This window comes from Aeromonas sp. TECH754, from assembly GCF_056279295.1.
In genome coordinates this window covers 2,066,538-2,295,588 of record NZ_JBWBRA010000001.1, presented here as the reverse complement: position 1 = coordinate 2,295,588, position 229,051 = coordinate 2,066,538, and the positions used below count along the sequence as shown (strand labels likewise).

Annotated in this window: 196 protein-coding genes, 4 tRNA genes, 2 pseudogenes and 1 riboswitch (1 of these 203 running past the window's edge); of the genes and pseudogenes, 99 read left to right on the top strand and 103 right to left on the bottom strand. The window is 59.8% G+C overall.

Annotated elements, in window-relative coordinates; translation table 11 throughout:
* Window positions 1-95: 95 nt before the first annotated feature.
* The 5 genes from malE to ACZ9IL_RS10045 all read left to right on the top strand — a co-directional run bounded on the left by malE (window position 96) and on the right by ACZ9IL_RS10045 (window position 6,122).
* Entirely contained in the window at window positions 96-1,277 is a 1,182-nt protein-coding gene (malE, locus tag ACZ9IL_RS10065; protein ID WP_476003390.1) for a maltose/maltodextrin ABC transporter substrate-binding protein MalE, read from the top strand.
* Between the two features lie 75 nt (window positions 1,278-1,352).
* The gene (gene malF, locus ACZ9IL_RS10060; RefSeq protein WP_476003389.1) at window positions 1,353-3,002 is read left to right on the top strand and encodes a maltose ABC transporter permease MalF; all 1,650 of its coding nucleotides are present in this window, start codon (window positions 1,353-1,355) and stop codon (window positions 3,000-3,002) included.
* An 11-nt stretch (window positions 3,003-3,013) separates the two neighbouring features.
* On the top strand, window positions 3,014-3,904 hold the full coding sequence (malG, locus tag ACZ9IL_RS10055) for a maltose ABC transporter permease MalG (RefSeq protein WP_476003388.1): 891 nt from the start codon (window positions 3,014-3,016) through the stop codon (window positions 3,902-3,904).
* 69 nt (window positions 3,905-3,973) lie between these two features.
* The gene (locus ACZ9IL_RS10050; protein WP_476003387.1) at window positions 3,974-5,110 is read left to right on the top strand and encodes an ABC transporter ATP-binding protein; all 1,137 of its coding nucleotides are present in this window, start codon (window positions 3,974-3,976) and stop codon (window positions 5,108-5,110) included.
* Between the two features lie 211 nt (window positions 5,111-5,321).
* A complete protein-coding gene (locus ACZ9IL_RS10045; protein WP_476003386.1) occupies window positions 5,322-6,122 on the top strand; it encodes an alpha/beta fold hydrolase in 801 nt (266 codons plus the stop codon).
* A gap of 95 nt (window positions 6,123-6,217) precedes the next feature.
* On the opposite strand, the gene ACZ9IL_RS10040 is transcribed toward ACZ9IL_RS10045, so the two are convergent.
* From ACZ9IL_RS10040 to ACZ9IL_RS10030, 3 genes are all read right to left on the bottom strand, one after another.
* Entirely contained in the window at window positions 6,218-6,973 is a 756-nt protein-coding gene (locus tag ACZ9IL_RS10040; RefSeq protein WP_476005336.1) for a MipA/OmpV family protein, read from the bottom strand.
* A gap of 278 nt (window positions 6,974-7,251) precedes the next feature.
* Window positions 7,252-8,322: an AI-2E family transporter gene (locus ACZ9IL_RS10035; protein ID WP_476003385.1), complete on the bottom strand. Its 1,071-nt coding sequence runs from the start codon at window positions 8,320-8,322 to the stop codon at window positions 7,252-7,254.
* An 87-nt stretch (window positions 8,323-8,409) separates the two neighbouring features.
* Window positions 8,410-8,655: a sulfurtransferase TusA family protein gene (locus ACZ9IL_RS10030; protein ID WP_476003384.1), complete on the bottom strand. Its 246-nt coding sequence runs from the start codon at window positions 8,653-8,655 to the stop codon at window positions 8,410-8,412.
* A gap of 129 nt (window positions 8,656-8,784) precedes the next feature.
* Between ACZ9IL_RS10030 and bepA the strand changes: the two genes are divergently transcribed.
* Window positions 8,785-10,239, top strand: a complete 1,455-nt coding sequence (bepA, locus tag ACZ9IL_RS10025) for a beta-barrel assembly-enhancing protease (RefSeq protein WP_476003383.1) — start codon at window positions 8,785-8,787, stop codon at window positions 10,237-10,239.
* A gap of 133 nt (window positions 10,240-10,372) precedes the next feature.
* Here the strand turns inward: bepA and ACZ9IL_RS10020 are convergent, their stop codons facing one another.
* A complete protein-coding gene (locus ACZ9IL_RS10020; protein WP_476003382.1) occupies window positions 10,373-10,852 on the bottom strand; it encodes a TlpA disulfide reductase family protein in 480 nt (159 codons plus the stop codon).
* Between the two features lie 58 nt (window positions 10,853-10,910).
* On the opposite strand from ACZ9IL_RS10020, the gene arsC reads away from it, so the two are divergent.
* On the top strand, window positions 10,911-11,261 hold the full coding sequence (arsC, locus tag ACZ9IL_RS10015; protein ID WP_476003381.1) for an arsenate reductase (glutaredoxin): 351 nt from the start codon (window positions 10,911-10,913) through the stop codon (window positions 11,259-11,261).
* A complete protein-coding gene (locus ACZ9IL_RS10010) occupies window positions 11,258-11,641 on the top strand; it encodes a DUF2069 domain-containing protein (RefSeq protein ID WP_476003380.1) in 384 nt (127 codons plus the stop codon). The genes arsC and ACZ9IL_RS10010 overlap by 4 nt, the downstream gene beginning before the upstream one ends.
* A 41-nt stretch (window positions 11,642-11,682) precedes the next feature.
* Here ACZ9IL_RS10010 and ACZ9IL_RS10005 read toward each other — a convergent pair whose 3' ends face one another.
* Complete coding sequence (locus tag ACZ9IL_RS10005; RefSeq protein ID WP_476003379.1) at window positions 11,683-12,288, bottom strand: acyl carrier protein phosphodiesterase; 606 nt, start codon at window positions 12,286-12,288, stop codon at window positions 11,683-11,685.
* Window positions 12,289-12,471: 183 nt separating this feature from the next.
* Here ACZ9IL_RS10005 and iadA point away from each other — a divergent pair, with 183 nt between their 5' ends.
* Window positions 12,472-13,602 (top strand): beta-aspartyl-peptidase, encoded by a 1,131-nt coding sequence (gene iadA, locus ACZ9IL_RS10000; protein WP_476005335.1) that lies wholly within the window; start codon window positions 12,472-12,474, stop codon window positions 13,600-13,602.
* A 103-nt stretch (window positions 13,603-13,705) separates the two neighbouring features.
* On the opposite strand, the gene ACZ9IL_RS09995 is transcribed toward iadA, so the two are convergent.
* Window positions 13,706-13,867, bottom strand: coding sequence for a hypothetical protein (locus tag ACZ9IL_RS09995; RefSeq protein WP_476005397.1), 162 nt, complete (start codon window positions 13,865-13,867; stop codon window positions 13,706-13,708).
* 272 nt (window positions 13,868-14,139) lie between these two features.
* Window positions 14,140-14,268 (bottom strand): hypothetical protein, encoded by a 129-nt coding sequence (locus tag ACZ9IL_RS09990; RefSeq protein ID WP_476003378.1) that lies wholly within the window; start codon window positions 14,266-14,268, stop codon window positions 14,140-14,142.
* A 265-nt stretch (window positions 14,269-14,533) separates the two neighbouring features.
* Here ACZ9IL_RS09990 and ACZ9IL_RS09985 point away from each other — a divergent pair, with 265 nt between their 5' ends.
* From ACZ9IL_RS09985 to ACZ9IL_RS09975, 3 genes and pseudogenes are all read left to right on the top strand, one after another.
* Window positions 14,534-15,520, top strand: a complete 987-nt coding sequence (locus tag ACZ9IL_RS09985; protein WP_476003377.1) for a hypothetical protein — start codon at window positions 14,534-14,536, stop codon at window positions 15,518-15,520.
* Between the two features lie 180 nt (window positions 15,521-15,700).
* Complete coding sequence (locus ACZ9IL_RS09980) at window positions 15,701-16,255, top strand: lipid-binding SYLF domain-containing protein (protein WP_476003376.1); 555 nt, start codon at window positions 15,701-15,703, stop codon at window positions 16,253-16,255.
* Between the two features lie 39 nt (window positions 16,256-16,294).
* Window positions 16,295-16,618, top strand: a pseudogene (locus ACZ9IL_RS09975) (amidohydrolase family protein); the annotation flags it as partial.
* A 103-nt stretch (window positions 16,619-16,721) separates the two neighbouring features.
* Here the strand turns inward: ACZ9IL_RS09975 and ACZ9IL_RS09970 are convergent.
* Window positions 16,722-17,624, bottom strand: a complete 903-nt coding sequence (locus ACZ9IL_RS09970; RefSeq protein ID WP_476003375.1) for a LysO family transporter — start codon at window positions 17,622-17,624, stop codon at window positions 16,722-16,724.
* Between the two features lie 532 nt (window positions 17,625-18,156).
* Here ACZ9IL_RS09970 and ACZ9IL_RS09965 point away from each other — a divergent pair.
* The 4 genes from ACZ9IL_RS09965 to ACZ9IL_RS09950 all read left to right on the top strand — a co-directional run bounded on the left by ACZ9IL_RS09965 (window position 18,157) and on the right by ACZ9IL_RS09950 (window position 21,434).
* Complete coding sequence (locus ACZ9IL_RS09965) at window positions 18,157-18,927, top strand: ABC transporter ATP-binding protein (RefSeq protein ID WP_042641728.1); 771 nt, start codon at window positions 18,157-18,159, stop codon at window positions 18,925-18,927.
* Between the two features lie 64 nt (window positions 18,928-18,991).
* The gene (locus tag ACZ9IL_RS09960; protein ID WP_476003374.1) at window positions 18,992-19,765 is read left to right on the top strand and encodes an ABC transporter substrate-binding protein; all 774 of its coding nucleotides are present in this window, start codon (window positions 18,992-18,994) and stop codon (window positions 19,763-19,765) included.
* A gap of 232 nt (window positions 19,766-19,997) precedes the next feature.
* A complete protein-coding gene (locus tag ACZ9IL_RS09955) occupies window positions 19,998-20,738 on the top strand; it encodes an ABC transporter permease (protein WP_476003373.1) in 741 nt (246 codons plus the stop codon).
* Window positions 20,739-20,741: 3 nt separating this feature from the next.
* A complete protein-coding gene (locus tag ACZ9IL_RS09950) occupies window positions 20,742-21,434 on the top strand; it encodes an ABC transporter permease (protein ID WP_476003372.1) in 693 nt (230 codons plus the stop codon).
* Between the two features lie 67 nt (window positions 21,435-21,501).
* Here ACZ9IL_RS09950 and ACZ9IL_RS09945 read toward each other — a convergent pair whose 3' ends face one another.
* The 10 genes from ACZ9IL_RS09945 to ACZ9IL_RS09900 all read right to left on the bottom strand — a co-directional run bounded on the left by ACZ9IL_RS09945 (window position 21,502) and on the right by ACZ9IL_RS09900 (window position 36,240).
* Entirely contained in the window at window positions 21,502-22,815 is a 1,314-nt protein-coding gene (locus ACZ9IL_RS09945; RefSeq protein WP_476003371.1) for a capsule biosynthesis protein, read from the bottom strand.
* Window positions 22,816-22,822: 7 nt separating this feature from the next.
* Window positions 22,823-24,907, bottom strand: coding sequence for a capsular polysaccharide biosynthesis protein (locus tag ACZ9IL_RS09940; RefSeq protein ID WP_476003370.1), 2,085 nt, complete (start codon window positions 24,905-24,907; stop codon window positions 22,823-22,825).
* Between the two features lie 47 nt (window positions 24,908-24,954).
* On the bottom strand, window positions 24,955-26,265 hold the full coding sequence (locus ACZ9IL_RS09935) for a hypothetical protein (protein ID WP_476003369.1): 1,311 nt from the start codon (window positions 26,263-26,265) through the stop codon (window positions 24,955-24,957).
* 22 nt (window positions 26,266-26,287) lie between these two features.
* The gene (locus ACZ9IL_RS09930; RefSeq protein ID WP_476003368.1) at window positions 26,288-30,070 is read right to left on the bottom strand and encodes a CDP-glycerol glycerophosphotransferase family protein; all 3,783 of its coding nucleotides are present in this window, start codon (window positions 30,068-30,070) and stop codon (window positions 26,288-26,290) included.
* Window positions 30,071-30,102: 32 nt separating this feature from the next.
* Window positions 30,103-31,191, bottom strand: coding sequence for a stealth family protein (locus ACZ9IL_RS09925; protein ID WP_476003367.1), 1,089 nt, complete (start codon window positions 31,189-31,191; stop codon window positions 30,103-30,105).
* A gap of 121 nt (window positions 31,192-31,312) precedes the next feature.
* On the bottom strand, window positions 31,313-32,515 hold the full coding sequence (locus ACZ9IL_RS09920) for a sugar transporter (RefSeq protein WP_476003366.1): 1,203 nt from the start codon (window positions 32,513-32,515) through the stop codon (window positions 31,313-31,315).
* Between the two features lie 15 nt (window positions 32,516-32,530).
* A complete protein-coding gene (locus tag ACZ9IL_RS09915; protein WP_476003365.1) occupies window positions 32,531-33,181 on the bottom strand; it encodes an ABC transporter ATP-binding protein in 651 nt (216 codons plus the stop codon).
* 22 nt (window positions 33,182-33,203) lie between these two features.
* A complete protein-coding gene (locus ACZ9IL_RS09910) occupies window positions 33,204-34,004 on the bottom strand; it encodes an ABC transporter permease (RefSeq protein ID WP_476003364.1) in 801 nt (266 codons plus the stop codon).
* Between the two features lie 65 nt (window positions 34,005-34,069).
* The gene (locus ACZ9IL_RS09905) at window positions 34,070-35,839 is read right to left on the bottom strand and encodes a polysaccharide biosynthesis/export family protein (protein ID WP_476005334.1); all 1,770 of its coding nucleotides are present in this window, start codon (window positions 35,837-35,839) and stop codon (window positions 34,070-34,072) included.
* 26 nt (window positions 35,840-35,865) lie between these two features.
* Window positions 35,866-36,240, bottom strand: a complete 375-nt coding sequence (locus tag ACZ9IL_RS09900; RefSeq protein ID WP_476003363.1) for a hypothetical protein — start codon at window positions 36,238-36,240, stop codon at window positions 35,866-35,868.
* Window positions 36,241-37,170: 930 nt separating this feature from the next.
* Here ACZ9IL_RS09900 and ACZ9IL_RS09895 point away from each other — a divergent pair.
* A complete protein-coding gene (locus ACZ9IL_RS09895; RefSeq protein ID WP_476003362.1) occupies window positions 37,171-37,695 on the top strand; it encodes an acyloxyacyl hydrolase in 525 nt (174 codons plus the stop codon).
* Between the two features lie 98 nt (window positions 37,696-37,793).
* Here the strand turns inward: ACZ9IL_RS09895 and ACZ9IL_RS09890 are convergent, their stop codons facing one another.
* The 3 genes from ACZ9IL_RS09890 to ACZ9IL_RS09880 form a co-directional block, all read right to left on the bottom strand.
* Entirely contained in the window at window positions 37,794-38,435 is a 642-nt protein-coding gene (locus ACZ9IL_RS09890; RefSeq protein WP_476003361.1) for an energy-coupling factor ABC transporter permease, read from the bottom strand.
* Between the two features lie 101 nt (window positions 38,436-38,536).
* Window positions 38,537-39,385 (bottom strand): pyruvate formate lyase 1-activating protein, encoded by an 849-nt coding sequence (gene pflA, locus ACZ9IL_RS09885; RefSeq protein ID WP_476003360.1) that lies wholly within the window; start codon window positions 39,383-39,385, stop codon window positions 38,537-38,539.
* Window positions 39,386-39,460: 75 nt separating this feature from the next.
* The gene (locus tag ACZ9IL_RS09880; RefSeq protein ID WP_476003359.1) at window positions 39,461-42,403 is read right to left on the bottom strand and encodes a putative bifunctional diguanylate cyclase/phosphodiesterase; all 2,943 of its coding nucleotides are present in this window, start codon (window positions 42,401-42,403) and stop codon (window positions 39,461-39,463) included.
* Between the two features lie 403 nt (window positions 42,404-42,806).
* Between ACZ9IL_RS09880 and ACZ9IL_RS09875 the strand changes: the two genes are divergently transcribed.
* The 3 genes from ACZ9IL_RS09875 to ACZ9IL_RS09865 are packed head-to-tail and all read left to right on the top strand — an operon-like array spanning window position 42,807 to window position 45,808.
* A complete protein-coding gene (locus ACZ9IL_RS09875; protein WP_476003358.1) occupies window positions 42,807-43,517 on the top strand; it encodes a UTRA domain-containing protein in 711 nt (236 codons plus the stop codon).
* A gap of 10 nt (window positions 43,518-43,527) precedes the next feature.
* Window positions 43,528-44,502 (top strand): sugar phosphate isomerase/epimerase family protein, encoded by a 975-nt coding sequence (locus tag ACZ9IL_RS09870; protein ID WP_476003357.1) that lies wholly within the window; start codon window positions 43,528-43,530, stop codon window positions 44,500-44,502.
* A gap of 46 nt (window positions 44,503-44,548) precedes the next feature.
* A complete protein-coding gene (locus ACZ9IL_RS09865) occupies window positions 44,549-45,808 on the top strand; it encodes an MFS transporter (RefSeq protein ID WP_476003356.1) in 1,260 nt (419 codons plus the stop codon).
* Between the two features lie 116 nt (window positions 45,809-45,924).
* On the opposite strand, the gene ACZ9IL_RS09860 is transcribed toward ACZ9IL_RS09865, so the two are convergent.
* From ACZ9IL_RS09860 to ACZ9IL_RS09840, 5 genes are read right to left on the bottom strand one after another with little or no spacing between them, the layout of a single operon-like run.
* Complete coding sequence (locus tag ACZ9IL_RS09860) at window positions 45,925-46,341, bottom strand: ion channel (RefSeq protein ID WP_476003355.1); 417 nt, start codon at window positions 46,339-46,341, stop codon at window positions 45,925-45,927.
* Between the two features lies 1 nt (window position 46,342).
* Window positions 46,343-47,371, bottom strand: coding sequence for a hypothetical protein (locus ACZ9IL_RS09855; RefSeq protein ID WP_476003354.1), 1,029 nt, complete (start codon window positions 47,369-47,371; stop codon window positions 46,343-46,345).
* Window positions 47,372-47,379: 8 nt separating this feature from the next.
* Window positions 47,380-48,474 (bottom strand): HlyD family secretion protein, encoded by a 1,095-nt coding sequence (locus tag ACZ9IL_RS09850; protein WP_476003353.1) that lies wholly within the window; start codon window positions 48,472-48,474, stop codon window positions 47,380-47,382.
* Window positions 48,467-49,993: an efflux transporter outer membrane subunit gene (locus ACZ9IL_RS09845; protein ID WP_476003352.1), complete on the bottom strand. Its 1,527-nt coding sequence runs from the start codon at window positions 49,991-49,993 to the stop codon at window positions 48,467-48,469. The genes ACZ9IL_RS09850 and ACZ9IL_RS09845 overlap by 8 nt, the downstream gene beginning before the upstream one ends.
* 4 nt (window positions 49,994-49,997) lie before the next feature.
* Window positions 49,998-51,092: an AI-2E family transporter gene (locus ACZ9IL_RS09840; protein ID WP_476003351.1), complete on the bottom strand. Its 1,095-nt coding sequence runs from the start codon at window positions 51,090-51,092 to the stop codon at window positions 49,998-50,000.
* A gap of 504 nt (window positions 51,093-51,596) precedes the next feature.
* On the opposite strand from ACZ9IL_RS09840, the gene ACZ9IL_RS09835 reads away from it, so the two are divergent.
* Together ACZ9IL_RS09835 and pbpC are read left to right on the top strand one after the other, a co-directional pair.
* Window positions 51,597-56,456, top strand: coding sequence for an alpha-2-macroglobulin family protein (locus tag ACZ9IL_RS09835; protein ID WP_476003350.1), 4,860 nt, complete (start codon window positions 51,597-51,599; stop codon window positions 56,454-56,456).
* 7 nt (window positions 56,457-56,463) lie between these two features.
* Window positions 56,464-58,839, top strand: coding sequence for a penicillin-binding protein 1C (gene pbpC, locus ACZ9IL_RS09830; RefSeq protein WP_476003349.1), 2,376 nt, complete (start codon window positions 56,464-56,466; stop codon window positions 58,837-58,839).
* Window positions 58,840-58,920: 81 nt separating this feature from the next.
* On the opposite strand, the gene ACZ9IL_RS09825 is transcribed toward pbpC, so the two are convergent.
* Window positions 58,921-59,880: a hypothetical protein gene (locus ACZ9IL_RS09825; protein ID WP_476003348.1), complete on the bottom strand. Its 960-nt coding sequence runs from the start codon at window positions 59,878-59,880 to the stop codon at window positions 58,921-58,923.
* 190 nt (window positions 59,881-60,070) lie between these two features.
* Between ACZ9IL_RS09825 and thiI the strand changes: the two genes are divergently transcribed.
* Window positions 60,071-61,519 carry a tRNA uracil 4-sulfurtransferase ThiI gene (thiI, locus tag ACZ9IL_RS09820; RefSeq protein WP_476003347.1) on the top strand — a complete coding sequence of 483 codons (1,449 nt, stop codon included), beginning with the start codon at window positions 60,071-60,073 and terminating at the stop codon, window positions 61,517-61,519.
* A gap of 101 nt (window positions 61,520-61,620) precedes the next feature.
* On the opposite strand, the gene ACZ9IL_RS09815 is transcribed toward thiI, so the two are convergent.
* Together ACZ9IL_RS09815 and ACZ9IL_RS09810 are read right to left on the bottom strand one after the other, a co-directional pair.
* Window positions 61,621-62,013 (bottom strand): hypothetical protein, encoded by a 393-nt coding sequence (locus ACZ9IL_RS09815; protein ID WP_476003346.1) that lies wholly within the window; start codon window positions 62,011-62,013, stop codon window positions 61,621-61,623.
* Window positions 62,014-62,114: 101 nt separating this feature from the next.
* On the bottom strand, window positions 62,115-62,747 hold the full coding sequence (locus tag ACZ9IL_RS09810; protein ID WP_310596649.1) for a trimeric intracellular cation channel family protein: 633 nt from the start codon (window positions 62,745-62,747) through the stop codon (window positions 62,115-62,117).
* A gap of 401 nt (window positions 62,748-63,148) precedes the next feature.
* Here ACZ9IL_RS09810 and ACZ9IL_RS09805 point away from each other — a divergent pair, with 401 nt between their 5' ends.
* The 7 genes from ACZ9IL_RS09805 to ACZ9IL_RS09775 all read left to right on the top strand — a co-directional run bounded on the left by ACZ9IL_RS09805 (window position 63,149) and on the right by ACZ9IL_RS09775 (window position 70,534).
* Complete coding sequence (locus tag ACZ9IL_RS09805; protein WP_476003345.1) at window positions 63,149-64,171, top strand: flagellin N-terminal helical domain-containing protein; 1,023 nt, start codon at window positions 63,149-63,151, stop codon at window positions 64,169-64,171.
* Window positions 64,172-64,801: 630 nt separating this feature from the next.
* Window positions 64,802-65,821 carry a flagellin N-terminal helical domain-containing protein gene (locus ACZ9IL_RS09800; RefSeq protein WP_476003344.1) on the top strand — a complete coding sequence of 340 codons (1,020 nt, stop codon included), beginning with the start codon at window positions 64,802-64,804 and terminating at the stop codon, window positions 65,819-65,821.
* A gap of 33 nt (window positions 65,822-65,854) precedes the next feature.
* Window positions 65,855-66,277: a flagellar protein FlaG gene (locus ACZ9IL_RS09795; RefSeq protein WP_476003343.1), complete on the top strand. Its 423-nt coding sequence runs from the start codon at window positions 65,855-65,857 to the stop codon at window positions 66,275-66,277.
* Between the two features lie 30 nt (window positions 66,278-66,307).
* Window positions 66,308-67,699: a flagellar filament capping protein FliD gene (gene fliD, locus ACZ9IL_RS09790; protein WP_476003342.1), complete on the top strand. Its 1,392-nt coding sequence runs from the start codon at window positions 66,308-66,310 to the stop codon at window positions 67,697-67,699.
* A gap of 37 nt (window positions 67,700-67,736) precedes the next feature.
* Window positions 67,737-68,150, top strand: coding sequence for a flagellar export chaperone FliS (gene fliS / locus ACZ9IL_RS09785; RefSeq protein WP_476003341.1), 414 nt, complete (start codon window positions 67,737-67,739; stop codon window positions 68,148-68,150).
* Window positions 68,147-68,440 (top strand): flagellar protein FliT, encoded by a 294-nt coding sequence (fliT, locus tag ACZ9IL_RS09780; protein WP_476003340.1) that lies wholly within the window; start codon window positions 68,147-68,149, stop codon window positions 68,438-68,440. The genes fliS and fliT overlap by 4 nt, the downstream gene beginning before the upstream one ends.
* Window positions 68,441-68,452: 12 nt before the next feature.
* Window positions 68,453-70,534 (top strand): motility associated factor glycosyltransferase family protein, encoded by a 2,082-nt coding sequence (locus ACZ9IL_RS09775; RefSeq protein ID WP_476003339.1) that lies wholly within the window; start codon window positions 68,453-68,455, stop codon window positions 70,532-70,534.
* Between the two features lie 77 nt (window positions 70,535-70,611).
* Here ACZ9IL_RS09775 and ACZ9IL_RS09770 read toward each other — a convergent pair whose 3' ends face one another.
* From ACZ9IL_RS09770 to ACZ9IL_RS09705, 14 genes are all read right to left on the bottom strand, one after another.
* Window positions 70,612-71,169, bottom strand: coding sequence for a GNAT family N-acetyltransferase (locus tag ACZ9IL_RS09770; protein ID WP_476003338.1), 558 nt, complete (start codon window positions 71,167-71,169; stop codon window positions 70,612-70,614).
* Window positions 71,170-71,222: 53 nt separating this feature from the next.
* Window positions 71,223-71,360, bottom strand: coding sequence for a hypothetical protein (locus tag ACZ9IL_RS09765; RefSeq protein WP_476003337.1), 138 nt, complete (start codon window positions 71,358-71,360; stop codon window positions 71,223-71,225).
* Between the two features lie 18 nt (window positions 71,361-71,378).
* Window positions 71,379-72,419, bottom strand: a complete 1,041-nt coding sequence (gene pseI / locus ACZ9IL_RS09760) for a pseudaminic acid synthase (RefSeq protein ID WP_476003336.1) — start codon at window positions 72,417-72,419, stop codon at window positions 71,379-71,381.
* Complete coding sequence (gene pseH, locus ACZ9IL_RS09755) at window positions 72,416-72,979, bottom strand: UDP-4-amino-4,6-dideoxy-N-acetyl-beta-L-altrosamine N-acetyltransferase (RefSeq protein WP_476003334.1); 564 nt, start codon at window positions 72,977-72,979, stop codon at window positions 72,416-72,418. The genes pseI and pseH overlap by 4 nt, the downstream gene beginning before the upstream one ends.
* A complete protein-coding gene (locus ACZ9IL_RS09750; protein WP_476003333.1) occupies window positions 72,961-73,905 on the bottom strand; it encodes a hypothetical protein in 945 nt (314 codons plus the stop codon). The genes pseH and ACZ9IL_RS09750 overlap by 19 nt, the downstream gene beginning before the upstream one ends.
* Complete coding sequence (locus tag ACZ9IL_RS09745) at window positions 73,906-75,195, bottom strand: aminotransferase class III-fold pyridoxal phosphate-dependent enzyme (protein ID WP_476003332.1); 1,290 nt, start codon at window positions 75,193-75,195, stop codon at window positions 73,906-73,908.
* A complete protein-coding gene (locus tag ACZ9IL_RS09740; protein WP_476003331.1) occupies window positions 75,192-75,947 on the bottom strand; it encodes a cytidylyltransferase domain-containing protein in 756 nt (251 codons plus the stop codon). The genes ACZ9IL_RS09745 and ACZ9IL_RS09740 overlap by 4 nt, the downstream gene beginning before the upstream one ends.
* Entirely contained in the window at window positions 75,944-76,789 is an 846-nt protein-coding gene (locus ACZ9IL_RS09735; protein ID WP_476003330.1) for an aldo/keto reductase, read from the bottom strand. The genes ACZ9IL_RS09740 and ACZ9IL_RS09735 overlap by 4 nt, the downstream gene beginning before the upstream one ends.
* A complete protein-coding gene (pseC, locus tag ACZ9IL_RS09730) occupies window positions 76,780-77,922 on the bottom strand; it encodes a UDP-4-amino-4,6-dideoxy-N-acetyl-beta-L-altrosamine transaminase (RefSeq protein ID WP_476003329.1) in 1,143 nt (380 codons plus the stop codon). The genes ACZ9IL_RS09735 and pseC overlap by 10 nt, the downstream gene beginning before the upstream one ends.
* The gene (gene pseB / locus ACZ9IL_RS09725) at window positions 77,919-78,923 is read right to left on the bottom strand and encodes a UDP-N-acetylglucosamine 4,6-dehydratase (inverting) (protein ID WP_476003328.1); all 1,005 of its coding nucleotides are present in this window, start codon (window positions 78,921-78,923) and stop codon (window positions 77,919-77,921) included. The genes pseC and pseB overlap by 4 nt, the downstream gene beginning before the upstream one ends.
* Window positions 78,924-79,029: 106 nt before the next feature.
* Window positions 79,030-79,899 carry a cobalamin-binding protein gene (locus ACZ9IL_RS09720; RefSeq protein ID WP_476003327.1) on the bottom strand — a complete coding sequence of 290 codons (870 nt, stop codon included), beginning with the start codon at window positions 79,897-79,899 and terminating at the stop codon, window positions 79,030-79,032.
* A complete protein-coding gene (locus ACZ9IL_RS09715; protein ID WP_476003326.1) occupies window positions 79,892-80,854 on the bottom strand; it encodes a cobalamin biosynthesis protein in 963 nt (320 codons plus the stop codon). The genes ACZ9IL_RS09720 and ACZ9IL_RS09715 overlap by 8 nt, the downstream gene beginning before the upstream one ends.
* On the bottom strand, window positions 80,851-81,543 hold the full coding sequence (gene mtnN / locus ACZ9IL_RS09710) for a 5'-methylthioadenosine/S-adenosylhomocysteine nucleosidase (RefSeq protein ID WP_476003325.1): 693 nt from the start codon (window positions 81,541-81,543) through the stop codon (window positions 80,851-80,853). Before mtnN ends, ACZ9IL_RS09715 begins: the two co-directional genes overlap by 4 nt.
* Window positions 81,544-81,717: 174 nt before the next feature.
* Window positions 81,718-82,647, bottom strand: coding sequence for a ZIP family metal transporter (locus tag ACZ9IL_RS09705; protein ID WP_476003324.1), 930 nt, complete (start codon window positions 82,645-82,647; stop codon window positions 81,718-81,720).
* 333 nt (window positions 82,648-82,980) lie between these two features.
* On the opposite strand from ACZ9IL_RS09705, the gene ACZ9IL_RS09700 reads away from it, so the two are divergent.
* On the top strand, window positions 82,981-84,612 hold the full coding sequence (locus ACZ9IL_RS09700; protein ID WP_476003323.1) for a methyl-accepting chemotaxis protein: 1,632 nt from the start codon (window positions 82,981-82,983) through the stop codon (window positions 84,610-84,612).
* Between the two features lie 119 nt (window positions 84,613-84,731).
* Here ACZ9IL_RS09700 and gloA read toward each other — a convergent pair whose 3' ends face one another.
* The 8 genes from gloA to rsxA form a co-directional block, all read right to left on the bottom strand.
* Entirely contained in the window at window positions 84,732-85,145 is a 414-nt protein-coding gene (gene gloA / locus ACZ9IL_RS09695) for a lactoylglutathione lyase (protein ID WP_042654501.1), read from the bottom strand.
* 191 nt (window positions 85,146-85,336) lie between these two features.
* Window positions 85,337-85,978, bottom strand: coding sequence for an endonuclease III (gene nth / locus ACZ9IL_RS09690; RefSeq protein ID WP_033131568.1), 642 nt, complete (start codon window positions 85,976-85,978; stop codon window positions 85,337-85,339).
* A 50-nt stretch (window positions 85,979-86,028) separates the two neighbouring features.
* Complete coding sequence (locus tag ACZ9IL_RS09685) at window positions 86,029-86,787, bottom strand: electron transport complex subunit E (RefSeq protein WP_476003322.1); 759 nt, start codon at window positions 86,785-86,787, stop codon at window positions 86,029-86,031.
* Window positions 86,788-86,862: 75 nt separating this feature from the next.
* A complete protein-coding gene (gene rsxG / locus ACZ9IL_RS09680; RefSeq protein WP_476003321.1) occupies window positions 86,863-87,495 on the bottom strand; it encodes an electron transport complex subunit RsxG in 633 nt (210 codons plus the stop codon).
* A 34-nt stretch (window positions 87,496-87,529) separates the two neighbouring features.
* Window positions 87,530-88,582 carry an electron transport complex subunit RsxD gene (gene rsxD / locus ACZ9IL_RS09675; protein WP_476003320.1) on the bottom strand — a complete coding sequence of 351 codons (1,053 nt, stop codon included), beginning with the start codon at window positions 88,580-88,582 and terminating at the stop codon, window positions 87,530-87,532.
* Between the two features lie 3 nt (window positions 88,583-88,585).
* Window positions 88,586-90,970 (bottom strand): electron transport complex subunit RsxC, encoded by a 2,385-nt coding sequence (rsxC, locus tag ACZ9IL_RS09670; protein WP_476003319.1) that lies wholly within the window; start codon window positions 90,968-90,970, stop codon window positions 88,586-88,588.
* Window positions 90,971-90,984: 14 nt separating this feature from the next.
* Complete coding sequence (gene rsxB, locus ACZ9IL_RS09665; protein WP_476003318.1) at window positions 90,985-91,551, bottom strand: electron transport complex subunit RsxB; 567 nt, start codon at window positions 91,549-91,551, stop codon at window positions 90,985-90,987.
* 4 nt (window positions 91,552-91,555) lie between these two features.
* On the bottom strand, window positions 91,556-92,137 hold the full coding sequence (gene rsxA / locus ACZ9IL_RS09660; protein WP_033131573.1) for an electron transport complex subunit RsxA: 582 nt from the start codon (window positions 92,135-92,137) through the stop codon (window positions 91,556-91,558).
* A 110-nt stretch (window positions 92,138-92,247) separates the two neighbouring features.
* Here rsxA and ACZ9IL_RS09655 point away from each other — a divergent pair, with 110 nt between their 5' ends.
* On the top strand, window positions 92,248-93,144 hold the full coding sequence (locus tag ACZ9IL_RS09655; RefSeq protein ID WP_476003317.1) for a DMT family transporter: 897 nt from the start codon (window positions 92,248-92,250) through the stop codon (window positions 93,142-93,144).
* 60 nt (window positions 93,145-93,204) lie between these two features.
* Window positions 93,205-93,402, top strand: coding sequence for a hypothetical protein (locus ACZ9IL_RS09650; RefSeq protein WP_476003316.1), 198 nt, complete (start codon window positions 93,205-93,207; stop codon window positions 93,400-93,402).
* A gap of 83 nt (window positions 93,403-93,485) precedes the next feature.
* On the opposite strand, the gene ACZ9IL_RS09645 is transcribed toward ACZ9IL_RS09650, so the two are convergent.
* Together ACZ9IL_RS09645 and ACZ9IL_RS09640 are read right to left on the bottom strand one after the other, a co-directional pair.
* Window positions 93,486-94,784, bottom strand: coding sequence for a methyl-accepting chemotaxis protein (locus ACZ9IL_RS09645; RefSeq protein WP_476003315.1), 1,299 nt, complete (start codon window positions 94,782-94,784; stop codon window positions 93,486-93,488).
* 310 nt (window positions 94,785-95,094) lie between these two features.
* Window positions 95,095-96,132 carry an AraC family transcriptional regulator gene (locus ACZ9IL_RS09640; protein WP_476003314.1) on the bottom strand — a complete coding sequence of 346 codons (1,038 nt, stop codon included), beginning with the start codon at window positions 96,130-96,132 and terminating at the stop codon, window positions 95,095-95,097.
* Window positions 96,133-96,424: 292 nt separating this feature from the next.
* Here ACZ9IL_RS09640 and ACZ9IL_RS09635 point away from each other — a divergent pair, with 292 nt between their 5' ends.
* Window positions 96,425-98,845, top strand: a complete 2,421-nt coding sequence (locus ACZ9IL_RS09635) for a beta-glucosidase (protein WP_476003313.1) — start codon at window positions 96,425-96,427, stop codon at window positions 98,843-98,845.
* 94 nt (window positions 98,846-98,939) lie between these two features.
* Here ACZ9IL_RS09635 and ACZ9IL_RS09630 read toward each other — a convergent pair whose 3' ends face one another.
* Window positions 98,940-99,401, bottom strand: a complete 462-nt coding sequence (locus ACZ9IL_RS09630; RefSeq protein WP_476003312.1) for a DUF4124 domain-containing protein — start codon at window positions 99,399-99,401, stop codon at window positions 98,940-98,942.
* Window positions 99,402-99,690: 289 nt separating this feature from the next.
* Between ACZ9IL_RS09630 and fabV the strand changes: the two genes are divergently transcribed.
* Together fabV and ACZ9IL_RS09620 are read left to right on the top strand one after the other, a co-directional pair.
* A complete protein-coding gene (gene fabV / locus ACZ9IL_RS09625) occupies window positions 99,691-100,884 on the top strand; it encodes an enoyl-ACP reductase FabV (RefSeq protein ID WP_476003311.1) in 1,194 nt (397 codons plus the stop codon).
* Window positions 100,885-101,047: 163 nt separating this feature from the next.
* A complete protein-coding gene (locus ACZ9IL_RS09620; RefSeq protein WP_476003310.1) occupies window positions 101,048-102,523 on the top strand; it encodes a YfcC family protein in 1,476 nt (491 codons plus the stop codon).
* A gap of 69 nt (window positions 102,524-102,592) precedes the next feature.
* On the opposite strand, the gene ACZ9IL_RS09615 is transcribed toward ACZ9IL_RS09620, so the two are convergent.
* Both ACZ9IL_RS09615 and ACZ9IL_RS09610 read right to left on the bottom strand, forming a co-directional pair.
* On the bottom strand, window positions 102,593-103,807 hold the full coding sequence (locus ACZ9IL_RS09615) for a pyridoxal phosphate-dependent aminotransferase (protein WP_042641637.1): 1,215 nt from the start codon (window positions 103,805-103,807) through the stop codon (window positions 102,593-102,595).
* Window positions 103,808-103,942: 135 nt separating this feature from the next.
* Window positions 103,943-104,167, bottom strand: coding sequence for a hypothetical protein (locus ACZ9IL_RS09610; RefSeq protein WP_476003309.1), 225 nt, complete (start codon window positions 104,165-104,167; stop codon window positions 103,943-103,945).
* Between ACZ9IL_RS09610 and ACZ9IL_RS09605 the strand changes: the two genes are divergently transcribed.
* Window positions 104,166-104,378 carry a DUF1653 domain-containing protein gene (locus tag ACZ9IL_RS09605; RefSeq protein WP_476003308.1) on the top strand — a complete coding sequence of 71 codons (213 nt, stop codon included), beginning with the start codon at window positions 104,166-104,168 and terminating at the stop codon, window positions 104,376-104,378. The genes ACZ9IL_RS09610 and ACZ9IL_RS09605 overlap by 2 nt on opposite strands.
* A gap of 64 nt (window positions 104,379-104,442) precedes the next feature.
* Here ACZ9IL_RS09605 and ACZ9IL_RS09600 read toward each other — a convergent pair whose 3' ends face one another.
* The 5 genes from ACZ9IL_RS09600 to ACZ9IL_RS09580 form a co-directional block, all read right to left on the bottom strand.
* Window positions 104,443-104,700 carry a GrxA family glutaredoxin gene (locus ACZ9IL_RS09600; RefSeq protein WP_476003307.1) on the bottom strand — a complete coding sequence of 86 codons (258 nt, stop codon included), beginning with the start codon at window positions 104,698-104,700 and terminating at the stop codon, window positions 104,443-104,445.
* Between the two features lie 356 nt (window positions 104,701-105,056).
* Window positions 105,057-106,502 (bottom strand): D-alanyl-D-alanine carboxypeptidase/D-alanyl-D-alanine endopeptidase, encoded by a 1,446-nt coding sequence (gene dacB, locus ACZ9IL_RS09595; protein ID WP_476003306.1) that lies wholly within the window; start codon window positions 106,500-106,502, stop codon window positions 105,057-105,059.
* A gap of 84 nt (window positions 106,503-106,586) precedes the next feature.
* Entirely contained in the window at window positions 106,587-108,347 is a 1,761-nt protein-coding gene (gene radD, locus ACZ9IL_RS09590; RefSeq protein ID WP_476003305.1) for a DNA repair helicase RadD, read from the bottom strand.
* A gap of 156 nt (window positions 108,348-108,503) precedes the next feature.
* Window positions 108,504-109,541 carry an HlyD family secretion protein gene (locus ACZ9IL_RS09585; RefSeq protein ID WP_476003304.1) on the bottom strand — a complete coding sequence of 346 codons (1,038 nt, stop codon included), beginning with the start codon at window positions 109,539-109,541 and terminating at the stop codon, window positions 108,504-108,506.
* A gap of 10 nt (window positions 109,542-109,551) precedes the next feature.
* A complete protein-coding gene (locus ACZ9IL_RS09580) occupies window positions 109,552-109,896 on the bottom strand; it encodes a DUF3302 domain-containing protein (RefSeq protein WP_476003303.1) in 345 nt (114 codons plus the stop codon).
* Window positions 109,897-110,135: 239 nt separating this feature from the next.
* Here ACZ9IL_RS09580 and ACZ9IL_RS09575 point away from each other — a divergent pair, with 239 nt between their 5' ends.
* On the top strand, window positions 110,136-111,755 hold the full coding sequence (locus tag ACZ9IL_RS09575; protein WP_476003302.1) for a mechanosensitive ion channel family protein: 1,620 nt from the start codon (window positions 110,136-110,138) through the stop codon (window positions 111,753-111,755).
* An 80-nt stretch (window positions 111,756-111,835) separates the two neighbouring features.
* On the opposite strand, the gene ACZ9IL_RS09570 is transcribed toward ACZ9IL_RS09575, so the two are convergent.
* From ACZ9IL_RS09570 to adhE, 5 genes are all read right to left on the bottom strand, one after another.
* Window positions 111,836-113,257 carry a carbon starvation CstA family protein gene (locus ACZ9IL_RS09570; protein WP_476003301.1) on the bottom strand — a complete coding sequence of 474 codons (1,422 nt, stop codon included), beginning with the start codon at window positions 113,255-113,257 and terminating at the stop codon, window positions 111,836-111,838.
* A 142-nt stretch (window positions 113,258-113,399) separates the two neighbouring features.
* Window positions 113,400-114,104: a two-component system response regulator BtsR gene (btsR, locus tag ACZ9IL_RS09565; protein WP_476003300.1), complete on the bottom strand. Its 705-nt coding sequence runs from the start codon at window positions 114,102-114,104 to the stop codon at window positions 113,400-113,402.
* Complete coding sequence (locus ACZ9IL_RS09560; protein WP_476003299.1) at window positions 114,101-115,792, bottom strand: LytS/YhcK type 5TM receptor domain-containing protein; 1,692 nt, start codon at window positions 115,790-115,792, stop codon at window positions 114,101-114,103. The genes btsR and ACZ9IL_RS09560 overlap by 4 nt, the downstream gene beginning before the upstream one ends.
* A gap of 351 nt (window positions 115,793-116,143) precedes the next feature.
* The gene (locus tag ACZ9IL_RS09555; protein ID WP_476003298.1) at window positions 116,144-117,379 is read right to left on the bottom strand and encodes an HD-GYP domain-containing protein; all 1,236 of its coding nucleotides are present in this window, start codon (window positions 117,377-117,379) and stop codon (window positions 116,144-116,146) included.
* A gap of 109 nt (window positions 117,380-117,488) precedes the next feature.
* Window positions 117,489-120,164, bottom strand: coding sequence for a bifunctional acetaldehyde-CoA/alcohol dehydrogenase (gene adhE / locus ACZ9IL_RS09550; protein ID WP_476003297.1), 2,676 nt, complete (start codon window positions 120,162-120,164; stop codon window positions 117,489-117,491).
* A 919-nt stretch (window positions 120,165-121,083) separates the two neighbouring features.
* Here adhE and ACZ9IL_RS09545 point away from each other — a divergent pair.
* The 7 genes from ACZ9IL_RS09545 to ACZ9IL_RS09515 all read left to right on the top strand — a co-directional run bounded on the left by ACZ9IL_RS09545 (window position 121,084) and on the right by ACZ9IL_RS09515 (window position 128,959).
* Complete coding sequence (locus ACZ9IL_RS09545) at window positions 121,084-121,719, top strand: YchE family NAAT transporter (protein WP_476003296.1); 636 nt, start codon at window positions 121,084-121,086, stop codon at window positions 121,717-121,719.
* A gap of 281 nt (window positions 121,720-122,000) precedes the next feature.
* Window positions 122,001-123,617: an ABC transporter substrate-binding protein gene (locus tag ACZ9IL_RS09540; RefSeq protein WP_476003295.1), complete on the top strand. Its 1,617-nt coding sequence runs from the start codon at window positions 122,001-122,003 to the stop codon at window positions 123,615-123,617.
* Window positions 123,618-123,715: 98 nt separating this feature from the next.
* The gene (oppB, locus tag ACZ9IL_RS09535) at window positions 123,716-124,636 is read left to right on the top strand and encodes an oligopeptide ABC transporter permease OppB (protein WP_476003294.1); all 921 of its coding nucleotides are present in this window, start codon (window positions 123,716-123,718) and stop codon (window positions 124,634-124,636) included.
* A 14-nt stretch (window positions 124,637-124,650) separates the two neighbouring features.
* Window positions 124,651-125,562: an oligopeptide ABC transporter permease OppC gene (oppC, locus tag ACZ9IL_RS09530; RefSeq protein WP_476003293.1), complete on the top strand. Its 912-nt coding sequence runs from the start codon at window positions 124,651-124,653 to the stop codon at window positions 125,560-125,562.
* 77 nt (window positions 125,563-125,639) lie between these two features.
* Entirely contained in the window at window positions 125,640-126,635 is a 996-nt protein-coding gene (gene oppD, locus ACZ9IL_RS09525; protein WP_476003292.1) for an oligopeptide ABC transporter ATP-binding protein OppD, read from the top strand.
* Complete coding sequence (oppF, locus tag ACZ9IL_RS09520) at window positions 126,636-127,631, top strand: murein tripeptide/oligopeptide ABC transporter ATP binding protein OppF (RefSeq protein ID WP_476003291.1); 996 nt, start codon at window positions 126,636-126,638, stop codon at window positions 127,629-127,631.
* Between the two features lie 389 nt (window positions 127,632-128,020).
* Complete coding sequence (locus tag ACZ9IL_RS09515) at window positions 128,021-128,959, top strand: TerC family protein (protein ID WP_476003290.1); 939 nt, start codon at window positions 128,021-128,023, stop codon at window positions 128,957-128,959.
* Window positions 128,960-129,045: 86 nt separating this feature from the next.
* Here the strand turns inward: ACZ9IL_RS09515 and alr are convergent, their stop codons facing one another.
* Window positions 129,046-130,272 carry an alanine racemase gene (alr, locus tag ACZ9IL_RS09510; protein WP_476003289.1) on the bottom strand — a complete coding sequence of 409 codons (1,227 nt, stop codon included), beginning with the start codon at window positions 130,270-130,272 and terminating at the stop codon, window positions 129,046-129,048.
* A gap of 176 nt (window positions 130,273-130,448) precedes the next feature.
* On the opposite strand from alr, the gene ACZ9IL_RS09505 reads away from it, so the two are divergent.
* The gene (locus tag ACZ9IL_RS09505; protein WP_476003288.1) at window positions 130,449-130,895 is read left to right on the top strand and encodes a methyltransferase family protein; all 447 of its coding nucleotides are present in this window, start codon (window positions 130,449-130,451) and stop codon (window positions 130,893-130,895) included.
* Window positions 130,896-130,951: 56 nt separating this feature from the next.
* Here ACZ9IL_RS09505 and ACZ9IL_RS09500 read toward each other — a convergent pair whose 3' ends face one another.
* From ACZ9IL_RS09500 to ACZ9IL_RS09485, 4 genes are all read right to left on the bottom strand, one after another.
* Entirely contained in the window at window positions 130,952-132,211 is a 1,260-nt protein-coding gene (locus ACZ9IL_RS09500) for a dicarboxylate/amino acid:cation symporter (protein ID WP_476003287.1), read from the bottom strand.
* A 205-nt stretch (window positions 132,212-132,416) separates the two neighbouring features.
* On the bottom strand, window positions 132,417-132,893 hold the full coding sequence (locus ACZ9IL_RS09495) for a CC0125/CC1285 family lipoprotein (RefSeq protein ID WP_476003286.1): 477 nt from the start codon (window positions 132,891-132,893) through the stop codon (window positions 132,417-132,419).
* 186 nt (window positions 132,894-133,079) lie between these two features.
* Window positions 133,080-133,156: transfer RNA gene (locus ACZ9IL_RS09490), tRNA-Pro, on the bottom strand.
* 500 nt (window positions 133,157-133,656) lie between these two features.
* On the bottom strand, window positions 133,657-135,000 hold the full coding sequence (locus ACZ9IL_RS09485) for a dihydroorotase (protein ID WP_476003285.1): 1,344 nt from the start codon (window positions 134,998-135,000) through the stop codon (window positions 133,657-133,659).
* Between the two features lie 79 nt (window positions 135,001-135,079).
* Between ACZ9IL_RS09485 and ACZ9IL_RS09480 the strand changes: the two genes are divergently transcribed.
* Window positions 135,080-135,955, top strand: coding sequence for a 6-pyruvoyl trahydropterin synthase family protein (locus tag ACZ9IL_RS09480; RefSeq protein WP_476003284.1), 876 nt, complete (start codon window positions 135,080-135,082; stop codon window positions 135,953-135,955).
* 87 nt (window positions 135,956-136,042) lie between these two features.
* Here the strand turns inward: ACZ9IL_RS09480 and ACZ9IL_RS09475 are convergent, their stop codons facing one another.
* Entirely contained in the window at window positions 136,043-138,055 is a 2,013-nt protein-coding gene (locus ACZ9IL_RS09475) for a methyl-accepting chemotaxis protein (RefSeq protein WP_476003283.1), read from the bottom strand.
* Between the two features lie 255 nt (window positions 138,056-138,310).
* Between ACZ9IL_RS09475 and hinT the strand changes: the two genes are divergently transcribed.
* The 9 genes from hinT to secF all read left to right on the top strand — a co-directional run bounded on the left by hinT (window position 138,311) and on the right by secF (window position 146,529).
* On the top strand, window positions 138,311-138,661 hold the full coding sequence (gene hinT / locus ACZ9IL_RS09470; protein ID WP_033129807.1) for a purine nucleoside phosphoramidase: 351 nt from the start codon (window positions 138,311-138,313) through the stop codon (window positions 138,659-138,661).
* Entirely contained in the window at window positions 138,661-140,082 is a 1,422-nt protein-coding gene (locus ACZ9IL_RS09465) for a COG3014 family protein (protein WP_476003282.1), read from the top strand. The genes hinT and ACZ9IL_RS09465 overlap by 1 nt, the downstream gene beginning before the upstream one ends.
* Before the next feature lie 67 nt (window positions 140,083-140,149).
* Window positions 140,150-140,548: a YcfL family putative periplasmic lipoprotein gene (locus ACZ9IL_RS09460; RefSeq protein ID WP_476003281.1), complete on the top strand. Its 399-nt coding sequence runs from the start codon at window positions 140,150-140,152 to the stop codon at window positions 140,546-140,548.
* Entirely contained in the window at window positions 140,548-141,144 is a 597-nt protein-coding gene (gene lpoB / locus ACZ9IL_RS09455; protein WP_476003280.1) for a penicillin-binding protein activator LpoB, read from the top strand. The genes ACZ9IL_RS09460 and lpoB overlap by 1 nt, the downstream gene beginning before the upstream one ends.
* Window positions 141,145-141,187: 43 nt before the next feature.
* Entirely contained in the window at window positions 141,188-142,018 is an 831-nt protein-coding gene (locus tag ACZ9IL_RS09450; protein WP_476005333.1) for a phosphotransferase, read from the top strand.
* Window positions 142,019-142,148: 130 nt separating this feature from the next.
* Window positions 142,149-143,009, top strand: coding sequence for a DUF6279 family lipoprotein (locus ACZ9IL_RS09445; protein ID WP_476003279.1), 861 nt, complete (start codon window positions 142,149-142,151; stop codon window positions 143,007-143,009).
* Window positions 143,010-143,131: 122 nt separating this feature from the next.
* Window positions 143,132-143,560, top strand: a complete 429-nt coding sequence (locus ACZ9IL_RS09440; protein ID WP_476003278.1) for a hypothetical protein — start codon at window positions 143,132-143,134, stop codon at window positions 143,558-143,560.
* Window positions 143,561-143,711: 151 nt separating this feature from the next.
* Entirely contained in the window at window positions 143,712-145,514 is a 1,803-nt protein-coding gene (gene secD / locus ACZ9IL_RS09435) for a protein translocase subunit SecD (RefSeq protein ID WP_476003277.1), read from the top strand.
* 97 nt (window positions 145,515-145,611) lie between these two features.
* The gene (gene secF, locus ACZ9IL_RS09430) at window positions 145,612-146,529 is read left to right on the top strand and encodes a protein translocase subunit SecF (RefSeq protein WP_476003276.1); all 918 of its coding nucleotides are present in this window, start codon (window positions 145,612-145,614) and stop codon (window positions 146,527-146,529) included.
* Window positions 146,530-146,603: 74 nt separating this feature from the next.
* On the opposite strand, the gene ACZ9IL_RS09425 is transcribed toward secF, so the two are convergent.
* Complete coding sequence (locus ACZ9IL_RS09425) at window positions 146,604-147,206, bottom strand: DUF924 family protein (RefSeq protein WP_476003275.1); 603 nt, start codon at window positions 147,204-147,206, stop codon at window positions 146,604-146,606.
* A 190-nt stretch (window positions 147,207-147,396) separates the two neighbouring features.
* Here ACZ9IL_RS09425 and ACZ9IL_RS09420 point away from each other — a divergent pair, with 190 nt between their 5' ends.
* The 4 genes from ACZ9IL_RS09420 to ACZ9IL_RS09405 all read left to right on the top strand — a co-directional run bounded on the left by ACZ9IL_RS09420 (window position 147,397) and on the right by ACZ9IL_RS09405 (window position 152,387).
* On the top strand, window positions 147,397-147,537 hold the full coding sequence (locus ACZ9IL_RS09420; RefSeq protein ID WP_476003274.1) for a hypothetical protein: 141 nt from the start codon (window positions 147,397-147,399) through the stop codon (window positions 147,535-147,537).
* Between the two features lies 1 nt (window position 147,538).
* A complete protein-coding gene (locus ACZ9IL_RS09415) occupies window positions 147,539-148,456 on the top strand; it encodes a DUF808 domain-containing protein (protein WP_476003273.1) in 918 nt (305 codons plus the stop codon).
* 173 nt (window positions 148,457-148,629) lie between these two features.
* Entirely contained in the window at window positions 148,630-150,384 is a 1,755-nt protein-coding gene (locus ACZ9IL_RS09410) for a M3 family oligoendopeptidase (protein ID WP_476003272.1), read from the top strand.
* Between the two features lie 194 nt (window positions 150,385-150,578).
* A complete protein-coding gene (locus ACZ9IL_RS09405; RefSeq protein WP_476003271.1) occupies window positions 150,579-152,387 on the top strand; it encodes a M3 family oligoendopeptidase in 1,809 nt (602 codons plus the stop codon).
* Window positions 152,388-152,443: 56 nt separating this feature from the next.
* Here ACZ9IL_RS09405 and ACZ9IL_RS09400 read toward each other — a convergent pair whose 3' ends face one another.
* On the bottom strand, window positions 152,444-153,847 hold the full coding sequence (locus ACZ9IL_RS09400) for a nucleobase:cation symporter-2 family protein (RefSeq protein WP_042642533.1): 1,404 nt from the start codon (window positions 153,845-153,847) through the stop codon (window positions 152,444-152,446).
* Between the two features lie 440 nt (window positions 153,848-154,287).
* Here ACZ9IL_RS09400 and ycfP point away from each other — a divergent pair, with 440 nt between their 5' ends.
* From ycfP to ACZ9IL_RS09380, 4 genes are all read left to right on the top strand, one after another.
* Window positions 154,288-154,827, top strand: a complete 540-nt coding sequence (gene ycfP, locus ACZ9IL_RS09395) for an alpha/beta hydrolase YcfP (RefSeq protein ID WP_476003270.1) — start codon at window positions 154,288-154,290, stop codon at window positions 154,825-154,827.
* A 74-nt stretch (window positions 154,828-154,901) separates the two neighbouring features.
* Complete coding sequence (locus ACZ9IL_RS09390; protein ID WP_476003269.1) at window positions 154,902-156,194, top strand: NAD(P)/FAD-dependent oxidoreductase; 1,293 nt, start codon at window positions 154,902-154,904, stop codon at window positions 156,192-156,194.
* A 216-nt stretch (window positions 156,195-156,410) separates the two neighbouring features.
* A complete protein-coding gene (locus ACZ9IL_RS09385) occupies window positions 156,411-156,728 on the top strand; it encodes a heavy metal-binding domain-containing protein (RefSeq protein ID WP_476003268.1) in 318 nt (105 codons plus the stop codon).
* A gap of 344 nt (window positions 156,729-157,072) precedes the next feature.
* A complete protein-coding gene (locus ACZ9IL_RS09380; RefSeq protein ID WP_476003267.1) occupies window positions 157,073-158,083 on the top strand; it encodes a S66 family peptidase in 1,011 nt (336 codons plus the stop codon).
* Between the two features lie 116 nt (window positions 158,084-158,199).
* Here the strand turns inward: ACZ9IL_RS09380 and ACZ9IL_RS09375 are convergent, their stop codons facing one another.
* Window positions 158,200-160,488: an LTA synthase family protein gene (locus ACZ9IL_RS09375; protein ID WP_476003266.1), complete on the bottom strand. Its 2,289-nt coding sequence runs from the start codon at window positions 160,486-160,488 to the stop codon at window positions 158,200-158,202.
* Between the two features lie 255 nt (window positions 160,489-160,743).
* Between ACZ9IL_RS09375 and ACZ9IL_RS09370 the strand changes: the two genes are divergently transcribed.
* Window positions 160,744-161,856, top strand: a complete 1,113-nt coding sequence (locus ACZ9IL_RS09370) for a hypothetical protein (protein WP_476003265.1) — start codon at window positions 160,744-160,746, stop codon at window positions 161,854-161,856.
* 68 nt (window positions 161,857-161,924) lie between these two features.
* On the opposite strand, the gene lysC is transcribed toward ACZ9IL_RS09370, so the two are convergent.
* Both lysC and argA read right to left on the bottom strand, forming a co-directional pair.
* On the bottom strand, window positions 161,925-163,277 hold the full coding sequence (lysC, locus tag ACZ9IL_RS09365) for a lysine-sensitive aspartokinase 3 (protein ID WP_476003264.1): 1,353 nt from the start codon (window positions 163,275-163,277) through the stop codon (window positions 161,925-161,927).
* A gap of 85 nt (window positions 163,278-163,362) precedes the next feature.
* Window positions 163,363-163,587, bottom strand: a riboswitch (Lysine riboswitch).
* A gap of 133 nt (window positions 163,588-163,720) precedes the next feature.
* Window positions 163,721-165,049: an amino-acid N-acetyltransferase gene (argA, locus tag ACZ9IL_RS09360; protein ID WP_476003263.1), complete on the bottom strand. Its 1,329-nt coding sequence runs from the start codon at window positions 165,047-165,049 to the stop codon at window positions 163,721-163,723.
* Between the two features lie 272 nt (window positions 165,050-165,321).
* Between argA and msrA the strand changes: the two genes are divergently transcribed.
* Window positions 165,322-165,954: a peptide-methionine (S)-S-oxide reductase MsrA gene (gene msrA / locus ACZ9IL_RS09355; protein ID WP_476003262.1), complete on the top strand. Its 633-nt coding sequence runs from the start codon at window positions 165,322-165,324 to the stop codon at window positions 165,952-165,954.
* A gap of 292 nt (window positions 165,955-166,246) precedes the next feature.
* On the opposite strand, the gene ACZ9IL_RS09350 is transcribed toward msrA, so the two are convergent.
* From ACZ9IL_RS09350 to ACZ9IL_RS09340, 3 genes are read right to left on the bottom strand one after another with little or no spacing between them, the layout of a single operon-like run.
* Entirely contained in the window at window positions 166,247-166,582 is a 336-nt protein-coding gene (locus ACZ9IL_RS09350; protein WP_476005332.1) for a DUF3802 family protein, read from the bottom strand.
* A gap of 56 nt (window positions 166,583-166,638) precedes the next feature.
* A complete protein-coding gene (locus tag ACZ9IL_RS09345; RefSeq protein ID WP_476003261.1) occupies window positions 166,639-167,184 on the bottom strand; it encodes a GNAT family N-acetyltransferase in 546 nt (181 codons plus the stop codon).
* Window positions 167,181-167,552, bottom strand: coding sequence for an MmcQ/YjbR family DNA-binding protein (locus ACZ9IL_RS09340; protein WP_476003260.1), 372 nt, complete (start codon window positions 167,550-167,552; stop codon window positions 167,181-167,183). Before ACZ9IL_RS09340 ends, ACZ9IL_RS09345 begins: the two co-directional genes overlap by 4 nt.
* 108 nt (window positions 167,553-167,660) lie before the next feature.
* On the opposite strand from ACZ9IL_RS09340, the gene ACZ9IL_RS09335 reads away from it, so the two are divergent.
* Window positions 167,661-168,449 (top strand): alpha/beta fold hydrolase, encoded by a 789-nt coding sequence (locus ACZ9IL_RS09335; RefSeq protein ID WP_476003259.1) that lies wholly within the window; start codon window positions 167,661-167,663, stop codon window positions 168,447-168,449.
* A 117-nt stretch (window positions 168,450-168,566) separates the two neighbouring features.
* On the opposite strand, the gene ACZ9IL_RS09330 is transcribed toward ACZ9IL_RS09335, so the two are convergent.
* The 5 genes and pseudogenes from ACZ9IL_RS09330 to ACZ9IL_RS09310 form a co-directional block, all read right to left on the bottom strand.
* Window positions 168,567-169,499, bottom strand: a complete 933-nt coding sequence (locus tag ACZ9IL_RS09330; RefSeq protein ID WP_476003258.1) for a Kiwa anti-phage protein KwaB-like domain-containing protein — start codon at window positions 169,497-169,499, stop codon at window positions 168,567-168,569.
* 3 nt (window positions 169,500-169,502) lie between these two features.
* Entirely contained in the window at window positions 169,503-170,090 is a 588-nt protein-coding gene (locus ACZ9IL_RS09325) for a hypothetical protein (protein WP_476003257.1), read from the bottom strand.
* A gap of 397 nt (window positions 170,091-170,487) precedes the next feature.
* Window positions 170,488-171,618 carry a lipocalin-like domain-containing protein gene (locus ACZ9IL_RS09320; RefSeq protein WP_476003256.1) on the bottom strand — a complete coding sequence of 377 codons (1,131 nt, stop codon included), beginning with the start codon at window positions 171,616-171,618 and terminating at the stop codon, window positions 170,488-170,490.
* Window positions 171,615-174,027: pseudogene (locus tag ACZ9IL_RS09315) on the bottom strand (FtsX-like permease family protein). Before ACZ9IL_RS09315 ends, ACZ9IL_RS09320 begins: the two are co-directional and overlap by 4 nt.
* Window positions 174,028-174,072: 45 nt before the next feature.
* Window positions 174,073-174,753: an ABC transporter ATP-binding protein gene (locus ACZ9IL_RS09310; protein ID WP_476003255.1), complete on the bottom strand. Its 681-nt coding sequence runs from the start codon at window positions 174,751-174,753 to the stop codon at window positions 174,073-174,075.
* 140 nt (window positions 174,754-174,893) lie between these two features.
* Here ACZ9IL_RS09310 and ACZ9IL_RS09305 point away from each other — a divergent pair, with 140 nt between their 5' ends.
* Both ACZ9IL_RS09305 and ACZ9IL_RS09300 read left to right on the top strand, forming a co-directional pair.
* Complete coding sequence (locus tag ACZ9IL_RS09305; protein ID WP_476003254.1) at window positions 174,894-175,361, top strand: DUF4357 domain-containing protein; 468 nt, start codon at window positions 174,894-174,896, stop codon at window positions 175,359-175,361.
* A 482-nt stretch (window positions 175,362-175,843) separates the two neighbouring features.
* A complete protein-coding gene (locus tag ACZ9IL_RS09300; RefSeq protein ID WP_476003253.1) occupies window positions 175,844-176,407 on the top strand; it encodes a pyridoxamine 5'-phosphate oxidase family protein in 564 nt (187 codons plus the stop codon).
* Window positions 176,408-176,489: 82 nt separating this feature from the next.
* Here the strand turns inward: ACZ9IL_RS09300 and ACZ9IL_RS09295 are convergent, their stop codons facing one another.
* From ACZ9IL_RS09295 to ACZ9IL_RS09260, 8 genes are all read right to left on the bottom strand, one after another.
* Complete coding sequence (locus tag ACZ9IL_RS09295; RefSeq protein WP_476003252.1) at window positions 176,490-177,692, bottom strand: Bcr/CflA family multidrug efflux MFS transporter; 1,203 nt, start codon at window positions 177,690-177,692, stop codon at window positions 176,490-176,492.
* Window positions 177,693-177,769: 77 nt separating this feature from the next.
* On the bottom strand, window positions 177,770-179,455 hold the full coding sequence (locus tag ACZ9IL_RS09290) for a hypothetical protein (RefSeq protein ID WP_476003251.1): 1,686 nt from the start codon (window positions 179,453-179,455) through the stop codon (window positions 177,770-177,772).
* A gap of 98 nt (window positions 179,456-179,553) precedes the next feature.
* Complete coding sequence (locus tag ACZ9IL_RS09285; RefSeq protein WP_476005331.1) at window positions 179,554-180,864, bottom strand: hypothetical protein; 1,311 nt, start codon at window positions 180,862-180,864, stop codon at window positions 179,554-179,556.
* Between the two features lie 168 nt (window positions 180,865-181,032).
* Window positions 181,033-181,590 carry a hypothetical protein gene (locus tag ACZ9IL_RS09280; protein ID WP_476003250.1) on the bottom strand — a complete coding sequence of 186 codons (558 nt, stop codon included), beginning with the start codon at window positions 181,588-181,590 and terminating at the stop codon, window positions 181,033-181,035.
* Between the two features lie 109 nt (window positions 181,591-181,699).
* The gene (locus ACZ9IL_RS09275) at window positions 181,700-183,124 is read right to left on the bottom strand and encodes an FAD-dependent oxidoreductase (protein ID WP_476003249.1); all 1,425 of its coding nucleotides are present in this window, start codon (window positions 183,122-183,124) and stop codon (window positions 181,700-181,702) included.
* Window positions 183,125-183,199: 75 nt separating this feature from the next.
* Entirely contained in the window at window positions 183,200-184,036 is an 837-nt protein-coding gene (locus tag ACZ9IL_RS09270; protein WP_476003248.1) for an FTR1 family iron permease, read from the bottom strand.
* Window positions 184,036-187,023, bottom strand: a complete 2,988-nt coding sequence (locus ACZ9IL_RS09265) for a YncE family protein (protein ID WP_476003247.1) — start codon at window positions 187,021-187,023, stop codon at window positions 184,036-184,038. Before ACZ9IL_RS09265 ends, ACZ9IL_RS09270 begins: the two co-directional genes overlap by 1 nt.
* 4 nt (window positions 187,024-187,027) lie before the next feature.
* A complete protein-coding gene (locus tag ACZ9IL_RS09260) occupies window positions 187,028-187,477 on the bottom strand; it encodes a hypothetical protein (protein WP_476003246.1) in 450 nt (149 codons plus the stop codon).
* A gap of 422 nt (window positions 187,478-187,899) precedes the next feature.
* Between ACZ9IL_RS09260 and ACZ9IL_RS09255 the strand changes: the two genes are divergently transcribed.
* A complete protein-coding gene (locus ACZ9IL_RS09255) occupies window positions 187,900-188,142 on the top strand; it encodes a DUF2798 domain-containing protein (protein ID WP_476003245.1) in 243 nt (80 codons plus the stop codon).
* Window positions 188,143-188,274: 132 nt separating this feature from the next.
* On the opposite strand, the gene ACZ9IL_RS09250 is transcribed toward ACZ9IL_RS09255, so the two are convergent.
* Window positions 188,275-189,120 (bottom strand): type 1 glutamine amidotransferase domain-containing protein, encoded by an 846-nt coding sequence (locus tag ACZ9IL_RS09250; protein WP_476003244.1) that lies wholly within the window; start codon window positions 189,118-189,120, stop codon window positions 188,275-188,277.
* 40 nt (window positions 189,121-189,160) lie between these two features.
* Here ACZ9IL_RS09250 and ACZ9IL_RS09245 point away from each other — a divergent pair, with 40 nt between their 5' ends.
* The 6 genes from ACZ9IL_RS09245 (at window position 189,161) to ACZ9IL_RS09220 (ending at window position 195,603) form a co-directional block, all read left to right on the top strand.
* Window positions 189,161-190,156, top strand: a complete 996-nt coding sequence (locus ACZ9IL_RS09245; protein ID WP_476003243.1) for a LysR family transcriptional regulator — start codon at window positions 189,161-189,163, stop codon at window positions 190,154-190,156.
* A 416-nt stretch (window positions 190,157-190,572) separates the two neighbouring features.
* The gene (locus tag ACZ9IL_RS09240; protein WP_476003242.1) at window positions 190,573-191,694 is read left to right on the top strand and encodes a branched-chain amino acid ABC transporter substrate-binding protein; all 1,122 of its coding nucleotides are present in this window, start codon (window positions 190,573-190,575) and stop codon (window positions 191,692-191,694) included.
* A gap of 86 nt (window positions 191,695-191,780) precedes the next feature.
* On the top strand, window positions 191,781-192,695 hold the full coding sequence (locus ACZ9IL_RS09235; RefSeq protein WP_476003241.1) for an ABC transporter permease subunit: 915 nt from the start codon (window positions 191,781-191,783) through the stop codon (window positions 192,693-192,695).
* 9 nt (window positions 192,696-192,704) lie between these two features.
* Window positions 192,705-193,997: a high-affinity branched-chain amino acid ABC transporter permease LivM gene (livM, locus tag ACZ9IL_RS09230; RefSeq protein ID WP_476003240.1), complete on the top strand. Its 1,293-nt coding sequence runs from the start codon at window positions 192,705-192,707 to the stop codon at window positions 193,995-193,997.
* Entirely contained in the window at window positions 193,994-194,887 is an 894-nt protein-coding gene (locus ACZ9IL_RS09225) for an ABC transporter ATP-binding protein (protein WP_476003239.1), read from the top strand. The genes livM and ACZ9IL_RS09225 overlap by 4 nt, the downstream gene beginning before the upstream one ends.
* Before the next feature lie 8 nt (window positions 194,888-194,895).
* On the top strand, window positions 194,896-195,603 hold the full coding sequence (locus tag ACZ9IL_RS09220; protein ID WP_476003238.1) for an ABC transporter ATP-binding protein: 708 nt from the start codon (window positions 194,896-194,898) through the stop codon (window positions 195,601-195,603).
* Between the two features lie 1,646 nt (window positions 195,604-197,249).
* On the opposite strand, the gene ACZ9IL_RS09215 is transcribed toward ACZ9IL_RS09220, so the two are convergent.
* A tRNA-Asn gene (locus tag ACZ9IL_RS09215) sits at window positions 197,250-197,325 on the bottom strand.
* Between the two features lie 2 nt (window positions 197,326-197,327).
* Window positions 197,328-197,403 (bottom strand) — tRNA-Asn (locus tag ACZ9IL_RS09210).
* A 580-nt stretch (window positions 197,404-197,983) separates the two neighbouring features.
* Between ACZ9IL_RS09210 and dauA the strand changes: the two genes are divergently transcribed.
* The 9 genes from dauA (at window position 197,984) to ccmI (ending at window position 206,411) form a co-directional block, all read left to right on the top strand.
* Window positions 197,984-199,720 carry a C4-dicarboxylic acid transporter DauA gene (dauA, locus tag ACZ9IL_RS09205; RefSeq protein WP_476003237.1) on the top strand — a complete coding sequence of 579 codons (1,737 nt, stop codon included), beginning with the start codon at window positions 197,984-197,986 and terminating at the stop codon, window positions 199,718-199,720.
* 181 nt (window positions 199,721-199,901) lie between these two features.
* A tRNA-Ser gene (locus tag ACZ9IL_RS09200) sits at window positions 199,902-199,989 on the top strand.
* A 586-nt stretch (window positions 199,990-200,575) separates the two neighbouring features.
* Complete coding sequence (locus ACZ9IL_RS09195) at window positions 200,576-201,316, top strand: heme ABC transporter permease (protein ID WP_476003236.1); 741 nt, start codon at window positions 200,576-200,578, stop codon at window positions 201,314-201,316.
* 2 nt (window positions 201,317-201,318) lie between these two features.
* On the top strand, window positions 201,319-201,525 hold the full coding sequence (gene ccmD / locus ACZ9IL_RS09190) for a heme exporter protein CcmD (protein ID WP_476003235.1): 207 nt from the start codon (window positions 201,319-201,321) through the stop codon (window positions 201,523-201,525).
* On the top strand, window positions 201,522-202,013 hold the full coding sequence (gene ccmE, locus ACZ9IL_RS09185) for a cytochrome c maturation protein CcmE (RefSeq protein ID WP_476003234.1): 492 nt from the start codon (window positions 201,522-201,524) through the stop codon (window positions 202,011-202,013). The genes ccmD and ccmE overlap by 4 nt, the downstream gene beginning before the upstream one ends.
* 61 nt (window positions 202,014-202,074) lie before the next feature.
* On the top strand, window positions 202,075-204,030 hold the full coding sequence (locus ACZ9IL_RS09180; RefSeq protein ID WP_476003233.1) for a heme lyase CcmF/NrfE family subunit: 1,956 nt from the start codon (window positions 202,075-202,077) through the stop codon (window positions 204,028-204,030).
* Window positions 204,031-204,112: 82 nt separating this feature from the next.
* Window positions 204,113-204,643 (top strand): DsbE family thiol:disulfide interchange protein, encoded by a 531-nt coding sequence (locus ACZ9IL_RS09175; protein WP_476003232.1) that lies wholly within the window; start codon window positions 204,113-204,115, stop codon window positions 204,641-204,643.
* Window positions 204,644-204,654: 11 nt separating this feature from the next.
* On the top strand, window positions 204,655-205,134 hold the full coding sequence (locus ACZ9IL_RS09170; RefSeq protein ID WP_476003231.1) for a cytochrome c-type biogenesis protein: 480 nt from the start codon (window positions 204,655-204,657) through the stop codon (window positions 205,132-205,134).
* Entirely contained in the window at window positions 205,131-206,411 is a 1,281-nt protein-coding gene (gene ccmI / locus ACZ9IL_RS09165) for a c-type cytochrome biogenesis protein CcmI (protein ID WP_476003230.1), read from the top strand. Before ACZ9IL_RS09170 ends, ccmI begins: the two co-directional genes overlap by 4 nt.
* 438 nt (window positions 206,412-206,849) lie before the next feature.
* Here the strand turns inward: ccmI and nrfD are convergent, their stop codons facing one another.
* The 4 genes from nrfD to pdsA all read right to left on the bottom strand — a co-directional run bounded on the left by nrfD (window position 206,850) and on the right by pdsA (window position 209,837).
* A complete protein-coding gene (gene nrfD / locus ACZ9IL_RS09160; protein WP_476003229.1) occupies window positions 206,850-207,806 on the bottom strand; it encodes a cytochrome c nitrite reductase subunit NrfD in 957 nt (318 codons plus the stop codon).
* Between the two features lie 52 nt (window positions 207,807-207,858).
* Window positions 207,859-208,533: a 4Fe-4S dicluster domain-containing protein gene (locus ACZ9IL_RS09155; RefSeq protein ID WP_476003228.1), complete on the bottom strand. Its 675-nt coding sequence runs from the start codon at window positions 208,531-208,533 to the stop codon at window positions 207,859-207,861.
* A complete protein-coding gene (netB, locus tag ACZ9IL_RS09150) occupies window positions 208,530-209,120 on the bottom strand; it encodes an Nrf-like electron transfer protein NetB (RefSeq protein ID WP_476003227.1) in 591 nt (196 codons plus the stop codon). Before netB ends, ACZ9IL_RS09155 begins: the two co-directional genes overlap by 4 nt.
* Before the next feature lie 141 nt (window positions 209,121-209,261).
* Entirely contained in the window at window positions 209,262-209,837 is a 576-nt protein-coding gene (pdsA, locus tag ACZ9IL_RS09145) for a periplasmic diheme shuttle PdsA (RefSeq protein WP_476005330.1), read from the bottom strand.
* Between the two features lie 382 nt (window positions 209,838-210,219).
* Between pdsA and ACZ9IL_RS09140 the strand changes: the two genes are divergently transcribed.
* Genes ACZ9IL_RS09140 through ACZ9IL_RS09130 form a run of 3 tightly spaced genes read left to right on the top strand, consistent with a single transcriptional unit; the run spans window position 210,220 to window position 215,484 of the window.
* The gene (locus tag ACZ9IL_RS09140; protein WP_476003226.1) at window positions 210,220-212,454 is read left to right on the top strand and encodes an OmcA/MtrC family decaheme c-type cytochrome; all 2,235 of its coding nucleotides are present in this window, start codon (window positions 210,220-210,222) and stop codon (window positions 212,452-212,454) included.
* 53 nt (window positions 212,455-212,507) lie between these two features.
* Window positions 212,508-213,473, top strand: a complete 966-nt coding sequence (locus ACZ9IL_RS09135) for a DmsE family decaheme c-type cytochrome (RefSeq protein WP_476003225.1) — start codon at window positions 212,508-212,510, stop codon at window positions 213,471-213,473.
* A gap of 10 nt (window positions 213,474-213,483) precedes the next feature.
* Window positions 213,484-215,484 (top strand): MtrB/PioB family decaheme-associated outer membrane protein, encoded by a 2,001-nt coding sequence (locus tag ACZ9IL_RS09130; protein WP_476003224.1) that lies wholly within the window; start codon window positions 213,484-213,486, stop codon window positions 215,482-215,484.
* A 228-nt stretch (window positions 215,485-215,712) separates the two neighbouring features.
* On the opposite strand, the gene ACZ9IL_RS09125 is transcribed toward ACZ9IL_RS09130, so the two are convergent.
* Both ACZ9IL_RS09125 and ACZ9IL_RS09120 read right to left on the bottom strand, forming a co-directional pair.
* Window positions 215,713-216,927 carry a hypothetical protein gene (locus ACZ9IL_RS09125; protein WP_476003223.1) on the bottom strand — a complete coding sequence of 405 codons (1,215 nt, stop codon included), beginning with the start codon at window positions 216,925-216,927 and terminating at the stop codon, window positions 215,713-215,715.
* Window positions 216,928-217,374: 447 nt separating this feature from the next.
* Entirely contained in the window at window positions 217,375-217,533 is a 159-nt protein-coding gene (locus tag ACZ9IL_RS09120; protein WP_476003222.1) for a hypothetical protein, read from the bottom strand.
* A 271-nt stretch (window positions 217,534-217,804) separates the two neighbouring features.
* Between ACZ9IL_RS09120 and hybO the strand changes: the two genes are divergently transcribed.
* From hybO to ACZ9IL_RS09065, 11 genes are all read left to right on the top strand, one after another.
* A complete protein-coding gene (gene hybO / locus ACZ9IL_RS09115; protein WP_476003221.1) occupies window positions 217,805-218,938 on the top strand; it encodes a hydrogenase 2 small subunit in 1,134 nt (377 codons plus the stop codon).
* A gap of 2 nt (window positions 218,939-218,940) precedes the next feature.
* Entirely contained in the window at window positions 218,941-219,960 is a 1,020-nt protein-coding gene (hybA, locus tag ACZ9IL_RS09110; protein ID WP_476003220.1) for a hydrogenase 2 operon protein HybA, read from the top strand.
* The gene (gene hybB / locus ACZ9IL_RS09105) at window positions 219,953-221,140 is read left to right on the top strand and encodes a Ni/Fe-hydrogenase cytochrome b subunit (protein ID WP_476003219.1); all 1,188 of its coding nucleotides are present in this window, start codon (window positions 219,953-219,955) and stop codon (window positions 221,138-221,140) included. Before hybA ends, hybB begins: the two co-directional genes overlap by 8 nt.
* On the top strand, window positions 221,137-222,840 hold the full coding sequence (hybC, locus tag ACZ9IL_RS09100; protein ID WP_476003218.1) for a hydrogenase 2 large subunit: 1,704 nt from the start codon (window positions 221,137-221,139) through the stop codon (window positions 222,838-222,840). Before hybB ends, hybC begins: the two co-directional genes overlap by 4 nt.
* Window positions 222,840-223,370 carry a HyaD/HybD family hydrogenase maturation endopeptidase gene (locus tag ACZ9IL_RS09095; RefSeq protein WP_476003217.1) on the top strand — a complete coding sequence of 177 codons (531 nt, stop codon included), beginning with the start codon at window positions 222,840-222,842 and terminating at the stop codon, window positions 223,368-223,370. The genes hybC and ACZ9IL_RS09095 overlap by 1 nt, the downstream gene beginning before the upstream one ends.
* Window positions 223,352-223,903, top strand: coding sequence for a hydrogenase-2 assembly chaperone (gene hybE / locus ACZ9IL_RS09090; RefSeq protein ID WP_476003216.1), 552 nt, complete (start codon window positions 223,352-223,354; stop codon window positions 223,901-223,903). The genes ACZ9IL_RS09095 and hybE overlap by 19 nt, the downstream gene beginning before the upstream one ends.
* Before the next feature lie 115 nt (window positions 223,904-224,018).
* Window positions 224,019-225,623, top strand: coding sequence for an ABC transporter substrate-binding protein (locus ACZ9IL_RS09085; protein ID WP_476003215.1), 1,605 nt, complete (start codon window positions 224,019-224,021; stop codon window positions 225,621-225,623).
* Window positions 225,608-226,612 (top strand): ABC transporter permease, encoded by a 1,005-nt coding sequence (locus ACZ9IL_RS09080; protein WP_476003214.1) that lies wholly within the window; start codon window positions 225,608-225,610, stop codon window positions 226,610-226,612. Before ACZ9IL_RS09085 ends, ACZ9IL_RS09080 begins: the two co-directional genes overlap by 16 nt.
* Window positions 226,602-227,417 (top strand): ABC transporter permease, encoded by an 816-nt coding sequence (locus ACZ9IL_RS09075; RefSeq protein WP_476003213.1) that lies wholly within the window; start codon window positions 226,602-226,604, stop codon window positions 227,415-227,417. Before ACZ9IL_RS09080 ends, ACZ9IL_RS09075 begins: the two co-directional genes overlap by 11 nt.
* Window positions 227,411-228,199, top strand: coding sequence for an ATP-binding cassette domain-containing protein (locus tag ACZ9IL_RS09070; RefSeq protein WP_476003212.1), 789 nt, complete (start codon window positions 227,411-227,413; stop codon window positions 228,197-228,199). Before ACZ9IL_RS09075 ends, ACZ9IL_RS09070 begins: the two co-directional genes overlap by 7 nt.
* Complete coding sequence (locus tag ACZ9IL_RS09065) at window positions 228,199-228,834, top strand: ATP-binding cassette domain-containing protein (RefSeq protein WP_476003211.1); 636 nt, start codon at window positions 228,199-228,201, stop codon at window positions 228,832-228,834. The genes ACZ9IL_RS09070 and ACZ9IL_RS09065 overlap by 1 nt, the downstream gene beginning before the upstream one ends.
* A gap of 142 nt (window positions 228,835-228,976) precedes the next feature.
* Here ACZ9IL_RS09065 and hypB read toward each other — a convergent pair whose 3' ends face one another.
* Window positions 228,977-229,051 carry the end of a hydrogenase nickel incorporation protein HypB gene (gene hypB, locus ACZ9IL_RS09060; protein ID WP_476005329.1) on the bottom strand. Its footprint extends 816 nt past the window's final position, so 75 of the gene's 891 nt are visible here — the last part of the coding sequence; its start codon lies beyond the right edge, outside the window; it ends in the stop codon at window positions 228,977-228,979.

Below are 229,051 nucleotides of genomic sequence, written 5' to 3'. Positions count from 1 at the left end.
TGCGAGGCATGTCATGTGAGGCATTGACGGCTTGGGATAATATTCATCTCGCACACAATGCTCTTACAGCGCGGAACTCATACAAGGAAAGGCTCATGAAAAAGAAATTGCTGTCATCCCTGATCGGTCTGGCTACCCTGGGTGTGGCTTGTTCAGCCACCGCCGCCATTGATGAAGGCCAGCTGACCATCTGGATCAACGGTGACAAGGGCTACAACGGCCTGGCCGAAGTAGGCAAGAAATTTGAAGCCGAGACCGGCATCAAGGTGACCGTCGCTCACCCGGATCAGGTCGAAGTGAAATTCCAGCAAGCCGCCGCTACCGGCAATGGTCCGGACATCTTCCTCTGGGCTCACGACCGTTACGGTGAGTGGGTCAAGGCCGGCCTGCTGGTGCCGGTTGCTCCGAACGCCGCCACCAAGGCCAAGTTTGAGCAGTTCGCCTGGGATGCCATGACTGTCGATGGCAAGACCTACGGCTACCCGGTTGCGGTAGAAGCCGTGAGCCTGATTTACAACAAGGATCTGCTGCCTGAGCCGCCGAAAACCTTCGAAGAGATCGCCAAGATTGACGAGACCCTGAAGAAGAACGGCAAGCGCGCCATCATGTGGGCTTATGACACCCCTTACTTCAGCTACCCGCTGGTGGCTGCCAACGGTGGTTATGCCTTCAAGAAGACCGCTACCGGTTATGACGTGAAAGACACCGGCGTGGCCAACGCGGGTGCCAAGGCCGGTGTCGGCTACATCTCCGAGATGATCAAGTCCGGTCACCTGGAGAAGGGCATCGACTACGGTGTCATGGATGCCAAGTTCAACAAGGGCGAAGTGGCCATGATGATCAACGGTCCCTGGGCCTGGAGCAACCTGGACAAGAGCGGCATCAAGTACGGTGTAGCCCCGCTGCCGACCCTGAATGGCAAGCCGGCCAAGGCCTTCGTTGGCGTGCTGGGCGCGACCATCAACGCCGCCAGCCCGAACAAGGATCTGGCGGTCGAGTTCCTCGAGAACTACCTGCTGACCGATGCCGGTCTGGCTCCGGTGAATGCCGACAAACCGCTGGGCGCCGTGGCGTTGAAGTCCTTCCAGAAGACCCTGGAATCCGACGCCAACATCAAGGCCACCATGCAAAACGCCCAGAATGGCGAGCCGATGCCGTCCGTGCCTGAGATGAGCCGTTTCTGGTCTTCCTTCGAAACAGCCCTCAAGAACGTCACCTCCGGCCGTCAGAGCGTTGACGAAGCCCTGGATACTGCTGCCAAGCGTATCGTTCAGTAAGCATGCACTACCCGGGAGGCCTTTTTGGCCTCCCACTCTCTCAAATTTCTCTTGGCGTAATAAAGGTTAATTGGCATGGAAGTAGTACCTTCTATCGAATCCTATGCCGGTCCGAAGGATAAGCACACCTGGCTTAAGTGGACCCTCGCTGCCCTGGTCGCCATCCTCAACGGCTATGCTGCCGTGATGATGTACGCCAGCGGTGAGTGGGTGTTCGCGCTGCTCGACCTGGTGGTGGTCTCCGTCGGTCTGTATGTCTTCATGAACAAGAAGACCTATGCCCACCGCTATATTTTCCCCGGTGTGGCTGGCATGGTTGTGTTCATCATCTTCCCTCTTGCCTACACGATCGGCATCGCCTTCACCAACTACTCGGGATCCAACTTGCTCTCTCTCGAGCAGGCGCGGGAATTCCATCTTAAAAAGATTTACAAGGTGGCGGGCGGTGAATTCGATTTCACTCTGCTGGGCGGTGAGAACAATCAGTTCCAGCTGTTGCTGCAACAGGATGATCACGCCTACATCAGCCAGCCCCTTACTCTGCTGAACAACAAGGCGCGTACCCTGGCCGTCCGTGAGGGCAGGATCCATAACGAGGCGCAGGTTGTCCAGTTGCAACCCCTGAACGGGGAATCCATCGGCCAGGCGGCACCCATTCGCGCCATCGTCGATCATCGTACTCATCTCAATGCGCTGGATCTGGTGCTGCCGGAAGGCAATGTCCACCTGACCATGAGCAGCCTGCGCAAGTTTGCGGCGCAAAAACCGCTCTACACCCAGCTGGTTGATGGCGCCGTGCTGCCGTCCGGCGTGGTGATCAAGGACAGCAACCTGCTGCGCGACAACCAGAGCGGCGAGCTGATGCTGCCCAATGGTGACACCGGCTTCTACCAGTACATCGATGCCAACGGCGAGTTCGTTGGCAAGGGCATGGCCCCCGGCTTCGTGGTGAGCGTGGGTTGGAAGAACTTTGTGCGGATCATGACAGACCCGGGTATCCAGGGTCCCTTCATGCAGATCTTCGTCTGGACCGTGATCTTCTCCGCCTGCTCCGTGTTCTTCACCCTTGCCATCGGCACCGTGATGGCCTGCCTGGTGCAGTGGGATCAGGTCAGGGGCCGCGGTTTCTACCGGGTCATGCTGATCCTGCCCTATGCCATACCGGCGTTCATCTCCATCCTGGTGTTCAAGGGCTTGTTCAACCAGAACTTCGGTGAGATCAACCTGTTCCTGGAAGCGGCATTCGGCATCAAGCCGGACTGGTATACCACCCCCTTCCTGGCCAAGATGATGATCCTCATCGTCAACACCTGGCTTGGTTACCCCTACATGATGATCCTCTGCATGGGGCTGCTCAAGGCCATCCCGGAAGATCTCTATGAGGCGTCCGCCATGGACGGCGCGGGTCCGGTGCAGAACTTCTTCAAGATCACGGTACCGCTGTTGATGAAGCCGCTGACCCCGCTGCTGATCGCATCCTTTGCCTTCAACTTCAACAACTTCGTGCTTATCCAGTTGTTGACCAACGGGGCGCCGGACATCATCGGCGCCAGTACCCCGGCCGGGACCACGGATCTGCTGGTGAACTATACCTACCGGATTGCGTTCCAGGGCTCGGGTGGTCAGGACTACGGTCTGGCCAGTGCCATCGCCACCGCCATCTTCCTGATCGTCGGCGCACTCGCACTGCTCAACCTGAAATTGTCCAAAGCGGACAAGCTGTAAGGAGCTTCCAAATGGCTATCGTACAACCCAAATCAGTCAAATACCGGGTGTGGGCAACCCACCTGGTCATGTGGTGCTTCCTCGCGCTGATCATCTTCCCGGTGATCATGGTCATCGCCATCTCGTTCCGTAACGGCAACTTCTCGGTGGGGGAGATCATCCCCTCCGATCCGACGCTGGATCACTGGAAGCTGGCGCTTGGCATGTCCATCACCAACGCCGATGGCAGCATCACGCCGCCGCCGTTCCCGGTGCTGACCTGGCTGTGGAACTCCATCAAGATCGCGGGCATCACCGCCCTGATGATAGTGGTGCTCTCCACCACCTGTGCCTATGCGTTTGCCCGCCTGCGTTTTCGTGGCAAGCAGACCATCCTGCAGGGCATGCTGATCTTCCAGATGTTCCCGGCGGTGCTGGCGCTGGTGGCCATCTATGCGCTGTTTAACAAGATTGGCGACTACATTCCCTGGCTGGGTCTGAACACCCACGGCGGCCTGATCCTGGCCTACATGGGCGGCATCGCGCTGCATGTGTGGACCATCAAGGGCTACTTCGAGACCATCGACTCCTCTCTGGAGGAGGCGGCGGCCATCGACGGCGCGACTCCGTGGCAGGCGTTCCGGCTGATCCTGCTGCCCCTGTCGGTGCCCATCCTGGCGGTGGTGTTCATTCTGGCCTTTATCGGCTCCATCACCGAGGTGCCTGTGGCCTCCATCCTGCTCTCGGATGTGAACAGCCTGACCCTGGCGGTCGGTGCCCAGCAATACCTCTATCCGCAGAACTATCTGTGGGGTGACTTCGCGGCCGCCGCCGTGCTGTCGGGCCTGCCCATCACCGTCGTCTTCCTGATGGCGCAGCGCTGGCTGGTTGGCGGTCTGACCGCGGGCGGCGTCAAGGGTTAATGTTTGTGGCCGGGGGAGTCCTCTCCCCCCGCTATCACGATTTGCAAAGATTCAAGAGCGGAGCTCGTCATGGCTGAAGTAGTACTCAACAACGTTCGCAAGAACTACGATCCGGCGGTCCACAAGGACACCCTGCGCAACATCAACCTGGCCATCAAGGAGGGCGAGTTCATTGTCTTCGTCGGTCCGTCCGGCTGCGGCAAGTCCACCCTGCTGCGGATGATCGCGGGTCTGGAAGACATCACCAGCGGCGAGCTGACCATCGGCGGCCGCTACATGAACGACGTGCCGCCGGTGGAGCGCAACGTGGGCATGGTGTTCCAGTCCTACGCCCTCTACCCGCACATGAACATCTACGAGAACATGGCCTTCGGCCTCAAGCTCAAGAAGATGGACAAGGAGAACATCCACAAGCGGGTGATGCGCGCCGCCGACATTCTCGGCCTGGAGCCGCTGCTCGACCGCAAGCCCAAGGCACTCTCCGGCGGCCAACGCCAGCGGGTGGCCATCGGTCGCTCCATCGTCCAGCAGCCTCAGGTATTCCTGTTCGATGAACCGCTGTCGAACCTGGACGCCGCGCTGCGGGTCAAGATGCGCATCGAGATCGCCAAGCTGCACAAGGAGCTCAACTCCACCATCATCTACGTGACCCACGATCAGGTGGAAGCCATGACCCTGGCCAACCGCATCGTGGTGCTGAGCCCGCTCAAGGGCGATGCCGAGTCCAACCTGGAGCAATTCGGTACGCCGCTCGAGCTCTATCACAACCCGGACAACAAGTTCGTGGCGGGCTTCATCGGTTCCCCCAAGATGAACTTCCTGGCGGGCGAGCTGCAGGAGATCGGGGAGCAGGAGTGCCTGGTCAAGCTCACCTCCGGCGACATGGTGCGGGTGCGGGTCGATGCCCGCCGCGGCGCGGTCGGTGACAAGGTGGAGCTGGGCATTCGCCCCGAGCATCTGGTGACCCTGGATCACCCCCACGCACACAGCAAGGTGACCGGTACCGTCCAGGTGGCCGAGCATCTGGGGGCCGAGTCCTTCGTCTACATGGATGTGAATGGTCACGACTTCACCGTCAAGGCCCACTCAGATATCGATGTGGCCACCGGCGAGCAGTACAGCGTCGGCATTCCGGCCGAGGCCTGCTACCTGTTCGATGCCAAGGAGCAAGCCTTCCCGCGCACGGCCAAATATATCCGCGCCTGATGGCGCAACGGTTTTTCGTTCTATTCAATGCCTTTTTGCCGGTCGCAAGACCGGCTTTTTGTTGCCCGGCATGTGGCTAACGGGCGGTCCATGGCGAGCTAGCGCCGGATCTGGACATGGAAAAAGACCGGTTGCGCCGCGCCATCGCGTCGCTGGAGTCAGGGGCGCTCGTGCTACACTGCCGCCCCCTTTGCCGGCAACAGGAGCAAACATGAAAAAAATGATGGAGATAGCGGGTCGTCAACTGGCCTATCTGGATCAGGGTCAGGGTCCGGTTCTGCTGTTTGGTCACAGCTATCTGTGGGACAGCGCCATGTGGGCGCCGCAGGTTGCCGCGCTCGAGGGGCAGTACCGCTGCATCGTGCCCGAGCTGTGGGGTCACGGTGATTCCGACGTGCTGCCGGCAGGCCCCTGCACCCTGGGGACCCTGGCACGGGATCATCTCGCCCTGCTCGACGCTCTCGGCATCGACGACTTCGTGCTGGTGGGGCTCTCCATCGGCGGCATGTGGGGGGTAGAGCTTGCCCAGCTGGCACCGACACGGTTGAGAGGACTGGTGCTGATGGACAGCTTCGTCGGCTGGGAGCCGCAGATCCCCTGCGAGCGCTACCTCGCCATGCTCGCCACCATGGAGCAGCTCGGCAGCATCCCCGCGCCCATCGTCGAGCAGGTGGCACCGCTGTTCTTCGCCCATCAACCCGATGAGGCCCTGATGGCCGACTTCAAGGTCCGTCTGGCCGCCTGGCCTGTGGACAAGGTAGCCAGCCTGGTGGCGGTGGGACGTGCCTTCGTGAGCCGGGAGGATCGGATGGACTGGCTGGAAGAGATAAGGGTGCCGAGCCTGGTGATGACCGGCTGCGAGGACAAGGCGCGCCCGGTGCTGGAGGGTTACCTGATGGCCGAGACCCTCAGCTGCCCCTTCAAGGAGATCCCGGGTGCTGGCCATATCTCGACCCTGGAGAACCCGGCGTTCGTCAATCAGGCGCTGGCCGAGTTTTTGGCCGGACGCTGAGGCGGGCGGCCAGTTCGAGCCGGGAATCGATAACAAAGAAGGGAGCCTCGGGCTCCCTTCTTGTTGCTGGCATTCCCTGTTATCAGGCCATCCGGCTACCAGATATAACCGACCCCGAACCCGGCGTAGAGCTCGCCATCGTGCTGAACGATGGGGCTGTTGGCGATGTCGTTGTCATAGAGCTCGTAGTTGGCGGCAAACATCCCGATCCAGTGGGGGCTGAAGCGATAGCTGGTGATGATGGCGGCCATGGGGGAGAGGGTGGTGCCGGTGTCCCACTCGGCGCGTTGCGCCGTGGCTTCGGCACCGGAGACGCCGCCGAAGTAGTAGTTCGCCATCTTGTCGCTGCGGATCATCACCCCCATGCCGGGCATGATGAGCAGCTTGTCGCGGATGATGGGGAAGTCGGCCCACAGCAGCAGCTCCTGGCCGTTGCTGGTGCCGGTCACGTCCGTGCTGAGGCGGGTGCTGAGCAGCGCGTAGGGAGTGATGAGGCTGGCGCCTATGCCCCCTTCCAGCTCCCATTCACGCTCCTCCATGCCCGCGAGCTCGGGGGCATCGTCGGGATCCAGGTTGCCGAAGCGCAGCCGGCCATAGCCGTAGGCGGCGAAGTTGTCGTCCTTGTGGAAGTAGTAGCGGGCCCTGTCCCCGAGGAACATGAACTGATCGCCGAAGTAGACGGCGCCGGGTACCACCAGGGCGGTATTGTCCTGGCCCTGGTAGCGGGCATCCCCGCCGATGACGGCGCCGCCGAGCACCAACCCCTTGGGGACCGGGCTGGTCGGGCTGTCCTGCACGAAGACGTCGAGGGAACCGAGATCGATCTCGGCCCGGACGGCGGGGGTGAGCATCAGGGCCAGCAGACAGCCGAGGGGCGCAAGGCGCAAGGCACGAAGAGGGGGCATGGACACATCCTTTTAGTCAGGGGCCGGAGCTGAGGGGGCATAGAATAGTGCTGACGATGCAGTCAGTGAAGCTTGTTTTTATTTTAAATTCAAGTTGATAGCAAGATGGTGGCCGTCCTTTCTGCGCGTTGGGGGACGCTCGGTGCTAAGTGGCTCTGATTGTCATCGAAAGCTGGCCGTACGGATAAGAAAAGAGAGGCCGGAGCCTCTCATCTGTATCGGCATCACGCCGTGGGGCGGGGCTGCTCCTCCCGCTTGGGCCAGGCGTTGAGCACCGCCTTGACCAGGGTCGCCAGGGGGATGGCGAAGAAGACGCCCCAGAAGCCCCACAGGCCGCCAAATACCAGCACGGCGATGATGATGGCGACCGGGTGCAGGTTGACCGCCTCCGAGAACAAGACCGGGACCAGCAGGTTGCCGTCCAGCGCCTGAATGATCAGATAGGCCACCATCAACCAGGCGAAATCGGGAGTCAGCCCCCACTGGAACAGGGCCACCATGGCGACGGGCACGCTGATGGCGACGAAGCCGATGTAGGGCACCAGCACCGAGAAGCCGACCGCCACTGCCAGCAGAACCGAGTAGCGCAGCCCCATCAGGGCGAAGGGCACATAGGTCGCCACCCCGACGATCAGGATCTCGATCACCTTGCCGCGGATGTAGTTGATGATCTGGTCGTTCATCTCCACCCAGACCCGGTTGACCAGGGTGCGGTTGCGCGGCAGAAAGCGGCGCAGGCCTCCCATCAGCACCGTCTTGTCCTTGAGCATGAAGAACACCATCAGTGGCACCAGGATGACGTAGATGAGGATGGCAACCACGTTGACCAGAGAGCTCAGGGAAGCGCTCACCAACTGCTCGCCGCCGGCCAGGATGCGTTGGCGGATGTTGTCGATAATGGTCTCGACCAGGCTGACGTCGATGATCTCGGGGTACTTCTCCGGCAGGGTGCGCACATAGTCCTGGGCATGGTTGAGCATGGAGGGCGCTTCTTTGGCCAGGTTGATGCCCTGATTCACCAGGGTCGGAATAAGCCCCAGGAATGCCATGGTGGTCAGCGCGATAAACAGCAGTAATATCAGGCTGGTCGCCAGGGTACGGGAGAGCCCGGCCCGTTGCAGGCGGCTGACCGGCCACTCCAGCAGATAGGCCATCACCAGGGCCACCAACAGCGGCGCCAGGATGTCGCCAAACAGCCAGAGCACGGCGAAGCAAAATACCAGCAACAGGAACAGGGTGACGGCATCGGGATCGGAAAAACGGGTCTGATACCAGCGCTTCAATACTTCTAACATCAAGGCTTCCTTACATTACTGGGGTCATGTCTGTGCAATGACAGGGCCCCGACGACGGACCGTAAAGAGAGAACGCTGGCATGGGCGTCACGGTGACGACCCGGCCCCGACGACGAGCCGCAAGGAGAGACCGTTGCCGGACTCCTGCAGCAGCACCACCTGATGGCCCTGACGGCGCAGCCAGGCCGGAATGTCCTGTCTGGAGCCGGCATCCCCCAGCAAAACGAGCAGGGATTGACCCGTTTGGGCGCTGCGCAGCCAGAGTTTGAGCCGGATCAGTGGCTCGGGACAACGCCAGGGGGTCAGGTCGAGCCGTTCCCATTGCTGTTCCATAGAGGGAGGAGGGTTCCATCGCGTGGGTGGTCGTCATTATGGCCGCGATGGCACCATGAAACAACGCTTGTGAGCCTTGATGGGCAAGGGTATTCTGCCGAAGCCTTTTCTGATGGAGATAGAGATAACGTGGCACGTTTTTCCCCCTTGATGGCATCACTTCCCTTGCTGGTCTCCATGATGGGCGCCACTTTCCATGCCCAGGCGAACAATCAGCTGCCCGACATCGGCACCGCCGGGGTCGCGGCCCTGCCCATCGAGCAGGAGGTGCGCTATGGCAATGCCTTCATGCGCTTCGCGCGGGCCGGTCTGCCCATCATCGATGACCCCGTATTGAACGAGTACATCGACGATCTGGGTCAGCGACTGCTCACCAACGCCGACGGGGTACGTTTTCCCTTTACCTTCTTCCTCATCAACGATCCCAGCATCAACGCGGCCGCCTTCCTCGGCGGGCGGGTCAAGGTGCACACCGGTCTGTTCCTCTACGCCGACAGCGAGAGCGAGCTGGCCTCGGTACTGGCTCACGAAATCACCCACGTGACCCAGCGCCACATCGCCCGTTACATGGAGGCGCAGGCCAGCAGCTCGGCCATGACCCTGGCGGGTCTGGTGGGTTCCATCGCACTTGCGGTGATCAACCCCACCGCCGGTATCGCCGCCCTGCAGACCACGCTGGGCCTCTCCATGCAGTCAGCCATCAACTACACCCGTGACAACGAATACGAAGCGGATCGGATCGGCATGAAGACGCTCTATGACGCCGGCTTCGATCCCATGGGCATGGCGAACTTCTTCCAGAAGCTGGCGGCGGAGTATCGCTACGCCAGCAAGCCGCCGGAGATGCTGCTCACCCACCCGCTGCCCGAGACCCGGATCAGCGAGGCCCGTGCCCGCGCCAGCAGTTACGGCCAGCGGACTCTGCCCCCCAGCCTCGACTTCTGGCTGGCCAAGGTGCGCATCCAGGTACGCTACGGCACCGAGAGTCCGCAGGCGCTGCTCAGCTACTTCGACAGCCGCTTGCAGAAGGGGGACTATCCCCTCAAAGACGCCGCCCTCTACGGCAAGGCGCTGGTCTTGTTGCAGCTCAAACGCATCGACGAGGCCGACAAGCTGATGCAGGAGCTGGCCACGCGCCATCCCGAAGACTTGTTCATGCTCGATGCCATGACCGATATCGATCTCGCCAAGGGGCGCAATGCCCAGGCCATCTCCCGGCTGGAGCGCTTCCGCATCCGCATGCCGGACAACGAGGTGGTGGTGGTCAACCTTGGCAACGCCTATCTGGAGGGGGGCAACTACAAGAAGTCCATCGCCACCCTGGATCCTTATGCCCGCGAGCATGAAGAGAACAGCCTGGCCTGGAGCCTGCTGGCCGATGCCTATCGCAAGGCGGGCCGGATGACGGACTTGCACATGGCGCGGGCGGAGACCCTGTCTCTGCGCGGTGACTACCAGGCGGCCATCGACGAGTTGATCGTGGCGCGCGGTACCACCAGCGACAAGCTGACCCTGGCCCGCATCGAGGCGAGGATCACCCAGCTGGAGCGTGCCAAGAAGGATCTGGACAGCCTGAAGGGCTAATGGGTCGAGCCGCGATAAGCTGAGACGGGGTGCCATGAGGCACCCCGTCTTGTTTTGGTGGTTTTATGTGCTTTTTTTTGATGTATTTTACAGCGTTAATTGTCGCTAAATGGTGAGACTGCGGCAGCTTGTGCTATTTCGCTCGCATCAGTCGGGCCTTGAGATCGGCGATCTTCTGCTCATCGAGTTCCCCCACCAGGGTCTCCTGCAACTTGCCCCCCCTATCGAGCAGGTAGCTGGTGGGCAGCATTGTCGGCCTGGGGAAGGGGAGGCTGGCCTCATCGTCGGTGATCATCAGGGGCACGGCGATGCCATATTGCCGCGCCAGCGCGTCCAAGTCGGCCGGGGAGGCGGGATCATAGTTGATGGCAAGCACCCCGATCTGCCCTTCCCGGTGCAGCGCCGCCAGCAGCGGCATCTCCCGCAGACAGGGGGCGCACCAGGGGGCGAAGTAGTTGACCAGCAGCGGTTTGCCGCCCAGCTGGTCCAGGCTTATTTGCTTGCCCGCCCCGTCGGTGAAGCTGGGGGCCGGGCTGCAGGCGCCCAGCAGCGTCGCCAACATCAGCCAACAAATTCGTTTCATTTCCATCCCCCTGCTGCTTACCCTGTGCATTCGTTTCCCCTACAATAGCGCCAATTCTTGTCCCATCTTGTTACATCAGGGAGTTACCATGAGCGAGACCCAAATTTACCACAATCCGCGTTGTTCCAAGAGCCGTGAAACCCTGGCCCTGCTGGAGCAACAGGGGATCGCCCCCGAGGTGGTGCTCTATCTGGAACAGGCGCCGAGCGAGACTGAGATCCGCAGCCTGCTGACCATGCTGGGCTTCGCCGATCCGCGCCAGCTGATGCGCACCAAGGACGATCTCTACCGGGAGCTGGGGCTGGCGTCGCAAAGCGGGGACGCGCTGATCAGCGCCATGCATCAGCATCCCAAGCTCATCGAACGCCCCATCGTCATCAAGAACGGCCAGGCCCGCATCGGTCGCCCGCCGGAACTGGTGCTGGAGATCCTCAAGTGAGCACCCGCTTCGCCCGCTTGCTGACCCTGGTCGGCTTCTTCGGCCTGCTGGTCTGGGTCATCCTGTGGCACCTGTGGCTCTCGCCCCACCCGGATCTCAACCCCTGGTTGCTGCCGGTGATCTGGACGGTGCCGCTGCTGTTCCCGCTCAAGGGCATAGTACAGGGCAACCCCTACACCCACGCCTGGGGCAACTTCGTGCTGATGCCCTATTTCCTCCATGCCCTGACCCTGATCACCACGGATGAGGGGGAGCGGTGGCTGGCGGTGGTGGAGTTGGTGTTCACTACGCTCGCCTTCATCGGCACCATCTATTACGCCCGCCTGCGCGGCCGTGAGCTGGGACTCAGCATTCGCAAGAAGAAGGGTGAGGCGCAATAAGCCGGGCCCCATCCTGACAAGACGCCCTGCGGGGCGTTTTTTTATGGCGCCGGCGGCTGGCGTCGCTCGGCCAGCTGTTGCGTACTGAAGGCCATCAGCTCGGGGTAGAAGCGCAGGAAGCCCTGCTCGCTTGCCCGCCAGCCCGGCGCATCCAGGGTCGCGAGCGCCTCTCCCAGCGGCAGCGGGCGGCGCAGGCGATGGCCAATGCCGTTGAGGGCCCGGGTCAGCCCTTCCCGGTTGTGATAAGAGGCGATCCAGTCCTGCTGCGCCATTCGCTTGAGGGGCAGGGGCAGCCCTTCCGGCAGGGCGGCATCGTCTGCCAGCAACCGGCCATAGCTCTCGCGCAGGAAGTGGGGCAGGGAGGGGTCGGCAAATTGCTGCCAATGCAGGCAGAGCCAATGGTCGTAGAGCATGTCCACCAGGATGCCGCCGAAGCGGCGCCAGGGCGGCTCGAACCGTGCGACGGCGGCCCTGTGTTCGGGATGAGCGTCGGTGAAGGCGTCTATCTTGCGGTGCAGCCAGATCCCCTCGTCGAAGGCGGGACCCAGGGCGCTCGGCAGCGGCCCCTTGACGAAGTCTCCCAGCAGGTTGCCGGTGAGGGAGCTCTGGGTGTGGGCGGCTAGGTGCAGGTGAGCCAGATAGTTCATGGGCGTAAAGGTGGGTCAGCAAAGGGGAATTGTTGCTGAGCCTAGCGGATCCGGCCGCCTTTGCCTATGGCGAACGAGGCCACCATCGCTTAGGAAAAGCTTTCACTGCGGCGGCAATGGTGGATAAATGGGGGGATGCCAGTCTCTTTGGTGCCATGAACCGGATTGCGAGGAATAACCATGATGTTGACCCTGATCGAGGGTGCCGAACTCTACTGCCCCAGCTACCTGGGGCAGCAGGATCTGCTGGTGGCCGACGGCCGCATCGCCTGGATAGGCAAGGGGCTGGCCGTGCCCGACGGCTGGCCGGTGGCGCGGGTGGATGGCCGTGGCCGCTACCTGGTGCCCGGCCTGGTGGATCCCCTCGCCCATATCACCGGCGGTGGCGGGGAGGGCGGCTTTGCCTTCCGCACTCCCGAGCTGGCCGCCGGGGAGGCGCTCAAGGCGGGGGTCACCACCCTGGTGGCGGCGCTCGGCACCGACAGTCTGACCCGCACCCCGGCCCAGGTGCTCGGCAAAGTGCGGGAGTTTCGTGCCGCCGGGGTGAGCGCCTTCATGTATACCGGCTCCTATCACCTGCCGGTCAAGACCCTCACCGGCTCGGTAGAGTCGGACATCATCCTGGTCCCGGAAGTGCTGGGGGTGGGAGAGGTCGCCATCAGCGATCACCGATCCAGCGCGCCGACCCATGACGAGCTGGCCCGGCTGGTGAGCGAGGCGCGGGTGGCCGGGCTGCTCGCGGGCAAGAGCGGGGTCAGCTTCTTCCATCTGGGGGATGGCCCTGGGGCGCTGGCGCTGCTGCGGGCCCTGCGCGATGAGACCGATATCCCGCTGCGGCAGCTCTATCCCACCCACTGCAACCGCAACCCCTGGCTGTTTGCCGAGGCCATCGACTGGGGCAAGGCGGGGGGCTGGATCGATCTCACCACCTCGAGCTTCCCCGACTTGCTGGAGGATGGCGAGCGGCTGGCCGCCGATGGACTGGTAGAGCTGCTGGCCGCCGGGGTGCCCGTCGATCGCATCAGCTTCAGCTCGGATGCCAACGCCAGCCTGCCGCGCTTCGATGCCGAGGGGGGCCTGATCGAGATGCGCTGCGGCCAGATCGGGAGCCTGTGGCAGGAGCTGGTTCAGGCCTGCGCCAAGGGGGTGGCGCTGGAGACGGCATTGTCGGTGGTGACCGCCAATCCGGCAAAAGCGCTGGGGCTGGCTGGCAAGGGGAGCATAGGGGTGGGCCAGGATGCGGATCTGCTGCTGATCTCTCCCGATACCCTCGCCATCGCGCGGGTGATGAGTGGTGGTCAGTGGCGCGCTTGACGTCGCCAATCGCAGGGGACAGTCAGATGGCACAAAGGCCGTGACTGCCAGGAACGAAGCAGCCCGACCTCAAGGTCGGGCTGCTTCGTCTGAGAGGCAGTGCTTAGATGGCGAGGAATGCCAGTATCAGGATGGGGCCGAGCAGGCTCAGAATGAAGCCCGAGACGATGGTCACCGGCACCATCTGGATGCCACTTCCAGCTTGAACTCGGCAGTGAATGAGCGACGTTGTTTTGCCATTGAACACTTTAGGTAACGGTGACACCTAAAACGGTGTCCGGGATGATTAGACCACTACACTCGTTCAGCCGCTGTACTGGGCGCGTGAGGATAATACTGTCTTCATCCCGTGGTTGTGCAGCAAGTCACTGAAGAAACGCAATGCCCCCTCGGGGAGCAGGGGCGTGCCACCAGCGCCTGAGTCTGGGTTTTGAACTCATCCCAATGGGACAGCCCACTCCCAGCGAGGCCTTCACTGCCGCTGCATCAAATTGTGTCGAGCGGGGCAACTTGACGTTGAGCTTTACCCCGCTTTGTTCAACGGTCCAGTCCATGCCAGGCGGCCTGGGGCCAGATGTTGAGAGATTGCTGCGGGGGTAACAGATTGCCGAAGTCATGCCAGGGGGGTTGGTCGGTGTAGGCTATGGTCTCGATAAGGTGAGCCATATTCCCTCCCAATGACGTGATATGCGGGGAAAATCCTACGTATTCATGGAGGTGATATATGGCTGTAATTATTTTAAATTACGGCGATTTTAAAAATAGCCAATTAGGATAATGTTTTCACATGCTAAAAGGATAAAAACGGTGGAGAAAGTTCGCTGGTAAATATAACCATAAGAAAATATAACCAAAATGCCAATTGTTAAGAATTGGTGATTCATTTGTTGTTAGTATAGTTGGCCAGTCAATGTTAATAAAGATGAGAAGTATGCATGTTTTGCTTTTTATATTTCTGTTTCTAACCTTATCGATAGCGTCGGCTACTGAGTTATCATCCTCAGATGAGGTAGACCTCAATGAGAGTCGCAAGCAGATCAGAGCTTTGCGCAAAGCTGAGCGGAATGCCACTATCCCGGCAGATGTACGCCCATCTATAACTCGGCCAAGTCAGTCAAACCAGCAGAGGCTGAATCGCAAGTGGGAGCATGCATTACCTTTCTATGCGCAGAAGGCAATTGAGCTTGGATTTGATTTACCTCTACCGTTCTCCTTTTCCATTGTGCCAACTTATATGCAACAGGGGATCGGTTTTTCCGGCTTGAAGCTGGCAATCCCCAGTCGTCCGGATATCGACTTTGACCGTTTAAATCTGGATGAGATCGATTTTGGTCATCCAGAAAGCAATACCCAGACATGGCAACTGAAACTCAGCTCGTGGGTTCTACCGTTTATGCAGGTCGGCGTACATGCCGGGCGTTTTGATGGAAGCTCTGACCTGGAAGTCACCATCCCGGACTCGGTGTTTAATCGTATTAAGCCGGGTATCAAGCCGATTCATTTTTCGCCAGATTTCTCAGGTTGGAATTATGGGGTAAGTACGAATTTTACCGCTGGTTTCGGTCAGTATTTTGGTGTTCTGCCGATCAGCTATACCAGGTCGGAAACTGATGATAAGCGAACCGAAAGTGAAGCTCTCCTGATTAGCCCACGAATTGGTCGTTCATTCCACCTCAACAATCTGGGGTTGATCAGCCCTTTTGTTGGTTTTTCTTATATGAAAGTGAAGGGATTTACGCAGCAGTCTGAGCCGTTTGGATATAATGTCGCTTACAGTATTTCTTCTGAAAACGAAAATGAATGGGCAGGTGTGGTTGGGCTGAACTGGAATCTGGCCCGCCATTATGGCGTAGTGACAGAGTTCAGTGTTGGTCCTGAACGAACCAGCATGGTCATGATGCTGGACTATCGATGGTAGGCAGAGCCATGACGACCAAGATTTATTTATATTGGGCGGAGCTTAGACGGAACAATAATTATAATGTTAGAGGTGTCTAATGGTTATATTGGCCATCGTATGCTGATTATTCAGATTTATGAATCTCAATAGATCTCGTGATATGAAGGTGTCCGTATTTCTGAGTTTTAGTGGGAGGGGATGTTGAAAACAAATCGGTGTGTATTGATTTTTATTATGTTAATGGTTACAGGTTGCAGCCATTTAAATGATGAACAAAAGAGTATAAAGCAGCAGAACATTAATGACATGGCACGCAACACTATTACGCAGTTGCTAGAGCGGGATGAAAGACTCACTAAAGCGTTCGATGAATCGTTAGCTTATATGGTTGTCGACATGAAAGTAACAAAAATTCCTGCTGTTGGAGTAGGTGGCGGCGAGGGGGTGCTTTTCATGAAAGCAGAAAATAAACCCACTTTTTATCGTGTTCAGCGTTTTGATCTGGGCGCTGGTTGGGGGGCTCGTTCCTATAAGGCTTTAGTTTTGGTGTCGTCACAACACATCATTGAAAAATTAAAAGAAGGTCTCTGGGTATTTGATATCGGCGGAGAGGCTTCCGCAGGCACTGCTGCTATGGCAGGCACATCGAGTGACATTATTCCTGAGTACTCTGTACATATCCTATCTGATGGTGGCGTGTCAGCTTCAATAACAGCAAGGGCAATCAGAATCAGTAAAAGTGACCTCAATTGAACCAGAATATAAGCTGAAGGCCCCCTTTAGAGAGGATTACTGCTGGCCGCCGGGGTGCCCACCGATCGCATCAGCTTCAGCTCGGATGCCAACGTCAGCCTGCCGCGCTTCGATGCCGAGGGACGATTGATCGAGATGCGCTGCGGCCAGATAGGGAGCCTGTGGCAGGCGCTGGTGCAGGCCTGCGCCAAGGGGGGGGCGCTGGAGATGGCATTGTCGGTGGTGACCGCCAATCCGGCAAAAGCGCTGGGGCTGGCCGGCAAGGGGAGTATCGGGGTGGGTCAGGATGCGGATCTGCTGCTGATCTCTCCCGATACCCTCGCCATCACGCGGGTGATGAGTGGCGGTCAGTGGCGGGCTTGAGGCCAGCAGTGGCAGAGAATCATCCGGTACTGCAAAGAGGGTCACATCCCGAAACAAAGAAGCCCGACCTTGAGGTCGGGCTTCTTTGTTTGAGAGGTGATGCTTAGATGGCCAGGAAGCCCAGGATCAGGATGGGGCCGAGCAGGCTTAGAATGAAGCCCGAGACGATGGCCACCGGCACCACCTGGATGCCGCCGGACTTCTGGATCACCGGCAGGGTGAAGTCCAGTGCGGTGGCACCGCCGTAGCCGATGGCGGCGGAGGGATGACGGCGCATCAGCATCGGAATGATCATGATGGCGATGAGCTCGCGCCCCAGATCGTTGATGAAGGCCGCGGAGCCAAGCACCGGCCCCAGCTTGTCCGCCACCAGGATGCCGGAGAGGGAATACCAGCCGAAGCTGGAGGCCAGCGCCAGGGCGTGGTTCCAGGGCATGCCCAGCCATTGGGCCGCCAGCAGGCTGCCGAGCCAGCTGCTCAGGATCACCGTGAGGGCTATTTTCATGCCCCAGGGGTTGAGCAGGATCTGGCGCAGCCGCATGCCGGAGTTGCGCATCTGGATGCCGATCAGCAACAGCAGCAGCATCAGCGCCCATTCGCTCAACTTGTCGATGGGCAGGGCGCTCAGGTTGACCAGCAGCCCCAGACCGACCCCGGCCAGCACCACGAAGCAGAGCTGCAGGGACTCCCACAGCATGTGCAGCTTGTTCGGCTGTTTGGCATCGATGGCCTCGTGGGTCGGCGGGCTGCGCTTGTCCAGCCACCAGAGTGCCAGCAGGTTACAGGCCGTGATGGCGCCGAGCATGATGGCCGCCACCTCGAAGATCACCGTCAGGTTGCTGCCGAGGTTCTCCACATAGGCCAGACCCAGCCCCATCAGGAACAGGATGAGGTAGACCATCTTGCCGAGAGACTGATTGACCAGCTTGATGAGCCGCTGGGAGGAGAGGGGGATCAGATAGCCGATACCTAGCGGCAGCAGGATCAGCAACACATTCAGCAACATTGGGGCCTCGATCACAAAACTGGGAAAAATGGCACCTTATCACGAGTTGTTGCGCAAGTGTCACATATCCGCGGCCATGATATGGCTCACGCGGGCCTTTTTTATCATATTGTTATGTTTTTCTGATGGTGGCCCGTCTTGGTAAACCTCCGGTAAAGGGCGATCATCATCAGCAAAATCAATTTCATTCACAAAAACTGACCGGCTGACTCGACAGAAAAGGATGAATAAAGTCGTTTTGGACGACATCCGGCATGGATGACTGAATTTTCTTGCTACCACTGCGTTCTGGGTATAAAAATGCGGTATCTCAGGGGCGTCTGAAATCGGGTTTTATGCAGACAAAGTGCTGAAAAATACCGATGAGACCAATAAAAATACAGATAAAACACCAAATACCTCGGTTCTGTATTGTTTTTTAACTACCTGAATGATATTTTCGCTGAAGGTTGCCATCGGTTAACGTTTTGTTAAAAGGACGATGGTTGAGTCACGCCCCAGCGGCGTCTAGGGACAGACAAGGTTGTAATGGATGAGCGACGTCGCCGCACTGGAAGTTCGTGAACTGCACAAGTATTTTGGCACCCACGAAGTGCTCAAGGGCATCGATATGACGGCCCACAAGGGGGATGTCATCTCCCTGATCGGCTCCTCCGGTTCGGGGAAGTCGACCTTTCTGCGCTGTATCAATCTGCTCGAAACCCCCTCCTCCGGCACCGTGGCCCTCCACGGCGAGCTCATTCGCATGAAATCCAACCGGGCCGGTGAACGGCAACCGGAGGACATGCGTCAGGTGGAGCGTATTCGCAGCCGGTTGGCCATGGTGTTTCAAAGTTTCAACCTCTGGTCGCACATGACCATCATGCAAAACATCATCGAGGTGCCGATCCAGGTGCTGAAGGTGCCTCGCGCCGAGGCCATCGCCAAGGCGGAGCATCTGCTCAACCGGGTCGGACTCTGGGAGCGGCGCGACTATTACCCCGGTCACCTCTCCGGCGGTCAGCAGCAGCGTGCGGCCATCGCCCGCGCCCTGGCGGTGGAGCCTGAGGTGATGCTGTTCGATGAACCTACCTCGGCGCTCGACCCCGAACTGGTGGGGGAGGTGCTCGGCCTGATGCGCGAGCTGGCCGAAGAGGGACGCACCATGCTGGTGGTCACTCACGAGATGTCGTTTGCCCGCGACGTGTCGAACAAGGTCATGTTCCTGCACCAGGGGCGAGTGGAGGAGGAGGGCAATCCCAAGGAGATCTTCGCCCATCCCAAGTCGGAACGATTCAAGCAATTCATCTCCTCCATCTATTGATGGGCGGGTTGTCTTTTAACCATCTTCATTTTCAATGATCGACGTGTTTATCAAGGAGAGATACATGAACAAGCTGATGCTGGCGACTGCCGTTGTGACTGCCCTGGCTTCCGGTAGCCTGATGGCCAAGGAGTGGAAAGAGGTACGGATCGGGGTGGAAGGAGCCTATCCTCCCTTCTCCTGGACCGAGCCGAGCGGTGAGGTGAAAGGCTTCGACATCGACATCGCCAACGCCCTGTGCGACGAGATGAAGGTGAAATGTACCCTGATCAAGCAAGATTGGGACGGCATCATCCCGGCGCTGCTGTCACGCAAGTATGACGCCATCATCGCCACCATGGACATCACCGAAGAGCGCAAGAAGAAGGTGGACTTCACCCAGAAGTACCAGCATATCCCGGCCCGTTTCGCCGCCAAGAAAGGCACCGAGGTCAAGCTCGACAAGGCCTTCATGGATGGCAAGACCGTCGCCGTGCAGCGCGCCACCTCCATGGACACCTACATCACCGACAACTTCCCGAACGCCACCATCAAGCGTTACGGCACCGCCGATGAAGCCTATCTCGATCTGAAATCCGGTCGGGTTGACTATGTGATGGCCGACTCCGCCGCCATCAGCGACGGTCTGCTGAAGAAAGAGGGTGGCGATGCATTCGAATTCGTCGGCCCGAAACTGACCGATCCCAAGTGGTTTGGCGAGGGTGCCGGCATTGCGGTGCGCAAGGCTGACAAGGATCTGAAAGAGAAATTCAACGCCGCCATCCTGGCCCTGCGCGCCAACGGCAAGTACAAGGAAATCAACGACAAGTACTTCGACTTCGACGTTTACGGCGAATAACGAGAAGACGTTTACGGCAACAAATAGAGAGAAGACGTGTACGGCGAGCGCCGTAGGTTCGATTAGCCGCGAAGCGGCGTCACCGGACGATGCGTCATAGGGCCCGTTGCCTCCCGCCGGAAGTGACGGGCCTGCTTAATTGCAATGGAGCTGCATGTGGTTGATTTAAAAGAATATGGGGCCTCTTGTATTGGAGAGACGAACCCAGTCAGTTGTTGCAATGGAGCTGCCTATGTTTGATTTGAAAGGATACGAAAACTCCCTGCTGGAAGGCGCCTGGATCACGCTGGAGGTCGCGCTGGCCTCCCTGCTGCTGGCCCTGCTGCTCGGCATGCTGGGGGCGCTGGCCAAGCTCTCTCCCTACAAGTGGGCGCGCGGCATCGCCACCGCCTACACCACCGTCATTCGCGGCATCCCCGATCTGGTGCTGATGATGCTGCTGTTCTTCGGTGGTCAGGTGCTGATCAACAACCTCTGTACCTGGATCAACGAGAGCTACAACAACTACCTGCTGGCGAGCGATCCCAACCAGGAGTGGGTCTCGCTGCTGCCGGATTACATCGACATCAGCCCGTTCGCGGCCGGGGTCGCCACCATCGGCTTCATCTTCGGCGCCTACATGACCGAGACCTTCCGCGGCGCCATCCTGGCGGTGGACAAGGGGGAACTGGAGGCGGCACGCGCCTTTGGCATGCGGGCCACCCAGGTGTTTGTGCGGATCCTGTTCCCGCAGATGATGCGCCACGCCCTGCCGGGCTTTGGCAACAACTGGCTGGTGCTGCTCAAGACCACGGCGCTGGTCTCCATCATCGGGCTCGATGACATGGTGCGTAAAGCCTCGCTGGCGGCGGGCTCGACCCAGCAGCCTTTCACCTTCTACATGGCGGTGGCGCTGATCTTCCTGATCTTCACCGCGGTCTCTACCTCGGCGCTGAAATGGGCCGAGCGTCACTACGCGATCAAGACGAGGTAAGCCATGGATTTCTCCATCATTCTCAAAGAGTGGCCGACCTACTGGGAGGGGCTCTACACCACGGTACTGCTGGTGGCGGCCTCCCTCATGCTCGGTCTGATGCTGGCCGTGCCCATGGGGATCCTGCGCAACAGCCGCAACTGGCTGATCAAGGGGCCGATCTGGGCCTATATCTACTTCTTCCGTGGCACCCCGTTGCTGGTGCAGCTGTTCATCATCTACTACGGCGCCGCCCAGTGGGAGTGGCTGAAAAACAGCGTGGCCTGGGAGCTGTTCGCCCAGGCCTGGTTCTGCGCCTTGCTGGCATTCACCCTGAACACCGGTGCCTATACCGCCGAGATCGTGCGTGGTGCCGTGCTGAACATGCCAAAAGGGCAGATAGAGGCGGCCAATGCCTTTGGCATGACCCGTTGGCAGACCCTCACTCGCATCATACTGCCGAACTCATTTCGCCGTGCGCTGCCGGCCTACAGCAACGAGGTGATCTTCATGCTGCAGGGCTCGGCGGTGGCGGGGATCATCACCATCGTCGATCTGACCGGTGCCGCGCGGATCATCAACTCCCGCTACTACAGCCCGTTCGAAGCCTTCCTGACCGCAGGTCTGCTCTACATGCTGCTGACCTTCGTCATCGTCTGGCTGTTCAAGCAGTGGGAGGCCCGCTGGCACGCCCACCTGCGCCCCCGCACCGTGTAATGACGTCCATGATGCAGAAACAGAAAAGCCCGCAAAATGCGGGCTTTTCTGTGGGTATGGCATGACCTTACAGCAGGGTCATCGGCATCCACATCTCCTCGGTCATGAGGCCAAACAGGCCCAGCATGCCCAGGGCACCGACGACGCCTGAAGGTGCCAGTGAATGTTTGCGCTGCCGCACGGGCACGACCCCTTCGGAGTGTTGATGGATCTTCTCCACCACGGCCATGGCCCCGATGTCCAGATGACGGTAGAAGCTGGCATTGAGCTGGGTCAGGTGCAGCAATGACTGACGCATACGTTCGAAGGTCTTTTTGCAAACCGGATCTTGTTTGTGCCAAAACCCCTCAAGGGAGCCTCTTGTCGTAAGACCCGGCAGATCATAGAGGGCCCGCCCCATGCAGAAGGTGGGCACATGGTGCAGCAGGGCAGAGAGGCCAACCGTGCTGTTGATGGTGATGACCCCCTTGAGCAGCGGATAGAGGGTGGGCAGTGGCAGCTCATAGCCATAGAACACCCGCCCTTCCAGCCCGAGCAGCGTGACCAGCCGGTTGATCTGGGATTGATAGCTGACATAGCCCCGATCCATGGGGTGGTGTTTGAACAGCAGCACATCCTCGGTACGGGCGTGCTCGGCGAAGGAGTTCATCACCTGGGCGACCATCTCTTCCACCCCGCTCAAATCCGAATGTTCCCGGATCTGAAAGTCTTCGGTGACCTGCAGGGGCACGAAGAAGATATGCCCCTTGTGCCGGGGCAGGGCCTTGAGCAGGGAGCGGTCGCTCCATCTGTGCTTCCACTTCACTACGCCCCCAGCCACCCAGCCCCTGGCCTCCTGATAGAGGCTCCAGGGCCTGTGATTGACGAAATGGGGGTAGCGCCAGTGCAACAGGTTCTTGTTGATGTGGTAGCGGCTGGCATACCAGGCCCGGCGGGCGAAGGTCTTGCCCACCTTCAGCGGCGCCTCATAAGGAGCTGGCCACGTCATCTCAGCCAGCGAGTCACGCTTGGCATAGAGCGGGCTGAAGGCATTGACGCCCCCTTGCTCCAGGGTCACGAAGTCGGGACGCAGGTAACCCTCCTCCATGGCCCAGACACTGATCTTTTTCAGCTTGCAGATACGGATGGCCTGCTGGTGGTAGTAACGGCAATCGCCGTAACAGATGAGGCTGTCGATGCCATGGCGCTTGATGAAGCGGCGAAAGAAGGTGTTCCAGGTATCCGGCTTGCCGGTGAAGCGTTCGCTATGGCCCACGCAGCGCCAGCACTCATCCCCCCCGTTGAAGTGGATCTTGTAGACCTCGTGGCCGGCGTCGGAAAGCGCCTGGCTGAGGGTCTGAAAGAAGGGGCCCAGCGGTCCTTGCAGCAGCAAAATCTTCATGTACGGCTTATCTCATCAACTGGGGAAGGGAGGTGCGTTGCAGCAGGGTCTGCGCCAGATAACTCAGCTTGACTTGCCAGCGCTGCCAGCGGCTCGACTTTCGAGGGGCGGATTGCCCTTGCTCTGCTAGCTGGCGGATCAACTGCTCCGGACTTATCCAGAGCCCGCTCTGCCAATCGATATAGAGCGGATAGGCCACCAGGGTCAGATAGACCAGCGCCGCCAGGGGGAGTGAGCGCTGGCGCCTGGCCGGCGGATGGGCATCCGTGGTCAGCCCCCAGCCGCTGTAGAAGGGCTGACCCCAGGTCGTCACCTTGACCCCTTGCACCAGTGCCTCGAAGCCGCTCAGAGAGGTCATGGTGTGCAGCTCGTCCACATGGGGATAGAGGCTGGTCAGGCCGATATCCAGCACCTGGCTATCCACGCACTCCGCCAGGCAGGCCGCAGAAATGGCCCCGGCCCGATTGCCCGCCACCACATCCGGGTGGGGTTTGTAGAGGATGTGAGCCTCTGGCTTGGCGGCGCGCACCGCCCACAGCAACTGCTCGTTGCTGCGAATGGTCGGGCTGCCGGTCAGGATGGAGGCATCCCCATCCACCTGGCCCACCACCAGCACCAGTGGGCGGCCATCGGCGGGAGGCGTGAAGTGCGCCGGGGCACCGACATTGTATTTGCTCACCTTGTTTTCGCGCAGCAGGGTGAGCAGTTGCTCGCCCCGGTCGAGCTGTGACCGGGTCAGCTCCTGATAATTGAGCAACTGCTCGAGCCCGCTGGGGCTGCGGCTGTCGAAATAGATCCCGACCGGATCCAGCGACAGGGAAGAGGGGCGACACAGGTTGGAACCAAGCCCCTTGGAGCGGATAAAGCCATCTTCCACCCGAATGGCCGAGGTGAGCTCGGGGTAACGACTGCCCCACACCAGCACCTGTTCGTCACCGGTCAGCCGTTTTGGCGGCTTGCGTACAAAGCAGAGTTCTTGGGCCAAGGGCCGGCAGAAGGCCTGCATAAAGGCGCGCTTCCACAGGGAGAACCCTACCAGATAGAGCCTGCGCCAGCGGGGAGCGGCCTGCTGCTGGCGGGCGATGATGGCGATCACCTCTTCCACCTCGCAGCGTTGGCCAAGCACGGGATCCAGATAGCGGGGATAGCAGATCAGCGCCGCCGCCACCAGTTGTGCCAGTGACACCTGAATGTTGCGGCGTTCACACTGTTTGCTGTCCTGGGTCAGACCCCAACCCGCATAAAACGGCATGCCGAAGCAATACACCGATTTGCCGAGCAGCAGCGCCTCGAAGCCGAGCTGGGATGACACCGTGTAAACGGCGTCCACCAGGTTGAGCAGGGCATGGGGATGACAATGGTCGGCAACGATCTCTACATCGCTCAGTTTCAGTCTGGCCAGCACGCCACGCTTCTTGCCAAAGCGGGTATCCGGGTGGGTGCGAAGCAAGAGGCGGGCATCGGGATGATTGCGCCGCGCCGCCTCCACCATGGCGATAAAATCCGCCTCGCTGGCCAGGGCGCCGGGAATGGAGAGATCCCCGGCCACCTGATCCACCAGCAAGACTCTGGGCCTGCCATCTTGCAGCAGGCGCTGGGCCAGTGCCACAGGCAGCCCGGCGACATCCTTCGCCGTCAGGTTGGTCGCCGAACAAGAAGAGAGAGAGGCGGGTCGCCCGGCATAGCAGTTGTATTTGGTGACCCCAAGGCGCACCAGCTCATGGACAAGCCGCTCGGCTCGCGCCAGCATGGCGGCGTCACAGGGGGTGGCGATCAGTTGTTCAAGCTGGCTGGGCTGGCGGGCATCGTAATAGATACCGACCGGATCGGCGATAAGGGACACCGCTTTGCCGCCCTTGGCCGGATGGCCGATATAGCCGATAAAGCCATCTTCCAGTTGCCAATAGGGCAGGCCAAGATCCTGTGCCTGCTGCTTGATCTGGCGGGCATTGGCTTTCTGGCCCCAGCCAACCAGCACATCGCCAGCCTGGGGGGAATCAGGGGTTACAAGGCGTGCCAACGGCTGGTCAAGGCAGGTGCTGATCTGGGCGCTGCGAGCCAGAATGCCGCCGGATTGTGTCCATATAGTCATTTTTGCTGATGCCACGTTTAATATTATATGGTTCTATAAAATAGGGACTAGTCTGCAAAGCCATCTTCTTTTATACAAAATTCATTGCCATTAATGATAATTTTTTCTTTTAGCGGATATTCATATTCTTTATAGTTAATGTAAACATGTAGTCTAGTTTTAAAGAAGCCTTCAGGAAGATGAGATAAAATTTCAAACCCATTCTCCCAATGTACAATAACGAATTTATCAAAACGGTAGTTCAGAGAAACACTAAAAGATGATGTACTATTATAAAATTCAATCTCCGCATAAAGCTTCTTTATATCATCCTCATCTTTAAATGACCCAAGAGTTCGGCTGAAAAAAATCTTGTTATTTCTTACAGTCCATTTAGCTGAGATTGGTGGCCTATTCGTAACAGTCGTATTAGATATGATCTGTATAATTTTTGTGAATTGTCGTTTTACTAGCTCCATGGCTGAGCCAGAATGTTCCATGTCTTTTAGCATTGAGACATTAATGTCTTTGAATTCACGCATTGGAAGTCTACGTGAATTATCAAAGTCATTCTCAGCAAAAGAGTATGTGACTAATTTATTTTTTATTTTTGGGAGGTAATCGACAAAGTTATAGTATTTTCTTGCTTTGCTACCGATGCTGTAACGCATTAAGTCATTTTGTGCATCATAATTGTATAAATCTAGCTGAGGTATATCTATAAAAAAATGGGAGTTAGGGTACAGTTCGAGATAGTCAATGGCTATCGTTGCACCCTTTGAATTACCATAAAAAATAATGTCATGTTCGTTTAAATTGAACTTCGCTCTCAAACCTTCAATTAAACTTGTTATTGTGGGTTTTAGTCGCTCTCCCGAACCATTCTCAAACAAATAATTTCCGTATACCCCCTCCTTATCTTGAAATGCTAATATCAAGGTGTCTTTCAATTGTTTTTGGAGTGATGTAAGAGCGCTTAAGCGGTAGTTGATATTATCAAAATTACTTACTCCAGGAAATGTAACCAGTATTTTCTTAGGTGTTACTACCTCTCCTGACAAGGCATAACTCACACTAACATCACAAAGATGATGCTGTTTTATTTCATATCTAGCATCAAAATTCAACTGATCTACATGAAATATTTTTTCATCAGAAAGTACAAGTTCACAACAATTATCCTCATTTCCAAGGATATATATATCATTACCGTTCAATGTAGGTATGTTTGTGAACCATTTTCCGGCCTTCGCGGATACATTTAGTAATGTCCCATTAATATGGAGTTTTATTTTTCTTATGCCGCTCTGATGAGCGAACTTTAGATGCGCATATTTCATTTGTTTATAGCCATAGAGTTTATAATAAATGGGTAGCATTTTTGTTACCCACTTTACTGTATTATATCTTCGTCATATCTATGTTTTCTTGAACACTAAGCTGTATACTTCCTTGCTTAGCCTGATGAAGTATTCTAGCCTTTTGAAGATAATAGTTTGCTTTTCTATCAACAGATGGCCATTTATCTAAAACTATTTTTTGAAAACAAAGCTCAACAATTTCATAATCACCATAAATAAATGCAAGATGCCCAAACAATGAATTTAGTTCATTGGATAGTAAATCTCTATTCATTCTATGTAAAAGTTGATAAGCTTTCTCTGGTTGTCTTAAACGGACTAAGTTTTTTATGTATATAGATACAAGCCTAGGGTCTAAATCATCTATATAAATTTCAATTAGCTTTCCAGCTTTCTCCATGTCCTTATCGATGATGAGAAAATATTTAATAATATTTTGTGTCAACTTCAAGCTAAATGGACCAACAGATTCAAATATGAATTCATAGTCATCTATGTTTGGAATAGGCTTTTTGTCATAATTAGCAACATAGAAATAGTTAGAGGCAAACTCAACAATACCAGTGCGGCCTTGAAGGATTTTATTAGAGCCTATGAACTTTTGCATTCTTGCCCATTGATTTAATTCTCTCAACGCACGGAGATAAATAAATTTATTTAAAATATCGCCCTTATGTGCTCTATTCATAGAGTTATATGTTGAGAGTACATCATGATGACGTCCTGCGGTATAAAGCAATGTGAGCTCTATAAATTGCGAACTAAATAATGAGAAATAATAATGCTCTTGGTTGGAGTGGTATAAATCAAGTGCTGCAGAGGGGGCTGTGCTGCAAAGACTGATAAAACGTTCAAATTTTTCATCAATCTGATTTGATACAGGCTCATCCTTTTTTATAACATTCCTATATATAGTGCCGAAAATAGTTAAGAAGAACATATAATCATTTTTGTACAGACTGGGGAATTTACTCTCAGACAATACAGATGACTGATTATTTAATACATCAGAATATAGTCGGCCTTTAATAACGATAGATTTAAATAGATCTTTGTCTATCTCTTTTGAGTCGCTTAAAAATTCATCGGCTTCTCTTAGTTCGCCTGTTATCTGTAGACTATTGATGTATTTAAACTTTGCGGTATCTAAAATTCTTTTTCCAGCTGTTGACAAGTCGTATTTCTTGAATAATTGCTCATATCTTGATATCGCCAGTGACCATGCACCTTCCTGATAAGCACTTTCAGCTGCGAGAAGCAATTTATCCACAATATAGTTAGAAGAAATTGGTCTATCTAGTTCTTCGATTTCTTCCAGCACTCTTTGACAACAATTACCATCACGATAAGGGAAGAATGCATTCACTTTCTCAATGTATTCAGGACCTGGCTTGCAATCTTGAGCAATATTTTTTAATGCGTAATCTATAACACTCTTTTCGTCGTTATAGACAGGCCCAAAACCATTCTCGCGATAATCAAAGTAACCTTTATTATAGTGCCCCTTTGTGAAGAAGTCCTCTTCATCAAACTGATAATAACAAACGGGTTTGAATAAATAGGCCATTTCAAATGCTACTGAAGAGTAATCAGTGATCATCATACTTGCCTTCAAAAAAAGCTCTTGAATGCTACCAAATGCATGATCTAATATTTCAACATCATCAGGAACATTAAACTCGTTTAGGTAGGGCTGAATATTAGCGTGTGGGAAGAATACTATTTTGTAGCCAGCTTCTCTTGCTTTTTCTCTTAGGGTTTCATTATTGATTATGCCTATCCATGCCTTAGCATATTGACTATCTGAAAAATCAGGTAACAACTCCCTTTCTGTTCCACTGATGACCTTGCCAAGTAGTGAAGGTCGCCAAGTCGGCATGATCAATATCATTTTCTCTCTAGAGATGTTGGATTTTATCAATGCGTCATGCCGGGGGAGCCCAGTTAATTTAACCTCTTTACTTGTGAATTTATATGTACTTAGCTCTCCACCAATAGACTCATATTCTCCATATGCGGAAGTTAGGAAGATATCGAAGCGCTTCCAGTCAGGTTTAAATAATGAAGATTGGTCATTATGAATAACCCCATGCTGCAAGAATATAAACTTCTTGGACAGCATCCTCTTGTCCTTAAAGTAATCTGTAGCAAATTGTGCTGCATGAGAGCTAATCACCCTTGAGCAAGATTCCAATGCGGCTTCATGCTCTTTGCTACCAAACGCGAGCATTTTGAAACCTTCAGTGCTCAGTCTTTCCCAGTCATGAGAATCACTATTCAAAACAAAGTATGCATCAATGTCGGGGCGATTTCGCATTACATACCTGTAGAGATGCTCCGCATTGTCATCCGCCTGATTATCCCTATCCATGAAAATCCACACACCATCATATGTGCTATCTACCTTAAAATAAGGAAGACTTATCTGATGGAATCTCTTGATGTCTATGGTATTTACGTTGAGGACTATCTTTTTATCAAGACCTCTTATGGAACATCGTTCATTATCAACAAAACAAGTCAATAAGGAAGAGATCTCTGTCTTTAGAGGTAACCAGACCCGTCTTTCATAGGAAAAAGGCTGAGCAAAAAGACGGTGTTCAATGGTTTTATCAATGAACGGCATTGTATCTGACTTATTTAGTATGAAACGCTCAAATCGAGGTTCACTGGTATAATACCGTAACAAACCAAGATCTTTGTCACTGTCATATTGAATGACTTCAATGAGCTTACTAAAGCGATACTCGTTGATCCATTTTGCACAGCCCGACTTGATGAGTTCTGAGCTAGCAAAGTTGAAGGCGTTAACAGTGTCAATGCCAATTATATTAATTGCACGTTTCAGTTCATTAATAAAAAATGCCTTTCCCTTGTTGTCACAAACATCAAGAAGTGACTGGTTAGACAATCCTTTCCTTATGAACTTCAAGATGAAATACAACAGAGTTTTTCGTGTACAAGGATCCCACCTGTTTTTATTAAAAATGTTTTGTTCTGCGAGTTTAACAACAAATGAGAATTGATGTCCAAATAGGTCTTTATCTGTCCACTCTTTACCTTTAAATGGTGTTGTAATAGTTTCTTCAAATGAAATATATTTAGAAGTTTTTGAGAATCCAACTAACTTTTTATCTGCAATTGAATTCACATTTTTTAACAATACTTCTATGGCATCGAAATTTAACCATTCGTACCCATCATGATCTTTTAGTGATAATAAAAGAGTATTTGTAGGAATGAACGTACCATATATGGAATCTACAATCAGTTGTGCAGGAGGGATGCCTAAAGGGGGGGCGTTCTTGTACAGTGCTCTAAGAGGGTGGTACTCTCTAGCAATTTCATTGTAAGCTAAACCTTTATGTGGATTACTCAATATCATCCCGAATTCTCGGGTCCTATTTGAGAAAATGAATTTATCTGTATTCAGGATGAAGTTGATATCAATAAAGTCATCGGCCCAAATAAATAAGGTATATTTACCTGAAAGGATTTTTTTAAAATCTACTAATCGCGTATCTGATGTGTCAATAACAGTAATGTCAAATGATTTTAATTTCTCACGACATTCCTTGCCTAGGCCCAGATCTAAAAAAACAATATTTACATTTGTGTTTAATTCAACGCGTTGCGCATAGATCGAGTTTAAACACCCGTCTATATTGGTTGTAGTACCGTTGCCAACGATGACAATATTGTATGAAAATTTACAGGTATATTTTTTTGGCAGTGATGCTTGGACTCCCAGCACTCGTTTCTTCCACATATCTGTGAAGAAAAGGGTTGGGTTATTCATCATTTTTTTGATTTTCTTATTCATAACATTCCCGATTTAACTTTACTTGACTAAAATTAGGCAAAATAATCAAAGAGTTTACTCTCAATATCTTTATTCATAACTACATTTCGACTGTTTCTTGAACTAAAATCGTTTGCGCAGAATGAATGAGGTAGTGTCCCTTTTTTCTTGGCTATCTCTAATGCTTTAAAATAGCTAGCTGCGGCTGGTGATCTTGCATTGAAATAATAGCAAATATCTCTTGACGGGACTGCAGAGCCTCTTATATATGAAAGCCAAGGAACAAAGAAGGTTGCCATGTTGATATCTGCATTTGTTCTAAACTTATTTGATAAAAAAGACTTTAGTTCGAAACGGTAGAACCGCCATGCCTCTTCGAACATACTTTTTCTCAAAGGAACATAGGTATGAACCAAGGGGTGATCAATACTGAAACCAAAGTCTTTATTTAATAAAGACACAGACCTTAAAGATGCGGAAAGAGTCGGCGTATCAGCCCCCTTGGCCTGCATAGCAAGCAAACTTTTCTTTGACATAAAAAGTGAGGCGATGCCATTACTTCTAAAGAAGTGTCCTGCGGGAAGCGGTCTGGCTACAAACACATCATCATTGAAGTAAATAAAGTGCTCTGCTAAGTCAGGGATCTTGTGTAGATGAGCCTCTATGACATGTGAATTGAATGTGGGTAGGTATCGTGACTCGATAATATCTGTATGATCAACAATGCGAACTCTATCGTTTGGTGTCAACCATTTAGGGCACTGTTTATCGGTGACAATATATACTCGTCTAACCCAAGGAAGAAACTTGAGTACACTACCTAAGGAGTATTTCAGTTCATTATGGTTACTGAATCTGGCTGGATCTGTTGCATGTCTACCTATATGACCTTCACTTTCCATTTGCTTATGCAGTTGATAACGCTTTTGCCACTCAGGGTCAGTATCATCAACCCAGGTAAAGACGACATCAATAGGAAAGTCAATATTTATTTGACTTTCCATAGCTAGGTCATGCCGTAGAAGAATATCTTCTTCATTCTCTGAACATGCAATTTCATTTCTGACTACAGGGTATTTTTTATTCAGATGGTCACGAATAAAAATTCCAGGATTTTTAAAGAATTTCTTTAGTTTTCTCATTTTCATAAATTCATCTGAGTACATCGCTTACAAAGTTAAATAACAATCATATAATTCCAATGTCTCCTCTTTGAGACATAGAATATGGAATTAAATTAAAATGTTATTAACATTTTACATGTCAGTCTTGATGTTCGCGTAATGTTGCCAAACCCATTACGAATAACCCATAGAGGAGGAACAGCAGTACACCGACGGTGGCCAGGTTGTAGAGGCGGCGAGGGTATTCCGCATCCTGGGCCAGACTTGGTTGGCTGATTACCAGCAGGTGTTTGAGCTTGCGGTATGCCTCGACCCTGGCCTGCTCCAAGCTGATAAGACTTGTCTTGTAGAGATCCGCCGCCAGAGTGGCCTGGGTTTGCACATCGAGATAACCGGCGTTGATCTCGTTCATGGCATCTTTATCGAGGCCGGTAAGCTTGGCACGCTCCTGCTCCAGTTGCCGGGTCAGGGCGTCAACCCGGCTCTGAACCGAGATGACACCGGGGGCGTTCTCTCTCATATAGCTGCGCAGTTGTTTGAGCTGCGCCTGTTGGTTCACCAACTCGGCCTCGATCTGGCTGACGACCCCGAGACGTGCGCTACTGGTGGATTCCGGGCTGATGAGTTGATGGCTGTTTTGAAACGCCAGCACCTTGGCCTTCTCATCTTGCAGCCGTCGATAGGCGCGATCGACCTCTTTCTCGACAAAGGCCAGTTGATCCAGCGCCACCTGATGCCCCAGCTTGTTGATAAAGCGCTCGGATTCCTTGAGCATCAGGCCCACTACTTGCTGACCATATTCGGGGTCAAACGCCTGTAATTCGATGGTGAGCACACCCGATAGTTCATCAAATCGTAACATCAGGTGGTTACGATAATATTCAATAAAATTTTCCCGGCTGACATCCTGTGGCAGGCGGGAGAAATAATCAGCCTGGCCGCTCTGGTAATGAGACTTGAGGTTGAGCTCTTTATCCAGCTTGGCCAGCAGATCCCAAGAGTTCAGATAATCCTGGATCAATAGGGCATCCTGATGATTGCTGCCGCCAATACCCAGCATCGACAGGGCATCGGGCAGCATCTTGATCTGGTCCGCCTGCTTGATGATGATCTCCGCCCTGCTCACGTAACGGTCAGAGGCGATGATCCCCAGATAGAGTGCCGCGATAGCAAAACAGGCCACGACCCAGAGAAAACTGCCGAGCTTGAGGCTCTGCTGCCAGGAGCGGTGGGCAATCTGAAAGCCGCTGGAGTCGATAAAGAATTGTTTGGGTTCATTGCCGAGCTTGCGCAATTTGCGCGCGAAGCGGGATGTTCTTTCGGAACGGATAGGTTGGGTCATGTTTGATGTTGCTTGTTAAAGATTTTGATAGATACGGATGGCGTCGTCGATCTTGTCGAAGATTTCCAGCGTACTGTTGCGCAGCAATATCCCCATGTCGCACTGTTGGCGCAGGTTTTTCATGTCGTGGGACACCATGATAAGGCTCGCGGTCTCGCGCTTTTGATTGAACGTATCGATGCATTTTTGTTTGAAGCGGGCATCCCCTACCGAGGTGATCTCATCGGTCAGATAGATATCAAAGTCGAAGGCCATGCTGACGGCGAAGGAAAATTTTGACTTCATGCCACTGGAGTAGGTTTTGATCGGCAGCTCGAAGTGTTGACCGATTTCGGAGAATTCCTTGACCCACTCCTCCACTTCTTGGGTGTCGCGCACCCCGTGGATGCGACAGACGAAGCGGGTGTTCTCCCGCCCTGTCATGCTCCCTTGAAATCCGCCACTGAGAGCCAGCGGCCAGGAGACGCGACAATGGCGCGTCACCTTGCCCTGATTGGGTGTATCCATGCCCCCCAGCAGGCGAAGCAGGGTGGATTTGCCTGCCCCGTTGACTCCCAGAATACCGATGTTGCGATCCCGCGGCAGTGTGATGCTCACATCGCGCAGCACATAGTTGCGGCCGAACTTGGTGGGGTAGTACTTGGATACATTGTCGAGAATGATCATGTTATTCCGCACTCATTGGCGATCAACTGGCGATCAGCCGGCGATGGCTCAGACGATAGCAGCTCATGGCAAAGGTCAGCAGCAGCAGGGTCACGCCTGACAGATAAGCCGCGCTGACATTGGGACTGCTGTAACCGGCGATCCAGCCACTTCGAATCAGCTCGAGAGCATGCACCAGCGGGTTCCATAAAAACCAGTGTTGATACTGAACTGGGATGCTGATCAAGGGATACATCACGCAAGAAATAAACATCAACGGCATCATCAGCAGACTGAGGAACTTGTCTGCCTCCTGAAATAGCGTGCAGATAACGCAGAAGACGATACCGAGGGAAAAGGAGAACACCATCAACAGCAAATAGATGAGGATCACCTGCAAAGGATCTGCCGGAATGGCATCGAATCCGAACCAGAGCAATCCCAGCACCAGAATGATACCCACCATCATACCAATCATGGTTTCGAGCATGAAGCGGGCAACAAAGGTAGAAAACGGGGTCACCTGCCGGTAGCAGAACAGCCCCATATTGGCGCTGACCGCGGATTGCAGCTTGCTCACGACATTCTTGAAAAAAATAAAGGGTAAATAACCGGCGGTAATAAATAGCGGCGCCGGCGCCCCCCCAAACCCGCTGTGGCCGCGCAGCCCGAAGATCAGGCTGAACGCACCAATGATCAGTAGCGGATCGAGCAAGGCCCAGGCATAGCCCAGCCGGTAACTGCCAAAACGGGTCTTCAGTTCACGGATAAGCAAGCCAAAGGTCACATCGCGCAGTACCTGCAAGGGCGTTCGCGGTGTTTGATTGAGAATGGGTTTATGCATTGAGTCGTTTTACCCTATAACAGGCCCGCCATCGGACGAGCCTGTTTTTTCGGGGGAGGGGGGGATTAGTTACCCAGCACCACATCTGCCGCCACGGCGATCTGATAGATGATCTGGGTGATGTCTTTGACCGACTGCATGGTCTTGCTGTCAACCTTGGGCAGAACCAGGATCTGATCCCCCGGCTGGACATTGCCCTGGCCTTTAAACTCCACCAAGCCATTGGCATGGACCACGGCGATGCGCTTGTCATTCGCACGCTCGGTAAATCCACCCGCCCAGGCGACATAATCGTCAAGATCGGCATTGGCGTTATAGACCACGGCTTGCGGCATCAGTACTTCTCCGCCCACCTGGATAAGGTCTGTCTTGTTCGGGATGACGATCTGATCGCCCTGCTCCAGCTGAATGTTGGCAATGATGCCTTTATCCGATACCACCACTTTACCTAGGGGCTGGATCTTGCGTGCCTTTTCCACAAATTGCATGACCAGCTCGGCTTCTTTGGCGCGAATGACCGCTTCCCCATCCGAACTGGCCGGCGCGGTGAACACACTGCGTTCCAGTCGGTTGAGCGACTCATCCAGCATATCCTTTTGCTTGGCCGCCACGCTCTTTCGCATCAGGTAGATGGATTGGTAATCGGCCAGCTTGGGATCGATGGGAATGTGATTGAGCAGATCGTGTAGCTTGGTCTCTTTGCGGACAGTGAAATAGGAGGGACCCATATAGCTGCCAGTAACTTGCACATCGTAGACCTGAGCATGCATATCATCGTTAAACAAGACCTTGTCCCCATCCTTGAGTTGGATACTGGCAAAGTCTTTGTATGGAAGATAAATAGAGAAGGGACCGTTGGGGCGATCACCAATGACTCCGACGTGACTTACCTTGGCAAGAGGAAGGGCATAGTTGATGAGTTCAGAGCCTTGCGTATTGCGTTTCTTTAATTCGAAACGGAATGGATTTCGTACCTTGCCCGCGACATTGATCATCGGCCCTTGCGGCTCTACCAAGATCACATCCTGATCTTTCAGCGAAAGCTTGGGCATCCGGCCTTGTTGCATGAACTCGTACAGATCGATCTGCTGAATAACTTGATTTTGGCGCAAGATCTTGATTTGACGATAGCTACCACGATCTGAGTCGATGCCGCCCGCCCGCTTGAGGAAATAGAGTACGCTATCAGAAGATTGTCCTGCATATTGACCTGGGCGGATCACGGGGCCAGTGACAAATACGCTGACTGGGGTTGTAGTCAGCAGATTGACGTAAATATTGACATTGTTGGTGAATACATCACCTATTTTGCTGGTGACCAAATTATTGATTTGGCTGGCAGGTACGTTTTTGACGTTGATCGGGCCCACATCGGGAATAAAAATATTACCCTGGTTATCGACAGTCACTACGTTGGAAAAATTGACGGCGCCCCAGATCCAGATATTGAGCTTATCCCCTGGCGCTATCAGGTAATTGTCGTTAAGGCCGTCACTACGCTCGGTTTCGTACCCACCGGCAAACAAGTTGGCGCCGTAGGGAGGAGGCAGACCAGCCTCTGATTGCGGAAGCAATTTGCGTACATCAGATTCACCTGGTAGTAGCATTCCTTGCCGATTCTGTTGAGTAAAACTACCGGTAGTCGAGTTGGTGTTTGCTTGACCGTTCAATGCCGATTGACCACCGAGTTGAGGTCGACCGTTGTCACCGCCACCCGAGAGGTTATAGCCAAATGACTGGCCATTGGATTGAGCTTGATCTGGTGTGGTGGCAGCCATGGAAGCGCCGGAGGCACTGATGAGAAACAGGATGGTACTCAGTTGACGAATGTTCATTATCTTCAAAACATATACCTTCAGGTTTATTGCTCAGCAAGAAGGTTGCTGACTGATGCCTGTTCCAATTGAGGTACCAAGTACCATTGCTCTGCGATCTTGCATGCAACACTTCTTTGAGAGTGGTCTTGAATACTGTTGAACAAGAGTTCAGTACACTCGCTCCCCAAGGCTGATATATAGCGCTGACCCAGGGTAAAAGCAGCTCCGTTTGAACTGAGAGTCGCCCCTTGCGGCAAGGTGTTGAGAGCCTGCTGCAGATTAGCAGGCATGGCCTGTAGTTCGGTGGAAGTTGCCGGATTGACGAGAGGACGAGAGGCTTCGACCTGCTTTGGCTCATATGCGCAGCCACCAATCTGTATAGCCAGCGCTGCTACTAGGAACCGGGTTGCGTAGTTCATGTGTCAATATTTTCCATAGAGTCAAAACCTGAAATGTAAATAATATGTTTCAGTTTTGTGTGGATAATGTTTTTTGAGTGATTTGATATTATATGTGAATACGGGGGCGGCTTTAAGTGGAAACTCGCATATCGAGGAAAAAGAGCAAAGCTACCGCACGGAAGTAACATGGCCCCGTTCGAAAAAATGATAATTTGCGGTTGAAATACAACTATAAAACAAGGCACTAAATGAGAAACTTCGCTCATTTTTCAGGCGATGCGTTGCCTGTCCAGGAAATTCACCTGCATATGATGCTTCATTTTACAGTAAACGTCATGCTTAATTTATTTCGTGCGCATACTACAGGTGGGGCGCATTTGAGTCAATTCGTATTTGAGATAATGCGTATTAGTCACACGGCAATGTTGGTTGGGGGTTTGTAATTCATTGTTATTATGGTTGATTTCATAAGTGATAAAATTATTTATGCAGTTTGGTGGAGTATGGGCAGTGAGATGGTGATTAATTAATGGATGTCTTAAATAGGATGCTACTTTAATTTTTATTTGATTTTGTGATAAAGATCTATTGAATTAATTTTTTTGTTGTGATTTGTTGTGATTTGTTGTGATTTGTTGTGATTTGTTGTGATTTGTTGTGATTTGTTGTGATTTGTTGTGATTTGTTGTGATTTGTTGTGATTTGTTGTGATTTGAGGTGATTTGAGGTGAGTGGTGTGTGAGTGGGTTAAATAACAACCATTCAATATCAGCTGCTTCGAATGTAAAAAAAACGGTGCTGCTGTTGCTAGACCATTCAATCATAATCGTATGTTTTTTTTAGTTTTTAACACTTTATTGACAATGTGCTTTTCTACCGACTATTCCTGAAGTGTGCCTGCTGAATGCATGGATGGCACCCTGTAATAACAAGGATGTAGGAGTAGAAATGCGCGCTAACATTCTCTTGATCTCGGGACTGCTGGCCTCATCGATAGTTGGCACCGATGCAGTGGCAAACGATGACATCGTAGTCTTGCAAGTCGGTACTCCAGCCGAAAGCCAGAAGTCAGATGTGTTTTTTGCGGATGTGAAATACCACCATATGTTCTGGCAATGGGGCGAGTCAGGTTGTCAGGCTGGGTTGGGCGCTCGTGCAGGCATTTTGGATGTCGGACATGAATCTGGCGCCAGGCTGGGAGCCGGGGCCCGTGTTGAGTGCCAGTGGAACCAGTGGGTTGCATGGATGCCTTTTGAAATGCTGTGGCTCAGCAAGCATGAATTCGGGCATAAGGGGGATTGCTTCAAGGATTATGGTGGTCCAGTTCAGTTCTCAACGGGTGTGGGGTTGGGTTATGCCTTCACCAGGAGTTGGCTGATTGGCTACCAGTATGAGCACATGTCCAATGGACACATGTATGAACCCAACCCGGCACTCGACAGCCACACGCTTCATATCGAGTACCGCTTCTAGATTGTCACCTGTCAGGCTGGTTTCTGAGGTGAATGAACCAATCAAACTAATGCTGTTTGAAACCTACACAGGGACGTCCACATGGACGTTTCCCTGAGTTAGCGTCCCAGATATTCCCTGTCGAAGAAGGTATTGACCCAGTGGGGGCGATAGACGGCGAGCAGGGTCATGGCCATGCCGTTGAGCAGCGCTTCGGGGAACAGCAGCAGTGGCCAGATGGAGAGGTAATCGCTGCTGATCACCTGCCAGCTGTAGCGCTCATCCAGCCCCATCAGTAGGGCACTGGCGATCATCTTGACCGAGATGCTCAGGGCCCCGCCGAGGAAGGCCGCCACGAACAGATAGACGAACAGGTGGCGGGGCAGCCAGGCCCAGCTTCCGAGGAACACCAACCAGCTGGTGGCTACCGGCAAGCCGATGCCGATCAGCGCCTGCCAGCCAAAGTCGCCGGGATCTGTGACACCAAAATAGCCGAGGATCAGCAGGGTGAGGCAGGGCGCCAGCAGGGCGAGGCGCCAGCCTAGCAGCAGGGTCAGGCTGGTGAGGCCGAGAAAATGGATCTCCAGCCCCTCGTGCAGGCCTGCTCGCAAATACCAGAGTGGTACCAGAGCGATGGCGCTCCCCAGGCAGAGATGCTGATAGAGCGGATTGTCATGGAGGGTGCGCAACAGGGAGCCACGCAGGCTGGCTGCCAGCAGCACCAGCCAGAGCAGGAGGGCGGCGACTTGTCCTTCAGTCATGGCATCTCCTTTGCGTATAACTACTGGTAGCGGATGAATCATGGGCCATCGTCGGGATGGCAAAGAAAAAGGGCTGCCCAGTCTGGGTCAGCCCTTTGTCATCAATATTTGACGTTGGGGTGGTACTTGCCGAGGATGGCCTGGACCCTGTCCATGGTCTCCTTGCTGGGGGGCTTGATCCCGGTGAGATCATAGTGGTCGCCCAGCACATCCCACTTGTGTTTGCCGAGCTCGTGATAGGGCAGCAGCTCCACCTTCTCCACACAATCCCCCAGGCCGGCGATGAACTGGCCGAGCCCCTCGGCGCTCTCGTCATCGTCGGACCAGGTGGGCACCACCACGTAGCGGATCCACATGGTCTGGCCTCTGGCCGCCAGGTAGCGGGCAAACTCCAGGGTGTATTTGTTGCTGACGTGGGTGAGCGGTATGTGCTTCTCATCGTTGATCTGTTTGATGTCGAGCAGCACCAGGTCGGTGTTGTTGAGCACCCGGTCGAGCAGCTCGTCGTAGTGGCGCACAAAGCCGTTGGTATCGAGGCAGGTGTGGATCCCCTGCGCCTGGCAGGCGGCGAACAGATCGGCAATGAACTCCTGTTGCAGCATGGCTTCCCCGCCGGAGGCGGTGACGCCGCCGCCAGAGGCATTCATGAAGTGGCGGTAGCTGGTGAGATCCTGCATCAACTCGGGCACCGTGACCTCGCGACCACCCTGAGTGTCCCATGTATCCCGGTTGTGGCAGTACTTGCAGCGCATCAGGCAGCCCTGCATGAACACGATGAAGCGGATACCGGGACCATCGACCGTGCCGCAGGTCTCAATGGAATGGATCCGGCCAATGACTTCGGTCTTGCTGGCGTCGCTAACGGTGGCGGCAGAGATCCGGTGATTAGCCACTTTCCTGTCGGCAGAGCCGCTGGCTTCGACGGCAGGGATCCGGTTAATGATTGACATAGACGACTCCAATTGTGCTGGCAGGGTTCTAGCGGTCGTTATTTTATTACAAAAAGCCCTATAAATCCTACCTGTTTAGTCCGATCTGGCTTTGCCCAGCAGCGCCTCCAGTGCCTTGACCGCGAGCGGACGGCTGGTCAGGAAGCCCTGATAGTGCTGGCATCCCAGCTGCTTGAGGACGTCCAGCTGCTCTTCATCCTCCACTCCTTCGGCGGTCACAGTAAAGCGAAACACCCGGGCCAAGTCCAGGATCGCCTTGACGATGGCCCTGTCCTGCTCGCTGTGAACCAGCGTCTGGATGAAGCTCCTATCCAGTTTGACCTCATCGGCGGGCAGATCGCGCAAATAAGCGAGGGAGGAATAACCGGTGCCGAAATCATCGATGGAGATCAGGATGCCCAGCGCCTTGAGCTGTCGGATCTTGGCGATGCTGTCCAGCCGGTTTTCCAGCACCACCGATTCGGTTACCTCCAGCAGCAGGCGGGAGGGGGGCACGCCAGTATCGCGCAGTATGTACTCCACTTGCTGCACGAAACCGGCGGTGTGGAACTGGCGGGCGCTGACGTTGACCGACAGATGGGGGATGGCGAGGCCATTGTTGAGCCAGAAACTGTACTGGGCACAGGCGGTCTTCATCACCCAATAGCCGATCTCCTGGATGAGCGTGGTCTCCTCGGCGATGGGGATGAACTCACCGGGGGGCACCATGGTGCCATCGGTTTTCTGCCAGCGCAGCAGGGCTTCCACCCCGGACAGGCTGCCGTTATCGACCCGATACTGGGGCTGATAATGCAGCACCAGCTCGTTGTTGCGCAGGGCGTCGCGCAACTGGTTGCTCAGGGAGAGCTTGTTCTTCTCCTTCTCCGCCATGGTCTCGCTGAAGAAGACATAGTTCCCCTGGCCGGCGCGCTTGGCCATGTGCACGGCGGTATCGGCCTGTTGCATCAGGATCAGGTGATCCCTGTCATCGCCACAGAAGAGGCTGATCCCCACCGAGGCGCTGCAGTGCAGCTTGTGATCACCGATGTCAAACGGATTGCGAAAAATGCCCATCAGCTCGCGAGCGAAATGCTCCGCCAGGATCTTGGCGGTGACATAGCCCTGGCCGAGCGCCGTGAACAGCAGGGCAAACTCGTCCCCGGAGGTGCGGGCCAGCACCAGGTTCTCTTGCGGCAGGGACTTGAGCCGCATCACCACGGCCTGCAGCAGCAGATCGCCGCAGGCATGGCCGAGGGAGTCATTGATCGACTTGAAGTTGTCGAGATCGAGCAGCAGCAAGGCCCCCCATTGTCCGCTCGGACTCTGCAGGGTGCGCTGCATGATGTCGTTCAGGCTGCGCCTGTTGTAGAGATCGCTCAGATCGTCGTAATAGGCGAGCCGCTCGATGTGGCGCGCGGCCTCCTTCTCGCTGGTGATATCGTGGAAGCTGCAGACGAAATGGCTGATCTCGCCCGCCTCATCCTTGACGCCGCTCACCATGAGCCTGACCGGGAACAGCTGGCCAGCCTTGTGCAGACACTGCTCCTCGCCGAGCCAGTACTCCTGCTCATTGACGGCGGTGATGACGTCGTCTTTGAGACTGTCGCCGTAGTAGGTCGGGCGCAGGGCACCGATGTGAAGGCCGATCACCTCATCGTCCTTAAAGCCGGTGATGCGGCTGAAAGAGTCGTTGACCTTGAGAATGATGCCGCTGTGATCCATCACCAGCAGGCCATCGTGGGTGTTGAAGGCTACCTCGGCCAGGCGCAGGGCATCGTCGTTGGCGAGACGTTGCAGCTCGATGGCCGCCCGCTCGCGCTGGTCGTTGAGGGCATTGAGCAGGGGCATGGGATCGGCAAGCGGCCTATCGAGCAGCAGGGTGAGCTGGCCCAACGGGACGCCGCCCGGGCCATGGAGGGGAATGCCGACATAGGCCTTGGCATCGAGGGCCAGCAGCTGGCTGGCCTGGGGGTAGCGCAGGGGCAAGTCATCCACGTAGAGGCTCTGGCCGTGCTGGAAAATCTCCCGGCCAGGACCCATCTCCATCCGGATGGGCCTGACGGTGGAGAACGTCTCTCCCGACAGGACGCAGCGCGGGATGATCCAGAGATCCTGACCGCGCGGCTGGAATTCACCGATCCAGCCTATACGGGCCCCGCAGCGGGCCATGGCCCAGCCGAGCAGGGCGCGGCAGTAGTCGTTGCCGGTCTTGCAGCTCAGTTCGTCGGCCGGCAGGGAGATGGGAGGCGTCTCGGTTACCGGCGGCTCCGGCTGCCAATGGCCCAGCAACTGGGCGCAGTGACGCACCAGTTGCAGCGTCTCTTCATTGGGCTGGAGCGCCTCGACATATTCGAGGCTGAGTACGCCGATGAGCTTTTCCTGCTCCAGCAAGGCGCCATCCAGACGGGAGCAGACATTGGCATCGGCCAGGTAGTAATGCTGGCTCAGCATGGGTTGATGGGCGGACTCGGAGAAGCTCAGGGCGCCGCGGGCGCGCAGGGCGCGGATATAGCGGCTATCGCCACGGATGGCGCCGAGCGAGTCAATCCCCAGGGTGAAGACCGGGGTCAGCTGTTCGCTACCGAGCGGGCCATTGGCCTGGTAGTGCCAGAGGATGAGGCGATCCGCACCCAGGCACTCCTTGAGGCTCTCCAGCATGGCGGTGTACTGCTGCTGGCTGGCCATCTGGCTCAGACGCGGCAGTTGCAGCGACAGATTGGCCGCACTCTCCTGGCGCTGGGTCTGCAGGCAGATGAGCCAGAAGGCATCCTGTTCGTGGGAGAGGGAGATGTGCCACTGCAGATCGGCAAAGCGCAGCAGCAGCTTGCCGCCCTGGTTGCTGGCAAGCCGCTGTTCTATGGGCTGGCGCAAGGCATTCGGCAACTGGGCCGGCCAGGCGCCCCTTGGCTCATCGAGCCAGTGGAGTGGTGTCTGCATCACATCGGTCAGGGCGACCAGCCGTTGGCTGCGGGTATCCAGGCGAAAGAACAGCGGCGCCTGGCTGGCAGTGGGGAGATGACTGAGTGCGGTAGACGACATGAACGGGCACTATCCTGTTGGGCAATGTTCTGCGGCCAAGAATACTGCAAATCCGGCCCAAACAACATTTCATCCCATGGGAAACACAGGGATCGTCGATGCTTGTGCCCGGGGTGGGTGCAGCGATCGCCCTGCTGGATCTTTCGAACGTAGGAGGCTGCCTGATCAGGCGTTCAGATAGCGCTCCTTGCACCTGCATTATCTGATGACCGAAAAAAGGTTTTCGATAGAGGCTCTTTTTCATGATGGCTTTCCTCAATTTTGTGTGACCGTATTCACAAATGTTGCTGGCACTGAGAGTGCAATCACATTTCGGCATCATGAGATCAGACCGCTATTGCCGGTTTCAAGGAGGAGAGAGTAAGATTTTTAAATCTGGTTTAAACCAATGTTCAGGTGTGTGATGTCCAACATGATATATACTGTCGAGGTTGCTAAAGTAGCGCTGGACAAATGGATGGCTGACAATCAGTTGGCGCCAGGCAGCAAGCTGCCCTCTGAGCGAACACTATGCGATGCACTCAATGTTAAACGAATGACACTCAGACAAGCATTATTAAGTCTGGAGTCAGATTCGATCATCTTTAGAAAAGATCGCCGTGGCTGGTTTATGACGCCACCACGATTTATTTATAATCCTAAGTCATCATCCAGTTTTCTGATCTCGGCCGAAGAACAGGGGCGTACGCCTAGTTGGGATTATTTAATAAAAGAATCATGCATTGAGTATGATGAGCGTTTTGCTGGTATTTTTTTTGGAGGAAAAAGGAAACCCATCTATAAAATAACTGGATGGGGTGCCTTGGATGAGCATAAAGTTTTTTATCATGAAACCTATATAAATCCTGAGTATGCCCCCGATTTTATAGACTATATTGGTAACGATTCTCTGCAAACTCTGTGGCAAAGCCGCTTTGCTCAAACGGTGAACACCAAACACCTGACGTTCAGCCCTGTCCGAATTGGTGCAGATATTTGTCGACATCTGGGCTGTGCCCCCGGTGCTCCTGCTATTCTCGTCGAAAAGCACCGGGCTAATGCAGATGGTGTCGTTGTGCATATTGATATTGAATATTGGCGTTTTGAGTCTGTGGATTTTGTTATTCATCTGTGAGGTTGTAAATATGAACGCAATTCAGGCCAGAAAAATCCTTGAACGGCAGGCATCACTTCCGCTCTATCTGCACGCATATTCTTTTCATATGAACATGCGTCTGGAGCAGATCCTGCCGGCCGATCTACTGGATATTGCCCATCAGCAGGGGCTACATGGGGTCAAGATCCACATCCTGGATGGGGAGAGTCGTTCCCTGAAGTGCATGAGCGACCAGGAGCTGGCGGCCTTTCGTCGCAAAGCCGGGCAGTTGGGGCTGGATATCAATCTGGAGATCAGCTCCTCCGCGCCGTCGGAGATCGATGAGGCTGTGACCGTTGCGGAGAAGATAGGCGCCACTTCACTGCGTTTCTATCCTCGCTATGAGGGGAATCTGTCGACTGTATTGGCGCGCATCAGGGACGACCTGGCGCATATTCGGCAACAGCACGGCCATCGGGAGTTGTCCTTCACCATAGAGCAGCATGAGGATCTGAAGTCGAGCGAACTGGTGCAGCTGGTGCAGGAAAGCGGCATCGATTCTCTCTCCCTGTTGTTTGATTTTGGCAACATGATCAATGCCAACGAGCAGCCTCTCGAGGCGCTGCATATCATGGCTCCTCTGATTGCACACGTGCATATCAAGGATGCCAAGATAATACCGGAGGGAACTGGCCTTGGGCATATAGCCTGTGCATCTGGGACTGGTGATATGCCATTTGAAGAGCTGTTGAAGCAGTTAATTTGTTTGGGGGAAGAGATGCCGCAGGTCCTGGCTTATGGACTGGAAGAAGAAGTTGATTATTATGCGCCGGCATTTAGGTTCAGTGATGAGGGCAATGATCCCTGGATCCCATGGCGTGAAATGAGTGAGACAACCTTGCCAGAAGCACATCTATTATCAGCACGCCTAATACAAGAGCAGCAAGATGCTCTCTGTCAGATTGAACATGTCAGAACCGTCTTGAAAAAATTGGTGGTACAGGCCGAAGCCATTCTTAATTAAATCCATACCCCTACACTTCCCATAATATTAAATAAGAGATATTGCTATGCTCACTAAAAAGAGATGGGCTATTTTTAGCCTGCTCACGCTGTGCGGCGGGACTATTTATAAACTGCCATCATTAAAAGATGCCTTCTATATTCCCATGCAGGAGTATTTCCAGCTGACCAATGGGCAAATCGGTAATGCCATGTCAGTCAACTCCGTGGTGGCAACCTTGGGGTTTTTCTTTTCAATTTATTTTACTGATAAACTACCTAAGAAATACACCATGGCAATTTCTCTGATTGCCACTGGTTTATTGGGTCTGTATCTTTCAACTATGCCGGGTTATTGGAGCATATTGCTGATTTGGGCCTTGTTTGGTGTGACATGTGACATGTTGAATTGGCCCGTTCTGCTCAAGTCGGTCAGCTTGCTGGGGGATAACACCCAGCAGGGAAGGTTATTCGGTTTTTTTGAAACCGGGCGAGGAATGGTGGATACAATCATCGCGTTTTGTGCGTTGGGTGTGTTTGCCTATTTTGGCAGTGGCCTAAACGGTTTTCGTGCCGGCATCCTGTTCTATTCCTGCATCGTGATCGTGGTGGGGGTCGGAATCCTGTTCCTGATGAACGACGAGGTGAAAGTCAACATCGAGCAGAAGGAAGCACCTGCCAGTGACATCTCATCGGTACTGAAGGACAAACTGGTGTGGCTCATCGCCCTCAACATCTTCTGCGTCTACGCCGTTTATTGCGGTCTGACCTTCTTCATTCCCTTCCTGAGCAAGATTTACGCCCTGCCGGTGGCCCTGGTCGGTGCCTATGGCATCATCAATCAGTATTGTCTGAAGATGGTCGGTGGTCCCATTGGTGGCATCATAGCGGACAAAGTATTGAAGTCCCCCAGCCGTTATCTCTGTTACAGCTTCATGGTCAGCACTGTAATGCTCGGCCTGCTGATCGTTCTGCCCCATGAGCAGATGTCCGTCTACCTCGGCATGGCCTGCACCCTGGGCTTTGGTACCGTGGTCTTCACCCAGCGTGCCGTCTTCTTTGCTCCCATCGGCGAGGCCAGGGTCAAGGAGGAGCATATCGGCTCAGCCATGGCGATGGGGAGCTTCATCGGTTATGCCCCGGCCATGTTCTGCTTCAGCCTGTATGGTAATTTGCTGGATCAATACAGCGGTCTGCTGGGGTATCAGATAGTGTTCGGCATCATGGCGTGCTTCGCTTTTGCCGGAACTGTCATCTCCACCTTGCTGTTGCGAGAGATCAGGCGCAAGGGGGCTGCCGTCAAGGTCGAGTTGCTTGCCGCAACCTGATGACAGAGCCGAGTACTCAGGATGAATGGGTGATGTTCATCGAGAAAAGAGGAGGGAGAGCTAATAAGCTCTCCCTCCTCTTTTATTGTCCTGCGAGAGACAGACTACCTGCGAGGTTAGGGCAACTGCTTGCGCAGATGGTGCTGCAGCACCGCCAGCATACAGGCGCCGGAGAGGCCGATCATCAGGGCGCCGTTGACCGCCTCGAGGGGGCCCAGCAGCTTCCACTGCGCACTCATGACGATGTCGCCATAGCCGAGGGTGGCGAAGTTGACCCCCGAGTGATAGACGGCCTCTTGCAGGGTGTTGAACTCCCCCAGCCAGAGGAACAGGCTGCCCCAGATCACGATCTGGGCCAGGTTGCCCAGCATCACCAGGGTAATGATGCCAAACAGCGCGAGCACCCCGGCGAGCGCTCTCTCCTGTTCACCGAACCGCTTGATGTAGAAGCGGATGCACCAGACGGAGACCAGGGATTGCAGTAGCATGTTGACCAGGATCACCGGGATGCCGATCAGAAAAATATGAAACATGTCAGTCTCCTAACTTGGCTTCTGCCAATGGCCGGCCGGCTGGCCAGCACTGCTCGAGCAGCAGCATACAGAGCCAGCCGTAGCCAGCCACCAACAGATAGAGGCCGCAGCGCATCGCGGCGGCCAGCCACACGTCCTTGCCACTGGCGCTATCCTCGATCGCCGGGCCAAACAGGATGAGCGCGGTGATCCAGGCATTGCTCCAGAATGACGGCGGGAAGCGACTCGCCACCAGTCGCACCAAGCGGCGCGCCAGCCAGAGCGTCATCAGCGCCAGCAGCAGCACCAACATCAGCAAAGAGGGCCAGAGACCGAGCCCCAGCCAGAGCACGAAGGCGATCAGCGCCCCCATCAGGGTCGACAGCACCAGCTCCCGGCCCGCCTGCTTGGCGGTGAGGGAGCCGCTCTGCTGGGCCAGGGTCACCGTCTTCATCACGGCCGGAATATAGAAAGCCGGATTGCCGAGGGCCAGCAGCCAGACCGGCAGCACGATGGCCACGGCGCGCAGCGCCAGTCGCTCGGGGTGCTCCGGGGGAGCAGGCTGGGGCCTGGCCACGGCGCCGGCTACCGGTTGGGGTGGGAACAGGCCGTGGGCCAGCCGGTTGACCAGGGTGCCCACCAGGATCCCTACCGCCATCATCTGGGCGATGGCGATGGCCAGCGCCTGCTCGATGAGGCCGGCCACCGGGATCACCGTGATGGCCATGATGAGCAGCATGGCGGAGGCGCCCTTGCCCGCCATCGCCTGTTGCATCAGCAGGTAGAGCAGCAGGCAGACGAGCAGCACGGCCGCCAGGGCATAGTGGGTCAGGAGAGGCACCAAGAGCACGCCGCCAATCATGACCCCCAGCAACAGCAGGGCACCAGCCACGCCTTTCTTCAGGCCAAGGGCCTCTCCGGGTTTGCACAGTACCACCCAGGCCATGATGACCCCGAGGTGGGGCATGGGCAGGGCCAGCCCATAGCAGATCAGGGTGGCGAGGGCGATGCCCGTGCCAATCCGCAGTACAGCCCTGTCGGCGTTATGCATAGGGCGCCTCAATAGAGGAAGGAGCAGAGGCTCATCAGGCGGATATAGAGCGAGCCCAGCAGGTTCATCACCCAGCTCTCACCGGCATAGACCAGCACGTCGGCCTGACCGCCCACCCGCAGCGCCTCGACCGGAGGAAGATCCTCTGCCTTGAAGGCGATCTTGACCGGGAAACGCTGGGCCTGACGCAGCCAGTCACGGTTGTTGTCCACCGTCGGCAGGGAACCCGCCGGCTGGCTCTTGCCGTCACTCACCCCGTAACCGATGCTGCGCACCTCGCCCTCGAACAGGCGACCGGGCAGGCTGTCCAGCAGGATGGCGACCCTGTCCCCCGGCTGAATGTTGCCGAGGTTGTTCTCAGTGAGATCCGCCGACAGCCAGACGTCGTGAATGGCGATCAGGGTCATGGCCGGTGCCCCGGCCCCGATGAACTGGCCGGCATCCGTGCTCAAGTCGGTGATGAGGCCGCGACCGGGCGCCACCATCAGGGTGTTCTTGCGATCCAGCTCGGCCTTGTGCACTGCCGAGCGGGCACTGAGCAGCTGGGAGTTGTTGTCGCCGTTCACGCCGGCCGCCTCGATGGCGCGGCGCACGTCGGCTTCGGCCGCCGCCACCTGACTCTTGGCTGTCTCACGGGTGGCCTGTGCCACCTCGAGGCGGCGCACCGAGATGGCACCCGGATCTTCCCGATAGAGCCGCTCCTGACGCTCGGCATCCTTGGCGGCGTTGTTATAGGCAGCGCGCATGGCCTGCAGCGCCGCTTCGGCCGCCTTGACCCCTTCACCGCTCGCCTTGACCCCGCTCAGCACCGTCTGGTAATCGGAGCGTGCCTTGGCCAGCGCGATGTCATAGGGCTCGGGATCGATCTCGAACAGCGGGGCGCCGGCGTCGACGTCCTGATTGTCGCGGACATAGACCTGCTTGATCTGACCGGATACCTCGGCGGCGACGGGGACCACGAAGGCCTGCACCCGGGCCTGGGAGCTGTAGGGGGTGAGCCGGTCGGCCAGCAGATACCAGCCAAGCAGGAGGGCTATCAAGCCTAACAGCCCGAGGGTGGCGCGGCGGCTGGCCTGACCGGGAGAAGCAGTGCTGTCAGTCATTCGATGTTACCTTCTGGGGCTGGATTTGAGGCTGAGGCTGGGTCGCGTCGAGCAGAGGCGCCCAGTCGTCGCGCTGGCGCAGCTGGGCTTCCACCTCTGGAGTCACCAGGGGGCGTGAGCGCCCCTGCTCCCAGCCACCACCCAACGCCTTGTAGAGCGTGATGAGGTCGCGCATCTGGGCGCCACGGCTGTTGACCAGACGCTCCTGCTGGTTGAACAGGGCGCGCTGGGAGTCGAGCACCCGCTGGAAGTCGGCCATCCCCTCGCGGTACTGGGTGTTGGCGATATCGAGGGAGCGACGCGCCGCCTCACCGGTCTGGGTCAGCAGGGCGACCTCATCCTGGCCGTTGGCGTAGCCCACGGCCGCGTCATCCACCTCGCGGGCGGCTTTGAACACGGCGTCGCGATAGCGCTCATGGAGCTGCTGGAAGCGGGCGTCCTGTACCAGGATCTGGTTGCCGAGCCGGCCCTGATCGAGCAGATTCCAGCTCAGCGAGGGTCCGGCGGCCCAGGAGAAGGTCTCGCTGCTGCCGCTGGTGGCGCTGAGTCCCAGAGTGCCGAGCAGGGTGATGGAGGGATAAAGCTCGGTCTCGGCGACACCGATCAGGGCCGATTGGGCGGCCAGCTGCCGCTCCGCGACCCGCACGTCGGGACGACGGCGCAGCAAGTCTGCCGGCATCTCGGCGACCAGGGCGAGCTTGCCCTGGGGGATCTGGCCGGTGTTGGCGATCATTTCGGGCAGCGGGCCCGGCGCCCTCGCGAGCAGGGTGCTCAGGGCATTTTGGCTCTGGCGCAGGTTGGTTTCGAGCTGGGGTATGCCAGAGAGGGTGCCCAGATACTGGGTCTTGGCCTGTTGCACATCCAGCTCGGCGCTGTTGCCGCTCTTGAACAGCCGCTCGGTGATCTCCAGACTGCGCTGCTGTATGCGGGCGTTTTCATGGGCGATCTGGAGCCTGGCCTCGACGGTTCTGATGCTCACATAGAGCTGGGCCACCTGGGCGATCATCAGCACCTGGACGTCGTCGTACTGGGCCAGGGTGGCGAAGTAGTTGGCGTCAGCCGACTCGATGCCGCGTTGGAACTTGCCCCAGAAGTCGAGCTCCCAACCGAGGTTGAAGCCGGCGCCGTAAGTGCTGCCCGAGATTTCACGGCCATCGCTGCGCTGATTGCCACGCAGCCACTCAGCGGTGCCTATGGTGGCCTGGGGGCCTAGCAGGCTCTCGGCGATGCCGAGCTGGGCCTGGGCCTCGAGGATGCGCAGACCCGCGATCCGCACATCCGGGTTCTTCTGCAGGGCCTCTTCCACCAGGGCGCTCAGCACGGGATCCCCGAGCTGCTGCCACCACAGGCGGTAGTCGGCAGCCGCAGTCGTCTGCTGGCTCTCGCTGGCGCTGTGCCAGCCGGACATCTCCTTGATCTGGGGTGTCTGGTAGTCGGGGCCGAGCACGGTACAGGCGCTGAGCAACAGGCATGCGCCCCCTGTAAACAGGGGGCGCATGGAGGGAAGGGCGATGACCATGGGGTTATTTTTCCGCGCTGGCCTGGCCTTCGTTGACCCAGGCCATGAAGATGCGATAGCCGATGGAGAGCATGGTGGCGCCGATGAACATGCCGAGGATGCCGCTGGTGGCCATGCCGCCAAGGGCGCCGAGCAGCACTACCGGCATGGGGGCATCGACCCCGCGTCCCAGCAGCAGCGGCTTGAGCACGTTGTCAGCCATGCCGGCAATGACCAGCAGCACCGAGTAGATGATGTTGACCAGGGTGCCGTGATCCCCTGCCATCCACATGTAGGCGATGACGGGGCCGGTGACCAGGATGACCGGAACCTGGGCGATGCCGAGGATGAGGGCCAGGATGAAGAAGATGCCCACGGCCGGGATCCCCGCCAGTGACATGATGATGCCGGCCAGCAAGGCCTGGATGAAGGCCACGCCGATCACCCCCTGGGCCACCGCCCGGATGGTGCTGGTGCACAGCTTGGTCAGGGCGTTGCCCTTGCGCTCATCGGTGATGCGGATGGCGATGCGGTTGGCACTCAGCGCGCCCGGAGCACCCCAGGCCATGATGATGCCCGCCACGATGAAGGAGGCGACGAAGCCCAGCAAGCCGCCACCCATGCTGGCCAGCATGCCGACCACCTGCTTGGCAAGATCCCCCAGCTGCGGCTTGTAGCTGATGATGAGGCTAGGCAAGTCTACCGAGGCTTTCAGCCAGATGGCGTGCAGCTTGACACCCACCAGCGGAAGGTTGGCGATGTCGGCGGAGGGGGCAGGGATCACCAGGGTGTTGTTGTCCACCTTGTCGACCAGGGTGCTGACGCTGTCACCCAGGGAGCTGACCATGGCGACGGTAGGGGCCACAATCAGCAGTATTCCCAGCAAGACCAGCAGGGTCGATGCCTTGCCCTGTTTCCCGCCAAGGCGCGTGGCAAAGCGCTGATGGAGAGGATAGAGGGTGACCGCCAGGATCAGGGCCCACAGCATCATGTTCATGAAGGGGGAGAACACGGTGAAGCAGAAGGAGGCCAGACCCAGGATCAGACCGAACTTGATGAACATATCCAGGAATCTGGCAACCAGTCTTTTTTCGACGACGGCGAGATCATTATTTTCCATTCTGGTATCACTCCAACAGGTGATGAGCGCACAACGATTTTGGCCCGACATTAAAGCCGGGCCAGCAGGTAAGGATTGCGCAGTAATAAATGAACCTGGGTTCAAACATTGAGGGTGCGCCTTGGTATTGCACCATGCCGTCATTTCATTGATGACACAGGCGTCAAAATTTTAAAAAGAATAACTTAACCGGTTGATATTTGGTTGATTGGTGCAACAGCCCCAGTGGGCTAGAGAATAAAGAGTCCTCGCATGCCACACAAGTGAACTGTTGCTCCCAGTTTAGCTGGGGTTCAGAAAACGGGGGTAAAGGTATATATAAAATAGCTATCCAGGGAATGGTTTCGAATGGATTATATTGCCACGGCTCTGTCGGGTAGATATATGTGCTGAAATATTCCTCTTGCGTGGCATTCTCCATGTCATGATGTGTGTTCATTGGAAACCCTATATTCTATTTGCTCCTGCGCCGCGTCAGCGGCGACGCCACCGGGGATGAAACCTATGCGCCTCTTCGAGCTCAACCTCTTGCCTCGAGCCCCCCATGTTCGCCGGCCTTGGGCGGCCCTGCTGCTGGCGGCGACGCTGCTCGCCGGTTGTGGTCCGGACACTCCGGATCCGGCCAGTCCGCCGTCCGGGGCACCGCCTGCAAGCGGCGCTCCGGGGGAGGTCAGTCAGGCCAGTGCCCGCCAATACAGAGACGCGCCGGCGCTGGCGCTGGTTTTCTCCGCCCCGCTTGCTCCTCGCAGCAGCTGGCAACCCTGGCTCGCCGTGAGCGAGGGGGGCAAACAGGTGCAGGGGGACTGGATCCTGGCCGAGGATGGCCGCACCCTCTACTTCCCGCAGGTCGAGCCGAACAAGAGCTACGAGGTGAGCCTCAAGAGCGGGCTGGGGCCTGACCCCCAGCGCTGGACCCTCAAGACCCGCCCGTTGGTGGCGGGGGCCTCTTTCACCGCCAGCGGCATGGTGTTGCCGCTGCGTCAGGATCTGCGCCTGCCCATCAGCGCGATCAACGTGGACGAGGTCAACATCGACTTCTTCCGCATCGAGCCCGACTATCTGCCGCGCTTTTTGGCGGAATACAAGCCGGGGGCGGGCATGGGCAACTGGGATCTGGAGCAGGTCAGCGCGCGGGCCAAACGGGTGTTCAGCGGCCGCTACGCCCTGGCGCTCGATCCCAATCGCCGCGAGACCCGCCTCATCAACGTGAAGGAGCCGCAACTGGCGGAGGCCGGGGTCTATTTCGCGGTGATGTCCCCCCTTGGCGACTACAACTGGCGCAAGGAGACCACCTACTTCGCGGTGAGCGACATGGGGCTCAGCGCCCGTCGCTATCCGGATCAACTGGAGGTGTTCGTCAGCTCCCTGGCCAGTGCCGCGCCCCTCAAGGACGTGCAGCTCTCCCTGCTCGATGAGAAGGGCAATCGGCTGCAGGTGCAGTCCACGGACGGGCAGGGTCATCGCCGCTTCGAACAGATCCAGGGGGCCCGCCTGCTGCTGGCCGAGCAGGGCAAGCACCTGGCCGTGCTGCGCCTCGATGGTGCCGCTCTCGATCTCTCCTCGTTCGATCTGGGCACCCAGCCCTGGCAGGCCCAGCAGCTTTATCTGTTCAGCGGCCGGGATCTCTATCGTCCCGGCGAGCGGCTCGACAGCGAGATCCTGCTCAAGGGTCAGGATGGTCAGCTGTTGCCGGGCATGGCAGTGGAGCTGGAGATCAAGCAACCGGACGGCCAGCTGCTCGAGCAGCGGCGACTGCTGCCAGATAGCCTCGGCGCCGCGCACTATGGCGTGCGCCTGCCGGACGATGCCCCCCTTGGGCGCTGGAACATCGTTCTCAAGACCGCCGCCGGCAGCCGCTTCGAGTGGCCCTTCCTGGTGGAGGAGTTTCTGCCGGAGCGGCTGAAGCTCCAGCTTGGCAAGGGGCCGGATGGGGAGCTGCTCGGCGATGCCGATGCGCTGACGCTGCCTCTTAAAGGGGATTATCTCTATGGCGCCCCCGCCAGCGGCACCAAGGCCAAGGCGGAGGTGAAGATAAGTCGCGCCCTGATGCCTTTCACCCAGTGGCAGGAGTTCACCCTGGGGGATGTGCGGCTCATCGAGCAGGCCAAGGAGCTGGAGCCCGTCAGCCTGACCCTGGATGAGCAAGGGCAGGGGCGCGTTGCCCTCACGGATCAGCTGGAGGACCTCAAGGCCCTTGGGCCCCTCGAGGTGAGTTATCGGGTGTCGCTGTCCGAGCCTGGTGGCCGGGCGGTCAATCGCAGCCACACCCAGTACGGTTGGCCTGCGGGGAGCCAGTGGCCGGCGCTCAAGGCTGACTTCGTGGCCGAGCGGGTCGAGGGGGGCAGGCCGCTGCCGTTCCAGATCCTCAATCTGGATGAGCAGGGGAAACCGGTGGCGGGGGCGGTGAAGGTGCGCCTCATCAACGAATACCGGGACTACTACTGGCATTACGCGGGCGGGGAGGGCTGGAAGTACGAGTATGACCCCCAGCCCTACCTCGAGCAGGAGCAGACCCTGCAGCTCGATGGCAAGGGGCCGACGCCCTTGAGTCTGCCGCTCTCGGTGGGCTGGTATCGTCTCGAGGTGGAGAACAGTCAGGGCCACCAATCCAGCCTGAGGGTCGAGATAGGCAGCTACGCCTGGGGCGGTGGTGGCGAGCAGGCGAGGCCGGACAAGATAGCCATCAGCCTCGACAAGCGCGCCTATCAGGCCGGCGACAAGGCCAGGGTGACCCTGGTCTCTCCCCGTGCGGGCAAGGGGCTGCTGATGGTGGAAGATGGCGACGGCCTGCGCTGGTGGCAGCGCATCGAGCTCAAAGCCGAAGGCGGCGCGGCGGCAGAGGGGCGCGGGGAGTTCGAGATCCCGGTCAGCCCTGACTGGCTGCGCCACGACGTGCATATCTCGGCCCAGATAGCGGCGCCGGACAGCGATGCCCAGCCGGTGAGTCAGCAGCGGGTGCAGGGTCTGCGCTCGGTCGGGCTGGTACCGCTGGTGCTGGACCGGGAGGCGCGTCGGTTGCCACTCACCCTGAGTGCGCCGGACAAGGCGGTGCCGCTCACTCGGCTCGAGGTGGCGGTCAGCTCGACCCCGAACAGCCGGGGCCGGGTGGTGCTGGCGGCGGTGGACAGAGGGGTGCTCAACATCAGCGATTACCGGCCGCTGGATCCCTTCGAGATCTTCTTCGGACGCAAGCGCTTCGCACAGGACTTGTTCGATAACTACGGTCAGGTGATCCCGCCCCAGGATGGCAAGCTGGCACGGCTCAACTACGGCGGCGACGCGCCGGCCCTCAAGAAGGGCGGAGCGCTGGAGAGCCGGGCCCTGGTGGCCGCGCTGTGGAGCGGCGAGGTGAGCTTCGATGAGAGCGGCAAGGCGGTCATACCGCTGGATCTACCGAACTTCAACGGTGAGCTGGCGCTGATGGCGCTGGCCTGGAATGAGCAGCAGGTCGGTCAGGCCGAGCGGGCCATCAAGGTGGTGTCGCCCCTAGTGGCCGAGATAGGCTGGCCACGCTTCGGTGCGCGCGGGGATGAGACCCGTGCCCTGGTGCAACTGCGCAACATGAGCGGTGAGGATCAGACCCTGTCGCTGGCCTGGACCCTGAGTGGCGGCCTGCAGGCGGGGGCCGAGCTGCCAGCAAGGCTTGCGTTGAAAAAGGGCGAGGAGCAGTGGCTCACTCTGCCGCTGCATGTCAGCGGGGCGAGCGGGGTGGCCCGCCTGCAACTGGCCGCCAGCGGCAACGGTTTTGAAGTGAACCGCGAGTGGTCGCTGCCACTGCGATCACCCTGGCCAGCCGAGACCCGCCAGCGTTATCAGATGCTGGCGCCAAACCAGCAGATGAGCTTCGCTCCGGATGAGCTGGCGGGGCTGGATCCTGCCAACCTGCAAGGGCTGCTCAGCCTCTCCGGGACGCCGCCCTGGGATCCGGCGGCCCAGTGGCAGGCGTTGGCGCAATACCCCTATGCCTGCCTGGAGCAGACCCTGTCCCGGGCCTGGCCTTATGAGCTCACCACGGCCGCCGAGCGCGAGGCCTGGTCCCAGTCTCTGCCCAAGCAGGACAAGGTGACGGCTGAGGCCGAGGTGCAGCGGGCCCTGCTGCAGCGCCTGCAACGGTTGCAGCTGCCGAGCGGCGGCTTCGGGCTTTGGGATGGGCGCTCGGACGAGGAGCCGTGGCTCACCGCCTACGCCGCCGACTATCTGCTGACCCGCAAGGAGGAGGGTGAAGCCGTGCCGGAGGCCATGCTCAATCAGGCCCTCAACCGCTTGCAAAGCTACCTCACCGACAGCCAGTACGGCGAGCGCTGGAGCAGTGCCCCCGAGCACAGCCGGCTGGCCTATCAGGCCTACAGCGCCTTCGTGCTGGCACGGGTCGGCAAGGCACCGCTCTCCACCCTGCGCCTCATCTGGGAGCAGCAGGCGGATCACGCCCGCTCCGGCCTGCCGCTGCTGCACCTCTCCCTGGCGCTGTCGGCCATGGGGGATGAGCAGAGCGGCACCCTGGCCCTCGACCGAGCGCTGGCGACCCCGCGCGGGGAGGATTATCTGGCCGATTACGGCTCGCCCCTGCGGGACGGGGCGCTGGTGCTCGCCCTGCTGCGCCAGCACAAGCTGGCACAGGCGAGCTGGCCCGAGTTGAGCGCCAAGCTGGCCGACACCCTGGCCCATCGCCAGTGGCTCAGCACCCAGGAGCGGCTTGCCCTGCTGCGCCTGGCTCAGGTCGACCCCGCCGCCGACTGGTTGGCCAGGGTGGAGAGCGCCGCAGGTGAACAGCGCCTGGCCGGTCAGATGAGCCGGCAGCTGGGGGCTCCGGATTCGCTGGCCGTCACCGGCGTCGATAACCAGGGCGAGGGCTCTCTCTATGTGCAGCGCACCCTGATCGGCTACCCGACACAGGCACCCGCCCGCATCAGCCAGGGCATGAGCGTGACCCGCAGCTGGTTCAATGGCGAGGGGCAGCGCTTCGATCCCGCCAAGGCGCGGGTCGGCGATCTGGTGGTGGTGCGGCTGAACGTATCGAGCGAACAGGCGGTGCCCGATGCGCTGCTGGTGGAGATGCTGCCGGCGGGCTTCGAGCTGGAGAACCCGGCCCTTGGCAACAGCATCAAGCTCGAGGAGCTGAAGATTGAAGGCAAGCCGGCCTGGCAGAGCGACTGGAACGACTACCTCAAGCATCAGGAGTTCCGGGACGATCGCTACACGGCGGCGCTGGACTTGAGCGAGGGGGGCAATCAGCAACTGGTCTACCTGATGCGGGCGGTGACACCGGGCCGCTATCAGGTGCCACCAACCCAGGTGGAGGACATGTACCGACCGGAGCTTAGGGCGGTCGGACAAGACATCCACGAGGTGATCATCTCTGAATAAGTCGCCCTTGCCGGACCCGTCACGTCCGGCCAGCTACTTGGCGCTATGCCGGGCAGGCGTTCGCAGAGGATGGTCCGCCTGGCGCAGGTGGCCCCGTTGGCTTCGCCTGTGGGGCTACGCGCTGGTTGGGGGGCTGCTGCTATTGATTGCGCTGGATAGGGCCTTCCCGCCACCGCCGCTGGATCCCGCCTATGCGCGGGTGGTGCTGGACCGACAGGGCAAGCCGCTGCGCGCCTTCGCCGACACCAGCGGGGTCTGGCGCTATCCGGTGACCCTGGAGCAGGTCTCCCCCCGCTACATAGAGGCGCTGCTCGGCTACGAGGATCGCCACTTCTGGCAACATCCCGGGGTCAACCCGCTGGCCATGGTACGCGGCGTCTGGCAGTGGCTGCGCTATGGACGGGCCGTCTCCGGCGGTTCGACCCTGACCATGCAGGTGGCGCGCCTCATCGAACCCTATCAGCGATCCATCCCGGGCAAGCTGCGCCAGATGGCGCGGGCGCTGCAGCTGGAGTGGCACTATGACAAGCGCACCCTGCTCACCGTCTACCTCAACCGGGCGCCCTTTGGTGGCAATCTGGAGGGGGTGCAGGCGGCGAGCTTCGCCTATCTGGGCAAGAGTGCGGCCAAGCTCACCCATGCGGAGGCGGCCCTGCTGGCGGTGTTGCCCCAGGCCCCGAGCCGCTACCGGCCGGACAGACACCCGGAGCGGGCCCGCGTCGCCCGCGACAAGGTGATGCAGCGGCTGGTCAAGCAGGGAGCCTGGTCCGCATCGGTCTGGGAGCAGGGGCGCATCGAGCCGGTGCTGGCTAGAGGCCACTTCACCCCGATGGAGGCGCCGCTGTTTGCGCGTCTCGCCGCCGACAGCCAGCCGGGGGCCCTGGTGCACACCACCATAGACGGGGATCTGCAACGCTGGCTGGAGGCGCGGGTGGCGAGCTACATTCGTCGCTTCCCGGAGCAGACCTCCGCCGCCCTGCTGCTGGTGGACAACCAGACCATGGCGGTGCGCGCCTATGTGGGCAGCGCCGAGTATGGCAACCTGCGGCGCCACGGCTACCTCGACATGGTGCAGGCGATCCGCTCGCCGGGATCCACTCTCAAGCCGTTCATCTATGGTCTGGCGCTGGATGCCGGGCTGGTGCACTCGGCCTCTTTGCTCTCCGATGCGCCCCGTCTCGACTCTGACTACAGACCCGCCAATTTCACCGGTGCCTTTCAGGGGCCTGTGACCCTGACCCGGGCGCTGCAGCAGTCCCTCAATGTACCGGCGGTGCAGGTGCTGGAGGCGCTGGGGCCGGGCACCCTGGTCAACCGGCTGGACAATGCTGGGGTCAGGCTGGCGCTGTCCGATAAACCTAACCCCGCCATTGCACTGGGGGCGGCAGGCATCAGACTGGAGCAACTGGTGGCGCTCTACAGCGCGCTCACCCGGCAGGGGCAGGTGGCGATGCCGGTCTGGCTGGTGGGGCAGCAAGCGCGGTCGCGCCCTTTGCTGAGCCCGGGGGCCGCCTGGATCGTCTGGCAGATGCTGAGCACTCAGGGGCGGGCGGATCAACCCTTCGCCAGCGAGGCGACCGGGCGGGTCAACCGACTGGCCTGGAAGACCGGCACCAGCTATGGCTATCGCGACAGTTGGGCGCTGGGAGTCTCGAGTCGCTGGACCCTGGGGGTCTGGCTCGGGCGGCCCGATGGTACCCCCTTGCCCGGCTTCTACGGCCAGAGTGCGGCGGTGCCGCTGCTGCTCTCCGTTTACTCTCGCCTCGGTGATAACAGCCCCTTGCCGGTGCAGCCCAACAGCGTCAGCGAGGCCGACATCTGCTGGCCGCTGGGGCGGCGGGCGAGCGCCACTCTGTCGGAGGCCTGTCTGCAGCATCAGAGCGCCTGGCTGCTCGATGAACGGGATCCCCCGACGCTGCCCGATCCCATGGACTGGCCTTCCCCCCTGCGCAAGGTTGCCCTGACGGCGCAGGGCAAGCCGACCCTGGCCCGTTGCCAGGATGCCGACAACTCGACCTGGCGAGCCTTGTGGCCGCTGGCGCTCGAACCCTGGCGCGAATCCGCCGAGCGGCGTCAGGCGCTGCTCGCCAGTGGTTGCGAGGGGGAGGGGCGCGGGGCGGATCTGCAGGCGCCAATTCGCATCGTGGCGTTGGGGGAGGGCAACCTCATCCGCAGCCAGCGTTACCGCCTGCAGCCCAGAGTACTGGGCGGGATCGGCAAGCCGTTCTGGTTTCTCAACGGTCAGCGCCTGCGCTGGGACGGGGATCAGGTGCTGAGTGCCGCTGGCCGCTACCAGTTGGTGGTGGTGGACGAAGCGGGCAATAGCGATCGCATCGAGTTTCGACTGGAAACCCCTCCTGAGCAGGAGGGGGTTCGGTTTTAGCCCACCATGACGCGACAAAATATTGACGATCGCCCAGGTCAGGAGCCTGTGGAGGGCGATAGAGGCATTGCCTTCAGCGGCTCAGGGTTTGACCTGCCCCAGACGAGTAAAGAAGTGCTGACTCTTGCGCTGATGGAAGTGGCTCTTCTTGATGGGGTGAAAGATGAGTGTCGTATCCGGGTGGCTCGCCTTGAGCCGATGGATCATCGCCATGGCTGGCAAGCCAGTACTGACCAGGGTGGTGAGCGGCAGGCTCTGGGTCTCGGTCCCCAGCAGCAGGTTGAGCCCTTGCTGGGCCTGTTCGAAGCAAGTCAGCACGGCGGGGTCGGCATAGCCGCTGCCCAGCATGGCGAGCAGGGCGTCGAGCGCCTGATGAAAGGCCGCCAGTTGCTGGCGAAAACCGCTGCGGGCCCGCAGGGCGATGAGCTCCTCAAAGGGGATCTCGGCCAGGTGAGTGGGCACTCGCAGCGGGATTTCGAGGTGGAAGCAATCCTGGCCGCCCCGGTTGTGATAGCGGGATTCGAGCAGGTGCAGCAAGCGGTCCAGATAGTCGTGATCGGTGATGAGGGCCCCCTCATTGGCGAGCGCCCACTCACGGGCGAGGCGCATGGAGAGCAGATTCGCGAAGCGTCGCGCCATCCTGATCCCCCCCTCATCCTGGCTGGCAAAACCGGTGGCGAGACAATAGCCGTGCAGCCGCTCCAGACCCGCCTGGGCCGGGCAGAAACAGTCGTGATTGGCTCCCTGACGCCAGCGGCCGATGAGCTCCTTGTTGCCAAACACCTTGTGGCGGGAAAAATCCGGGGCGATAAGGCCGGCAATCTGATTTTCGATTTGGGGCGTGATGCCAGCAAAGAAGGCAGGCTCGGGTCGCTCGGCCAGCAGATCGGTCTGCTGGCGCAGGGTCTCCAGCAGGGTGGTCAGGCCGCTCTTCTCGCTGATGGTAAAGACGAAGGCGAGCCGCTCCAGATAGATCAGGGCAAACTTGAGCCAGAGTTCATCCCGCACTTCCATGCCGGGGTAGTAGATGTAGGTCTTCATCGAATCGGTCTGTTATCAAGACTGTTGCCAAGCCGCAGGCTGGGGAATATACGCAAGATCGCCGTCTGGCGGCAAACATTGCGTGGGGAATTGTGCGGGGGAATGTGAGCGGGCGCTCAGCCAGTAGGCGCTGGCCCTAAACTTCTGATATAATTCGCGCCCTTAAATCGAGGCCACCCGAGTCATCATCATGAAGTTCATTATCAAGCTGTTCCCGGAAATCACCATCAAGAGCAAGTCAGTGCGTCAGCGCTTCACCAAGATGCTGCAGGGCAACATCCGCAACGTGTTGCGCCGCTTTGACGAAGATGCCCGCGTGCGGATGGACTGGGACAAGCTGATCGTGAGCTCGCGCAACGACCAGTTCCACGCACAGTATCTGGAGACCCTGGCCTGCATCCCCGGCATCCAGTATTTCCTCGAGGTGAAGCTGAGCAATTTCACCGACTTGCACGATATCTTCGAGCAGACTCGCGCGGTCTGGGGCGATCGGCTCAAGGGCAAGACCTTCTGCGTGCGGGCCCGCCGGGTCGGCAAGCATGACTTCAGCTCCCTGGAGCTGGAGCGTTACGTGGGTGGCGGTCTCAACCAGCATTGCGAAACCGCCGGCGTGCGCCTGAAGAAACCCGATATCCAGGTCAATCTGGAAGTGGAGAACGATGAGCTCTACATCATCAGCGCCGTGCACCACGGCATGGGTGGCTTCCCCATGGCGACCCAGGAAGACGTGCTGAGCCTGCTCTCCGGCGGCTTCGATTCCGGTGTGGCCTCCTACCAGTTCATCAAGCGTGGCTGCCGCGTGCATTATTGCTTCTTCAACCTGGGCGGAGCCGCCCACGAGATCGGCGTCAAGCAGGTGGCCTATTACCTGTGGAGCAAGTTCGGTGCCTCCCACAAGGTGCGCTTCACCGCCATCGACTTCGAGCCGGTAGTGGCCGAGATCCTCGAGAAGATCGACAACGGCCAGATGGGCGTGGTGCTCAAGCGTATGATGATGCGTGCCGCCGGCCAGGTGGCCGAGACCTTCCAGATCCCGGCGCTGGTGACCGGCGAGTGCGTGGGTCAGGTTTCCAGCCAGACGCTCACCAACTTGAACGTCATCGATCGGGTGACCGACAAGGTGATCCTGCGTCCCCTCATCACCTGGGACAAGCCGGACATCATCGCCGAGGCGCGCCGCATCGGTACCCTGGAATTTGCCGAGACCATGCCGGAGTACTGCGGCGTCATCTCCAAGAAGCCGACCATCAAGGCCGTGCTGTCCAACATCGAGGCGGAAGAGGGCAACTTTGACTTCGCCATCCTGGACAAGGTAGTGAGCGAGGCCCGTTATCTCGATATCCGCCGCATCGGCGAGGAGACCTCCGCCCAGGTGCAGGAGGTCGAGACGACCGAGGTGCTGGCCGCCGATGAAGTGGTGCTGGATATCCGCTCCAGCGACGAGCGTGACGAGAAGCCGCTGGTGGTGGAAGGACGCGAGGTGTTGCATATCCCCTTCTTCAAGCTGGCGACCACCTTTGGCGACTTGCCCAGGGAGCAGACTTATCTGCTCTATTGCGATCGTGGCGTGATGAGCAAGCTGCAGGCGCTCTATCTGAAAGAGCAGGGCTTTGACAACGTGAAGGTCTACCGCCCGTAACCCACGCGCCTCCTATAAAAAAATCCGGCCATAGCGCCGGATTTTTTTATTTCACCTCGGAAGGTCAGCCCAGGCTGATCCCTCTATCTTCTGCCATGGGATCAGGGGCAAGGCACGGGGGTAAAGGTCTCCTGGCCCTGACAGCGCCAGCCCATCTCGGCCTGACGCATCTGCCACAGGTTGTCGCTGCGAAACATGGTCAGGATGTAGATCATGTCGCTCTTGCGGCCATCGAGCGCCACCGAGAGCACCAGATCGTTATCCAGTTGCTGGGCGTGGATGCGGCTGGGCACGTCCTCATGGCCCACGAAGCGGCGCGCCACTTCGCGGTAGTCGTTGACCCAACCCTGCTGACTGCTGCTCGCCTGACGGATCTGCTGGTTGAACTGTTGCACCGGGGTCGATGCCAGGCGTCCGAACAGGGCCTGCGCGCCGGCATGAGCCGCCGCAACCGTCATCAGTAGGAGAGTGGTAATGAGCCCAAATTTTTGCATGAGGTAGTCCGGCTTAAAACGACCACTCTATGACAACAGAAAAGTGTGCTTGGTTCAATGCCACCCCTCCCGGGATGGGATCCAGCCCATTCAGAGCCAGTTCAGTGTCGTTGCAGCGAGAAAGTCGGCAGCGACAGATGCCAGTAGATGGCCGCCACCCGCAGACCAAACACCCCCAGCATGCTGATCAGCATGGCGACGACCTTGTCCACATGGCACTCCAGCGCCAGGGTATAGAGGATGCCTCCCAGGATGCAGGCGGTGGCGTAGATTTCCTTCTGCAGCACCATGGGCACTTCACGGGCCAGCACGTCCCGGATCATGCCGCCGGCGACACCGGTCATGGTGCCCATGATCACCGCGATCAGGCCCGGCGTGCCGAAGTTGAGCGCTTTTTGTGCCCCGATCACGGTAAACAGGGCCAAGCCGAAGGCATCCGCCACCGGCAGCACGTACCAGGGCATGCGCCTCGGCAGCTTGACCATCCACATGCCGATCAGTGCGGTGGCGATGATCACCCAGATATAGAGGGGATCGCGCACCCAGAACACCGGGGTGGCCCCCAGGATCATGTCGCGGATGGTGCCCCCGCCGATGGCGGTCACCGCCGCCAGTACCATGACGCCGAAACCGTCCATCCGCAGCCTGCCCGCGACCAGCACCCCGGAGAACGCGAAAACCGCAGTACCAAACATGTCGCTGATGTAAACAATCTGCTCAACCAGTGTCTGCATGGAGAACAACTCACGTCCAATAAGTGATGGGGCGGCGATTTTAGGGGCAAGTCAGGCGAGTGAGCAATCCTGGTGTGTAAAAATGGGAGCCAGGCCCAGTTTCCAGGGGCTGGTGGTCAGGAGGCGCTGGTGAAATGACCGCTTCCCATCCATCGGGAGGGAGAGACGGCTCTTGGCCGAGGAGGGCTGCTTCGGGGTCGACGCAAAAAATCCTGAATTTTTTTCTCAAGGCTGGCGGATATGGGCCGATATATAGGGTAGGCGGCGATTACAGCGACAAGCGCTGTAAAAAACAAATTAAAGTATCTGAAAAAGGCGCCGTTAACTAAACATATCAGGCACAAAACAAAACAAAGCCTGAGTGAATTAAAGATAAAATTTAATAGCTTAGGAGAATAGTTATGAGTCTGTTTATTAATACTAACGTTTCATCGCTCAACGCTCAGCGTAACATGATGAATAGCACCAAATCTCTGGATACCTCCTACACTCGTCTGGCCTCCGGCCTGCGCATCAACAGCGCTAAAGACGATGCGGCGGGTCTGCAGATCTCCAACCGTTTGACCTCCCAAGTCAACGGCCTGGACCAGGGCAATCGTAACGCCAACGACGGTATTTCCGTTGCCCAGACGGCTGAAGGTGCCATGGATGAAGTGACCTCCATGCTGCAGCGGATGCGGACTCTGTCACAGCAATCTGCCAATGGCTCTAACAGTAAAGATGACAGAGATGCATTGCAGGCCGAATACAAACAGCTCTCTACCGAGATCAACCGGATTGCCAACGACACGACCTTTGGCGGCCAGAAACTGTTGGCTGGGGGTTACTCAGGCACCTTCCAGGTTGGGGCTGATGCCGGTCAGACAATCTCTTTCAAAATGGAAACTGCTTTTACCTTGTCAGGCATCGCCAGCGCCACGAAAGGCAGCGCCACCATTATGGCTGCTTCGACTGCCAGCAGTGGTGACGATGCTTGGACGGTGACAGACACTGGTTATGTTGCTTCAACAGTTTCTGTTGCATCTGTGAGTTCAACAGTATCAGGTACTCCTGGTGGCGTAGCGGGTATTCCTGCCGCGTCAGCGACAGGTGCACCAGTTAGTTGGTCGAATATCGATGATATCTCCGGCTCTACGGGCTCTAGTGCTCAGTTGGCTTTTGCTAACTTAGACAAGATGATCCAGGTGGTCGACAGCAAGCGGGCAGAGCTGGGTGCGGTGCAAAACCGATTCGACTCCACCATCCGCAACCAGGCCAATATCTCGGAAAACGTCAGCGCTGCCCGCTCCCGTATCCGTGATGCAGATTTCGCCACCGAGACCGCCAATATGACCAAGCAGAATATTCTGCAACAGGCTGCGTCCAGTATTCTGGCCCAGGCCAACCAGCGTCCGCAGTCTGCGCTCTCCCTGCTGCAAGGCTAAGCTGACGGATTGCGAGAAAAAGAAAAGGGCGGTTGTTCAGGCCGCCCTGGTAAGCAAGATGGAACAATGGGGTGTTCGGATTTACGCCTTGTCCTATCGAAAGAGAGTTTCTCTTAAATTGGTATTACCCCTCGAGTGTTGCGCAGATCGTTCACTCTGTCACCCTCGAGGTTGTTCTCCTGAGCGTAAGCTCTTCTTTGGCCGACATTGTCGGCCTTTTTTATGGGCGTCGGAAAATCGACGACACATAAACTTAAGCACAAGCCATGCCAACTAATCACTAGGATGGTATGTCGGCTGCAAGTTCCCTTCTCTACATTCGTTACGACTTGACGACGATGTCCCATTGCCAGCAACGCTTATTTTGGGCGGAGAGGCCTTGCCGCTTTGTTGATGAGGGCGGCAATAAATTTCCTAAAGCTTCCGATGGGGCTGCCGCTACATAGTGTGAAGCAAATTGAGGGGTGTTCGGAAATCCAACATTTGCGCAACTGCGGGTCCTGTGTCCGTTCAAACAGGGGGCCCGCCAGATGGTACAGACTGTTCAATCTGTCCGTCTGAACGGTGGGATCCTGGCTGCACTGACGCAAGCAGAGCCCGCAGTTTCTTGTTCATCAGGAGAAATTCTTTATGGCTATGTATATCAATACTAACACTTCATCACTGAACGCCCAGCGTAACTTGATGAACACCAACAAATCTCTGGATACCTCCTATACCCGTCTGGCCTCCGGTCTACGTATCAACAGCGCCAAGGACGATGCGGCGGGTCTGCAGATCTCCAACCGCTTGACCTCCCAAGTCAATGGCCTGGATCAAGGTAACCGCAACGCCAACGACGGTATCTCTGTGGCCCAGACTGCCGAAGGGGCCATGGACGAAGTCACTTCCATGCTGCAACGGATGCGTACCCTGGCCCAGCAATCGGCCAACGGTTCGAATAGCAAAGATGACCGTGATGCACTGCAGGCCGAATATAAGCAGTTAAATACCGAAATCAATCGTATCGGTACTGACACCACCTTCGGTGGTAAGAAACTGTTGGACGGTAACTACAATGGCACCTTCCAAGTGGGAGCCGATGCGGGCCAGACCATATCTTTCAAGCTGGATACCCAGTTTTCCATGTCGGGTATTGCCAGCGCCACCAAAGGCAGCGCCACCATTATGGCGGCTTCGACTGCCAGCAGTGGTGATGATGCATGGACAGTGACAGACACTGATTATGTTGCTTCAACAGTTTCTGTTGCATCTGTGAGTTCAACAGTATCAGGTACTCCTGGTGGCGTAGCGGGTATTCCTGCCGCGTCAGCGACAGGTGCACCAGTTAGTTGGTCAAATATCGATGATATCTCCGGCTCTACGGGCTCCAGTGCCCAATTGGCTTTCGCTAACTTGGACAAGATGATCCAGGTGGTGGACAGTAAGCGAGCAGAGCTCGGTGCGGTACAGAACCGTTTCGACTCCACTATCCGCAACCAGTCTAATATCTCCGAGAATCTGAGTGCCGCTCGCTCCCGTATCCGTGATGCGGACTTTGCTACCGAGACTGCCAATATGACCAAGCAGAATATTCTGCAACAGGCGGCCTCCAGTATCTTGGCGCAAGCGAACCAACGGCCACAGTCAGCCCTGTCCCTGCTTGGTTAAGACTGACGGGCTGATTGAAATGGGAGAGAGAAGATGACAACAGAACTTGGAAACCTGTCATCTGCCAATGGCTCTTCCGTACAGCTAAGTGACAAGAGCGGCCAAGTGGCCGCTCAATTGCTTTCTGGCGGAGTGGAAGACGCCGGCGTTGCGCCCCGGAAACGGCAGGAGTCAAAGGATCTGACTCTTTCGGTGCAACAGAGCCAAGCGGATATAGAAAAACAGGTACAAAATTTGCAGGAGTTCAGCCAACAACAGGGTTGGACTGTCAATTTTAGCGTGGAAAAAGAGCTGGATCAGGTGGTTATCAAGGTGATGGATGCTGACACCAAGTCGGTGATCCGTCAGATCCCCAGTGAAGAGCTCATCACTATCAACAAACGGATCCAGGCACTGCGCCTGGGAGAGGCGGGGGCCAACCCCAAAGTCGGTTTGCTGCTCGATAGTGAGATATAAGCCACTCAAAACGAATGAGGAGATAAGACAATGGCAGCGATAACGTCAGCAGGCGCAGGGTCAGGTATTGATTTGGAGAGCGTGATTTCTGCCAGTCTGAACGCCAGAAAGGCACAGCTCCAGCAGCCAATCACCACCAAGAAGACCAACACCCAAATTACGCTTTCCGGAGTGGGTCAGCTGAAATCGGCCATTGCGTCCTATGTTACTACTCTCAAAGATATGGCCAAAACGGATGCGTTCAACAAGCGTGCCGTCAACATTACTCAGGACAAGGACAACCCCATTCTCAAGGTGGAGAGTAAGGCGGGTTCCTCCAATGGTCAGTACAATATCACTGTCAATAAATTGGCAACCACCAGCAAGTTTGAAGGGACTTTCGACAGCTCTACCGATGCCTTGATCACTGAAGATGGCACACTGACCTTCAAGGCGGGTGACAAGACGTTCTCCGTCGATGTCAAAGCGGGAGATTCACTGCAGAGTGTGCGCAAAAAAATAAACAACAACGGTGACAACTTTGGCTTGACCGCCAATATCATCAATACATCGGATGGCAAGGCCAAGTTGGTGATGGATTCGGGCGTAAGTGGAACCGGTAGGGATCTGCAAATTAGTGGCAGCACGCCAGGCCTGTCAGGTTTTGTCTCTGCATTGCAACAAGTTGGGGACCCGGCGAGTGACGCAGAGATAGAAGTTGATGGTAATAAACTGACCAGTGCGACCAATACCTTCGATGGTACGATCATGGGTTTGAAGCTCACTATACTGCGCGAATCGGATAAGGACGCTGATGGTAACACCAAGTCGAACAAGGTGGATGTAACGACTGACAAGAATGGCATCAAAGCCATGGTCAAGAGTTTTATCGATGGTTACAACACCTTGGTCAGCAAAGCGGATGCGTTGGGTAAACGCAACAGTATAGTCGCGGGTCAGAGTAAGGATGATGGTGGTGCTCTGGCTGGTGATTCAGTTACGCGTAGTGTAGTCAATCAGATGAGTAGTATTCTAATCACTCCCTCCGACAACTCGAATGTATTTGACACCATTTTCCAGCTTGGGATCAAAATGGATAACAAGGGGGTGCTCTCTCTTGATAGTGAGAAATTTGATGAGGCGTTGGATAAAAATTTCGAGCAGGTAGTTGCCATATTCGGTGGTGAGAAAGGGGTTGCAGGCCAGTTAGCCACATCTCTGGAAGACTATTCCAAAACGGGTGGGTTACTTGCTCAACGAGAAGATTCTCTCAACTCAGATCTACGGACACTGGCACAAAAAGAATCCGATACCTCGGCCCAATTGGTGAAATATGAAGCCAGTCTAAGGGCTCGTTATGGTGGCTTGGATACATTACTTGCCAAAATGAACCAGTCGGCATCTTATCTAAGCCTTATCAATACTTCAGGCTCATCATCCTGAGTTGTATTTTCGCGATCCTGAGTAAAGAGGAGCTGTCATGTATCGCAAGAATATCAAAGCTTACACCACTCAAAATCTGCAGGCTGAGATGGCGGTAGCCGATCCCTATCGTGTCATTCAGCTGATGATGCAGGGGTGTATTGAACGTCTTGCTCAATCTAAAGGGGCAATAGAGCGCAGAGATTTTGAAGGCAAGTCAGTTGCCATTTCCAAATGTATGGCCCTGATCAATGGGTTACAAGATTCATTAGACTTTTCATATGGTAAAATCCCTGAAGATTTATTTGCTCTTTATGAATATATGAAGCAGCGTTTGCTTGATGCTAGCCGTAATATGGATATTGCCCCTCTAGACGAGATTAGCCAATTGATGTTGACAATTAAGAGTGGATGGGATGCGATTCCAGTAGAAGAGCGTGAAAAAACATTAGCTAAGCAGGCGTCATTATGACAGATGCATGTAAGCTGGAACAGCTGACAACTGCGATGATTGAAGCTCTATCGGATAATAATCTGTCTTTAGCTCAGGATTTAGTCGAGAAACGTCTTCGTTTATTACAATCACTTTGTGAAACTGGAGTTTTTAGTTCTGACCTAGTTTCTGTCGCCAAGTCAGTTGTTGCCTTGGACAAAGAGTGGGTATTTCGCCTAGAGGCTGAAAAAAATGAGATACAACACCGATTGGTTGATATTATAGCTGCTGGAAAAGCGACTCAGTCATACAAAATTTACTCCAAATAAAATAGGTTTGTTATGGATATAAATAAAGACATTGAATCTCTCGAAGCTAAAGCTTTCATTTTAAAAAAACAGAAAGAGCAAGAAAGAGCAATGATCGAGGTGCTCCCAGTTCGTTTCGAAAGGAACATGGATGCTTTCCGTAGATATATCCCAACTATTTACAAGGAGTTCAATTCATACAAGCCAAAAAGGGAGTTTGATTTTTTTTGCAATGATAATGGTATCCCTAATCTATTATGGCGTGATGATCCTCGTCCTTTCTATGGGCAGGATCCATATCTAGATTGTAAGCAGCAAATTGAGCGTATTTTAAATCGGGGCAGTTCGATCCAAACACTCAATTTCTCGATAGAGGATAACCCACTTGAGTTCATTCATTTGGATTTCATGAATGAGATGATGCATAAGCAATCTGCTGCATCAGAAAGCCTATACCCAATTACTTCAGTAGGAAGTGAAATTCCACTAATGTTTATGTATGGTGTAGGTTTAGGATACCAGATTTCTTACCTTTATGAGAAATGTCGGCCAAGCTTACTCTTTATAATTGAGCCAGACATGGATCTCTTTTATGCATCATTGTTTACATTTGATTGGTTTGTGCTTCTTGATTATATCAATGAAGAGAATTTGAAAATCCATATATTCCTTGGGCAGAATAAAGATGACATAATTCAAGATATAACAGTTGCTTCAGCAAAGTATGGCTCTTATCTTTCATCTGCGAGTGTTGGTTTTTGGCATTATAAAAGTAATGATATTCTTGAGCTGATAAAGAAAACAAAACAGGAGTTTTTTTTCTTGGTCAGTGGGTGGGGATTTTTCGATGACAATATTATTGCAATGTCTCATACTATTGCGAATGTCAAAAGGAATATTCCATTTTTAGTCAAAGATCAGAAAATTGATAAGCAATGGGAGGATGTTCCATTTTTTATTGTAGGCAATGGTCCCTCGCTTGATGCGGCAATAAATCTACTAAAAGAATATCAAGAATATGCACTTATATTGAGCTGTGGTAGTGCATTATCTGCTCTACATAGAGCTGGTATTAAACCAGATATTCATGTTCAAGTTGAAAGAACAAAAGTTGTGCCAGACTCGCATCGTATATTGAATGACAGCTCGTATTTAAAGGATATATTATTTCTAAGTGTTGATGTGATTCATCCTGATTGTGCGGAACAATTTAATCGTATTGGGCTAGCGTTTAAAGGTTTTGAACCAGGAGTGTCTTTCCTTGATAAACATGCCAGAATTACAACACAGAGAGATATATTAAGGTCTGCGAATCCTCTAGTTGGAAATACTGGTCTTGCAACCGCATGTCGCCTTGGATTCAAAAATATTTATCTTGTTGGAATTGATAATGGTTATAAAAGTGACAGTCATCACCATTCTAAATTAAGTTTCTATTTCGATTCCAAGGGAAAATCAAAAGAAAAGCTATCAACACAAATAGCTAAAAAGAGTCGACATCTTGTGCCTGGTAATTTTGGTGGTGAAGTAGAAACAACCAACATGATGATACATTCCAAGACAGTTATGGAACGGCTTATTGATAGCTATAAAGACACTCATGTTTATAACTGCTCTGATGGTGCACAAATTAATGGTACTAAGCCGATTTTATGTGAGCACGTTAAACTAAGTCGGCTTATTTTAGATAAATCAAAGCTGTTGAAAAATATTATTACCGAAGTATACAAACCAATGAATGTAGATCTGAAAGCTTTAACTGAAAGCTTAAGGTTTGATTTATTTGATGATTTTGTTGATAGGTTTATCTTGGAGTGGGATAAAAAATTCCTCACTAAGCAAGATATTATTTCATGTATGTCAATAACCTATGATCATTTAAATACTATCGCAATATGTGGTTATGAGTATATCTATAGATGCCTGATTGGCTCTATAAACTATTCATTCAGTGTCATTTTATCTTTTTTATATAAATTTGATGAGTCAGATGCTTTTTATATAACTGTAAATGAAATGATAGATAGTATGCGGAATTATTTCAGCTCCATGAAAGAAAAATATTCAGGGACTCTGGATAGCATTGATAGAAAAGAACATGGTCTTTTCGATTGAAATACATCATCTATAAATAATAAAAGACCGATTCATGTAAATAAGTCATAGAAATTGAATCGGTCTGCTTTATATTCTTAGGAGACTCCCTTGTTTACCTTCCCAAGTAAAATAGAAGTTGTCCATCCAGAAGAGGTCAGAAAATGTTCTTGTCTCTCTCCTTCAATGACAAATCCATTGTTTAAAAAGGCTTTGATGGAGCCTATGTTTTCTACATAAGCACCAGCTGTGACCTTGTGAAGTTGCAATGTTGAAAAACAATAATCAGTTACTAGTTCAATGGCTTCTGTGGCTATTCCTTTCCCCCAGAACCTTTTATCACCAATAATGATCCCGATATCCGCCCTATGATGATGTTTATCTATACTTGAGATTTTTATATTTCCAACATGTGTACCAGAGTTGTCATCGATAATGGCAAGCAATAATTCGATACCGTTCTTGTCATGATAATATTTTAGAAGAGAGTCTATATCCCATTTAGTGAAGCGGGATTCAAGGAAATTATTAACTTCAATATCGTTTAGCCAATCGCAATATGTTTCCGTGATATCTGAGATTATCATATTTCGGATTGTAATAGATGACTCTTGCCCATCTAACTTCTTTTTTAAGATGATTTTATCTGTATTCATATATCAGACCTTTTTAAGGGACGATACCTCCACCGGAGGTGGTTCATTCACGTTCAGACATGCTTGCAGCCCAGATACACCAGCGCCTTGAAGATGGGATCGCTTCCCAGGGACTTGTCGAGGATGGCGGCCTTGTTGCGCTCATACCACTCGTTCCCTTCCTGCGCCATGAAGACGTTCTTCTGTTGCATATCGTGTTCCTCGGTGGCTCAGGAAACCAGTGACCAATCCAGCGGTGTACCGGCCTGAATATCCTGACTGGCGCTGCGGCCGAGCAGGGATGGCAGGTGGATAGGCGCCAAGCCGTGGGCGGGGCGAATGGATCTCAGATTTTGCGGGGTGAAGTGTTCACCCGCCTTCATGTCTTCGCAGACGAAGAGGGATCGCGAGAATTGCCGGCTCAGCATGGCCTTCTTGTTGAGGTGGTAGCTGACCTCGCCCAGCGCCGCCTCCGCTTGCCGTATTCCTTCAACCATTGAGCCGAACTCGCTGGGTGTCATCGAAAAAGAGGCATCGGGCCCACCAATGGTTCTATCCAGAATAAAGTGCTTCTCGATCACTTTGGCACCGAGGGCGGTGGCGGCGATGGCCACGGCATGGCCCAGGGTATGGTCCGACAGCCCGGCCTTGACGCCGAAGGTCTGCGCCAGGTTGGGCATGGTGAGCAGGTTTGCCTCCTCTGCCGGGGCCGGGTAGGAGGAGGTGCACTTGAGCAGGGTGATGTCCTGGTTGCCCATGCGCCGACAGGCCTGCACGGCCGCATCTATGTCGGCAAGGGTGGCGATGCCGGTGGAGATGATCATCGGCTTGCCCTTGCTGGCCGCGTATTCGATCAGAGGGATATCGGTGATCTCGAAGGAAGCGATCTTGTAGAGGGGCACATCCAGGCTCTCCAGGAAATCGACGGCAGTGAAATCAAAAGGGGTCGAGAAGAAGACCAGCCCCTCCCTGTGTGCCTCGGCCTGGATGGCGGCATGCCATTCCCAGGGGGTATAGGCCTGCTGATACAACTTATGGAGCGTGGTGCCATCCCAGATGGTCCCCTGCTTTATCTGGAAATAGTCGTTGTCACAATCCAGGGTAATGGTGTCCGCGGTATAGGTCTGGATCTTGATGGCATCGGCGCCGCACGCCTTGGCGGCGCGCACGGTCGCGATCGCCGTCTCCAGGGAGTGGCCATGATTGGCCGACAGTTCGGCGATGACGAAGCATCGGTTCGGATTGATGGCCTGAGCCTGGGCTAGTGTCATGGGTGTCTCCACTCCTGTTCGGTGATCCCCATGAGCAGGAGATCGATAAAGCGGTGTTGAGCCGGGCGGCAGACGGCTTCCCGCCAGGCGCCCTCGTGGCGAAAGCCGGCTCTTTGATAGGCCAGGATGGCTCGCTCGTTGTCGGCGGCCACCTCCAGTTTGAGGGTGTGTAGCCGGGCGACATCGAATGTTAGTTGACCGACGGCCGCCAGCAGGCGTGCACCCAGGCTCTCCCCGTGCCGCGAGGGGTTGCGATAGATGCCGAGCCAGGCGATGCGATTGTGCCAGTCCAGCTGGTGCAGGGAAACGACCCCGGCGGGGCCCTGGCTATCGAGGCAGAGATAGTTGAAGTTGCGGGTCTCGTGCTGCTGGCGTGCCATGAAGGCCAGGTGAGCCTCCAGCGGGATCTCACCTCCCGAGCTCATCCAGTGGGCGACATCCGGGTGGTTGCGCATCTGCCAGACCGTCAGGCTCAGTGGTGCATCGAGGGCGGAAAAAGGGATGATCTCCATCCCGGCCAGCGCGAAGTGCCGCTGCAGATCTAGCGCTGGCTGAGCCATGCGAGGGCCTCCAGGGTGCCATTTCCGCTCATCCGTGCCTGCAGGGCGCGGGCCCGTCTGGCCCGCTCCTGCGGATTGTCCAGCAGGGTCAGCCCCAGTGCCAGTGTGGGGAGCAGGCTCTGCTCGTGCCACCAGCCAGCGGAGACGAAGCCATCCGGGCCGCACCAGCCGGCGAGCTGATCGGCCTGATTGTCGGCGACCCCGATGAGAAGGCCGGGCAGACCGCAGCGGGCCAGCTCGTAACTGACCTGGCCGGCAGCGCTGATGACGAGATCGCAGCGGGACATGAGTTCAACCATCTGCCCGGCATCGAGGCGATGGTGCTGCCGACAGCGAGCGAGGCGGGGGTCGGGTTGATGTATGACGACCTCCAGTTCGACCTCGGGGTGATGATCGTGTAGCCAGGCCACCAGTCCCGGGGTCAGATCCCGAATATCGGTGCCTCCCATGATGATCAGGAGGCGCTCGATACGGGCGGATATCCGAGTGCGGGCGGGCACCGACCAGAACGGCGGGCGCAGCGGCTGCCAGCTTGGCCCCCACTGCCAGCTGGCGGTGCCCGGCTGGCGGTCGGGTGTGCCCGGGCTGGCATGGATCACCAGCCCCTCAGGGTAGGCCAGTCGCCTGGTGTCATCGAGGTAGATGACCCGTACAAAGCCGGCCGAGATGCTCCCCAGGGTGGCCAGGCTCGCCGAATAGGAGTCGACGATGGCGACTGCGTTCTGCGGGGGGACGTTTTTATCCTGCCACGCCTCCCAGCTGACACTTTCCCCCTTGAGCAGGGAACCGGCGAACTCATCCCCGTCCACGGCCCAATGGACGGAGCCCCCCTGGGCTTGCCAGGCGGCGGCATAGGCGCTGCAGCGGCTGATGTGACCGAGCCCCCGAGCCCTGTCTCCTTCGGTGAAGATCCAGAGTGGCAGCACTCAGCGCACCTTGAAGACGGGCTGGATCGGCTCACCATCCAGGGCCTCGTGGATAGCGCACGCGGCATCCAGCCGGATCAACGCCGGCAACACCTCTGCATAGACCTCAAGCAAGCGAGCGACGTCCGCTTCACTGTGGGCCAGGTTGATGTTGTGACTGCCGAGGCTCAGGATCCCGCGCTTGCACAACTCCTGAATGAAGTAGCTTTTGAGCAGCCAGCTGGAGTGGTTGGAGGAATCGGCGATGAGCAGGAAGCTCCAGCCGGGATGGCCTGCGCTCTGCAGCCAGCTCGGGGCGTCCAGTCTCTGCAGCAGGGCATCGAGCCCGCTGAGCAACTGCTGGCCCCGCTCGGCCAGACGAGCGGGCACATTCAGTCGACGCATCTTCTTGATCACGGCGTTGGCGGCCGCCAGGGCGATGGCATCGCCGCCGAAGGTACCGGAGAAGAAGATATCCTCCATGCGTTGCATGTGCTCGCGGCGGCCCACCACGGCCGAGATCGGGAAGCCGTTTGCCATCCCCTTGCCGAAGGCGGCCAGATCCGGCGTCACGCCGAACAGGGTCTGGGCACCGCCAAGGTGGAAGCGAAAACCCGTGATGGTCTCATCGAAGATGAGCAGGGCACCGTGCTCATCGCACAGCTGGCGCAGGCCGGGCAGAAACTCCGGAGTGGGCCAGGCGACGTTCATGGGCTCCAGGATCACGGCGGCAAATTCGCCCGGGTGAGCCTCGAGCTGGGTCCGCAGGGAGGCCAGATCGTTGTAATCGAAGCGATGGGTGAGCTCGCGCACGCACTCGGGCACCCCCAGGTGGCGGGTGGTGGAGCCGATGTACCAGTCCTGCCAGCCGTGGTAGCCACAGACGGCGACCCGCTCCCGCCCGGTGACGGCACGGGAGAGGCGAATGCAGGCGGAGGTGGCGTCGGTGCCGTTCTTGCCAAAGCGCACCATCTCGGCGCAGGGGATGAGCTCGATGAGCTGCTCCGCCACTTCGGTCTCCAGCCGGTGAGGCAGCGAGAAGATGGAGCCCAGGTTGAGCTGCTCCAGTACGGCCTGGTTCACATCCGGGTCACAGTAGCCCAGGCTGATGGCGAGCAGGCCGCTGGCAAAATCCAGGTACTGGTTGCCATCCACGTCCCAGACCGTTGCGCCTTCACCGCGCTCGATGAACAGGGGGGCTGCGCCATAGGGGAAGCAGAGACGGCTCTTGGAGAAGGTCTGGGACCCTAAGGGAATGCTCTGCTCTGCCCGTGCGGAGAGGGCCAGTGAATGTTGATAACGTGAGGTCATGGGTGCTTCTCCTTGGCCAGCGAGCTTGCCAGCCCTTCATTGCGCTGATGCTGGGTGTTCAGGGTCGCGAGATGTGGCTCCCGAACCAGCAAATTGAGGATGTCATCAGTATTAAATGCTGGTTTTTCAGGATAAAGTTTCTTATAAACCTGCTCAACCAGCTCAAAATCGGCCGGTTCATCCACTGTCCAACGCAGGTGGGACAGGCTCGGCTGGCGTGCCAATTTTCCGATCTTGAATTGATCGGTGTGCTGGCGAATGTAATAGGTGACGTGCTCGCGCTGAACCGGGCTGGTGGCCTGCTCAGCCAGCAGATTGAGGGTGCTGGCACTCAGGATCTCGGCATCCAGCCCATCCGGGTAGCTGGGGTCCCAACAGTTGCTGCTGTAGTCATAGCCGCCAGCCAGGTGAAAGTGGATGAGCTCGTCGATGAGGGCGGGATCCGCGAGCGGGCAGTCGCCGGTCAGCCTGACGACATGAGCGGGGGCAAAGGGTTGAGCCGCCAGGTGGAAACGTGCCAGCACATCGTCCAGGGGACCGCGAAAGCAGGGGACTCCGAGTCGTTCACAAAGCAGGGCGATGGCCTCATCGTCGGCCTGAACGCTGGTGGCGACCATCAACTGGTCCAGCCCCGTCGCGCGTTTGAGCCGTTCAATCTGGCGTGCGAGCATGGGTTCACCCAGCAAGGGTTTGAGCACCTTGCCAGGCAGCCGGCTGGAGCCTGCCCTGGCTTGCAAGATTCCGAGGATCATGATGATGTCCACATGGCCGGATTGATGAGGGCGGGGTCGTCGCAGGCGAGGCTGGCAAGCTCGGTGTCGGGCCACTGAGGCAGATGGCCATGGGCCGCGCCTATGGCCGCCAGCTCATGAGCATGGCAGACCCCCACCACGAAGCGGCTGACCTGCGGCAGGGCCGCTGTCAGCGAGAGCAACTTGACGAGGAGGGAGAGATGGGGATGCCAATTGTCCAGCCGCGCCAGCGGCTCGGCGAAGGCCTCGAAATAAGCCGGGCGCATCGCTGGCTGCATCAGCAGCAGCCCCTGCAGGAAGAGGGAACGGACGTGGATCTCGCAGCCTATATCCTGCAACCTATCGAGCCAGCCCGCGCGCAGGAAGCGCTGATCCAGCAGGTTGGCGGGCAGTTGTACCAATTGCAGGGGGTAGCCCTGAGCCAACCAGGTGTCGAGCTCCTCGGGGGCGTAGACGGAGACGCCGAGCTTGCCCACCTTGCCTTGTCGCTGCAGGTCTTCGAGCCGTTCGAACAGCGCGGGGCTGGCATCCTGACTGCGATGCAGCAGCAGGCCATCCAGCCTGGCACGGTCAAGCCGTCGCAGGCTGTCATCGACACAGGCCACCACATTGGTGGCGGAGGTGCCCGGTGCCAGCTTGCTCACCAGGTGGAAGTCGGCAGTGTGCCGGCTGCCGAGCCGTGACTCGGCATTGCCATAGGCCTGCGCCGTGTCGAGGGTGTCGATCCCCAGTTGCCGGGCCAGGGTCAGGATGTGGTCGAGCTCGCTATCCACGACCTCACCTGTCCGGTTGCTGATGCCGTAATCGAGTCCGAACTGCACCGTGCCCAGGGCTAGGCGCATAGCACGGACTCCAGGGCCTGGACGACCCTGTCCTGATCGGCCAGGGAGAGGGTCGGGAACAGGGGCAGGCTGATGGCCTGTCGGTAGTAGGCCTGGGCGCCGGGATAATTGGCGGGATCCTGCCCCAGCTCACGGTAGTAAGGCTGAGCCGGGATGGGCATGTAATGCACGTTCACCCCAATGCCCGCGTCTCGCAGGCGGGCAAAGACCTGGTCGCGGTCGGCAACCTGGATCACGTAGAGGTGGTAGCCGGAGCGGCGCTCATCGCCTTGACGCAGTGGCGTTACCGGCAGCCGAGTCAACAGTTCGTCATAGCGGGCCGCCAGCTGCTGGCGCTGGTCGATGAAGTGGGGCAAACGGCGCATCTGGCTCAGACCCAGAGCGGCCTGGATGTCGGTCAGACGGTAGTTGAAGCCAAGCACCTGCTGCTCATAGTACCAGCCACCCGGGCTGGGCGCGCTCAGTTGCTCGGGATCCCGGGTGATGCCATGACTGCGATAGAGCCTCAGCTTGGCGGCGAGCTCGTCATCGCGAGTGGTGACGGCGCCCCCTTCCCCCGTGGTGATGGGCTTCACCGGATGGAAGCTGAAAACGGTCATGTCGCTGTGAGCGCAGCTGCCGATGGGGCTGTCTTGGTAACTGGCGCCCAGGGCGTGGCAGGCATCCTCAATCAGGCGAACGTCATATTGTCGACACAGGGCGCCAATTTCCGCCAGATCGCAGGGCTGACCTGCCAGGTGCACGGCGACCAGCGCCTTGGGCTGGGCCGGGGTGCCCTGAACGGCCAGCAGCTTGGTGCGCAGCGCCGCCACGGCGAGGTTGCCGGTATCGGGCTCCACATCGACAAAATCCACCTGGGCGCCGCAGTAACGGGCGCAGTTGGCGGAGGCGACGAAGCTGATGGCAGAGACCCAGACCGAGTCACTGGGCCCAAGGTCCAGGACGGCGCAGGCGAGGTGCAGGGCCGTGGTGCCATTGTTGCAAGCAATCACATGGGGAACCTGGCAATGATCGGCCAGCCCCTGCTCGAAGGCGGGGACCATCTCACCCTGGGTCAGAAAGTCCGACTTCAGGACGGCAACGACGGCATCGATGTCATCATCAGTGATGGATTGGCGTCCATAGGGGATCATTCGGCTAGCACCTGCTGGTTCATCATCTGTAGTTCGTCTATCGACAGAAAGTGCTGATTGTTTAGGGAATTGTATTCAAAACCGGGCTCGACCAGGGTGGACGTTTCCCCAACGGCATTGGTCGTGAAGTCGTTGTTGCGACTGCTGAAACTGATGCTCGGGGAGATCACGTAATAATCCTTGAACTCGAAGGTGTGATAGGAATCGTCGGCCGGGCACATGACCTCGTGCAGCTTCTCGCCGGGACGAATGCCGATGATCTCTTGCGGCAGTTCCGGCGCCATGGCGCTGGCGAGATCCGTGATGCGCACGGACGGGATCTTGGGGATAAAGAGTTCCCCTCCCTTCATCCGCTGGAAATTGGTCAGCACGAAGTCGACCCCTTGCTGCAGGGTGAGCCAGAAGCGGGTCATCTCGGCGTGGGTGATCGGCAGATGACTGGCACCCTCTCTGATCAGCCTGTCGAAGAAGGGCACCACGGAACCGCGAGAACCGACCACGTTGCCATAACGGACGACGGAGAAGATAGTCGGGTTCTTGCCCGCCATATTATTGGCGGCGACAAACAGCTTGTCGGAGCAGAGTTTGGTGGCGCCATAGAGGTTGACCGGGTTGGCGGCCTTGTCGGTGGAGAGGGCAATCACCTTCTCGACCCCGTTGTTGAGCGCCGCCTTGATGACGTTTTCCGCTCCTCCCACGTTGGTCTTGATGCACTCCATGGGGTTGTATTCGGCGGCAGGCACCTGTTTGAGGGCGGCGGCATGGACCACGAAGTCCACGCCGTGCATGGCCATGTTGAGCCGCTCCGCGTCTCGCACATCACCGATGAAGTAACGCATGCAGGGGTGATTGAAACGCTGCTGCATCTCGAATTGCTTGAGCTCATCACGGGAATAAACGATCAAACGGCTGGGGGTGTAGCGGGAGAGGACGGTCTCGATAAATTTCTTGCCAAAGGAGCCGGAACCCCCGGTGACCAGGATCGTTTTTCCGTTGAACATGTCGGTGTCCCATTCTGAAGGTGTGTGTCTGTGAAAATTAAAAGCATATTCTGTGCCAGAACCCATTTTCGGCATCCTGGCGGCAGACTTGCGATAGGAATGTGGCTCAGGGGGCCGGGTTGGCCTGCGCTATGGCGTCACACACCTTTTCCACCGCGTTGAGGGCTCTGGGGGTGAAGCGGTGCAGTTCGTCGGGGTTGATGAGCTTGAGTTGGCGATGCTTGACGGCGTCCAGCATGGGCCACTGCTGCCAGTGGGCCAGCACGGCGGGATCCTGACTGCCGGCCAGGATGAGCCGGGGATTGGCCTTGATCACCTGCTCCAGCCCGATCTGGGGGTAGGGGGTCTTGGCGCTGGCGGTCACATTGGTGCCACCGCAGAGGTGAATGGCCTGACCCGGCCAGGTCGAATCGTTGATGCTGGTCAGCGGCGGCGTCCAGAGCTGGTAGAACACCGAGACCGGCACTGACCCTGGCTTGGCCTGGCTATAACGGTTCTTCAGGGCATTGAGCCTCGTCAGATAGGCATCGGCCCGGGCATTGGCGGTCTGCTCCAGCCCGAGCAACTTGCCCAGGCGGCGCATCTCGTCTGCCAGGGAGGCAAAGTCGGTCGGTTCCGAATAGAAGACCGGAATGCCGAGTTGCTCGATGGGGGCCAGCATGCGGGACTGGGCCGAGCGCCAGGCCACCACCAGATCCGGCTTCTGGGCCAGCAGGGCTTCCAGATTGATGCTGCGGTAGTTGGCCACCTGTGGCCGGGTTTTCACCTCGGGGGGAAAATCGGAGGCATCGTCGGTGGCGACGATGCGATCTCCTGCACCGATGACAAACAGCAGCTCGGTCAGGTGGGGGGTGAGGCTGATGATCCGCTGTGGCGGTTGGGCCAATCCCGACAACGGCCAGCAGAGCAGGCAAAGCAGGGTGCAGAGTACGCGTAGGTCGAAGAGAAAAGCGCGCAGATCGAAGAGGCTAGCCACGAGACAACTCCAGCAGGGTGAGCAGCAGTGCCAGCGCCAGCCAGCCCCAGCCTATCAGCAACAGGCGATGGAGCAGGCGCAGTGGCGAGTCGGCGACGGGGTCGGCGCTGGCGTCAAACACCGGGAAGCGCACGAGTTGTCCCTGATAGTAGCGCGGGCCTCCCAGCCGATTATTGGTGTTTTGTGCCAGCAGGCTGAGCAGGCAACCCATGGCCGGATAGGGCCAATGCAGGGCCGCGCGCAGCCGGCTGCCCAGTTGACGCAGTTGGCTCAAGCACAGGGGCAGCGCCAGCAGCAAGATGGCGGGGGCACAGAGCCCCTGATAGAGCGCGGCGGCGGGGCGGCCGAAATGGGCAAACTCGGGCCGTTTCGGGCTCCAGCCCAGATTCATCAGCTGGGCGAGGCGCCAGAGCAGGGCGCCCTGTACCCCGGCCAGGGCGAAGCCCAGCAAGGGGCCGGCCCATTGGCCCACCAGTCGCAGCACACAGCTTTCGCTCACCGCCTTGTTCAATCCCATCACCGACAGGGTGCCCGTCTCGCGTGTGAGCCAGGGCGTTATCTGCAGCCTGGCCACGACCAGGGTATCTTGCGTCGCCAGTGCCCGGGTCGCCTTGGCGAGTTCGCGCAGGGGGTGGGACTCAATCATCAGCAACAGAAACAGCAGGTCGAACAGGGGCTCGGAGAGGGACAGGCTGCGCAGTGCCCAGAGTCCGGCGGCGCACGGCAACCAGACTACCAGCAGGGCCAGCAGCCCGGCCAGCCGTTGCTGGCCGGGCGTGCCGTCTGGGCGATGCACCTTGTGACCTAGCCGAGTCAGCAGCGGCGTGGTCGCCGACAGCCGAAAACGGGCAGGCCAGGGCAGGATCGCCTCCAGCAGGGCGGCGCCCACTAAAATGGCCGCCGTCGTTGAAGCCAGCGAGGTGGCCATCTGTGCCAGAGTGGCGGTGTCGATCACAGCTTGCCGAGCAGCGCGATGATCATCTCGGCCGAGTGCTGGCCCGCCACTTCGATGAAGGCATCGAAGGATTCCACCTGCTCCTTGCCGGCGATGTCAGACATGGCGCGCACCACCAGATAGGGCACCTTGAACATGTGGCACACCTGGCCGATGGCGGCCCCTTCCATCTCTACCGCCAGCATCTGCGGGAAGTCGGCGCGGGCCTTGGCGATGGCATCCGGCTTGCACATAAACTGATCGCCGGTGCAGATGAGGCCGACCTTGGTCTGATGCTGGCCTTGCTCGGCGATGCAGCTCTGGGCGAGGGCGATCAGCTTCTCGTCGCAGGGGAAGGCGGCGGGCTGCTGGGCCATCTGCCCCATCTCGTAGCCAAAGGCGGTCACGTCTACGTCGTGGAAGCGCATTTCGCTGGCGATCACCACGTCACCGATGTGCAAGTCCTGGGCGAAGCCGCCGGCGGAGCCGGTATTGATGACGCAATCCGGGGCAAATTTCTCCAGCAGCAGGCTGGTGGCGACGCTGGCGGCGACCTTGCCGATACCGGAGCGGGTGAGGATCACCTCTTTACCGGCCAGCTTGCCCTGATAGAACTCGCAGCCACCCAGTTGCAATGTGGTCAGTTCGCTGAGCTGGCTGCGCAGCAGGGCTACTTCCTGCTCCATGGCGCCGATAATACCTACTTTCATCCTCTACCTCGTCTCTCTGGTCTTGCGCGGGGTCGGCCGCGTGGGCCGAATAAGTTGGCGCGGATCATAGCAAAAGATAAGGGCGGCGCCGAGTGCCGCCCGTTGAATGGGTCGCTAAAGGAAGGGGATGGTGCCGCAATAGACAGCCGTGCCGGACAAGATGTCGTCAGAGGCTCAACCCAGCGCGGTATCCAGGGTCATCATCAGGGCGAATCCTGCCATCAGGCCGAGGGTGGCGTAGGTCTGGTGACCGTTGCGGTGGGTCTCGGGGATCACCTCATGGGAAACCACGAACAGCATGGCACCGGCCGCGAGCCCAAGGCCGATGGGATAGGCGATGGCCATGCCGCTGGCGAGGCCGACCCCGAGCAGGGCGCCGAGCGGTTCGAGCAGGCCGCTGCCGATGGCCACCAGCACGGCGACCGAGGGGCGGAAACCGGCGGCGCACATGGCCAGCGCCACCGCCAGCCCTTCCGGTATGTCTTGCAGGGCGATGGCGGTGGTGAGCGGCAGGCCGACCCCCATGTCTCCCTGAGAGAAGCTGACCCCGATGGCCATGCCCTCCGGCAGGTTGTGCAGGGCGATGGCAAACACGAACAGCCAGACTCGGGAGCAGCTCTCGTGGCCGGGGCCGCAGGGGCCCGTCTTGTCGTGCTCGTGGGGGGTGAACTGATCCAGCCCCAGCATCAGCAAGACGCCGAGAGTCATGCCCGCGACCACCACGGCGGCGGCGAGAAAGCCGTCGCCGGTGATCCCCTCGGCGGCTTCGAGCCCCGGCAGCAGCAGGGAGAAGGCGCTGGCGGCCAGCATCATGCCGGCGGCAAAGCCCAGCATGCCGTCTTCCACTCGTTGGGGCACGGAGCGCAGGAACAGGGCCGGCAGGGCACCGAGCGCCGTGGCGGCGAAACCGGCGACCCCACCGAGGAGGCCATAACGCACCCCCGGGCTGATGTCACCGGCCGCCAGCATGATGAGGCTCTGCAGCAGGAGCAGCAAGACGGCGATCAGGGCGACCAGCAGCCCGAGGGCGGTGAGGGGGCGAGCCTGTATCTGCTCGCGCAGTTGAGCAGACCAGGGGGACGGGAGGGTCGACGCGTTATCCATGAACAAGACCTCGGGGCAGTGAGAGTGAAGAGACGAGGACGCCATTACATAACCTGACCCGCGGTTTGTCCACGAGGACGGGTCGATTGTGACAATCGGCTCAAGTTTGCCGTCTCCCGGTCGTTATTGTGCCTGGCGCAGAGCGCCGATTGAAATCGATAAAGGCGATGAGGCCGTGGGGGTATTGTGGTAAGGTGCCGCCCCTTGCGAAGTCTCCTCCCTTTGATCTTTCGCGATTTTTTGCATTTCCCGTCAGGACTCCCGGGTCATCGCTCACAGGGATGTGATCGTCACAGTACCGCTGCTCATCAGCAGTTGAGGATCACCGCCACCATGTCTTACAAGAATCTCTCCATCGGCAAGAAGATTGCCGTGGTCTTTTCGGTCATTGCCGTCATCAACGTGATATTCGGTCTCTTTCTCGCCAGCGAATTGCGCGACATTCGGTCCCGGGTGCTGAACTTCACCGACTCCACCCTGCCCAGCGTGATCTCGGTGGAGAACCTGCTCTATGACGTCTCCTATGTGCGCCGCGCCCAGTTTGCCCTGCTGATGATCGAGGATGCCGCCGATCTGCAGGCTCGCCGTGGCCGGATCCAGGACAACATCAGCAAGGTCGAGCGTGCCCTCAGTGCCTATGAGGCGACGGTGGGGGACGACAACGAGCGGCGGGTGTTCATGGGCGCCAAGCAGCACTGGCAACAGTATCTGAGCGCAGTAAACCGGGTCGACAGCCTGCTGGCACAGGGCAACCTGGCGCAGGCCAAGTCCGAGCTGTTCCAGTCCAACGGGACCTACGCCGAGCTGGAGCGCTCGGTCAATGCCCTGGTAGAGGTCAACCTCGGCTTCGTGCAGGAGAACCGGGGCAGCCTGCTTGGCAGCGTCAGCATGGTGACCAACTCCGCCACCCTAGGGATAGGTGCCCTGTTGCTGTTCATGGCGGTGATGACCTGGTTCCTCACCCGCCAGATCTGCCTGCCGCTGCAGGCGGTGGTGGCCCAGGCCAACGCCATCGCGGCCGGTGACCTGACTCATCAGCTGGATCGCCAGCACATCGGCCAGGATGAGCTCGGCATGCTGGCCAGGGCCTCCCTCAAGATGCAGGACAACCTGCGCGGCCTCATCGAGGAGGTGGTGGCCGCCGTGACTCAGCTCGGCGCCGCCATCGAGGAGGTGAGCACCGTCTCCGAGCAGTCGGCGCAAGGGATCCAGAGCCAGCAGCAGGAGATCGCCATGGTGGCGACCGCCATGGCCCAGATGAAGGCGACGGTCGCCGATGTGGCGGGCAATACCGAGGTCGCCTCCGAGTCGGCCAGCTCCGCCAACGCCCTGGCCAGACGGGGCAATCAGGATGTGCAGGGGGCCTTGGTGGCCATCACCCGGGTGGCCGAGGAGATAGAGCAGGCAGGCGCCCTGGTGACCGAGCTGGAGCGGGAATCCGCCCAGATAAACCTGGTGGTGGACGTGATCCGCGGCATCGCCGATCAGACCAACCTGCTGGCGCTCAACGCCGCCATCGAGGCGGCCCGTGCCGGTGAGCAGGGCCGTGGTTTCGCGGTGGTGGCCGACGAGGTGCGCACCCTGGCGGGCCGCACCCAGGCCTCCACCGGCGAGATAGTCGCCATCATCGAGACCCTGCAGGCCCGCGCCAATCAGGCGAAAGAAGTGACCGGCCAGAGCTGCGAGATGATCCGCCAGTGCGTGGTGCAAAGCGAGCAGACCAGCTCGGGCATCCAGCAGATCGAGGAGGCGGTGGCCCAGATAGCCGACATGGCGATCCAGATCGCCAGCGCCTGCGGTGAGCAGGATGCGGTCTCCGACGAGCTCGGCCGCAACGTGGAGCGGATCAACGACTCCTCCAACGAGGTGGCGACCGGCGCCGATCACACCGCTCGTGCCTGTCTGGAGCTGAGCCAGCTGGCGGCGGGGCTGCGCCAGACCATAGGTCGGTTCCGCCTGGCCTGATGCTGACAGTTCGCTGCCGATATTCAGTGCGCCCTGTTGCGGGGCGCTCTGAACCGTCGGGCACAGATAAAAAAACGGGGCCCATGGCCCCGTTTTTTTATCGCTCACAAGCGGCTGACTCAGACGCTCTGGCCCAGACCCGCGCCCGCATCCTTCTTGGCGATCAGCTCAATCTTGTAACCGTCCGGGTCTTCCACGAAGGCGATGACGGTGGTGCCACCCTTCACGGGGCCCGGCTCGCGGGTGATCTTGGCGCCGGCGGCGCGCAGGGCGTCGCAGGTGCCATAGATGTCGTCCGCTTCCAGGGCGATGTGGCCATAGGCCGAGCCCAGCTCGTACTCGCTGACGCCCCAGTTGTAGGTGAGCTCGATGACGGCTTCATCCTTCTCGTCGCCGTAACCGACGAAGGCCAGGGTGTACTTGTATTCGCTGTTCTCGCTCTTGCGCAGCAGCTTCATGCCGAGCACCCGGGTGTAGAAATCGATGGAGCGTTGCAGATCGCCGACGCGCAACATGGTATGCAGAATTCTCATTGCTCAGTTCTCCGAGTTGGTGATGTGTACTGATTGTCGATAAATCGGGAGAGGCAGGGGGCAAGAGATGACGGCAGGGTCTGCCGAGGCCTCATTGTGCGGCTCTCCACGCGAGTGATTTATGCCAATTTATTATCATTCCACGGAATTAAATAGGCGATAAGCGGCAGATAATACTACCGTCTCGACCGCTAACTCTCCGGGTAGACTTTTTCTTTGTACTCGCACAAGTCTTCGATGATACAGGAGCCGCAGCGGGGCTTGCGCGCCAGACAGGTGTAACGGCCGTGCAGGATCAGCCAGTGGTGCACATCCAGTTTGAACTCGGCGGGCACCACCTTCAGCAGTTTCTCTTCCACCTGATCGACGTTCTTGCCCACCGCGAAACCGGTGCGGTTGGAGACGCGAAAGATGTGGGTGTCGACGGCGATGGTGGGCCAGCCGAAGGCGGTGTTGAGCACCACGTTGGCGGTCTTGCGACCGACTCCGGGCAGGGCTTCGAGCGCCTCGCGGTCTTCCGGCACTTCGCCGCCGTGACGCTCCAGCAGGATGGCGCAGGTCTTGATGACGTTCTCGGCCTTGGTGTTGAACAGGCCAATGGTCTTGATGTACTGCTTCACCCCGTCCACCCCGAGCGCCAGCATGGCGGCGGGAGTATTGGCCACCGGATAGAGCAGGGCGGTGGCCTTGTTGACGCTCACGTCCGTGGCCTGGGCCGACAGCAAGACGGCGATCAGCAGCTCGAACGGCGAGTTGAAGTTGAGCTCGGTGGTGGGATGCGGGTTGTTGTCCCGCAGCCGCTCCAGGATCTGTCTGCGTTTTTGATTATTCATCGATTCTCATGTGTCTGTCTTGGCACCCTACTCTAGCGCCGGGCGAAGCCCTAGAGCTGAGTGGCTCGCGCTCCGGGGGCAGGCACGGCGCAGTGTGCCTTGTCGGCGGCCTGCTTGCGGCCCATCCAGTCGTTGATGGCATTCTTGCCGGCGATGAGCAGCCCCAGACCGATGAAGCCGCCCGGCGGCAGGATCGCCAGCAGCAGGCTGGCATCGGCGTGGAACAGCTCGATGCGCAGGGACTTGGCCCAGTCTCCCAGCAGCAGATCGGCGCCGTCAAACAGGGTACCCATGCCGATGATCTCGCGCAGCCCCCCGAGCACCAGCAGCACCAGGGTGAAGCCGAGCCCCATCATGAAGCCATCGACGGCCGCCAGCAGCGGCGGGTTCTTGGAGGCATAGGCCTCGGCCCGGCCGATGATGACGCAGTTGGTGACGATCAGCGCGATGAAAATGCCGAGCGCCTGATAGAGGCCGTAGGTGTAGGCGTTCATCAACAGCTGCACGCTGGTGACCAGGGCCGCGATGATCATCACGTAGACCGGGATGCGGATATCTTTGGGCACCCAGTTGCGCACCAGGGAGATGGCCAGGTTGGAGCAGACCAGCACCACCAGGGTGGCCAGACCCAGCCCCAGGGCGTTGGTGAAGGTGGAGGAGACCGCCAGCGTCGGGCACAGGCCCAGCACCTGCACCAGAGAGGGGTTGTTCTTCCACAGCCCCTGCAGCATCAGCTCCTTGAGCTCCTCGCGACGGCCATTGCCTTCGTTGGCGAGGGGCTGGCCGTCAATCACATCAATCTGTTCCATCTGTTGGCTCCGCTGTTCTCGAGTAGCCTGTGCCGGCCATCAATCTGTGTTGTCTCATTGCATCCGCCGCCCTCGTCATGGCGCGGCTTCGCAGGGGGGGGCATCGCGCAGCAGCTCCGGGTGCTGTTGTTGCAACAGCAGCAGGTTTTTCACCGCCTTGACCACGGCGCGAGGGGTGATGGTGGCACCGGTGAAGGCGTCGAAATCACCGCCGTCCTTTTTCACCGCCCAGTTGGCCTCGTTGTCTGCCGTGAGCGTGCGACCGATGAAGCTGTCGATCCAGCTGGATTTCTTCAGCTCGATCTTGTCACCAAGGCCGGGGGTCTCCTTGTGGGCCAGCACCCGCACCGCGCTGACGGCGCCCTTGGCATCGGTGCCGACCACCATGCGAATGGCCCCACTGTAGCCGTCGGGGGCGATGGTTTCCAGTGCATAGCCGGTCGGCACGCCGCCGAGGGTGGCGGTATAGAGCGGCATGGCCTGATCGCTGCCGAGGTACTCGCGGCTGGTGACCAGTTTGCAGCTCGACACCAGATCGTTGTCATAGCTGCCCTCCGGCAACAGGTCGGAGAGGGTGCGCAGCTTCTCCAGTTGTTGCTGGTGGGCGATCTTGTCCTGGGTCAGTGCGTTGGTCAGCACCACTATGCCGGTGCAGGCCAGGGCGAACAGGGCCAGAGTCACGCCGTTCTTGCGCATGCTGTTTAACATGGAATGCTTCCTGAGAGTGAGGTGCGGGCGACGATCATTTGCGGCGATCCCCATAGACCTTGGGTCGGGTCAGGCTGTCGATCAGCGGTACGCAGAGGTTGGCCAGCAGCACGGCGAAGGCGAAGGCATCCGGGTAGCCACCGAAGCGGCGAATGAGGTAGACCAGCACGCCGATCAATACCCCGTACACCAGTCGACCCCGCGGGGTGGTACTGGCGCTCACCGGATCGGTGGCGATGAAGAAGGCACCCAGCATGGTCGCGCCGCTGAACAGATGCAGCATGGGGGTAGCCGTGGAGTCCGGTGTGGCCAGATAGCCGAGGGTGGCCGAGAGCAGCAGGGCGCCCAGTACGGCGGCTGGAATGCGCCAGTTGATCACTTTTTGCTGCAACAGGAAGAGGCCACCCAGCAGATAGCCGAGGTTGACCCAGCTCCAGCCAATGCCGCCCCAGCCTTCAAATACCTTGTGGGTCATCACCTCGCTGGCGGTGAGGCCCTGGGTCAGCCCGGTCTTCAGGGTGTCGAGCGGCGTCGCCATGGTGAGGCCATCCACCCCCTGCTTGAGTTGCAGCATGCTGTAACCGTCGAGGCTGAAACCGGTGAAGATCACCGACAGCGCATCACCAAATCCCAGGCCATAGGCGGCAATGCTGGACGGCGGCAGCCAGCTGGTCATCTGCACCGGGAAGGAGACCAGCAACAGCACATAGGCCACCATGGCCGGGTTGAACAAGTTTTGACCGAGGCCGCCATAGAGGTGTTTGGCGATGATGATGGCAAAGGCCGTGCCGAGTACCAGCATCCACCAGGGCAGCAGTGGCGGCAGGGAGAGACCGATCAGCACGGCGGTGAGCGCCGCGCTGCCATCCAGCAGGGCCGGTTTGACCGGACGCTTGCGCAGGCGCAGCACCAGCGCCTCGCAGCCGAGTGCCGTCACCAGCGCCAGCAGGATCTGGATCAGGGTTCCCCAGCCGAAGAACCAGAGCTGGGCCAGCAGGCCTGGCAGACAGGCCAGGATCACCAGCAACATCAGGGTCTGGGTCTGTTTGCGGTTATGGGCAAAGGGCGCACTCGCGATATTGAACATGGATCAGTGACTCTTGTCGGAAAGTGGGTCTGACTCGGTCTCGCCCTGAGCGGCAGCCTGGGCGGCCTTCTTCGCCTTGGCGCGGGCGATGGCGGCGGCGATGGCCGCCTTCTTGGGGTCGACCTCGGCGACGGGGACCGGTTCGACCGCCGGGGCCTCGGCTGTGTTGGCCTCGGCATCAGCGGCGACCGCGTCCCCCGCCGCCTGGGCGGCCTTCTTCGCCTTGGCGCGGGCGATGGCGGCGGCAATGGCGGCCTTCTTGGGGTCGACCTCGGCGACGGGGGCCGGTTCGACCGCCGGGGCTTCGGCTGTGTTGGCCTCGGCATCAGCGGCGACTGTGTCCCCCGCCGCCTGGGCGGCCTTCTTCGCCTTGGCGCGGGCGATGGCGGCGGCGATGGCCGCCTTCTTGGGGTCGACCTCGGCGACGGGGGCCGGTTCGACCGCCGGGGCTTCGGCTGTGTTGGCCTCGGCATCAGCGGCGACCGCATCCCCCGCAGCCTGGGCGGCCTTCTTCGCCTTGGCGCGGGCGATGGCGGCGGCGATGGCGGCCTTCTTGGGGTCGACCTCGGCGACGGGGGCCGGTTCGACCGCCGGGGCTTCGGCTGTGTTGGCCTTGGCATCAACGGCGACCGCGTCCCCCGCCGCCAGGGCGGCCTTCTTCGCCTTGGCACGGGCCAGGGCGGCGGCGATGGCGGCCTTCTTGAGATCGACCTCACCGGTTGCCGTTCCTGCCGAGATGGCCTCCACGGCCGGGGCATCGGCCGTCTTGGCGGCGCGACGGGCCAGCGCCTCCTGCTTGCGCGCCTCGCGGGCGGCAGCCATGGCGGCGTTATCGGGTTGCTCGGCGGTGGCGCCGGCCTCCTGCTTGGCCTTGAGACGGGCCAGGGCGGCGGCGACCGGGTCTTCGCCACCGGCCGTGGTCATGGCCTGGCGGCGCTGGGCGGCGGCCTCGGCGTGGCGGGCTTCGCGGGCGGCCTTGTCCCGCTCGAAACGGGCCTGCTTGGCCTCGAAGCGCCGCTTGGCGCGTTCAGCCTTCTCGTGCTCGGCGCGGATCTCGCGGATGTCGTCCTTGGCAATCTTGTAGTACTGCACCAGCGGGATCTCGCTCGGGCAGACCCAGGCGCAGGCACCGCACTCGATGCAGTCAAACAGGTTGAGCCCCTCGGCCTTGTCATACTCCTTGACCCGGCTGTACCAGTACAGCTCCTGGGGCAGCAGGTTGGCCGGGCAGGCGTCGGCGCAGGCGCTGCAACGGATGCAGGCCTGTTCTGGACCGGGCGGCGGCAGCTCGGCCCTGGTGGGGGAGAGCAGGCAGTTGGTGGCCTTGACCACCGGTACCATGGCGTGGGGCAGGGTGAAGCCCATCATGGGGCCCCCCATGATGACCCGCTGATCCGCCTCGGGTTGCAGTTCGAAGCGTTGCAGCAGCCAGCGCACCGGGGTGCCGAGCCGCACCCAGGCATTGCCCGGCTGCTTGAAGGCGTCGCCGGTGAGGGTCACGATGCGCTCGATCAGCGGCTCGCCGTCGATGATGGCGCGCTTGATGGCGAACACAGTGGCGACGTTGAGCACCATGATGCCCATGTCCACCGCGCGGCCCCCCTTGGGGACCTGGCGACCGGTGAGCAGCTCTATGGTCTGCTTGGCACCGCCGGAGGGGTACTTGGTCGGCACCGACTTGACCAGCACGTCCTCGTCGGTGGCGTGACGGTTCAGGGCATCTATGGCGGCGGGCTTGTTATCTTCCACCCCGACCAGGGTGAGTTTCGGCTTGAGCAGGTGCTTGAGCACCCGGATGCCGTCCATGATCTCGTCCGCATACTCCTGCATCAACCGGTCATCGGTGGTGATGTAGGGCTCGCACTCCAGGCCGTTGACGATCAGGATTTCGGTGAGCTGGCCGCGGCCGTCGAGCTTGCTGTGGGTCGGGAACACGGCGCCACCGAGGCCCGCGATGCCGGCTTGCTGGATGCGATCGAGCAACTCGCCCCGTTCCAGATTCCAGTAGTCGGGCCTGGCGTCGCGGGGTCCCCAGGTATCCTCGCCGTCGGGGGTGAGGATGATGCAGAGATCGTCGAGGCCGGAGGGGTGCGCCACCGTGTGCTGTTCGATGGCGGTGACGGTGCCCGAGGTGGAGGCGTGCACCGGCACTATGCGTCCCTTGTCATGACGGGTCAGGGGCTGGCCCTTCTTGACCTTGTCGCCGACCTGCACCAGCAGATCGCCGGCGGGGCCCGCGTGCTGGCGCACCGGAATGATCAGCTGGGGCGGCAGACCGGCGTTCACCACCGGGGTCAGGCTGGACTGATCCTTGTTCTCGGGAGGATGAATGCCGCCGTGGAAATCCCACAGGTTGCCGGCTTTGATGTGTTCGAGCAAGGACTGCATGGTTACTCCGCTGTTTATTCCACTATCTTGACCGGAATGGCGACCTTGGCCAGATCCCATTTCCAGTTATCGACCGTGGTCGGCACCGGGATCATTTCGATACAGTCGGTCGGGCAGGGGTCGACACAGAGATCGCAACCCGTGCATTCGTCTTTGATCACGGTGTGCATCGCCTTGGTGGCGCCGAGGATGGCGTCGACCGGGCAGGCCTGGATGCACTTGGTGCAACCGATGCACTGGTCTTCATGGATGAAGGCGACCCGCTTGATGGGGGCTGCGGCTTCATCGCCGCCGCCAAGCGGTTGGGGTTCGACCCCCATCAGATCGGCTATCTTGCGCATGGTGGCCTCGCCACCGGGCACGCACTTGTTGATCTGATCGCCGTTGGCGAGCGCCTCCGCATAGGGCTTGCAGCCCGGATAGCCGCACTGGCCGCACTGGGTCTGGGGCAGCAGGGCATCGAGCTGATCGACGATGGGATCGGCTTCCACATGAAACTTGACGGCGGCAAAACCCAGGATGATACCGAAGGCCAGGGCCAGCAGGGCCAGCACCAGAATGGCAAAGAGTAGATGAGTCATAGCGCTATATCTTGATGAGGCCGGTAAAGCCCATGAAGGCCAGCGACATCAGGCCGGCGGTGACCATGGCGATGGAGACGCCGCGAAAGGGCGTGGGCACATCGGCGGCCACCAGACGCTCGCGCATGGCGGCGAACAGGATCAGCACCAGGGAGAAGCCGCAGGCCGCCCCGAAGCCATAGATGATGCTCTGGATGAAGTTGTGGTGCTCATTGATGCTCAGCAGCGCCACGCCGAGCACGGCGCAGTTGGTGGTGATGAGCGGCAGGAAGATGCCGAGCAGGCGATACAGGGTCGGGCTGCTCTTGCGGATCACCATCTCGGTGAACTGCACCACCACGGCGATCACCAGAATGAAGCCGAGGGTACGCAAATAGGCGATATTCAGCGGGATCAGGATATAGTGCTCCATCAGATAGGAGCAGGCGCTGGCCAGCGTCATCACGAAGGTGGTGGCCAGTCCCATGCCGATGGCGGTTTCCAGCTTGCCAGAGACCCCCATGAAGGGGCAGAGGCCGAGAAACTTCACCAGCACGAAATTGTTGATCAGCACGGTGCTGATCAGTAAAAGCAGGTACTCAGTCATGGAGATGGGTTATCCGGTGTGAAGGCGGCCGTATTATCTGATGTTAGGTGTCTTTAGACAACCGCAAGGCTGCATGGTTATTATTCGAATGGCCAATTCATGGAGGAGTTGTGCGTCCCTTACCCATTTTTACCCTGACCCTGGCCATGTTGCTCTGGTCCAGTTCCTTTATCGCCCTCAAACACGTGCTGGAGGTCTGGTCCTTCGGTCAGGTGCTGTTTATGCGGATGCTGGTGGCCTCGGGCTGCTGGCTGCTGTGTTACCGCCACCTCGGCAACTTCCACTATCAAAAAGGGGATTGGCGCTGGCTGGCCCTGATGGGGGCGCTGGAGCCCTGCCTCTATTTCCTGCTGGAGGTGAACGCCCTGCGCTACACCAGCGCCGGTCAGGCGGGCATGGTCTGCGCCCTGTTGCCCCTGATGGTGGCCCTGGTGGCGTTTGTGCTGCTCAAGGAGCGGGTGAGCCGTCGTCAGCTGCTCGGTTTTGGCATCGCCATCTTCGGTATCGCCTTGCTGGGATTGGGCGGTGGGACGGATGAATTTGCTCCCAATGCCCTGCTTGGCAACAGTCTCGAGATGGCGGCCATGCTCTGCGCCGCCACTTATTCTGTGGTGTTCAAGAAGCTCTCCAGTCGCTACGGGGTGCTGACCCTGACCGCCCTGCAGGCCTTCGTCGGCACCCTGTTCTTCGCGCCCTTCGCCTTCAGCGCCCCCTGGCCAAGCCACTGGGCCTGGCAGGACATGGCGGTGATCATCTTCCTCGGTGCCTTCGTGACCCTCGGGGCCTATCTGCTCTACAACTGGTCGGTGACCCAGGTGAAGGTGACTCTGGCGGCCGCCTACGTGAATCTCATCCCGGTGTTTACCCTGCTGCTCGCCTATCTGCTGCTGGGAGAGACCCTGAACAGCCTGCAATGGCTCGCCTGCGCCGCGGTGCTGGCCGGGATCGGGGTGGGCCAGCTGCCGACGCGGCGCGGCAGGGTGCGAGCCGCCGCCACCGAGAGTTGAGGCTCGTCATATCGGCTACCCTCTGGACAGGGGTTATCCCGGCCGTGAAGGAGCCAAGCGATGAACAGCATGATCTTACTGGCAAGGGCGCAGATGCTGCTGAGCCACCAGCCTTTCACCCTGAACGATGCGCGGGCGCTGGAGGCGCTGGAAGAAGAGGCCGTGGGGGAGGAGGGGCTGCGCATCGCCGAGTTATGGGATGCGGCCCTGCGCCTGGCCGATGAGGATGCCAGACGCTATCTGCTGGGGGGGGATTGAGGGTGGTATCTCTCGGTTAATTCAGATTGCCAAAACACACACGGGGCCAGGCCCCGTGTGTGTTTTGATGGTATGGCGCTTTCTCAGATGGACAGACTCTTGACGGTATCCGACACCGAGTTGGCGTCTGCGATGATCTCCTTGATGACGCCGGAGATGATGTTGGCCTGATCCTGCCCCGCGATCGCCTTGTCGGAGACGATGGAGACGGTCTGGGTGATCTGGGAGGTGATGCTGGAGTTGTGCTTGATGACGGAGACGATTTCGCTGGTGGAGGTCGAGGTTCTGGCGGCCAGCTGCCTCACCTCGTCCGCCACCACCGCGAAGCCGCGTCCCTGCTCCCCGGCCCGGGCCGCCTCGATGGCGGCATTGAGTGCCAGCAGGTTGGTCTGATCCGCGATGCCGCTGATGGTGGAGATGATCGACTCGATGCTCTTGGATTGCTGGTTGAGCTGATCGATCTGCTTGCTGACCTCGTTGACCGAGGTGTTGATGTGGCGGGAGGTATCCAGCACCTTGTCGATCACCTCGCGCCCCTTGGCCGCGCTGGCGACGGTCTCGCTGGCGATGGCGCAGGCCTTCTGGGCCGCCTCCCGGGTGGAGATGGATTTCTCGACCCGCTCGGTGATGTCACTCGCCAGCTTGATGATTTTGACCACCTTGCCCTCGTGATTGAAGATGGGGTTGTAAGTTGCCTCCAGCCAGATCTTCTCCCCACGATGGCCGATGCGCATGAAAAGCCCAGATTTGATGTTTCCCGAGCCGAGATCGCGCCAGAAGTTGGGGTTCTTCTGATAAAACTCGGGATCGCAGAACTGGCGATGGTGCTGACCGACCACCTCTTCGAGCCGGTAGCCGAAGCAGCGCAGAAAATTCTGGTTGGCGGTGATGACGGTGCCGTCGGGCTGGAAGTCGATCACTGCAAGGGATTTGTCCAGCGCCGCCAGCAGGGCCTGGGTACGCTCGAGGGAGGATTGCTGCTGGGTCACGTCGGAGGCGACCTTGGCGACCTTGGCCACCTTGCCATCGATCATGATGGGGAAATACGTCGCCTCCAGCCAGATGGGCTTGCCCGATTTTGACTGGCGGATGAAGCGTCCGTGGCGCGAGGTGCCGCTACGCAGATCCTGCCACAGGTTGTCATAGTCGCGGGTCTTGACGTCTTCGGGGAAGCAGAGCGCGCTGTGGTGCTTGCCGAGCACCTCCTCCCGCCCAAAGCCCACGATGTTGAGAAACAGGTCGTTGACGAAGGTGACTATGCCCGCCGGGGTGAACTGGATGAAGGGCACCTGGGACTGGATGGCCTGCTCGAAGGCACTCAATGCCACTACCTTTGCCGCCTGTTCACTCGCTTCCTTGCTGATCGTATTTTTCCAGAACATAACAGAGCTCCTCCATGAGACCCTTGAATGACATGCTCAACGTTATCTGAGTAATTTAACAGTAGCATTGATGTTCTATGAACCTTAATCGACCTCGGACTAACTTTTGGTATTTTTTAATTTTCAATGCCGATTAATTTGTGACGCTGTCGCCGGGCATCGAGGCAAAAGCAGCGTGGATCGAATACGAATGCCGCTGGCATACCGCTCATTATCCTGACATGAATGAGTACCCACAGCACGGCATATGCTTATAAGCATGCCATTTGGGGGAGCACTATTGGATAGCAGGGTTGTTCGTATGAAACCTTCATGCCCGCGCGCCGAGTCGGCGACGATAATGCAGTGGAGAGGAGCCCATGTGGGTAGAAAAAAACCGTGAAAATACAGAGAGGGAGGAGAAACGAAGTCGCTCGCTGATATCCTGAATGCTCATATTGGTCTCGGCCAGCCAGCGACAGGCCTTTTTCAGCCGGACACTTTTCAATAGCTGGCTGAGATTGGTATTTTCCTGATTGAGACGAATATTCAACGTCCAGCGACTCATGCCGACAACGGTGCAAATATGCTCCATGAAGCTGGCTTCATCATCAATATGATGGTTTTCGATGGCCTCATCGAGCAGGGAATATATCAAGAATGAAAATCCTTGCTCATATTCCAGCGCCGCCACCGTCTTCGTTATTTGCCGGTGTTGATTCTGATGAAGCAGCGGCAGATAGCTGTCTACCGGCGTCAACAAGTCGACACCTTTGAAGTGGATGACATTGGCATCCTGGCCAAATTGGCAGCGACAGCCGAAAGCATCGTCGAGCCGCTTGCGATCCTTGTCGTCGCGGCCCCGCAGGCTCACCGCCGTGCTGACGGTGGGGGCGTAGAGGCGCACGAGCTCCCTGAGCATCCTGAAATTGCCGATGGCGGAGTGATTTCGCTGCAACATGTCGGCCTCCTCCACATAGCGGATGGCGAGTTGTCCGTCCTCCTGATGCAGGCTGAACTGATCGCAGTTGCCGATGATGATCCGGTTGCGGATATAGCCGAGCACGGCATCGCTGGCCGTCTTCTGATTGAGGCAATAACCGACGAGCTCGGGAAACAGTTCATAGGCCTGGCTGATGAGCCGGTCTTTCGAATCATCTTGTGACATATGCTCCTGCCACAAGTTGTCATATGCCGCCGTCTCCTTGATAAAGCGCAGATGTTGTTTATCCGAGAGCCGACCGTCACTCTTGTCTATTTCATATTGACTAAGTTGACACTGCGCTCGTATGGCATCGATATTGACCCCTTGTTCTTTCAGGAAATAGAGCGTCGATCTGGCGATGATATTTGAAACGCTCTTTCCCATATTCGATCCCTCGCACCCAGCCTGTTTTCATGGTCCAGACGGCATCCTGCCGCGCTGCGGGATTAAGGCATTTTCCCGGCAAGCGTTCTGCGCGCCAGCGCAAATACCGTGCAACTTAATGTCCGTTGCTGTAACCAAATGTAACGCTGTGATGACGGCGGTGATATTGCATGCCGGCACCGCAATGCAAAATAGCCGCACCTCCATGCAAAGCGGGTTCCCTTGCCTTCGCGATAAGCTGCGCAGGCTATTTCGGCTTGTCCATTCGAATAATGAAATGAAAGGGAATCACATGAAACATAACCATAAGGGCCACAACTGGAGTGGCGTGGCGGTCGCCATCGCGCTGGTGCTGGGCGTCCAGGGGTGTAACGACAACGGTTCGACGGCCAAGGCCGAGGTGGTCAAGGACAACGCCTATTACCGGGCGCTGGCCGAAGGCATGGTCCAGAAGATGACCCTGGATGAGCGGATGGGGCTGCTGGTGGGGCCGGGTTATGTGTTCTCCAACGGTGCCTTCGTCACCAACCTGGATGCCCTGAACAACCTCAAGGGGGACGTGCCGGGCAGCGTGGGCTACATCAACGGCGTTTATAACGCGCAGTCCGGGCTGGACATCGCCGCCAGCAAGCTGGGGGATGGCGCCGCCGGGGTGCGGATAGCACCGACCCGGGCAGGGGAGTCGGGTACCTTCTATGGCACCGCCTTCCCGGTGGGGACCCTGCTGGCCTCGACCTGGGATGCGGAGCTGGTCAAGCGGGTGGGGGCCGCCATCGGCAACGAGGTGAAGGAGTACGGGCTGGATGTCTGGCTCGCGCCGGGCATGAACATCCAGCGCGACCCGCTCAACGGGCGCAGCTTCGAATACTTCTCCGAAGATCCCCTGGTCTCCGGGGTCATGGGGGCCGCCGAGGTGGCTGGCGCCCAGGCTCAGGGGGTGGGCACCACCATCAAGCACTTTATCGCCAACAACGCCGAGACCTCGCGCTCCATCGTCGACAACATCATCTCGCCGCGCGCCATCCGCGAGATCTATCTGCGGGGCTTCCAGTATGCCGAGGAGCACGCCAATCCCTGGGCGGTGATGACCGCCATGAACAAGGTCAACGGCACCTATACCGGGCAGTGGGCCGATCTCAATACCCGGGTGTTGCGCGATGAATGGGGCTTCGAAGGCTTCGTGATGAGCGACTGGTGGTCGGGGGATGGCCACTATGCGGACATGATCAAGTCCGGCAACGATCTCATCGAGCCGGGCGGCCCGGCGCTGCCCTATGGCTACGGTGATGCCCTGACCGGCCTGCAGGAGGCCTATGCCGCCGGCAGCCTGAGCGCCGATACCATCCAGCAGGGGGCGGTGCGGATCTTGACCCAGGTGCTGAAGATGCCTTCGAACCAGGGTTATGTGCCGACCAATGCGCCGGATCTGGCGAGCCATGCCAGCCTGTCCCGTCAGGCGGCCAGCGATGGCATGGTATTGCTGAAGAACAACCAGGCCAGCCTGCCGCTGGTGGGGGGCAGCAAGGTCGCTTCCTTCGGGATCACCCAGATCAACACCCTGAAGGGCGGCGCCGGCAGCGGTGACGTGAATGCGGCTCACATCATCAACGTGGCGGATGGGCTGGCCGGGCAGTTCAGCGTGGATTCCGGGCTCGCGGACTTCTATCGTACCTTCTTCGAGCAGAACAAGAGCGAGAGCGATTTTGGCGGCATCTCCACCCTGGTGAGCTGCCCCGAGCCCGAGCTGAGCCAGACCGAGATCGCGGCCTATGCGAGCGGCAACGATGTCGCCGTCATCACCCTGGGACGCAACTCGGCGCAGGGACAGGATCGCCAGAATGCGAAGGGGGACTATCTGCTGTCGGATGTGGAGCAGCGGCTCATCGACAACGTCAGCACCGCGTTCCACGGTCTGGGCAAGAAGGTGGTGGTGGTGCTCAACGTCGGCGGCGTCATGGACACCAGCGCCTGGCAGGACAAAGTGGATGCCATCCTGCTCGCCTACATGCCGGGCCAGGAGGCGGGCCATGCGGTGGCGGATCTGCTGTCCGGGGCCGTCAATCCCAGCGGCAAGCTGACCCAGACCTTCCCGGCCAGCTATGGTGATGTCCCCTCGTCCGCCGGTTTCCCCGGCACTGACACCGACGGGGATGGCACCATAGACACCCACTATTACAACGAGGGTATCTATGTCGGCTATCGCTACTACGCGACCTTCGGCAAGGGGGTGAACTATCCCTTCGGTCACGGCCTTTCCTACACCCGTTTCGACTACAAAAACACGGCCATACAGAGTAATACGCTGACTGGGGCTGGGGGCAACGTGACCCTGACCACCACCGTCTACAACAGCGGCAGCGTCTCCGGCAGGGAGGTGGCCCAGGTCTATGTGGCGGCCCCGGCTGGAACGCTGGGCAAACCGGCCATCGAGCTCAAGGCCTTCGCCAAGACCAAGCTGTTGCCGGCGGGAGCCAGCGAAACCTTGTCGTTCGAGATCCCGGCCAGCTGGCTGGCCAGCTTCGACAGCGGCAACAACGAGTGGATCATCGAACCCGGAACCTACAAGCTCTATGTCGCGCCATCCTCGGAGGTGGCTGCCGTGGAGCCGCTGACCTTCACTCTGGGGAGCAAACTGGTGGTCAGCAAGACCACGCCGGGGGCGCTGGCGCTGCCGGCCGGGGTCACGGAGGCCTCTTTCGAAACGCAGTATTGAGTAGCTATAAAGCTAAGGGGGAGCCTGGCTCCCCCTTTTCATGTCCGCTTAGCAGCCGCAGCCCCCGACGTCTGCGCCAGCTCGGCAGATGAGCCTACTTCTTCTGCTGTTGCAGAGTCGAGATCTGCTTGTTCAGGGCCTCCATCTCGCTCTGGTGACGGCGGGTCATGGCCTGTATCTCGGCGGCGGAGCGTTTCTCGCCAGCACCCTCGGCCTGGGATGAGGTCGCGCCCTTCAACTGCTCGTTGTATCGGCTGATCTCGTTGTTCATCTTCAGGGTCTTGGCCTCAGCTTCGGCGCGCAGGGTCGCCAGCTGATGCTGCTTCTGGCTGGCGGCGAGATCTTTTTCAATCGCCTCGGTCTGCTTGCTGGCCTCTGCCACCGCCTCTGCCGGCGGGGTGTATATCCGCAGATCCATGGGCTTGGCATCGCCGGTACAGGGGATATCGCTGAAGATGGTGTTGCCGTTGACGGTGCATTGGTAGACACCGGCCCGGGCTAAAAGCGGGGTGGCGGCAACCAGCATACCAAGGCAGAAGGCCAGAGTGCGTGACATTGATTCCTCCTTGAATCCTATTCCTTCGCGGCAGTCTCCGGGGCAGTGCCGACACCGCGCCAGCCGCCCCGGAGACTGCCAACATCATGAACTACTTGAAACAATAGCCTCTTCATCAGGCCACTCCATTTCAAATTGCGGATGGGGCGCGGCGCCGTCATCCGGCGTCGCCACGAGAGGGCTCTGCCGCCGGTTTTCCCCGCGCCTCAACACATCAGAGCACCATACTGAGCCACAATGAGGTATCTTATGCCCCGATTTCATCCATTTAACGGTGTCGAGACCCAACATGATTATAAAACCCAAGGTTCGCGGCTTTATCTGCACCACCACTCATCCGGTCGGTTGTGAAGCCAATGTTCGTCGCCAGATTGCTTACACCCAGGCTCAGGGCCCCATCGAGAATGGTCCCAAGAAAGTACTGGTGATCGGCGCCTCCACCGGCTACGGCCTGGCCTCGCGCATTGCCACCGCCTTCGGTTCCGGCGCGGCCACCATCGGTGTCTTTTTCGAGAAGCCGAGCTCCGAGACCAAGACCGGCTCCGCTGGCTGGTACAACTCCGCCGCCTTCGACAAGGCTGCCAAAGAGGCCGGCCTGTATGCCAAAAGCGTCAACGGCGATGCCTTCTCCAACGAGTGTCGCGAGAAGGTGATCGAGCTTATCAAGGCCGATCTGGGTCAAATCGATCTGGTGGTCTACTCCCTGGCTTCGCCGGTGCGCAAGATGCCGGATACCGGTGAAGTGGTGCGTTCTGCCCTCAAGCCTATCGGCGAGACCTACACCACCACCGCCATCGATACCAACAAGGATCAGATCATCACCGCCACCGTCGAGCCGGCGAACGAGGAAGAGATCCAGAACACCATCACCGTCATGGGCGGCCAGGATTGGGAGCTGTGGATGGCGGCCCTGCGTGATGCTGGCGTGCTGGCTGACGGCGCCAAGTCCGTTGCCTACTCCTACATCGGCACCGATCTGACCTGGCCCATCTACTGGCATGGCACCCTGGGCCGCGCCAAGGAAGACTTGGACCGCGCCGCCACCGCCATTCGTGGCGATCTGGCAGGGAAGGGCGGTACCGCTCACGTGGCCGTGCTGAAATCCGTGGTGACCCAGGCCTCCAGCGCCATTCCGGTGATGCCGCTCTACATCTCCATGGCCTTCAAGATCATGAAAGAGAAGGGTATCCACGAGGGTTGCATGGAGCAGGTCTATCGCATGCTGCGCACCCGCCTCTATGGCGAGGAGCTGGCACTGGACGAGCAGGCTCGCATCCGCATGGATGACTGGGAGCTGCGTGACGACGTGCAGCAGACCTGCCGTGACCTCTGGCCTTCCATCACCACCGAAAACCTGTCCGAGCTGACCGATTACACCGGCTACAAGCAGGAGTTCCTGCGCCTGTTCGGCTTCGGGCTGGACGAGGTGGATTACGATGCGGACGTCAACCCGGACGTGCGCTTCGACGTGGTCGAGCTCTGAGCCTGATCCGGATGAAAAGAGGGCCCTGCGGGGCCCTGTTTTTTTGTCAAGAATTCGGTCTCATCGAGAAATTTTATTATCCGCGATCACCTTTTTCCGATATCAAAACCGCTAGTCTTGCGCTGATCGGATCACATGACGGCCTTGCCGAGGAACGGACACTATGACCAGCCCACATGAAGCGCCCAAGAAGCGCCAACTCCCCACCGTATACACCCTGCTGTTTATCATCATCGCCCTGATGGCCACCCTCACCTGGGTGCTGCCGGCGGGCAAGTACAACTATGTCACCGCCAAGAGCCAGCAGCCGATCGCGGCCGCCGCGGTGGCCGACTACAGCGGCGACGAGCGGTTGTTGCCGGTGCCCGGCAGCTACACCGAGCTCCCCTCCCATCCACAGGGGGTGTTCGATGTGCTCAAGGCCCCCATTCAGGGCTTCCACAAGGCGGCCGACGTGGCGCTGTTCGTGCTCATTATCGGCGGCTTCCTGGCGGTGACCATGCACAGCGGCGCGCTGGATGCCGGGGTCGGGGCCATAGTGCGCGCCTTCGCCGGCCGTGAGCGGCTGCTGATCCCTGCGCTGATCGCCCTCTTTGCCCTCGGCGGCTCCACCTTCGGCATGGCGGAGGAGACGGTGGCCTTCTGGGCGCTGATCGTCCCGGTGATGATGGCGGCGGGCTTCGATCGCATGGTGGCGGCGGGGATCATCCTGCTCGGCTCCGGGGTCGGGGTGCTGGCTTCCACCGTCAACCCCTTTGCCACCGGCATCGCCTCGGGTTTTGCCGGCATTCCCATCGGCGAGGGGATCGGCCTGCGGGTCGTCCAGTGGCTGCTGCTGGTGATCTTCGCCTCCTGGTTCGTGATGCGTTACGCCAAGCAGGTGCAGCAGGACAAGGGCAACTCGGTGCTGGCCGACATCCACTATGACGACGAATTCTCCCAGATGAAGCGCAGCGACGCGGCCTTCAGCGGCAAGCAGAAGCTCACCATGCTGGTGTTTTTCGGCACCTTCCTGCTGATGATCTATGCGGTGGTGCCCTGGTCGGATCTGGGCATCGATTTTCTGCCAACTCTGGGCTGGTGGTTCGATGAGCTCTCCACCCTGTTCTTCAGCGCCTCCATCCTGATCGCGCTGATCAACCGGATGCCGGAGTCCAACTATGTGGCCACCTTCCTGGAAGGGGCGCGGGACCTCATCGGGGTGGCGCTGGTGGTGGCGGTGGCGCGCGGCATCTATGTGGTGATGGAGCAGGGCGTCATCATCGACAGCATTTTGCACTGGGCCGAAGGACTGGTGACCGGGCTCTCCTCTTCGGTATTTATCCTGATGGCCTATCTGGTGCACATCATTCTGAGCTTCTTCATCCCCTCGACCTCGGGGCTGGCGACCGTCTCCATGCCGCTGATGGGACCGCTCGCGGACTTCTCCGGCATCTCCCGGGATCTGGTGATCACCGCCTACCAGTCCGCCTCCGGCTGGATCAACCTGTTCGCCCCCACCGCCGCCCACCTGGTGGCCGGGTTGGCGCTGGCCAAGATCCCCTACGAGCGTTTCGTGCGCTGGGTGCTGCCCTTCATCATCGGAGTGGCGCTCATCACCATGGGGGTGCTGGTGGTTGGCGCCCTGCTGCACGGCTGATGGCCTGACATAAAACGACAGACAGCAAAAAGGCTCCCGCGGGAGCCTTTTTCATGATGTTGGCAGTGCTTACTGCTTGTAGTTCTTGAGGAAGCGGGCGAGACGGCCGATGGCATCCTCCAGCTCCTCTTCCCGGGGCAGGAATGCCAGCCGGAAGTGGTCTGGTGCGGGCCAGTTGAAGCCGGTGCCCTGTACCAGCAGCAGTTTCTCCTGCTGTAGCAGATCGAACACCATCTTCTGATCGTCGCGGATGTCGTAGACCTTGGGGTCGAGGCGCGGGAACAGGTAGAGCGCCCCCTTGGGCTTGACGCAGGAGACGCCGGGAATGGCGTTGATCAGCTCCCAGGCCTTGTCCCGCTGGCGCCGCAGCCGGCCGCCCGGCAGGATCAGCTCGTTGATGCTCTGGTAGCCACCCAGCGCCGCCTGAATGGCGTGCTGCATGGGCACGTTGGAGCAGAGCCGCATGGAGGCCAGCATCTCCAACCCCTCTATATAGCCTTTGGCCCGGCCCTTGGGTCCGGTGATGACCATCCAGCCCTGGCGGAAGCCACAGGCGCGGTAGGCCTTGGAGAGGCCGTTGAAGGTTACTACCATGACGTCGTCGCACTGGGTGCAGACGCTGGTGTGGGCGATGTCGTCGTAGAGGATCTTGTCGTAGATCTCGTCGGCGAAGATGATGAGGTTGTGTTGGCGCGCGATCTCGATCAGCTCCAGTTGGAATTCGCTGCCGTAGACGGCGCCGGTCGGGTTGTTCGGATTGATCAGCACCAGGCCGCGGGTGCGCGGGGTGATGCGGGCGCGGATGTCGTCCAGATCCGGATACCAGTCGGCCCCTTCGTCGCAGCGATAATGCACCGCATGGCCACCGGAGAGGGTGATGGCCGCGGTCCACAGCGGGTAGTCGGGGGAGGGCACCAGCATCTCGTCGCCGTTGTTGAGCAGCGCTTGCATGGCCATCACGATGAGTTCGCTCGCGCCGTTGCCGATGTAGATGTCATCGATATCGACCTTGCGCATCCCCTTCTGCTGGTAATACTGCATCACCGCCTTGCGGGCGGAGAACAGCCCCTTGGAGTCGCAGTAGCCCTGGCTCTGGGGCATGTTGAGGATCACATCCTTGATGAGTTCCTCGGGGGCATCGAAACCGAATGGCGCCAGATTGCCGATGTTGAGCTTGAGAATGCGGTGGCCTTCGTCTTCGAGACGGCGAGCCTCTTTGTGCACCGGGCCGCGAATGTCATAGCAGACATCGTCGAGCTTGTGCGACTTGTCGATAGTGAACATGGTGAGCGTGATTCCTTCCCCTGGGGGCGCGTTGGCAAAAAGCGTTTTTTAGTATCAAATTTCTCTACCCCTATTCTTCACAGAATTGAATGCTAGAACAATCTAATTTATGGAATAAATCCCTGATATTTACCCCTAAAACAGGGTTGCCAATCTGTTAAATTCAGCAGGATCGTTTGCCTGTTTCGCAAGAAACCAGTGAAAGATGAGGGTGAGCTTCATAAAGCCGCAGGAGTGTATTGAAATACTCCCCCCATCTGGCACGATTGGCTGGGGTGAGATACGTCCATCAGCCCCCATTCCGAGCCCGGCCAGCGCACCGTCCGGCGGTTTTTCATCATGTCTCGAGGCTTTTGCCATGCACGCACCTACGCCCGGCCGCTATCGCCACTTCAAGGGAGGGTACTATCGCGTGCTCACCCTGGCCCTGCACACCGAAACCCAGGAGCGGCTGGTCATCTATCAGTCCGAGCAGGATGAGCATGTCTATGCCAGGCCCGTCGCCATGTTCATGGAGTGGATTGAACATCAGGGCGCCGTGGTGAGCCGCTTCACGCCGGTGGCAGACTGAGCGTGAGCATTTTTTTCCATGAAAAAAGGCGCCATCAGGCGCCTTTTTGCGATACGAATGGGGATCACAGACCCAGATTGGCTCTGGCGTAGGCTTCGAAGTCGGTGCAGCCACCGATGTGCTGCTCGTCCAGGAAGATCTGCGGCACCGTGGTGACCGGCTTACCCGCCTTGGCGGCCAGATCGTCCTTGGTCAGCCCTTCGGCGTTGATGTCCACGTAGCGGAATTGGAAGTCATCGCGCTCCTCGGTCAACTGCTCGGCGAGCTGCTTGGCACGGACACAGTAGGGGCAACCTGGGCGACCAAAAATTTCTACAAACATCGTTTCTCTCCGTTAAATGAAGCCGTTATATGAAGCCGCTGCAATGAGGCTGGCGACAGCATAGCCCCGCCTCAGGGTTCGTTAAAGTGGAAAATTACGGGCATAGGGGCCGCCTTGCGGGCAAGGCCCCTGCGCATCACTGCTCGGCGATCTGGATCGGCTGCTGCTGGTAGATGCTCTCCAATACCCCTTTCTCGAACCCTGTCCAGGGTATGGGAGCCGCCTTGCGGGCAAGGCCCCTGTGCATCATTGCTCGGCAATCTGGATCGGCTGCTGATGGTAGATGCTCTCCAATACCCCTTTCTCGAACCCTGTTCTGGGTATAGGGGCCGCCTTGCGGGCAAGGCCCCTGTGCATCATTGCTCGGCGATCTGGATCGGCTGCTGCTGGTAGATGCTCTCCAATACCCCTTTCTCGAACACGGTCCAGGGCCAGGGGGCCTTGCTGGCGCGGAAGCGCTCGTGGGTGGCCGGATCCTGGGACAGGCCGCGCTGGAACATCACGAAGGCCTTGCGCTGGCCGCCTGCAGTGTCGATGAAACCGGCCAAGTTGGAGGTGCCGGTGATGGTGCCGGTCTTGGCGTGCACCTTGTTCTTCATCATGGGGGCGGTGACGCTGCGACGCCAGGCCAGGGTGCCGTCCACCTGGGAGCTCGGCAGCAGCTTGATGAAGTCGAGCTCGGCATCATTCTTCTGGATGAAGTTCAGTACCGACAGCATCTGGCGGGCGCTGATGAGGTTGTGAGCGGAGAGGCCGGAGCCGTCGGCCAGGGTGGCGTTGCCGAGATCGATGCCGTTCTTGGTCAGGATGGCACGCACCGCCATGGTGCCGCTGCGATAGCTGCCCGGCTTGTTGTAGTAGTGGCGGCCGACGGTCTTCAAGAAGGTATCGGCATAGAGGTTGTCGGATTTTTTCAGCATCTTGGAGAGCATGACCGGCAGGGAGACGGAGTAGTGGGTGGCCAGGGTTTCGGCGCCGACCGGTGCCAGATGGGTGACCCGCAGCAGGCCGTCGTGGCTGATGCCGGCGCGGTTCATGGCCCAGCGGATGTTGTCCCAGCCCCAGGCCTCCACGTCGTGGATGGCAAAGCGCAGGCCCTGCGGGTCCTTGTTCGGGGTGATGCAGCCCTTGAGCTCATAGAAGTTGCCCTTGGCCATGTCCACTTCGAGGGCGCAGAACTGGCGCGCCATGTCGCCGTAGCTCATCACTTCCACGTTGTCGGCGCCGATGCCGATGGGCACGCCGGTGGCGACGTTGCCGACCGCCGGTTTACCGATCTGGGTGGCGGTGACGGTGCCATAGGCGCAGTTCTTGTCGATGATGACCGACGACACCGGGGCCGCGAAGCAGAGGGTCTGATCCCCCCAGGACCAGCCGTTGCCGCGCTCGTAGCCGTTGTAGGCGCCGGTGTTGACGTAGACATTGCCCTTGATGCGGGTGACGCCGAGCTGCTTGAACAGGGCCACCAGATCCATCCGTGACAGGGTGGGATCGCCAACGAAGTTGATCCAGATGTCGCCATTGATGACATCCCCCTGCTTGGCGCCGTTCTGGGCCTGGATGTCGGTGGCGAAGCGGAAGTCGGCACCGAGCTCGAGGCGGGCGGCGAGCGCGGTCAGCACCTTCATGGTGGAGGCCGGCGCTATCATATCGTCGGCGTGGCGGGCGAACTCCACCCCGCCGCTACCCTGCACGATGACGGCGTATTGGCCCCCCTTGGGCGGGATCAGCGGGGCGGCATGGGCCACGATGGAAAACAGGGTGGAAAACAGAGCACAAACACCAATCAACAGCCGCTGCATAAGATCCTCAAACTTGACGAAGAGGCCGGCATCGTGTGCCAGCCTTGATACTCAACATGGATATATTCACCTGTCAGGGTGCCGTCAGCCAAGTGTTTCGGCTGTACGATAACGCCCCTGGTAGTCAAAAATTTTATCCTTCACCTGCCAGAAGCGTCCCGACTTGCGGGCGATGACAAAATCCGGATGACGAAACTGGGTTTCGGCGGCCAGGACGCTGTCCAAGGTGGTGAATTCGGGCTCAAGGCCCGGGGCGGGCCAATGATGACGCACAAAGCGCTGTTGAAACAAGCGCGGTGCGGCCGTGGAGTGAAAGGAGAAGTATTCGGTCAATGTCAGACCGTCCTCATCGTGGTAGGTCACCTCCAGACGCTCCCCCTGCTTGCCCTTGCCTCGGGTCAGGGTCAGCCCGGAGCAGCGGATCACCATGCAGTCCTTGAGATTGAGCGCTTCTTTAAGTTTGTCATCCGGATCCACCAGCAGCTGATCACAGCTCTGGCAGCGGCGGGCGGCAATGTCGTTCTCTGCCCCGCAAGCCGGGCAGATCTTGGCGCGAAAGCGATAGTCGCACTCCTCCCGCTGACCTTCGTCATCCTCGAACAACCCCTGGCAGCGACGGCCGTAGTGCTCGATCACCTTGCCATCTTCGTCGGTCTTGCCCCAGAAGGTGTTGGCAAAGCCGCAGGCGGGGCAGGGTACCTGCACCGGCTCTGTGCCGGCGTGGGGCCTGGGCTCCCCCACTTCGGGGGCGAACAGGTTGAAGTTGTTGCCGGCGTAGTCGAGCACCAGGCAATCCTCCTTGCCCGGCGAGAGGCGCAGGCCGCGGCCGACGATCTGCTGGTAGAGCGACACCGACTCGGTGGGGCGCAGCATCACGATCAGATCGACGTGGGGGGCATCGAAGCCGGTGGTGAGCACCGCCACGTTGACCAGAAACTTGATCTCCCGCGCCTTGAAGGCGTGGATGAGAGCATCCCGCTCCGGGCCCGGGGTCTCGCCGGTGATGAGGGCCGCCTGCTCCCCTTTGGCACCCAATAGCCCCTGGATCTCGCGGGCGTGTTCGACGGTGGCGGCGAAGACCATCACGCCCTGCCGCTCACGGGCATACTCCAGCACCTGGTTGATGATGTGGGGGGTGACTCGCTGCTGGCGCTTGAGTTCGCCATTGAGATCGGCCTCGCTGAACAGGCCGTTCTCTCGTGGTACCAGCTTGCTGAAGTCGTAATGGACGATGGGGGCATCGATCAGGCGCGGCGGTGTCAGGTAGCCATTCTTTATCATGAAGCGCAGGGGCAATTCGAACACGCAATCGCCAAACAGCCGCTCGCCATGGCTCTTCACCATGCCGTGGTAGTGACGGCGGTAGATCCAGCCAAGCCCCAGCCGATAAGGCGTCGCGGTGAGACCGAGGATCTTGAGGGCCGGGTTGCCGGTCTTGAGGTGCGCGATCACCTGATGGTACTGGCTGTCATCCGCGAGCGAGACGCGATGGCACTCGTCGATGATGAGCAGGGAGAAGGCACCATCGAAGGCATCCAGGTTGCGTGCCACCGACTGCACCGAGCCGAAGACCACCTGGGCCGAAGCCTGCTTGCGATCCAGCCCGGCGGCGAAGATGTCAGCGCTAAGATCCCAGGCCTCGTACTTGGCGTGGTTCTGCTCCACCAGCTCCTTGACGTGAGCCAGCACCAGCACCCGGCCACGGGCCTTGCGCGCCAGCTCGGCGATCACCAGGCTCTTGCCGGCGCCGGTGGGCAGGACCACCACGGCGGGATCCGGGTGCTTGCGAAAATGTTGGATAACGGCGTTGACCGCGTCTGTCTGATAGGGTCTGAGAACGAACATGAGGAGACTGGCCGATGCAAGATGGCGCCATTATAGGGATCTTGTCGCCAAAATGCAGCGTGAGGCGTTGAGGAGGCGGATGGCCGACGCTGCCAGCGGACAGCCAAATAAAACGGGCCAGAATGATTCTGGCCCGTTGGCATACTGCATTGCAGCTTAGTGGAAGGGGAACAGGTAGTTGAGCCAGCTACCCATGCGCATCAGGATCTTGCGCATGATGGCCACGTGGTGGACATGTTCGGTGTAGATGGCGGCCTGGCCGCTGGAACCCGCAATCACCTGATACTTTGCCCATTCGGGATCGGTGATCTCGAGAACGATGGGCAGGCGACCCGGCAGTTGAGCCGTGGTCTGGTCGATAAGGCCGGCCTGAGCCTGAATGTTACCCGGTGCCATGGCGGGGATCACGGACTGCACCTTGGCCTTGAAGATCCGGCCAGGGATACCGTCCAGCACCACCTCGGCTTCATCGCCCTCTTTCAGCCGCTGCATGCTGTTTTGCCAGAACCAGCCGACGTAGGAGTTGGCATCTTCATGAATGAAGGTCATCACCGGGCGATACATGAAAGGAGCGGCGATCATGCCTGGACGCAGCGCCAGCTGCACGATGTGACCATCGCTTGGGGCATAGACAACTGTCTGTTCCAGCTCGTACTTGGCGATGTTGAGCTGGGCATTGATGTCATCCAGCGCGGCCTTCTGTTGATCGGTCTGGGCGACGATATCGTCTACGTTGGCCTGGGTAACGTCGAGATCCCGCTGTTTGCCGATGCCACGACGCACCAGCTCCTGGGCGCGATCCCGGTCCAGGCTGGCGGAGCGCAGCCTGGCATTGAGGGCTTTCAGGAAATCCTTATTGGAAGCGAGCCGTGCCGTCAGGCTGGCAACCTTTTCCTGGAAGGGGTCGGCTTCGATGCGAAACAGCACATCTCCCTTGTTGACCTTCTGGTTGGGCTGGACCGGTACCTCGGTGACGCGGCCTTTGACCAGCGGCACTATGGGAGTGGAGACGTAGTAGTTCCGTGCCAGCTCCGAATAGGGGTGGTTGTAGTTCATCAGGACGATGAGCGCCCCTATGATGAAGACGCCGCCGAGCACGGCGGTGGGCACTGTCCACTTGTTGAGCGGGATCTTGAAGATCTTGAAAATACCTATACAGATGGCGGTATAGGTGAGTATCAGTAGCAAGTCCATGAATGATTACCTATTTATCGGTCTGTTCGAGCGTGTTCATACGGGCTTGCAATGCGGCCAGTTCTTGCTTGAGCGTGGAGATCTCATCTTCGTCCTTCTGCAGACGTTGATTGAAACCCCAACCGCGATCAGGGCGGTAAATGGTGGCCCAAATCCAGAGGAACGGCCACAGTACGTGCAGAGTAAAAAGGCTCACCCAGCCAGCCACGTGAATGGCATCCTGGTGGGGGTGGTTACGATGCTTGGCAATTTCATAAGGAATATCGTGAATGACGATAATTCCGTAAAACATCACCAGGACGACAAACACCAATATCCCGAGGGCAACGTAGGTCAGTATGTAATCAGGTATCATTCATTTCTCCCATCTAAGTCGCAAGGCCATACCCAGCCTTGTACCTGTAGTTTCCGACGTATGATGACAGCATATTACGTCACTGCAAGACTGCAATAGGGGAGTTGATATTCCGGTACAGCCTCGGTTCATTGGCCGCTCATTAATTGCGCGCCGGTGAATTTCTTTCTATAAAATCAAATAGAAAAGAGATTCAGATGTCTCGTTAACTGGGGGGCGCGATGAAGGGACTATGCGGGATGTGTTCGCTGTGGGGGACTTTGCTACTGGTCAGCCTGTTGCTGGCAAAGGTTGGCTGGGCTGCCGAGCCAAGGCGAGAGCCCACTGAGCAGGAGAAGTCCCAGACCCTGATCTTGCTACATGAGCCCATCGTCATGCTGCAGGCAAAATATGGCAGTCTGGATGGCGCGGCCCGGGTGCGGCTGATCCATGAAAGGATCCAGGCCCTGGACCCCAGCGATCTGAACTCGACCATCACCGTGCTCAAGGGCCGCCGGGTCGGGCAGGAAAGTCGGGAATTCATGGTCAACGGCAAGCGCATTCTGGTGCTGCTGGTCGGGGATCTGGACGAGTTTGACGAGCTGACACTGGATCAGGCGGCCGAGCGTGTGCGAGTCCGTCTGGATGAGGTTCGCATCAAGTACCTTGAGCTGCACTCAGCGCCTTATCTGTTCAAGGCCCTCGGCAAGGCGGCGTTGGCCAGCGTGCTCTTCTTCGCCCTGGTCTGGTTGCTGCAAAAAGCGCTTCGGCGCGTCAAAAAATGGCTCGTCAATCGACTGATGCTGCAAAAAGGGCTGATCCCGCCCCAGTGGCGACAGGTGGTCGGCAACGTAGAGGATCGCCTGCTCAGCCTGCTGACCCTGTTGCTCATCTTCATGCTCATCTATGGCTGGCTCACCTATGTACTGGGGCTCTTCCCCCAGACCAGAGCCTGGAGCCTGCGGCTGGGTGACTCCCTGTTCAGTCTCTGTAGCGACATGCTGGAGGGGATCATCGCGGCCATGCCGGGTCTGGTGACTGTGCTGCTGATCGTCGTCATCACCCGCTTCTTCATCCGGGTACTGGCCATCTTGTTTGATCGCATCGAAAATGGGCAGTTTCGGGTGCAGGGGTTGCACGCCGAAACCGTCGGCGCCACGCGGCGGCTGCTCTCGGTGGTGATCTGGCTGTTTGCCCTGACCGTGGCCTATCCCTATCTGCCGGGGGCCAACTCAGACGCGTTCAAGGGGATCAGCGTCTTCTTCGGCCTGATGGTGACCCTGGGGTCTGCGGGCATCATGAACCATGCCATGAGCGGCCTGGTACTCATCTATTCCAGAGCCCTGCGGCCCGGCGATCTGGTACAGATTGGCGAAGTGGAGGGCATGGTGACCGAGCTCAATGCCCTCTCGACCAAGCTGGTGACGCGTCAGGAGCACGAGGTGACGTTACCCAATGCGGTGGTGGTGGGTGGCAAGGTGGTCAATCTCACGCGCCTGGCGGGGGACAAGGGGGTGGCCTTGCTGACCAAGGTGACCATTGGCTACGACACGCCCTGGCGTCAGGTGCATGCCATGCTGGAGCTGGCGGCGCGGCGCTGTGAGCAGCTCAATCAAGGAGAGGCGCCGCTGGTGCGTCAGCTCAACCTGCAGGACTGGTATGTGGAGTACGAGCTGCAGGTGCGGATGAAGGAGGGGCTGTTGCCAGCCGTGGTCAAGACCGAACTGCACGGCCACATCCAGGATGTGTTCAACGAGTTCGGGGTGCAGATCATGTCCCCCAACTTCGTCGCCCAACCGGAGCAGGCGGTGCTGGTGGCCAGGGAACACTGGTATCAAGTGCCCGCGGCGCCGCCAGCGGACCAGCCCGCCATCAAATAAGGCGAGTGGCCTTATCTGGACAACAAAAAGGCCCGGCAGTGATGCCGGGCCTTTGCTATTGCGCTGGGGGGCGCCGCGAGTCAGCTCTCCTTGGCCGCGCTCAACTGGGACGACCTGAACTTGTACAGGAAGGCCAGGGTGACGAGGGCGGTACTCACCAGGCCGATGACGGTGGAGATGTTCATCTCCAGTCCAAAGCCGATGGGGGCGTTGGCCAGATAGGTGATCACCACGGCGGTCATGAACATGGCGGGAAGGGTGCAGACCCAGTGCAGCTTGCCTTCCTTGATGAGATAGGCGGCGGCGGCCCACAGCATGATGACGGCGGTAGTCTGGTTGGCCCAGCCGAAGTAGCGCCAGATCACCCCGAACTCGGCCTTGGAGATGATGAAGCCGAGGATGAACATGGGGATGGCGATGAGCAGTCGCTTGGCCATGGGCTTCTGTGTCAGCTTCAGGAAGTCGGCGACGATGAGGCGGGCACTGCGAAATGCGGTGTCGCCAGAGGTGATGGGCAAGATCACCACGCCCAGGATGGCCAGCACGCCGCCGACGGTGCCGAGCAGGCTGGTGGACACCTCGTGCACCACGGCCGCCGGGCCGCCGTTGGCCATGGTGGCGTTGAGTGCCTCGGTGCTGTCATAGAAGGAGAGGCCCAGGGTGCACCAGATAAGAGCGATGACGCCTTCGCCTATCATGGCACCGTAGAAGATGAAGCGGCCGGACTTCTCGTTTTGCATGCAGCGCGCCATCAGCGGGGACTGGGTGGCATGGAAGCCGGAGACGGCACCGCAGGCGATGGTGATGAACAGCAGCGGCCACAGCGGCAGTTCGGTCGGGTGCAGGTTGGAGAAGTCCATCCCTGTGTTGTAGAAGCCTTTGCCGGAGACGATGAGGCCGATGATGAGGCCGACCGACATAAACACCAGCAGGGCGCCGAAGATGGGGTAGAAGCGACCGATGATCTTGTCGATGGGGACTATGGTGGCGAGGATGTAGTAGGCAAAGATGGCCACTATCCAGTACACCAGATCGATGGAGGTCAGGTTCGCCAGCAGACCCGCCGGGCTTAGCACGAAGACCACCCCGACCAACATCAGCAACACCACGGCGAACAGGTTCATGAAATGCTTGGCGGCGGTGCCCAGGTGTTCACCGACGACGGTCGGCACCGAGGCACCCTTGGCGCGCACCGACAGCATGCCGGAGAAGTAGTCGTGTACCGCGCCCGCGAAGATGCAGCCGAATACGATCCAGAGCATGGCGACCGGGCCGTAGAGGGCGCCCAGAATGGGACCGAAGATGGGGCCGACCCCGGCGATGTTGAGCAGTTGGACCAGATAGACTTTCTTGTCCGACATGGGGACATAGTCCACGCCGTCGGCCATGGTGATGGCGGGGGTAGCAAGCTCAGGTTTCGGCCCAAACAGCCGTTCGATGAATTTGCCATAGATGAAGTAGCCAGCCACCAGCAGGCCGACACAAAGGAAAAACCAGATCATTGTAACGCTCCAGCATTGTTATTTTATGGTGTGCGGAGCCAGTCTAATGGGGGTTTGCTGTTAACAGCAGGTAAAGGTCGTGAGCGGCGCCCTGGCGACCCGAGCGGCCGCCGGCTGTGATCCGGCGCACAGTCGCGGGCCCTCACTCCAGGCCCAACTCCTCCTTCAACTCCTTGAGATAGCGTCGGCTGACCGGCACTTGAGCGCCGCTCGGGGTCACTATTTCCGCCAATTGGTTGTCCAGCAGCCGGATCTCGTAGATGGCGGCGGGGGCCACCAGATACTGGCGATGGCAGCGTAGCAGCGGGGTCTTCTCCTCCAGGGATTTCAGGGTCAGCTGGGTGTGAAACAACTCTCCCTGGCAGGCGACATGGACGCCGCCGAGATCCGAGAAGGCGTATTCCACCTGTTCGACGGGCAATAGCCGCACCCTGTTGTGCAGATAGCCGGGAATGTGGCGAATGACTGGTGCCAGCGCCGCCATGGACTGCGGGCCGAGATCCTGGCGCAAACGTCCCAGGGTCTTGGCGAGGCGGACTGGCTCGACCGGTTTGAGCAGGTAGTCGAAGGCGTTCTCCTCGAAGGCCTGGATGGCGTAATCATCGAAGGCGGTGACGAAGACGATACGGGGCAGGGGATCGAGCATAGCGACCAGGTCCATGCCGCTGAGCTTGGGCATCTGGATGTCGAGAAACACCACGTCGGGCCTCAGTCGCTGGATGAGAGGAAGCGCTTCTATGGCATTGGCGGCGGATCCCAGGATCTCGATGTCGGGTTCGGAGCCGAGCTGCGTGGCGAGCTCTTCGCGAGCATAGGGTTCGTCATCGACGATGAGAACGCGGATCATGTGGTCTCCTTGGTGGGGGCCTGAGGGATATTGGGAAGGGTGAAACTGACCCGGGTCCACTGCTCGGGTTCGCACTGGACGTGGATGCCGAAGTCGTCGCCGAAGGCACTCCTGAGGCGGCGGTCCACTATGCTCATGCCGAGCCCATCCCCCGCCAGGTCAGCCTGCCAGGCCCCGGCGTTGTCTTCGACGCAGAGCCTGACATACCCGGGGCCCTCCTCCGCGTAGAGACGGATCCGGCCCTGCTCCAGCAGGGTCGAGATGCCGTGCTTGATGGCATTCTCGATGAGGGGCTGCAGGGTGAAGCTCGGTAGCGTCAGTGTGCCCAGATGGGGCGGTATCTCATTGATCACGGTCAGGCGTTCGCCAAAGCGGGCCTGCTCTATCTCCAGATAGGATTGGCAGTGGTCCTGCTCTTCCTGCAGGCTGGCCAGATCGCTCTGGCGCTTGAGATTCTTGCGAAAGAAGCGGGACAGATGCAGCAGCAGCTGGCGTGCCCGCTCGGGATCGCGGCGAGTGATGGCGCTGATGGTGTTGAGGGTGTTGAACAGGAAGTGGGGATTGATCTGGGCCTGAACGAGTTTGAGTTCGGACTGCACCAGCAGGCGTTGCTGCTGCTCCAGCCGCCCGCTCAGCAGCTGCTGTGACAGCAGATTGGCGATCCCTTCCCCCAGGGTGTGGTTGATCTTGAGGAACAGCCGTTTCTTGGGCTCATAGAGCTTGATGGTGCCGATCACCCCCTTGTCTCCTTGCAGCGGGATCACCAGTACCGAACCGAGCTGGCACTGGGGGGAGAGGCTGCAGCGATAGGGCTGGCGGTTGCCATCGGCAAACAGCACCTTGTTCTGGGCGAGCGCCTGCAGGGTGATGGTCGAGGTGATGGGGGTGCCTGGTTTGTGATGATCCTCACCGATACCGATGAAGGCGAGGATCTTGTCGGTGTCCGTGATGGCGACGGCACCGACCCCTGTCTCCTCCTGCACTATGTGGGCGATCTTCTGGCTCGCCTCGGCGGTAAAGCCCTGGGTCATGATGCCGACGGTGCGATTGGCGATGGTCAGCGCCTTGGCGGAGAAAACCCGGGAGAACTTCTCGTACATCCGTTGCTGGTCGCGGATCATGCTGATGAACAGCGCCGCCCCGCAGGAGTTGGCCAGGATCATGGGGGTGGCGATGGTGCGCACCAGCAGCAGGGACTTGTCGAACGGGGTGGCGACCAGCAGGATGATGACCATCTGCAGTATCTCGGCGTAGAGGGTGGTGAAGAAGGCAATCCTGGGCTTGAACAGCGCATCCACCCGGTTTGCCCGCATCAACCGCCAGTGCACCAGTCCCCCCAGCAGGCCTTCGCAGGTGGTGGAGATGGCGCAGGCCAGATCGGTAAAGCCGCCAAGGGTGTAGCGATGCAGGCCGCCGGTCAGCCCGACCAGAAAGCCCACCAGGGGGCCCCCCAGCAAGCCCCCCAGCACGGCACCGACGGCGCGGGTGTTGGCGATGGCGTCGTCGATCTCCAGCCCCACATAGGTGCCGAGCAGGCAGAAGCAGGAGAAGATGACGTATATCAGCACCTTGTGAGGCAGCCTGACCGAGTAGTTGGCCAGGGGACGCAGCAGCGGGCTCTTGGAGAACAGGTAGGCGATGACCAGGCTGACGCTCATCTGCTGGAGCAGGGAGAGGACTAACTGCATAAAAAACATTCCTTCGAGATCGTGCCGGGATTTGGCCTCATTTGTTTGTTCTGTGAGCCGGATCGCGCTTTGCCATGCCCCGTGTCAGTGTCGCCGGGCAGTTTGCCAGAATGGAAAATTAAAACCATATAACATCAGTATGTTAAATTGATATTTGTGTAAATGTGACGGGCTTGGTATTGCTGAATGGAGCATGAATGTGTCCACCGGATACGCCACACGGAGGTGGCATGCTCCGCCCAGTCCTCGACTGGGCGTTTTTTATCCAGCCCCGATAGCGGACTATTTAGCGGGGGATTTGGTAATTATTCAGGTTTGTCCAATGAGTTATCCCCAGCTTCTGGGGATAACTCAGAAGGCAAAATAGTAACAGAAACGCCGAGTCAGGTTGAAAAACAGCCGTTGCCCGTCATCCAGCTCCTCCTGCCTGATGCAGGTGCTGATGCTTCTCTCATCTTCCCGCAGATCGATCATCGGCACGGTTTCCGGGCGCTGTCCCCTGACATAGGGCAGCAACTTGGGCTTGAGTGGCATGCTGGGTTCGGTCGAGAGCACCAGTGCCACCGAGCCATCGTCGAGGCGCACCAGCGAGCCCGGCGGATAGACCCCCAGTACCTTTATCAACAATCTGACCAGATCTTGATCGAACTTCTTCTGGGACAGCTTGTAGAGTTGGCCGATAGCCTGACTCGGGGCCGCCGGGTTGGCACTGCTGCGCGGGTGCAGCAGCTCGTCGTAGTAATCCACCAGGCCGATGAGGCGGGCGAGGGGAGGGATCTCACCGCCCTTGATGCCGAGCGGGAAGCCGGTACCATCGAGTCGCTCGTGATGCAGATGGGCCACCTCGCGGATCCTGGGTTCAAACGCTTTCATCTGAGTGAGCATCTCCAGCCCATATTGGGGATGCATGTTGAGAAAATTCTGCTCGGCGCGGCTGAGCTCTCCCCGTTTCTGGGTGATCTGGCTTGGGATCCTCAGCTCGCCGATGTCGTGCACCAGCCCGGCCAGACCCACCTCTTCCATCTCGATGGGGCTCATGCCCAGCTCGCGGGCCATCAGCATGGCGATGAAGGCGATGCTCAGGCTGTGCTGCAGCAGGATGTCGGTGTGCTGGCTGCGAATGAGGTGCAGCCCCAGTGGCCCTTCATGTGCGCCTATCTGGGCTGCGGTGTTGCGCACTATCTGCGCGGTGTTGGCGAGCCCCTCGTCCGGTTTGAGATTGAGGGCGCCCAGCGCATCGCGCAGATCGGACAGGGACTGGCCGAATGCCTTGTCGGCGGCGCGCAGGGATCGGCGAAAGGCCTTCTCATCGAAGGAGGGTAATGTGGGGCTCTGCGGCTCGTCTTGCACCGGATGATTCGGGTTTGAAGGGGCAGGTTCGGCGTGCAGGAGAGGTTCGACAGGCAGATCACTGCGTTCGGGATCCACCATCAGCAGGGTGAGTTCGAGGTGGCGGAGGATGTCGAGCTGCTGCTGGTCGCGGATCTTGAAGGTATTGAACAGGAAAGGGTGGCTGGTCCAGCCGGTGGGAAGGTGGATGTAATGGCCGACTTTCAACTGCTCGATGGAGGCTTGGATCAACGCCATAACTCGCTCTTGTGTCGTAGTTACCTACCAACAAGCTAGCAAAATTAAGCAGATAGACAAATAAAAAAGCCCGCGCTGGTGCGCGGGCTTTCGTCATCAGGACCGATTATCAGGCCTTGGATTTCTTCTTGGTATCTACCTTGGCGTCGACTTTGGCTTCTACCTTGGCCGCTACCTGAGCTTCCTCGGTGAAGGGACGGCCGTAGTAGGTGTCCATCAGGATGGCTTTGAGCTCGGTGATCAGCGGGTAGCGCGGGTTGGCGCCGGTGCACTGGTCATCGAAGGCTTCCAGCGCCAGTTGATCAACCTTGGCCAGGAAGTCAGCCTCGTTCACGCCGGCTTCACGGATGGAGGCCGGGATACCCAGAGTGGCTTTGAGCCCATCCAGCCAGACCAGCAGCTTCTCGATCTTGGCCGCGGTGCGGTCGCTGGCTGCGGTCAGACCCAGGTGGTCAGCCACTTCGGCGTAGCGACGACGAGCCTGCGGACGGTCGTACTGGGAGAACGCGGTCTGCTTGGTAGGGTTGTCGTTCGCGTTGTAGCGGATGACGTTGCTGATCAGCAGGGCGTTGGCCAGGCCGTGTGGGATGTGGAACTCGGCACCCAGCTTGTGCGCCATGGAGTGGCAGACACCCAGGAAGGCGTTGGCAAACGCGATACCGGCGATGGTGGCAGCGTTGTGCACCTTCTCGCGGGCCACCGGGTCGTTGGCACCATTCTGGTAGCTGGACGGCAGGTACTCTTTCAACAGTTTCAGGGCTTGCAGCGCCTGACCGTCGGAGTACTCGTTCGCCAGTACGGAAACATAGGCTTCCATGGCGTGAGTGACCGCATCGATACCCCCGAAGGCGCACAGGGACTTGGGCATGTTCATGACCAGGTTGGCGTCGACGATGGCCATGTTCGGGGTCAGCTCGTAGTCGGCCAGCGGGTATTTCATGCCGGTGGCGTCGTCGGTCACGACCGCAAACGGAGTCACTTCAGAACCGGTACCGGAAGTGGTGGTGATACAGACCAGTTCGGCCTTCACGCCCATTTTCGGGAACTTGTAGATACGCTTGCGGATGTCCATGAAGCGCATGGCCAGGTCTTCGAACGCGGTATCCGGATGCTCGTACATGACCCACATGATCTTGGCCGCATCCATCGGTGAACCACCGCCCAGCGCCAGGATGACGTCCGGTTTGAAGGAGTTGGCCATCTCGGCACCCTTGCGTACCACGGACAGGGTCGGATCGGCTTCCACTTCGTAGAACACCTCGACTTCCATGTTCAGTTTCTTGAGCAGACGAACCACTTCGTCGGCATAACCGTTGTTGAACAGGAAGCGGTCGGTGACGACCATAGCGCGTTTTTTACCTTCCAGATCGCCAAGGGCAATCGGCAGGGAACCACGACGGAAGTAGATGGACTTCGGAAGTTTGTGCCACAGCATATTTTCTGCCCGTTTTGCGACTGTCTTCTTGTTGATCAAGTGCTTGGGACCGACGTTCTCGGAGATGGAGTTACCACTCCAGGAGCCGCAACCCAGGGTCAGGGACGGAGCAAGTGCGAAGTTATACAGGTCACCGATACCACCCTGAGTGGACGGGGTGTTGATCAGGATACGGGCGGTCTTCATCTTGTCGCCGAAGTACTTGATGCGGTCGGCATTGCGATCCTGGTCGGTATAGAGACCGGAGGTGTGGCCGATACCACCGATGTTGACCATGTCACAGGCCATCTCGACGGCGTCTTCGAAGTTCTTGGCGCGGAACATGCCTAAGGTCGGGGAGAGCTTCTCGTGAGCGAACTCGTCTTCAGCGCACAGTTCCAGACCTTCACCGATCAGGATCTTGGTGGTAGCCGGTACGGTGACGCCCGCCATGGCGGCGATCTTGGTCGCAGGCTGACCCACGATGTCGGCGTTCAGGGCGCCGTTGATCAGCAGCACTTTACGGACCTTGTCGGCTTCGTCCTTGGACAGGATGTAGCCGGCGTGAGTCGAGAAACGCTCTTTGACCTGGTTGTAAATGGAGTCAACCACGATGACGGCTTGCTCAGAGGCACAGACCACACCGTTGTCGAAGGTCTTGGACATCAGGATGGAGGCGACGGCACGTTTGATATCGGCGGTTTCGTCGATGACGATCGGCACGTTACCGGCACCCACACCGATGGCGGGTTTGCCTGAGGAGTAAGCGGCCTTCACCATGCCCGGGCCACCGGTGGCCAGAATAAGGTTGATGTCGTTGTGCTTCATCAGCGCGTTGGACAGCTCAACGGAAGGTTGATCGATCCAGCCGATGATGTCTTTCGGTGCACCGGCGGCGATGGCTGCATCCAGTACCAGCTTGGCGGCGGTATTGGTGGAGTTCTTGGCACGGGGGTGCGGGGAGAAGATGATGGCGTTACGGGTCTTCAGGGAGATCAGAGCCTTGAAGATCGCGGTAGAAGTCGGGTTGGTGGTCGGTACGATCCCGCAGATGATGCCTACCGGCTCGGCGATGGTGATGGTGCCCATCTCGTCGTCCTGGCTCAGGATGCCGCAGGTCTTCTCGTCCTTGTAAGCGTTGTAGATGTATTCGGAGGCGAAGTGGTTCTTGATAACCTTGTCTTCGATGATACCCATACCGGATTCAGCCACGGCCATCTGGGCCAGGGGGATACGGGCGTTGCTGGCGGCCAGGGCGGCGGCACGGAAAACCTTGTCTACCTGCTCTTGCGAGAAGCTGGCGAATTCACGCTGTGCTTCTTTGACGCGGGCGACCAGTGCATCCAGTTCAGCCAAATTGGTTACTGCCATGTTTATCTCCTGATGATTTGAAAACTGTTTAGTAAGACCTTGGCAATGCCCGGCAATTATAGCTGCCCTGTCAAGGAGAGAATCACCACAACGGGGTATTTACATGTCTTACTAAATTGTTTTCTGAGTCGATTATAGAGCCGGGACGACTCAGAAAAACTTGATCTGGATCATATGTAACAAAAGAACAAAAGAAATTTTGTTTCACAATCTCGGCAGGTCAGATGTTGCGAACTTGTAGAGTAGAGCGGCGGCGGGATGAATGGCAAGTGAATGAGGCTACACCCACCATATTTCAACCAGTTAGCGCTATTACCCCGATCTTCCCGGGGCTGGCAGAGAGGAAGACCGGCGTGGCGTGCGGATGGCGGAGCCGATCGACTGGCAACGGATACTCACCGGCGTTTAATTTTTGTTGGAAAAGTGGTTGTTGTTTTCATCCACGAGCGGGGCTAGCCGCCCTGCGACGGATCATTTGACGGCAAGCCGCAGCAGACTCGTGCAGGGTGTGGGCTCGGGTGATAGAGGACTGCACATGCTTGGAATGGGAGTGGCGATGACAGGGGAGAAGAGTGTCGTCATCAAGGATTTCGACTGGGGTTGGTCTGGGGCGTAGCACAGGGGAGGGCGATTTCATGCCAATTTTTATCTGTAAAAGCAGGTGTGTATGGAATAAATAACTGCATATTTATTCTGTGGTAGGGTAAGTTGCTGGCGACCTTTGCCAGTATGTTACATTTCACCATTCCGAATTAACAATTCAATATGTTGAGATTGCTCGATCCATTAGAGGAACTAACTGAAAAGCCACGAAAAGGGTGAGATTATTTGATTGGTGAAGGGAAAAGTCATGGTGTAAATTTACGCCCAGTTTTATTGGGTTGATCCCCGTGGTCCTGTTTAGTTCTGGATGGCGCCTATGGCAGCAATTGAATTCTCTTTATACCTGAAATTTTTCGTGGGTCTGTTTGCGATCATCAACCCGCTCGGGCTGTTGCCGGTATTTGTCAGTCTGACCGGTCATATGCAGCAAGACGAACGGATGAAGACCAACACCACGGCCCACATCGCGGTGATGGTCATCCTGATCGTCTCCATGTGCATGGGGCAGTTGATCCTCGACAGCTTCGGCATCTCGCTGGCGTCGTTTCGCATCGCCGGCGGCTCGCTTATCACCCTGATCGCCTGGTCCATGCTGCAGGGCAAGCTCGGCGAGGTGAAGCACAACAAGCAGGAGAAGGGTGAGTTGGCCGCGCGCGAATCCATCGCCGTCGTGCCCCTTGCGCTGCCGCTGATGGCAGGCCCAGGCGCCATCTCGTCTTCAATTGTCTATGCCAGCCACAAGACCCTGCCTCAACTGGCGGGCATGTTTGTGGTGGTGATGGTCTTTGCCTATTGCTCCTGGCTCATCTTCCGCGCGGCGCCGCTGCTGTTCAAGCTGATGGGCAACACCGGCATCAACGTGGTGACCCGGATCATGGGTCTCATCATGATGTCCCTTGGCATCGAGATCATGGTGGCCGGCATCAAGGGCGTTTTCCCCGGATTGATGTGACACACCCTTGTTTTATCGGAGCCGGTCCCAGTGACCGGCTTTTTTATTGTTTCTTTTTTGTTAGTCCTTTTTTAGAATCGAGCCGTTTTGTATGAAAAGCGTCCGTCAGACGGTATTTAAATGCTGGAGAATCGGCAGGAAGCTGTTTCTTTAACCAGTAAGCATGGCTTCCCCTGACAATATCTATTGCATTATCAGAATTGACAGGGAATTATGCTGACGGCGAGGTATTTATCTCGTTGATGGACAAACGCATGGAATGTTCTTGTTGGAGTATGGAAATGACTCATAAAAAAACAATTATTAATACCCTCTTGGTGGCAGCATTGTTTGGCGGTATCAGCGCGGCACAGGCCGCCGATGTGCCTGCCGGCACCAAGCTGGCAGACGTTCAGGCCCTGGTGAAAGGCAATGGATCCGAACCCGCAACCCTGGACCCGCACAAGGTCGAGGGCACGGTAGAATCCAATATTCTGCGTGACCTGTTCGAAGGTCTCGTCTCTTCCGGCCCCAAGGGTGAAGTCCTGCCCGGCGTCGCCGAGTCCTGGGAAACCAAGGACAACAAACACTTCGTGTTCCACCTGCGCAAAGATGCCAAGTGGTCCAACGGGGATCCCGTGACCGCCCACGATTTCGAATTCGCCTTCAAGCGGGCAGTCGATCCCAAAACCGCTTCTCCTTATTCCTGGTATCTGGAGATCCCGACCATCATCAACGCCAGCGCCATCATCGCCGGCAAGAAGCCGGCCGATAGCCTGGGTGTGAAGGCGGTCGACGACCATACCTTCGAAGTGCAGCTGGAAAAGGCAGTGCCCTATTTCGTCAGCATGCTCTCCCACACCACCACCTACCCGGTGCCGAAGAAGGTGATCGAGCAGTACGGTGAGAAGTGGACCCAGCCTGGTCACATGGTGTCCAACGGTGCTTACCAGTTGAAAGATTGGGTGGTGAACGAGCGCGTCGACGTCGAGCGTAACCCCAACTACTGGAACAACGGCAAGACCGTGGTCAACAAGGTCACCTACCTGCCGCTGCAGAACACCGCGGATCTGAACCGCTACCTGGCCGGCGAAGTGGACATGACCTACCAGATGCCCATCGAGCGCTTCAAGCAGATGAAGAAAGAGAAGCCCGACGAGCTGAAGGTGACCGGTTATGTCGGTACCTACTACTACCAGTACAACTTCAAGAAGAAGCCGTTTGACGACGTGCGTGTGCGTACTGCACTTTCCTACGCCATTGATCGCAACGTGATCGCCGACAAGGTGATGGGCCAGGGCCAGACCCCGGGCTACACCCTGGTGCCTGATTTCGTCGACGGCTTCAAGCCGGTGGCTCCGGACTGGTCCAAGCTGACCCAGGCCGAGCGCAACACCAAGGCGAAAGAGCTGCTGACCGAAGCCGGTTTCGGTCCGGGTCACCCGCTCAAGTTCGAACTGCTCTACAACACCGACGACAACCACAAGAAGGTCGCCGTTGCGGTCGCCTCCATGTGGAAGAAGCTGGGTGTCGAAGTGAGCCTGGTGAACCAGGAGTGGAAGACCTACCTGCAGACCAAGGCACAGGGTCAGTTTGACGTGGGCCGTGCTGGCTGGATCGCGGACTACAACGAAGCCTCTTCCATGCTGGATCTGATGCAGACCACCCACGGCAACAACGACGGCAAGTACTCCAACGCCACCTTTGACAAGCTGATGAGCGAGTCTCGCGATCAGGTAGACGATGCCTCCCGCAACAAGCTCTATGTCCAGGCCGAAGAGATCCTGGCCAAGGACATGCCGATTGCGCCCATCTATCAGTACGTGACTGCCCGTATGGTGAAACCTTTCGTGGGCGGCTACCCGGCCAACCCGCTGGATAACCTCTACAGCAAAGATATGTACATCGTTGCTCACTGAGTAAAGAAACAAGTCGCATAACAAACAGGCCCGCCAGATGGCGGGCCTAAATATTACAACCGCGACCCTTTGGAAGCAGTACAAGACAGGAATTGTCTATGTTGAAATTTATCTTTAAACGTCTACTGGAGGCGATCCCGACTCTGCTGGTCTTGATCACCGTCTCTTTCTTCATGATGCGATTCGCCCCGGGTAACCCCTTCACCAGCGAACGCGCCCTGCCGCCGGAAGTGTTGGCCAATATCGAGGCCAAGTACGGCCTGGACAAGCCCATCGGCGTGCAATACCTCAGCTATCTTGGCAATCTGGTCCAGGGTGATCTGGGGCCTTCCTTCAAATACAAAGACTTCAGCGTCAACGATCTGGTCAGCCAGGCCTTGCCCGTGTCCGCCAAGATAGGCTCGGTGGCCTTCCTGCTGGCGGTGACACTGGGGGTCACCTTTGGCACCATAGCGGCGCTCAAGCAAAATACCCTCATCGATTATCTATTGATGTCGTCGGCCATGACCGGGGTGGTGATCCCGGGCTTCGTGCTGGCACCGTTACTGGTGCTGTTCTTCAGTATCTATCTGGGTTGGCTGCCGGCCGGGGGCTGGCAGGGTGGGGGAGCACAATATATGGTGCTGCCGGTGTTCGGCATGATGATGTACTACGTCTCCGCCATCTCGCGCATCATGCGTGGCAGCATGATCGAGACCATGAACTCCAACTTCATCCGCACCGCCCGCGCCAAGGGCCTGCCACTGCGCCACATCATCCTGCGGCACGCGCTGCGCCCGGCCATGCTGCCGGTGGTCTCCTACCTGGGCCCGGCCTTCGTCGGCATCATCACCGGCTCGGTGGTGATTGAAACCATCTTCGGCCTGCCGGGGATCGGTCAGTTGTTCGTCAACGGTGCCCTCAACCGTGATTACTCCATGGTGCTCGGTCTGACCATTCTGGTCGGTGCCCTCACCATTACCTTTAACGCCGTGGTCGATATTCTCTATGCCGTCATCGATCCCAAGATCCGTTACTAAGTCGGGAGTACATCATGGTTGTCACAACTGAAAAACGCGAAGCCGTCGAGGCGTTCGCCCAGCAAGTGGAAGTGGTGGAAGGCCGCTCCCTGTGGAAAGACGCCCGTCGTCGCTTTCTGCGCAACAAGGCGGCGCTGACCAGCCTCATCATCCTCAGCATCATCGGTCTGGCGGTGATCATCGGGCCGCATCTGTCTCAATTCACCTTCGACGATCCGGACTGGGATGCCATGCAGACCGCGCCGGACCTGGCTGCCGGCCACTATTTTGGCACCGATAGTCTGGGCCGCGATCTGTTCGTGCGCACCCTCTTGGGCGGACGCATCTCGCTGATGGTCGGCATCATGGGCGCCGTGGTGGCCGTCATCATCGGGACTCTGTATGGCGCGGCTTCCGGCTTCATCGGCGGGCGTATCGACAGCCTGATGATGCGTATCCTGGAGATCCTCAACGCCTTCCCCTTCATGTTCTTCGTGATCATGCTGGTGACCTTCTTCGGCCGCAACCTGGCCCTCATCTTCCTCGCCATCGGCGCGGTGAGCTGGCTGGACATGGCGCGGATCGTGCGAGGCCAGACTCTGAGCCTCAAGAGCAAGGAGTTCATCGAGGCGGCCCACGTCTGCGGCGTCTCCAAGTGGAAGATCATCACCCGTCACATAGTGCCGAACGTGCTCGGCATCGTGGCCGTTTACGCCACCTTGCTGGTGCCGGGCATGATCATGTTCGAATCCTTCCTGAGCTTCCTGGGGCTCGGCGTGCAGGAACCCATGACCAGCTGGGGTGCCCTGCTGGATGAAGGCTCCAAGTCGATGGAAGTGGCCATCTGGCAACTCCTGTTCCCCGCCGGTTTCATGGTGGTGACCCTGTTTTGCTTCAACTTCCTCGGGGATGGTCTGCGTGACGCGCTCGATCCAAAGGATCGATAAGAAAGCACCGAAGGAACGCGCATAGCGTCCAAAGGATTGCCAGCCAAGCGCCACGAAGGATCGATAAGGAGTTTTTTATGAAGTTACTGGATGTGAAAGATCTGCGGGTCGAATTCAAGACCCCGGACGGCAATGTGGTCGCCGTAAACGACCTCAACTTTTCCCTGGCCGCCGGTGAGACCCTGGGTATCGTCGGCGAGTCCGGCTCCGGCAAGTCCCAGACCGCGTTCGCCATCATGGGGCTGCTCGCCAAGAATGGCGTTATTACCGGTTCCGCCAAGTTCCAGGGGGACGAGATCCTGAACCTGCCGGAGTCCAAGCTCAACCGCATTCGCTCCGAGAAGATCGCCATGATCTTCCAGGACCCCATGACCTCGCTGAACCCTTACATGAAGGTGAAGGATCAGCTGATGGAAGTGCTGATGCTGCACAAGGGGATGAGCAAGGCGGCGGCGTTCGAGGAGTCGGTCCGCATGCTGGACGCGGTCAAGATCCCCGAATCCCGCAAGCGGATGCACATGTACCCGCACGAGTTCTCAGGTGGCATGCGCCAGCGGGTGATGATCGCCATGGCGCTGCTCTGCCGCCCGCAGTTGCTGATCGCCGATGAGCCGACCACGGCGTTGGACGTGACGGTACAGGCCCAGATCATGACCCTGATGAACGAGCTCAAAAGCGAGTTCAATACCTCCATCATCATGATCACCCACGACTTGGGCGTGGTGGCCGGCATCTGTGACAAGGTGCTGGTGATGTATGCCGGCCGTACCATGGAGTACGGCAAGGTGAACGACATCTTCTACCACCCGAGCCACCCCTATACCGAAGGGTTGCTGCGCGCCATTCCCCGCCTCGACACCGAAGGGGAAGAGCTGCCCACCATCCCGGGCAACCCGCCCAACCTGCTGCGTCTGCCCACCGGTTGCCCCTTCCAGGAGCGCTGCCACCGGGTGCACGAGATCTGCGGCAAACAGTCCCCGATCCTGACGCCCTTCGGCGATGGCCGGGCGCGGGCCTGCCACTGGGAATCGGATATCATGAAAGCGGGTGTGATCGCCAAGGGGGCCAACTAAATGGGTACCGACAAGAAACTGCTGCTGGAAGTGTCCGACCTCAAGGTCCACTTCAGCATCAAGAGTGACAAGGCCTGGCCCTGGGCCAAACCCTCGGCGCTGAAGGCGGTGGACGGGGTGACCCTGCGCCTGTACGAGGGGGAAACCCTGGGCGTGGTCGGGGAGTCCGGCTGTGGCAAGTCCACCTTCGCGCGGGCGCTGATCGGCCTGGTGCCGGCCACCGACGGCAAGGTGGTGTGGCTGGGTCAGGACTTGACCAAGCTCGAGCAGGGGGCATTGCGGGAGAAGCGCAAGGAGATCCAGATGATCTTTCAGGACCCGCTGGCCTCCCTGAATCCGCGGATGACCATAGGCGACATCATCGCCGAGCCGCTCATCACCTTCTACCCCAAGCTGTCCAGGGACGAGGTGAAGGAGAAGGTGCGTACCATGATGACCAAGGTGGGGCTGTTGCCAAACCTGGTGAACCGCTACCCCCATGAGTTCTCCGGTGGCCAGTGCCAGCGCATCGGCATCGCCCGCGCGCTGATCCTCGAACCCAAGATGATCATCTGTGACGAGCCGGTGTCGGCGCTGGATGTGTCCATCCAGGCGCAGGTGGTGAACCTGCTCAAGTCCCTGCAAAAGGAGATGGGGCTGTCCCTCATCTTCATCGCCCACGATCTGTCGGTGGTCAAACACATCTCGGATCGGGTGCTGGTGATGTATCTGGGCAACGCGGTGGAGCTTGGCACCCGCCAGGAGATCTTCGCCAATCCCCTGCACCCCTACACCAAGGCGCTGATGTCGGCGGTGCCCATCCCGGATCCGGACCTGGAGCGCAGCAAGGTCATCCAGATCCTGGAAGGGGATCTGCCGTCGCCGATGAATCCGCCATCCGGCTGCGTGTTTCGCACTCGCTGCCCGGTAGCTGGCCCCGAATGTGCCAAGACCCGGCCCATGCTGGAGGGGAACTTCGACCACGCGGTTTCCTGCCTCAAGGTGGATCCGCTCTGAGAGCCTGTTCACGATCTTACTGCGAGGCCGTGATCAAGGCTCCTGCGCAGCGCCTTACCTTGCAGGCGACCTCTCGCGACAGATCGTAGACCGGTTCTAAGGAGAGCCATATCGAGAGGGGCGCCCAGGTGGCGCCCCTTTTTTATGGGACGGTTAAGATGCCTCTTGGCGCCACCTTTGGAGGCTGTTACTATCCGCCGCACAAGGGGAGTAACTTCTCGCCGGTTTGTCGTCATTACGGTGCACCCATATCCTGCAGTGCACCCGGCAGCCGGGCAGCAAATTGAACTTGCTGTAAGTGAGACCTTGCCGAGAGGCAAGGTGTATCTGCTCCAAACGCAAACCCACGCCTCTCGGTCGTGGGTTTTGTCATTTTGGGAGAAGTGAAAATGGGTGAATGGTGGATGTGGACCGGCTTCTTCAGCATAGTGCTGGTCCTGTTATGGATTGATATCCGCTTCGTCGGCGGTGGCAAGGCGCACAAGGTGTCCCTCAAGGAGGCAGGCATCTGGTCGCTGGTCTGGGTGAGCGTGGCCCTGCTGTTCAACCTGGCCATCTGGCTCTGGCTGGATCACAGCGCGGGCCGCGAGATCGCCAACCAGAAGGGGTTGGAATTCCTCACCGGCTACCTCATCGAGAAGGCGCTGGCGGTGGATAATGTCTTCGTCTGGTTGATGCTGTTCGGTTACTTTGCCATTCCGGCCGAGTTGCAGCGTCGGGTGCTGCTGTACGGGGTGCTGGGTGCCATCGTGATGCGGGCCGGCATGGTGTTCGCCGGCAGCTGGCTCATCGAGCAGTTCCACTGGATCCTCTACCTGTTCGGCGCCTTCTTGCTGCTGACCGGGGTCAAGATGCTGTGGGCCGCCGACAAGGAACCGGACTTGGCCAACAACCCGCTGCTGGGCTGGATGCGTCGTCGCTTCAAGGTGACCGAGACGCTGGAAGGGGAGAAGTTTTTCGTCTGGCGCGATGGGGTGCGTTACGCCACGCCGCTGCTGCTGATCCTGGTATTGGTGGAAGTGAGCGACCTCATCTTCGCGGTGGACAGCATCCCGGCCATCTTCGCGGTGACCACGGATCCCTTCATCGTGCTGACCTCCAACATCTTCGCCATCATGGGCCTGCGCGCCATGTATTTCCTGCTGGCGGGGGTGGCGGAGCGGTTCAGTCTGCTCAAATACGGCCTGGCGCTGATCCTGATGTTCATCGGGGTCAAGATGCTGCTGCTTGACGTGTTCAAGATCCCGACCGGCATCGCCTTGGGTGTGGTCGCGCTGATCCTGCTGGGCTCCATGGGCCTCAGCCTCTGGGTCACCCGTAAAAAGTGACCCGCAAAAAAGCCGCTTAAAAGCGGCTCCATCCAGGACTAACAACAAGGGCTCCCGCAGGAGCCCTTTCTATTGCCGGCTATCTATCAGCGCGTGATCTTCTTGGGGTTGGTGTAGCCCCAGATGGTGTACATGTCCGCCAGCAGGGCGCCGTTGTACTCCTCCAGATCCGCCTGCTTCACCTCGGCATCCCCCTGGCGGCCGAACAGCACCACCTCGTCACCGGGTTTCACCCCCTTCAGATCGGTCACGTCCACCATGATGGTGTTCATGGAGGTCTTGCCGACTACCGGTACTTTCTGACCCTGGATCAGCACATAGGCCTTGTTGCTGAGCGCGCGGCGATAGCCGTCGGAGTAGCCGAGCGGCAGGTTCGCCAGCAGGGAGTCGCGCTTGAGGGTGAAGGTGCGGTCATAGCCGACGGTGTTGCCGGCCGGGTAGTGATTGACCGAGGCGACCTGGGTCTTGAATGCCATGACGCGCTTGTACTCGGTGTAGGAGGGGATGGAATCGCCGTACAGCAGGCCGCCCGGGCGCACCATGTCGAAGTAGGCTTCCGGCACTTCCAGGGTGGCGAAGGAGTTGGCGGCGTGGATGGTGATCTTGCTGCGATCCAGCTTGCCGGCTTCCAGTAGCCATTGGGAGTCCAGCTTGAACTGGGCCAGCCCCAGCTTGACGTCCTCTTTCTCCTCCACCGGGAAGTGGGTCATGATGCCGACCGGGGTGATGCCCGGCAACTTGAGCATGGCCAGGGTCTCTTCCTTGGCGCCGGCCTGGCGCAGGTCGATGCCGTTGCGGCTCATACCGGCGGAGTTCAGGCCAACGTGAACCGCCACCTTGGTATTGTGGCGCAGGGCGATGTCGGAGATGCCCTTGGCACTCTCCAGGCTGCCGATGAGCTCTTCGAGCTTGTAGGGCAGAGCCTGTTCCACCTCGGTCGGGGTGGCGGCACGGACCCGCATCAGCCGACCTTCGAAGCCCTTCTCGCGGGCCACCCTAGCCTCTTCGTTGCTGGCGATGCCGATGCAGGGGATGTTGGCCTTGACCACGGAAGGCACCAGCAGGTCGATGCCGTGACCGTAGGCGTCGGCCTTCATGATAGCGCAGATCTGCGGGCCCTTGTCGCCGAGACGCTCCTTGAGGGTCTGGATGTTGTGCTCGAAGGCGGTCAGGTCTACTTCCAGCCAGGCGTTGGCGGCGGTCTGCTCCTGACCGTTGCGGGTGTCGCTGGCCAGCGGCAGGTAGGGGGCGGCGACGGCTTGGCCGGCGAGCAGGCCGAAGACGAGGGTGGCGAGCAGGGTTTTCTTGTGCATGGGATGGTTCCTTCTTGTTTTCCTGTTGAGGATGGTCTCGGCTGGGAGGCGAGAGGCGGCAGCACTGGACCTGCATAATGCTATGCTAATGATATATTTCATTTTTTTAGCCAAGCTGCCGGCGCAGCGAGTGTATCGCAATGGCGTCATTTGTGGCACTTTTGAAGGAGGAAAATATGCGTTTCGAGCAGCGGATCCCACCTTTGTTGCTGTTTGTCGTCATCGCGTTCGCCATGTGGCTGGGGAGTGGCGACGCAAAGGGGACGGGCGTCTTGTGGGGACTGGCCGCGGGCCTGTGGTTGGTGGGGGCCGTACTCGGGGGCGGGGCACTCGTGCACTTTCGAAGGCAGCGCACCACGGTCAATCCCATTCGCCTGCAACAGAGCCGGGTACTGGTGACGAACGGGGTCTATCGCTTCAGCCGCAATCCCATGTATCTGGGGCTGCTGTGCTGGTTGATGGCGCTGGCCTGTTATCTCGGCGGAGTTTGGGTATGGAGCGGTCCCTTGCTGTTGGCGGCTTGGCTCACCCGTTTTCAGATCCTGCCGGAAGAGCGTGCCCTGCGTGCCCGCTTCGGTGTCCCCTATGTGCAGTACTGCCGACGAGTGCGGCGTTGGTGCTGACGCCAGAACAATAAAAAGGCCCGCAGTTGCGGGCCTTTTTGCAGGGTGAGCAGGACTCACGCCTTGGCGGTATCGACCTCGCCCAGCGGCTCGGTTTCACCCAGGCTGTCTTCGGTCTTGGCGACCACGCTGGCGGCGATGGCGTTGCCCAGCACGTTGGTGGCGGAGCGACCCATGTCCAGGAAGTGATCGATGCCGAGCAGCAGCAGTATGCCGGCTTCCGGGATGTGGAACTGGTTCAGGGTGGCGGCGATCACCACCAGAGAGGCACGCGGCACACCCGCCATCCCCTTGGAGGTGACCATCAGCAGCAGCAGCATGGTGATCTGTTGCGCCATGGAAAGCTCGATGCCGTAGGCCTGGGCGATAAACATGACCGCGAAGGTGCAGTACATCATGGAGCCGTCCAGGTTGAAGGAGTAGCCCATCGGCAGCACGAAGCTGGCGATGCGCTTGTCACAACCAAATTTCTCCAGCCTGTCCAGAGTCTTGGGATAGGCGGCTTCGGAGCTGGCGGTGGAGAAGGCCAGCAGAATGGGTTCACGGATCATGGCCAGCAGGGTCAGTACGCGACCGCGCAGGAAGGCGCTGCCCATCAGGATCAGCAGCAGCCAGAGGCAGGCCAGAGCCAGATAGAACTGAGCCATGAAGCTGCCGTAGGTCACCAGGATGCCGAGCCCTTCCTTGGCGACCATTGCGGAGATGGCGCCAAACACCGCGAAGGGGGCGAAGTTCATCACGTAGCCGGTCACCTTCAGCATGATCTCGGCGGTACTGGCCATCAGGGTGACCACGGGCTTGGCCAGATCGCCGAGGGCGGCGGCGGCCAGACCGAAGAACAGGGAGAACACCACGATCTGCAGGATCTCGTTGGTGGCCATGGCCTCGATCACGCTTTTCGGGATGGCGTGAGTGACGAAATCCTTGAGGGTGATGGCCCCGGCGGCGATGCCCGAGCTCGCGGTGTCATCGGGCAGGGAGAGGGAGAGGCCCACGCCCGGTTGCATCAGGGTGACCATCACCAGACCCAGGGTCAGGGAGAGCAAGGAGGCAATCATGAACCAGCCGAGGGTCTTGGCGCCGATGCGGCCCACGGTGCGGGTGTCACCCATCTTGGCGATGCCGACCACCAGGGTGGTGAACACCAGCGGTGCGATGATCATCTTGATCAGACGCAGGAAGATGTCGGTCAGAATGGTGATGTCACCGGCAAAGCCCGCGGCCTGGTCCGGCGCAAACAGGCGATAGCCTTGCCCGGTGCAAATGCCAAGCAACATCGCGATGAGGATGGCAACGGTCAATTTATTCATTTTCATGGGGGGGTCCCAGTGTCGATATGTGCAGTGCGTGTGCAGGTGGGCAGGGTGCCACCTTAGTCCATTTTTGTGATCCGGGCCATGGAATCCTGACAGCCGGTGTGCTGGCAGCATGCCTAATCACGGAATGGAAATCCAGCGGCTTATGGCAGAACTTTATGTTGTTATTAGTTGTATGTGATGTGGATCTTGCATTTAACTTATATTAATCACTGTTTATTTTTATGTTTGCAATATAAACAGCTTCCAGGCTCCGGTCGTTCAATGGCCGGTGGCCGAGGGAGAAGGTCAGCAGTGCCGAGGTGCGGTGTTCCACGTGCATATCGTCCATGAAGGTGTCGGGTTCATCGTCGTTGAAGCCGAACTGGGGGCGGGCGGGCATGACCCTGACCGCATCCCGTGACAGGGTCAACTCGCGCACCTGTACCCATTCATAGCCCTGTGCCAGCGCCATCTCGCCGGCCCGCTTGAGCACGTACTTGCGTGCCGTCTCCCTGTCTATCTGATCGTTGCCGACAAACTCCAGCTGCCATTGACTGGGGCCGAGCCGGGTCTGGGAGAAACCGGTCTGGCCGTTCCAGAAGGATTTCTCGCTGTCATAGGCGGTGGCGCAGCCGCCGAGCTGAGCCAGCAGCAGGCCACAGAGCGCGAGGCCAAGGAGGGAAGGGCGGGGAAGCGACATCTTGCAGGCCGGTTGGCGAAACACGGCTTCACTACAGCACAAAGCGATCGCCGAGACAATCGCCGCGGGCCGATGAAGGGCCTTGACCGCCGGAGCCCGGCTGCCCGGCCGGTATCAGAGCCCGTTTCCTCGGGCCGTGCAAAAAGAAAAGGCCTTGTCGTTCGACAAGGCCTTTCTCGGGGAATTTGGTCGGTGTGAGAGGATTCGAACCTCCGACCCTCTACACCCCATGCAGATGCGCTACCTGGCTGCGCTACACACCGACGGAGTCAGCTCGGCTGACGGGGGCAGAGTGTATGGAGATGGCCCTGCCCTGTCAACAGGGTAAATCCCCGTTCGGGATCGTTCGCCTGCTTTGCGAGCAATTTGCGCTCAAAGCGGCGCCACTTCCACGAAATTTGCCCCTCACTCGGCCATTTTCAACGGCCATGTGCAATGCACGATGAAAACGGCCGCCCTGAAGGCGGCCGTTGGCATCGGTGGTGATCTGATCAGCGATTGAAGGTCAGTCGCTTGCCCAGCACCTGATCGGTGACCTGACCGTTCTGCCAGGCGATCTGACCGTTGGCCAGGGTCATCTCTCCATGGGGCTCTGGAAGCGACCGCTGTCGCCAGCGATCCCCGAGATCAGCGATTGAAGGTCAGTCGCTTGCCCAGCACCTGATCGGTGACCTGACCGTTCTGCCAGGCGATCTGGCCGTTGACCAGCGTCATTTCTCCATGGGGCTCTGGAAGCGACCGCCGTCGCCAGCGATCCCCGAGATCAGCGATTGAAGGTCAGTCGCTTGCCCAGCACCTGATCGGTGACCTGACCGTTCTGCCAGGCGATCTGACCGTTGACCAGCGTCATCTCGATGGTGCTCTGGAAGCGATAGCCGTTGAACGGCGACCAGCCGCACAGGTAGAGCAGGTTGCTGTCGTTGACCACGTAGGGCTTGCCGAGATCCAGCAGCACCAGGTCGGCGAAGTAACCCTCGCGGATGTAGCCGCGATCCTGCACCTGGAAGCGCTCGGCCACAGCATGAGAGGTCTTCTTGACGATGGTTTCCAGCGAGAAGACGCCGTTGTGGTAGAGCTCCAGCAGTGCCTGCATGGAGTGCTGCACCAGCGGCACGCCGGACGGCGCCTTGAAGTAGCTGTTCTGCTTCTCTTCCCAGGTGTGGGGGGCGTGGTCGGTGGCGATGATATCCAGCACGTCGTTGCGCACCGCGTCCAGCAGGGCATGCTGATCGGCCGCGCTCTTCACCGCCGGGTTGCACTTGATCTGGCTGCCCAGGGTGTCGTAGTCAGCCTCGTTGAAGAACAGATGGTGGACGCACACCTCGGCGGTGATGTTCTTGTCTTTGAGCTCGCGCACATCGTGGGTGGCGGTAAAGAGTGACAGTTCCTTGGCCGTGGTCAGGTGCAGTACGTGCAGCTTGGCGCCGTATTTCTTGGCCAGGCCGACCGCCATGCTGGAGGATTTGTAGCAGGCGTCGGCGCTGCGGATGCGGCCATGCTCGCGCATCGGCACATCCTCGCCCCACTTGGCGCGGGCCTCGTCTTCCAGCACCTTGATGGAGGGGGTGTCTTCGCAGTGGGTGACGATCATCACCGGGCTCTCGCGGAAGATGGCGGCCAGGGTTTCCTGGTTATCCACCAGCATGTTGCCGGTGGAGGCACCCATGAAGATCTTGATGCCGCAGGACTGCTTGGGATCGAGCTTCTTGATCTCTTCCAGGTTGTCGTTGGTGGCACCCAGATAGAAGCTGTAGTTGGCGGCGGCGCCCTTGGCGGCGATCTCGTACTTGGCTTCGAGGGCTTCAATGGTGGTGGTCTGGGGATTGACGTTGGGCATCTCCATGAAGCTGGTGGTGCCCCCGGCCACGGCGGCCCGGGATTCGCTGGCGATGGTGCCCTTGTGGGTCAGGCCTGGTTCCCGGAAATGGACCTGATCATCGATCATCCCGGGGATGAGGTGACGGCCCGCGGCATCGATCACCATCGCATCCTCTGCCTCGATCTGGGGGGCGATACGGGCGATCCTTTCCCCCTCGATCAACACGTCGGAGGCATAGATACGACCTTCGTTGACCAGGGTGGCGTTCTTGATAAGCAATTTGTTCATGGGGGGTTCCAGTTCCTTTGCCGATAATCCGGGGTCATAATATCGCAAACCGCACTTTCTCTGTAGCAAGGTCTGAGTGATGAAGTTATTTGTAAGAGATTTGACCGTTATCGACTCCAGCTATCTGTGTGAACGCCGTGGCGTGGTGGGGGAGAGCTGGCTGGTCGATGTGGAAATGAGCGGCGAGCTCAACGAGATGAGCATGCTGCTGGACTTTGGCCGGGTGAAGAAGCTGATCAAGTCGATCATCGATGAAGAGGTGGATCACAAGCTGCTGGTGCCGACAGGCAGTGCCCTGGTGCACATCGCCCCCCTGGACAACGACGAATGCACCGTGGATCTGTTGCGCCCGGGTCGCTCCATCCACCTGCGTTGCCCGTCCCAGGCGTTCGCCTTCATTCCCACCCCCCAGGTGGACAAGGAGTCGGTGACCCGTTATCTGCTGGGGGTGCTGGCCGAGCGGCTGCCGGGCAACATCAAGGATCTGGCGCTGACCCTGCGTTCGGAGCGGCTCGACGGCGCCTTCTACCACTACAGCCACGGTCTCAAGAAGCACGACGGCAACTGCCAGCGCATCGCCCACGGCCACCGCTCCCCCATCGAGATCCTGGTGGATGGCGAGCGGGACGAGGAGCTGGAGCTGAACTGGGCCGAGCGCTGGAGCGACATCTACCTCGGCACCGAGGAGGACAAGGTGGCCCTGTCCGAGCTGGCGCTGAGCGATCTCGCCAGGGCCCATCTGGGTGAGCATCATATTGGCTTCAAGTACGTGGCACCCCAGGGGCTGTTCCAGCTCGCCATGCCGGCGGCGGAGGTGGAGATGATCGACACCGACACCACCATAGAGCTGCTGGCGCATTACATCGCCCGCGAGGTGAAGAAGCAGGTGGGTGACAAGTTCGTGAAGATCGTGGCCTATGAAGGGGTCGGCAAGGGCGCCATCGCCTACGCCTGAATGGATGGACCGTTCGCTGTCGATGAAGAAGGCTCCCTCGGGAGCCTTCTTGCTGTCTGGTGGTTGGCTAGCGAGCCGTGACAGGGCTCAGGCGCTGAGCCGGAAGCGCTGCACCAGCCCCTCCTGCTGCTCGGCCAGGGAGTCGAGCTGCTGGCTGGTTTCGGCTACCTTCTCGATGCCCTGATAGTTGAGATCCGAGATGTCGGAGATGCGGTTGAGATTGGTGGCGATGTCGGCGCTGGTGGCTTGCTGCTGCTCGGCGGCAGAGGCGATCTGGCTCGACATGTCGCTGATGAGCACCACGATTCCCTGCACCTCCTCCATGGCGTTGTTGGCCTGGGAGCTCTGATCCATGCAGCTGTCCATCTCGCGGGAGCACTCCTGCATCACGTTGACCGCCCGGGCGACCCCCTGCTGCAGGTTCTCGATCATGGTCTGGATCTCGCTGGTGGACTGGGCGGTGCGCCCGGCCAGGCTGCGCACCTCGTCCGCCACCACCGCAAAGCCGCGACCCTGCTCACCGGCACGGGCGGCCTCGATGGCGGCATTGAGTGCCAGCAGGTTGGTCTGCTCGGCGATGCCGCGGATGACGTCGAGGATGTTGCCAATCTGGCCGCTCATGGCACTCACATCGCCGATCACCTTGCCGGTCTGCTGCAGCTTGCCCGCCAGCTGATGGGTGGTGGTGATGTTGCCGGCCATCACCTTGCGACCCATCTGTGACGCCTTCTCCACATCCTGCACCCGCTCCAGGGTCTGGTTGGCGGCCTGGGCGACTTCCCGTACCGAGGCTTCCATCTGGGTCATGGCGGCGGCGACCGAGGCGGTCTCCTGACGCTGTTTCTCCAGATCGGCGCGCACCGATTCCGTGGTGTGGCGGTTGTCATGGGCGGCACTGTTGAGCTGGTTGGAGGCCTGGGAGAGCTGCCTGAGCACGTCCCCCATCTGCTGGATCAGCAGGTTGAGCTGGCTGCCGAGCTGGCCGAATTCGTTCTGGCTCTTGAAACCGACGCGCTGGGTCATGTCCCCCTGAGTCACCAGGGTCAGCACCCGCAGCAGCTCCTTGAGGGGGCGGCGGATGGCCTTGCCCAGGGTGTAGGCGACCAGGATGGCGACGAAGATGGCGATGGCGATGCTGATGGCCTGGGTGAGGGTGCTCCGGGTCTGTACCTGACCGGAGGCGCGGATGCTGTTGTTCATCAGCTGCTGGCTCTGGGCGGTGATCCCCTCCAGCTTGTTCTGGATGCTGACGATGAGCTGGCTCGCCTGCTTGCTCTGCTCCCGCATGCTCTGCTGCTGCTTCATCAGCGCCAGGTACTGGGCAAGCACCCCTTCGTTGCCTGTGGTGTCGCGCACGAACCCATGGACGTAGTGGCCCATGTTGTTGTCGAAGTCCTTGAGCTCACCCTGCAGATCCTTGATGGTGCTGTTGAAGCTCTCGATCTGCATCTTGTTGCGCTTGAGCGCCCCTTCGATGGGGGCGGGGATGCTCTGGTTCAGCGCATCCATGGTGGAGAGTTCGATGGCGGAGAGCTTGGTGGTCAGGGTCTCGGACAGCATCTTGATGAAGCTGTCGTCGATGGAAACCATCATGTCGCCGAGGTTCTTCTTGAACTGGGGCAGGCTGACCTGGAACTGGCCCTTGGCCTGATTGACCTTGTGCAGCCGGGTGAGCAGGGCCTCGTGCTCGGTGGGCAGGGGCTGGGTCAGCTGCAGGTAGTCGCCGACCAGCTTGTCGAGAGCGCTCATCTCCCCTTGCAGTTCGGGATGGGTTGCCACCTGTTGCTTGAGGCTCGCCAGCGTCTTGTCGACCTGGGCCTTGGCCTGCAGCAGCTCGGCCACTTCTCCCGGCAGCAACTTGGGATCCTGTTCGGTCAGCACGTCGGTGAGCCACTTGTTGGCGCTGAGCAGGCTTATCTGGGTTTGGCTGCTGGCGATCACCAGCGGCATGGATTGCTGCGTGACCTGATCCAGCGCCTCATTGAGTTCGCTCTGGCTCTTGAACGTCAGCACCGAGCTGGCCACCATCACGGCGACCAGGATGGCAAAGCCTAAATAGACTCTCTGTAAGATCGAGAGGTCTGACATGGTTTGTTTCATTATTGTCCCGCTGTCTGTGCAAAAGTCCCTTGCCTGAGTACCCCGTCCCTTTGATACCCTGCATGCCCGGTGGCGGGTGTCTCAGGGACGGAGAACGTCAGTCTCACTATCGGTATTCTTCACAATAACTGAAGGGATTGGGACAACGGCTGTGCCAAATATCGGCTTGTGTCACACTTGACGGACCCTGGCGGCGCTTTTGGGAGTCGCTTGAGATTTATTTTGAATTTTCTTTTTCATATAAAGGAGTTACCCATGGCGCAAGAAACCATTTTCAGCAAAATCATCCGCAAGGAGATCCCCGCCGACATCCTTTATCAAGACGATCTGGTGACCGCGTTTCGCGATATCCAGCCCAAGGCCAAGACCCACATTCTGATCGTGCCGAACGTGCTGATCCCCACCGTCAACGACGTCGAGCCGGATCACGAGCTGGCCCTCGGTCGGATGTTTACCGTGGCCCGCAAGCTGGCGAGCGAGGCCGGGATCGCCGAAAACGGTTATCGCCTCATCATGAACTGCAATCGCCACGGCGGGCAGGAGGTCTATCACATCCACATGCATCTGGTCGGCGGTCAGCCGCTGGGACCGCTGCTCAGCCTGTGATGCGTCCCGCCTCTTTGACCGGTCTGCTGTTGGCCGGTCTGCTGCTGGGGGGCTGCGCCTCCCACTGGCAGGATATCTTCGTCTCCTATTCGGATCAGATGGTGCCCCTGCGCAACTTGCTGCTGCAGGGCAAGAGTGCCGAGGCGCTGCCCGAGGTGCGCGACTCCAAGCTGGGGGACGACACCTATGTGCTCGACCGCCTCGAGCAGGGGCGCATCGCCTGGCTAGCCGGGCAGGATGCGGGCAGCAAGCAGGCCTTCGCCGCCGCCGACAGCCGTCTCGCCTGGGAAGAGACCCAAGCCGAATACCGGGTTAGTCGTGGTCTGGCCCAGGCGGGCAGCCTGCTCACCAACGATCAGACCATGGCCTATCGGGTGCCCGACTACGAGCGCACCATGCTGCACCACTATCAGGCCCTCAATTATCTGCAGCGGGGGGATGCCGAGGGTGCCCTGGTGGAGGTGCGCCGCGCCAACCAGGTGCAGGAGCAGGCCCTCAGGGCGCGGGCCGACGAGGTGCGAGCGGTCAGACAGGAGGGGGACGATCCCAGCCCCGAGGGGCAGATGCGCCAGCTGATGTCGCGCGGGGCGCCGGATCTCGACCGGCTGATAGGCCAGGTGAAGAACGGCTTCCAGAATGCCTATACCTTCTATTTCTCCGGCGTGCTCTATGAGGCGAGCGGGGATCTCAACGATGCCTGGGTCGACTATCAGCGCGGCTATCAGATTGCGCCGGACAACCAGAGCCTGCAGGATGCCCTGCTGCGCCTCGCGGTGCTGCGCGGCTCCCCGGACGAGCTCAGGGCGACCGAGAAGAAGCTGGGCCGCAAGGCGCCGCCGCTGGCCAAACATCAGGGCCAACTGGTGGTGCTGTTTGAAGATGGCCTGATCCCGGCGCGGCGCGAGCTGTTCCTGCCGCTGCCCATCGCCACCTCCAACGGGGATTTTCGTACCTTTACCGTGGCGGTGCCCTATTACGACAACAGGGCCAGCGACACCGGGCCCCTGGCGGTGCGCGTGGGGAGTCGCCATGAGCAGACCAGCGCGCTGGTGCGGCTCGAGGCGCTGGCCGCCAAGGACTTGCAGGAGCGGCTGCCGGGCATGCTGACCCGCCAGGCGCTGCGGCTGCTGGCCAAGGAGCAGGTACGGCGCAGCGCCGCCAAGGAGGGGGGCGATGTGGGCAATCTGCTGGTCGGCATCTTCAACACCCTGTCCGAGCGGGCCGACACCCGCAGCTGGGTGACGCTGCCGGCCCAGGCCGCGAGCTGGCAGGGCATGTTGCCCGCCGGCGACGTGCAGCTCACCCTTGGTGCCGGCAGCGCCCTGCGCCAACTGCCGCTGACCATACATGAGGGGCGCACCACGCTAGTGTGGGTGCAGCGCCTCGGCAACCGTCTGACCACCCGGGTGATGCCGCTCTAGCGGCCGAGACCTGACTGTTTTTTGCCCTATCGTTCGCCCCCATCGGTGCGATCCCAAGGAGACGATGATGAAAGCCTACTGTGCGGCCCTCGGCTTGATGCTGCTGTTGTCAGCCTGTTCCACCAACACCTCCGGCGTGGCGCTCTATGCCCCGGCGGGGGGCGCGGCCCAGCTCGAGCAGCACCAGGATGTCGACGCGACCCTGACCGAGCAGAGCCGGCGCGAGCAGAACGGCCTGCTGCAGGTCAACGTGATCCTGACCAATACCCGGTCGGGGGACAACCCTCTGCAGTATCTGTTCTATTGGTATGATGGCAGCGGTCAGGAGGTGGCCAGCGATGGCCGCGGCTGGACCCCCATCAAGCTCCACGGCCATCAGAGCCGTACCCTGTCGGCCCTGGCGCCGAACCCGAGCGCCCAGGGATATCGGGTCTATGTACGCGAAGTGATTGAGGAATCGAACTGATGAAAATGAATCATGCCCTGCTGATCCTGAGCGGCGCCCTGCTGCTCGGCGGCTGCTCCAGCACCACCGTCAGCTATGGCGATGCGACCGAAACCGAGACGGTGACCGTGGACTACGGCTCGACCGACTTGCAAGCCATCGCCGACAAGATGGCGGACTCCATGCTGAGCTCTCCGGCGACGGCCGAGATCACCGCCGGTGGCCGTCCCGTGATGTTCATGGACGCCATTCGCAACAAGACCTCGGAGCACATCGACACCGAGGCCATCACCGACACCATCCGCACCAAGCTGCTGCGCGCGGGCAAGTTCCGCTTCGTCGACATGAGCAAGGTGAGCGCGGTCAAGCAGCAGCTCGAGTACCAGCAGGGCAGCGGCATGGTGGATCCCGCCTCCATGGTGCGCCTCGGCAAGCAGACCGGTGCCCGCTACATGGTCTATGGCAACCTGGCCAGCATCGTCAAGGACAACGGCAAGGTGAAGGACGTCTACTACCAGATGACCATGAACCTGATGGATCTGGAGAACGGCGAGCTGTTGTGGGCCGATCAGAAGGAAATCCGCAAGCAGGCGAAGACGTCGACCTTTGGCTGGTAAGGGGAGCGGGGCTGCCGGTCGTCCGGACAGGCAGTCCGGGGATCTGGCGGAGCTGACCCTGCTGGCCAGCCTGCCCGCGCCCTGGTGCCAGGGGCAATTGGAGCCCCTTAGCCTTGGCCTGACCAACTGCAACTACCGGCTGCGCCTCCCCTCGGGGCATAGCTATTTTTTGCGGTGCGGTCACCCGGATCCGGTGCGCCTCGGCATCGACCGCGCCACCGAATGGCAGCTCTATCGGGGCGCGGTAGGGCAGGGGCTGGCCTTGCCCTGCCATCACAGCGAACCGGCCAGCGGCCTGATGCTGCTGGACTGGTGCGACGAGCCGAACTGGCTGGTGGCGCCCCCACCGCCGGAGGCACAGCCGCGGCTGCTGGCCGGGGTGCTCGGCCGCATGCACCGGCTGCCGGTGCCGAGGGTGGTGATGGCGGTGCGGGCCCACGCGAGCGGTTATCGCACTCGCTTGGCCCATATCCCCGAGTGGCTGCCGGCGCTGGAGCGGGGCCTGCTCGCGAGCCGTGAGCCTGCCGATTGCTGGCTCCCTTGCCATCACGATCTCAATCCGGCTAACTTGTTGGGAAGCCGGCCCTGGGTCATCGACTGGGAGTATGGCGCCGCCGGTCATCCGGGTTTCGAGCTCGCCAGCATAGTGCGCACCCATGGCTGGAGCGAAGAGCAGTGGCGCCAGTTGGAGAGCTGCTATCTTGAAGGCTGGGAAGGCGCTTCTAAGCTGCTCAATGACAAGGGATTTCAAGCCGAGGCCTTCCTGCCATGGGTTGATTACATCGGCCTGCTGTGGGCCCTGTTGATGAGCGAGCAGCAGCCGGGACCCGATTATCAGTCACTGATCGACAACGGTCGGCGGCGGCTGGAATGAGGCAAGTCTGGCTCGAGCCGTGAGGAGACGCCTTCATGGGCTGGTTGATGTGGTAACTCGTGGATACTGAAAACATTCTCAATATTCGTCTCTGGGCCTGGGCCCGGTTCTTCACTGACAGGAGTCATGCATGCAGACCACCTTCTCATGGCGTCAACCCCGCAGCTGGAGCCTGTTGCTGCTCTGCCTGCTGCTGACGGGCTGTGCCACCCGGGTTATCTACTACTGGCTCGACTCGGCCATCGTCTGGCAACTGGACGATTACTTCTCCCTCGATCGCAGCCAGAAGCAGTTGCTGGATACGGAGGTAGAGGGTCTGATGCAGTGGCACCGCCAGCACGAGCTGCCGATCTATGCCAGGGATCTAGACGCCCTGGCCAAGGCGGTGGCTAGCCCCATGAGTCCGGCGCAGGTCTCGCGGCACATGGACAGGGTGGAGGGGAGCCTGACCCGCACCCTGGAGAATGCCATTCCCCGCACCGTGCGCCTCGCCAGCACCCTGACCGATGCCCAGGTGGCCCACTTCATGGGGGACAGGGTGAAGCGGCAGGAGGAGCGCCAGCACGACTTCGCCACCGAGTCCAAGACGGAGATGCTCAAGGGTTTTCGGGAGAAGATGAACGAGCGGCTGAAGTTCTGGATTGGCAAGGTCAAGCCGGCCCAGGAGCCGCTCATCGCCCAGTGGGCAGAGTGGCAATACGAGATGATGGGCCCCTGGCTCGAGTTTCAGGGGGCCTGGACCAAGGAGCTGGAACGGCTGATGAAACAGCGTCAGAGCCCGGCCTTTGGCAAGGAGCTGACCCGGCTGCTGCAACAGGGTGACGGCCTGATGGACGGGCGTTTCACCGGTTACACCGACCAGTCCCGCCAGCGCACCGTCCAGTGGCTGAGCGATCTGAGCCAGTCGATGGATCTTTCCCAGCGCGCCCACCTTTATACCCTGCTCAAGGACTATGCCGAGGACTTCGAGGGGATGATCCCGAAGGCTTGATGGGGGCCGCAATTTGGCACCGCAATTTGGCACAAGGGCGGCAGGCTGTATGGCCTGCCGCCCTTGTCCTTGCTGGAGGCCTATGATAGTTTGCCCGCTCAAGTTACCAGGAAATAACCCTTTTGAGCCTGTTGGACAAAGTGAAACTGGCGGCGATGACCCTGCTCATCACCCTCGCACTCTTGTTCTCTACCCTGTCGGTGGAGGGGCTCAAGGTATCTGGCAATCAGCCTGCATCCGAGCAGACGCTGGTGGTCCACGACGCCAGCAGCGGCGATGACGGCATCGTCAAGTTTGTCGGCTCCCACCAGAATCATCTGCTGCGCCTCGAGCACTCCTTGCTGCGCGACAACCTGCCAAAGAGCGTGGTCTACGAGCTGGTCCTGAGCTGGTCCCAGCAGGCCATCTTGCTGCTGCTGTGTGGCCTGCTGCTCTACGCCGCCCTGTTCTATCCCAAGCAGAGCTTCAGGGATAACTTCGCTACCATTCATAGCCGGCGCTTGCAGCGCCGACATCTGCAGTACCGCTTCTCCCAGAGTTTCCTCGCCTGACTCCGATGGGGTCAGACTGCCAACTGTTGCCTCATCCTCTCTCGTTAGCTGTTCACTTTTTGTGAACGGTTAGGCTGTCTCGTTTCATTTTTTTGTGCGCTGCAGACGCGTTGTTTGCCGCCGCCGCCTTCGCCTGACAGAGGCTTTTGCCATGACAAAAAAGAGTCGTACCATCTTGAACCGCATGAGTGTGTGGCAGTATGCCCTGCTGCTGCTCATGCTGGTCACCTTCGCATTTTATTCCCTGCCCACCTTCTTCGGTGAGCAGCCGTCCCTCGGCCTGCACGGTCAGCGCAGCCTGACCGAGGCGCAGCGTACCTTGTTCGCCGACCATCAGATCAACCTGCTCAAGGAGGTGCAACAGCCGGAGCGGGTCGAACTGGTGTTCGACAGCCAGGCCAGCCAGCAGCGTGCCAAGCAGTTGCTGGAGCAGCAGGGCTTCGAGAGCGCGGCCCTGACCCTGGAGTTCTACTCCAATGCCCCGACCTGGATAAGCCAGCTCGGCGCCGCTCCCATCAAGCTCGGGCTGGACTTGCGCGGCGGCTCCCAGCTGCTGATCGGGGTCGATCTCAGCTTCGTGATAGACAACCAGACCAAGAACCTAGTGGATACCCTGCGCACCCAGTTCCGCGAGGCGCGCCTGCGGGGCGCCAACGTGGCCCGGGTCGCGGAAGGGGAGGTGCGCATCGTCCTGCCCGAGGCGGCCGACCAGACCCCCTGGCTCAACATCATCCGGGATGCCGCCGGTACCCGTCAGGATCAGTGGACACAGAAGCGCAGCGGCAACGAGCTGCGGCTGGTAATGAGCGAGGCCGAGCGCACCCTGCTGGCCAACAACGCCGTGACCCAGAACCTGTCGATCCTGAAGAAGCGGATCAACGAGCTCGGTATCGTCGAGGCCTCGGTCCAGCGCCAGGGTCAGGACGGCATCCGCATCGAGCTGCCGGGGGTGCACAATCCCAAGCAGGCGAAAGAGGTGATAGGGGCCACCGCATCCCTGGCCTTCTACGAGGCCAAGCCGGACAGCAACTTCGTGATGGCTGATCGCAACGGCCAGTCGGTCGGCATGGCGCGAAAGCCGGTGCTGACCGGTGAGCACATCGTCGATGCCCGGGCGGGCATGGGGGAGATGGGTCAGCCCCAGGTGAGCATAGTGCTCGACAGCCTGGGGGGCAGCAAGATGAACCAGTTCAGCCGCCAGCACGTGGGCAAGCCGATGGCCACCGTCTTCACCGAATACAAGACCAATGCCCAGGGCAAGCTGCGCGCCCAGAGCGAGGTGATCAACGTCGCCACCATCCAGACCGCCCTCGGCAACCAGTTCCGCATCACAGGGCTTGCCAGCGTGCCGGAAGCCCAGGAGCTCGCCATGCTGTTGCGGGCCGGCGCCCTCACCGCGCCGCTCAAGATCCTGGAGGAGCGCAGCATAGGCCCGACTCTGGGTCTGCAGAACATCGAGGCGGGCTTCACCGCCCTGGCGTTCGGCATGGCCGGCATGATGCTGTTCATGATGGCCTGGTATCGCAAGTTCGGCTGGGTCGCCATCACCGCGCTCATCGGCAACCTGCTGATGCAGGTGGGGATGCTGGCGGTGCTGCCGGGGGCCGTGCTGACCCTGCCGGGGATCGCCGGACTGGTGCTCACCGTCGGCATGGCGGTGGATACCCACGTGCTGATCTTCGAGCGGATCAAGGACCGGCTGCGGGAGGGGGGGAGTCTGGCCAACGCCATCGATTTTGGCTATCGCTCCGCGTTCAGCACCATCTTCGATGCCAACATCACCACCCTGATCTGCGCCGTGGTGCTCTACTCCATCGGCTCGGGCCCGCTGCAGGGCTTCTCCATCACCCTGATCCTGGGGCTCATCTCCAGCATGGTGACCGGCATCTGGGGCACCCGCGCCATCATCAACCCCCTGTGGGGCAAGAGCAGCGCCAAGCTGCTGAGGGTATGACCATGACCAGAACCTTGCGTCATCACGCCGTGGCACCGCGCCGCGCCACCGGTTTCCCCCGAGGAAGCCAGAGTCACCTGTTGCCGAGGGAAGCACAATGCTGAGAATGATCGTTGCCATGGGGCTGACCCGCTGGCGTTATATCGGGCTGTGGATATCGGTGCTGCTGACCGTGGCGAGCATCGCGGTGCTCGCCATCAACGGCCTCTCCCTCGGGCTCGACTTCACCGGCGGCATCCTGCTGGAGTTTCGGATCCAGACCCTGAAGGAGGCCCATGAACTCAACGCCTTGCTGAGTGCCCCCCTGGCCGGGGCGGTGGAGCTGAGCGGCGCCGGTGTACCCGGCGAGTGGCTGATCAAGCTGCCCCCTCACGAGCTGCCCTGGCCGGCCGAAGAGCTGGCGGTGATGCTCGGCCAGCAACTGGCCCTGCCGGTGGAGCTGCTGCGCACCACCATAGTCGGGCCCCAGGTGGGCGCCGAGCTGTTCCAGCAGGGGATGCTGGCGGTGCTGGTGGCTTCTCTCGCCATCTCCATTTACCTGGCGGTGCGTTTCGAATGGCGCCAGGCCATCGGCATCCTGGTGTCGGTGCTGCACGACGGGCTGGTGGCGCTTGGGCTGCTGGCGCTGTTCAACATCGAGTTCGATCTCAACGTGATCGCGGGCCTGATGGCGGTGATCGGCTATTCCCTCAACGACAGCATCGTCATCTCGGACCGGCTGCGGGACCTGCTGAGTTCGCGCACCAAGATGGGGATCCACGAGTGCTCAGACGTGGCCATCAAGGCCACCTTCAGCCGCACCATGATCACCTCCGGCACCACCCTGTTCACCGTGGGCGCCCTGCTGCTGTTCGGCGGCGATGCGCTGTACGGTTTCTCCTTCACCCTGTTCGCCGGCATCCTGGTGGGCACCCTCTCCTCCATCACCGTGGCCTCCACCGTGCAGGAGCTGTTGGGTCTCTCGCCCCAGGCGTATCAGAAGAAGGAAGAGGAGACGCTGGGGGAGGCGGCCTGATGGCCTGATGTCAACCGGATGTCAAAACGGGCCCCTTGGGCCCGTTTTTTATGTCTGCGGTCTCGGCGCCCGGCTTAGAAACCCGATCCGGGCTGGCGCAGAAATGCGGTCTCCTCCGCGCTGTCGGCCCGCCCCAGGATGGCGTTACGGTGGGGGAAGCGGCCGAAGCGATCGACGATCACCTGATGGCGGCGGGCGAAATCCGCAAAGCCGGCGAAGGTGGCGTGGGCGGCGGTGTGAACCTGCTCACTCGCCAGCGCCTCGAACAGGGCCAGGCTTCTGGCCTGCTGCTCGCGGGACTCCGCGTGCTCGAGCGGCAGGTAGAAGAAGACCCGCGCCAGCGGGGAGAGGGACTTGTCCGCCCCAAGCGACAGCCCCTTGAGGCAGAGATCCCGCGCCTTGGCATCCTGGGCGAAGGCGGCGGGGGTGCCGCGGTGGATGTTGCGTGGCAGTTGGTCCAGCAGCAGGATCAGCGCGAGCCGGCCGGTGGGGACCTCGGCCCAGGACGCCAGGGTGCCGGCGGCCGCCGCTTCGGCCAGCTCGCCGAACCTGTGCGCCAGCAGGGCGTCGGTCTCGTCGCTCTTTCCCCACCAGAGCGGGGCCTGTCTTGCGGCGCGGTGGGCGTCATCGGCGTCATCACCAAACCAGAAATCGAGCAGAGGTTGCCAGGGTTGCATGGAAATTCCTTTGGCCAGGGGCTGGAGGGGGAAACAAGGCCAATTGACCCTGTTATGGGAGCTGCCTAACGGGCGGCTTCTCGCTACACTGTGCCATCTTTTGCCCGAAATAAGGAAGCCTCTGTGGTCGTAACGCCTGTGTTGGCTCTATCGGGCAAATTCACCATAGCGATGATAAGGAACACCTGATATGGCCGGAACCAGTTTGTTGGCCCTGCTCGACGACATTGCCAGCGTGCTCGATGACGTGGCCCTGATGACCAAGGCGGTGGCCAGGAAGAGCGTCAGCGTACCCGGACGTCAACACACTATTGCGATAAGGAACACCTGATATGGCTGGAACCAGTTTGTTGGCCCTGCTCGACGACATTGCCAGCGTGCTCGATGACGTGGCCCTGATGACCAAAATGGCCGCCAAGAAGACCGCCGGGGTCTTGGGGGACGATCTCGCCCTCAACGCCGAGCAGGTCTCCGGGGTGCGGGCCGAGCGGGAGCTGCCGGTGGTGTGGGCGGTGGCCAAAGGCTCGTTTCGCAACAAGTTGATCCTGGTGCCCGCCGCCATCGCCATCAGCGCCCTGGTGCCCTGGCTCATCACCCCCCTGCTGATGCTGGGGGGTGCCTACCTCTGCTTCGAGGGAGCGGAGAAGCTGGCCCACAAGTTTCTGCCCCACGATGCCGTTGACGGTGAGCAACACGCTGCTCCCATCCCTGACGATCTGTTGGCCTTCGAGCAGCAGAAGATAAAGGGGGCCATTCGCACCGACTTCATCCTCTCCGCCGAGATCATCGTCATCGCGCTCGGCACGGTGCAGGGCACCAGTCTCGGCCTGCAGATCGCCGTGGTGGCGGGCATAGCATTGCTGATGACGGTGGGGGTCTACGGCCTGGTGGGGCTCATCGTCAAGCTGGACGACATCGGCCTGCACCTGTTGCAAAAACCGGATGCCAGCGTGCTGCGCCGCGCGCTGGGACGCGGCCTGCTGGTGACGGCGCCTCGCCTGATGCACCTGCTGGCGCTGGTCGGCACCATCGCCATGTTCATGGTCGGCGGCGGCATTCTGGTCCATGGCTGGCCCTTCTTGCATCACCTGATTGAGGGCGTCGCCGCTAGCCTTGCCCCCCTGGCCGGGGTCGGCGCCGTGCTGGCCGTGGTGACGCCGACCCTGCTCAATGCGGTGGCGGGTGTGGTGGCGGGCATGGTGCTGGTGCTGGCCATGACCCTGGTGGGCAAGCTGACTCCCGTGAAATAACAGCGGCGGTCGCTCAGGAATCGTCCCCTGCCGACAGGGGGCGTCGCAGGTCGGATCTGCTGTTTGTTGACCAGAATGGGGGATAGGCAAGGGCCGGCCCCCTTCGTACTATTTGGCGGTCACTGCCCACAGAGGCGGGACGCCCACATGGACGCAAACAGACAAGGATAGTTATGACCAACACCCTCTGGCAGGATGACCACATCTATGCCGCCCCCGATTGCCCGGCGATCGACGCCGACTTCCAACGCGCCGCCGAGGCCCTGACCGAGATCACTACCCTGCTGGCCGCCTTGCCAGAGGCCCGGGACATCAACCCCTTGCGCCACCTGCTTCGGGCCATTCGCCGCCAGGCCAATGCCGTGAGGAGACAAGCCTGGAACAGCCAGACCTTCGCCTACAACCGGCTCAGCCGCAACGGCCGCGACGAGGCCGCCCGGGTGCTGCTCTCCCGCGGTCAACAGTTGCAGGCGAGGCTGGCCCAGCTCGTCAAGCCGGTGGCCCTGTTCTGGCTGAACGCCCCCGAGGATCAGGTGCGGGCCTTGCTGCAGGATCCCGAGCTGTTCGAGCTGGCCTACCTCATTCGCCACGATCGCCGGTTGCAGGATCAGGCCCTCTCCCTCGAGAGCGAGCAGCTGATCGAGGGACTGGCGGTGGACGGCCTGCAAGCCTGGGGGGATCTCTACGACAGCCTGGTGGCCAGACTCAGGCCAGAGGTGGCGGGGGAGCCTATGGGGCTGGCCCAGGCGGACAACCTGCTCTCCCATCCGGACAGGGCGCGGCGCGCCAGTGCCTGGCACGGCATTCAGGCCGCCTGGCAGGCGGAGCAGGAGACGGTGGCCGCCATCCTCAACGCCATCAACGGCTGGCGCCAGGAGCTGGCGGCCCAGCGTGGCAAGTCGCGCCAGCTCGATGCGCTGGATCTCTCCTGCCACCAGGGGCACCTGGAGCGCACCACCCTGGAGACCCTGATGACGCAGGCAGAAGCCCACAAGGCGCTGGGCAGACGGGCCCTGCGGGCCATGGCAAGTGCCCAGGGGATAACGGACTTCGCCCCCTGGGATCTCTATGCCCCGCCGCCCGCCGCGGCGCAGGTAAGGCTTGGCTTCGGACAGGCACTGACGCTGATTGCCGAGGCCTTCGCCGCCTTTGATCCCGAGATGGGGGCCTTCGCCCTCATGATGGCGGATCGGGGCTGGATCGATGCCGCACCGAGCGACAACAGGCGCTGCGGCGCCTATTGCACCGAGTATGCCGATCCCGCCGAGCCCCGGGTGTTCCTCACCTTCGAGGGCACCATGGACAACGTCATCACGCTCGCCCACGCCTGGCACAGCTGGCTGCTGCGGGACCTCCCTCTGGAGCAGCGGGACTACCCCATGACGCTGGCCGAGACCGCCTCCCTGTTTGCCGAAACCCTGGTGCGCGACGCGCTGCTCGCGCGCTCGCAGACCCGCGAGCAGCGCCTGGACATCGCCTGGATGGACGGGGAGCTGCTGCTCGACATCCCCTCCCGCTTCCACTTCGAACGGGCGCTGGTGGCAGGTCGGACCGAGGGGTATCTGGGGGCGGGCCAGCTGAGGGCCATGATGAAATCCGCAAAGCAGCAGTGGTATGGTGACACCCTCAGCCAATATGACGAGCTGTTCTGGGCCAGCAAGAGCCACTTCTCCATTGCCGAGTTCGGGTTCTACAACTACCCCTATCTGTTTGGCTACCTGTTCAGCCTGGGGCTCTATGCCCAGAAGGCGCGGGTTGGCGCCGACTTCGTGCCAGCCTATCGGGCGCTGCTCGCCGACACCGGCCGCATGAGCGCCGAGAGCCTGGTGGAGAAGCACCTGGGGGTCGACATTCGGGAACCCGCGTTCTGGGAGGAGAGTCTGCGCTCTGTCGAGGAGGCGGTGGAGCGTCTCGAGCGACTGGTGTAGTCGCGAACCTTCCTGGGTTCCGGGAGGAGAGTCTGCGCTATGTCGAGGAGGCGGTCAGCCGCCTCGAGCGGCTGGTGTAGTCGCCCACATTTGATCCGGCTGGTGTCGCAGCCAGCCTTGGTATTTCTGTTCGTGGCCCTGGGGCCACCCCTGTTTCACGACGGGCCGGACCCGTCTCTGACAATGAGCGTTCGATGCAACAACGAGTCTACCCACAGCAGTGGCAAAATCAGCACATCTACCCCTCCCTCGACAGCTGCGTGCTGGAGGCGGACATGAGCCTGGCTCGCGCCAGCCTGGCGGAATTGAGCTGTTTTATCGAGGGATTGGCCGGGGTGCAGGGTAACCAGCCGGCCCGGCAGGACTTCCTGCGGGAGGTACGCCTGCGGGCCCGGCGTATCCGCGAAATAGGCTGGAACATCGCCGTGCTGGCCGCCTGCAAGGGGAGCCAGGACGCCCGGGATCCCCTGGCCAAGCAGCTGGCCTCCCGCGCTCGTGCGCTCAACGCCGATCTGTTCAAGACCCTGGCGCCGGTGGAGGATCTGATGCTGGGGTTACCCGCGGCCGAGTTCGAGCGGCTGATGCAGGATCCCCTGCTGGGGGAGGAAGATTATCGCCTGCGCCACGAGCGGCGCCTGCAGGATCAGCGCCTGCCGGTGGAGGCCGAACAACTGGTGATTGGCCTTGGCACCGACGGCCTGCACGCCTGGGGCAACCTCTACAACGATCTGGTGGGCAAGATCCGCCTCGTTATCGATGGCCGTGAGATGGGGCTGGCCGAGGCGAGCAACCTGCTCTCCAGCCCGGATCGGGCACTGCGCCAAGAGGCCTTCGACGCCATCAGCGCCGGCTGGGAAGGGGAGCAGGAGACGGTCGCCGCCATCCTCAATGCCCTCAACGGCTGGCGGCTGGAGCTGGCACGCCAGCGCGGCAAGGTGCGAGCGCTGGATGCCCTGGATCTCTCCTGTCACCAGAGCCACATCGAGCGCGCCACCCTAGATACCCTGATGGCGGCGACCTATGGTGCCCGTGGGCTGGGCCAGCGGGCGCTGGGGCTGATGGCTGGCCGGCTGGGTATCGATGAGCTGGGGCCGGAGGACTTGTTCGCGCCGCCCCCGGCCGCTACCAGCCGCGCGATCCCGTTCGAGGAGGCCATCGATCTCATCTCTGCGGCCTTTGCCCGCTTCGATCCCGAGATGGGGGCGTTCGCCCGCATGATGGCCGAGCGCGGCTGGATCGATGCGGCACCCACCCCGAACCGGCGCACCGGCGCCTATTGCACCAAGTTTGCCGAGCCGGTGGAGCCGCGAGTGTTCGTCACCTACGCGGGCACCATGGACAACGTGATCACCCTGGCCCACGAGCTCGGCCATGCCTGGCACAACTGGCTCATTCGCGATCTGCCCATGAGCCAGCGTAGCTACCCCATGACCCTGGCGGAGACCGCCTCCATCTTCGCCGAGACCCTGGTGCGCAGCGCCCTGTTCGAGCTGGCCGACACCTCGGAGCAACGTCAGGCCATCGCCTGGGCCGAAGCGGACGGCGCCGCCACCTTCCTGCTCAACATCCCGGCCCGCTTTGACTTCGAGCAGGCGCTGGTGGCCGCCCGCGAGCAGGGCTACGTCTCGGCCGCGCGGCTCAGTGCCATGACGGACGAGGCCTGGGGCCGCTGGTACGAGGACAGCCTCGTCCGCTATCACCCCCTGTTCTGGGCCGCCAAGGCGCATTTTTCCATCGCGGGCTTCGGTTTTTACAACTATCCCTATCTGTTCGGCTACCTGTTCAGCCTCGGGGTCTATCACCGGCTGATGAGCCGCAAGGCCGCAGGGGAAGAGAATGTGGCCGAGGCCTATCGCGCCCTGTTGCGGGACACCGGCCGCATGAGCGCCGAAGATCTGGTCGAGAAACACCTGGGCCAGGATATCCGCGAGGCGGCGTTCTGGCAGGGCAGCCTGGCACTGGTGGAGGACGCCGTGGATCGCTTCGAGCACCTCTGCCGCTGAGACCGCTCATCCCGCAATAAGAAGCCGCCGGGCAGACTGTCTGCCCGGCGGTTTTTTTACGAGGGGTCTCCCGGTCGCACCGGTCCTACCAGCAGGGGGCGGGTCTGCAGGCTGGGATCCGGCTGGTAGCCGTTGAAGAAGAGATTCAGCAACACCGAGCTCAGGGTCGCCAGCAGGATGCCGCTGTGCAGCAATGGCTGCAGCGCCTCGGGAAAGCGCTGGAAGAAGTGCTCGGACACCGTGGGGATCATGCCTATTCCCAGGCTGATGGCGACGATGAACAGGTTGTGGCGATTGCCGGTGTAATCGGCCCGCGCCAGGATGCGGATGCCGGTGGCCAGCACCATGCCGAACATCACTATGCCGGCGCCCCCGAGCACGAAGGGCGGGATGGAAGCCACCATCAGCGACATCTTGGGGATGAGGCCGAAGGCGAGCAGGATCCCGCCCGACATCACGCAGACCCAGCGGCTCGCCACCCCGGTCACGCTCACCAGCCCGATGTTCTGGGAGAAGGAGGTGTGGGGGAAGCTGTTGAAGATGCCGCCGATGATGGTGCCGATGCCATCCACCCGCAGGCCGCGCACTATGTCGCCCCGGGTGGCCGGATGACCGACGATGTCGCCGAGGGCCAGAAACATCCCCATGGACTCGATGAAGGTGATCAGCATGATCACCGTCAGGGTGGCGATGGAGATGGGATCGAAGGTGGGCCAGCCGAAGGCGAACGGCACTATGGGGGCGAACCAGGCCGCCTCATCGAGGCCGGTCAGGCTCACCTCTCCCATGAAGATGGCGATGACAAAACCGAACAGTATGCCGAGCAGGACCGAGATGTTGGCGAAGAAGCCGCTGGCAAAGCGGGTCACCAGCAGGATGAAGGCGAGCACCAGGAAGCTGGTGCCGATGTAGAGCGGACTGCCGTACTCGGGATTGCCCTTGCCCCCCGCCATCCAGTCGATTCCCACCTGCATGATGCTGATCCCGATGGAGGTGATGACCACCCCGGTCACCACTGTGGGGAAGAGCGGCATCAGGCGGCCGATGAGGGGCACCAGCAGGGTGGAGATCACCCCGGCGGCGATGGTTGCCCCGAAGATGCCGGGCAACCCCAGCTCCGGGTTGCCGCCGATGGCGAGCATGGGCATGACGGCGGCGAAGGTGACCGACATGATGACCGGCAGGCGGATCCCGGCGAAGCGCCCTATCCCCAGGCATTGCAGCAGGGTGACGATGCCGCAGCAGAACAGATCCGCGCTGATGAGGTAGGAGATCTGCGCCTTGGGCAGCCCCAGGCTGCCGCCGACGACCAGCGGCACCGCCACGGCGCCCGCGTACATCACCAGCACATGCTGCAGGCCGAGGGTGAACAGCTGGCCGAGGGGGAGCACGCGCTCGACTTCGTCGACGGGCGGCGCCGTGGTGGCCTGATCGGCCTGTTGGGAGTTGATCTGGTGCATGAACCCTACTCCTTGCGGCCCGAGCATCTGTGGTCGGGCAGATGGTCCTGGCAGGCCCGCTCATGGCGGTCGCCGGGTGGCTGGGTGAGAGGGGTCGGCTGGCGATCGCCTCGTCAGGAGGGGGAGTGCACAAAACATGCTCAATAGGGGGGAGAGGGGCCAATCCGGCATGCGTCCTGCCGGTTTTGTGGCGAGGGTCACAAGGGTGAGCGGGGGAGGCGGCCAATCGTTTGCCTGGCTGGGTGTTGGGGTTATCAGATTGGTAGCGCGCCTATCATTCGGGGCGCGCTGGCTCTCAGTTTGATAGGGAGGGGGGCAATCTGGTTTCACTCGCAACCTGGGACGTGATCCAAAGCAAGAAAGTGGGATGTTTTGGTGGCGCACGGGCCCGCGGCTGGAGTAGGTTCGATAGAACCGACACAGTTTCCGAGGTCTTATCCATGATCATCTATCTGCATGGCTTTGATGCCACCAGCCCCGGCAATCATGAGAAAGTGCTGCAGTTGCAGTTTATCGATGATGATGTGCGTTTCGTGCACTACAGCACGGTTCACCCCCGCCATGATATGAGCCACCTGCTCAAAGAGGTGAAGAAGCAGCTCGACATGAGCACGGACCCCAAACCCCTCATCTGCGGGGTCGGGCTCGGCGGCTACTGGAGCGAGCGGATCGGTTTTCTGTGCGGCATCAAGCAGGTGATCTTCAACCCCAATCTCAACCCGGCGCAAAACATGCAGGGCAAGATAGACAGGCCGGAAGAGTACGACGATATCGGCACCAAGTGTGTAACCGAATTTCGTAATAAAAATTCAGGGAACTGCCTGTGCATCCTTTCCGTCCAGGATGAAATCCGCGATAATCGTGAGACTGAACGTGAGCTGAAGAATTATTACGACATCGTGTGGGATGAGCGCGAGACCCATAAATTCAAGAACATCTCGCATCACCTGCAGCGGATGAAGGCCTTCAAGGAAGCCTGAGCCATCACGTCGACCGTTTTCGTTTCAGGGAGCCGGTGGCTCCCTTTCGTTTTGAGGAACCAAGGGAAATTATCATGATGAATATTGTCGTTGTCGGTGGTGGCGCCGGTGGTCTGGAGCTTGCGACCAGCCTGGGCCGCAAGCTGGGCAAGAAGAACAAGGCCAAGGTCACCCTGGTGGATCGCAACCGTACCCACCTGTGGAAGCCCCTGCTGCACGAGGTCGCCACCGGCTCCATGGATGCGGGCATCGATGCCCTGAGCTACCAGTCCCATGCCAAGAATCACGGCTTCGACTTCCAGCTCGGCAGCCTGACCGACATCAAGCGCGACGAGAAACGCATCGTGCTGGCGCCTATTCACGACGAGAACGGCGAGCTGGTGGTGCATGAGCGGGAACTGGCCTACGACGTGCTGGTGATGGCCATCGGCTCCGTCTCCAACGACTTCAACACCAAGGGTATCAAGGATCACTGCATCTTCCTGGACAGCCCCTCCCAGGCCCATCGCTTCTACAACAGCATGATGAACCGCTTCCTGCAGTTCGCCACCGAATATAAGCCTGGCGACAAGGTGAAGATCGCCATCGTCGGCGGCGGCGCCACCGGGGTCGAGCTCTCCGCCGAGCTGTACAATGCGGTCGAGCAGCTCTATGCCTACGGCTTCAAGAATCTCACGACTGATAGTTTGAAGGTGACCCTGGTGGAAGCGGGCCCCCGCATCCTGCCGGCGCTGCCTGAGCGCATCAGCGGCGCCGCTCATCAGGAGCTGGTCAAGCTCGGGGTGGACGTGCGCACCGCCACCATGATCACCGAAGCCACCAGCGATGGGCTGCACACCAAGGATGGCGAGCTGATTGAAGCAGACCTGATGGTATGGGCGGCCGGCATCAAGGCGCCGGACTTCATGAAGGACATCGCCGGGCTCGAGACCAACCGCATCAACCAGCTGGTGGTGAAAGAGACCCTGCAGACCACCCGTGACGAGAACATCTTCGTCATCGGCGACTGCGCGGCCTGTCCGCAGCCGGATGGCAAGTTCGTGCCGCCGCGCGCCCAGTCCGCCCACCAGATGGCGAGCCAGGCGTTCAAGAACATCCTGGCCAAGATGGATGGCGGTGAGCTCAAGCCCTACCTCTATCATGACCACGGCTCCCTGGTCTCTTTGAGCCGCTTCTCCACCGTAGGCAGCCTGATGGGCAACCTGATGCGTGGCTCCATGATGGTGGAAGGCTACCTCGCGCGCATGGTGTACATCTCCCTGTACCGGATGCACCAGGTCGCCCTGCACGGCTACATCAAGACCGGCCTCATCATGCTGGTGGGCCGCATCAACCGGGTGCTGCGCCCGAGCATGAAGCTGCACTGACAAGTGACGGCTTGCCCTGCAAGCCCGCGACACCAGAAGGAGAGGCCAGCGCCTCTCCTTTTTTATGGGCGCTCGGCAGCGCCGATAGCGGGGCCCCGTCGCTGGCGGCATGCGCACAGATGCCCTTATCGAGTGACAGGCTATTAGCACCGGAGGGATGTTGCCGGCGGGCTGTTTGGGGTAGTCTGGAGCCCATTGTCACAACTGGAGTTTATGATGATCCTCTCGACGACCCCCACCCTGGAAGGCAGAACCATTCGCGAATACCGCGGCATCGTGGTGGGCGAGGCCATCCTTGGCGCCAATATCTTCAAGGATCTGTTCGCCGGCATTCGCGACATCATCGGCGGCCGCTCCGGCGCCTATGAAAAGGAGCTGGCCCGCGCTCGCGAGATCGCCTTCGAGGAGCTGAAAGAGCGGGCCGAGGCGCTCGGCGCCAACGCCGTGGTCGGCATCGACATCGACTACGAGGTGGTGGGCCAGAACGGCAGCATGCTGATGGTCAGCATCAGCGGCACCGCCGTGGTGGTCTAAGCCGGGTCACCGACCAGCAGAGAGCCGATCGCGAGATCGGCTTTTTTATTGGGGGACGGCGGCGGTGTCGGCGGGATGTCGACGGGAGAGGCGGGGACTGGCCCCGTGGCCATTTTTCGGCGCCTGATGAGTGCCTTAACGCCGGGAAAGGGGGAAGGTCAGGGCTGTTATTGTTCAGTATTGGTATGCAATTTGTGAGAGTCGTTTAGTTTTTTTAAACAAAAATGGGCCCGTGAGTGCGATTTCCCGCCCTTGTCTGGCGGTGAAAGGCCGCAGTAGGATGAAACCTGGCGTCGGGATGGCATCTCCCGGCGGTGTTCACCCCATATGGCAGGGCTGCATCCATGACTTTACTCAAGCCGCCGGGGCTCAAACCCGGCGACACCATCGGTTTCTTCTCCCCCTCCAGCGCGGCCACCGCCTGGTCGCCAAACCGTTTTGCTCGCGCCAAGGCTTATCTGGCGGCGCAGGGCTTTGCACTCAAGGCGGACAGCCTCACCGGCCAGCAGGATCACTGGCGCTCCGGCGCCATCGCGGCGCGGGCCGCCGAGCTCAATGCGCTTATCTGCGACCCCAAGGTGCGCGCCATCATGTCGGTCATCGGCGGCAGCAATTCCAACGCCCTGCTGCCCTATCTCGATTACGAGGCGCTTAAAAAAGATCCCAAGATCCTCATCGGCTACTCGGACGTGACGGCGCTGCTGCTCGGCATCCATGCCCAAACCGGGCTGGTCACCTTCTACGGTCCGGCGCTGGTGGCCTCGTTCGGGGAGCTGCCGCCCCTGGTGGACGAGACCCTGGCCGGGTTCAACCAGATTTGCCAGGCAGGTGGCGCCGCCGTGCCCCACACAGTGCCGACCCCGAGCCACTGGACCGACGAGCGGCTGGATTGGGAGCACCAGACCCGGGCCAAGGCGTGCCGGCCCAACCGGTTAGTCTCGGTGGGGTCGGGCAAGGTGCGGGGCCGGCTGATGGGTGGCAACCTCAACACCCTGGCGGGGATCTGGGGCTCCGCTTACATGCCGCCGATTGAAACTGGGGATATTCTGCTGCTGGAGGACAGCCTCAAGACGGCGGAGACGGTGGAACGCTCTTTTACCCACCTCAAGCTGTGCGGGGTGTTCGATCGCATCGGCGCCCTGGTGCTCGGCAAGCACGAGCTGTTTGATGATCAGGGCAGCGGCAAGCGGCCGCTCGACCTCCTGCTGGAGGTGGTGGGGGTGCCTAGCTTCCCCATACTGGCGGAGTTTGACTGCGCCCACACCCACCCCATGCTGACCCTGCCGCTCGGTATCCAGGCCGAGCTGGATGTGGATAACCAGTGCCTGACGCTGTGCGAACCCTGGCTGCGATAGTGGGAAAGAGAGATAAAAGAGGCCGCATCAGCGGCCTCTTTTATTGGTCGGGGATCAGGGCAGGGGATCGGCCCTGATGGTATTGCAAAGATCTGTGGCCCTCGTGTCTCAATCGATCAGGGCAATGCATCGGCTCGGAAGCTCGCGCGGATCTGCGGCACCAGGGGCGAGGGATCGAAGCCTTTCTCCTCCCCCAGCACCGGGTGGAGCAGGGCCAGTGCCGGGATGGGGGTGAGATCACCGGCCAGCAGCGCTCGGGTGGCCTGGCCCATCTGGTAGAGCTGGCGCACCGGCGCGAACTGGCGCTCGAGTGACAGGGCGCCGTCGCTGCGGGTGAAGGCCATCATGGGGATCTGGTAGGCGGCATCCCGCGCCGGCTTGTCGCCGTGAATGCCCTTGCCCGCCGACATCAAAAACGGCTGGTGATCGCCGAAGGCCACCACCAGATAGCGTTTGCCGGATTGGTCCAGCGTCTTGAGCAGCCGCTCAAGCGACGCCATGGCATCCACCACCCCGGTGTAGTAGGTGTTGAGCCGCTGCCGGTCGGCCTCGCTCTGATCCGGGCAGGCCTTGTCCATCTGCTGGGCGTGATAGCGATCTCCGTCGAAGGGGCCGTGACCCTGCATGGTGACCGCGTAGGCAAACAGCGGCTGGCTGTCTTGCTCGCTGCGTTTGAGCAGGTGGGAGATCAGCGCATCGTCCGAGATGTAGAGCCCCTTGTGCTCGAGGCTGGTGAAGCGGGTGTCGAACCAGCGCTCCTCGTAGCCCAGCGCCGGTATGGCCTTGGCCCGGCCCCAGAACTTCTCCACATAGGGGTGGGCGAACAGGGTCTGGTAGCCGCTCTGCTTGGCCGTCTGCGCGAGCCCAGGCACCTTGTCCGACAGGTAGTAGTAGGGCACCACCCCCTGCTTGAGCAGGCCCACCGGCAGGCCGGTGTTCATCTCGAACTCCGCCAGCACCGTCATGCCGCCGGTGGTGGGGGAGTGGATGGTCTTGTGCCACTGGGCTACCCCGACGGGCAGGCTCAGGGTCGGGGCGGGGGCGCAGATCTTGCCCTGCCAGTCGAGCCAGAGCGACTCGTATTGCAGCACGATCACCAGATCGAAGCGGGGGGACCGGCGCTGGGCCGACTGGACGGGATCCCGGTGACCGAGCTCCGGGGTGCGCTCGTTGATCTGCAAGGGATAGCGGAAGATGTTGCCGCTTTGCAGCATCTCATCCACCAGGCTGAACAGGTAGAGGCCGGGACCGGAGCGGATGATGTCCCTGTGGTAGTTCACCGCCCTGTCCACATAGCGTACGTTGGCCCCCAGCAGCTTGTTGCCGGTCTGGGTGGCAAACACGCAAAGCGCAAAGAAGGCGGCGGTGGCGGCCGTTGTACGCAACAAGCCGCGCAGGATCCGGCGTGACAAGCCTAAGCGCCAGCACACAAACAGCAACCCCAGGACGCCGAGCACCGGCAACACCGGGTGCTGATCGAGCAGGATATGCACCAGCGCCAGCAGGTTGCCGAGATCATCCCCCCCGAGCGGCACCCCGTAGATGGCGATCTTCATGAAGTTGGCGAGCAGGGCGATGCCGGACAGGGCGGTGAACACCAGCCCCATGTAGAGGTTGAAGCCCGCCAGGGCGCACAGGCTCCAGCCCAGCACCATGCTGCCCCAGGCCAGGTAATAGTGCTCGGTGCGAAAATCGGACCAGAGCAGAAATTCCCCCAGCTTGAACACCACGAAGCCGTGCAGCAGCACGAAGGTGAGGTTGCCGAGCAGCAGGCTGCCAATCACCCGGGCGCCGCGGCTCTGGCGCAGCCGTGGCAGCAGCGCCCTGAGTGTGCCGGCGCTCACCAGCAGTACCAGCAGCAGGCTGACCATCAGATAGATCAGGTTGAAGCCGCGCTCAGGCAGGGTCTGCAGGATCTGGCTGTACTCGCCACTCTCGGGCCTATCCTTGAGCAGCAGGCCGATGCGCAGCTGGTAGCGGCTGTCCAGGGCATCATCCGGCGCCCTGAGCGTGCTGTTGAGATCCAGGGTGCAGCGGTTCTGGCGGCACTTCTGGCGCTTCTCTGCCGCCTGACTCAGCTGATCGATGCGAAGGCCTTTGTCGTTGAGCAGCTCGACCCGCACCTTGTCCCCCTCCTGCAATGGCTTGAGCAGCTGCCACTGGCTGCGCACCACCAGATAGAGACCACGACTGTCACTCTTGTAGAGCAGACTGTGACGGTTGAGGGTGGCGAGCGGCTGATCGGCGGGTCCCAGGATCAGCGGCTGGGCGCGTCCGAGCCAACTACCGGGGTTGAGCACCGGCAGGGCCAGGGTCAGCAGCAGCAGGGCGGCCAGCAGGCCAAACAACAACCTGGCCAGGGGCGATGAAGGGGGGACGCTGCGAGCCGGAGCGGGGGCATTCATAAGGAGCTCATCCTTGGAGCGAGTGAGGTCGCGGTAAACGACTGTATCTATTTTGACCCGATGGTGCTGGGCTTGTTCCTCGATGTCAATTCAATGACAGCGGGATGAATATGGTGTGACAGCCGGGACCTGCAAATTGTGATCCCGATCCTGCGGACAGATTCATTCTGTGATGAAAGCGGCATCATGACGCTTTGCCGCTGGCTTGGGCCTGGCTTGCTGCTTAGTCTCTCAATAATGGCTGGAGGTACATGTATGAATCCCAAAATTGCGGCACGTCAGGCAAGGTTGCTCCAGATGCTGGAGAACAAAGAGGAGATCAGGATCGGGCGCGAGCGCGATTGCCCCCTGCCGCTTGCGCAATTGCTCAGGTTGGCCGAGGGACATCCCGATGTGATCAAGGTCTATGATCACGGGCTCACCGCCGAGGTGTTCCACCTCAAGGTGGAAGACCATCACTGGTGCCTGAAGCGGCGCCGGCAGGCGTCGCTGGTGGCCAACGTCGATGGCCAGACAGCCTTCCTCACCGAGCTCGAGCGGCGCCGTGAGATCGAGAGCCTGCGTGAGCTGCACCCCACCATCCTCTCCAACGTGGTCTGCACCAGCTTCGGCTCGGCCCGGGCCGGGGTACTGGTCTCCCCCTGGCTCAGAGGGGAGCCGGTACACGTGCTCAATGAGCGCAACCTGGCGCAGATGCTGGCCATCGAGGCCGAGCTCGCCCACTGGGGCTGGTTTGACTGGGATCCGAGCCCGGGCAACCTGCTCGACGACGGTCAGCAGATCTCGGTGTTCGACTTTGGCTACATGTGGCCCTTCGATCCCCACCACGAATTCAACTCCAACGGCCTGTCCGATCCGGAGTTTCATGTGCCGGAGCGGCTGGAGACCCGCACCCTGTCAGGTCTCTGGCTGGATGAGGCCGATCCCATGCCGCTGTTTCGCCACTGGCGCGAGCTGTGCCTGGCCTGGGCCAAGTCCGAGCTGCAATACCTGAACCGGGAAGGGGCCAGCGCCGCGGTGCTGGCACGCCTGCAAGGGCTGGTGGGGGAGTGGAGCGCGGCCCTTGGCAGCGATCAGGCGCTGGCCGCCAGCTGGTGGCGCGACATGTATCGCAGCCACCGGCTCGACATTCTGGACGATCTCAGCGGCAAGAGCTGCGGCCCGCTCACCCTGCGCCGCCTCGACTGGCTGGAGATGGCGGTGCGGGAACACTTCCCCGCGCTGGTCGACAACCTGGGGCCCGACGAGGCCGGACTCGGTCAGGCCGGACTCTTGCAAAAGCTCGCCGGTCTGCGCGAGCAGATCCAGGCCTGCCAGCTGCCGCCATCCACCCGGGTGGCGTCGGGCGCGGGCCAGGCCACCGTCTAGCGGGGCTTGCGGAGTCAAAAAAAGAGGGGCCCAGGCCCCTCTTTCTCATGACGGCTCGCCAGTGGTGACTAGTCGAGCAGCTCCTGATGGAGGCGGTTGACGATGTGGCCGGCCTCGCCCTCTTTCACCAGGAAGCAGAGGTTGTGGGCGCTGGCGCCGTAGCAGATCATGCGGATGTTGTGCTCGCGGATGGCATCGAACACCTGGCTGCCGACCCCGACGGCCTCGCTCATGCGGTTGCCGATGAGCGCTACCAGCGCGAAGCCGGTCTCCACCTCCACCTTGCACAGCTGGCCGAGCTCCGCCAGCACCTTGTCGCTCAGGATGGGCTCGCCGTTGCTCTGGCTGCCGGTGTGATCCAGGGTGAGGGACACGCTCACCTCGGAGGTGGTGATGAGATCCACCGAGATGCGGTGGCGGGCCAGGATGCCGAACACCTCGGCCAGGAAGCCATAGGCGTGGAACATGTTGAGGCTGTGCAGGGTGACCAGCACCTGCTGGCGACGCAGGGCCACGGCCCGGAACAACGGATTGGTGCTGGTGCTGGCGCGGATCCAGGTGCCACCGGCGGCCGGATCCTTGGCGGAGCCGACGAAGACCGGGATGTCCTGGCGCAGGGCGGGTTGCAGGGTGGCCGGGTGCAGCACCTTGGCGCCGAAGGTGGCCATCTCTGCCGCCTCCACGAAGCTGATTTCGGGGATGGGGCGAGCCCGGGTGACGAGGCGCGGATCCGTGGTGTAGATGCCGGGCACGTCGGTCCAGATCTCGATGCTGGCCGCATCCAGCGCCTCGGCCAGCAGGGCCGCGCTGTAGTCGGAGCCGCCGCGACCCAGGGTGGTGGTGCGGCCATCGGCATCGGCGCCGATGAAGCCCTGGGTGATGATGAGACTGTCACCGAGCACCGGGCCCAGCTTGCTCTGACAGAGCGCGCGGGTGGCGGCCAGGTCCACGCTCGCCTTGCCAAAGCGGCTGTCGGTGCGCATCAGCTGGCGCACATCCTGCCACTGGACCTTGATGCCGCGCTGATGCAAGAGCTCGGTGAACAGGCGAGTGGACATCAGCTCGCCACAGGCGATGAGCCGGTCAGCCAGCTCCGCATCCGTGTGTTGGCTGGCCTGACGGGCCATGGTGCGAATCTCGCCGAGCTGGGCGTGGATAAGGGCGCTCACCTCGGCCGGATTACCGAGGGCGGTCAGGATGGTCTGCTGGATCCCGGCCAGCTTGGCGAGCTGGGCGTCCTGGCCCGCCTCGTCGAGTTCACCCTGGGCCAGGCTCACCAGCAGGTTGGTGACACCGGCGCTGGCGCTCAGCACCACCACCCGGGTCGCCGGATTGGCCAGTACCACATCGGCACAATGGTTCATGGCCGCGGCATCGGCGACACTGGTTCCGCCAAATTTGGCGACGTTGATCGGGCTCATTGCATACTCCAGTCTTAAGGTGAAAATCCAGTTTCATCAGGCAAAAGAGAGGAGGAGGCTGAAATGGCAGGAAAGCGCGAGGATCCCGGCCAGAAGCACTCCACCCGCGGTGCCCATCCCACACCAAACCCGCTTTGAATGCGGTGTGGGATGCACACGACCGATGACAACCCGGGGGATTCAGCCCTCGCAGCCGACGTGGCGGTGTCCAGTTACCTGCCTCGTCTCGGCGCTGCTCCCCCTGACCCAAGTTCATCGGACTCTGGTGTCCTCCCTTGGGCTGCCTGGGCAGCGCTCCTCTTCTGGTGCCACCTTGGCAGGTGGCGCGTATGTAGAAATACCCCGCACTGGATTGCACTGTCAATCGAGTTTGTAAAAAAGTTAAGAATTGGCAATAACCCGGTACAAGATCAATCAGTTACAAGCAGGTCTCATACAAACAGTTACAGGATCGTCCTCGACAAGACCTTGGAGCGGCGCTGCCAGTTGTAGAGCCGCTGGCGCTCGACCGGCAAGTCCTCCACCTCCAGCGGCTCGAAGCCCCGCTCCCGGAACCAGTGGATGGAGCGGGTGGTGAGCACGAACAACCGCGTGATGCCGAGCCGTTTGGCCCGCTCGGCCACCTTGGCGACCAGCTGATCGCCGCGGTTGGAGTTGCGGTATTCGGGGTGGATGGCGACGCAGGCCATCTCGGCCATCGCCTCCTCCATGAAGCAGTAGAGGGCGGCGCAGCCGATGATGAGGCCGTCGCGCTCTATGATGGTGAACTTGTCGATCTCCATCTCCAGCTGCTCGCGGGAGCGGCGCACCAGTATGCCGTCCTCCTCCAGCGGGCGAATGAGATCCAGGATGCCGCCGATGTCCTCGATGGTGGCGGCCCGCGCCCGCTCGGCGCTCTCGCGCACTATCTGGGTGCCGAGGCCGTCGCGACTGAACAGCTCCTGCAGCATGGCGCCGTCGTCCTGGTAGCTCACCAGGTGGGAGCGGGGCACGCCGCCGCGGCAGGAGGCGATGGCGGCGCGCAGGTAACGGGCGGTGCCGGACATCTCCTCGCCGGCCTGCTCCAGCTCTACCAGCAGCTCTTCGGCCTGCTCGGGGAAGAGCTCGGAGATGGCCTCGCCGTGTCTGTCCATCACCCCCTGGGTGCTGCTAAAGCAAATGAGCTTGTCGGCTTTGAGATCCACCGCGACCCGCCGCGCCACCTCTTCCGAGCTGAGGTTGAAGCTCTCGCCGGTGACCGAGCAGCCAATGGGGGAGATGAGTACCAGTCCCTGCTGATCCAGCTGGCGGCCTATCCCCTCCACGTCGATGCGGCGCACCCGGCCGCTGTGGCAGTAGTCGATGCCATCTTCCACCCCGAGTGGCTGGGCGGTGACGAAGTTGCCGCTCACCACGCTGATGCGTGCGCCCTGCATGGGGGTGTTGGCCAGGCCCATGGAGAGCTGGGCGGTGATGTCGTATTGCAGGCCGCCGCACACCTGCTTGATGATGTCGAAGCTCTCGTCATCGGTGACTCTGATGCGTCTGTGGTACTGCGCCTCGATCCCGGCGCGGGCCAGCGCCTCGTCATTTTGTGGGCGTGAGCCGAACACCAACACCAGGCGGATCCCGAGGGTCTGCAGCAGGGCGATGTCGCTGACGATGTTGGCAAAATTGGGGTGGCAGATGGCTTCCCCGCCCATCATCAGCACGAAGGTGGCCCCCCGGTGCACGTTGACATAGGGGGTTGACTGCCGAAAGGCATAGACCAGGCTCGGTTCGCGTTCACGCACGTGAGATTTCTTCCATAAAAAAACAGCAATTCGCTCAATATATGAAAATAAATTCACAAATCAAGACTAAATATTGGTTTTGCGGATTTGTTGTCTCCTTTTTATCCGACCAGGGCGCCGCGACATCATAGGGGCTGAGCCAGGGCCAACGGCAAGGGGCTCGCCCGCGCGAGGCCGCGTTCCCGGTTGATCCGGCCTGATAACCTGTTATCTTCGATATTCCTTTTCGTCAGTTGCGCGATGGCGCAGGTTTTTATACAAGGACAGGGCAGATGGAGCAGATTATTTCACCGGCAGAGGCGCTGCCGGGACGACGCGAGGCGCTGGTGATAGGCCAGCAGCATGCGGTGAATAGCCACCCGACCCAGGGTCCCTGGCCCGAGGGAATGGAGCTTGCCTGGTTTGGCATGGGGTGTTTCTGGGGCGTGGAGCGCCTGTTCTGGCAACAGCCGGGTGTCTATTCCACCGCCGCCGGCTATCAGGGCGGGCTGACCCCCAATCCCACCTACAAGGAAGTGTGCAGCGGCCTGACCGGCCACGCGGAGACGGTGCAGGTGGTGTTCGATCCCAGGGTCATCAGCTATGGCGATCTGCTCAAGCTGTTCTGGGAGCAGCACGATCCGGCTCAGGGCATGCGCCAGGGCGGTGACATCGGTACCCAGTACCGCTCGGTGATCTTCGTTGATGACGACAGTCAGGAGGCCATCGCCCAGCAGAGTCAGGCCGCCTACCAGCAGGCGATGATGGCGAGCGGCGATGTCCGTGCCATCAGCACCCGCATCCTGCCGCTGGCGCCCTTCTATTACGCCGAGGATTACCATCAGCAGTATCTGGAGAAGAATCCGGAAGGTTACTGCGGCCTCGGCGGGATCGGGGTCTGCCTGCCGCCGAGTCTGAACCGCTGAGAGCGTCGTTCAACCACAAAAAGGGGCCGTAATGGCCCCTTTTTCATGCAATTGAAAAAAAACTGAAAAAAATTTGTCATGGCGGGGAACTTAACTGAACTTCAGCTGCCTTACAGGGTAGCTACCATGGATGGCAGCCAAGACCAGACACATTTCTTGCCTCGATATTCATTTAACTTAGACAAGCGCGATGAATTGAAAATGATAGCAAGCAGGGCTGCCCGATGAGGCGGCCCTTTTCATTTGGCGTGGTGCAAGGGGGTTGATCCGGGGGAGGGGCCTTGAGCGCGGCCTAGCCGATGGTGCTGTCGAACAGGTTCTTGATGAGATCGATGAACTCATTGAGGAAGGCCTGCTGCTGCGGGGTCGGCGCACGCAGCCAGACGGCGGAGAGTACCTCTTCCAGATCGGCGACCACGGCGTCGGCTTCCTGCATGATCATGAAGCGCACCTTGGGATCTAGCTGGGGGTTCTGCTCACAGATGGCCATCAGGTTGTCGGCCACCCGGCCGCTCACCAGATCCTCGATGGTCTGGGAGCCGGCGCCTTGCTGCTGGCTCTCGAACAGTCCCAGACTCTCGACCAGATACTCTACCAGTGCGATGTAACCTTCGCTCTCTACCACCATGATGGCTGCCTTCATTGATTATTATGGGAAATTTGGGGGTATTTTAGTGGCTGGCCCTAGCTTGGCAAGCGGCAGTGGAGGCGATGGCGGATAAAACTCACCCCGCCGCGTTCAACGGTTTCCAATCCGGCCAGCTCGAAGCCGTGGCGCAGGAACAACCCGTGGCTAAAGGCGCTCGCCTCCGTGGTCAAGGTGCGCAGGCCGAGCCGCCGTGCGGCCTGCAGCGCGGTCTCTAGCAGCAGGCTGCCGAGCCCCTGGCGCTGATAGTCGGCGCTCACATAGAGCAGGCTGAGGTGGCCGTTGTCGCCGAGGGTGACAAAACCAAGGGGCGTGGCTTGCTCCGCGTCCTGTCCCGTCCCCTGTGCTTCGCCTTTTTCCTCCGCCAGCTCAATCACCCAGCCGTGGTGCTCGCGCAGCTGGCTGGCGAGGCCCGGATGGCGGGCGCCGAGGGCCCATTGCTCCACTTGCTCCGGGCTGTAGTGCTCGGGGCCGAGGCGGCGTACCGATTGCTCGAACAGGGCGCACAGCAGCGGGATATGCTGCTCATTAAGCGATACCGTGCGGATGGATGCGGTATTTAGCGGGGTTGGCCTCTCGTTCATGCTGCCCCGGCTCCAGAAGTCGGCGCCTGTGGCCGTTTGGCTTTCGGCAAACCCGCCACCACCCGCTGGTAGGAGTGTTCAATCCAGCCCTGCCAGAGTTCGGTGTCGAGACTCTCGGTCAGGGTCACCGTGTTCCAGTGCTGCTTGTTCATGTGCCAGCCCGGTTTCACTTCGGGGTGGATCTCCCGCAGCAGCAGCGCGAGCTCGGGCTCGCATTTGAGGTTGATGGTGAGGGGCTCGGCCTGCCAGTTCACCAGGGCGAACATCTTGCCGGCGATGCGATAGACCAGAAACTCAGGGCCAAAGGGGGTATCTTCGGTGGCGCCGGGCTGGCTGAGCAGAAATTCACGTAACGAGGCGAGGGTCATGCAAGACTCCGTGCTGGTCCGATGATGGGTGGCAGCATATTCAGCGGGGTGCCCCATCTGTTAATATGCCCGCCGAGTATATCCCCCAACCTCCCGGGAGCCCATAAGATGTTGTACCACAAGACCTTTGAGCTAAGCCCCGAGCGAGATTGGGTGGTGTTCGTGCACGGCGCCGGCGGCAGCTCCTCCATCTGGTTCAAGCAACTGCGCGCCTATCGCGAGCACTTCAACGTGCTGCTGCTGGACTTGCGCGGACACGGCCAGTCCAACCAGCTGCAACAGGTGGTCAAGGGTCACTACAGCTTCAAGGCCGTGACCGAAGACATCCTGCGGCTGCTCGATCACCTGCGCATCCCCCGTGCCCACTTCGTCGGCATCTCGCTCGGCACCATCCTCATTCGCCACCTGGCGGAGCTGTGCCCGGAGCGGGTCAAGAGCATGGTGCTCGGCGGCGCCATCCTGCGCCTCGACATCCGCTCCCAGACGCTGGTGCAGCTCGGCCGGGTCGGCCAGCACATCCTGCCCTACATGTGGCTTTACCGGCTGTTCGCCTTCATCATCATGCCGCGCCAGCACCATCAGGAGTCCCGCAACCTGTTCGTGCGCGAGGCTCGCAAGCTGTGCCAGAAGGAGTTCAAACGCTGGTTCCGGCTTGCCACCGAGGTCAACCCCCTGATGCGCTACTTCAAGGAGCGGGCGCTACCGATCCCGACCCTCTACCTGATGGGAGAGGAGGATCATATGTTTATCGCCCCGGTGCGCGAGCAAGTCGCCCGCGATCCCTACAGCCAGCTCGAAATCATCGAGAAATGCGGCCATGTCTGCAACGTGGAGCAGCCAGAGCACTTTAATCGGCAGTCGTTGGCGTTTATATCCAGTCAGACGGTCGTGGCGTAAGCCATTTAATTGGGTAAGCTGAGCAGAGCGAAGCACAATCGCGGGATATTTAGACATAAGGCTCGATTACCAAATTTACTAACGTTAGAAAACGCTTTGCTATTCTAACTTAGAGCCCTAAGGGGTTGGAACAATATTTTCCGTGCTTTGGACATCATAAATTCTTCCTGAAAAATGTGACTTCAATCTATGGTCTAGTAACGCTTTGAAAATATCTGGGCATGATTCAATAGTTGGTGATATTTTACCATTTTGGTCGAAGATTATTTTTAACCCAAAACTTGCATACTCAGTTCTTAGGTTTTGCATAAAAATGGGATCTAGATAATTTCCTTTTTGGCGAATTGAGGAGGCTCTGCGAAGCTGGATTGCATTATTTCCAATGTACGCTTTCATTACTTCTAATTCGGTGAATATATTTTTAAAGTTAGGTTCTAAAAATAACTCTGAAAAATCTGTAGCATGAGCTTCTTTGTAATTAAGTATGGATTCAAAAAAACGTTTATTGGAAATGAATATATGATTGTCTAAAATAAAGAAGTCAAAGTTTTTGGCTAGATTGAAAGTTGGCGAGTCATCAATTTCTAGGATGTTAGCTTTAAAAAGAGTGTTAATGCTCCCAGTGCGTTTTTTTGTTTTCCAAGAGTCATCAGATTTTTTTACACAATATAAATTTCCTGTGGCACAGGAAATTTTAACTGCATAAAAATCCGCATTTTGCATTCTAGTTATTTTTTTAACCTGTTTTGCCGGTGTCTGATCTAATGACTCCGATATGATCTTATCTGCGTGTGTTTCAATGGCCTGAATTAGTAATGCACTACCTTCATTATTTTGAGCTAGCAAACTATATTCTATGGTTTCAGTCATAGCTGCGCGACACTGTACTGCTGTGTCTTTTAGTTTCTGAATTACATCATCACTTAAGCTAACCCAGTAACTGCTGACTTTATACTGTGGTGGATTTCCGGAGGTTGATTTTTTAAAAACCCATAAATTAACTTGAGAGTTTTGAATGTCGAAACTATGTAAATCTTCAATGTTTGCCACAGTCTATTCCTTTTTGATAATTATATCTTGAATTGTTTCTATCTCATAAGATTTATTTGGTTCAAATTCTGTTCGTCCTAATGACTTAGCTACTAAGTCGTTAGGGCTACCGACAAAACTGTACTTTATTTCGTATAGTTTCCACCCAAGAGCAATGAGTATTGGATTAAGTATAATTTGCCCTGATTTATATGACAGCCAAAACAACCAGAAAAGAAAAACAATAAATCCAATAAATTTACTAATTTCTGAATACTGAATGCTCATAAAGGAGACAACGTAGGGTAATACATAGTTCATTAGATCGGTTGGTATATTCTTAACTTCCTTTATCAGTATTTTTTGCGAGGGAGTTTTTATTCTAAGGGTAATTATTGTAACAATAAAGCATGCTAAGCATAGGAGAAAGAAGCCAATAGATAATTCAGGATTCGCAAAAGGGATTGCGCATTTCTCTAACTGACCAAAGGGTTCTGAACAAAAATCAAGCCCCATCATTTCATATTTAAAATCTTGGGATAAAAGTATCATACTCAAAGGTAAATATGAGCCTGTGAATATTACGGCTGCTGGAATTAATCTTAGTTCCACAATATCCTCACATGAGTACCTGCATGATGATAAAAAAGGTTGGTAATTAGTAATTTTAAAGTGCTTTCTTCGGGAAGAGGGTGATATTTATCTAGTTGGCTGATTTCACCTCACATTCTCGGTATAGCTACCGCATGGGGTTTCAACTCCCTGAGTACTGCGTCTAACCAGATTGAAGAGGGGTTATCATAGGCGTTCCTCGGCCCTTTGGCAGCGGTGAGTGCCAGACGAGCATGGTATCAAATGCAGGCCAGCCTTGTTGAGTGAAAGCGCAACTAACTCGTGGGATTTGAATGAAATCTTGATGTCGGTCAGATTTTGACGGATGTCTACCAAGATAGTTGGGGCTGGTGAACAAGAAAGTGGTAAGCAGGGGACGCGACCATAAGCTGGGGTCTCAGTACCCCGTCATCTCCAGATAGCCCAGCCCTTGGGCATCTCCTTCTACCGTCACTGCCCCTTCCCAGTAGTCAAAGCGGCCGGTCATGGCCTGATTGGGTTGGCGAGCACGGATGCGGAGGTTCATATCGGCGGCCTTAAGCTGCCATTCGATGGGGTAGGGCTGGCCCTTGGGGCCGCGCCAAGTCTTGCCGGGAGTGAGAATGATGGAGTCGGGGGAGAGCAACCGGCTACTGCCATCGCGCTCAATCAAAATGCCGTAGCGGTTCTCCGGTTCGGGGTGGCCAGCCTTGGTGCGAAGGCGAAACAGCATCAGCTCGCGGCCGTCATTAAGTTGCAGCGAAAACCAGTCCCAGCCCGCCTGCCACTCCGCCAGCACCGAGCTGCTCCACTCGTGATCGAACCAGCCCTGGCCGCTGACTTTGCGGGTTTCCCCATCCAGGGTCAGGGTGCCGCTAAGTGCCAGGCGCGGGAAGGAGTAGTAAAACGAGGCGTTACCCGGGCTCTTCTCGCTGTAACCGGCTTTGCCTTGCAGCACTGCGGGTTTACGATTGCTCACCTCAAGTTCCAGCTGAGCGATGGCGCTATCGACCTTGAGCCGCGCCGGAAATAGCGCTTCTCCCTCGGATTTGAGTAGCCACTCCCTTAGCCAATATTCGCCGCCACTGGCGCCCGCCAAGCCCGGCCCCTGACGGCTGGTGCGCTCGTCCTGTAGATGCTTGCCGGTGGCGAGATCCGTGATGGCAAACTGCGCCAGCCAGAGCTGGGGGGTTAACCAGGGACTGGCAAGCGGTTGCTCTCGCTTTGAGCCTTTCTTATCAGCTGTCTGCCTGCCAATTCCTGGTTTATCAACCCCTTGCCAATCGACCCCCTGACGAAACAGCGTCCACTGCAGGCCGTACTCGCGCCCCTGCTCGTCTTTCAGGTTGCCGGTGAGATACCACCACTCGGATCGGTAGTCCGGGTGGGCGCCGTGATCGGCGGGCAAGTTCACTGCCAGCCCCGGCTGCGCCTTTTTAAACTGATCGCCACCACTGCCCAGCAGGGCGCCGAGATCCTGGGCTTGAACGCTGGTTGCCAGCACGGCAAGCAGGGCGGCCAGCAGCTTGGCCCGCAGTAAGCACTTCATACCACTCTCCTTGCGGCAAACCAGGAGGCGAGCGCGGCGCAAAGCGGCGCCAATAATAGCGCCGTGATGGCGTGACGGGGGGCGGCCTCGAACGCCAGCCGCCAGCCGAAGGCGCGGGGGTTGACCACCTCGATCAGCACCCAGGCCAAGCCATAGCCCACCGGCAGGGCGAGCAGGGCGGTGAGTAGCCCGAGGCCCGCCCCTTGCCACACCAGCAGCAAGCGACAGCGGCGTGGGCTCAGCCCCAGGCTTTGCAGGGTCTGCAGCTCGCTGCGCCGCGCCAGTCCCAGCACCATGAAGGCGGAGCCGATGCCGACGAAGGCAATCCCCAAAATCAGCAATTTCAGCAGCTCGGTCACCACGAAGGTCTGATCGAACACCTTGAGCGCCGCGGTGTGGATGGCGGGGGCGGGCAGCAGATTTATCCGCTCGCCAAAGCGGGCTCGCAGGCTGTCGGCGAGCGCCACCGGCGTCTTGCTGAACAGGGCGAGGGACTGCACCGGGCCGCCTTCGTAGGCGTGCAGGAGCTGACCCTTGTCACTGCCGTAGTCCTGATAGACGCCGGTGACCCGGACCTCCCGTGGGCCGGACTCCCCACTGATAGCGAGGCGTTGACCCACCCTGACCCCGAGGCGCACCGTCAGCGGCTCGCTCGCCAGCACCTCGTCCGCCCGCTCGGGCCAGCGCCCCGCCAGCAGGGGATAGGCCGCCTTGAGGGGCGGGATAAAGTCCATCTGGGCCCACTCTATGGGTTGCCCCTGCCAGCGGGCGGGCTGCACCGAGCGGCGCGAGCCTTGCGCCACCGCCGGGCTTGCGAGGATCGTCTGCAGCATCGCCTCGTCCAGCATGCCCCGGCTGCCCGCCACCCCCTTGGGGGCGCTGACATAGAGATCGGCGGCGAGGCGCTGGTTCAGCCAGATCTCCACACTGGTGCGAAAGCTCGACACCATGACTCCGATGCCGATGGCCGCGGCGATGGCGAGTTGCAGCGCCATCACGGCGATGGCGGTGCGATCCAGATGGTATTGGGTCTCGGCCACCGCGAGCCGGGTGGTCAAGCCACGGCTGCGGCGACGCAAGCGGCCGAGGATACCGCGCAGGGCATCCGGCAGCGCGAGCGCCATGGCCAGCAGCCAGCCCCCGGCGACGAGTAGGGCGCCGGGCAGGCCGGTCTGGGGCAGCCACAGGCAGAGTGCGCACAGCAGCAGGATGACCAGCGCCAGCAGGCGTCTGCGCCAGGGATGAGCGTCCGGGCGGGTGCCCCCCTCGCGCAGTTGCAGCGGCGATTGGCGCAGCAACTGCCACCAGCCGGGCAGGTTGGCGGCGAGCGTCCCCAGCAAACCGATGGCGGCGGCCTTGAGCAGGCCGAGCGGGGAGAGGCGCAGCAGATCGAGGGGGTTGGGGCCATAAAGGTCGGCCAGCGCCTGGGTCAGTTGCCCCATCAGCCCGGCGGCGAGCAGCACCCCCGAGCAGCAGGCCGAGCAGGGTACCGACAGAGGCCAGCAGCGTCAGCTCCAGCCAGAGCCAGAGCAGCACCCGGCGCGGCGGCATCCCCAGGATGATCAGCTGGGCGAGCTGAGGGCGGCGCACGCTCTGCACGAAGCGCTGGGCGTTGAACACCAAAAATAATCCCACCGCCATGGCGAGCAGGGAGAGGGCGCTGAGGTTCAAGGCCAGCGCATCGCCGAGCAGGCTGGCATCTAGCGCCGGGCTGATGGGCTCGAGCCACAGCGGCTTATTGGGGAGATAGGTGTGCAGGGCGGCCTGCAGCGTCGCGGCCTCGGCGTTGCTCAGCTTGAACAGGATGCGATCCAGATGGCCGTTCTTGCCGAGCAGGGGCTGGGCGATGCCAAGGTCGGTGAGCAGCAGCCGCTCCATGGGAACGGCGCCGGGGGTGAAGGTGCCCGCGAGCGTCAGCTTCAGTGCCCGCTCACCCAGTACAAAGGCGCGCGTCTCGCCGATGGCCCAGCCGAGCCGTTTGGCCTCCGGGCTCGCCAGCCAGATGGCGTCGGCCCGGCTCAGATCCAGGCTGGAATCACCCTCGCGCTTCATCTCGCCGAGCAGGGGACCGAGGGGGCCGGGGTTGAAGAGATCGATGCCGAGCAGCTGGAAGCTGCGGCCCTGCTCGTCTTTGAGCCATGCGTGCACCTGGGGCAGGGCGGTGAGGGCGCGTTGGCCGCGCACCAGCTTCACATAAAGCTGTTCATCCAGCCCGCCGCTTGGCGCCAGCCGGTAGTTGGCTTCCCCTGCCAGCTGGCTCCTGGCGGCGACGAAGTTGGTCTGGGCGCTGTGGTTGAGCAGATCGATGGCCACCACCAGGGAGACCCCCAGCATCAGCCCGAGCAGGCTCATCAGCAGCAACCAGGGGTGCCACCGATAGAGCCGCAGCAGTGCCTTTAGCGGCAGCATGGTGTTGCTCCGCACGCGGGATCAGCGGCTCGATTTTCCGCCCGATCAGCCATGGGCGGGGCCCTTGAGCGCGATCAGTTGCCCCCCTTCGAGGCGCAGCACCCGGTCTGTCAGGGCGCTGTAACCGGGGTTGTGGCTCACCAGCAACAGGCCGGCTCCGGTCTCTTTGACCGCCGCCATCATCAGCGCCATCACCTGCGCGGCGTTGTGCTCGTCGAGGCTGCCGGTGGGCTCGTCGGCGAGCAGCCATTGGGGTCGGTGGATCAGCGCCCGGGCCAGGGCGACCCGCTGGCGCTGGCCGCCGGAGAGCTGCTCCGGCCAGGCGTGGCGCTTGTCCGCTATCCCCAGGCGCTCGAGCAGGGCATCCAGCCGCGCCATCTCGCGGGGCAGGTGGTTTATCTCCAGCGGCAGGCAGAGGTTCTCTTCCACGGTCAGGGTCGGCAGCAGGTTGAAGTCCTGATAGACGATGCCAAAATGCCGGCCGCGCAGGCGGGCCAGCTCGTCCTGGGATTGCTGGTCTAGCCGAGTCTCCCCGAGCCAGATCTCCCCCTCATCCGGCGGGATCAGACCGGCGATCAGGTTGAGCAGGGTGGACTTGCCACAGCCGCTCTGCCCCAGCAGCAGGCAGCTTTCCCCCGCGCCGAGACTGAGATCCAGCCCCTCGAACAGGGGACTCGTCTCACCGCCATTGTGGAAGCCTTTACTGAGATTGCGCAGGGTCAGCATGGGATAACCGGTTGATGGTCAATGGCTTTCACTATGCCAGTTAGTGATCACGGCTGCAAAAGGGATGAGGATCCTCGCTGGATCCCGCTCGCCAGAGGTGGTTAGAATAGAGGCTTCCATGGGTCGCAGGATGAGCAAGGATGTTACACAAGCAAGTCAGTTTTATCATCGACAGCAAGGGCACCAAGCAGGCTGCCGTGGTTCCCATCGACATCTACAACGAGCTGATGACCCTGCAAAAGGCGCTCTCCGACAACAAGCCGGGGGAGCGTGAGCTCTACCACTTCAACGGCAAGGGCGCCGAGGCCCATGGCTATCCGGTCGGCAAGCGGCAGAACCCCGGTTTCATGGTGCAGGCCGGCTCCACCGCCAACGGCGAGGACGCGGCCTCCCTGCGCGAGGCGGTGATCGAGCTGCGCCAGGATCTGCTGGGCAAGGGGGTGATAGGCCCCCGCAGCGAGGGGGGCTTCGTGTTCATCGCCGATCAACTGTTCAACAGCCCGAGCCTCGCCGCCAGCCTGGTGGCGGGCAACAACCGAAGCGGCCTGGACGCCTGGCAAAACAGCGCCGGCTATACCCTCAAGCAGTCCGGTTTTGGCAAGAAATAGGCTCAAGTTCATCAGCAGGGCTAATGATTGAGCCAAGTTGATAAGATTTTTTTTAAAAATGTGAGCCGATAGCGGCCTCCGAGGATCTGGATATTGCCCTCTCGCCGGATCTGAACGGCTGATAGCACGCGGTCCCGGCGCCACTTTTTATCGATGATGAGTCGATGAAAGTAGCGCCGGGGCCGCGTTTTTTATGGCCTATTTCTGCTTGCCGGTCAGCCGCCAGTCGCTGAGCGCCGAGCCAAAACCGCGGCTGGCGATGGCCATGGGCCGAGGTGACTCGGGGGGGGAGGTTGACTAGGGCGCCGACCCCTCAGTGCCGGGTGGCCCCGATGGACCAGCTCCGCGGTATATGTACCTTCCTCGACCACCTCAAGTGGTTGCCCGCCATTCTCCTTGGCTATATGGTCAGCACAGGGGCACATCTGTGGCTCAATGGCACCCTGTTCTGAGGGTCATGGGCATTGAAAAAGGAAGGGATGATGGGACAACTGTTCGAGGCGCTCTCGCCGCGCCATGTGGCCTTTATCGAGGCGCAGAAGATCTATTTTGTCGGCACGGCGGCTGAGGGCACGGTCAACCTCTCCCCCAAGGGAGGGGATTCCCTGCGGATCCTCGATGCCCATACCCTGGCCTGGCTCAACCTGACTGGCAGCGGCAACGAATCGGCGGCCCATGTGCTGCACAACCCGCGGATGACGGTGATGTTCTGCGCCTTCGAGGGGGCGCCGCTGATCCTGCGGGCCTATGGTCAGGCGCGGGTGTTGCATCGCGGCGATCCGGGTTGGGAGGCGGCGCTGGCGCGCTTCCCGGCCAGCGTGGCGGCCCGCCAGATCTTCCTGCTGGACATTGAACGGGTCCAGACCTCCTGCGGCATGTCGGTGCCCCTGTTTGATTACCAAGGGGACAGGGAGGATCTCGCCAACTGGTCGGCGCGCCAGGGCAAGGAGGGCATCGAGGCCTACTGGCGCAAGAAGAACCAGCGGAGCCTGGATGGACTGGAGAGCGAGATCCTGGCTCGCAGCGGCTTGCCGGCAGACTCCTGAAGGCCCGCGCGCCCGGATGCAAAAAGCCCTGTCCGGTGGACAGGGCTTTTTCGTTTCTGGCGAGCGGTGAGCCGGGAGAGCGTCAGGCCGTCGCGGCGCGCTTGCCGGTCAGCAACCAGTAGCAGAGCGCCGAGCCAAAGCCGCAGCTGGCGATGGCAATCGCCATGGGCAGCGGTGACTCGGGCGGGTTGAGGTTGACCAGGATGCCGACCAGGGCGCCGACCCCGAAGCGCAGGGTGCCGGCCAGCGCCGAGGCGGTGCCTGCCGACTGGGGGAATTGGCCCATCAGGCCGGTCATGGCGTTGGCCCCCACCAGGCTGATGTGACCGACGAACAATACCACCGGGATGACGATGCCCCAGAGGCCGCCGGTCTGGCTCCAGGCGTTGTAGATGAGCAGGGTACCGGCCAGCGGCAGCATGGCGAGGCCGTATTGCAGCATGCGCTCGGCGCCGACCCCCTTCACCAGCCGGCTGTTGACGAAGGTGACCACCATCATCAGCAGGATGTTGAGGCCAAACAGCCAGCCGTAGTGCTCGGTCGGCACCTTGAAATACTCGATATAGACGTAAGGGGAGGCGCTCAGGAAGGCGAACATGCCGGAGCTCGACAGGGCGCCGCACAGCACATAGCCCATGGCACCGCGATGGGAGAGCACCCCCCAGTAGTTGCGCAGCACCCGTCCGAGCTTGAGCGGCTGCTTGTGCTCGGGCTTCAGGGTCTCGGGGATCTTCCACTGCAACACCAGGCAGATGAACAGGCTGATGCCCACCAGCAGCCAGAAGATCACCCGCCAGTCGCTGTGAGCGCTGATGTAGCCGCCCACCACGGGCGCCACCAGCGGCGCCAGGGTCATCACCAGGATGACGAACGACATGGCCCGCGAAAACGCATCCTTCTCGAACAAGTCACGCAGCAGGGCATTGACCACCACCGAACCGGCCGCGCCCCCGGCGGCCTGCAACATGCGCCAGGCCAGCAGTTCCGGCAGGGAGTCCGCCATGGCACAACCGACCGAGGCCAGGGCGAACATGGAGAGTCCCATCAGGATCACCGGCTTGCGGCCGAAGCTGTCCGCCAGCGGGCCGTAGAACAGCTGGCCGATGGCAAAACCGCCGAGGAAGGCGCTGATGGTGAGCTGGGCGCCGTCGATGCTGCTGGCCAAGTCCCGGGCGATGGCCGGGATGGCGGGCAGGTACATGTCGACCGCCAGCGGCGTCAGGCCTGCGAGGGCGCCGAGCAGGATGAACAGGAAGCGGGGCGAGAGGGTCGTGGCTTGGGGCATAGGGTATCCGAGTCGTGGGCAAGGCCGGCAATGGGGGCGAATGTTCAGTCTATCAGCTTTGGCAGGCCGGAGCAGGACTATCCTGGCCCCGGCCCTGAGGTCAGATCTGCTGACAAATCATCCCCCTGGCGCGGTTTGCGGCGATGGCAGGCGAGCCCGAGACAGATCAGCCAGCCCAGCAATGATAATCCGTTGCCGACCCGCTCGGGCCAGCGTGCCATCAGCCGCAGGCTGAGACGGTGGCTGCCGGCCGGTACCCAGACCTGCAGCAATCCCTGCCGATTGGCGCTCACCGTCAGCAGCAGGCTCTCGTCGAGCCAGGCCTGCCAGCCGGGGTAATCGTACTGGTGCAACACCAGCCGGGTGGGGGCGGAGGCCGTCACCTCCAGGCTCAAGTGCCTCGGCTGCCAGCGCTGCAGCGTCCAGCTGGCATTCGGGGGATCGGCGCTGATCGGGGGCTGGAACTCCTCTTTCCAGGCGAGCAGGGTCGGGGCGAACATGCCCCCTGGCACCTGTCTTGGCCGGTATTCCCGGGCGCTGCGCTTGCTGTCGAACTCCGCCGCCATGGCCTCCCGGGTCGGCGCCTGGGTGAGGGGGGAGTAGTGGACGTAGGCGAGGGTGGAAACCAGGGTCAGTAGCAGAAGCCCCCACCAGAGCCACTGCCAGGGACGGTGGACCGGGGTGCCGAGCGCCACCACGGCGACCGTGGCCAGGGCGAGCACGAAGTTGAGCCGCCAGGGGAATTGCACCCGCTGCAGCGGGGGCAGCAGACTCCAGAGCGGCTGGCTCAGGGGCAGCATCATCAGGAAGGCCGCCACGCCGATCGCCCCCCAGCACAGCAGTTCGGGGTGGCGCGGCTCGCGGCTGGCGGCCCAGGCGGTCAACAGCAGGGCCAGGGTCAACAGGCTCTGCCAGGTCAGATGGGCGCGAAAGCGCCAGTCGCCCCAGCTGCCGGGCAGGCGATCGAGGAAGTTGCGCCGAAAATCGAACATGCCGCCGCGCATCAGCTCCATGGAGATGGCGCCCTGATCCGAGAGGGCGGGCAGCAGCAGGGCTGCCGCCATGCAGAGCCCGAGCCCCTGTGCCCCCAGGGTGAGCCAGCAGGGGCGCCAGGTGCGCGCGCGCCAGGCCTGCCACAGGGCGCGCAGGCTGATGAGGCACAGCATCAGCAACAGGCTGGGCAGGTGGGAGAAGGCCAGCAGTGCCAGCGCCAGGGCCAGCAGGGGCAGGCCCTGGCGCCGGTTGCGGGTGGCGAGATCCTGGGCCAGCAGGATCAGCGGCGCCCAGGCGAAGGCCCAGAACTCGGCCAGCGCGAAGCGGGCGTAGAGATCCATGGTCAGGTGATAGGGCAGGGCTAAGTAGAGCAGACTGACGGCCAGGGCCCGTTCCGGGGGGGCGAAGCCGCGTAGCCAGCGATAGGCAAACAGGCCGGAGAGCCACAGCCCCAGGCTGGCGCTGGCGAGCAGCGGATAGACGGCCTGCTGAGGGAGGGCAACCGGGCCGGCAAAGAGGGCGCTGACGTAATAGGGCAGCGGGGGATAGAAGAAGAAGGTGGGGCTGCCAAAGCCGCCGTTCATCCCCATCAGCCAGCGCGGGTAGAGCTCCCCCTGCCACAACTGCCGGGCGAAATAGTGGCCGGAGAGCAGATGATGGAACAGATCGTGTCCCTGGGTCCCGCCTTGGCGCCAGATGGGCAGCAACAGCAGCGCGCAGGCCATGGCCAATATCAGCGGCGCGAGATACCACGCCTTTCCAGCCTTCATCTCCCATCCCCCTGCATCCCTGTGCGCAGTGAGTGTAGTCGAGTCAGCGGGGGGCTTTGGTGCCAAGAGAAACCATATGGTGGACGAAGGTCAGCATATCAACGGGGTATGGCTAGCCAGAGGCCGGGTTCGGCGCGGAAACGGGGCGCAAACCAGAGGGCGTCATAAGGGCCCGGCAAGGTGTCGGCAGCGAGGGCACGGCGGCTGAGGCGACAGGCCCCCTTGGCCAAGGCGAGGCGCGCGTCACCCTCATACCAGCCATCGGTGACGGGCAGGGTGCTGCTCTCGCGCAGCAGCCGCACGCCCCACTGAGTCACCAGCGCCGAACAGCGTTGTTCGGCTAGCTGGCGTGCCTGACTCATGGCAGGCAAGGCTGTCGGGGTGAGGGTGGTGCACAGCAGCGCCAGGGCACCCAGCATGGCGGCCGTCACGACAGGCCTTGGTGCAGGCAGGCAGCCAGCGAGCAGCACAAGCCCCAGGTAGATCAGCGGTGCCAGGTGGCGGGGATTGTCCGGATTCTGGCCGAGCAGGGTCCAGAGCAGCAGGGCCAGCCAGCCGAGGCCCCAACTGCTGGCGCCACCCTGGGCCAGCCGCCGTGCTCCTCGCCAGAGCGGCCACAGCAGTACCGGCCAAAGCGGACTGAGCTGGGCATTCAGGGTCTGGCCCCAGCTCAGCAGCCGCGAGCCGTGGGCCGCCGCCGTGTTGCCCCAGAGGCTGAAGTGGCCATCGGTGAAGCGCCGCCCCTCGGCAAAGTAGGCCCAGCCGTCCGCCTGCCAGACGAACAGCAGACAGGCGATCCCCACCAGGGCGATGGGGGCAAGGAAGGCGAGCCGCTGCCCCTTGTGTTGCCACCCCAGCCACAGCGGCAGCAGGGCCAGCACGAAGTAGGAGGGGCGCAGGGCCAGCAACAATCCTACCAAGAGACCCGCCAGGGCCAACCGGCGTGAAGAGTGCGGGACAGAGGACGCTGCAGATGCAGAGGGGGTTGCAGCCGGCGACAAGGGGGGCAGGGCCAGCAGGGCCCCGAGCCAGGCGGCGAGCGCAGGTCCGTCCGAGAGACCAGAGAGTGCCAGGGTGGGGGTGAGCGGCAGCGCCATCGCGGCGAGCCAGATCGGCGCCAGCAGTTCGCCTCGTCGCCACAGCCGCACCGCCAGCAAGGCGCTCAAGGGGGGCAACAGGCTGCTGCCGAGCAGGCTGGCCCACTGCACCGCGCTGGCGGGATCGGGGGCCCATAGATTGATAAGACGCGCGAGCCAGATAAAGGCGGGGTAGCCCGGGAAGTGGGGGGAGAACTCCAGCACGCTGAAGCGCGCCACCCCGTGGGCGAAGTTCAGGGCATCGTCGGAATCGAGCGCCACGGGGAAGGCGAAGAGCCAGCCCATCCAGACCAATTGCAGCAGAAACAGCAACCAGACTGGGCGTTGGTACTCCCTTCTCCCCTTGCGGGAGAAGGGTTGGGGATGACGGGAAGAGAACAATGGGGGGCTGGATCCTTGAAGATCCTGATTAACGTTCCCCTCACCCAGCCCTCTCCCAGAGGGAGAAGGGGCGAGTCGGCTGCGGCTGACTGAGTGCAATCAGAGCGGCGCCAGCACGGCCATCAGATCCTGCTCGGCGGCCTTGAAGGCCTTCTCGTCGGCGACCTTGGCGCCGACCCCGAACACGCCGGGGTTGCCGATGGCATCCAGCACTTTGGCCAGTGCCCCGTCCGCGGCCTTGCGATCCTCTTCGCCGAGGGAGGGCAGGATCAGATCCAGGAAGCGCTTGCTCTTGACCACCAGCACCTTGGCGGTCTGATAGTCTCCGAGATTCTGGCCGGCCCCCTCGAGGCGGCGCTCGATCTCGGCCTTGTAGGCGCGATTGAGCAGGCTGGCGGTGGCGGCCGCATCCTTGTTCTTGATGGCCTCCGCCAGCGGCGCCTTCAGCACCACCTGGTGGTGTTGCTCGAGATAGGTGAGCTCCTCGTCGAGGCTGGCCAGCACGGCGCTGGCATCCTGACCCTCGCTCGCTGCGCTCAGCAACTGCTCGCGGGCGTCGATCAGGGGCTCCTTGCCCGCCGCCGCGTAGGAGTAGGCCTGGGCCTGCCCCGCGCTCGTGAGCAACATCAGGGCGATAAGGCCGGTACGAATAGACATCCTTGGCTCCTTGTTTGTGTCGTTCAAGCTGACTCAGGCCCGGATCCGGGTGTCAGTCACTGCATCTTGGTTGCGATGATCGAAAGTGGCAGGGTGTCTGCCACCGGGTTCAGGCCACGCTCTGGGTCTCGATCACGGTGTTTTCGTTGCGATGGTTATAGATGGTGTGGCGTCTGTCCACCCCGTCGATCACCATGTCGGCGGCCATCAGCCCCATCTCCATGGCGGTGTCGGTGAAGATGTAACGGAAGGTGCCCTGACGGCCGCTCATGATGAGGTTGCCAATCGGCATCAGCAGCTGGATGGCCGCGTCACGCCGGGCCTGATAACCCAAGTCCATCAGCGGATAGGCGTGTTCGCTGCGGGCCTCGAAGGTCTCCTCTCCGAGCCTGCCGGTGTCGACCCCGAGGCTCGCCAGATCCTGGCTGACCCGCTCGCGCAGGCTGGCCAGCGGCGCATGCCAGGTCTCGTCCCCCGGATTGCAGGGGACTTCCAGCATCACCGAGGTTTTGCCTGCCGGCGCCATGAAGGGGCTGCGGCGGCGCGGCTCCTGCAAGCGGGTCGCGAGAATATGCGGATCCGAGAGGTACTGCCAGGTGTTGTCCGACAGATTCTCCTGGTTGAGCGGCATGTTGACGAAGCGCAGGGCGCGATAGTGCAGATCGCAGGGCAGGCCAAGATGTTGGCAGGTGACCGGCAGCGGCAGGGTGGAGATCACCTGATCGAAGGCCTCGCTCTGCTCATCGCCATCTTGTGACCAATGGACCCGCTCGATCCGGCCATCGGCCTGATCGAGCCGGGTGATGGCGGCGCCCGTCCTGAGGGTGACGCCCTCGGCCATCAGCCGCTCTCCCAGGGTGGTGAAGATCTGGCCGAAGCCATATTTCGGGTAGCGGTACTTGCGGGCATAGGTGCGTACCGAGGTGTTGCCCTTGCGTCTTGGCAGCAGGCGACGGGCCACGTCTTTCAAGTCGATGAGACTGATGCGCTGGCCTGCCCAGTCGGCGGAGAGCCGGTCCGGATTGATGCCCCACAGCTTGGCGGTGTAGCCCTCGAAGAACTGGCGGTAGAGGGTGCGGCCGAAGTGGCTCTGGATCCACTCGGCAAAACTCGCCCTGGCGAAATCGGTGGGTTTGCTGGCGAAGGGCAACAGCAGCAGATCCTTGAGCGCCCCCGCCATCAGGGAGAGCGGCGCCGTCTTGAGCAGGTTTGGCAGGTTGAGGGGATAGTCGTAGGTGCGCCCCGCGAAGCGGATGACGCTCTTGCGCTCCGCGTGCAGCAGATCCTCCCCCATCAGCTCGTCGATGAAGGCGAGCAGCTCGGGGTTCTTGGTGATGAAGCGATGGCCGCCGTAGTCGAAACGGTAGTCGCCATCCTTGCCCGCGAAGCGCTGGGTGGCGCACATGCCGCCCACCACGCTTTCCTGCTCGAACAGGGTGACCGCAAAACCTGCATTATGCAGGCGCCAGGCCGCCATCAGTCCGGCGGGCCCGGCGCCCAGTACCGCAATTTTTTTACTGCTGTTATCGCCCATCAATCTCTATCCAACGCTATCCACGATACAAGGAGAAAAAGGGGCCCGCAGGCCCCGCTACTGAAAAAAGGTGGCTCACGCCTTGTTGGCTTCGACCGGTTTGGGCTTGTAATTGCGATACCAGATAGTCACGAAGACCGCCAGGTAGGCCAGCCAGGTGGCGAGCTGCAGGCCGGCCGGGGAGGCATTGTAGCCGAACAGCGCGCGCAGGAAGGTGCCAAATATGCCCCTGTCGTCGAGGATGTGACTGATGTTGAACACCGGCGTGGTCCAGAGGGTGATGACCCCGGCCGCCTGCAACATGTTGACGGCAGACGACAGCAGGCCGGCGGCGATGATGATGATGAGCAGGCCGGTCCAGCGGAAGAAGGGGGCGAGCGCCACCTTGCGGGTGGAGCGCAGCAGCATCCATACCAGCAGCAGGGAGAGGGCCAGCCCCGCCAGGGCGCCGGTCAGGCCGGACTGGAGGTCGACCCCCTGGCCGGAGTAGAGCAGTGCGGAGAAGAACAGCACCGTCTCGAAGCCCTCACGCATCACCGCCAGGAAGGCGAGCAGCACCAGGCCAAACAGGTTGCCACCGTCGATGGCCGCATCGATGCGGGCGGTCATGACGCCTATCTCGGACTTGGCCTGTTTCTGCATCCAGACCGCCATGTAGGTGAGCACCAGAGTCGCAAAGATAAGGATCCCCGCCATCAGCAGGTGGTTGTAGCGTTCGCTCTCGAACTGGCTGACCACCACCTGGAACAGGAAGGCCACGGCCAGGGAGGCGATGAGGCCAAGCACCACCCCCAGATAGATGTACTTGTTGTAACGGCTTGCCCCCAGCTTGGCGAGGTAGGAGAGGCAGATGCCCACCAGCAGAAAGGCTTCCAGCCCCTCGCGCAGGGTAATGAGAAAACTTGCAAACATCAGCGTTCATGCTCCGTGTCGGGGGCGGATTGGGTCGGTTGCAACTGAGTCAGCTGCAACCGGTTGAGTAGCACTATGGGGGGCTCCGGTAGCTGCGGCTCGCTGGCGCGCACTATGTCGTTGACCCACTTGGGATAGGTGCGGAAATTGAGTTTGATGTCGGCGCTAAAGGGGCCCTTGGCACCCACAGGCAGCGGCCAGCGCTCATCGCGCCAGCCATCGGCCGGGATGCGGGTGTCTTCCAGGAGCTTGGCGTAGCGCCAGAATTTGAGCCCCAGCGGCTTGCCCTCGGCATCGCCGAATACTTTCCTGAACAGTCTCGCATCCTCGGGGACGGCACCCGCCACCGGCTGGCCGCTTTTCAGCACCACTTGGCCGGTGGCATCTGTGACGGTCAGCTCCAGCCAGAGCTCACGGAAATCCGCGACCCCGGTGGGCAGGGCGTGGCCGGCGCCGACGTTGGTGACGCGCACCACCAGCTGTTGCGGCCCATCGGGTTGGCCGGCTTGTTGCTCGATGCGGGCGCTGAGGGTGGCACTGGATCTCAGCAGCGCCAGGCTCTCCTGCTCGAGCTCTGGGTTGCGCAGCCCCACCAGCTGGTGCTGGGCGCCGGTGAAGTTGTGGCGATAGAGCCGCGCCTTCACCGGGCCGTTCTCGGTGGACTGGCCCGCGACCGGGGCGCCACCGTTGCCGGGCTCCGGGTTCATGTGGCAGTCGATGCAGCCGCGGCGCTTCGCCGGATCGGGCGAGGTCGCGAAGCTGGAGGTTTGCCACTCATCCCAGGTGTTGACGATGTTGGCGCCCGTGCCCGGGGCGAACTCGTTGTGGCAGGACTTGCACAGGGCCGCGTCTTGATAGAAGTCCTGCTGATAGGAGGCCTTGTGCATGGCGGGGCGCGCGTTGATCTGCCGCTCCGCCAGCCAGTGGCGGGCGCTGCCACCCGGGGCATCCTCGAACACGTAGCTCTCCCGGTCCTTGAGATTGACGGTGAAGGCGCTGTTGCCGCCGGCATCTTCGAGCCGGGTAATGCGGTGGCACAGCAGGCAGCTGGTGCCTTCTTCCACCACGGGCTCACCCGCCTGGTGAGCCTTGATGAGGGAGGCACCGCCCCGCTCCAGCATGTGGGAGCCCTGGGGCAAGTCGGTCTGGCCTGTCATCACCTGCTGGGGCATGTGGCAGCCCTGGCACCACTGACCGAAGGCTTCCCCTTCGGTCTGCCTGGCCAACGCCTGCACCGCCTTGTAATAGGGGTGGGAGTTGCCCATCAGCCGGTGGTTGCTGTCGCTCCAATCCGCGAAGGCCTGTTGGTGGCAGTTCTGGCAGGAGGCGGAGTTGAGCCACTCCTTCGGATGGCTGGTGGGCGCCTTGGCGGGATCCGTGCGCGTGGCGTCGAGTCGCAGCCAGTTGGCGAGATAGGGCAGGTTGCCATCGGCCGTCACGAAGGCGTGCAGATCCTCCATCATGGCTTTCACCTCGGGCTGGGGCCTGGCGGGATCCACCGTCTCTGCCCCGTCGCGGCCGTCATGGCCCATGCCGCCCTGGGTCTGCTGGGTCATGCGCAGGTATTCGCCGATGAAATCCCCCGCCACCATGTTGGTGAGGTTGGCGTGGCCATTGATGGCGTTGTCTTTGCTGGCCTGACGATGGGCCTGCATCAGGAAACGGTTGGTGAAGTTGAAGCCGTCGAGGTGACAGGAGTTGCAGCTCATCCAGTTGTCCCCCGCCATGGGGAAGCGGGCATTGGCCGCGGTGTTGCCGAGGTTGAACAGCCGTTCACCGCGTTTGAGCGCCTCGGGGCGGGGATCGGCCTGCACCAGCTTGGCGAAGTGGGGCACATCCACCGTGACCCGGCCAAAGGGACCGCTGCCGCCGCTGGAGAGCCGGGTCAGATCCTGGCCCATGACGTTGTGCACCAGGATGTGATCCCCATCGATGAGTAGATCCCGTGGGTTCTGGCCCGGCAGGTGGCGCAGCAGCTGGGTCGCCTTGGCGCCCCCTTGGAACTTCTTGCGGCGATGGCGGTTGTTGTTCTGCTTGCCGCTGCGAGACAAGTCGAACACCAGCAGATCCTCCGAGCCCGCGAGCGTCAGGTAGACCCGTTTGCCGTCGGCGGCGAAGCGGGCCGCGAAGGGGTTGGAGACGATCTGGCTGCGGTTGCCGACGCTTGGCAGGTTGATCTGCAAGAACAACTGTTTGCGCTCGTCCACTCGCTCCGTTTCGCTGTCGAGATCGATGATGGAGACCGCCGGGAAGACGGTGCTCTGGAACTGGAAGGGGTGATCGAAACTCCACAGCAGGTGGGGCAACCAGGCCTCGCTGCCATCGGGGGAGAGGGCGATGTCGTCGAGCAGGCGCGGCAACCCCTGAGAGTCGCTCGGGGTATCGCTGTGGGTCTCGGCCAGAGTGATCAGCCTGGGGTTGGCCAGGGTCGCGTTGCCTGCCGCGCTCTTGAGTGTGCGAAGGTCATAGATGGCGAGCTGTCCCGTCATGGCGTGGGTCAGCAGCAGCCTGTCGTCGTCGGTGAGGGCCAGCCCGCGCGGGGTCTCGGCGGTGGCCAAGTCCAGCTTGAGACGACCGCCCACATCGTAGGCTTGCAGGCGCGCCCCCTCGAACAGGCTGACCCAGAACCAGCCCCGTTTGGGGTCGAAGATGACCCCGTAGGGCCTATGGCCGGTGGGAATGGCCTGCTTGAGGGCCAGCTCGTCATCGAGCAGCAGCAGGCGATCGCCGCTGTAGTCGGTCACCAGCAGATAACCGTTGTCTGCGCGGGCGAGCTGACGCAGATCGCCGCCGAGGGCCGCTTCCTTCAGTCGTTTCCCGCTGTCTCGCTCGAGCAGGGTGACCGAGCCGGCACTCTGGTTGGCGGTGACGAGGCGCGGTGCCTTGGCATCCTCATAGGCGATCATGGCCGAGCCCATCTGCTGGGCCTGAGCCGATCCCGGCAGCGAGAGGGCGATGAGCAGGCAGGACAAGAGCAACTTCAGCATGGGATCAGGAACGCCATTTGAGAATGGTCCAGCGCCAGGCGTGGCGCAGCACCAGAGGGGTGAGCAGCAACGAGCTGAGCCAGTGGGCCCAGCTTGCCACCGTACCCAGCCTGTCGCCGGGGGTGCCGTGCAGGACGAGCACCAGACCGCTGCCGAGGCAGACCAGCAGCAGGGCTTCGATGATCTGGCCTGTGGTGCGCAAGAAGGGTTTGTGGCTGTGGCGCAGCAGGCGACGATGAGAGAGCCAGAAGGCGCCAAACAGCAAGGGAAACAGAGAGAGTGAGAGCATGACGTGAAGGAACAGGTTCCAGCGGGCCAGCGACCAGAGCGGGGTCAGCGGCTCCCACAACAGCAGACCGGAGCAGAACATCAGGTAGAGGCTGCCTTCGGCGGCCTGATGGTGGTAGGCCAGCCATCGCCAGAAGTGTCGTGGTGAGAGAGAAAGGCTTGTCATACAGGCTCCAACGCCCGGGCATTCAGCCCGGGGGAGGCAAGTTTACAATGTGCTAACGGTAATGCAAAGAGTAATCAATTCTGCCGCTGATGAATAAATTCTGAATGAAATCGGCGTCAGGTGAGCTGCGTCCGCCCATTGTTCTGTTGTCGCAGAGAGCAAGTCCGCTGTCGCCGAGGCGAGAACAGGATCACCGACCAAGCCTGCCCGCGGGCGAAATGGCGCTTGACCTGCCACCGAGCGGCACCTAAGATCCCCGCGCCGAAAAATGATCGGTCGGTGTGGTTATTCCGACCCTCGTGCCCTACGAGAATTAGTCTGTCTTCAGAACCCACGGCATCACCCTAATCTATTTGGGGGTGGTGCCGTGGGTCGCTATCTTTGCTGCCCATGCTCGCCCCGTCCTAACAAGGAATATGTGCATGCACAGCAAGAAAGTCGTGATCACCGCCCAAGTCTTCATCTCTGCGATGATGGCCTTCCTGATGACTGGATTCTTCTCCCTTCTTCATCTCGGTTTGACCTCCGCCATGGTGGACGCCTGGGCCAGCTCGTTCGTGATTGCCTGGCCCGTCGCCTTCGGCTTTTCCCTGATGGTGTCGCCGTTGGCGTTCATGATGGCCGGACGACTGATGGTCAACCGTGTTCCCGCCGTGGTGGAGTGAATCGCCCTGGCACTGGGGAAGGCTTCGCCTGACAGACTTGCCTTCCTACCGCCCGATAAGAAAAACAAAAAGCCCCTGCCAGACAGGGGCTTAACGCATCAGATGAACTCGCTTCTGCGTCCGGTTGAGGGGTTATTTAACCTTGGCCAAACGGGCAATTAACTTCTCGCCGACGCCGACTGCCGAGGCGGGGTTCTGCCCGGTAATCAACTCACGGTCTTCCACCACATGGGCTTGCCACACTGGCCCTGCACTGAATGTTGCGCCGGCTTGCTCAAGGGCCGTTTGCGGATAGAACTTCATTTCCCCCCCATTGAGCTGCGCCTTGGATGCTTCCTCTTCGGCATTACTGAACACCGTCATGTGGTAACCGTGGTAAATCCAATGCTGCGCTGCGGCTTTATTGGTCCGGGTCAGTGAATCGGTAAATTTGGCGGAGTCAGGCAGCGTGGCAATCAGGGCGGCAGGTCCATGACACACCAGCGCGGTGGGTTTACCGCTGTGATGAAACGCGCTCAATAATTTACCCAGGGCGTTGCTGACTAATAGATCCTGCATAGGCGCATGGCCGCCAGGCACAAATACGGCATCAAACTGCTCATACCCTATCTGCTCAACGCGAGCGAGGCTGACGACCGGCGATTGGGTGGGTGAGGTGATGGCAAGCTTGCCCAGTAGAGTATTGTATTGCTGCATGGCCTCGGTATCGCCACCAAAGAACATCGGATTGATGGAGCCCTTATCCAGGGTGGGCGCGCGGCCGGTGGGAGTGGCGAAGGTAATGTGGTGACCCGCATCCGTCAGCATTTTGATCGGTTGCATGGCCTCGTTTAAGTAGAAACCGGTGCTGAAGGTCTTGCCTGCTTTGAGCTCAAGCTGGTCGACATCGGAGAGTACCACTAGCACATTGGCAGCCTGAGCAATGCTGGCGGTGGCAAGCAGCGCTGCGGCGGTCATGAATCGATAAGGCATTTTCATACACTGTTCCTCTGTTAATTCCATGATGGGTCCTGCTGAAATGACGGGGTTGCAGGCATGGGAACAGTGTATTGATCATCAATTTGGCAATAAACTATCGCAAGGCCAAATCATTTTTACTTTTGAGGCAATAATCGTGCGGCGTTTTGCTCATCTCGCAGATCTGGAAACTTTCATCACCGTCGTAGAAACCGGCTCAATGACGGCGGGTGCTGTCACCCTGGGTACCACGCCGTCGGTTGTTAGTCGCGCGATTGTTCGGCTGGAAACCCGCCTCGGCTGCCAGTTGCTGCGTCGGACAACAAGGCGGTTGGGGCTCACCGATGCGGGGCGGCTTTATCTGGTGCAGGCCAAGGGCGCCTTTGAGTTGATCGCTGACGCCGAGCGCGCGATCCAGCAGACCGGCGCGGAAACTATCGGCCGCATTCGCCTGAGCGTTCCCACCACCTATGGCCACTATCGCCTGCCAGCCCGCCTCGCTCGCTATATGGCGCAGCATCCCGGCGTCAAAGTGGATATCAACATCACCAACCGCAATATCGACTTGATTGCGGAGGGCTATGACTTTGCCATCCGTCTCGGCGCCCAGAAAGACAGCGGCCTTATCGCCCGCAAACTCGAAGATGCGCCGCTGGGGTTGTTTGCCTCGCCCGATTACCTTCAACGCATGGGCACGCCGGTCAATTTGACACAATTAAAAACCCATCGCTGTATTCTGTTTTTGATCCCCAGTACCGGCCGTGCCATTCCCTGGCAATTCTGCGAAACCGGTGTGAACGTTGATTGGATGCCGGAGGCGGCGATAGAGGTAACAGATGATCCGTTGGGTGTCGTTTCACTCGCCGAAAGCGGCATCGGTATTTGCCAAGCCTACGATTTTATCGTCGCCGAGCGCATTGCGCGCGGTACCCTGGTGGAAGTCTTACCCCTGTTGCGCGGCCGTTCGCGCAGTTTTTCGCTGCTCTATGCGCCGCACAAAACACTCACTGCAGCGGCCAAGGCATTTATCGATGCGATGGTCGATACGCCAATTTGATGCGGAGAGGGACCGGGATCCGATGCTTTTGCCGGTTGTATCGATATATCCCGCTTTTTGATAAGCGTTTTTTTGGCTCGACATAGCAAATATCACGGCCGCCGTATGACTTGTTTTCGTTATTTTTAAGCAGATGTGATCCCCACCGTAATTTGACCTTGTCACGTCGGGGCGCCGAAAGCGGCGCCTATACTGTGGCATGTCAAAGTTTTGCTTCGCGATTTGCAACTATGACAATCATTTGCTTAGCTTTTTTCAGCTCGCAATGAGCGCAAGCACCCTACCTTTACATCACAGGATAATGTCTGGATCCAGTTCGCCTCGTAGATTTTGTTCTCGTTTTTGCTGTCGGGTTGGGCGCGCCATCGAAGCGCTCAACGCCACATACATAAACCTCTTTGCTAAGGAACAGCACAATGTCACTAACGTTCATCAGAAGTCCTATTTCCCTCGTGTTGGCGGGTTGTCTGGTCACGGCATTTTCCGCCCAGGCGGAGATTGTGATCGGGGTCGCCGGGCCCTTCACCGGGCCTAATGCCACCTATGGCGACCAGTATTGGCACGGTGCGACTCAGGCTGCGAATGACATCAACGCCGCTGGCGGGATCAATGGCGAAAAAATCAAGCTGGTGCAGGGGGATGATGCCTGTGAACCCAAACAGGCAGTCGCCGTGGCCAACCGCTTGGTGGATCAGGATAAAGTCAATGCGGTGGTGGGCCACTTCTGCTCCTCTTCGACCATGCCGGCCTCCGAGGTTTATAACGATGCCGGGATCATCGCCATCACCCCGGGCTCGACCAACCCGCTGATCACCGAGCGCGGCATGGGCGACATGTTCCGCATGTGCGGGCGCGATGACCAGCAGGGCCAAGTCGCGAGCGACTTCATGATCGACAAACTCAAGGCCAAGCGAGTGGTGATCATCCACGACAAGGATACCTACGGGCAGGGTCTTGCCGATGCGACCAAGGCGGCGCTGGCCAAACGTGGCGTGCAAGACGTGATGTACGAAGGGCTGTCGCGCGGTGAAAAAGACTTCAACGCGCTGGTGACCAAGATAGCGGCACAAAAGCCCGATGTGGTGTTCTTCGGTGGTTGTCACCCGGAAGGGGGCCCGCTGGTGCGTCAGATGCGTGAGCAGGGGGTTCAGGCCAAGTTCTTCTCGGGCGATTGCATCGTCAACGCGGAGATGGTCACGGCAGCCGGCGGCCCGCAATACACCAAGGGTATCTATATGACCTTCGGTCAGGATCCGCGTCTGATCGCGGACGGCAAGGCGGTCATCGAGAAGTTCCGTGCCAACAAGTTTGAGCCGGAAGGCTACACCCTCTATGCCTACGCCTCGGTGCAGACCATCGCCGCGGCATTCAAGGCGGCCGGTGGTATTGATTCAGCCAAGGCCAGCGCCTGGCTGAAGGCGAACAGCGTTGACACCGTGATGGGTAAAAAGTCCTGGGACAGCAAGGGTGACCTGAAGGTCTCTGACTACGTGGTGTACGAATGGGACGACAAGGGCGAATACAAAGAAGTCAAATAACGGAAAAGTAAAAACGCTCAGCGCCGGCGCGAGCCGGCGCTCTATAAACACCAGGTCCTCGCGACCCATAACGAGAGCGTATTAGGATGGATGTATTTTTCCTGCAACAGTTGATCAATGGATTAACGCTGGGTTCTGTCTACGGCTTGATTGCCATCGGTTACACCATGGTTTACGGCATTATCGGCATGATCAACTTCGCCCACGGCGAGGTATATATGATCTCCGCCTATCTCAGCGCCATTGGCTTGGCGTTATTGTCGTTCTTCGGGCTTCACTCTTTTCCACTGTTGATCCTCGGCACCCTGGTATTCACCATAGTGGTGACGGGGGTATATGGCTGGACCATAGAGCGCATTGCTTATAAACCCCTGCGTAATTCAACCCGCCTGGCACCGCTTATCTCTGCCATCGGCATGTCATTAATTTTGCAAAATTACGCACAAATCAGTCAGGGGCCGCGCCAGCAAGGGGTACCGACCCTGCTCGACGGGGTATTCCGTTTGCACATCGACGACGGCTTTGTGCAGGTGACCTACACCAAGGTATTTATTCTGATCGCCTCCTTTGCGGGCATGTTGTTGCTCACCTGGATTATCAGTAATACCAAGCTGGGGCGCATGTGCCGGGCGGTGCAACAGGACAGAAAAATGGCCTCGATCATCGGCATCAATACGGATCGCATCATCTCGCTGGTGTTTGTGATCGGTGCCGCCATGGCGGGACTGGCCGGTGTCCTGATCACCTTCAACTACGGCACCTTCGACTTCTACGTCGGTTTCATCATCGGCATCAAGGCCTTCACCGCCGCCGTGCTGGGGGGTATTGGTTCCCTGCCCGGCGCCATGCTGGGGGGGCTGGTGCTGGGCATTGCGGAGGCGCAATTCTCGGGGATGGTGAACTCCGATTACAAGGATGTGTTTTCGTTTGGATTGCTGGTGATGATCCTGATTTTCCGTCCGCAGGGGCTGCTCGGTCGCCCCATCATTACCAAAGTGTGAGGGCGCAACATGACATCACGGACGAGGCCGCACGACGGCTTCTCACTCAAGCGCTGCACGCTGGATGCGATTTTTGCCGGTCTGGTGGCGCTGATCATCTTCGGCCCCATCGTTGGCGTGGTGCTGGATGGCTACAGCTTTAATTTTGCGGGACAACGGCTGATATGGATCATCCTGGCCGTCATGGCGGGGCGCTTCCTGATGAGCCTGTTTTTGACCACGGCTGCGGGGACGCGCCTGCTTGCGTTTTTTGAAACCGATAACTCGGGCGTCTATGTGCGGGATCCCGGCTACAAGAATCCCCTGCGCTGGATCATTCCGCTGGTGCTCGCGCTGGCCATCTGCTTCCCCTTCGTTGCCACCAAATATGTGCTCACGGTGGCGATCCTCGGCCTCATCTATGTGCTGCTGGGGTTGGGTCTGAACATCGTAGTGGGCCTGGCCGGCTTGCTGGATCTGGGGTATGTCGCTTTCTACGCCATCGGGGCCTATGGCCTCGCGCTGGGCTATCAATATCTTGGGCTGGGGTTCTGGTCGATGTTGCCTTTGGCGGCGTTGATTTCGGCGGCAGCAGGGGCCTTGCTGGGGTTTCCGGTGCTGCGCATGCACGGCGACTATCTGGCGATCGTGACCCTGGGGTTCGGAGAGATCATCCGCCTGATCCTGAACAACTGGCTGGCCTTTACCGGTGGCCCCAACGGGATTTCGGCCCCTGCGCCGACGCTGTTTGGACTGGAGTTTGGGCGGCGGGCCAAAGAGCAGGGCGGGGTGCCTTTCCACGAGTTCTTTCAGCTGACCTATGACCCCAACCTGAAATTCATCTTTATCTACACCATTCTGGTGCTGGTGGTGGTGGCGGTGCTCTACGTCAAACATCGACTGACCCGCATGCCGATCGGGCGCGCCTGGGAGGCGCTGCGGGAAGACGAGGTCGCCTGCCGCGCCATGGGACTGAACCACGTGCTGGTCAAGCTGTCCGCCTTCACCCTCGGCGCATCCACCGCAGGGATTGCCGGGGTGTTTTTTGCCACCTATCAGGGCTTCGTCAACCCGACCTCCTTCACCTTCTTCGAATCGGCCCTGATCCTCGCCATCGTCGTGCTGGGGGGCATGGGCTCGACGATCGGCGTCGTGCTGGCGGCCTTTGTGTTGACCGTCACGCCTGAACTGCTGCGCAGCTTCGCCGAGTACCGGGTGCTGCTGTTTGGCATGCTGATGGTTGCGATGATGATCTGGCGGCCTCGGGGTCTTATCCGCATCAACCGCAGCGGCTTCGCGGTGCGAAAAGGAGTGGCGCCATGACGAGCAGCACGCCGAACGACATGATCCTGAACGTCGAGCATCTGATGATCTCCTTTGGCGGCATCAAGGCACTGAACGATGTGAGCCTCGAGGTGCGGCGCGGCTCCATCACCGCACTCATCGGCCCCAACGGGGCAGGGAAGACGACGGTGTTCAACTGCTTGACCGGCTTCTATCGGGCGACCGGCGGCAACATTTTCTTCAATGCGCGCAATGACACGACCAACGTGATCCAGGTGCTCGGCCAGAAGTTCCAGCCAGGGGATTGGGTCAATCCCGCACAGCTCGGGCAGCGCATCTTCTACAAGATGTTTGGCGGTACCCATCTGGTAAATCGTGCCGGGTTGGCTCGTACTTTTCAGAATATCCGCCTGTTTAGGGAGATGTCGGTGGTGGAAAATCTGCTAGTTGCCCAGCACATGCAGGTCAACCGCAACCTGCTGGCCGGCGTGCTCAATACCCCGGGCTACCGGCGTGCCGAGAGCCGCGCGCTGGATCGCGCGTTTTACTGGCTCGAGGTGGTGGATCTGGTGGATTGCGCCAACCGCTTGGCGGGGGAGATGTCCTATGGTCAGCAGCGACGACTGGAGATCGCCCGCGCCATGTGCACGGCCCCCGAGCTTATCTGCCTTGATGAACCCGCCGCCGGACTCAACCCGGTGGAGACACGCACCCTCAGCAAGATCATCCGGTTTCTGCGGGACCACCACGGCATCACGGTGCTGTTGATTGAACACGACATGGGCATGGTGATGGAGATCTCGGACCACATCATAGTGCTGGATCACGGCGATGTGATTGCAGAGGGTAAACCCGAACAAATTCAGCATGATGAAAAAGTGATCGCCGCCTATCTTGGCACCGATGATGATGAAGAGGCCTGCGCATGAGTGGGGCTATGCTGGAGTTTCGTGACGTCGATGTGTTTTATGGCGCCATTCAGGCGCTGCAACAGGTCAGTCTGCAGGTGCATCAGGGGGAAACCGTGGCGTTGATTGGCGCCAATGGGGCGGGGAAATCCACGCTGCTGATGTCGATCTTTGGCCAACCACGGATCCGCAGCGGGCAGATCCTGTTCTGCGGCGAAGAGATCAGTCATCGCTCGACACACTTCGTCGCTTCGGCGGGCATCGCCCAGGCGCCGGAAGGGCGGCGGATCTTCCCCGACATGACGGTCGAGGAGAATCTGCTGATGGGCACCATCCCCATCGGCGATCGATATGCGGCGCAGGATATGCAAGCCATGTTCGACTTATTCCCGCGGCTGAAAGAGCGCCGCGAGCAAAGGGCGATGACGATGTCGGGGGGAGAGCAACAGATGTTGGCCATCGCCCGTGCGCTGATGAGTCGCCCCAAGCTCTTGCTGCTGGATGAGCCGAGCCTCGGGCTTGCCCCCATAGTGGTGAAGCAGATCCTGCATACGCTGCGGGAGCTGGCACAGAGCGGCATGACCATCTTCCTGGTGGAGCAAAATGCCCATCATGCGCTGAAGCTGTCCGATCGTGGCTATGTGATGGTCAACGGCAAGATCCGGCTAAGCGGTACTGGTGAGGAATTGCTGGGCAATCAGGATGTGCGCAGAGCTTATCTGGGGGGCACAGAATGACAAAAGCCCGCCTGGTTTCCCGGGCGGGCTTTTTAAGATGTCTCTCTCGACAGTATGTGAATTAGTCCATTCACTGGCTGGTCTATATGATTTGTGATCTTTTTAATTTGTGCTGTTGGTACCGTGCTTGGTACCTATCAGCAAACTATCCACTGTTTCAGAGATACCAGCGGTCTGAGATTGGCTGTCTGTCGAATAGTGTTGGGGATGTTCAAATCTGGATTTGACCTCATAACGACATTTCCCTTTCAATGACTTATCGCGCATTCCCTAACTTCAGCTTTGGCCATCCTCGCTAGCTACCGCATTCGTCTTGATCGTCTTCCGCTGGCCGCTGTCAGAAGGGGGTCGCCCACACTTTAAAAACACTACTTGCACTCAAGCTGCTTTAACGTATCCAGCCGACATACAGTGCCATCAGTACCTTTAAATTGACCGGTATTGTCTTTCCGATAGATGACTCCCTCGTTGTTGTACCAGTTTCCTAGCGAGTCTTTTCTAAGGACGGTGCCATCACCTCCCCTTATATTGCCGAGTGGGTCTTTGCGCCAGGTGGTGCCAGTACTGGGGTTCTTGAGTGGGCCTATACCATCTTTCCGATAGATGATCCCCTGGCTGCTGCGCCAGTTTCCAGCAGGATCTTTGCGAAGGACAGTACCATCAGTTCCTCTTAAATTGCCGAGTGGGTCAGTGTGCCAACTGCTAGGACTCTTGCTCTGAGCAAGGAGGTCTACACGCAGTGTGTCCTGATGATCGTCATCACAGTGATATTCGTTAATCCCGAGGCTATCTGTGGGGTAGGTGCAAGAGGTCGCACTAGCGGCTTGAGGTAGCAGTAAGCAGAAGAGGCCAGCAGCCAAGAGGGAGTGGATATTGACGCCATGCTTGCAGGATATGAAGTTCATGCAATTTACCCCCGCGCATTAGGGTGAAATTCACCATAACATTAAGTTTAGCATCACTCACGAACAGGTGATTTACCTACAACAACTTGAAATATATGAATTATTATTTTTTACCTATTTCATCACCAAGCGAAAGGCCATGATGAATTCAGCTAATAAGTGCAATATCCAGCACGGCTTTACTTGGGGCTCGTAGACAATTTTTTCCAAAAAAACACAAATGCCGACGATCGCGTCGGCGTGACGGTCCGATACCTCGCCAGCACCGACACGAATTTTCTAAATTCTCATCGCCCCCAAATCCCCCCAGCCGACCGGATATGGCCCAGCACTGCTCCGGTATTTCCCGCTTACCATTCTTACTGCCGTGCCCAGGGCTGAGCCTTACATCTCCCAATCTGTTCCATCTCTGCACTTCAGCCACAGCCTCCGGTCTGAACATCCCCATGCCTCCTCCAGCAGAAAAACCGGAAACCAAGACCGGAGGCGTTTTGTGCGTGAGCTCGGTGTTAGGGGGGAAGTGACTGACAGCCCGGCTCAGAAAGCAAACCTACGGCAGAGCTGACCGGTTAGGGACCGGAGTCGGATCCTCTTTGCTTTCAGAAGAGCAGAAACAGACCAGAGATTGGATTGCTGGCAGGGGAAAGGGATGTGTAAGTGAGTGGTGAATAGGCTTGGGTAGCCTGAAATTGGGTAGAAATAGATGTGAAAAAGCCCAGTCGTGAAACTGGGCTTTAAATGTGGCTCCCTCGACAGGACTTGAACCTGTGACATACGGATTAACAGTCCGCCGTTCTACCGACTGAACTACGAGGGAATTGGCTCCTCCTACTGGACTTGAACCAGTGACATACGGATTAACAGTCCGCCGTTCTACCGACTGAACTAAGGAGGAATTGCCTGTCTCATCGAGACGGTGCGGATGATAATGATCCCCCGGACGGGTGTCAACCCGTAACCCTGCGCAAAAAATGGCTTTTCGATCCGTTTGCCCAAAACTTGGCCGTTGTGGACTATTTTCAGCACAATCAGCAGCTTGGGATAGCTATCTGACACCAGTTAGGCGGTGCTGTTTCGTCTGCTAAACCCTGACTGGGCGAGTGTGGCGCCAAAGTGCGGATAAGAGGCATCCGCCGCAGCGTTGAGAAGTAGATGCCGGTTGCACAGGGCCCTTTCAAGGTGCCGATGCCGGGGTGAGCGGGCCGCCGGGTTGTCGGCATGGTCTCTCCCAAGTCGTTGATGATGGGCGAACCATTATCGGTGAATAGTGATAAACATCGGCGATATGCCGGCCATCGACAGCAATACTGTGGGCTAATGGTCATTTCTTGATCCTGCCCATCGAATTATCCGGCTGGCTCGGATATGGTTGCCTTCGATACCATCGCCGCGCCGACGGCTCTGCCGGCCCTTGATGATGATCGGGTGCCGGTTCACTCCGGCCTTTGTCTCCCTCTTCTGGTATTACCCAAGACATGCACAATCAAGCTTCCTTACAAGGCGTGAAGCTGGCTATCGCATTGCGCCAATCCTGTTTCGACGAACCCTATAGCGCTGCACGCTTCGGTCGCGATCTCATCGCTGGTGTCACGGTCGGCATCATCGCCATCCCGCTCGCCATGGCGCTGGCCATCGCCAGTGGCGTACCGCCCCAACACGGCCTCTATACCGCCATCATCGCTGGCATCGTCATCGCGGTGACGGGTGGCTCGCGCTTCTCCATCTCGGGGCCGACCGCCGCCTTCGTGGTGATCCTCTATCCGGTGGCCCAGCAGTTCGGGGTGGGTGGCCTGCTGATGGCGACCCTCATCTCCGGCTTCTTCCTGGTGGCTATGGGCATGGCCCGGCTCGGTCGCCTCATCGAGTACATTCCGCCTTCGGTTACCCTGGGCTTTACCGGTGGCATCGCCATAGTGATAGCGACCCTGCAGATCAAGGACTTCTTCGGTCTGCAGGTGCCCGAGATGCCGGAAACCTATCTCGGCAAGGTCGAAGCCCTGGCTCAGGCACTGCCGAGTTGGCAGTGGGGCGATACCCTGGTAGGGGTGGCGACCCTGGCGGTGCTGCTGCTCTGGCCCCGGCTGCGGTTGCCGGTACCTGGCCATCTGCCGGCCGTACTGGTGGGGGTCGGGCTGGGAGTGGGCCTGCACGCCATGGGGGTGGAGGTGGCGACTATCGGCAGCAAGTTCAGTTATACCCTGGCCGATGGCACCCAGGGCATGGGGATACCGCCCATAGCGCCGACCCTGATGATGCCCTGGGCGTTGCCCGGACCTGATGGCGCCCCCGTGGTCTGGGATCTGGCCGCCATTCAGCGGTTGCTGCCCGCCGCCTTCTCCATGGCGATGCTGGGTGCCATTGAATCCTTGCTCTGCGCCGTGGTGCTGGATGGCATGACGGGGCGCAAACACAGCTCCAACGGTGAATTGGTGGGGCAGGGGCTTGGCAACATACTGGCTCCCTTCTTCGGCGGTATCACGGCGACGGCTGCCATCGCGCGCTCCGCCGCCAACGTGCGGGCCGGCGCTACGTCCCCCATCTCCGGCATAGTGCATGCGCTGGTGGTGCTGGCCGCCATTCTGGTGCTAGCCCCCTGGCTTTCCTGGCTGCCGCTCTCCGCCATGGCGGCCCTGTTGCTGCTGGTGGCCTGGAACATGAGCGAGGCCCACAAGGTGGTGGATCTCATTCGCAGGGCGCCCCGCTCGGACGTGCTGGTGCTACTGGTTTGTCTCTCCCTCACCGTCATCTTCGACATGGTCATCGCCATCACCTTCGGGGTGATCCTGGCCTCGCTGCTGTTTATGCGAGAGGTCGCCAAGATGACCAAGTTGCACAATCTGGCCGAACACAAGCGCTATGCCAGCGAGGTGCCGGCCAATACCCTGATCTACAAGATCAACGGTCCCCTGTTCTTCGCGGCAGCGGAACGGGTGTTCGGCGAGTTGCTGGCCGAGGTGCGGGAGCACGAGACCCTAGTGCTGCAGATGGAGGCGGTCTCCATCCTGGATGCGGGCGGATTGGCCGCCTTCCAGCAGTTTGCCAAACGGATGGCCAAGGCAGGGGTCAGATTGCGGGTGGCCGAGCTGCAGTTCCAGCCCCTCAAGACCCTGGCCCGCGCCAAGGTGCGCCCCATTCCCGGTGAGCTGGAGTTCTACGGCTCGCTGGAGGAGGCAATCAAAGGGGAACCCTTGCACGAAACGACTGAAAATTGAGTGAAAGGGATAGAGAACGGCCTGTTTTTGGCCACTTGGTTCGGTTATTGAGCAATTGACTGCAAAAGATAAAAAATAGGATTGACCGGCCTGAGCCTATCCCTTACATTACGCCCCGTTCCAGCGCAACAGCGCGGCGAACAGGTGTTGGCTGAACACCTTAAACAACAGACCAAAATTTGGTGAGGTGTCCGAGTGGCTGAAGGAGCACGCCTGGAAAGTGTGTATACGGCAACGTATCGAGGGTTCGAATCCCTCCCTCACCGCCAAATTGAAGTGAAAAAACCCAATGAAATTCATTGGGTTTTTTCGTTTCTGGCACTTGTATGATGTCTCCCTGAATCGACAGGGTTGATCGATCATCTACCCAGGCCAACATCAAAGCGGCTGCTATTACACCTCTTCCGAAGACGTTGTGTGGCCCAGGTTTGCCCTCCTCTGTCCGTGCTCCCCTCTGGATCAAAACGCCCCTGCTTTCCATAGACTGCGATCCCTGGCTCGCTTCCGTCTCTGCACCCTCATCGCCGTCTCACCTTATCTCCTTGCCGTGCTTGCACCCTCTCCATTCCCCTTTGCCATCAACCTTGAGCCCGATGGTATCAATCACCAGATGGGCCTTCGGTTGGTTCGCCGGCACTGACCTGCACCGTTTAACCCGTCTGCTCATCGCATCTCGGTCTGGTGGCCGGGCGGGGAGTCATACAACAAGTCCCTTATGAAGCTGGTTTCAGGGGGCTTAGTTGAGATAGATCAAGGGGATGGTGGATTATCGTTCGCAGGGGATGTGATGTTTTCCGGCAGTGGGTATGGTAGGCCCCGCCACTAATAATTAATAACTGAAAGGTTCTGTGAGCTATGTGGAAATGGTTGCACCCCTATGCCAAACCCGAGCGAGCCTACCGGCTGGCGGGGACCCTGCTGCCCTGGTTTGCCGTGACCAGCCTGTTTGCCTTCGTCGTCGGCACCGTCTGGGGGCTGGCCTTTGCGCCACCTGATTATCAGCAAGGGGATTCCTTTCGGATCATCTACATCCATGTACCTGCCGCCGCGCTCTCCATGGGGGCTTATGCGACTATGGCGGTAGCCGCCTTCATCGGGTTGGTGTGGCAGCTGCGCATGGCCGATATGACGGTGGCCGCCATGGCCCCGGTGGGGGCCCTGTTCACTGCCCTGGCTCTGTTGACAGGCTCCGCCTGGGGCAAGCCCATGTGGGGCACCTGGTGGGTCTGGGATGCCCGCCTCACCTCCGAGCTTATCCTGCTGTTCCTCTACCTCGGCGTCATCGCGCTCTACAACACCTTCAGCGACAAGGTGGTGGCAGGACGTGCCGCCGGCATCCTGGCGCTGGTGGGGGTGATCAATCTGCCCATCATCCACTACTCGGTGGAGTGGTGGAACACTCTGCACCAGGGCGCCACCATCAGCAAGATGGACAAACCCTCCATGTCCCCCGAGATGCTGTGGCCGCTGCTCATCATGATGCTGGCGTTCGCGACCTTCCTCGGCGCCCTGACCCTGATGCGGTTCCGCAATGAACTCTTGATGCGGGAGTGGCATCGCCCCTGGGTCGCCGACATCGCCAGGCAGGAGAAGTAAGCATGCACTTTGCCTCATTCAGTGACTTCATGGCCATGGGCGGTTACGCCTTCTACGTCTGGCTCTCCTATGGCTTCGTCGCGCTCGGCCTCATCGGCGTCATTATTACCACCCAGTTGAAGACCCGCAGCCTGCTCAATGAGTTGCGCAGCAAGCAGGCGCGCGAGACCCGCCGCCAGGCAGCCCGGCAGATGGAGAACACCCTATGAACCCGAGACGCAAGAAACGCCTCACCATCATCCTGGCCATCAGCCTCGGCCTCGCCGGCGTGATTGGCCTGGTGCTCTATGCCCTCAGCCAGAACATCGATCTCTTCTATACCCCGAGCGAGCTGGTCGAAGGCAAGGGACCGGACAAGATCAAGCCGGAGGAGGGACAGCGTCTGCGCATCGGTGGCCTGGTGGTGCCGGGATCGGTGGCGCGGGATCCCCAGAGCCTCAGGGTGACCTTCAAGCTGATCGACAACGGCGGCAAAATGGTCGCGGTTGAATATGACGGCATCTTGCCGGATCTGTTCCGCGAGGGACAGGGCATCGTCGCCCAGGGCGCCCTCAAAGATGCCACTACGGTGGAGGCCTTCGAGGTGCTGGCCAAGCACGACGAGAACTACATGCCGCCGGAAGTGGCCGATGCCACTAACGGCCTGCACTTCAAGCCGCAATACACAGAGGCGCAGTTGAAGAGCGTTCAGCAATGAGGTCCTTCGTCCCGCCACCCTGTTTATCCAGCCTTGCCGCGCCATCGAAAGGAAGTCGTTCATGATCCCTGAATTAGGGCAATTTGCACTGATCCTGGCCTTCGCCACCGCCTTGCTGCTGGGCAGTTACCCGTTGCTCGGTGCCAAACTGGGTCGCCTCGGCATGATGTCCGCGGCCAGGCCGCTCGCCTATGCCCAGTTCCTGCTGTTGCTGCTGTCGTTCCTCTGCCTGACCTGGGCCTTCGTCGACAACGATTTCACCGTGCAGTATGTGGCCACCAACTCCAACAGCCTGCTGCCGCTCGCCTACCGTATCTCGGCGGTGTGGGGCGCCCACGAGGGTTCCTTGTTGCTGTGGGCGTTGACGCTCGGCGGCTGGACCGCCGCCGTGGCGCTGCTGAGCCGTAGCCTGCCGCTCGATGCGGTGGCGCGGGTGCTGGGGGTGCTGGGGCTCATCTCCATCGGTATCACCGCCTTCGTGCTGTTCACCTCGGATCCCTTCACCCGCACCCTGCCGTACTTCCCGGTGGATGGGCGCGACCTCAATCCACTGTTGCAGGATCCCGGCCTCATCTTCCATCCGCCCATGCTCTACATGGGTTATGTGGGCTTCTCGGTGGCCTTCGCCTTCGCCATTGCCTCCCTGATGACCGGTCGGCTCGACGCCACCTGGGCGCGCTGGTCCCGTCCCTGGACCATGGCCGCCTGGGTGTTCCTGACGCTCGGCATAGTGCTCGGCTCCTGGTGGGCCTATTACGAACTCGGCTGGGGCGGCTGGTGGTTCTGGGATCCGGTGGAAAACGCCTCCTTCATGCCCTGGCTGGCGGGCACCGCCCTGCTGCACTCGCTGTCGGTGAGCGAGAAGCGCGCCAGCTTCAAGGCCTGGACAGTGCTGCTGGCGCTGTCGGCCTTCTCCTTGAGTCTGCTCGGCACCTTCCTGGTGCGCTCCGGTATCCTGGTGTCGGTCCATGCCTTCGCCTCCGATCCAACCCGCGGCCTGTTCATCCTCGGCTTCCTGCTGGCGGTGATCGGCAGCTCCCTGCTGCTGTTTGCCGTCAAGGGCTCCCAGGTCAAGAGCCACGGCAAGCACGCGCTGTGGAGCCGGGAGACCCTGCTGCTTGGCAACAACATCCTGCTGGTAGCCGGTCTGCTGACCGTACTGCTCGGCACCCTGCTGCCCCTGGTGCACAAGGAGCTGGGGCTCGGTAGCATCTCCATCGGCACCCCCTTCTTCAACCACATCTACAGCTGGCTGATCATCCCGTTCGCCCTGCTGCTGGGGCTGGGGCCCCTGTTCCGCTGGCGTCGCCAGGACGTTGGCGAGCTCAAGGGCAAGGTGATCTTCGCGCTGGTGTTGAGCCTGGCCGCCGCCTTCCTGCTGCCGTTGCTGCTGGCCGGGGAGTTCAAACCCTGGGCCGCGCTCGGCATTGGTCTCGGCGTCTGGATCATCGTCACCAGCGTGCAGGAGACCTGGGTGCGCGCCACCCACAAGCACGGCTTCGCCACCGGTGTGCGCAAGCTCGGCAACAGCCACTGGGCCATGATCCTGGGTCATGTCGGGCTCGCGGTCAGCATAATCGGCATCGCCTGCACCCAGAACTACAGCATCGAGAAGGACCTGCGCATGCAGGCAGGCGACAGGGTGCAGTTCGCCGACTACGAGTTCGTCTTCATCGGCATCAAGGAGAAGAACGGCCCCAACTACGACGGCTTCAAGGGCGTGCTGGAAGTACACAAGGACGGCAAGCAGGTCGCCCTGCTCAAGCCCGAGAAGCGGATGTACCGCGTGAGTCGCATGCCGATGACGGAAGCGGCCATCGATGCGGGCATCACCCGGGATCTCTATGCGGCGCTCGGCGAGCAGCTCGACAACGGTGCCTGGGCGGTACGGATCTACTACAAGCCATTTATCCGCTGGATCTGGTTCGGTGGCGTCTTCATGGCCATCGGCGGCGTGCTGGCGATGCTGGACAAGCGCTATCGTTTCGGCCGTCGTGAAGAGGAATCCAGGCCATGAATCATCGTAAAACGTGTTTGTTTCTGACCTTTTCTGATGACAAGCACTGCCTTCATGGTTGCCGTGCAGAGGGATACAAGGCATGAGCCGTAAAACCTGGTTATTTCTGCTGCCGCTGATGGTGTTTCTGGGGGGAGCCGTGTTCTTGTTCAAGGGGCTCTACTCCGATCCGACCAAGCTCGAATCCGTGATGGTGGACAAGGAGGTGCCGATGTTCACCCTGCAGGACATCTATGACCTCGACAAGCAGCACGACAGGAGCATCCTCAAGGGACGCCCCATGCTGCTCAACGTCTGGGCGACCTGGTGCCCGACCTGCTATGGGGAGCACACCTACCTCAAACAGCTGGCGGGGCAGGGCATCTACATCGTCGGCATGAACTACAAGGACGAGCGGGACAAGGCCATCAAGTGGCTGGCGGAGCTCGGCAACCCCTACCAGATCAATCTCTACGATCCCGACGGCATGCTGGGGCTGGATCTCGGCGTCTACGGCGCGCCCGAGACCTTCTTCATCGACAGTCAGGGCATCATCCGCTATCGCCATGTGGGGGATGTGAATCCCGAAGTCTGGGCCTCGACCCTCAAACCCATCTTCGATGCCATGAAATAAGGGAGCCATAGATGAAAACACTGATTGCTTCTTTATTGCTGATGGCGGGCCTGCTCGGCGCCGGTCAGGCGCTGGCCGCCATCGATGTCTACACCTTCGACAGCGACGCCCAGGAGCAGACCTTCCGCGAGCTGACCAAGGAGCTGCGTTGCCCCAAGTGTCAGAACCAGGACATCGCCGACTCCAACGCCGGGCTTGCCAAGGACCTGCGGGACAAGACCTACCAGATGGTGCGCGAAGGGAAAGACAAGCAGCAGGTGGTGGACTACATGGTGGCCCGCTACGGCAACTTCATCCTGTATGACCCGCCCATGATGGCCTCGACCCTGATCCTGTGGCTCGGCCCGCTGCTGGTCATCGTCATCGGCGCCACCACTGTGGTGGTGCGCAGCCGCCGCCGTTCCCCCGCCGCCGTCCAGGCACAGAGCGCCCTGAGCGCGACAGAGCAGGCCCGGCTGGCCGCCCTGCTCAAAGAGGAAGAGAAACCATGACCGCTTTTTGGATAGTGATCGCGGCCCTGCTGGTACTGGTGAGCCTGGCGCTGATCCTGCCGCTGTGGCGCGGTGAGGGTAGCCAGAGCATCAGCCGCTCGGCGCTCAACAAACAGCTCTATCGCCAGCGCCTGCTGGAGATAGGCGAGGAGCGCGAGCAAGGGGTGCTGGCGGAGGAGTCGGAATCTCTGGTGGAGCTGCAGCGCAGCCTGCTGGACGACATCCCCGATGTGGAGCAGACCGCCCGTGGCGGCAAGAGTCTGGTGTGGATCCCGGGCGTGCTGGTGCTGGTGGTGGTGAGCCTCGGCCTTTACTACAAGCTGGGTGCCTGGCCCGAGGTGCAGCGCTGGCAGGATGCCAGCAGCCGGCTCGGGGAGCTCAGCAACCGCATCCTGGTGGAGCGTGACAGCGCGGTGACCGAGCAGGATCTGCTGGACTTCACGCTGGCGCTGCGTACGCGGCTCAAGGATGAGCCGAACGATTATCGCGGCTGGCTGCTGCTGGGTCGGCTGACCCTGGATGGCAACGATCCCGAGATGGCCCGTGAGGCGCTGGAACGGGCCTATGAGCTGACCCCCAAGAAGGGGGAAGTGGCCGTCCCCTATGCCCAGGCGCTGATGATGACGGGAGAGGAGGCGCAGGCGGAGCGACTGCTGCAAATCGCCATCGCCCAGGATCCGAAAAACATCGAGGCGCGCTCCCTCCATGCCTTCATGGCGCTGCAACAGGAGGATTTCCAGACTGCACTGGCTCGCTTCCAGAAGATGTTGCCCATGCTGGAGAAGGGCTCGGCTCGCTATGCCATGGTGGAGCGATCCATGGCCTATGCACGCCAGCAGCTTGGAGAGCGGGAGCCTCCGGCAGCTGCCACTCCTGCTACCCAGTCCCGGGCAGAGACCAAGCCGGCAGGAGAGCAACAGCCCTCGCCGGTAGCGGGTGGTTTTCCGCTGAAAATAACGCTGGCCCCCGGCATTCAGTTGCCGGAGGATGCTCACCTGTTCGTGTTTGCCATCGTTCCCAAGGGACCCTCCATGCCGGTGTCGGTCAAGCAGGCCGCCAACCCCCAGTTCCCCGTCTCCCTGTCTCTGGGTGACGACAATGGCATGATGGGAGGAAATGGGCTCTCCACCTACCCCGAGCTGCAATTCAAGGCCAGGCTGACCCGGGGTGGCGATGTGATGAACAAAGAGGGGGCCTTCGAAGGGATCTCCGTCACCATACCGACGAGCTCTGTTCCGGCAGCGCCGATCGACATCCGCATCGATCGCGCCCTCTGATATCTCCCAGGTCCGCCTCCCCATGGGGCGGACCATCTTTCTGCATCCACCTCCGCTATCCCGCAACCTTGGTCGGCTCGCCTGACAATCCATCCTCTCCTGCCGGCAAGCATCGGCGCCAAGCCATCTTTCCCGCATCGCCCATCATGTCGTCCTATCGGCACGGCTCGGTCCTTCGGCACTGTTCGTATCGGGCAGCAACCCACTCGCTCTTAATTGCCATCGGCATGGGGAAAGGCATTGCCATCAATGGTGAGGGAGAAGAGGTTGTCCTTCGGGGGTTGGAGCCTTAACCCATCGAAGGAGAGGGGAGCATAGCGATCGGGAAGGAAAGCGCGGCGTGACAGACACGCAAAGTGCGTCTGGCGAGGGAGATATCGGCGCATAAAAAGGGCGGGTTTCCCCGCCACATTTGTATCCAGTCTCAACAGCCGGGTGTCAGACCAGCGTCATCTGCCCGGCGTAGAGGATGAAGTAGCGCAGCATCAGGATCCCCAGCAGGCTCAGGCTGCACAGCAGCACTAGGTGGGAGGGCTGGTGGGCCTTCTCCTTGCCGGTGATGAGGCTCAGCACTTGGGGCAGCAGTATGCCGATCCCGATCACCCCGAACCAGAAGACGTTGGACCAGAAGCCACCGCCGATGGCCGCCTGCATCGCCACCTCGCTCTGGCCGCCCGCGGCATAGAGCACGCCGAAGAAGCTGGCCAGCAGCAACAGCTCCAGCGCTACCACGGGGCGCTCGAAACGGTGCACGAAGCTCACCCCCTGGCTGTGACCGTCCTCCTTGAACAGGGTGACCGCCAGCAAGGTGGTGGAGGCCACCCCCGAGCTCACGCCCGAGATGAGGAACAGCACCGGCAGCACCGGGTTGTGCAGCATGGGGTAGCTTATCAAGGCGGACAGCAGGAAGCCGGTGTAGGCGCCGAGCAGCGCCGCCAGCACTAACAGCACAGGGGCGAGCAGGCGCTCGACACGGCCGACGATAGCGATCAGGCCATCGACGAAGGCCAGCTTGTCACCAAGCAGCTTGCGGCGCAGCCCCTCGATATCGGCTCTGAACACCACCGCCAGCCAGGCGAACAGCACCGCCATATAGACCTGGAACAGCATGACCCCCATGGACATGACCGAGTCGAACTGGTAGTGGAACATCAGCTTCCAGAAGGTCCAGGGACGGGCCAGGTGGTGGATGAGCAACATCAGCCCGATGATGACGCTGAGCGGCGCCAGGATGGCGGTCGCCTTGATGATGCCGCTCTCGCTACCCACCCCCTTGCGCAGGCGCAGCAGCACCGACAGGGTGCAGGATCCGGCGGAGATGCCGAGCAGGAACAGGTAGATGGCGATGGGGCCATCCCACACCAGGGATTCGAAGTGAAAAGCGTTATGCCACATCAGATCTCTCCCTCTGGTGTCCGTGACTCACGGTGAAACGCGTTATGCCAGATCATGACTTCTCCCCTTTGGCGATGCGGTACATCTTGGGCGAGGTGCCGAGCGCCTCCTTGAAGCGATAGGTGTTCTCTTTGGCGATCCGCTGGCTGAGGGCGCTCTGGGGATCGTCCAGGTTGCCAAACACCAGTGCCTTGGTAGGGCAGGCCTCGACACAGGCGGGTTGTTTGCCTGCGGCCAGGTTGGTCTGGCGGCAGAAGTCGCACTTGTCCGCCACCCTGGTGACCGGGTTGATGAAGCGTACCCGGTAGGGGCAAGCTGCGAGGCAGTACATGCAGCCGACGCAGAGATCCGGGTTCACATCGACGATGCCATCCTCGGCACGGCGATGGGAGGCCCCCGTCGGGCAGACATGGACGCAGGGGGCATTGTCGCAGTGCTGGCAGGACTTGCGAAAGAAGCGGTACTCCTGATTGGGATACTCACCCTCGGGGCCGGAGCGCAGGATCTGGAGTCTGGCGACTCCCGCCGGCACCTTGTTGGTCTCGCGGCAGGCATCCATGCAGGCGGTGCAGCCGATGCAGGCGGTCTCGTCGTGCAGCATGCCGTAGCGCACCCCGTCGATGCGCTGACTGTGGGCGAGGGCGGCGGTGGCGCGAGCGGGGCCCGTCATCATTATGAGGGTACCGGCACCCACGCCGGCCATGAATTGGCGGCGAGAGCAGCTCATGCTCCCTCCTTGACCGCAGCATTTTGTTTGGCTGCATGTTGCTTGCTATGGCAATCCACACAGAGCTTGATGCGGGATTTTTCGGCGATCCCGACCATGGGTTCCTTGGCCGGATGCAGCACATGACAACTGGTACAGGCCAGCTTGTTGGCGTGGACGTCATGAGCCCAGAGCGATTTGCGCAGGGCATCGGGCTCATGGCAGCTCATGCAGACGCCGTTCTGTTGATCGAGGGGGAAGGCCTTATCACCGAAGCGCATCACGTCGACCATGCCACCACGCTGCTTGCGGTGCTTGGCCGAGACATTGCCATGACAGTTGGTACAGGTGACCGTCTCACCCGTATTGGGGCTGGTGACGCTGGCATGCTTGCCGTGCATTCCCTCGGCCCCGTCATGACACTTGCTGCAGTTGGCCAGACGGGCGACGGCCTTGCGCTCGGCAGCCGCCTTCTTCTCTGCCTTGGCTTTGGCATCGGCGGTCGAGGCGACCGTCGCCGTCGTTGTCGAGGTCGTCTCGGCATTCGCCAGCTGCGGCAGGCTCAGACATAGGCAGGTGAGTAGCGCCCACTTGATAAAGTTATTCATATGAAATTCCCGGTCTCAACAATCCATCGGTGCCGCCTACTGACAAAAAAGGAGCAGTAAACCGCTCCTTTCACGGTCGGCACCCGGGCAGGGCCGCCAGCCAGTTAGGGCCGGGGCGTCTTACTAGAAGGGCTCGTTAACTCACTGCTTGCTTGCGTAGAATTCGCTCAGCACCTTGAGATCTGCTTCGCCCATGGTGGAGATGGCCTTGTCCATCTTCTCGTCCACGGTGCGTTTGCCGGCTTTGACCTCCTGCAGGGTGCTCAGCATGTAGCCCTTGGGCTGCCCCGCCAGGATGGAGGCCTCATCATCCACCAGCGACCCACCTTCGGTGTGGCACTTCTCACAGCCAGCGCTCTCGTGCAGTTTCTTGCCGGTCTGGGCCAGGGCGGCGTCAAACGGTTGCTTCATCGGCGTGTAGCTCAGCCCGGCGTAGTGGGCCGCCAGCTCATCGATCTGTTCCTCGCTGAGCTTTTTGACGATATCGGTCATGTTTTTGCCGTCGACAACCTTGGCCGGGCGGCCATCCAGATAGGAACGCAGCTGATCTCCCAGGTTAATTTCGGCAATACCGGCGATGGTGGGAATATCGGCGTGGGTACTCACCCCTTGGCTACCATGACAGGCATTACATGACTCGAGCAGAGAGTCGATATTCGCGTGCGCAGTTCCCATAGATCCCAACAAGAGCGCCGCAGCCAAAAGCTCATATTTCATTGTTTTCATAACCGTACCTCAAGTACACAATTGTGACATTGATTTATCAATTCGTTTACATCCAGAAAGTAAAATAAAACGCCACGCCACCGCGAGAGTTAAAGTTGCATGTAATATATAATTTATTGAATCTAATGATGTTTATAATTCAGTTCCCATACAGGAAAAATTGATTCTCAGGCTGCAGATTGGTTTTTCAGATAACTTTTTGGGACCTTTATCAACAATCGACAATATATAAACCATATAATCAAGATGGAAATGATTTGTGAATAAACAGGTCTTCTATCGAGTCTTTTTAGGGGTGTATTTTTGATTTCTTTGACTTGGCTCATATCTCTCAATGAAACAAGACATGGAATAAATAAAAAGGATAAAAACAATGAAGTATTGGAAAGCAATAATGGCGGCGGCACTGCTGTTCGGCCTGTCATCCTGTGGTGGTGGCGACGACAGCGACAAGAATGATCCTCCTCCTCCGACCCCGGGTGATCCCGGCTCCGTCGTCTTCTCTGCCAAGGCGCCGGTCTTTGTCAGTGTGGCGGCGCCCGAGGGGGCTGCAGCAAAGAGCACCGAGAAGCTCGCCGTTGACTTCAGCCTGACGGATGCGCAGGGCAATCCGGTGGATGTGGGAACGACCGAGATCAGCTTCAGTGTCACCAAGTTGATCCCGGGTCGTGTGGTTGATGGCCCGCAGGGTCCCGTTGCCGGCCCCTCGATCTGGAAGGCATTCATCTATTCCAAGTCCAAGGCCACCTTCGAGAAGAGCACGGCGGGTACCCTGGAGAATCTGGGTAACGGTAACTATCGCTATCTGTTCGCTATCGACTTCAAGAGTGTGCTCGATCCCTATCCGACAGATTCGGCCGATAACGGCGGCATCATCGCCTGGGATGACGGCAGGCTGCATCGTCTGGCCGTCACCTTCGGCAGCGCCGAAGAGGGCAGCACCATGCCGCTCATCAACTACACCCTGGACTGGGTTCCGTCAGGTGGCACCGCCGCCCTGACGCGCGACATTCTGGAGATGGAGAGTTGCAGTGATTGCCACATGGATCAGCCGATCCATCACAGCACCCGCAACGATCCCAAGGTCTGCGTCGCCTGTCATAACGACAGTAACCCGACCCAAACCGGCCGTATGTCGCTGGCTGTGTTGGCACACAAGTACCACAGCACCGGTAAGGACAACGTGGATGCGTCCCTGGCCAAGGGTGGGCATTACCCGCAGGATCCGCGCAACTGCGACACCTGTCACAAGCCCGCGACCCCGAGCACGCCGAACGCCAACGACTGGACAGTGCCGACCGAGAAGACCTGCAAGGCCTGCCACGCGGATTACGCCTCGCCTGTGAAAGAGCACCATACCGGTGAAGATTGCCGTTCGTGCCACGCCGATGGCAATGCAGATCATGCCAGCGCAGGGGTGACCAACGTTCACCTGAATCGTCTGAAGGGGATGCAGGCCGGTGCCGCCACCCTGAAGATCGATATCAAGCACGCGCTCTATGACTTTGCGACCAAGCAAGTCACCATCGGGCTCTCCATCAGCGAGAACGGGGCTCCCATCGAGATGCAGCGGTTATCAGAGGTTGCCTACATGAGCTCTGGCCTGCTGGTCAACTGGGATGAAGGTGAAGGTCAGGTGCTGCCCAACAGCCACTCCTCGATCACCTTGAAGAACTGTACCGGCGGGACCGGTGACTTTACCTGTGTAACCGCGCCCATCCAGGAGGCAGTACCTGCCAGCGATGCGGTGCTGACCATCACCGTCGCCGACATGGGGCTCTGTGTGGAGAAGAAAGCGACCGAGCTGGATGGCTTGCCAGCAGGCCTGAAGGCTTGCCCGGCCGATGGCTTGCAGACGATCTCCAAGGATCACTACGAGTACATAGCGGCGCCGAATATCCCGGTGGCTCACTTTGATCTCAACGGCAACCCGGTCAATGACTACAAGTTCGGGGTGGGGGTCGAGAAGGCGCTGTGCGAAAACTGTCACAAGGACTTCGAGATCCACTTCGGTGGTTCCGCGTACGACCATGCTGCCCGCGACTTCAACCAGTGTGGCAACTGCCATAACGCCAACCGAGCCTCCTTCTATACCGGCATGGCGGGGGATCTGAAGTACCACGTGCACTCCTACCACGCGATGGGTTCCCACCGAGGGGCGGCACATGCGGCGACCGAGGACGAAGCCAAGGCGCTCATTCCCTTCCCGGGCAAGGTCAACAACTGCGAATCCTGCCATACCCAGGAGCAGTTCAACCTGCCCAACCAGAAGAACGTGCGCCCCTCCGTGGTGAGCAAAGTCACCAACTTTGGCAAGGACAACGCGGTCGGTGGTGTCGGTGACAACGCAGATACCAGAGCCAACAAGTTCTACAGCCCGGCACTGGTGGCCTGTGGTTCCTGTCACCTGAAGTCCGAGCTTGGCAACGTCAACCTCGCTGCACCGGTTGCCGGTGACGAGTGGGCCTCCCACATGCAGGAGAACGGGGCCGTGTTTGGCGCCGACACTGCCGACGCGGCCATCGGTCGTGAGCAGTGCGACTCCTGCCATGCCATCGGTCAGGAGCAGGGTGTGGACAAGGTACACAAGGTGTTCGACTTCCGTTGATCGCCCCAGGCCGGGGGGCAGCCCCCGGCCGCTATCGTCGAGGAATAACAATTATGAAATGGAAAACCCCGCAGTGGCTGTGGGCGGGTGTCCTGGCGTTTGGTCTGTTGCCGCTGGCGGCGCAGGCGACCGACCAGGCTCCAGACGCGAGCGCGCAGATAGAAGCCCAGCTCGACAAGAAGTTTGCCGAAGGCAAATACTCCCCCAAGGGAGCCGATACCTGTCTCAAGTGCCATGATGCCGAGTCGGACAAACCGGCTACCGGCATTTTCCACAATGTGCATGGCAACAAAGGGGTGCCTGGCAGCCCGATGAGTGATCTGCAGTGTGAAGCCTGCCACGGTCCGGTTGGCAATCACGCCCGCAACCCCCGCAAGGGTCAGCAACGGGATCCCATGATCACCTTTGGCAAGGAGTCACCGGTACCCGTCGAGAAACAGAATAGCGTCTGTCTCTCGTGCCACAGCAAGGAAGCCGACAAGATGGGCTGGCATGCCAGCACCCATGCGGTCGAGGATGTGTCTTGTACCAGTTGCCATGCGCTGCACGTCGAGAAAGATCCCATGCTGGACGAGAAGAAACAGGCCGAAACCTGCGTCAGCTGCCACCCGAAGGAGAAGTCGGATCTGCACAAGCGCAGCAGCCATCCCATCCTGAACGGGGACATGCAGTGCTCCAGTTGCCACAACCCGCACCAGTCGCAGAACGAGGCGAGCCTCAAACAGCCGACGGTCAATGAAAACTGCTACGAGTGCCATGCCGAGAAACGCGGCCCCTTCCTGTGGGAACACGAGCCGGTCACCGAGGATTGCGCGCTCTGCCACAACCCTCATGGCTCCATCAACCAGTCCCTGCTTGACAAGCGCGTGCCCCAGTTGTGCCAGGAATGTCACCGGGTGCCCCACGCCAACGTGCAGATCCCGGAGGGTGACTTGAAGGCGCGCGGCGGCAGTTGCCTGAATTGCCACAACCAGATCCACGGCAGCAACCACCCCAATGGCCGCGCCTTGAGAGAGTAAGGAGAACAGCATGAAATATTCAACGCTATGGCTCTCCCTGCTGGCCGCGATGTCGGCCCAGGCCGCCGAAACGGTCACGGAACAGTCCGAAGAGATGTTCTTCTCCGGTTACTCGCTGCAAGAAGCCAAGCCAGCCAAGACCAAGAAATGGACTTGCAACGGCTGTGAGCAAGCCGAGGGCTGGACCGGTGAGATGGGGGGCAGCGCCGGCTACGCCGACAACGATGGCGCCAGTCGTTTCAACAACTGGGTCCCTACCATCAACGAGCAGGGTATGGTCGGCATCTTCAATGCCGATGCCAGGCTGCAGGGGGAGGGCAGCAGCTACACCAAGTTGAAAGCAAAAGACGTAGGGCTCGAGCGCTTCGGGCTCGCCGTGGAGACGGGGAACTACGACGGCGTGCGGTTGAACGTCGGTTACAGCGAGACGCCCTACTACTGGAGCAACGATGGCAAGACCGTCTATCACGGCAGTGGCAACCAGCTCACCGCAGGCAGCCTGGAGAGCTTCGACAAGGAGGTGATGCGCAAGAAGGTGACGGCGGGACTGGCTTATACGCCAAAATCCCCCTGGCGCCCCCATGCCAGCTTCAGCCACGAAGTAAAAGAGGGGACGCTGGCGAACTACATGAGCCGTGTGCCCGGGGTCGGTAGCGTACCTGGGCTCGCGCCCAAGCCGGTTGATGGCCAGGAGACGACCCTGGTCAAGGCGGGGGTCAGCTATAAGGCCGAGCAGTGGCTGGTGGACTTCTCCTATGACGGCTCGTTGTTCCGCAATGAGAAGTATGCCGCGCTCTATTACCAGGATGGCGCCAACCAGAGCGAACGGGCCTATGAGCCGAACAATGATTTCCATCAGTTGGCGCTCTCCGGCCAATACCAGATGGGCAATCATTTCTTCAACGGTCGTGTGCTCAGCAACCGCGCCACCTCGAGCGGCAGCTTCAACGCCTTCACCGCCACCACGGCGGGAGATGGGTTTGAGGGCGACATCGAGACCTTCCAGGCCGACGGCCGCTGGGTGGGGCGGATGAGCCGCGATCTGACCCTGCGTGCCAACGCCGAATACCGGGATCGTGACGATCGGTCGGATCGCAGCGTGGTGCTGAACGGTGAGAAGCCCCAGAGCACGGATCGCAACCACACCAAGCTCGGGCTTGCGGCGGATTATCGCCTGGCTCGTGGCCTCAAGCTGATCGGTGGTTATGACTATCTGGAGCAGCACCGAGACTCGACCGATCGCGAGAAGGTGGATGAGAACACCCTCTATGTGAAGACCGTCTATCGTCCGGCCGCCGCCTGGCAGGCCGATGCCAAGCTGGCCTACAGCACGCGTGATGGCTCTGACTGGAGTCGTGATGACGGGTCCAACGGCACAGGCCCTAGCCTGCGTCCGTTCTATCTGGCGGATCGCGACCGACTCGAGCTGAAGGCCGATGTCAGCTACCAGGTCAGCGATGACCTGGAGACCACGGCCAACATGTGGTGGGCGAAGGACGAGTATAAAGAGGGGGACATAGGTCGCAGCGAAGGGGAAGACTATGGCTACGATCTGGGGCTGAACTATCGCCTGAGTGAGCGAACAGATGGTCATCTGTTCTTCAACCAGCAGTGGATCTCCTCCAGTCAGAACCATGCCAACTCGGATGCGCCGACCTGGAGCCCCTACTACACCGATATCGCCGACAGCGTGACGACCGTCGGTCTCGGGATAAGCCACAAGACCGAGTCCGATATCGAGCTGGGGCTTGATTACAGCTACTCCTATGGCAAGGGGGAGACCAACGCGAGCGCCGGAGTCAACTATGAAGACAACCGCAGCGAGCAGCACCGTGTGGAGCTTTATAGCACCTACCCGCTCAGCGAGAACCAGTCGCTGCGGTGGGATCTGCGCTATGAATCCTTCAAGGGGGAGGACTTCCTGCTGAGCGGCGAACAGGCCAGCATGGGTGACCTGGATGATGACTACAACGCCTACTTCACCTCTGTCTCCTGGCTCTACAAGTTTTGAACCAGTGACAGGTCTGTCCGCATAAATCGAGAGGGGAACGACGGTTCCCCTCTTTTTTTGTTTTGGGTAAGACAGTCGCCCTCTGTCATAGATCATCAAGTAAAATCGAATGTCCCGCCTCGCCTCCCTTCCTGTTCTTCTCACGATCTGGCCCTGCTTTGAATCCAGGACTTTGCCGGCAGGGCTCCGGTGCCTGTCGAGGAGATTTTCCTGCGGGCTTTCTCTTCATCAGAAGATCACCCCAATGAGCCTGTCGAGTAGCACCTCAAAGGGGAACAGGGTGAGCAACAGCGGCATAAAAGGAATGACGGTGGCGAGCACCAGTTGCAGGAAGGTGTCCCGACTGAACGGCAGGGGCCTGACCTCCTTGATCACGGTATAGGCATTGGCCAGATCGGCGAGGGACTGGATATCGGCGGCGCCCAGCAGGGGCTCGCCATCCCTGTCGTCCGTTCGCAGCCAACGGTGCTCGAAGCCGCGGCTGTATTCGGCCGCGAGGGCACCGTACTCACGCAGGCCCTGGCGCTTGGCGGCCAGGATATGGGGGGCGAAGACGCCAAGCGGAGCCAGGACCAGTAGCAGCCCGAAGCCGGCCAGCAAGATGATCTCGGGTTTGTAGGCGGTCAGCACGGTGGCGTCATAGAAGATCCGGTTGGCGATGAAGCCCGCCAGCTGGGCACCGAATGCGGTCAGCAATGGTGAATAGGCATAGGCCGAGGCACCGAGAAAGCCCAGACCGCAGTTGCGATCGGGGTGGGTCGGCAGGAGTTCGAGCTGGATCCGGGAAACCTGCCAGAGGAAGCGGGCCCAGATGATGATCCGGTAGAGCCAGCGCAGGATCAGAAACTGGATAATGGGATTGCTCACCCAGAAGAACCAGAAGCCGGGCAGAGTCAGCGCCATGTTGCCGTCCTCTATGGTGGCGTACCAAGTCGAGGATTGCAGGGCGAAGGTGTGGGTCCGGATGAAATAGCCTATCGAGAAGACGAACAGGATGAGGCCTATTTCTACGGGGATCGAATTGCGCCAGCGCATGGCATTCTGGATGGCATCATAGAAACGTGGCAGGGAGAGGGGGGAGACGAGGTCCCGCTCGATGAACTGGCTGACGATCCCCCGAATGCGTTGATGGACGATAAGCTCAGCGTACACCAGCAAGGAGACGCAGAGCAGGAAGCGGACATGGGTCTCGACATCCATCAAAAAGGGCACGGCAACACCCTGCTGCAAACTGCCTTCCCATCCACACAACAGCAACAGGGGCAGCCAGCAGAGCCCGCTCAGCACCAGGATCCGCCGCCTGATATGGGTCTGGATCTCGCCAAGGTGTGCCCGGCTCAGCAGCTGATACAGCGGTCCCCCCAGGATCAGGGAGAAGTTGTAAGGATCGGACAGAGGTGGGCGCTGGGGATCGGGTGGCGTGACGGGGTTATGGTTAGACATGATAAGAACCTCTGTGTGCCAGATGTCGAATATGCCCCTGCCTGAAGGCCGAGGCGGTGAAGGACGCGGATGTTGACGACAACAGAAAGGGTGCTGATGCACAGAGGCAACGCCATCCGACGGGGGCGAGCTGGCTTGCGAAGTGCGGGAGTTGGCGCCATGGAGATGTAGTCGGGGAGTGGTCATCTTGACCATGGATATGAGAATGCATCGCCGCTCCTGACCAGGGACTCATGGTATTAGGTATAGCGCTTGCCCGTGTTCGTGGTGGCTTCTATTGTGGGCGATCCGTGCTGGTTTAGCGGATTGCGGCAGACTCGTTTCTCATGAGAGAAAGAGAGTTAATGTGCAGGATTGGGTTCAAAGCGCAGTGAAGTTGAAAAGAGATTGCTGTCGAGGCTTGTTGAGAATATCACGCCGATATATCGACGTGCTCGATACTCCCCTCTAAATATCACCCAAGGATGATTTTTGATTAATTTGCATATGACATTCACTCGCCATCGCTGATTCTAGATGTGCCTGATTTTTCTTCAAAACCATGCTCAACATCCCAAAAAAGCCAATATCAGCTGCAAATGGTAAATGCTGTGACAACGCTTTCATTTTTGTAAAACTCATGGCTGAAAAGGGTGAAATTTATAAGCAGTTAATTTATAAGTATCGAAATATAACCCCTAATAGGTAATTTTTGTTTGAGAATGATTTTCGATAACTCATTGCTGCATATGGATTTTTTTTGGAAGAGCTTGATGAGTTTTCTCGGTGGCTAATGTCCCGCGACTTGATGGAGATCAACATAAAGGGGGAGGAGGAGGCATAGCATTCCCGTAATTAAGCATTTATCAAACAATGCTCACCAACGGGAATAAGACGAATGGTCGCGGATAATTTTTTATCGGCTCATGGAATTAATCGCCGTGATTTTATGAAATTGTGTGCCGGGATGGCCGCAACCCTGGGGCTAAGCCAGAATGCAGTGGCCAAGATGGCCACCGCGCTCACCAGCCCGCAGCGGCCACCGGTGATCTGGATAGGGGCGCAGGAGTGTACCGGTTGTACCGAGTCACTGCTGCGTGCTACCCACCCCACCATCGAGAACCTGATCCTCAACACCATTTCGCTGGAGTACCACGAGGTGCTCTCGGCGGCCTTTGGTCATCAGGCGGAAGAGAACAAGCACAACGCCATCGAACGTTATAAAGGCAAGTATGTGCTGGTGGTGGATGGCTCTATCCCGCTCAAGGATGGGGGTGTCTACTGCATGGTAGCCGGCGAGCCCATCGTCGATCATATTCGCCGCGCCGCGGCCGACGCAGCCGCCGTCATCGCCATCGGATCCTGCTCCGCCTGGGGCGGGGTACCCGCCAGTGGCAGCAATCCTACCGGGGCGGTCAGCCTGGAAGAGGCCCTCGGCAACATCGGTACTCCCCTCATCAATATCCCGGGCTGCCCGCCCAATCCCCACAACTTCCTCACCACGGTCGCCTACTACATCACCTACGGCAAACTGCCGGCGCTCGATGCCAAGAAGCGGCCGCTGTTTGCCTATGAGCGGCTCATCCACGAGAACTGCGAGCGTCGCCCGCACTTCGATGCCGGCCGCTTCGCCAAGGAGTTTGGTGATGAGGGGCACCGGCAGGGCTGGTGTCTCTACCACCTGGGTTGCAAGGGGCCGGAGACCTACGGCAATTGCTCGACCCTGGAGTTCTGTGACGTGGGCGGCGGCATCTGGCCGGTCGGCATAGGCCACCCCTGCTACGGCTGCAACGAGCAGGGGGTCGGTTTCAGCAAGGGGATCTTCCAGCTCGCCAAGGTGGAGAATCCCACGCCGCGGGTAGAGAAACCCGACGTGGCCATTCAGGAAGGGGGGCACATCACGCCGACCGCCAGTGGTCTCATCGGTGGCGCCCTCGGGGTGCTGGTCGGGGTGAGCCTGATGACGGTGCGTGAACTCGGTCGCCAGCAGAAACGGCATGAAGCCGGGCAGCACACCTCACGGGAGGAGTGACCGTGAACAGACGCAACTTCCTCAAGTTTGCCTCCGTCGGTGCGCTGGCGGCGGGCACCACTGTGCCGGGCACGGCGCTGGCGGCGGCCAAGAACAAGCCGCCCATTCCCGGGTCGCTCGGTATGCTCTACGACTCCACCCTCTGCGTCGGCTGCCAGGCCTGCGTGGTGGAGTGCCAGCGGCTCAACGGCAACGAGATCAACCCGGCCGGTGCGCAGACCTGGTCCAACAACGACAAGCTGACCCCCTACACCAACAACATCATTCAGGTGTGGAAGAGCGGGACGGGGGAGCACAAGGATCAGCTGGTGGATGGCTACGCCTACATCAAGAAGCAGTGCATGCACTGCGTCGATCCCAACTGTGTCTCCGTCTGCCCGGTACAGGCCCTCAGGAAGGATCCCAAGACCGGCATCGTTCACTACAACCCGGACGTCTGCACCGGCTGTCGCTACTGCATGGTGGGCTGCCCGTTCGATGTGCCCAAATACGACTACGACAACCCGCTGGGTGCCATCCACAAGTGCGAGCTGTGCAACCAGAAAGGGCTGGCCCGGATCGATCAGGGCAAGCTGCCCGGCTGTGTCGAGGTGTGCCCCACCGGGGCCGTCATCTTCGGCACTCGCGAGGATCTGATGGCCGAGGCCAAACGCCGCCTGCTGGCTACCCCCGGCAGCGAATATGCCTACCCGCGCCAGACCTTGAGTGCCAACGATCCCTACCGCCACCAGGTGCCGAGCTATCAGCCCTATGTCTATGGCGAGAAGGAGGGCGGCGGCACCCAGGTGCTGGTGCTGGCCGGGGTGCCTTATACCAAGCTCGACATGCCTGATCTGCCGGAGCTCTCCTCCGGCGCCCGCTCCGAACACATCCAGCACACCCTCTACAAGGGGATGGTGCTGCCTCTGGTTGTGCTGACCGGTCTGTCCGTGCTGATCCGGCGCAATGCCAAGAAACACGAACAGGACCATGACCAGGAGCCTGGGCAAGGAAAAGAGAAGGGAGGCAACGACCATGAGTGAACATAAAGCCCGTCCGCTCGGCGGCAAGCTGGTCAGCTGGCCCGTGCTGGTGCTGGCGCCTTTTGTCGTCCTGTGCGGCATGCTGATCCTCAAGCGCCTCATCTTCGGACTGGGCTCGGTGACGGACTTGAACGGCGGCTACCCCTGGGGGCTGTGGATCTCGTTCGATCTGCTGATCGGCACCGGTTTCGCCTGCGGCGGCTGGGCCCTGGCCTGGGTCGTCTACGTCTTCAACAAGGGCGAGTATCACCCCCTGGTGCGACCAGCGCTCCTGGCCAGCCTGTTCGGCTATTCCCTCGGCGGTCTCTCCATCACCATCGACGTGGGGCGTTACTGGAACCTGCCTTACTTCTACATTCCGGGTTTCTTCAACACCTCCTCGGTGCTGTTCGAGACGGCGGTCTGCATGACCATCTACATCGGGGTGATGGCGCTGGAGTTTGCCCCCGTGCTGCTGGAGAAGTTTGGCTGGAAGGCATCCCTCATCCGGCTCAACAAGATCATGTTCTTCGTGCTGGCGCTCGGGGCCCTGCTGCCCACCATGCACCAGTCCTCCATGGGCTCCCTGATGATAGTGGCGGGGGAGAAGATCCATCCGCTCTGGCAGAGTTATGAGTTGCTGCCGGTCTTCTCCTTGCTGACCGCCTTCATCATGGGCTTCTCCATCGTCGTGTTCGAAGGATCCCTGGTGCAGGCCGGGCTCGCGGGGCGCGGCCCCAACGAGAAGCCGCTGTTCTACAAGCTGACCCAGGTGATCGACATCTTCCTGATCCTGTTCGTGGCGCTGCGCTTTGCCGAGATCGTCATCAACGACAAGTCGGAGTACCTCTCCGAGTTCAACCGCTACGCCATCATGTTCTGGAGCGAGATAGCGCTGATGATCTTCCCGCTGCTGGTGTTTCACTGGGACAAGAGCCGCCGGGACTCGCGCATGTTGTTCCTGGGGGCCCTCAGCATGCTGCTGGGCGCCGCCCTCTGGCGGCTGGACTACTCACTGCTCGCCTTCAACCCAGGCAATGGCTATCACTACTTCCCCAGTGCCGAAGAGGTGCTGATCTCCCTTGGCTTCGTCGCCATCGAGGTCTGTGCCTATCTGCTGCTGATCCGGCTGCTGCCGGTGTTGCCATCGCTTGAACGTGTTCACCAAGATTATCAGGCCCGAGGGAAAGCCAACGTATGAGCCAACGTATCACCATAGACCCCATCACCCGTATCGAGGGTCACCTGCGCATCGACTGCGAGATCGACGGCGGCGTCGTCACCAAGGCCTGGTCATCCGGCACCATGTGGCGCGGGATGGAGGAGATCCTCAAGGGCAACGATCCGCGCGACGCCTGGATGATAGTGCAGCGCATCTGCGGGGTCTGCACCTCCATCCATGCCATCGCCTCGGTGCGGGCGGTGGAGAACGCCATCGGCGCCAAGGTGCCGGTCAATGCCCAGTACATTCGCAACCTCATCATCGCGGCCCACAACATTCACGATCACATCGTCCACTTCTACCAGCTCTCCGCGCTGGACTGGGTGGACATCACCTCGGCCCTTGAGGCCAGCCCCCAGAAGGCTGCCGACATCCTCAAGGGGGTATCGACCTGGTCCCTCAACAGCGCCGAAGAGCTTGCCAAGGTGCAGGAGAAGATCCGCGCCCTAGTGGCGAGCGGCCAGCTCGGCATCTTCGCCAACGGCTACTGGGGTCACAAGGCGATGAAGCTGAGCCCGGAGGTGAATCTCATCGCCGTGGCCCACTACCTGCAAGCCCTGGAGTGTCAGCGCGATGCCAACCGTATCGTCGCCATCCTGGGGGGCAAGACGCCCCACATCCAGAATCTGGCGGTGGGCGGGGTGGCCAACCCCATCAACCTGGACGCGCCTAGCGTGCTCAACCTGGAGCGACTGCTCTACGTGAAGACCTTCATCGAGCGGCTCGGCGAGTTCATCGAGCAGGTCTACAAGGTGGATGCGGCCATCATCGCCGCTCACTACCCCGAGTGGCTGGCGCTGGGGCAGGGGGCCAAGCATTACTTGAGCGTGCCCGAGCTCCCCACCGACGCCGACGGCGGCAGCTTCCTGATGCCGGGGGGCTACATCGAGAACGGCGATCTGGCGAATTATCGCCCCATCGAGAGCCATCAGGATGCCTGGCTGATGGACGGCATCGCCGAGAGCAACAAGCACGCCTGGTACAAGGATGACGAGCCGCTCAAGCCCTGGGAAGGCAAGACGGAGCCGAACTACACCGGCTGGCAGGATGACGGCAAGTACTCCTGGGTCAAGTCTCCCACCTTCTACGGCAAGGTGGTGGAGGTGGGGCCGCTCGCCGATCTGCTGGTGAAGCTGGCGGCCAAGCACCCGGGCACGGTGACGCACTTCGAGCAGCTGGGTGGCCTCTATCAGGCGCTCACCGGCTCAGGCCTCAAGACCGAACAGCTGCACTCCACCCTGGGCCGCATCATCGGCCGGGCGGTGCGCTGCTGCGTGCTCAAAGACAGCTTGTCCCATCAGTGGCAGGCGCTCATCGACAACATCGGCAAGGGGGACGTGACCGCCTACCTCAAGGCCGAGATCCCGGCGGACAAGGAGTTTCGCGGGGTAGGCTTCGAGGAGGCGCCGCGCGGCATGCTCTCCCACTGGGTGGTCATCAAGGGCGGCAAGATTGAGAACTACCAGGCGGTGGTGCCGTCGACCTGGAACTCGGGTCCGCGCAACTTCAACGATGAGCCCGGTCCCTACGAGCAGTCGCTGATCGGCACCCCGGTGGCGGATCCCGCCAAGCCGCTGGAGGTGGTGCGTACCATCCACTCCTTTGATCCCTGCATGTCCTGCGCGGTGCACGTGGTGGATACCCAGAACGGGGAAGTGACCCAGGTGAAGGTGCTGTGATGAACATCTTGATCCTGGGGGTCGGCAATCTGCTGCTCAGTGACGAGGCGGTGGGGGTGCGCCTCGTCGAGGGGCTGGCGCGGGAATACCGTTTCGCCCCCGGCATCGAGCTGCTGGACGGTGGCACCGCCGGCATGGAGTTGCTGGAGGCGATGGCCGACCGCGACCACATCATACTGGCGGACGCGGTGCGCAGCGGCAATCCGCCCGGCACCGTCGTCACCCTGTGCGATGAAGAGATCCCGGCGCTGTTTGGCCGCAAGATCTCCCCCCATCAGCTCGGGTTGGCGGACGTGCTGTCGGCGCTGCACATGACCGGGGAGTCGCCGAGGCGCCTCACCCTGGTGGGGGTGGAGCCCTTGTCCCTCGAGCCCTGCATCGGCCTCACCCCGGTGGTGGCGGCGGCGCTGGGAGAGGCAAAGGCGCGGATCCTCAGCCTGCTCACCGAGCTTGGCTGCCCGGCCATGCCACTGTCTGAACAAGAGCGGGCTGAACTCGCGCGGGAGGCCGCATGGCGCAACCCCATTTGAATCATCAGCAGGATGTTGTGCTGGAAATAGAGCATGAAATAGCGCAGGAGCGCGCCGGTTTTGCGACCAACCCCGCTTCTCTGCTGGTGGCCCAGTACCAGCGCATCGCCCGCGAGCAGATGTGCGAGCTGCCCTTCTATCACCAGACCATGCCCATCGTCGTGGAGTGCGAGTTGTTTGAAGGGCAGTGGCTCGGCTGTGTGCTCACCCCCTGGATGCTGAGCGTGGTGGTGCTGCCGGGGCCGGATCAATGCTGGCCCGTGCGCCCCCTGGCTTCCCGTATCGCGCTGCAACTGCCCTGCGGCGATATGACCTTCATGGTGGGGGAACTGCCCATGGTGGATGAACCGACGGGAAGGGGGCAACTGCTCGCCTGCTCGCTGATGTCGCCGCTCGACCCGCACCTGGGGGCCGAGGAGGGGCGGGCGCTGGTGAGCAGCACCCTCAAGATGCTGCTCTCCCTACCGGTGCAGCAAGGGGAGGGAGACGTTGATCTCGGCCGGCGACGGCTGTTTGGTGCGCGCGGGCGTTAGCCTGCCTGCCTTGGTAAAAAGAGATGGGGCCCTTATCGGCCCCTCATTCGCTTCTATTGGTGCCACCTTTTCTCGCGCTCTCGCGCCCAGTGACAACAGATGAACAAGGAATGCTATGACCCTCCGATTGTATGATCCACACGCCGCCCTGGCCTTGCTGGCCCTGCTATTGGGCGCCAGTCCCTGGGCCTGGGCACAGGCCGTCCCCGCCACTCAGGCGGTGCCCGCCGAGCTCAAGCTCGCCATCGGCAGCGAGCCTACCGAAGGCTTCGATCCGCTGCTGGGCTGGAGCCACGGCAGCTATCTGTTGCTGCACAGCCCGCTGCTCAAGCAGGGCGCCGAGCTCGACTGGCAGAACCTGCTGACCGAATCGGTCAGCCCGAGCCAGGATGGCAAGGCGTGGCGCATCCGCCTCAAGCCCGACCTGAAATTCTCCAACGGGGCACCTTTACGCGCAGAGGACGTGGCCTTCACCTACAACAGCGCGGCCAAGGGCGGTGGCAAGATTGACATGGGCAACTTCGCCGAGGCCCGGGTGGTCTCGCCGCTGGAGGTGGTCATCCGCTTGAGCGCCCCCCAGAGCACCTTCGTCAACGTGCTGGGGTCGCTTGGCATCGTCTCGAAGCGGGATTACGATCCCAAGGGCTACGCCCGCCAGCCCATCGGCGCCGGCCCCTACCGGTTGGTGAGCTTCCTGCCCGGCCAGCAGCTGGTGGTGGAGGCCAACCCCTATTACGCCGGTGGCAGCAATGACTTCAAACGGCTGGTGTTCGTCTTCATCGACGAGGAGAGCGCCTATGCCGCCGCCCAGAGCAGTCAGCTCGACGTGGTGCGTATCGCCCCCTCGCTGGCACCGACCGTGCCGGCCGCCCTCAAACTCTGGGTGCGCCCGAGCGTGGAGAACCGCGGCATCGTCTTCCCCATTCCGCCCGCCGGTACAAAGGATGCGAAGGGCTATCCCATCGGCAATGACGTGACCTCTGATGTGGCGGTGCGCCGCGCCATCAACTACGCCATCGATCGCAAGCTGCTGGCCGATCAACTGCTCGAAGGACACGCCATCCCCGCCTACAGCGCGGTGCAGGGTCTGCCCTGGTACAACTCAACGGTGGCCTTCAAGGATGGGGACCCGGCCCATGCCAAGGCCCTGCTGGAGGCGGCCGGCTGGACCTTGGGCGGCGACGGGGTGCGCCACAAGGGCGCCCAGCGCGCCGCTTTCACCCTCTGGTACACCAGCGGGGACAGCACCCGCCGGGACTTGGCCGAGGCGGTGCGCGCCATGCTCAAACCCATCGGCATCGATGTGAGCCTCAAATCCGGCAGTTGGGAGCAGGTGGAGCGGGAGATGCATGCCAATCCGGTGCTGATGGGCTGGGGGAGCCTGGATTCCATGGAGCTCTACCACCACTACCAGAGCGGCGCCGGTGGGGTCGAGTTCTATAACCCGGGCTACTACCGCAATGCCGTGGTGGATGGCCACCTCAAGCAGGCGCTCGATGCGCCCGACTGGCAGGCGGCGTTGCCGTTCTGGCAGCAGGTTGAATGGGATGGCAAGAGCGGGGCCGGAGTACGGGGCGATGCGGCCTGGGCCTGGCTGCTCAATGTGCAGCACACCTATCTGGCCAATGCTTGCGTCGATCTCGGCAAGGGGGCGCCGGAGATCCACGGCAGCTGGTCACTGCTGAACAACCTGCAGGCGTGGCGGTGGACGTGCCGTTGAGTTCCCCTTCGATGACGAGACATTGCGTCAAGGCCCTGCTGCGTCTGGCAGGGCTGCTCGCGCTGGTATCGCTCGCCACCTTCGTGCTGCTCAGCTACTCCCCCATCGATCCCATCAAGGCCTATATCGGCAACGATCTGCTGCACGTGCCCCCGGCCCAGTACGCGAATATCGCCGCCCGCTGGGGGCTGGATCAGCCGCTGTGGCTGCGTTACTGGCACTGGTTCGGCCGGGTGCTGCAGGGGGATCTCGGTTACTCCATGCTCTACAACGCGCCGGTGGCCGAGGTGATAGGCCAACGCTTTGCCGCCTCCTTCGCGCTGCTGGCGGGGGCCTGGCTGCTGTCAGGTAGCCTCGGCGTGCTGCTGGGACTGTGCGCCGGCCGTTATCTCAACCGCTGGCCGGACAGGCTCATCTGCCGCCTCGCTTACCTGCTCGCCTCCCTGCCCACCTTCTGGGTCGGGCTGCTGTTGCTGGCGCTGTTTGCGGTGCACTGGCCGATGCTGCCGGTCTGCTGTGCCTGGGAGCCGGGCCTCGGCGCGGACGAGGTGATGTGGGGCGATCGCGTGCGCCACCTCATCCTGCCGGTGCTGACCCTAGCCCTGCTCGGGATGGGCAACATCGCCCTGCACACCCGGGGACGGGTGGCCGAGGTGCTGGCGAGCGATTTTATCCGCTACGCCCGGGCCCAGGGGGACGGGGGTTGGCCCATGCTGCGCTTTCATGTGCTGCGCCACGCCCTGACCCCGGCGCTCTGCCTGCAATTTGCGTCCCTTGGCGAACTCATCGGCGGCTCCCTGCTGGCGGAGAAGGTGTTCGCCTACCCGGGACTCGGCCAGGCGACCGTGGATGCGGGGCTGCGAGGGGACATTCCCCTGCTGATGGGGATAGTGCTGTTTTGCACCCTGCTGGTGTTTCTGGGCAACGGTGTTGCCCGGTTGCTGCTGGCCCGCATGAACCAGGGCTGGGGGGATCATCATGCTGTTTAATCCGCTGCCCGCCTTGCTGCGGCTGGGGTTTGCCCTGATCGGCCTCAGCCTGCTGGCCTGTTACGGCTGGAGCCTGTCTGCTCAGGACGTGCCCATGGATCTGCTGGCCCGTCAGCAGGCACCCTCCCTGCTGCACTGGTTTGGCACCGATCAGATGGGGCGGGATCTCTGGCAGCGTGCCTTCCAGGGCACTCTCACCAGCCTGGATCTCGGCGTCAGCACGGCGATCTGCAGCGGTCTGCTGGCCATGCTGGCGGTCAGCCTCTCGCTGCTGCACCCCAAATTTGACGGTGCGGTGCGCCTGGTCATCGACGCCATGCTGGCGCTGCCCCACATGCTGCTGTTGATCCTCATCTGCTTCACCCTGGGGGGCGGCATGCACGGGGTGATCCTGGCCGTGGCGCTGACTCACTGGCCCAAGCTCGCGCTGATCCTGCGGGCCGAGGCCAGGCGCATCGCCTGCAGCGACTACGTGGTGCTGGCCCGCTGCCAGGGCATGGGGCCGCTGCGGCGTTGGTGTGTTCATCTGCTGCCGGGCCTGCTGCCCCAGTGGTTTATCGGTACCCTGTTGATGTTTCCCCATGCGGTGCTGCACAGCGCCGCCTTGAGTTTTCTGGGGTTTGGCCTGGCGGCCCACGAGGCGTCCCTCGGGCTGCTGCTGGCCGATGCCCTGCGCTATTTGGCGGGAGGCGGCTGGTGGCTGGCGCTCTTCCCCGGTCTGATGTTGCTGTTGCTGGTGCTGCTGTTCGATCAGGCGACCCGTGCCCTGCAACAGCTGTGGTTTGGGAGCAATGAAAGATGTTGAGCTTCGAGAAGGTCACCATAGCGGCGGCCCGCTACAACTGGCTGGGACGCCGGCAGTGGCAGCCGCTGTTGAGCGAGGTCAGCCTGCAGCTGGCGCCCGGCGAGATAGTGGCGCTGGTGGGGGGCAGCGGCGAGGGCAAGAGTCTGTTGCTGCAAAGCGCCCTCAGTCTGCTGCCGGACAACCTGCGCATGAGCGGCACCATCACCCTCGACGGCGCCCCCTTGTGCGATCAGAGTCGGGCCCGCCTGCGCGGCCACACCCTCTGCCACGTGCCGCAGGGGGTGAGTGCCCTCAATCCACTGTTGACGGTGGAGCGCCAGCTCGGCCGTGCCGCCCGGCTGTGCGGCCAGAGCGGCTCGCGCGAGCAACTCAGCCAGCAGTTGTCGCGATATCAGCTGCCCCCGGCGACCCTGATGCAGTACCCGCGCCAGCTCTCCGGCGGCATGGCCAAGCGCATCCTGGCCTGCGCCGCGGCGCTGAGCGGCGCCCGTTTCATCCTGGCGGACGAGATCACCGCCTGGCTCGATGAGCCGCTGGCGTGCCAGCTGCTGACTCAGCTGCGCGAGCTCGCCCGGGGCGGCAGCGGCATCCTCTGGGTCACCCATGACTTGGCACTGGCGGCCCGTTTTGCCGATCGCATCGTCCTGCTCCATCAGGGGCGGGTGAGCGATACCCTGAGCAGCCAGCAGCTGCAGGCCGGGCAGGGCAGCGCCATGCTGCGAGCCCAGTGGCAGGCCCTGCCGGAATATCACTCGCTGTTTGCGGCGAAGGAGGCGTGCTGATGTTCGAGGTCCGGGATCTGAGCATCCAGCAGGGGGGGAGCCCCCTCTGGCAGGGGTTGACGCTGGCGGTCAAGGCGGGGGAGCGGCTGGGCATCTCGGCCCCGAGTGGCTATGGCAAGACCACGCTGGGGCGGGTATTGGCGGGCTGGCAACCGGCAGGGGAGAGCGGCAAGATACTGCTCGATGGCGCCCCCTTGCCAGCGCGGGGCTACAACCCGGTGCAATTGATCCCCCAGCACCCTGAGCTCAGCTTCAACCCCTATCGCAGCACCGGTCAGGCGCTGTGGGATCTGTGGCGCCCCGATGAGGCCATGCTGGCGCGTTTTATGGTCAAGCCAGAGTGGCTGTCTCGCAAGCCGGGCCAGCTCTCCGGCGGCGAGCTGGCCCGCATCGCCCTGCTGCGGGCGCTCGATCCCCGCACCCGGCTGCTGATCGCCGACGAGGTGACCGCCCAGCTCGATCCACACATTCAGCGCCAACTCTGGCAGGAGCTGATGCGCGAGTGTGAGACCCGGGGCCTTGGCATGCTGATCTTCAGCCATCAACAGGCGCTGCTGCGCCAGATCTGCCACAGGGTCATCCGCTTTGGCGATAAGCAGCACGCGCCTGTCGTCATGACTTCCAGCGCGGCCTGAGGGCTGGTCCCCTCATCCCCGGCCCTTCCTCCATCGGTTGGCGGGCAACGATAATCCTCGTGCACAAGATACTGACGCAAAAAAGGGAGGCTGATGCCTCCCTTTTTATGTGTTAATCCACCGCCTGGTGGTCAACGGGGCATCAGGCGCTGGCGAGCCAGTTGAGCCAGGCGTCCATCCCTTCTCCGCCGGTGGCGCTCAGCTGGATCACCTGGAT

What these genes read in the sequence shown, in the direction of transcription:
- malE (WP_476003390.1), top strand. Translation starts at nt 96, where the DNA reads ATGAAAAAGAAATTGCTGTCATCCCTGATCGGTCTGGCTACCCTGGGT.
- malF (WP_476003389.1), top strand. Translation starts at nt 1,353, where the DNA reads ATGGAAGTAGTACCTTCTATCGAATCCTATGCCGGTCCGAAGGATAAG.
- malG (WP_476003388.1), top strand. Translation starts at nt 3,014, where the DNA reads ATGGCTATCGTACAACCCAAATCAGTCAAATACCGGGTGTGGGCAACC.
- ACZ9IL_RS10050 (WP_476003387.1), top strand. Translation starts at nt 3,974, where the DNA reads ATGGCTGAAGTAGTACTCAACAACGTTCGCAAGAACTACGATCCGGCG.
- ACZ9IL_RS10045 (WP_476003386.1), top strand. Translation starts at nt 5,322, where the DNA reads ATGAAAAAAATGATGGAGATAGCGGGTCGTCAACTGGCCTATCTGGAT.
- ACZ9IL_RS10040 (WP_476005336.1), bottom strand. Translation starts at nt 6,973, where the DNA reads ATGCTCACCCCCGCCGTCCGGGCCGAGATCGATCTCGGTTCCCTCGAC.
- ACZ9IL_RS10035 (WP_476003385.1), bottom strand. Translation starts at nt 8,322, where the DNA reads ATGTTAGAAGTATTGAAGCGCTGGTATCAGACCCGTTTTTCCGATCCC.
- ACZ9IL_RS10030 (WP_476003384.1), bottom strand. Translation starts at nt 8,655, where the DNA reads ATGGAACAGCAATGGGAACGGCTCGACCTGACCCCCTGGCGTTGTCCC.
- ACZ9IL_RS10020 (WP_476003382.1), bottom strand. Translation starts at nt 10,852, where the DNA reads ATGCACAGGGTAAGCAGCAGGGGGATGGAAATGAAACGAATTTGTTGG.
- arsC (WP_476003381.1), top strand. Translation starts at nt 10,911, where the DNA reads ATGAGCGAGACCCAAATTTACCACAATCCGCGTTGTTCCAAGAGCCGT.
- ACZ9IL_RS10005 (WP_476003379.1), bottom strand. Translation starts at nt 12,288, where the DNA reads ATGAACTATCTGGCTCACCTGCACCTAGCCGCCCACACCCAGAGCTCC.
- iadA (WP_476005335.1), top strand. Translation starts at nt 12,472, where the DNA reads ATGTTGACCCTGATCGAGGGTGCCGAACTCTACTGCCCCAGCTACCTG.
- ACZ9IL_RS09990 (WP_476003378.1), bottom strand. Translation starts at nt 14,268, where the DNA reads ATGGCTCACCTTATCGAGACCATAGCCTACACCGACCAACCCCCCTGG.
- ACZ9IL_RS09985 (WP_476003377.1), top strand. Translation starts at nt 14,534, where the DNA reads ATGCATGTTTTGCTTTTTATATTTCTGTTTCTAACCTTATCGATAGCG.
- ACZ9IL_RS09980 (WP_476003376.1), top strand. Translation starts at nt 15,701, where the DNA reads ATGTTGAAAACAAATCGGTGTGTATTGATTTTTATTATGTTAATGGTT.
- ACZ9IL_RS09970 (WP_476003375.1), bottom strand. Translation starts at nt 17,624, where the DNA reads ATGTTGCTGAATGTGTTGCTGATCCTGCTGCCGCTAGGTATCGGCTAT.
- ACZ9IL_RS09965 (WP_042641728.1), top strand. Translation starts at nt 18,157, where the DNA reads ATGAGCGACGTCGCCGCACTGGAAGTTCGTGAACTGCACAAGTATTTT.
- ACZ9IL_RS09960 (WP_476003374.1), top strand. Translation starts at nt 18,992, where the DNA reads ATGAACAAGCTGATGCTGGCGACTGCCGTTGTGACTGCCCTGGCTTCC.
- ACZ9IL_RS09955 (WP_476003373.1), top strand. Translation starts at nt 19,998, where the DNA reads ATGTTTGATTTGAAAGGATACGAAAACTCCCTGCTGGAAGGCGCCTGG.
- ACZ9IL_RS09950 (WP_476003372.1), top strand. Translation starts at nt 20,742, where the DNA reads ATGGATTTCTCCATCATTCTCAAAGAGTGGCCGACCTACTGGGAGGGG.
- ACZ9IL_RS09945 (WP_476003371.1), bottom strand. Translation starts at nt 22,815, where the DNA reads ATGAAGATTTTGCTGCTGCAAGGACCGCTGGGCCCCTTCTTTCAGACC.
- ACZ9IL_RS09940 (WP_476003370.1), bottom strand. Translation starts at nt 24,907, where the DNA reads ATGACTATATGGACACAATCCGGCGGCATTCTGGCTCGCAGCGCCCAG.
- ACZ9IL_RS09935 (WP_476003369.1), bottom strand. Translation starts at nt 26,265, where the DNA reads ATGCTACCCATTTATTATAAACTCTATGGCTATAAACAAATGAAATAT.
- ACZ9IL_RS09930 (WP_476003368.1), bottom strand. Translation starts at nt 30,070, where the DNA reads ATGAATAAGAAAATCAAAAAAATGATGAATAACCCAACCCTTTTCTTC.
- ACZ9IL_RS09925 (WP_476003367.1), bottom strand. Translation starts at nt 31,191, where the DNA reads ATGAGAAAACTAAAGAAATTCTTTAAAAATCCTGGAATTTTTATTCGT.
- ACZ9IL_RS09920 (WP_476003366.1), bottom strand. Translation starts at nt 32,515, where the DNA reads ATGACCCAACCTATCCGTTCCGAAAGAACATCCCGCTTCGCGCGCAAA.
- ACZ9IL_RS09915 (WP_476003365.1), bottom strand. Translation starts at nt 33,181, where the DNA reads ATGATCATTCTCGACAATGTATCCAAGTACTACCCCACCAAGTTCGGC.
- ACZ9IL_RS09910 (WP_476003364.1), bottom strand. Translation starts at nt 34,004, where the DNA reads ATGCATAAACCCATTCTCAATCAAACACCGCGAACGCCCTTGCAGGTA.
- ACZ9IL_RS09905 (WP_476005334.1), bottom strand. Translation starts at nt 35,839, where the DNA reads ATGAACATTCGTCAACTGAGTACCATCCTGTTTCTCATCAGTGCCTCC.
- ACZ9IL_RS09900 (WP_476003363.1), bottom strand. Translation starts at nt 36,240, where the DNA reads ATGAACTACGCAACCCGGTTCCTAGTAGCAGCGCTGGCTATACAGATT.
- ACZ9IL_RS09895 (WP_476003362.1), top strand. Translation starts at nt 37,171, where the DNA reads ATGCGCGCTAACATTCTCTTGATCTCGGGACTGCTGGCCTCATCGATA.
- ACZ9IL_RS09890 (WP_476003361.1), bottom strand. Translation starts at nt 38,435, where the DNA reads ATGACTGAAGGACAAGTCGCCGCCCTCCTGCTCTGGCTGGTGCTGCTG.
- pflA (WP_476003360.1), bottom strand. Translation starts at nt 39,385, where the DNA reads ATGTCAATCATTAACCGGATCCCTGCCGTCGAAGCCAGCGGCTCTGCC.
- ACZ9IL_RS09880 (WP_476003359.1), bottom strand. Translation starts at nt 42,403, where the DNA reads ATGTCGTCTACCGCACTCAGTCATCTCCCCACTGCCAGCCAGGCGCCG.
- ACZ9IL_RS09875 (WP_476003358.1), top strand. Translation starts at nt 42,807, where the DNA reads ATGTCCAACATGATATATACTGTCGAGGTTGCTAAAGTAGCGCTGGAC.
- ACZ9IL_RS09870 (WP_476003357.1), top strand. Translation starts at nt 43,528, where the DNA reads ATGAACGCAATTCAGGCCAGAAAAATCCTTGAACGGCAGGCATCACTT.
- ACZ9IL_RS09865 (WP_476003356.1), top strand. Translation starts at nt 44,549, where the DNA reads ATGCTCACTAAAAAGAGATGGGCTATTTTTAGCCTGCTCACGCTGTGC.
- ACZ9IL_RS09860 (WP_476003355.1), bottom strand. Translation starts at nt 46,341, where the DNA reads ATGTTTCATATTTTTCTGATCGGCATCCCGGTGATCCTGGTCAACATG.
- ACZ9IL_RS09855 (WP_476003354.1), bottom strand. Translation starts at nt 47,371, where the DNA reads ATGCATAACGCCGACAGGGCTGTACTGCGGATTGGCACGGGCATCGCC.
- ACZ9IL_RS09850 (WP_476003353.1), bottom strand. Translation starts at nt 48,474, where the DNA reads ATGACTGACAGCACTGCTTCTCCCGGTCAGGCCAGCCGCCGCGCCACC.
- ACZ9IL_RS09845 (WP_476003352.1), bottom strand. Translation starts at nt 49,993, where the DNA reads ATGGTCATCGCCCTTCCCTCCATGCGCCCCCTGTTTACAGGGGGCGCA.
- ACZ9IL_RS09840 (WP_476003351.1), bottom strand. Translation starts at nt 51,092, where the DNA reads ATGGAAAATAATGATCTCGCCGTCGTCGAAAAAAGACTGGTTGCCAGA.
- ACZ9IL_RS09835 (WP_476003350.1), top strand. Translation starts at nt 51,597, where the DNA reads ATGCGCCTCTTCGAGCTCAACCTCTTGCCTCGAGCCCCCCATGTTCGC.
- ACZ9IL_RS09825 (WP_476003348.1), bottom strand. Translation starts at nt 59,880, where the DNA reads ATGAAGACCTACATCTACTACCCCGGCATGGAAGTGCGGGATGAACTC.
- thiI (WP_476003347.1), top strand. Translation starts at nt 60,071, where the DNA reads ATGAAGTTCATTATCAAGCTGTTCCCGGAAATCACCATCAAGAGCAAG.
- ACZ9IL_RS09815 (WP_476003346.1), bottom strand. Translation starts at nt 62,013, where the DNA reads ATGCAAAAATTTGGGCTCATTACCACTCTCCTACTGATGACGGTTGCG.
- ACZ9IL_RS09810 (WP_310596649.1), bottom strand. Translation starts at nt 62,747, where the DNA reads ATGCAGACACTGGTTGAGCAGATTGTTTACATCAGCGACATGTTTGGT.
- ACZ9IL_RS09805 (WP_476003345.1), top strand. Translation starts at nt 63,149, where the DNA reads ATGAGTCTGTTTATTAATACTAACGTTTCATCGCTCAACGCTCAGCGT.
- ACZ9IL_RS09800 (WP_476003344.1), top strand. Translation starts at nt 64,802, where the DNA reads ATGGCTATGTATATCAATACTAACACTTCATCACTGAACGCCCAGCGT.
- ACZ9IL_RS09795 (WP_476003343.1), top strand. Translation starts at nt 65,855, where the DNA reads ATGACAACAGAACTTGGAAACCTGTCATCTGCCAATGGCTCTTCCGTA.
- fliD (WP_476003342.1), top strand. Translation starts at nt 66,308, where the DNA reads ATGGCAGCGATAACGTCAGCAGGCGCAGGGTCAGGTATTGATTTGGAG.
- fliS (WP_476003341.1), top strand. Translation starts at nt 67,737, where the DNA reads ATGTATCGCAAGAATATCAAAGCTTACACCACTCAAAATCTGCAGGCT.
- fliT (WP_476003340.1), top strand. Translation starts at nt 68,147, where the DNA reads ATGACAGATGCATGTAAGCTGGAACAGCTGACAACTGCGATGATTGAA.
- ACZ9IL_RS09775 (WP_476003339.1), top strand. Translation starts at nt 68,453, where the DNA reads ATGGATATAAATAAAGACATTGAATCTCTCGAAGCTAAAGCTTTCATT.
- ACZ9IL_RS09770 (WP_476003338.1), bottom strand. Translation starts at nt 71,169, where the DNA reads ATGAATACAGATAAAATCATCTTAAAAAAGAAGTTAGATGGGCAAGAG.
- ACZ9IL_RS09765 (WP_476003337.1), bottom strand. Translation starts at nt 71,360, where the DNA reads ATGCAACAGAAGAACGTCTTCATGGCGCAGGAAGGGAACGAGTGGTAT.
- pseI (WP_476003336.1), bottom strand. Translation starts at nt 72,419, where the DNA reads ATGACACTAGCCCAGGCTCAGGCCATCAATCCGAACCGATGCTTCGTC.
- pseH (WP_476003334.1), bottom strand. Translation starts at nt 72,979, where the DNA reads ATGGCTCAGCCAGCGCTAGATCTGCAGCGGCACTTCGCGCTGGCCGGG.
- ACZ9IL_RS09745 (WP_476003332.1), bottom strand. Translation starts at nt 75,195, where the DNA reads ATGACCTCACGTTATCAACATTCACTGGCCCTCTCCGCACGGGCAGAG.
- ACZ9IL_RS09740 (WP_476003331.1), bottom strand. Translation starts at nt 75,947, where the DNA reads ATGATCCTCGGAATCTTGCAAGCCAGGGCAGGCTCCAGCCGGCTGCCT.
- ACZ9IL_RS09735 (WP_476003330.1), bottom strand. Translation starts at nt 76,789, where the DNA reads ATGCGCCTAGCCCTGGGCACGGTGCAGTTCGGACTCGATTACGGCATC.
- pseC (WP_476003329.1), bottom strand. Translation starts at nt 77,922, where the DNA reads ATGATCCCCTATGGACGCCAATCCATCACTGATGATGACATCGATGCC.
- pseB (WP_476003328.1), bottom strand. Translation starts at nt 78,923, where the DNA reads ATGTTCAACGGAAAAACGATCCTGGTCACCGGGGGTTCCGGCTCCTTT.
- mtnN (WP_476003325.1), bottom strand. Translation starts at nt 81,543, where the DNA reads ATGAAAGTAGGTATTATCGGCGCCATGGAGCAGGAAGTAGCCCTGCTG.
- ACZ9IL_RS09705 (WP_476003324.1), bottom strand. Translation starts at nt 82,647, where the DNA reads ATGGATAACGCGTCGACCCTCCCGTCCCCCTGGTCTGCTCAACTGCGC.
- ACZ9IL_RS09700 (WP_476003323.1), top strand. Translation starts at nt 82,981, where the DNA reads ATGTCTTACAAGAATCTCTCCATCGGCAAGAAGATTGCCGTGGTCTTT.
- gloA (WP_042654501.1), bottom strand. Translation starts at nt 85,145, where the DNA reads ATGAGAATTCTGCATACCATGTTGCGCGTCGGCGATCTGCAACGCTCC.
- nth (WP_033131568.1), bottom strand. Translation starts at nt 85,978, where the DNA reads ATGAATAATCAAAAACGCAGACAGATCCTGGAGCGGCTGCGGGACAAC.
- ACZ9IL_RS09685 (WP_476003322.1), bottom strand. Translation starts at nt 86,787, where the DNA reads ATGGAACAGATTGATGTGATTGACGGCCAGCCCCTCGCCAACGAAGGC.
- rsxG (WP_476003321.1), bottom strand. Translation starts at nt 87,495, where the DNA reads ATGTTAAACAGCATGCGCAAGAACGGCGTGACTCTGGCCCTGTTCGCC.
- rsxD (WP_476003320.1), bottom strand. Translation starts at nt 88,582, where the DNA reads ATGTTCAATATCGCGAGTGCGCCCTTTGCCCATAACCGCAAACAGACC.
- rsxC (WP_476003319.1), bottom strand. Translation starts at nt 90,970, where the DNA reads ATGCAGTCCTTGCTCGAACACATCAAAGCCGGCAACCTGTGGGATTTC.
- rsxB (WP_476003318.1), bottom strand. Translation starts at nt 91,551, where the DNA reads ATGACTCATCTACTCTTTGCCATTCTGGTGCTGGCCCTGCTGGCCCTG.
- rsxA (WP_033131573.1), bottom strand. Translation starts at nt 92,137, where the DNA reads ATGACTGAGTACCTGCTTTTACTGATCAGCACCGTGCTGATCAACAAT.
- ACZ9IL_RS09650 (WP_476003316.1), top strand. Translation starts at nt 93,205, where the DNA reads ATGAACAGCATGATCTTACTGGCAAGGGCGCAGATGCTGCTGAGCCAC.
- ACZ9IL_RS09645 (WP_476003315.1), bottom strand. Translation starts at nt 94,784, where the DNA reads ATGTTCTGGAAAAATACGATCAGCAAGGAAGCGAGTGAACAGGCGGCA.
- ACZ9IL_RS09640 (WP_476003314.1), bottom strand. Translation starts at nt 96,132, where the DNA reads ATGGGAAAGAGCGTTTCAAATATCATCGCCAGATCGACGCTCTATTTC.
- ACZ9IL_RS09635 (WP_476003313.1), top strand. Translation starts at nt 96,425, where the DNA reads ATGAAACATAACCATAAGGGCCACAACTGGAGTGGCGTGGCGGTCGCC.
- ACZ9IL_RS09630 (WP_476003312.1), bottom strand. Translation starts at nt 99,401, where the DNA reads ATGTCACGCACTCTGGCCTTCTGCCTTGGTATGCTGGTTGCCGCCACC.
- fabV (WP_476003311.1), top strand. Translation starts at nt 99,691, where the DNA reads ATGATTATAAAACCCAAGGTTCGCGGCTTTATCTGCACCACCACTCAT.
- ACZ9IL_RS09620 (WP_476003310.1), top strand. Translation starts at nt 101,048, where the DNA reads ATGACCAGCCCACATGAAGCGCCCAAGAAGCGCCAACTCCCCACCGTA.
- ACZ9IL_RS09615 (WP_042641637.1), bottom strand. Translation starts at nt 103,807, where the DNA reads ATGTTCACTATCGACAAGTCGCACAAGCTCGACGATGTCTGCTATGAC.
- ACZ9IL_RS09605 (WP_476003308.1), top strand. Translation starts at nt 104,166, where the DNA reads ATGCACGCACCTACGCCCGGCCGCTATCGCCACTTCAAGGGAGGGTAC.
- ACZ9IL_RS09610 (WP_476003309.1), bottom strand. Translation starts at nt 104,167, where the DNA reads ATGGCAAAAGCCTCGAGACATGATGAAAAACCGCCGGACGGTGCGCTG.
- ACZ9IL_RS09600 (WP_476003307.1), bottom strand. Translation starts at nt 104,700, where the DNA reads ATGTTTGTAGAAATTTTTGGTCGCCCAGGTTGCCCCTACTGTGTCCGT.
- dacB (WP_476003306.1), bottom strand. Translation starts at nt 106,502, where the DNA reads ATGCAGCGGCTGTTGATTGGTGTTTGTGCTCTGTTTTCCACCCTGTTT.
- radD (WP_476003305.1), bottom strand. Translation starts at nt 108,347, where the DNA reads ATGTTCGTTCTCAGACCCTATCAGACAGACGCGGTCAACGCCGTTATC.
- ACZ9IL_RS09585 (WP_476003304.1), bottom strand. Translation starts at nt 109,541, where the DNA reads ATGGACTTGCTACTGATACTCACCTATACCGCCATCTGTATAGGTATT.
- ACZ9IL_RS09580 (WP_476003303.1), bottom strand. Translation starts at nt 109,896, where the DNA reads ATGATACCTGATTACATACTGACCTACGTTGCCCTCGGGATATTGGTG.
- ACZ9IL_RS09575 (WP_476003302.1), top strand. Translation starts at nt 110,136, where the DNA reads ATGTGTTCGCTGTGGGGGACTTTGCTACTGGTCAGCCTGTTGCTGGCA.
- ACZ9IL_RS09570 (WP_476003301.1), bottom strand. Translation starts at nt 113,257, where the DNA reads ATGATCTGGTTTTTCCTTTGTGTCGGCCTGCTGGTGGCTGGCTACTTC.
- btsR (WP_476003300.1), bottom strand. Translation starts at nt 114,104, where the DNA reads ATGATCCGCGTTCTCATCGTCGATGACGAACCCTATGCTCGCGAAGAG.
- ACZ9IL_RS09560 (WP_476003299.1), bottom strand. Translation starts at nt 115,792, where the DNA reads ATGCAGTTAGTCCTCTCCCTGCTCCAGCAGATGAGCGTCAGCCTGGTC.
- ACZ9IL_RS09555 (WP_476003298.1), bottom strand. Translation starts at nt 117,379, where the DNA reads ATGGCGTTGATCCAAGCCTCCATCGAGCAGTTGAAAGTCGGCCATTAC.
- adhE (WP_476003297.1), bottom strand. Translation starts at nt 120,164, where the DNA reads ATGGCAGTAACCAATTTGGCTGAACTGGATGCACTGGTCGCCCGCGTC.
- ACZ9IL_RS09545 (WP_476003296.1), top strand. Translation starts at nt 121,084, where the DNA reads ATGGCAGCAATTGAATTCTCTTTATACCTGAAATTTTTCGTGGGTCTG.
- ACZ9IL_RS09540 (WP_476003295.1), top strand. Translation starts at nt 122,001, where the DNA reads ATGACTCATAAAAAAACAATTATTAATACCCTCTTGGTGGCAGCATTG.
- oppB (WP_476003294.1), top strand. Translation starts at nt 123,716, where the DNA reads ATGTTGAAATTTATCTTTAAACGTCTACTGGAGGCGATCCCGACTCTG.
- oppC (WP_476003293.1), top strand. Translation starts at nt 124,651, where the DNA reads ATGGTTGTCACAACTGAAAAACGCGAAGCCGTCGAGGCGTTCGCCCAG.
- oppD (WP_476003292.1), top strand. Translation starts at nt 125,640, where the DNA reads ATGAAGTTACTGGATGTGAAAGATCTGCGGGTCGAATTCAAGACCCCG.
- oppF (WP_476003291.1), top strand. Translation starts at nt 126,636, where the DNA reads ATGGGTACCGACAAGAAACTGCTGCTGGAAGTGTCCGACCTCAAGGTC.
- ACZ9IL_RS09515 (WP_476003290.1), top strand. Translation starts at nt 128,021, where the DNA reads ATGGGTGAATGGTGGATGTGGACCGGCTTCTTCAGCATAGTGCTGGTC.
- alr (WP_476003289.1), bottom strand. Translation starts at nt 130,272, where the DNA reads ATGCACAAGAAAACCCTGCTCGCCACCCTCGTCTTCGGCCTGCTCGCC.
- ACZ9IL_RS09505 (WP_476003288.1), top strand. Translation starts at nt 130,449, where the DNA reads ATGCGTTTCGAGCAGCGGATCCCACCTTTGTTGCTGTTTGTCGTCATC.
- ACZ9IL_RS09500 (WP_476003287.1), bottom strand. Translation starts at nt 132,211, where the DNA reads ATGAAAATGAATAAATTGACCGTTGCCATCCTCATCGCGATGTTGCTT.
- ACZ9IL_RS09495 (WP_476003286.1), bottom strand. Translation starts at nt 132,893, where the DNA reads ATGTCGCTTCCCCGCCCTTCCCTCCTTGGCCTCGCGCTCTGTGGCCTG.
- ACZ9IL_RS09485 (WP_476003285.1), bottom strand. Translation starts at nt 135,000, where the DNA reads ATGAACAAATTGCTTATCAAGAACGCCACCCTGGTCAACGAAGGTCGT.
- ACZ9IL_RS09480 (WP_476003284.1), top strand. Translation starts at nt 135,080, where the DNA reads ATGAAGTTATTTGTAAGAGATTTGACCGTTATCGACTCCAGCTATCTG.
- ACZ9IL_RS09475 (WP_476003283.1), bottom strand. Translation starts at nt 138,055, where the DNA reads ATGAAACAAACCATGTCAGACCTCTCGATCTTACAGAGAGTCTATTTA.
- hinT (WP_033129807.1), top strand. Translation starts at nt 138,311, where the DNA reads ATGGCGCAAGAAACCATTTTCAGCAAAATCATCCGCAAGGAGATCCCC.
- ACZ9IL_RS09465 (WP_476003282.1), top strand. Translation starts at nt 138,661, where the DNA reads ATGCGTCCCGCCTCTTTGACCGGTCTGCTGTTGGCCGGTCTGCTGCTG.
- ACZ9IL_RS09460 (WP_476003281.1), top strand. Translation starts at nt 140,150, where the DNA reads ATGAAAGCCTACTGTGCGGCCCTCGGCTTGATGCTGCTGTTGTCAGCC.
- lpoB (WP_476003280.1), top strand. Translation starts at nt 140,548, where the DNA reads ATGAAAATGAATCATGCCCTGCTGATCCTGAGCGGCGCCCTGCTGCTC.
- ACZ9IL_RS09445 (WP_476003279.1), top strand. Translation starts at nt 142,149, where the DNA reads ATGCAGACCACCTTCTCATGGCGTCAACCCCGCAGCTGGAGCCTGTTG.
- secD (WP_476003277.1), top strand. Translation starts at nt 143,712, where the DNA reads ATGACAAAAAAGAGTCGTACCATCTTGAACCGCATGAGTGTGTGGCAG.
- secF (WP_476003276.1), top strand. Translation starts at nt 145,612, where the DNA reads ATGCTGAGAATGATCGTTGCCATGGGGCTGACCCGCTGGCGTTATATC.
- ACZ9IL_RS09425 (WP_476003275.1), bottom strand. Translation starts at nt 147,206, where the DNA reads ATGCAACCCTGGCAACCTCTGCTCGATTTCTGGTTTGGTGATGACGCC.
- ACZ9IL_RS09420 (WP_476003274.1), top strand. Translation starts at nt 147,397, where the DNA reads ATGGCCGGAACCAGTTTGTTGGCCCTGCTCGACGACATTGCCAGCGTG.
- ACZ9IL_RS09415 (WP_476003273.1), top strand. Translation starts at nt 147,539, where the DNA reads ATGGCTGGAACCAGTTTGTTGGCCCTGCTCGACGACATTGCCAGCGTG.
- ACZ9IL_RS09410 (WP_476003272.1), top strand. Translation starts at nt 148,630, where the DNA reads ATGACCAACACCCTCTGGCAGGATGACCACATCTATGCCGCCCCCGAT.
- ACZ9IL_RS09405 (WP_476003271.1), top strand. Translation starts at nt 150,579, where the DNA reads ATGCAACAACGAGTCTACCCACAGCAGTGGCAAAATCAGCACATCTAC.
- ACZ9IL_RS09400 (WP_042642533.1), bottom strand. Translation starts at nt 153,847, where the DNA reads ATGCACCAGATCAACTCCCAACAGGCCGATCAGGCCACCACGGCGCCG.
- ycfP (WP_476003270.1), top strand. Translation starts at nt 154,288, where the DNA reads ATGATCATCTATCTGCATGGCTTTGATGCCACCAGCCCCGGCAATCAT.
- ACZ9IL_RS09390 (WP_476003269.1), top strand. Translation starts at nt 154,902, where the DNA reads ATGATGAATATTGTCGTTGTCGGTGGTGGCGCCGGTGGTCTGGAGCTT.
- ACZ9IL_RS09385 (WP_476003268.1), top strand. Translation starts at nt 156,411, where the DNA reads ATGATCCTCTCGACGACCCCCACCCTGGAAGGCAGAACCATTCGCGAA.
- ACZ9IL_RS09380 (WP_476003267.1), top strand. Translation starts at nt 157,073, where the DNA reads ATGACTTTACTCAAGCCGCCGGGGCTCAAACCCGGCGACACCATCGGT.
- ACZ9IL_RS09375 (WP_476003266.1), bottom strand. Translation starts at nt 160,488, where the DNA reads ATGAATGCCCCCGCTCCGGCTCGCAGCGTCCCCCCTTCATCGCCCCTG.
- ACZ9IL_RS09370 (WP_476003265.1), top strand. Translation starts at nt 160,744, where the DNA reads ATGAATCCCAAAATTGCGGCACGTCAGGCAAGGTTGCTCCAGATGCTG.
- lysC (WP_476003264.1), bottom strand. Translation starts at nt 163,277, where the DNA reads ATGAGCCCGATCAACGTCGCCAAATTTGGCGGAACCAGTGTCGCCGAT.
- msrA (WP_476003262.1), top strand. Translation starts at nt 165,322, where the DNA reads ATGGAGCAGATTATTTCACCGGCAGAGGCGCTGCCGGGACGACGCGAG.
- ACZ9IL_RS09350 (WP_476005332.1), bottom strand. Translation starts at nt 166,582, where the DNA reads ATGGTGGTAGAGAGCGAAGGTTACATCGCACTGGTAGAGTATCTGGTC.
- ACZ9IL_RS09345 (WP_476003261.1), bottom strand. Translation starts at nt 167,184, where the DNA reads ATGAACGAGAGGCCAACCCCGCTAAATACCGCATCCATCCGCACGGTA.
- ACZ9IL_RS09340 (WP_476003260.1), bottom strand. Translation starts at nt 167,552, where the DNA reads ATGACCCTCGCCTCGTTACGTGAATTTCTGCTCAGCCAGCCCGGCGCC.
- ACZ9IL_RS09335 (WP_476003259.1), top strand. Translation starts at nt 167,661, where the DNA reads ATGTTGTACCACAAGACCTTTGAGCTAAGCCCCGAGCGAGATTGGGTG.
- ACZ9IL_RS09320 (WP_476003256.1), bottom strand. Translation starts at nt 171,618, where the DNA reads ATGAAGTGCTTACTGCGGGCCAAGCTGCTGGCCGCCCTGCTTGCCGTG.
- ACZ9IL_RS09310 (WP_476003255.1), bottom strand. Translation starts at nt 174,753, where the DNA reads ATGCTGACCCTGCGCAATCTCAGTAAAGGCTTCCACAATGGCGGTGAG.
- ACZ9IL_RS09305 (WP_476003254.1), top strand. Translation starts at nt 174,894, where the DNA reads ATGTTACACAAGCAAGTCAGTTTTATCATCGACAGCAAGGGCACCAAG.
- ACZ9IL_RS09300 (WP_476003253.1), top strand. Translation starts at nt 175,844, where the DNA reads ATGGGACAACTGTTCGAGGCGCTCTCGCCGCGCCATGTGGCCTTTATC.
- ACZ9IL_RS09295 (WP_476003252.1), bottom strand. Translation starts at nt 177,692, where the DNA reads ATGCCCCAAGCCACGACCCTCTCGCCCCGCTTCCTGTTCATCCTGCTC.
- ACZ9IL_RS09290 (WP_476003251.1), bottom strand. Translation starts at nt 179,455, where the DNA reads ATGAAGGCTGGAAAGGCGTGGTATCTCGCGCCGCTGATATTGGCCATG.
- ACZ9IL_RS09280 (WP_476003250.1), bottom strand. Translation starts at nt 181,590, where the DNA reads ATGTCTATTCGTACCGGCCTTATCGCCCTGATGTTGCTCACGAGCGCG.
- ACZ9IL_RS09275 (WP_476003249.1), bottom strand. Translation starts at nt 183,124, where the DNA reads ATGGGCGATAACAGCAGTAAAAAAATTGCGGTACTGGGCGCCGGGCCC.
- ACZ9IL_RS09270 (WP_476003248.1), bottom strand. Translation starts at nt 184,036, where the DNA reads ATGTTTGCAAGTTTTCTCATTACCCTGCGCGAGGGGCTGGAAGCCTTT.
- ACZ9IL_RS09265 (WP_476003247.1), bottom strand. Translation starts at nt 187,023, where the DNA reads ATGCTGAAGTTGCTCTTGTCCTGCCTGCTCATCGCCCTCTCGCTGCCG.
- ACZ9IL_RS09260 (WP_476003246.1), bottom strand. Translation starts at nt 187,477, where the DNA reads ATGACAAGCCTTTCTCTCTCACCACGACACTTCTGGCGATGGCTGGCC.
- ACZ9IL_RS09255 (WP_476003245.1), top strand. Translation starts at nt 187,900, where the DNA reads ATGCACAGCAAGAAAGTCGTGATCACCGCCCAAGTCTTCATCTCTGCG.
- ACZ9IL_RS09250 (WP_476003244.1), bottom strand. Translation starts at nt 189,120, where the DNA reads ATGAAAATGCCTTATCGATTCATGACCGCCGCAGCGCTGCTTGCCACC.
- ACZ9IL_RS09245 (WP_476003243.1), top strand. Translation starts at nt 189,161, where the DNA reads ATGACGGGGTTGCAGGCATGGGAACAGTGTATTGATCATCAATTTGGC.
- ACZ9IL_RS09240 (WP_476003242.1), top strand. Translation starts at nt 190,573, where the DNA reads ATGTCACTAACGTTCATCAGAAGTCCTATTTCCCTCGTGTTGGCGGGT.
- ACZ9IL_RS09235 (WP_476003241.1), top strand. Translation starts at nt 191,781, where the DNA reads ATGGATGTATTTTTCCTGCAACAGTTGATCAATGGATTAACGCTGGGT.
- livM (WP_476003240.1), top strand. Translation starts at nt 192,705, where the DNA reads ATGACATCACGGACGAGGCCGCACGACGGCTTCTCACTCAAGCGCTGC.
- ACZ9IL_RS09225 (WP_476003239.1), top strand. Translation starts at nt 193,994, where the DNA reads ATGACGAGCAGCACGCCGAACGACATGATCCTGAACGTCGAGCATCTG.
- ACZ9IL_RS09220 (WP_476003238.1), top strand. Translation starts at nt 194,896, where the DNA reads ATGCTGGAGTTTCGTGACGTCGATGTGTTTTATGGCGCCATTCAGGCG.
- dauA (WP_476003237.1), top strand. Translation starts at nt 197,984, where the DNA reads ATGCACAATCAAGCTTCCTTACAAGGCGTGAAGCTGGCTATCGCATTG.
- ACZ9IL_RS09195 (WP_476003236.1), top strand. Translation starts at nt 200,576, where the DNA reads ATGTGGAAATGGTTGCACCCCTATGCCAAACCCGAGCGAGCCTACCGG.
- ccmD (WP_476003235.1), top strand. Translation starts at nt 201,319, where the DNA reads ATGCACTTTGCCTCATTCAGTGACTTCATGGCCATGGGCGGTTACGCC.
- ccmE (WP_476003234.1), top strand. Translation starts at nt 201,522, where the DNA reads ATGAACCCGAGACGCAAGAAACGCCTCACCATCATCCTGGCCATCAGC.
- ACZ9IL_RS09180 (WP_476003233.1), top strand. Translation starts at nt 202,075, where the DNA reads ATGATCCCTGAATTAGGGCAATTTGCACTGATCCTGGCCTTCGCCACC.
- ACZ9IL_RS09175 (WP_476003232.1), top strand. Translation starts at nt 204,113, where the DNA reads ATGAGCCGTAAAACCTGGTTATTTCTGCTGCCGCTGATGGTGTTTCTG.
- ACZ9IL_RS09170 (WP_476003231.1), top strand. Translation starts at nt 204,655, where the DNA reads ATGAAAACACTGATTGCTTCTTTATTGCTGATGGCGGGCCTGCTCGGC.
- ccmI (WP_476003230.1), top strand. Translation starts at nt 205,131, where the DNA reads ATGACCGCTTTTTGGATAGTGATCGCGGCCCTGCTGGTACTGGTGAGC.
- nrfD (WP_476003229.1), bottom strand. Translation starts at nt 207,806, where the DNA reads ATGTGGCATAACGCTTTTCACTTCGAATCCCTGGTGTGGGATGGCCCC.
- ACZ9IL_RS09155 (WP_476003228.1), bottom strand. Translation starts at nt 208,533, where the DNA reads ATGAGCTGCTCTCGCCGCCAATTCATGGCCGGCGTGGGTGCCGGTACC.
- netB (WP_476003227.1), bottom strand. Translation starts at nt 209,120, where the DNA reads ATGAATAACTTTATCAAGTGGGCGCTACTCACCTGCCTATGTCTGAGC.
- pdsA (WP_476005330.1), bottom strand. Translation starts at nt 209,837, where the DNA reads ATGAAATATGAGCTTTTGGCTGCGGCGCTCTTGTTGGGATCTATGGGA.
- ACZ9IL_RS09140 (WP_476003226.1), top strand. Translation starts at nt 210,220, where the DNA reads ATGAAGTATTGGAAAGCAATAATGGCGGCGGCACTGCTGTTCGGCCTG.
- ACZ9IL_RS09135 (WP_476003225.1), top strand. Translation starts at nt 212,508, where the DNA reads ATGAAATGGAAAACCCCGCAGTGGCTGTGGGCGGGTGTCCTGGCGTTT.
- ACZ9IL_RS09130 (WP_476003224.1), top strand. Translation starts at nt 213,484, where the DNA reads ATGAAATATTCAACGCTATGGCTCTCCCTGCTGGCCGCGATGTCGGCC.
- ACZ9IL_RS09125 (WP_476003223.1), bottom strand. Translation starts at nt 216,927, where the DNA reads ATGTCTAACCATAACCCCGTCACGCCACCCGATCCCCAGCGCCCACCT.
- ACZ9IL_RS09120 (WP_476003222.1), bottom strand. Translation starts at nt 217,533, where the DNA reads ATGAAAGCGTTGTCACAGCATTTACCATTTGCAGCTGATATTGGCTTT.
- hybO (WP_476003221.1), top strand. Translation starts at nt 217,805, where the DNA reads ATGGTCGCGGATAATTTTTTATCGGCTCATGGAATTAATCGCCGTGAT.
- hybB (WP_476003219.1), top strand. Translation starts at nt 219,953, where the DNA reads ATGAGTGAACATAAAGCCCGTCCGCTCGGCGGCAAGCTGGTCAGCTGG.
- hybC (WP_476003218.1), top strand. Translation starts at nt 221,137, where the DNA reads ATGAGCCAACGTATCACCATAGACCCCATCACCCGTATCGAGGGTCAC.
- ACZ9IL_RS09095 (WP_476003217.1), top strand. Translation starts at nt 222,840, where the DNA reads ATGAACATCTTGATCCTGGGGGTCGGCAATCTGCTGCTCAGTGACGAG.
- hybE (WP_476003216.1), top strand. Translation starts at nt 223,352, where the DNA reads ATGGCGCAACCCCATTTGAATCATCAGCAGGATGTTGTGCTGGAAATA.
- ACZ9IL_RS09085 (WP_476003215.1), top strand. Translation starts at nt 224,019, where the DNA reads ATGACCCTCCGATTGTATGATCCACACGCCGCCCTGGCCTTGCTGGCC.
- ACZ9IL_RS09075 (WP_476003213.1), top strand. Translation starts at nt 226,602, where the DNA reads ATGCTGTTTAATCCGCTGCCCGCCTTGCTGCGGCTGGGGTTTGCCCTG.
- ACZ9IL_RS09070 (WP_476003212.1), top strand. Translation starts at nt 227,411, where the DNA reads ATGTTGAGCTTCGAGAAGGTCACCATAGCGGCGGCCCGCTACAACTGG.
- ACZ9IL_RS09065 (WP_476003211.1), top strand. Translation starts at nt 228,199, where the DNA reads ATGTTCGAGGTCCGGGATCTGAGCATCCAGCAGGGGGGGAGCCCCCTC.